Source organism: Chryseobacterium sp. AC405b, assembly GCF_979258685.1.
Window position 1 is genome coordinate 2478996 of record NZ_OZ409877.1, and the last position, 230686, is coordinate 2709681.

At 34.2% G+C, this 230686-nt stretch carries 217 protein-coding genes, 1 tRNA gene and 7 pseudogenes (2 of these 225 only partly in view); 126 read left to right on the top strand and 99 right to left on the bottom strand.

From position 1 onward, the window contains the following. From ACZZZA_RS11825 to ACZZZA_RS11850, 6 genes are all read right to left on the bottom strand, one after another. Positions 1 to 173, bottom strand: partial view of an ATP-binding protein gene (locus ACZZZA_RS11825; protein ID WP_463433772.1) — the start only. Its footprint begins 2512 nt before the window's first position; 173 of the gene's 2685 nt are visible here — the first part of the coding sequence; it begins with the start codon at positions 171 to 173; its stop codon lies beyond the left edge, outside the window. After that, positions 166 to 360: a hypothetical protein gene (locus tag ACZZZA_RS11830; protein WP_463431973.1), complete on the bottom strand. Its 195-nt coding sequence runs from the start codon at positions 358 to 360 to the stop codon at positions 166 to 168. The genes ACZZZA_RS11825 and ACZZZA_RS11830 overlap by 8 nt, the downstream gene beginning before the upstream one ends. A 371-nt stretch (positions 361 to 731) precedes the next feature. Further along, a complete protein-coding gene (locus ACZZZA_RS11835) occupies positions 732 to 956 on the bottom strand; it encodes a DUF6814 family protein (RefSeq protein WP_463431975.1) in 225 nt (74 codons plus the stop codon). Positions 957 to 999: 43 nt separating this feature from the next. Beyond that, positions 1000 to 2580, bottom strand: a complete 1581-nt coding sequence (locus ACZZZA_RS11840) for an MFS transporter (RefSeq protein ID WP_463431977.1) — start codon at positions 2578 to 2580, stop codon at positions 1000 to 1002. Positions 2581 to 2626: 46 nt separating this feature from the next. Further along, positions 2627 to 4006: a porin gene (locus ACZZZA_RS11845; RefSeq protein WP_463431979.1), complete on the bottom strand. Its 1380-nt coding sequence runs from the start codon at positions 4004 to 4006 to the stop codon at positions 2627 to 2629. A gap of 248 nt (positions 4007 to 4254) precedes the next feature. Further along, positions 4255 to 4671 carry an IS1/IS1595 family N-terminal zinc-binding domain-containing protein gene (locus ACZZZA_RS11850; RefSeq protein WP_463431981.1) on the bottom strand — a complete coding sequence of 139 codons (417 nt, stop codon included), beginning with the start codon at positions 4669 to 4671 and terminating at the stop codon, positions 4255 to 4257. A 157-nt stretch (positions 4672 to 4828) separates the two neighbouring features. Here ACZZZA_RS11850 and ACZZZA_RS11855 point away from each other — a divergent pair, with 157 nt between their 5' ends. From ACZZZA_RS11855 to argH, 8 genes are all read left to right on the top strand, one after another. Then, positions 4829 to 5428 (top strand): GNAT family N-acetyltransferase, encoded by a 600-nt coding sequence (locus ACZZZA_RS11855; RefSeq protein ID WP_463431983.1) that lies wholly within the window; start codon positions 4829 to 4831, stop codon positions 5426 to 5428. Beyond that, positions 5400 to 6596: an argininosuccinate synthase gene (locus ACZZZA_RS11860; RefSeq protein WP_463431985.1), complete on the top strand. Its 1197-nt coding sequence runs from the start codon at positions 5400 to 5402 to the stop codon at positions 6594 to 6596. Before ACZZZA_RS11855 ends, ACZZZA_RS11860 begins: the two co-directional genes overlap by 29 nt. Next, positions 6593 to 7555 (top strand): N-acetyl-gamma-glutamyl-phosphate reductase, encoded by a 963-nt coding sequence (gene argC / locus ACZZZA_RS11865; RefSeq protein ID WP_463431987.1) that lies wholly within the window; start codon positions 6593 to 6595, stop codon positions 7553 to 7555. Before ACZZZA_RS11860 ends, argC begins: the two co-directional genes overlap by 4 nt. 324 nt (positions 7556 to 7879) lie before the next feature. After that, positions 7880 to 9019 carry an aspartate aminotransferase family protein gene (locus ACZZZA_RS11870; RefSeq protein WP_463431989.1) on the top strand — a complete coding sequence of 380 codons (1140 nt, stop codon included), beginning with the start codon at positions 7880 to 7882 and terminating at the stop codon, positions 9017 to 9019. 57 nt (positions 9020 to 9076) lie between these two features. After that, positions 9077 to 10036: an N-acetylornithine carbamoyltransferase gene (locus ACZZZA_RS11875; protein WP_463431991.1), complete on the top strand. Its 960-nt coding sequence runs from the start codon at positions 9077 to 9079 to the stop codon at positions 10034 to 10036. Between the two features lie 4 nt (positions 10037 to 10040). Further along, positions 10041 to 10835 carry an acetylglutamate kinase gene (gene argB, locus ACZZZA_RS11880; protein ID WP_463431993.1) on the top strand — a complete coding sequence of 265 codons (795 nt, stop codon included), beginning with the start codon at positions 10041 to 10043 and terminating at the stop codon, positions 10833 to 10835. Further along, positions 10810 to 11892, top strand: a complete 1083-nt coding sequence (locus tag ACZZZA_RS11885; protein ID WP_463431995.1) for a M20 family metallo-hydrolase — start codon at positions 10810 to 10812, stop codon at positions 11890 to 11892. Before argB ends, ACZZZA_RS11885 begins: the two co-directional genes overlap by 26 nt. A 98-nt stretch (positions 11893 to 11990) precedes the next feature. Beyond that, positions 11991 to 13295, top strand: a complete 1305-nt coding sequence (gene argH / locus ACZZZA_RS11890; protein WP_463431997.1) for an argininosuccinate lyase — start codon at positions 11991 to 11993, stop codon at positions 13293 to 13295. Between the two features lie 24 nt (positions 13296 to 13319). On the opposite strand, the gene ACZZZA_RS11895 is transcribed toward argH, so the two are convergent. Together ACZZZA_RS11895 and ACZZZA_RS11900 are read right to left on the bottom strand one after the other, a co-directional pair. Then, entirely contained in the window at positions 13320 to 14339 is a 1020-nt protein-coding gene (locus ACZZZA_RS11895) for a hypothetical protein (protein ID WP_463431999.1), read from the bottom strand. A gap of 1 nt (position 14340) precedes the next feature. Further along, positions 14341 to 14802 (bottom strand): Lrp/AsnC family transcriptional regulator, encoded by a 462-nt coding sequence (locus ACZZZA_RS11900; RefSeq protein WP_463432001.1) that lies wholly within the window; start codon positions 14800 to 14802, stop codon positions 14341 to 14343. A gap of 244 nt (positions 14803 to 15046) precedes the next feature. On the opposite strand from ACZZZA_RS11900, the gene ACZZZA_RS11905 reads away from it, so the two are divergent. The 10 genes from ACZZZA_RS11905 to ACZZZA_RS11950 all read left to right on the top strand — a co-directional run bounded on the left by ACZZZA_RS11905 (position 15047) and on the right by ACZZZA_RS11950 (position 23717). Continuing rightward, complete coding sequence (locus ACZZZA_RS11905) at positions 15047 to 15937, top strand: aspartate carbamoyltransferase catalytic subunit (protein WP_463432003.1); 891 nt, start codon at positions 15047 to 15049, stop codon at positions 15935 to 15937. A gap of 149 nt (positions 15938 to 16086) precedes the next feature. After that, a complete protein-coding gene (locus ACZZZA_RS11910; RefSeq protein ID WP_463432005.1) occupies positions 16087 to 17160 on the top strand; it encodes a carbamoyl phosphate synthase small subunit in 1074 nt (357 codons plus the stop codon). A 40-nt stretch (positions 17161 to 17200) separates the two neighbouring features. Then, complete coding sequence (locus ACZZZA_RS11915) at positions 17201 to 17554, top strand: four helix bundle protein (RefSeq protein WP_463432007.1); 354 nt, start codon at positions 17201 to 17203, stop codon at positions 17552 to 17554. A 59-nt stretch (positions 17555 to 17613) separates the two neighbouring features. Continuing rightward, positions 17614 to 20796, top strand: a complete 3183-nt coding sequence (gene carB / locus ACZZZA_RS11920) for a carbamoyl-phosphate synthase large subunit (RefSeq protein WP_463432009.1) — start codon at positions 17614 to 17616, stop codon at positions 20794 to 20796. Positions 20797 to 20905: 109 nt separating this feature from the next. Beyond that, positions 20906 to 21337, top strand: coding sequence for an SRPBCC family protein (locus ACZZZA_RS11925; protein WP_463432011.1), 432 nt, complete (start codon positions 20906 to 20908; stop codon positions 21335 to 21337). A gap of 23 nt (positions 21338 to 21360) precedes the next feature. Next, positions 21361 to 21855, top strand: coding sequence for a hypothetical protein (locus tag ACZZZA_RS11930; protein ID WP_463432013.1), 495 nt, complete (start codon positions 21361 to 21363; stop codon positions 21853 to 21855). Positions 21856 to 21968: 113 nt separating this feature from the next. Beyond that, positions 21969 to 22574: a DUF2911 domain-containing protein gene (locus ACZZZA_RS11935; protein WP_463432015.1), complete on the top strand. Its 606-nt coding sequence runs from the start codon at positions 21969 to 21971 to the stop codon at positions 22572 to 22574. Between the two features lie 17 nt (positions 22575 to 22591). Beyond that, positions 22592 to 23119 carry a GNAT family N-acetyltransferase gene (locus ACZZZA_RS11940; RefSeq protein WP_463432017.1) on the top strand — a complete coding sequence of 176 codons (528 nt, stop codon included), beginning with the start codon at positions 22592 to 22594 and terminating at the stop codon, positions 23117 to 23119. Next, positions 23116 to 23484, top strand: coding sequence for a cupin domain-containing protein (locus ACZZZA_RS11945; RefSeq protein WP_463432019.1), 369 nt, complete (start codon positions 23116 to 23118; stop codon positions 23482 to 23484). Before ACZZZA_RS11940 ends, ACZZZA_RS11945 begins: the two co-directional genes overlap by 4 nt. Before the next feature lie 2 nt (positions 23485 to 23486). Continuing rightward, positions 23487 to 23717: a hypothetical protein gene (locus ACZZZA_RS11950; protein ID WP_463432021.1), complete on the top strand. Its 231-nt coding sequence runs from the start codon at positions 23487 to 23489 to the stop codon at positions 23715 to 23717. 50 nt (positions 23718 to 23767) lie between these two features. On the opposite strand, the gene ACZZZA_RS11955 is transcribed toward ACZZZA_RS11950, so the two are convergent. Both ACZZZA_RS11955 and ACZZZA_RS11960 read right to left on the bottom strand, forming a co-directional pair. Then, positions 23768 to 24511 carry a dienelactone hydrolase family protein gene (locus ACZZZA_RS11955; protein ID WP_463432023.1) on the bottom strand — a complete coding sequence of 248 codons (744 nt, stop codon included), beginning with the start codon at positions 24509 to 24511 and terminating at the stop codon, positions 23768 to 23770. Positions 24512 to 24731: 220 nt separating this feature from the next. Further along, complete coding sequence (locus ACZZZA_RS11960) at positions 24732 to 25160, bottom strand: type I restriction enzyme HsdR N-terminal domain-containing protein (RefSeq protein WP_463432025.1); 429 nt, start codon at positions 25158 to 25160, stop codon at positions 24732 to 24734. An 8-nt stretch (positions 25161 to 25168) separates the two neighbouring features. On the opposite strand from ACZZZA_RS11960, the gene holA reads away from it, so the two are divergent. From holA to ACZZZA_RS11980, 4 genes and pseudogenes are all read left to right on the top strand, one after another. Next, the gene (holA, locus tag ACZZZA_RS11965; protein ID WP_463432027.1) at positions 25169 to 26206 is read left to right on the top strand and encodes a DNA polymerase III subunit delta; all 1038 of its coding nucleotides are present in this window, start codon (positions 25169 to 25171) and stop codon (positions 26204 to 26206) included. Between the two features lie 177 nt (positions 26207 to 26383). Beyond that, positions 26384 to 27325, top strand: coding sequence for a thioredoxin-disulfide reductase (trxB, locus tag ACZZZA_RS11970; protein ID WP_463432029.1), 942 nt, complete (start codon positions 26384 to 26386; stop codon positions 27323 to 27325). 238 nt (positions 27326 to 27563) lie between these two features. Beyond that, positions 27564 to 27648 (top strand) — tRNA-Ser (locus ACZZZA_RS11975). Positions 27649 to 27895: 247 nt separating this feature from the next. Further along, positions 27896 to 28000: pseudogene (locus ACZZZA_RS11980) on the top strand (tyrosine-type recombinase/integrase); the annotation flags it as partial. Positions 28001 to 28170: 170 nt separating this feature from the next. Here ACZZZA_RS11980 and ACZZZA_RS11985 read toward each other — a convergent pair. Beyond that, the gene (locus tag ACZZZA_RS11985) at positions 28171 to 28611 is read right to left on the bottom strand and encodes a cupin domain-containing protein (RefSeq protein WP_463432031.1); all 441 of its coding nucleotides are present in this window, start codon (positions 28609 to 28611) and stop codon (positions 28171 to 28173) included. A 379-nt stretch (positions 28612 to 28990) separates the two neighbouring features. On the opposite strand from ACZZZA_RS11985, the gene ACZZZA_RS11990 reads away from it, so the two are divergent. The 10 genes from ACZZZA_RS11990 (at position 28991) to ACZZZA_RS12035 (ending at position 33801) form a co-directional block, all read left to right on the top strand. Further along, complete coding sequence (locus ACZZZA_RS11990) at positions 28991 to 29206, top strand: RebB family R body protein (protein ID WP_463432033.1); 216 nt, start codon at positions 28991 to 28993, stop codon at positions 29204 to 29206. 14 nt (positions 29207 to 29220) lie between these two features. Continuing rightward, the gene (locus tag ACZZZA_RS11995) at positions 29221 to 29727 is read left to right on the top strand and encodes a hypothetical protein (RefSeq protein WP_463432035.1); all 507 of its coding nucleotides are present in this window, start codon (positions 29221 to 29223) and stop codon (positions 29725 to 29727) included. 205 nt (positions 29728 to 29932) lie between these two features. Further along, positions 29933 to 30745: a hypothetical protein gene (locus tag ACZZZA_RS12000; RefSeq protein WP_463432037.1), complete on the top strand. Its 813-nt coding sequence runs from the start codon at positions 29933 to 29935 to the stop codon at positions 30743 to 30745. Positions 30746 to 30802: 57 nt separating this feature from the next. Then, complete coding sequence (locus ACZZZA_RS12005; protein WP_463432039.1) at positions 30803 to 31207, top strand: hypothetical protein; 405 nt, start codon at positions 30803 to 30805, stop codon at positions 31205 to 31207. Positions 31208 to 31231: 24 nt separating this feature from the next. Next, positions 31232 to 31474, top strand: coding sequence for a RebB family R body protein (locus ACZZZA_RS12010; protein ID WP_463432041.1), 243 nt, complete (start codon positions 31232 to 31234; stop codon positions 31472 to 31474). A 146-nt stretch (positions 31475 to 31620) separates the two neighbouring features. Beyond that, the gene (locus ACZZZA_RS12015) at positions 31621 to 31884 is read left to right on the top strand and encodes a RebB family R body protein (protein WP_463432043.1); all 264 of its coding nucleotides are present in this window, start codon (positions 31621 to 31623) and stop codon (positions 31882 to 31884) included. Positions 31885 to 32007: 123 nt separating this feature from the next. After that, positions 32008 to 32274 carry a RebB family R body protein gene (locus tag ACZZZA_RS12020; RefSeq protein ID WP_463432045.1) on the top strand — a complete coding sequence of 89 codons (267 nt, stop codon included), beginning with the start codon at positions 32008 to 32010 and terminating at the stop codon, positions 32272 to 32274. A 122-nt stretch (positions 32275 to 32396) separates the two neighbouring features. After that, the gene (locus ACZZZA_RS12025) at positions 32397 to 32660 is read left to right on the top strand and encodes a RebB family R body protein (protein ID WP_463432047.1); all 264 of its coding nucleotides are present in this window, start codon (positions 32397 to 32399) and stop codon (positions 32658 to 32660) included. A gap of 85 nt (positions 32661 to 32745) precedes the next feature. Next, positions 32746 to 33009, top strand: a complete 264-nt coding sequence (locus ACZZZA_RS12030; RefSeq protein WP_463432049.1) for a RebB family R body protein — start codon at positions 32746 to 32748, stop codon at positions 33007 to 33009. Between the two features lie 291 nt (positions 33010 to 33300). Then, on the top strand, positions 33301 to 33801 hold the full coding sequence (locus tag ACZZZA_RS12035; RefSeq protein ID WP_463432051.1) for a hypothetical protein: 501 nt from the start codon (positions 33301 to 33303) through the stop codon (positions 33799 to 33801). Here ACZZZA_RS12035 and ACZZZA_RS12040 read toward each other — a convergent pair whose 3' ends face one another. The 4 genes from ACZZZA_RS12040 to ACZZZA_RS12055 form a co-directional block, all read right to left on the bottom strand. Further along, a complete protein-coding gene (locus tag ACZZZA_RS12040) occupies positions 33802 to 34482 on the bottom strand; it encodes a response regulator transcription factor (protein ID WP_463432053.1) in 681 nt (226 codons plus the stop codon). A 10-nt stretch (positions 34483 to 34492) separates the two neighbouring features. Continuing rightward, positions 34493 to 35242: a sensor histidine kinase gene (locus ACZZZA_RS12045; protein ID WP_463432055.1), complete on the bottom strand. Its 750-nt coding sequence runs from the start codon at positions 35240 to 35242 to the stop codon at positions 34493 to 34495. A 597-nt stretch (positions 35243 to 35839) separates the two neighbouring features. After that, positions 35840 to 36151, bottom strand: a complete 312-nt coding sequence (locus ACZZZA_RS12050; RefSeq protein WP_463432057.1) for a hypothetical protein — start codon at positions 36149 to 36151, stop codon at positions 35840 to 35842. 13 nt (positions 36152 to 36164) lie between these two features. Then, the gene (locus ACZZZA_RS12055; protein ID WP_463432059.1) at positions 36165 to 36539 is read right to left on the bottom strand and encodes a hypothetical protein; all 375 of its coding nucleotides are present in this window, start codon (positions 36537 to 36539) and stop codon (positions 36165 to 36167) included. 372 nt (positions 36540 to 36911) lie between these two features. Between ACZZZA_RS12055 and ACZZZA_RS12060 the strand changes: the two genes are divergently transcribed. Further along, complete coding sequence (locus ACZZZA_RS12060) at positions 36912 to 38162, top strand: hypothetical protein (RefSeq protein ID WP_463432061.1); 1251 nt, start codon at positions 36912 to 36914, stop codon at positions 38160 to 38162. 443 nt (positions 38163 to 38605) lie between these two features. On the opposite strand, the gene xth is transcribed toward ACZZZA_RS12060, so the two are convergent. The 6 genes from xth to ACZZZA_RS12090 all read right to left on the bottom strand — a co-directional run bounded on the left by xth (position 38606) and on the right by ACZZZA_RS12090 (position 46455). After that, complete coding sequence (gene xth / locus ACZZZA_RS12065; RefSeq protein WP_463432063.1) at positions 38606 to 39376, bottom strand: exodeoxyribonuclease III; 771 nt, start codon at positions 39374 to 39376, stop codon at positions 38606 to 38608. A 291-nt stretch (positions 39377 to 39667) separates the two neighbouring features. Beyond that, entirely contained in the window at positions 39668 to 40072 is a 405-nt protein-coding gene (locus tag ACZZZA_RS12070; RefSeq protein ID WP_463432065.1) for a membrane lipoprotein lipid attachment site-containing protein, read from the bottom strand. Positions 40073 to 41031: 959 nt separating this feature from the next. Next, positions 41032 to 43122, bottom strand: a complete 2091-nt coding sequence (locus tag ACZZZA_RS12075; RefSeq protein WP_463432067.1) for a M4 family metallopeptidase — start codon at positions 43120 to 43122, stop codon at positions 41032 to 41034. A gap of 86 nt (positions 43123 to 43208) precedes the next feature. After that, the gene (locus ACZZZA_RS12080; RefSeq protein WP_463432069.1) at positions 43209 to 44024 is read right to left on the bottom strand and encodes a hypothetical protein; all 816 of its coding nucleotides are present in this window, start codon (positions 44022 to 44024) and stop codon (positions 43209 to 43211) included. 16 nt (positions 44025 to 44040) lie between these two features. After that, positions 44041 to 44541: an RNA polymerase sigma factor gene (locus tag ACZZZA_RS12085; protein ID WP_463432071.1), complete on the bottom strand. Its 501-nt coding sequence runs from the start codon at positions 44539 to 44541 to the stop codon at positions 44041 to 44043. A gap of 726 nt (positions 44542 to 45267) precedes the next feature. Further along, on the bottom strand, positions 45268 to 46455 hold the full coding sequence (locus ACZZZA_RS12090) for an MFS transporter (RefSeq protein WP_463432073.1): 1188 nt from the start codon (positions 46453 to 46455) through the stop codon (positions 45268 to 45270). A gap of 88 nt (positions 46456 to 46543) precedes the next feature. Between ACZZZA_RS12090 and ACZZZA_RS12095 the strand changes: the two genes are divergently transcribed. From ACZZZA_RS12095 to ACZZZA_RS12105, 3 genes are all read left to right on the top strand, one after another. Next, on the top strand, positions 46544 to 47392 hold the full coding sequence (locus ACZZZA_RS12095; protein WP_463432075.1) for an AraC family transcriptional regulator: 849 nt from the start codon (positions 46544 to 46546) through the stop codon (positions 47390 to 47392). A gap of 114 nt (positions 47393 to 47506) precedes the next feature. Beyond that, on the top strand, positions 47507 to 47653 hold the full coding sequence (locus tag ACZZZA_RS12100) for a hypothetical protein (protein ID WP_463432077.1): 147 nt from the start codon (positions 47507 to 47509) through the stop codon (positions 47651 to 47653). Between the two features lie 630 nt (positions 47654 to 48283). Next, on the top strand, positions 48284 to 48880 hold the full coding sequence (locus ACZZZA_RS12105; RefSeq protein ID WP_463432079.1) for a Crp/Fnr family transcriptional regulator: 597 nt from the start codon (positions 48284 to 48286) through the stop codon (positions 48878 to 48880). Positions 48881 to 50129: 1249 nt separating this feature from the next. On the opposite strand, the gene ACZZZA_RS12110 is transcribed toward ACZZZA_RS12105, so the two are convergent. From ACZZZA_RS12110 to ACZZZA_RS12120, 3 genes are all read right to left on the bottom strand, one after another. After that, a complete protein-coding gene (locus ACZZZA_RS12110; RefSeq protein WP_463432081.1) occupies positions 50130 to 50726 on the bottom strand; it encodes a DNA-3-methyladenine glycosylase in 597 nt (198 codons plus the stop codon). Between the two features lie 131 nt (positions 50727 to 50857). After that, the gene (locus ACZZZA_RS12115) at positions 50858 to 51316 is read right to left on the bottom strand and encodes an Hsp20/alpha crystallin family protein (protein ID WP_463432083.1); all 459 of its coding nucleotides are present in this window, start codon (positions 51314 to 51316) and stop codon (positions 50858 to 50860) included. Between the two features lie 267 nt (positions 51317 to 51583). Next, on the bottom strand, positions 51584 to 52495 hold the full coding sequence (locus ACZZZA_RS12120; protein ID WP_463432085.1) for an alpha/beta hydrolase family protein: 912 nt from the start codon (positions 52493 to 52495) through the stop codon (positions 51584 to 51586). 587 nt (positions 52496 to 53082) lie between these two features. Between ACZZZA_RS12120 and ACZZZA_RS12125 the strand changes: the two genes are divergently transcribed. Beyond that, positions 53083 to 53706, top strand: a complete 624-nt coding sequence (locus tag ACZZZA_RS12125; RefSeq protein WP_463432087.1) for a hypothetical protein — start codon at positions 53083 to 53085, stop codon at positions 53704 to 53706. A 724-nt stretch (positions 53707 to 54430) separates the two neighbouring features. Here the strand turns inward: ACZZZA_RS12125 and ACZZZA_RS12130 are convergent. Both ACZZZA_RS12130 and ACZZZA_RS12135 read right to left on the bottom strand, forming a co-directional pair. Next, positions 54431 to 54646, bottom strand: coding sequence for a tetratricopeptide repeat protein (locus tag ACZZZA_RS12130; protein WP_463433774.1), 216 nt, complete (start codon positions 54644 to 54646; stop codon positions 54431 to 54433). A gap of 195 nt (positions 54647 to 54841) precedes the next feature. After that, positions 54842 to 55867 (bottom strand): annotated as a pseudogene (locus ACZZZA_RS12135) (serine hydrolase domain-containing protein); the annotation flags it as partial. Between the two features lie 1132 nt (positions 55868 to 56999). Between ACZZZA_RS12135 and ACZZZA_RS12140 the strand changes: the two are divergent. Beyond that, positions 57000 to 57521: a hypothetical protein gene (locus ACZZZA_RS12140; RefSeq protein ID WP_463432089.1), complete on the top strand. Its 522-nt coding sequence runs from the start codon at positions 57000 to 57002 to the stop codon at positions 57519 to 57521. 240 nt (positions 57522 to 57761) lie between these two features. On the opposite strand, the gene ACZZZA_RS12145 is transcribed toward ACZZZA_RS12140, so the two are convergent. The 3 genes from ACZZZA_RS12145 to ACZZZA_RS12155 all read right to left on the bottom strand — a co-directional run bounded on the left by ACZZZA_RS12145 (position 57762) and on the right by ACZZZA_RS12155 (position 59996). Then, positions 57762 to 58100 carry an eCIS core domain-containing protein gene (locus tag ACZZZA_RS12145; protein ID WP_463432091.1) on the bottom strand — a complete coding sequence of 113 codons (339 nt, stop codon included), beginning with the start codon at positions 58098 to 58100 and terminating at the stop codon, positions 57762 to 57764. 114 nt (positions 58101 to 58214) lie between these two features. Then, on the bottom strand, positions 58215 to 59024 hold the full coding sequence (locus tag ACZZZA_RS12150) for a helix-turn-helix domain-containing protein (RefSeq protein WP_463432093.1): 810 nt from the start codon (positions 59022 to 59024) through the stop codon (positions 58215 to 58217). Continuing rightward, positions 59025 to 59996 carry an aldo/keto reductase gene (locus ACZZZA_RS12155; protein ID WP_463432095.1) on the bottom strand — a complete coding sequence of 324 codons (972 nt, stop codon included), beginning with the start codon at positions 59994 to 59996 and terminating at the stop codon, positions 59025 to 59027. It lies immediately after the preceding gene. Positions 59997 to 60393: 397 nt separating this feature from the next. Between ACZZZA_RS12155 and ACZZZA_RS12160 the strand changes: the two genes are divergently transcribed. From ACZZZA_RS12160 to ACZZZA_RS12205, 10 genes are all read left to right on the top strand, one after another. Then, positions 60394 to 61371 (top strand): aldo/keto reductase, encoded by a 978-nt coding sequence (locus ACZZZA_RS12160; RefSeq protein WP_463432097.1) that lies wholly within the window; start codon positions 60394 to 60396, stop codon positions 61369 to 61371. 12 nt (positions 61372 to 61383) lie between these two features. Next, positions 61384 to 62121 (top strand): SDR family oxidoreductase, encoded by a 738-nt coding sequence (locus tag ACZZZA_RS12165; RefSeq protein WP_463432098.1) that lies wholly within the window; start codon positions 61384 to 61386, stop codon positions 62119 to 62121. 19 nt (positions 62122 to 62140) lie between these two features. Then, positions 62141 to 62800: a hypothetical protein gene (locus ACZZZA_RS12170; RefSeq protein WP_463432099.1), complete on the top strand. Its 660-nt coding sequence runs from the start codon at positions 62141 to 62143 to the stop codon at positions 62798 to 62800. After that, complete coding sequence (locus ACZZZA_RS12175) at positions 62797 to 63054, top strand: helix-turn-helix domain-containing protein (protein ID WP_463432101.1); 258 nt, start codon at positions 62797 to 62799, stop codon at positions 63052 to 63054. The genes ACZZZA_RS12170 and ACZZZA_RS12175 overlap by 4 nt, the downstream gene beginning before the upstream one ends. 232 nt (positions 63055 to 63286) lie before the next feature. Then, the gene (locus ACZZZA_RS12180) at positions 63287 to 63424 is read left to right on the top strand and encodes a hypothetical protein (RefSeq protein WP_463432102.1); all 138 of its coding nucleotides are present in this window, start codon (positions 63287 to 63289) and stop codon (positions 63422 to 63424) included. Positions 63425 to 63473: 49 nt separating this feature from the next. Further along, on the top strand, positions 63474 to 64400 hold the full coding sequence (locus ACZZZA_RS12185; protein WP_463432103.1) for an SDR family oxidoreductase: 927 nt from the start codon (positions 63474 to 63476) through the stop codon (positions 64398 to 64400). A gap of 64 nt (positions 64401 to 64464) precedes the next feature. After that, positions 64465 to 64821 carry a hypothetical protein gene (locus tag ACZZZA_RS12190; RefSeq protein WP_463432105.1) on the top strand — a complete coding sequence of 119 codons (357 nt, stop codon included), beginning with the start codon at positions 64465 to 64467 and terminating at the stop codon, positions 64819 to 64821. Positions 64822 to 64834: 13 nt separating this feature from the next. Then, positions 64835 to 65737: a helix-turn-helix domain-containing protein gene (locus ACZZZA_RS12195; RefSeq protein ID WP_463432107.1), complete on the top strand. Its 903-nt coding sequence runs from the start codon at positions 64835 to 64837 to the stop codon at positions 65735 to 65737. Positions 65738 to 65864: 127 nt separating this feature from the next. Continuing rightward, complete coding sequence (locus ACZZZA_RS12200; RefSeq protein ID WP_463432109.1) at positions 65865 to 66623, top strand: SDR family oxidoreductase; 759 nt, start codon at positions 65865 to 65867, stop codon at positions 66621 to 66623. A 20-nt stretch (positions 66624 to 66643) separates the two neighbouring features. Continuing rightward, complete coding sequence (locus tag ACZZZA_RS12205) at positions 66644 to 67561, top strand: helix-turn-helix domain-containing protein (RefSeq protein WP_463432111.1); 918 nt, start codon at positions 66644 to 66646, stop codon at positions 67559 to 67561. 171 nt (positions 67562 to 67732) lie between these two features. On the opposite strand, the gene ACZZZA_RS12210 is transcribed toward ACZZZA_RS12205, so the two are convergent. Next, positions 67733 to 67855 (bottom strand): hypothetical protein, encoded by a 123-nt coding sequence (locus ACZZZA_RS12210; RefSeq protein WP_463432113.1) that lies wholly within the window; start codon positions 67853 to 67855, stop codon positions 67733 to 67735. Between the two features lie 550 nt (positions 67856 to 68405). On the opposite strand from ACZZZA_RS12210, the gene ACZZZA_RS12215 reads away from it, so the two are divergent. The 9 genes from ACZZZA_RS12215 (at position 68406) to ACZZZA_RS12255 (ending at position 78964) form a co-directional block, all read left to right on the top strand. After that, on the top strand, positions 68406 to 69395 hold the full coding sequence (locus ACZZZA_RS12215; RefSeq protein ID WP_463432115.1) for a DNA-methyltransferase: 990 nt from the start codon (positions 68406 to 68408) through the stop codon (positions 69393 to 69395). A gap of 14 nt (positions 69396 to 69409) precedes the next feature. After that, positions 69410 to 69724, top strand: a complete 315-nt coding sequence (locus ACZZZA_RS12220) for a hypothetical protein (protein WP_463432117.1) — start codon at positions 69410 to 69412, stop codon at positions 69722 to 69724. Next, a complete protein-coding gene (locus ACZZZA_RS12225; RefSeq protein ID WP_463432119.1) occupies positions 69699 to 71411 on the top strand; it encodes an ATP-binding protein in 1713 nt (570 codons plus the stop codon). Before ACZZZA_RS12220 ends, ACZZZA_RS12225 begins: the two co-directional genes overlap by 26 nt. 6 nt (positions 71412 to 71417) lie before the next feature. Next, positions 71418 to 72275 carry a hypothetical protein gene (locus ACZZZA_RS12230; RefSeq protein WP_463432121.1) on the top strand — a complete coding sequence of 286 codons (858 nt, stop codon included), beginning with the start codon at positions 71418 to 71420 and terminating at the stop codon, positions 72273 to 72275. Then, positions 72250 to 72771, top strand: a complete 522-nt coding sequence (locus ACZZZA_RS12235; RefSeq protein ID WP_463432123.1) for a hypothetical protein — start codon at positions 72250 to 72252, stop codon at positions 72769 to 72771. The genes ACZZZA_RS12230 and ACZZZA_RS12235 overlap by 26 nt, the downstream gene beginning before the upstream one ends. Continuing rightward, a complete protein-coding gene (locus ACZZZA_RS12240) occupies positions 72768 to 74888 on the top strand; it encodes an AAA family ATPase (RefSeq protein ID WP_463432125.1) in 2121 nt (706 codons plus the stop codon). The genes ACZZZA_RS12235 and ACZZZA_RS12240 overlap by 4 nt, the downstream gene beginning before the upstream one ends. Then, the gene (locus ACZZZA_RS12245) at positions 74881 to 75837 is read left to right on the top strand and encodes an HNH endonuclease family protein (protein ID WP_463432127.1); all 957 of its coding nucleotides are present in this window, start codon (positions 74881 to 74883) and stop codon (positions 75835 to 75837) included. The genes ACZZZA_RS12240 and ACZZZA_RS12245 overlap by 8 nt, the downstream gene beginning before the upstream one ends. A gap of 42 nt (positions 75838 to 75879) precedes the next feature. Then, positions 75880 to 76368 (top strand): hypothetical protein, encoded by a 489-nt coding sequence (locus ACZZZA_RS12250; protein ID WP_463432129.1) that lies wholly within the window; start codon positions 75880 to 75882, stop codon positions 76366 to 76368. Between the two features lie 1363 nt (positions 76369 to 77731). Next, positions 77732 to 78964 (top strand): YaiO family outer membrane beta-barrel protein, encoded by a 1233-nt coding sequence (locus tag ACZZZA_RS12255; protein WP_463432131.1) that lies wholly within the window; start codon positions 77732 to 77734, stop codon positions 78962 to 78964. A 181-nt stretch (positions 78965 to 79145) separates the two neighbouring features. On the opposite strand, the gene ACZZZA_RS12260 is transcribed toward ACZZZA_RS12255, so the two are convergent. The 4 genes from ACZZZA_RS12260 to ACZZZA_RS12275 are packed head-to-tail and all read right to left on the bottom strand — an operon-like array spanning position 79146 to position 87910. Then, the gene (locus ACZZZA_RS12260; protein ID WP_463432133.1) at positions 79146 to 82574 is read right to left on the bottom strand and encodes a sulfatase-like hydrolase/transferase; all 3429 of its coding nucleotides are present in this window, start codon (positions 82572 to 82574) and stop codon (positions 79146 to 79148) included. Next, positions 82571 to 83629: a HEAT repeat domain-containing protein gene (locus tag ACZZZA_RS12265; protein ID WP_463432135.1), complete on the bottom strand. Its 1059-nt coding sequence runs from the start codon at positions 83627 to 83629 to the stop codon at positions 82571 to 82573. Before ACZZZA_RS12265 ends, ACZZZA_RS12260 begins: the two co-directional genes overlap by 4 nt. 9 nt (positions 83630 to 83638) lie before the next feature. Beyond that, positions 83639 to 83995 (bottom strand): response regulator transcription factor, encoded by a 357-nt coding sequence (locus tag ACZZZA_RS12270; RefSeq protein ID WP_463432137.1) that lies wholly within the window; start codon positions 83993 to 83995, stop codon positions 83639 to 83641. A 12-nt stretch (positions 83996 to 84007) separates the two neighbouring features. Further along, complete coding sequence (locus ACZZZA_RS12275; protein ID WP_463432139.1) at positions 84008 to 87910, bottom strand: response regulator; 3903 nt, start codon at positions 87908 to 87910, stop codon at positions 84008 to 84010. A 497-nt stretch (positions 87911 to 88407) separates the two neighbouring features. Between ACZZZA_RS12275 and ACZZZA_RS12280 the strand changes: the two genes are divergently transcribed. Both ACZZZA_RS12280 and ACZZZA_RS12285 read left to right on the top strand, forming a co-directional pair. Further along, on the top strand, positions 88408 to 89148 hold the full coding sequence (locus ACZZZA_RS12280) for a helix-turn-helix domain-containing protein (protein ID WP_463432141.1): 741 nt from the start codon (positions 88408 to 88410) through the stop codon (positions 89146 to 89148). 145 nt (positions 89149 to 89293) lie between these two features. Further along, positions 89294 to 89728 (top strand): cupin domain-containing protein, encoded by a 435-nt coding sequence (locus ACZZZA_RS12285; RefSeq protein WP_463432143.1) that lies wholly within the window; start codon positions 89294 to 89296, stop codon positions 89726 to 89728. Between the two features lie 324 nt (positions 89729 to 90052). Here the strand turns inward: ACZZZA_RS12285 and ACZZZA_RS12290 are convergent, their stop codons facing one another. Continuing rightward, complete coding sequence (locus ACZZZA_RS12290) at positions 90053 to 91021, bottom strand: helix-turn-helix domain-containing protein (RefSeq protein ID WP_463432145.1); 969 nt, start codon at positions 91019 to 91021, stop codon at positions 90053 to 90055. 97 nt (positions 91022 to 91118) lie between these two features. On the opposite strand from ACZZZA_RS12290, the gene ACZZZA_RS12295 reads away from it, so the two are divergent. Beyond that, on the top strand, positions 91119 to 92105 hold the full coding sequence (locus ACZZZA_RS12295; protein ID WP_463432147.1) for an amidohydrolase family protein: 987 nt from the start codon (positions 91119 to 91121) through the stop codon (positions 92103 to 92105). Beyond that, positions 92071 to 92451, top strand: coding sequence for an amidohydrolase family protein (locus ACZZZA_RS12300; protein ID WP_463432149.1), 381 nt, complete (start codon positions 92071 to 92073; stop codon positions 92449 to 92451). The genes ACZZZA_RS12295 and ACZZZA_RS12300 overlap by 35 nt, the downstream gene beginning before the upstream one ends. 58 nt (positions 92452 to 92509) lie before the next feature. Here the strand turns inward: ACZZZA_RS12300 and ACZZZA_RS12305 are convergent, their stop codons facing one another. Beyond that, positions 92510 to 93169 carry a DUF6766 family protein gene (locus tag ACZZZA_RS12305; protein WP_463432151.1) on the bottom strand — a complete coding sequence of 220 codons (660 nt, stop codon included), beginning with the start codon at positions 93167 to 93169 and terminating at the stop codon, positions 92510 to 92512. 348 nt (positions 93170 to 93517) lie between these two features. On the opposite strand from ACZZZA_RS12305, the gene ACZZZA_RS12310 reads away from it, so the two are divergent. The 5 genes from ACZZZA_RS12310 to ACZZZA_RS12330 all read left to right on the top strand — a co-directional run bounded on the left by ACZZZA_RS12310 (position 93518) and on the right by ACZZZA_RS12330 (position 99894). Beyond that, positions 93518 to 96019, top strand: coding sequence for a PIG-L family deacetylase (locus tag ACZZZA_RS12310; protein WP_463432153.1), 2502 nt, complete (start codon positions 93518 to 93520; stop codon positions 96017 to 96019). Between the two features lie 100 nt (positions 96020 to 96119). Further along, positions 96120 to 97811: a sodium:solute symporter family protein gene (locus ACZZZA_RS12315; protein ID WP_463432155.1), complete on the top strand. Its 1692-nt coding sequence runs from the start codon at positions 96120 to 96122 to the stop codon at positions 97809 to 97811. A 23-nt stretch (positions 97812 to 97834) separates the two neighbouring features. Continuing rightward, complete coding sequence (locus ACZZZA_RS12320; protein WP_463432156.1) at positions 97835 to 98353, top strand: DUF2911 domain-containing protein; 519 nt, start codon at positions 97835 to 97837, stop codon at positions 98351 to 98353. A gap of 213 nt (positions 98354 to 98566) precedes the next feature. Then, positions 98567 to 99019: a ferritin-like domain-containing protein gene (locus tag ACZZZA_RS12325; protein ID WP_463432157.1), complete on the top strand. Its 453-nt coding sequence runs from the start codon at positions 98567 to 98569 to the stop codon at positions 99017 to 99019. Between the two features lie 263 nt (positions 99020 to 99282). Continuing rightward, positions 99283 to 99894 (top strand): DUF4142 domain-containing protein, encoded by a 612-nt coding sequence (locus tag ACZZZA_RS12330; RefSeq protein ID WP_463432158.1) that lies wholly within the window; start codon positions 99283 to 99285, stop codon positions 99892 to 99894. A 182-nt stretch (positions 99895 to 100076) separates the two neighbouring features. Here the strand turns inward: ACZZZA_RS12330 and ACZZZA_RS12335 are convergent, their stop codons facing one another. Together ACZZZA_RS12335 and ACZZZA_RS12340 are read right to left on the bottom strand one after the other, a co-directional pair. Further along, positions 100077 to 100436: a prevent-host-death protein gene (locus ACZZZA_RS12335; protein WP_463432160.1), complete on the bottom strand. Its 360-nt coding sequence runs from the start codon at positions 100434 to 100436 to the stop codon at positions 100077 to 100079. Between the two features lie 390 nt (positions 100437 to 100826). Beyond that, positions 100827 to 101165, bottom strand: a complete 339-nt coding sequence (locus ACZZZA_RS12340; RefSeq protein ID WP_463432162.1) for a response regulator — start codon at positions 101163 to 101165, stop codon at positions 100827 to 100829. A gap of 418 nt (positions 101166 to 101583) precedes the next feature. On the opposite strand from ACZZZA_RS12340, the gene ACZZZA_RS12345 reads away from it, so the two are divergent. From ACZZZA_RS12345 to ACZZZA_RS12390, 10 genes are all read left to right on the top strand, one after another. Next, a complete protein-coding gene (locus tag ACZZZA_RS12345; RefSeq protein ID WP_262988999.1) occupies positions 101584 to 101775 on the top strand; it encodes a cold-shock protein in 192 nt (63 codons plus the stop codon). Positions 101776 to 102365: 590 nt separating this feature from the next. Continuing rightward, positions 102366 to 102617: a hypothetical protein gene (locus ACZZZA_RS12350; RefSeq protein ID WP_463432166.1), complete on the top strand. Its 252-nt coding sequence runs from the start codon at positions 102366 to 102368 to the stop codon at positions 102615 to 102617. A gap of 131 nt (positions 102618 to 102748) precedes the next feature. Next, positions 102749 to 103213: a helix-turn-helix domain-containing protein gene (locus tag ACZZZA_RS12355; protein ID WP_463432168.1), complete on the top strand. Its 465-nt coding sequence runs from the start codon at positions 102749 to 102751 to the stop codon at positions 103211 to 103213. Positions 103214 to 103587: 374 nt separating this feature from the next. Further along, on the top strand, positions 103588 to 104109 hold the full coding sequence (locus ACZZZA_RS12360) for a hypothetical protein (protein WP_463432170.1): 522 nt from the start codon (positions 103588 to 103590) through the stop codon (positions 104107 to 104109). A gap of 70 nt (positions 104110 to 104179) precedes the next feature. Next, on the top strand, positions 104180 to 104971 hold the full coding sequence (locus ACZZZA_RS12365; RefSeq protein ID WP_463432172.1) for a fimbrial biogenesis chaperone: 792 nt from the start codon (positions 104180 to 104182) through the stop codon (positions 104969 to 104971). Further along, positions 104964 to 105989 (top strand): hypothetical protein, encoded by a 1026-nt coding sequence (locus tag ACZZZA_RS12370; protein WP_463432173.1) that lies wholly within the window; start codon positions 104964 to 104966, stop codon positions 105987 to 105989. The genes ACZZZA_RS12365 and ACZZZA_RS12370 overlap by 8 nt, the downstream gene beginning before the upstream one ends. Before the next feature lie 146 nt (positions 105990 to 106135). Beyond that, positions 106136 to 108790, top strand: a complete 2655-nt coding sequence (locus tag ACZZZA_RS12375; RefSeq protein WP_463432174.1) for a COG1470 family protein — start codon at positions 106136 to 106138, stop codon at positions 108788 to 108790. 379 nt (positions 108791 to 109169) lie between these two features. Next, on the top strand, positions 109170 to 109895 hold the full coding sequence (locus ACZZZA_RS12380) for an NUDIX hydrolase (RefSeq protein ID WP_463432175.1): 726 nt from the start codon (positions 109170 to 109172) through the stop codon (positions 109893 to 109895). A 12-nt stretch (positions 109896 to 109907) separates the two neighbouring features. After that, the gene (locus ACZZZA_RS12385; protein ID WP_463432176.1) at positions 109908 to 111395 is read left to right on the top strand and encodes a xylulokinase; all 1488 of its coding nucleotides are present in this window, start codon (positions 109908 to 109910) and stop codon (positions 111393 to 111395) included. A gap of 113 nt (positions 111396 to 111508) precedes the next feature. Then, positions 111509 to 112309: a Cof-type HAD-IIB family hydrolase gene (locus ACZZZA_RS12390; RefSeq protein ID WP_463432177.1), complete on the top strand. Its 801-nt coding sequence runs from the start codon at positions 111509 to 111511 to the stop codon at positions 112307 to 112309. A gap of 29 nt (positions 112310 to 112338) precedes the next feature. On the opposite strand, the gene ACZZZA_RS12395 is transcribed toward ACZZZA_RS12390, so the two are convergent. Further along, positions 112339 to 114822 carry an AsmA family protein gene (locus ACZZZA_RS12395; protein WP_463432178.1) on the bottom strand — a complete coding sequence of 828 codons (2484 nt, stop codon included), beginning with the start codon at positions 114820 to 114822 and terminating at the stop codon, positions 112339 to 112341. 267 nt (positions 114823 to 115089) lie between these two features. Here ACZZZA_RS12395 and ACZZZA_RS12400 point away from each other — a divergent pair, with 267 nt between their 5' ends. After that, positions 115090 to 116226 (top strand): 1-acyl-sn-glycerol-3-phosphate acyltransferase, encoded by a 1137-nt coding sequence (locus ACZZZA_RS12400; protein WP_463432179.1) that lies wholly within the window; start codon positions 115090 to 115092, stop codon positions 116224 to 116226. A 10-nt stretch (positions 116227 to 116236) separates the two neighbouring features. Here the strand turns inward: ACZZZA_RS12400 and ACZZZA_RS12405 are convergent, their stop codons facing one another. Next, a complete protein-coding gene (locus ACZZZA_RS12405) occupies positions 116237 to 116464 on the bottom strand; it encodes a hypothetical protein (RefSeq protein ID WP_463432180.1) in 228 nt (75 codons plus the stop codon). A 320-nt stretch (positions 116465 to 116784) separates the two neighbouring features. On the opposite strand from ACZZZA_RS12405, the gene ACZZZA_RS12410 reads away from it, so the two are divergent. From ACZZZA_RS12410 to ACZZZA_RS12460, 11 genes are all read left to right on the top strand, one after another. Continuing rightward, a complete protein-coding gene (locus ACZZZA_RS12410) occupies positions 116785 to 118254 on the top strand; it encodes a hybrid sensor histidine kinase/response regulator (RefSeq protein WP_463432181.1) in 1470 nt (489 codons plus the stop codon). Between the two features lie 4 nt (positions 118255 to 118258). After that, positions 118259 to 121882, top strand: coding sequence for a response regulator (locus tag ACZZZA_RS12415; protein WP_463432182.1), 3624 nt, complete (start codon positions 118259 to 118261; stop codon positions 121880 to 121882). Between the two features lie 30 nt (positions 121883 to 121912). Next, positions 121913 to 122263, top strand: a complete 351-nt coding sequence (locus ACZZZA_RS12420; protein WP_463432183.1) for a response regulator — start codon at positions 121913 to 121915, stop codon at positions 122261 to 122263. Next, on the top strand, positions 122264 to 123094 hold the full coding sequence (locus ACZZZA_RS12425; protein WP_463432184.1) for a CheR family methyltransferase: 831 nt from the start codon (positions 122264 to 122266) through the stop codon (positions 123092 to 123094). Positions 123095 to 123105: 11 nt separating this feature from the next. Beyond that, positions 123106 to 123687: a chemotaxis protein CheB gene (locus ACZZZA_RS12430; protein ID WP_463432185.1), complete on the top strand. Its 582-nt coding sequence runs from the start codon at positions 123106 to 123108 to the stop codon at positions 123685 to 123687. Positions 123688 to 123713: 26 nt separating this feature from the next. Next, on the top strand, positions 123714 to 124079 hold the full coding sequence (locus ACZZZA_RS12435; protein WP_463432186.1) for a response regulator: 366 nt from the start codon (positions 123714 to 123716) through the stop codon (positions 124077 to 124079). A 180-nt stretch (positions 124080 to 124259) separates the two neighbouring features. Next, on the top strand, positions 124260 to 126590 hold the full coding sequence (locus ACZZZA_RS12440) for a TonB-dependent receptor (protein ID WP_463432187.1): 2331 nt from the start codon (positions 124260 to 124262) through the stop codon (positions 126588 to 126590). An 87-nt stretch (positions 126591 to 126677) separates the two neighbouring features. Next, on the top strand, positions 126678 to 127484 hold the full coding sequence (locus tag ACZZZA_RS12445; protein WP_463432189.1) for a DUF4249 domain-containing protein: 807 nt from the start codon (positions 126678 to 126680) through the stop codon (positions 127482 to 127484). Positions 127485 to 127705: 221 nt separating this feature from the next. After that, entirely contained in the window at positions 127706 to 128296 is a 591-nt protein-coding gene (locus tag ACZZZA_RS12450; RefSeq protein ID WP_463432191.1) for a (2Fe-2S)-binding protein, read from the top strand. Further along, complete coding sequence (locus ACZZZA_RS12455; protein ID WP_463432192.1) at positions 128293 to 129270, top strand: FAD binding domain-containing protein; 978 nt, start codon at positions 128293 to 128295, stop codon at positions 129268 to 129270. Before ACZZZA_RS12450 ends, ACZZZA_RS12455 begins: the two co-directional genes overlap by 4 nt. Before the next feature lie 36 nt (positions 129271 to 129306). Next, positions 129307 to 131517, top strand: coding sequence for a xanthine dehydrogenase family protein molybdopterin-binding subunit (locus tag ACZZZA_RS12460; protein WP_463432194.1), 2211 nt, complete (start codon positions 129307 to 129309; stop codon positions 131515 to 131517). 61 nt (positions 131518 to 131578) lie between these two features. On the opposite strand, the gene ACZZZA_RS12465 is transcribed toward ACZZZA_RS12460, so the two are convergent. Beyond that, a complete protein-coding gene (locus tag ACZZZA_RS12465; protein WP_463432196.1) occupies positions 131579 to 132742 on the bottom strand; it encodes a cytochrome-c peroxidase in 1164 nt (387 codons plus the stop codon). A gap of 96 nt (positions 132743 to 132838) precedes the next feature. Further along, complete coding sequence (locus ACZZZA_RS12470) at positions 132839 to 133213, bottom strand: DoxX family protein (RefSeq protein ID WP_463432198.1); 375 nt, start codon at positions 133211 to 133213, stop codon at positions 132839 to 132841. A gap of 188 nt (positions 133214 to 133401) precedes the next feature. Between ACZZZA_RS12470 and ACZZZA_RS12475 the strand changes: the two genes are divergently transcribed. After that, positions 133402 to 133668: a hypothetical protein gene (locus tag ACZZZA_RS12475; RefSeq protein ID WP_463432200.1), complete on the top strand. Its 267-nt coding sequence runs from the start codon at positions 133402 to 133404 to the stop codon at positions 133666 to 133668. A gap of 159 nt (positions 133669 to 133827) precedes the next feature. Continuing rightward, the gene (locus ACZZZA_RS12480) at positions 133828 to 134535 is read left to right on the top strand and encodes a DUF421 domain-containing protein (protein WP_463432202.1); all 708 of its coding nucleotides are present in this window, start codon (positions 133828 to 133830) and stop codon (positions 134533 to 134535) included. 68 nt (positions 134536 to 134603) lie between these two features. On the opposite strand, the gene ACZZZA_RS12485 is transcribed toward ACZZZA_RS12480, so the two are convergent. From ACZZZA_RS12485 to ACZZZA_RS12515, 7 genes are all read right to left on the bottom strand, one after another. Continuing rightward, positions 134604 to 135026 carry a hypothetical protein gene (locus ACZZZA_RS12485; protein ID WP_463432204.1) on the bottom strand — a complete coding sequence of 141 codons (423 nt, stop codon included), beginning with the start codon at positions 135024 to 135026 and terminating at the stop codon, positions 134604 to 134606. 124 nt (positions 135027 to 135150) lie between these two features. Further along, positions 135151 to 135855 carry a lycopene cyclase domain-containing protein gene (locus ACZZZA_RS12490; protein ID WP_463432206.1) on the bottom strand — a complete coding sequence of 235 codons (705 nt, stop codon included), beginning with the start codon at positions 135853 to 135855 and terminating at the stop codon, positions 135151 to 135153. A 2-nt stretch (positions 135856 to 135857) separates the two neighbouring features. Next, positions 135858 to 136316: a sterol desaturase family protein gene (locus ACZZZA_RS12495; RefSeq protein WP_463432208.1), complete on the bottom strand. Its 459-nt coding sequence runs from the start codon at positions 136314 to 136316 to the stop codon at positions 135858 to 135860. A gap of 2 nt (positions 136317 to 136318) precedes the next feature. After that, on the bottom strand, positions 136319 to 136786 hold the full coding sequence (locus ACZZZA_RS12500; protein ID WP_463432210.1) for an SRPBCC family protein: 468 nt from the start codon (positions 136784 to 136786) through the stop codon (positions 136319 to 136321). A gap of 29 nt (positions 136787 to 136815) precedes the next feature. Continuing rightward, positions 136816 to 137652 (bottom strand): phytoene/squalene synthase family protein, encoded by an 837-nt coding sequence (locus ACZZZA_RS12505; protein ID WP_463432212.1) that lies wholly within the window; start codon positions 137650 to 137652, stop codon positions 136816 to 136818. 12 nt (positions 137653 to 137664) lie between these two features. Beyond that, positions 137665 to 139128: a phytoene desaturase family protein gene (locus tag ACZZZA_RS12510; protein WP_463432214.1), complete on the bottom strand. Its 1464-nt coding sequence runs from the start codon at positions 139126 to 139128 to the stop codon at positions 137665 to 137667. 6 nt (positions 139129 to 139134) lie between these two features. Next, positions 139135 to 139803, bottom strand: a complete 669-nt coding sequence (locus ACZZZA_RS12515) for a MarR family winged helix-turn-helix transcriptional regulator (RefSeq protein WP_463432216.1) — start codon at positions 139801 to 139803, stop codon at positions 139135 to 139137. Between the two features lie 814 nt (positions 139804 to 140617). Here ACZZZA_RS12515 and ACZZZA_RS12520 point away from each other — a divergent pair. From ACZZZA_RS12520 to ACZZZA_RS12545, 6 genes and pseudogenes are all read left to right on the top strand, one after another. Continuing rightward, entirely contained in the window at positions 140618 to 141247 is a 630-nt protein-coding gene (locus ACZZZA_RS12520; RefSeq protein WP_463432218.1) for a TetR/AcrR family transcriptional regulator, read from the top strand. Between the two features lie 86 nt (positions 141248 to 141333). Then, complete coding sequence (gene dnaX / locus ACZZZA_RS12525; RefSeq protein ID WP_463432220.1) at positions 141334 to 142419, top strand: DNA polymerase III subunit gamma/tau; 1086 nt, start codon at positions 141334 to 141336, stop codon at positions 142417 to 142419. Between the two features lie 302 nt (positions 142420 to 142721). After that, the gene (locus tag ACZZZA_RS12530) at positions 142722 to 143036 is read left to right on the top strand and encodes a hypothetical protein (RefSeq protein WP_463432221.1); all 315 of its coding nucleotides are present in this window, start codon (positions 142722 to 142724) and stop codon (positions 143034 to 143036) included. A 374-nt stretch (positions 143037 to 143410) separates the two neighbouring features. Continuing rightward, positions 143411 to 144493, top strand: coding sequence for a chorismate mutase (locus ACZZZA_RS12535; protein ID WP_463432223.1), 1083 nt, complete (start codon positions 143411 to 143413; stop codon positions 144491 to 144493). Positions 144494 to 144598: 105 nt separating this feature from the next. Then, positions 144599 to 145525 (top strand): ribosome small subunit-dependent GTPase A, encoded by a 927-nt coding sequence (gene rsgA / locus ACZZZA_RS12540; protein ID WP_463432225.1) that lies wholly within the window; start codon positions 144599 to 144601, stop codon positions 145523 to 145525. A gap of 332 nt (positions 145526 to 145857) precedes the next feature. Beyond that, positions 145858 to 146275, top strand: a pseudogene (locus tag ACZZZA_RS12545) (nucleoside-diphosphate kinase). A 392-nt stretch (positions 146276 to 146667) separates the two neighbouring features. Here ACZZZA_RS12545 and rpe read toward each other — a convergent pair. Continuing rightward, positions 146668 to 147318 (bottom strand): ribulose-phosphate 3-epimerase, encoded by a 651-nt coding sequence (rpe, locus tag ACZZZA_RS12550; RefSeq protein ID WP_463432227.1) that lies wholly within the window; start codon positions 147316 to 147318, stop codon positions 146668 to 146670. A 327-nt stretch (positions 147319 to 147645) separates the two neighbouring features. Further along, positions 147646 to 148723, bottom strand: a pseudogene (chrP, locus tag ACZZZA_RS12555) (chryseobasin maturation metalloprotease ChrP). Between the two features lie 52 nt (positions 148724 to 148775). Here chrP and ACZZZA_RS12560 point away from each other — a divergent pair. After that, positions 148776 to 149483, top strand: coding sequence for a DUF4294 domain-containing protein (locus tag ACZZZA_RS12560; protein WP_463432229.1), 708 nt, complete (start codon positions 148776 to 148778; stop codon positions 149481 to 149483). A gap of 24 nt (positions 149484 to 149507) precedes the next feature. Here the strand turns inward: ACZZZA_RS12560 and ACZZZA_RS12565 are convergent, their stop codons facing one another. Then, a complete protein-coding gene (locus ACZZZA_RS12565) occupies positions 149508 to 149924 on the bottom strand; it encodes an NUDIX domain-containing protein (protein WP_463432231.1) in 417 nt (138 codons plus the stop codon). 155 nt (positions 149925 to 150079) lie between these two features. Then, positions 150080 to 150755, bottom strand: a pseudogene (gene mnmC2, locus ACZZZA_RS12570) (tRNA (5-methylaminomethyl-2-thiouridine)(34)-methyltransferase MnmC2). A gap of 84 nt (positions 150756 to 150839) precedes the next feature. Between mnmC2 and ACZZZA_RS12575 the strand changes: the two are divergent. The 3 genes from ACZZZA_RS12575 (at position 150840) to ACZZZA_RS12585 (ending at position 153638) form a co-directional block, all read left to right on the top strand. Next, complete coding sequence (locus ACZZZA_RS12575; RefSeq protein ID WP_463432233.1) at positions 150840 to 151913, top strand: branched-chain amino acid aminotransferase; 1074 nt, start codon at positions 150840 to 150842, stop codon at positions 151911 to 151913. 95 nt (positions 151914 to 152008) lie between these two features. Next, positions 152009 to 152521 (top strand): FKBP-type peptidyl-prolyl cis-trans isomerase, encoded by a 513-nt coding sequence (locus ACZZZA_RS12580; RefSeq protein WP_463432235.1) that lies wholly within the window; start codon positions 152009 to 152011, stop codon positions 152519 to 152521. A 79-nt stretch (positions 152522 to 152600) separates the two neighbouring features. Beyond that, positions 152601 to 153638: a peptidylprolyl isomerase gene (locus tag ACZZZA_RS12585; protein WP_463433776.1), complete on the top strand. Its 1038-nt coding sequence runs from the start codon at positions 152601 to 152603 to the stop codon at positions 153636 to 153638. A gap of 72 nt (positions 153639 to 153710) precedes the next feature. Here ACZZZA_RS12585 and ACZZZA_RS12590 read toward each other — a convergent pair whose 3' ends face one another. Together ACZZZA_RS12590 and ACZZZA_RS12595 are read right to left on the bottom strand one after the other, a co-directional pair. Then, entirely contained in the window at positions 153711 to 154202 is a 492-nt protein-coding gene (locus ACZZZA_RS12590) for a hypothetical protein (RefSeq protein WP_463432237.1), read from the bottom strand. A 21-nt stretch (positions 154203 to 154223) separates the two neighbouring features. Beyond that, positions 154224 to 156026, bottom strand: coding sequence for an ABC transporter ATP-binding protein (locus ACZZZA_RS12595; RefSeq protein WP_463432239.1), 1803 nt, complete (start codon positions 156024 to 156026; stop codon positions 154224 to 154226). Positions 156027 to 156193: 167 nt separating this feature from the next. On the opposite strand from ACZZZA_RS12595, the gene ACZZZA_RS12600 reads away from it, so the two are divergent. Beyond that, the gene (locus ACZZZA_RS12600; protein WP_463432241.1) at positions 156194 to 156769 is read left to right on the top strand and encodes a hypothetical protein; all 576 of its coding nucleotides are present in this window, start codon (positions 156194 to 156196) and stop codon (positions 156767 to 156769) included. 184 nt (positions 156770 to 156953) lie between these two features. Then, on the top strand, positions 156954 to 158120 hold the full coding sequence (locus tag ACZZZA_RS12605) for an aspartyl protease family protein (protein WP_463432243.1): 1167 nt from the start codon (positions 156954 to 156956) through the stop codon (positions 158118 to 158120). Between the two features lie 81 nt (positions 158121 to 158201). On the opposite strand, the gene ACZZZA_RS12610 is transcribed toward ACZZZA_RS12605, so the two are convergent. The 5 genes and pseudogenes from ACZZZA_RS12610 to ACZZZA_RS12630 form a co-directional block, all read right to left on the bottom strand. Further along, entirely contained in the window at positions 158202 to 159599 is a 1398-nt protein-coding gene (locus tag ACZZZA_RS12610) for a M28 family peptidase (protein WP_463432245.1), read from the bottom strand. Between the two features lie 277 nt (positions 159600 to 159876). Continuing rightward, the gene (locus tag ACZZZA_RS12615) at positions 159877 to 161121 is read right to left on the bottom strand and encodes a DUF1015 domain-containing protein (RefSeq protein WP_463432247.1); all 1245 of its coding nucleotides are present in this window, start codon (positions 161119 to 161121) and stop codon (positions 159877 to 159879) included. A 7-nt stretch (positions 161122 to 161128) separates the two neighbouring features. After that, entirely contained in the window at positions 161129 to 162088 is a 960-nt protein-coding gene (locus tag ACZZZA_RS12620; RefSeq protein WP_463432249.1) for a D-2-hydroxyacid dehydrogenase, read from the bottom strand. Positions 162089 to 162201: 113 nt separating this feature from the next. Continuing rightward, positions 162202 to 163268: pseudogene (gene serC, locus ACZZZA_RS12625) on the bottom strand (3-phosphoserine/phosphohydroxythreonine transaminase). Between the two features lie 117 nt (positions 163269 to 163385). Continuing rightward, positions 163386 to 163736, bottom strand: coding sequence for a 4Fe-4S binding protein (locus tag ACZZZA_RS12630; RefSeq protein ID WP_220179325.1), 351 nt, complete (start codon positions 163734 to 163736; stop codon positions 163386 to 163388). Between the two features lie 59 nt (positions 163737 to 163795). Here ACZZZA_RS12630 and ACZZZA_RS12635 point away from each other — a divergent pair, with 59 nt between their 5' ends. Beyond that, on the top strand, positions 163796 to 164830 hold the full coding sequence (locus ACZZZA_RS12635) for an acyl-CoA reductase (protein ID WP_463432252.1): 1035 nt from the start codon (positions 163796 to 163798) through the stop codon (positions 164828 to 164830). A 40-nt stretch (positions 164831 to 164870) separates the two neighbouring features. Beyond that, the gene (locus tag ACZZZA_RS12640) at positions 164871 to 165329 is read left to right on the top strand and encodes a peptidylprolyl isomerase (RefSeq protein WP_463432254.1); all 459 of its coding nucleotides are present in this window, start codon (positions 164871 to 164873) and stop codon (positions 165327 to 165329) included. Between the two features lie 135 nt (positions 165330 to 165464). Here the strand turns inward: ACZZZA_RS12640 and ACZZZA_RS12645 are convergent, their stop codons facing one another. The 9 genes from ACZZZA_RS12645 to ACZZZA_RS12685 all read right to left on the bottom strand — a co-directional run bounded on the left by ACZZZA_RS12645 (position 165465) and on the right by ACZZZA_RS12685 (position 173496). After that, a complete protein-coding gene (locus ACZZZA_RS12645; RefSeq protein ID WP_027375263.1) occupies positions 165465 to 165713 on the bottom strand; it encodes a DUF6952 family protein in 249 nt (82 codons plus the stop codon). Positions 165714 to 165759: 46 nt separating this feature from the next. Further along, positions 165760 to 166065 (bottom strand): thioredoxin family protein, encoded by a 306-nt coding sequence (locus ACZZZA_RS12650; RefSeq protein WP_229984819.1) that lies wholly within the window; start codon positions 166063 to 166065, stop codon positions 165760 to 165762. Positions 166066 to 166188: 123 nt separating this feature from the next. Beyond that, the gene (locus ACZZZA_RS12655; RefSeq protein WP_264748401.1) at positions 166189 to 166821 is read right to left on the bottom strand and encodes a peroxiredoxin; all 633 of its coding nucleotides are present in this window, start codon (positions 166819 to 166821) and stop codon (positions 166189 to 166191) included. Between the two features lie 421 nt (positions 166822 to 167242). Next, positions 167243 to 167578, bottom strand: a complete 336-nt coding sequence (locus ACZZZA_RS12660; protein WP_463432269.1) for a hypothetical protein — start codon at positions 167576 to 167578, stop codon at positions 167243 to 167245. Positions 167579 to 167597: 19 nt separating this feature from the next. After that, the gene (locus ACZZZA_RS12665) at positions 167598 to 168629 is read right to left on the bottom strand and encodes a DUF2931 family protein (protein ID WP_463432271.1); all 1032 of its coding nucleotides are present in this window, start codon (positions 168627 to 168629) and stop codon (positions 167598 to 167600) included. Between the two features lie 245 nt (positions 168630 to 168874). Beyond that, a complete protein-coding gene (locus ACZZZA_RS12670) occupies positions 168875 to 169894 on the bottom strand; it encodes a DUF2931 family protein (protein ID WP_463432273.1) in 1020 nt (339 codons plus the stop codon). Positions 169895 to 169967: 73 nt separating this feature from the next. Beyond that, on the bottom strand, positions 169968 to 171611 hold the full coding sequence (locus tag ACZZZA_RS12675) for a phospholipase effector Tle1 domain-containing protein (RefSeq protein ID WP_463432275.1): 1644 nt from the start codon (positions 171609 to 171611) through the stop codon (positions 169968 to 169970). Continuing rightward, on the bottom strand, positions 171589 to 172110 hold the full coding sequence (locus tag ACZZZA_RS12680) for a bacteriophage T4 gp5 trimerisation domain-containing protein (protein ID WP_463432277.1): 522 nt from the start codon (positions 172108 to 172110) through the stop codon (positions 171589 to 171591). The genes ACZZZA_RS12675 and ACZZZA_RS12680 overlap by 23 nt, the downstream gene beginning before the upstream one ends. Before the next feature lie 21 nt (positions 172111 to 172131). After that, complete coding sequence (locus tag ACZZZA_RS12685) at positions 172132 to 173496, bottom strand: contractile injection system protein, VgrG/Pvc8 family (RefSeq protein WP_463432279.1); 1365 nt, start codon at positions 173494 to 173496, stop codon at positions 172132 to 172134. 302 nt (positions 173497 to 173798) lie between these two features. On the opposite strand from ACZZZA_RS12685, the gene ACZZZA_RS12690 reads away from it, so the two are divergent. Further along, entirely contained in the window at positions 173799 to 173975 is a 177-nt protein-coding gene (locus ACZZZA_RS12690; protein ID WP_463432281.1) for a bacteriocin-like protein, read from the top strand. 43 nt (positions 173976 to 174018) lie between these two features. Here the strand turns inward: ACZZZA_RS12690 and ACZZZA_RS12695 are convergent, their stop codons facing one another. Next, complete coding sequence (locus ACZZZA_RS12695; protein WP_463432283.1) at positions 174019 to 175209, bottom strand: pyridoxal phosphate-dependent aminotransferase; 1191 nt, start codon at positions 175207 to 175209, stop codon at positions 174019 to 174021. A 176-nt stretch (positions 175210 to 175385) separates the two neighbouring features. Here ACZZZA_RS12695 and rsmG point away from each other — a divergent pair, with 176 nt between their 5' ends. From rsmG to ACZZZA_RS12715, 4 genes are read left to right on the top strand one after another with little or no spacing between them, the layout of a single operon-like run. Then, entirely contained in the window at positions 175386 to 176021 is a 636-nt protein-coding gene (gene rsmG, locus ACZZZA_RS12700; protein ID WP_463432285.1) for a 16S rRNA (guanine(527)-N(7))-methyltransferase RsmG, read from the top strand. Positions 176022 to 176080: 59 nt separating this feature from the next. After that, complete coding sequence (locus tag ACZZZA_RS12705; RefSeq protein WP_463432287.1) at positions 176081 to 176488, top strand: hypothetical protein; 408 nt, start codon at positions 176081 to 176083, stop codon at positions 176486 to 176488. Next, positions 176488 to 177024 carry a DUF922 domain-containing protein gene (locus ACZZZA_RS12710; RefSeq protein WP_463432289.1) on the top strand — a complete coding sequence of 179 codons (537 nt, stop codon included), beginning with the start codon at positions 176488 to 176490 and terminating at the stop codon, positions 177022 to 177024. The genes ACZZZA_RS12705 and ACZZZA_RS12710 overlap by 1 nt, the downstream gene beginning before the upstream one ends. Next, positions 177021 to 179720 carry a PD-(D/E)XK nuclease family protein gene (locus tag ACZZZA_RS12715; protein WP_463432291.1) on the top strand — a complete coding sequence of 900 codons (2700 nt, stop codon included), beginning with the start codon at positions 177021 to 177023 and terminating at the stop codon, positions 179718 to 179720. The genes ACZZZA_RS12710 and ACZZZA_RS12715 overlap by 4 nt, the downstream gene beginning before the upstream one ends. A 33-nt stretch (positions 179721 to 179753) precedes the next feature. Here ACZZZA_RS12715 and ACZZZA_RS12720 read toward each other — a convergent pair whose 3' ends face one another. The 3 genes from ACZZZA_RS12720 to ACZZZA_RS12730 form a co-directional block, all read right to left on the bottom strand. Then, positions 179754 to 180932, bottom strand: coding sequence for an acyl-CoA dehydrogenase family protein (locus tag ACZZZA_RS12720; protein WP_463432293.1), 1179 nt, complete (start codon positions 180930 to 180932; stop codon positions 179754 to 179756). A gap of 71 nt (positions 180933 to 181003) precedes the next feature. Next, positions 181004 to 181744, bottom strand: a complete 741-nt coding sequence (locus tag ACZZZA_RS12725; protein WP_463432295.1) for an NUDIX hydrolase — start codon at positions 181742 to 181744, stop codon at positions 181004 to 181006. A 22-nt stretch (positions 181745 to 181766) separates the two neighbouring features. After that, on the bottom strand, positions 181767 to 182951 hold the full coding sequence (locus ACZZZA_RS12730) for an MFS transporter (RefSeq protein WP_463432297.1): 1185 nt from the start codon (positions 182949 to 182951) through the stop codon (positions 181767 to 181769). 176 nt (positions 182952 to 183127) lie between these two features. Here ACZZZA_RS12730 and ACZZZA_RS12735 point away from each other — a divergent pair, with 176 nt between their 5' ends. From ACZZZA_RS12735 to bglX, 4 genes are all read left to right on the top strand, one after another. After that, positions 183128 to 186043, top strand: a complete 2916-nt coding sequence (locus ACZZZA_RS12735; RefSeq protein ID WP_463432299.1) for a SusC/RagA family TonB-linked outer membrane protein — start codon at positions 183128 to 183130, stop codon at positions 186041 to 186043. An 11-nt stretch (positions 186044 to 186054) separates the two neighbouring features. Beyond that, positions 186055 to 187578, top strand: a complete 1524-nt coding sequence (locus ACZZZA_RS12740; protein ID WP_463432301.1) for a RagB/SusD family nutrient uptake outer membrane protein — start codon at positions 186055 to 186057, stop codon at positions 187576 to 187578. Between the two features lies 1 nt (position 187579). Then, complete coding sequence (locus tag ACZZZA_RS12745; protein ID WP_463432303.1) at positions 187580 to 189010, top strand: glycoside hydrolase family 30 protein; 1431 nt, start codon at positions 187580 to 187582, stop codon at positions 189008 to 189010. A gap of 142 nt (positions 189011 to 189152) precedes the next feature. Beyond that, on the top strand, positions 189153 to 191375 hold the full coding sequence (gene bglX, locus ACZZZA_RS12750; protein ID WP_463432305.1) for a beta-glucosidase BglX: 2223 nt from the start codon (positions 189153 to 189155) through the stop codon (positions 191373 to 191375). Between the two features lie 396 nt (positions 191376 to 191771). Here the strand turns inward: bglX and ACZZZA_RS12755 are convergent. The 17 genes and pseudogenes from ACZZZA_RS12755 to ACZZZA_RS12835 all read right to left on the bottom strand — a co-directional run. Further along, positions 191772 to 192020, bottom strand: a pseudogene (locus ACZZZA_RS12755) (DUF5991 domain-containing protein); the annotation flags it as partial. Positions 192021 to 192211: 191 nt separating this feature from the next. Further along, complete coding sequence (locus ACZZZA_RS12760) at positions 192212 to 192925, bottom strand: hypothetical protein (RefSeq protein ID WP_463432307.1); 714 nt, start codon at positions 192923 to 192925, stop codon at positions 192212 to 192214. Next, the gene (locus ACZZZA_RS12765; RefSeq protein ID WP_463432309.1) at positions 192922 to 193782 is read right to left on the bottom strand and encodes a tetratricopeptide repeat protein; all 861 of its coding nucleotides are present in this window, start codon (positions 193780 to 193782) and stop codon (positions 192922 to 192924) included. Before ACZZZA_RS12765 ends, ACZZZA_RS12760 begins: the two co-directional genes overlap by 4 nt. Next, positions 193770 to 194027, bottom strand: a complete 258-nt coding sequence (locus ACZZZA_RS12770) for a hypothetical protein (protein WP_463432311.1) — start codon at positions 194025 to 194027, stop codon at positions 193770 to 193772. The genes ACZZZA_RS12765 and ACZZZA_RS12770 overlap by 13 nt, the downstream gene beginning before the upstream one ends. 221 nt (positions 194028 to 194248) lie before the next feature. After that, the gene (locus ACZZZA_RS12775; RefSeq protein WP_463432313.1) at positions 194249 to 195058 is read right to left on the bottom strand and encodes a hypothetical protein; all 810 of its coding nucleotides are present in this window, start codon (positions 195056 to 195058) and stop codon (positions 194249 to 194251) included. 4 nt (positions 195059 to 195062) lie between these two features. Beyond that, positions 195063 to 195368 carry a M15 family metallopeptidase gene (locus ACZZZA_RS12780; RefSeq protein WP_463432315.1) on the bottom strand — a complete coding sequence of 102 codons (306 nt, stop codon included), beginning with the start codon at positions 195366 to 195368 and terminating at the stop codon, positions 195063 to 195065. Beyond that, positions 195337 to 197043: a M15 family metallopeptidase domain-containing protein gene (locus ACZZZA_RS12785; protein WP_463432317.1), complete on the bottom strand. Its 1707-nt coding sequence runs from the start codon at positions 197041 to 197043 to the stop codon at positions 195337 to 195339. Before ACZZZA_RS12785 ends, ACZZZA_RS12780 begins: the two co-directional genes overlap by 32 nt. Before the next feature lie 426 nt (positions 197044 to 197469). Further along, positions 197470 to 198273 carry a DUF5991 domain-containing protein gene (locus ACZZZA_RS12790; RefSeq protein WP_463432319.1) on the bottom strand — a complete coding sequence of 268 codons (804 nt, stop codon included), beginning with the start codon at positions 198271 to 198273 and terminating at the stop codon, positions 197470 to 197472. Between the two features lie 28 nt (positions 198274 to 198301). Beyond that, positions 198302 to 199255, bottom strand: a complete 954-nt coding sequence (locus ACZZZA_RS12795; protein ID WP_463432320.1) for a hypothetical protein — start codon at positions 199253 to 199255, stop codon at positions 198302 to 198304. Between the two features lie 100 nt (positions 199256 to 199355). Continuing rightward, positions 199356 to 199778 carry a hypothetical protein gene (locus ACZZZA_RS12800; protein ID WP_463432322.1) on the bottom strand — a complete coding sequence of 141 codons (423 nt, stop codon included), beginning with the start codon at positions 199776 to 199778 and terminating at the stop codon, positions 199356 to 199358. Positions 199779 to 199806: 28 nt separating this feature from the next. After that, positions 199807 to 200745 carry a hypothetical protein gene (locus tag ACZZZA_RS12805; protein ID WP_463432324.1) on the bottom strand — a complete coding sequence of 313 codons (939 nt, stop codon included), beginning with the start codon at positions 200743 to 200745 and terminating at the stop codon, positions 199807 to 199809. Next, entirely contained in the window at positions 200726 to 203317 is a 2592-nt protein-coding gene (locus ACZZZA_RS12810) for a M23 family metallopeptidase (RefSeq protein ID WP_463432326.1), read from the bottom strand. The genes ACZZZA_RS12805 and ACZZZA_RS12810 overlap by 20 nt, the downstream gene beginning before the upstream one ends. Positions 203318 to 203329: 12 nt before the next feature. After that, positions 203330 to 204103 (bottom strand): DUF4280 and LysM peptidoglycan-binding domain-containing protein, encoded by a 774-nt coding sequence (locus ACZZZA_RS12815; RefSeq protein ID WP_463432328.1) that lies wholly within the window; start codon positions 204101 to 204103, stop codon positions 203330 to 203332. Positions 204104 to 204138: 35 nt separating this feature from the next. Continuing rightward, complete coding sequence (locus ACZZZA_RS12820; RefSeq protein WP_463432330.1) at positions 204139 to 205194, bottom strand: LysM peptidoglycan-binding domain-containing protein; 1056 nt, start codon at positions 205192 to 205194, stop codon at positions 204139 to 204141. A 264-nt stretch (positions 205195 to 205458) separates the two neighbouring features. Then, positions 205459 to 206268 (bottom strand): enoyl-ACP reductase FabI, encoded by an 810-nt coding sequence (locus tag ACZZZA_RS12825; RefSeq protein WP_463432332.1) that lies wholly within the window; start codon positions 206266 to 206268, stop codon positions 205459 to 205461. A 120-nt stretch (positions 206269 to 206388) separates the two neighbouring features. After that, positions 206389 to 206688 carry a hypothetical protein gene (locus tag ACZZZA_RS12830; protein WP_463432334.1) on the bottom strand — a complete coding sequence of 100 codons (300 nt, stop codon included), beginning with the start codon at positions 206686 to 206688 and terminating at the stop codon, positions 206389 to 206391. 96 nt (positions 206689 to 206784) lie between these two features. Beyond that, complete coding sequence (locus tag ACZZZA_RS12835; RefSeq protein WP_463432335.1) at positions 206785 to 207306, bottom strand: hypothetical protein; 522 nt, start codon at positions 207304 to 207306, stop codon at positions 206785 to 206787. A 131-nt stretch (positions 207307 to 207437) separates the two neighbouring features. Here ACZZZA_RS12835 and ACZZZA_RS12840 point away from each other — a divergent pair, with 131 nt between their 5' ends. Further along, positions 207438 to 208295: a hypothetical protein gene (locus tag ACZZZA_RS12840; protein ID WP_463432337.1), complete on the top strand. Its 858-nt coding sequence runs from the start codon at positions 207438 to 207440 to the stop codon at positions 208293 to 208295. 47 nt (positions 208296 to 208342) lie between these two features. On the opposite strand, the gene ACZZZA_RS12845 is transcribed toward ACZZZA_RS12840, so the two are convergent. Then, complete coding sequence (locus ACZZZA_RS12845; protein ID WP_463432339.1) at positions 208343 to 209194, bottom strand: nucleoside phosphorylase; 852 nt, start codon at positions 209192 to 209194, stop codon at positions 208343 to 208345. A gap of 144 nt (positions 209195 to 209338) precedes the next feature. On the opposite strand from ACZZZA_RS12845, the gene ACZZZA_RS12850 reads away from it, so the two are divergent. The 3 genes from ACZZZA_RS12850 to ACZZZA_RS12860 all read left to right on the top strand — a co-directional run bounded on the left by ACZZZA_RS12850 (position 209339) and on the right by ACZZZA_RS12860 (position 214501). Further along, the gene (locus tag ACZZZA_RS12850) at positions 209339 to 211186 is read left to right on the top strand and encodes a cytochrome-c peroxidase (protein ID WP_463432341.1); all 1848 of its coding nucleotides are present in this window, start codon (positions 209339 to 209341) and stop codon (positions 211184 to 211186) included. 301 nt (positions 211187 to 211487) lie between these two features. Beyond that, positions 211488 to 213500, top strand: coding sequence for an alkaline phosphatase PhoX (locus tag ACZZZA_RS12855; RefSeq protein WP_463432343.1), 2013 nt, complete (start codon positions 211488 to 211490; stop codon positions 213498 to 213500). Between the two features lie 101 nt (positions 213501 to 213601). Beyond that, the gene (locus tag ACZZZA_RS12860; protein ID WP_463432345.1) at positions 213602 to 214501 is read left to right on the top strand and encodes a leucine-rich repeat domain-containing protein; all 900 of its coding nucleotides are present in this window, start codon (positions 213602 to 213604) and stop codon (positions 214499 to 214501) included. Between the two features lie 2 nt (positions 214502 to 214503). On the opposite strand, the gene ACZZZA_RS12865 is transcribed toward ACZZZA_RS12860, so the two are convergent. Beyond that, positions 214504 to 214827 carry a translation initiation factor gene (locus tag ACZZZA_RS12865; protein ID WP_463432347.1) on the bottom strand — a complete coding sequence of 108 codons (324 nt, stop codon included), beginning with the start codon at positions 214825 to 214827 and terminating at the stop codon, positions 214504 to 214506. Between the two features lie 122 nt (positions 214828 to 214949). On the opposite strand from ACZZZA_RS12865, the gene gpmI reads away from it, so the two are divergent. The 5 genes from gpmI (at position 214950) to ACZZZA_RS12890 (ending at position 220020) form a co-directional block, all read left to right on the top strand. Then, on the top strand, positions 214950 to 216491 hold the full coding sequence (gene gpmI, locus ACZZZA_RS12870; protein WP_463432349.1) for a 2,3-bisphosphoglycerate-independent phosphoglycerate mutase: 1542 nt from the start codon (positions 214950 to 214952) through the stop codon (positions 216489 to 216491). Positions 216492 to 216631: 140 nt separating this feature from the next. Beyond that, positions 216632 to 217612, top strand: a complete 981-nt coding sequence (locus ACZZZA_RS12875) for an acyl-ACP desaturase (protein ID WP_463432351.1) — start codon at positions 216632 to 216634, stop codon at positions 217610 to 217612. 96 nt (positions 217613 to 217708) lie between these two features. Continuing rightward, complete coding sequence (locus ACZZZA_RS12880; protein ID WP_463432353.1) at positions 217709 to 218140, top strand: BT0820 family HAD-type phosphatase; 432 nt, start codon at positions 217709 to 217711, stop codon at positions 218138 to 218140. Positions 218141 to 218295: 155 nt separating this feature from the next. Continuing rightward, positions 218296 to 219105 carry a type I methionyl aminopeptidase gene (gene map / locus ACZZZA_RS12885; RefSeq protein WP_463432355.1) on the top strand — a complete coding sequence of 270 codons (810 nt, stop codon included), beginning with the start codon at positions 218296 to 218298 and terminating at the stop codon, positions 219103 to 219105. A gap of 147 nt (positions 219106 to 219252) precedes the next feature. Continuing rightward, positions 219253 to 220020: a class I SAM-dependent methyltransferase gene (locus ACZZZA_RS12890; protein WP_463432357.1), complete on the top strand. Its 768-nt coding sequence runs from the start codon at positions 219253 to 219255 to the stop codon at positions 220018 to 220020. A 48-nt stretch (positions 220021 to 220068) separates the two neighbouring features. Here ACZZZA_RS12890 and ACZZZA_RS12895 read toward each other — a convergent pair whose 3' ends face one another. Further along, positions 220069 to 220788: a T9SS type A sorting domain-containing protein gene (locus ACZZZA_RS12895; RefSeq protein WP_463432359.1), complete on the bottom strand. Its 720-nt coding sequence runs from the start codon at positions 220786 to 220788 to the stop codon at positions 220069 to 220071. Between the two features lie 89 nt (positions 220789 to 220877). Further along, positions 220878 to 221204 carry a DMT family transporter gene (locus ACZZZA_RS12900; protein WP_463432361.1) on the bottom strand — a complete coding sequence of 109 codons (327 nt, stop codon included), beginning with the start codon at positions 221202 to 221204 and terminating at the stop codon, positions 220878 to 220880. Positions 221205 to 221330: 126 nt separating this feature from the next. On the opposite strand from ACZZZA_RS12900, the gene era reads away from it, so the two are divergent. From era to ACZZZA_RS12920, 4 genes are all read left to right on the top strand, one after another. Continuing rightward, positions 221331 to 222206 (top strand): GTPase Era, encoded by an 876-nt coding sequence (era, locus tag ACZZZA_RS12905; protein WP_463432363.1) that lies wholly within the window; start codon positions 221331 to 221333, stop codon positions 222204 to 222206. Positions 222207 to 222273: 67 nt separating this feature from the next. Continuing rightward, positions 222274 to 222702 carry a DoxX family protein gene (locus tag ACZZZA_RS12910; RefSeq protein WP_463432365.1) on the top strand — a complete coding sequence of 143 codons (429 nt, stop codon included), beginning with the start codon at positions 222274 to 222276 and terminating at the stop codon, positions 222700 to 222702. 167 nt (positions 222703 to 222869) lie between these two features. Further along, positions 222870 to 225272 carry an alpha/beta hydrolase family protein gene (locus ACZZZA_RS12915; protein ID WP_463432366.1) on the top strand — a complete coding sequence of 801 codons (2403 nt, stop codon included), beginning with the start codon at positions 222870 to 222872 and terminating at the stop codon, positions 225270 to 225272. Positions 225273 to 225422: 150 nt separating this feature from the next. Then, entirely contained in the window at positions 225423 to 225995 is a 573-nt protein-coding gene (locus tag ACZZZA_RS12920) for a Crp/Fnr family transcriptional regulator (RefSeq protein ID WP_463432368.1), read from the top strand. 349 nt (positions 225996 to 226344) lie between these two features. Here the strand turns inward: ACZZZA_RS12920 and ACZZZA_RS12925 are convergent, their stop codons facing one another. The 5 genes from ACZZZA_RS12925 to ACZZZA_RS12945 all read right to left on the bottom strand — a co-directional run. Next, the gene (locus ACZZZA_RS12925) at positions 226345 to 226863 is read right to left on the bottom strand and encodes an N-acetyltransferase family protein (RefSeq protein ID WP_463432370.1); all 519 of its coding nucleotides are present in this window, start codon (positions 226861 to 226863) and stop codon (positions 226345 to 226347) included. Positions 226864 to 226877: 14 nt separating this feature from the next. Next, complete coding sequence (locus tag ACZZZA_RS12930; protein WP_463432372.1) at positions 226878 to 228245, bottom strand: MATE family efflux transporter; 1368 nt, start codon at positions 228243 to 228245, stop codon at positions 226878 to 226880. Between the two features lie 71 nt (positions 228246 to 228316). After that, positions 228317 to 229501, bottom strand: a complete 1185-nt coding sequence (locus ACZZZA_RS12935; RefSeq protein WP_463432374.1) for a sigma-54-dependent transcriptional regulator — start codon at positions 229499 to 229501, stop codon at positions 228317 to 228319. Between the two features lie 57 nt (positions 229502 to 229558). Then, the gene (locus ACZZZA_RS12940; RefSeq protein WP_463432376.1) at positions 229559 to 230218 is read right to left on the bottom strand and encodes a YggS family pyridoxal phosphate-dependent enzyme; all 660 of its coding nucleotides are present in this window, start codon (positions 230216 to 230218) and stop codon (positions 229559 to 229561) included. Between the two features lie 167 nt (positions 230219 to 230385). After that, positions 230386 to 230686, bottom strand: the end of a protein-coding gene (locus tag ACZZZA_RS12945) for a polysaccharide deacetylase family protein (RefSeq protein WP_463432378.1). Its footprint extends 566 nt past the window's final position; 301 of the gene's 867 nt are visible here — the last part of the coding sequence; its start codon lies beyond the right edge, outside the window — the gene reads right to left on this strand; the stop codon is at positions 230386 to 230388.

The window sequence follows — 230686 nt, forward strand, 5'->3', positions numbered from 1 at the left end:
ACGCCAATGCTTCCATAATACGTCCAGGCGGTGCAGTACACGGCAAGAGACAATGCATAGATGTAGGGGTTATTGATCCAGATTTTACTTTTTTTCTTCTCTGCCAAATGAGCAACTAAGAATAAAAGTGCGAGGTAAATCAGCACAACGATAAATAATGCGAAACTACTCATCATGTTTTTTTATGATTACAAAAGAAATAATAATGGAAATCATCCAGACTGAGAACAGATAAATCAAAATCATCGGATAGCCAAAAACCTCTTTTTCACTGTTAAAAAGCAATGAAACAGGAATACTGAAAGCGATAAGTAAACCTATGCTAAGAATAATCAGTTTTTGCTCGTGACGTTTTTTCATAGATGATGAATGATAATTGATTGGTTCGAATGTTTTGTGCTCATTTACTCTAAATATCTTTGTTTTATGTATCTGAATAAATTAACTGAATCCAAATCCTCGTATTTCCTTGTTAAACAAAGTGCTATTGTTTATCTTAAAACTCTAGCAGTTTTCTGCTTCGCTTTAGCTTTGCGTTTAATTTAACGCAAGATTAGACAAAGATTTTGATTAAAATATTTGATGTTTTTAAAGTAAACAAAAGCGTTTCACTTATAAAAGTAATACAAATTTTAATTTACAACATGCTCAAAATTTAATTAAATACGTTAGTTCTATAAAAGATAATTGATGAACAAAATTATTCATCAATTATCAAATATTATTTATAATTATTTGTCATCGGAGTATTCTCCAATCAGAGAATAGTATCCGAAGATTGCAAGACCTCCTGTTACAATCGGTACCAATACAAAAAGTATGATAATACCGAATACCAAATCTTCCTGTTTTCCTGAAGTGATTTTAGGAACGCCCATCACTGTAATTCCGAAGTAGGCAACGATTAAGGCAACCAAAATCCATACAATGCCTAATATTTTTTTTAATCCGTTCATTTTAGTAGATTTAAAATTAATAATTTTTAAGTGATTATCCCTATTAATCGTGGATATTGTTGTTCTTATTTTTAAGATAAATCAATCCGATGATTAAACAGACTGCTGCGACACCAATCGGGTACCAAAGTCCTTCCAGATACCACGTAGGATGTCCTGCATCTTTTCCGGAAGTCACGAGATAAGTGGCAACTGCAGGAAGCAATCCTCCAAAAACTCCATTACCAATGTGATACGGTAAAGACATTGAGGTGTAACGTATTCTCACAGGGAACATTTCAACTAAAAATGCGGCAATCGGACCGTAAACCATCGTTACAAAAATCACCTGAATAAACACCAAAAATACCAAATACCATCTTGTGTCATCGTTCAGAGTAATTGCTGTTGAAACTTTTGGTTCTTCTGCTTTTCCGTCTTTCATTACCGGACCTGCAGCTGACCAATGAACAATACTGTCTTTCTTCATTAAGGTTCCGTCTGTAAAAGTGGTTTCTTTGTGGAATGTAATCACACTGTCTGATGCAATAGTTTTGTGAATTGCTGCCACTCTGGTTTCTTTGATGCCATCGCTTGCCACAGTTTTCGCTTCTATGTTCACACTTTTGTACATGCTGTCGTAGATGGGTCTGTAAGCTAAAATTGCAACCAGCATTCCGGTCATCATAATCGATTTTCGACCAATTTTGTCTGAAAGCCAACCGAAAAACACGAAGAAAGGGGTTCCCATCAATAATGCAGTGGCCATTAGATAATCGACCTGCATCGAGTTTATATTCATTACTTTCTGCAGAAAACTCATTGCATAAAACTGTCCTGTGTACCAGATTACTCCTTGTCCCATTGCTGCTCCGAATAACGCCAACAAGACAAATTTAAAATTGAATTTATTCCCAAAACTTTCTTTTAAAGGATTTTTTGAAGTTTTTCCTTCACTCTTAGCTTTTGCAAAAAGTGGAGATTCTTTCATGTTTTTTCTGATGAAATAAGAAACTCCTACCATTAAAATGGAAATCCAGAAAGGAACCCGCCATCCCCAAGAATCAAATTCTTCAGCAGAAAGTGTATTTTTTGTAATTAAAATAACAATTAACGAAATGAAAAGTCCTGCCGTTGCAGTAGTCTGAATCCATGAAGTCCAGTAACCTCTTCTGTGTGGCTGTGCGTATTCTGCAACATACGTTGCTGCTCCGCCGTATTCTCCACCTAAAGCCAAACCTTGCAAAAGTCTTAAAATTAAAACTAAAACAGGAGCCATAAACCCAATAGTTTCGTATCCAGGAATACATCCAATTAAGAAGGTGGAGAATCCCATGATTAATAAAGTTACCAGAAAAGTATATTTTCTTCCGATAATATCTCCCAATCTTCCGAAGAATAAAGCTCCGAAAGGTCTTACTACAAATCCTGCTGCAAAAGTTGCCAGTGTAGACAAAAATGCTGCTGTTGGATTGTCTGCCGGAAAGAATTTTGTCGCTAAAACGACTGCCAAACTTCCGAAAATATAGAAATCATACCATTCTATCAAAGTTCCGAGAGACGATGCAGTGATGACGCTCCAGATGGTGCGGTTTTTTTGCTTATCTGTCATATTCTCGTAAGCATCGTGGTGTTGTTCGCTCATATCACTAGATTTTTTTTGTGTAAATTATTATTATGGAAATTAATTTTTATAGATAAATCTGAAGCTGTACAATAAATTCTCCTTTAGAAGACGGGCTTTCAGTCGGGCTTGTGTAAACCGGTCTTGTAGAATATTGTGTGGTAATTTTTGCATGATGACCATCTAAAAACCAGTTGGCTCCTACATCAAATTGCGAAGAAGGTCTGTCAAATGCTTCAAAATCTTTATATGTGTAAGCTGCAAAAGGCTGAATTCTGATTTTCGGTTTCTCTGCCTGATTCGGCAGTAACAAACCTGCTTGCGCATAAACCACATTTCCGGTTCCGATCATCGGCTGAAGATTTCCGGGACCAGCCAAAGCCCGTTGTCCGACAAAATTTGGGTCGTTCGCTGCAATGTTCATAATTCCTAAATTTCTGACATAATTGGGTCCGAAATTATAGTTGTAAAAACCTGCGTAAGCAGAAACTGCCATTTTATTTTTTGCCTCACCCAAGGGAATATCGGCAAAAGCATCTACAGAAAGTAAAGTAATATTATGTTTTTCAATATTTGAATTCACTGAGGTTCTGGTTCCTTCCTTTTGATGGTAAAAACCTGCGCCAAGATTAAAAACTTTTTTGGTTCCTAAGTAAGAACCCACTTTGAAAGGAAGAAGATTAGATTCTGTATCTAAAAATTGGTATTCAAAATAACCTGCTTTAGACCAGTTCGGATTTCCGTTGTTATCCACAGCAACTTCATTTCCTGGAAATAGAGTGTTGGCTGGAGCTAAATCTGTGGCAAATGGTTTGTTTAAACTCATTCGGTATTCAAATTTTCCGTATTTACCTTTGGCGAAAACGCCCATCTGTCTTGCAAACTGATCAGAATTATCTATCAAAGGCCAACTGAAAATAGGAGAGTCTACTGTAAGAAAATTTAATGTTGAAGCCATCGTCATACGTGAAAGTCCCATGTAATAATGAAGTCCGCCTCCTAAAGTCAGGCTGAATTTTCCTGCTTCTCCGGGCAATATAACGGCATATTCGTTCCAAGCATCATGGAAGAAAAGCTGTGGCTTTTTACCATTTCCGTAGCCGCCTGTTCCTGTAGTTCCCGATCCTCCACCGTTGATGAAAGTCTGATTGTTGATCCCGAAATGTGTTAAAATCATGTAACGCTTGGTGATCTGAGCATAAGCTAAAATACGTGCTCTTCGGTTTCCTAAGTTCCATGTATTGTCGGTAGGTTCGCCGCCAACCATACTTCCCGGGTTCATATCTGTATTCCTGATCCAGAACTGATCCCATAAAATAAATCTCACATACTTATCTCCTTCAGGATTAATGTTGATTTTTAAACCATTTCCATAATCAGGAGAACCTTGAGCATATACAGAACTGCTTATTAAAGCTAATCCAATAAAACTTAATATTTTATTCATAAATTATTAATTTTTTGGCTGTTATTTTGTGAAAGCCAAATTGGAATTAATAATTTAGTTATAAAAATTTAATATATATTAATGGTTATAATATAGTTATAAGTTTTTAGTGATGAATTATGAGTTCTTAAAATGTTGAAATTTTAATCAATTTATTTTCATAATGTTTTAATTTACAATTATTTATTAATTTTATTTATGCAAAAAAACTCAAAATTCATAATTAAAAACTCATAACTTCTAAAAACCTATTTTTTAAATCTTTCCCATTTGATCAACATGTATTTATCTGCAAATTGAGTAATGATTAATCCGGAATCTTTAATGTTTTCTTCTTTAGAAATATAGTCAATCAGCTCATTTTGTTTTAAAATTTTATAAACAGGATGAAATTCAGAATGAGGAGGTCTTGTGATATTGTACTTTTTAATCCAGGAACTGATGGTAACATGGGAAACTCCAATAATCCTTTCTATTTCTCGGAAACTCAAACCTTCAAGGTAAAGTTGAAGAGCTTTTGTTACATAATAATCATCAATCTTTTTGCCTAATTTTTTGACAGTGAAATAGTATTTGCAATCTTTACAATGGAATCTTTGCTTATCGTTAATGATTCCGCTTTTAACTACTTTTTCACTCTTACATTTCGGACAAATATTTTCCATATATAGTATTTTAGCAAATATATAATAATTTAGCAAAATAAAATTTAATCAATAAGATATATTATCTTTAAATATGTTTTAAAACAATAATATTATCTTTTTAATTTGGTTTTTAAAGTAATTATGCTTTAAATTTGCCAAAAAATTCAGATAATAAATGGAAATACAAGTTTCCTCATTCGAACATTTAATGTATGTGAGTGAAATACAGCAGGAAATGTATGACTCTGCACAGCGACGAGGAACCGGAATTGCAAAACGTTCTATAGAATATTTAAGCAAGAAGATTTCAGAAGGCAATGCTGTAGTTGCCACTGAAGATGGGCATTGGGTAGGATTCTGCTACATAGAAACTTGGTCACATGGTCAATTTGTGGCCAATTCAGGACTTATAGTTTCCCCAAAATTCAGGGAGAGAGGAGCTGCAACTTTAATTAAGGATAAAGTTTTCCAATTATCCAGAGATAAGTATCCGAATGCCAAAATTTTCGGATTAACGACAGGTCTTGCCGTGATGAAAATTAACAGTGATTTAGGTTATAAACCCGTAATTTATTCTGAACTCACGCAAGATGAAGAATTCTGGAACGGTTGTAAAAGCTGTGTGAATTATGAAATTCTAATAAAAAAAGAACGAAAAAATTGTCTTTGTACAGCAATGCTTTTCGTTCCTGATAATAATAAAGTAAACGGTATTGAGAATAATCAAACCGAAAATCAATATAAAAATGAGCAAGAAAGTAATCTTAGCATTTAGCGGAGGTCTTGACACCTCTTACTGCGCCAAATATCTGAGTGAAACACTGGGATATGAAGTGTATGCAGTCACCGTAAATACCGGAGGTTTTTCTAAAGAAGAGGAAAAAGAACTGGAAAAAAAAGCCTTTAATCTGGGCGTGAAAGAATACAGGTGCATTGATGCTCAGGAAGATTATTACAATTCTTGTGTTAAATATTTGATTTTTGGTAATGTCTTGAAAAACAATACGTATCCTTTATCTGTAAGTGCAGAACGTACGATTCAGGCGCAGGAAATTGCAAAATATGCCATTGAAATTAAAGCTGATGCGATTGCTCACGGAAGTACAGGTGCTGGAAATGATCAGGTTCGTTTCGACTTGATTTTTCAGGTAATGTGCCCGAATGTAGAAATTATTACGCCAATTCGTGATCTGTCTTTGTCTCGTGAAGAGGAAATCGAATTTTTAAAAAATCACGGGTACGAAATGGAATTTCAAAAAGCACAATATTCTGTGAATAAAGGGCTTTGGGGAACTTCAGTCGGGGGAAAAGAAACATTAACTTCAAGAAATTATTTGCCCGAAGAAGCTTTTCCTTCACAAATTAAAGAAACTCAGCCGTCAGAACTGGAGATTGAATTTAAAAATGGTGAAGTTAAAGCCGTAAACGGAGAAAATTTTGAACATTCTGTTTATGCTATTCAAAAGATTGAAGAACTGGCTTCTGTTTACGGAATTGGCCGTGACATCCATGTGGGAGATACAATTGTCGGGATCAAAGGAAGAGTAGGATTTGAAGCGGCAGCTGCATCTGTGATCATCAAAGCGCATCATTTATTGGAAAAGCATACCCTTTCAAAATATCAGCAGATGATGAAATCTCAATTGTCTGACTGGTATGGAAACTGGCTTCACGAAGCACTTTTCTTAGATCCTGTGATGAGAAATATCGAGTCCTTCTTAGATGATTCTCAGAAAACAGTAAGCGGAAAAGTATTTGTAACGCTTCATCCCTACAGATTTATATTAAATGGTATTGAATCTAAACATGATTTAATGTCCGATAAATTCGGGAGTTACGGCGAAGCAAACAGAGCATGGACAGGTGAAGATGTGAAAGGCTATACCAAAATTGTAAGCAATTCATTAAATATATATCACCAGATTAACGGAGAAAAGATATGAAGACAGTAGGAATTATCGGCGCCAACGGTTACACGGGAAGCGAACTGGTTCGGCTTCTGGCTTTTCATCCCAATGTGTCATTGAGTTTTTTATATAGTCGTTCAAATTCGGGGACAAAGATTTCAGATTTGTACCCGGATTTAACGACGTTTTGTGAAATAGTTTTGACCGATCAACCCAAAGATGTAGACATTTTGTTTTTATGTCTTCCTCATAAAGAAAGCCAGAACTGGCTGACTCAAAATGCTGTAAAAGATGAAACGTTAGTAATCGATTTAGGAAATGATTTCCGTTTAGATGGAAACTTAGGAAACAGAAATTTTATCTACGGTTTACCTGAAATCAATAAAAAACAACTTTTAGGTACAAAAAGTATTGCCAATCCCGGATGTTTTGCAACGGCGATTCAACTGGCTCTACTTCCATTAGCTGAAAAAGGTTTGTTGAACGAAATTTATACAACAGGTATTACGGGCTCAACAGGAGCAGGTCAGTCTTTACAGCCGACTACGCATTTTACCTGGAGAAACGATAATATTTCAGCGTATAAAACTTTGACCCATCAACATGTAGATGAGATTTTACAACAGCTGGTTTCTTTTAATATGAATGAGATCAGTCTAAATTTTGTTCCATGGAGAGGAGATTTTGCCCGGGGAATTTTTACGAGTTCCACAGTGAAAACAGATGTAGAACTTTCTGAGATCAATCAATTGTATAGAGATTTTTATGCAGATGCGCCTTTTGTAAAGGTAAGCGAGAAAGCAATTGATTTAAAACAGGTTGTCAATACCAATCGCTGCGTGATTCATATAGAAAAGAGTGGAAATGTTGCAGTTATTCATTCAGCGATTGACAATTTGTTGAAAGGAGCTTCCGGACAAGCAGTTCAGAATATGAATATTGCGATGGGTTGGGAAGAAAATTCAGGATTAAACTTGAAGCCGATTGCGTTTTAAAAGGCAATTGTCAATAAGTCAATTGTGAATTTTAAAAACTCGAATCAAAAAACGACCTCTGAAAATGGAGCGTTAAGAAAATTGAAATTTAATCCGTTAAGAAATTCCCACTGTTTGAGCACGAGGCAAGCTTTCAACATAAGAACAAATCTTCAATTCGTGCGAGTTTTGGGGATTTTAGGATTTAATTTAAATTTTTAGCGGAAGTTTCCAGTCTTGAATTTTTGTTTCTTTTGTTTCAAGACAAAAGAAAAATTAAAAAAGAATTTTAAAGATGAATTTGTAGATCATTCATCTAACATCAATTATCATTTATAAATAGACATGAATTTATTCAACGTATATCCTTTATTCAACATCAAGCCTGTAAAAGCTCAGGGATCATTTCTTTGGGACGATAAAGGAGAAAAATATCTTGATTTTTACGGAGGTCACGCCGTAATTTCTATAGGGCACAACCATCCGCATTATCAGACTCAATTAAAAAGCCAATTAGATAAAATATCTTTTTATTCAAACTCGGTTCAGAATGATTTACAAACTGAATTGGCTGAAAAACTAGGCAAACTTTCAGGTTTAGAAGATTACAATTTGTTTTTATGTAATTCAGGAGCTGAAGCGAACGAAAATGCTTTAAAATTATCTTCGTTTCATAACGGAAAAAGCAAAGTGCTGTATTTCTCCGGTTCATTTCATGGCAGAACTTCCGCGGCAGTTTCTGTGACCGACAATCCTAAAATTGTGGCTCCGGTAAACTACGATGAAAGATTTATCAAGTCTGAATTTAATAACATCGAACAGCTTGAAGTAATTTTTGAACAGCAGGGAAATGAGATTTCATCAGTAATCATCGAAGGAATACAGGGAGTTGGAGGAATTATGATTCCAACAGTTCAATTTTTGACTAAAATAAAAGAATTATGTGAAAAATATAACACCGTTCTGATCTTGGATGAAGTTCAGTCTGGTTACGGAAGAAGCGGATATTTTTTTGCTCATCAGGAATTTAAGATTGACGCAGATATTATCACAACCGCAAAAGGAATGGGGAACGGTTTCCCAATCGGCGGGGTGTTGATCCATCCGAAATTTCAGGCAAGCAACGGTTTGTTGGGAACAACTTTCGGTGGAAATCACTTAGCTTGTGTCGCTGCGATTGCGGTTTTGGATGTAATGAAAGATGAAAATCTTATCGAAAATGCTCAGAAAATGGGCGAGTATATTGAAAATAAAATTAAAGATTTTCCGCATATCAAAATCATCCGAAGAAAAGGCTTAATGATTGGGATTGAACTCGACAGGGATTGTTCAGAAGTAAGGAATAATCTGCTGTATAATCATCGTATTTTCACAGGAAATTCCAATGATAAGGCTGTGTTGAGGATTCTTCCGGCGCTTAACATTAAAAAGGAAGAAACCGACCTATTCATCAGTGCTTTGAAAACTGTTTTAGAAAATCTTTAAAATTAATTCAAAATGAAATGGATATTCCTTTTGTCCCATTGAAAAAAAAATTACCAAATGAAAAAATTCACCTCTGTAAGCGATATTGAAAACTTACAGGAAATCATACAAAAAGCGTTACAGATTAAAGAAAATCCTCTTTTGGAAACTGAAAAGGGGAAAGGGAAAACAATCGGACTTGTATTTTTAAATTCAAGTTTGAGAACACGTTTAAGCAGCCAGATTGCAGCGCAAAATTTAGGTTTAAATGTTTTGACGTTAAACGCAGCTCAGGAAGCCTGGAACTTAGAATTCGCAGACGGAGCCGTCATGAATGGCGATACCGTAGAACATATCAAGGATGCCATTGAAGTATTAAACCAATATTGTGACATTATCGCAGTTCGTTGTTTTGCAGGAATGAAAAGCAAGGAAGATGATGTTAACGAAAGTATTTTAAGCCAGTTCGAGCAACATGCAAAAGTTCCGGTGATCTCTTTGGAATCGGCTACCCGTCATCCTCTGCAAAGTTTGGCAGATTGTATCACGATTACCGAAAACTGGAAAGAAGAACGCAAGCCGAAAGTGGTTTTAACTTGGGCACCTCACATCAAACCGATCGCTCATGCAGTTGGAAATTCTTTCGCAGAATGGATGCAGAAAATGGATGTTGAATTGGTTATCGCTAATCCTGAAGGCTATGATTTAGATAAAAATTTCACGAAAGATGTAAAAGTGGTTCATCATCAGGATGAAGCGTTGAAAGATGCAGATTTTATTTATGTGAAAAACTGGTCATCATTTGATGATTACGCAGCAATGCCTGAAGTGAAAGAAAACTGGATGTTGACGAATGAAAAACTGGCTAATACCAATAACGCAAAAGTAATGCACTGCCTTCCGGTTCGTCGTAATGTAGAGTTAAGTGATGAGGTGATGGATGGTAAAAATTCTATTATTTACCAACAGGCAAAAAACCGAATTTTCTCTGCACAGGCTGTTTTCTCGGAAATTTTAGATGAATTAAATTCAAAATAATACAATGAAGGAAAAGCTTTTTGTTGTAAAAATAGGAGGTGCTTTAATTGATGATGAAGAATTATTGAACGAATTTCTCGAGCAGTTTTCTGAAATTAAAGACAAGAAAATCCTTGTTCATGGAGGCGGAAAATTAGCTACAACATTGGCTGATAAATTGGGTGTCCAACAAAAAATGGTCAACGGACGAAGAATCACAGATAAAGAGACTTTGGATATTGTGGCAATGGTCTATGCGGGAGGAATCAATAAAAATATTGTGGCAAAACTTCAGCAGAAAAAATGCAAGGCAATAGGATTTTCGGGAGCTGATGCCAATTTAATTAAAGCCAAAAAAAGAGAACATGCAGAAATAGATTTCGGATTTGTAGGAGATATTGAGAAGAAAAGCGTGAACAAGAAATTGATCTCAAAATTCATTAAACTTAATCTGGTTCCGGTTTTTTCAGCAATTACACACGACAAAAAAGGAAATCTTTTCAATACCAATGCAGATACGATTGCTTCAGTAATTGCTCAGGCTTTATCTTCAAAATATAATGTTGAACTATTGTATTGTTTTGATAAAGAAGGTGTTTTGGAAGATGTAAACAATCCTGAATCTGTCATTAAAAATATTTCTGAAGGAGAATTTTCAACATTAAAAAATGAAGGAAAATTACACAAAGGAATTTTACCCAAACTGGAAAACGCTTTTGAAGCTGTAAAAAATAATGTAAATAAGGTATTTTTAATCAAAGAAACCCAACTGAAAAACCATACAGAAAATCATCATGCAGGAACTGAAATCTGTTTATAGTAAAGAAGAATTACTGAATAACGCAGTGGATTTGTTGAAAAAACTGATTGAGATTCCGTCATTCAGCAAAGATGAATATAATACATCTGTGGAGATTGAAAACTTTTTCAAAAAGAATAACATTCCGACAAAACGTTTTAAAAATAACATCTGGGCAGTCAATAAAAATTTTGATGTTTTCAAACCGTCAATTTTGCTGAATACGCATCATGACACCGTAAAACCAAATAAAGCGTATACTTTAGATCCGTTTTTAGCGATTGAAAAAGACGGAAAATTATTCGGATTGGGAAGTAATGATGCAGGAGCTTCTTTGGTGTCTATGGCGCAGGTTTTTTTGCATTTTTATGCTCAAAAAGATTTACAGTATAATGTAGTGATTGCTTTGACGGCAGAGGAAGAGATTTCAGGTTTTGATGGTATTGAAGCTTTATTTCCCCAATTGCCAAATATCGAGCTCGCTATTGTTGGAGAACCAACTCAAATGAATCTGGCGATTGCAGAAAAAGGATTGCTGGTCATTGACGGGGAAATGAAAGGAACTCCTTCTCACGCTGCTCATTCGAATGACGATAACTCGATTGTAAAATGTATGGAAGATTTGCAGCAAATTTTAAGCTTTAAATTTCCAAAAGTTTCGGATTATTTGGGTGAAGTTAAAGTTACGCTGTCGGGAATTCACGCCGGAGTTCAGCATAATGTCGTTCCGGAATCATGCACTTTCACTTTAGATGTTCGGGTTACCGATGAATATTCTAATGAAGAAGCATTTGAAATTATCCAGTCAAAGATGAAATCAACCTTAACGGCGAGGTCTTTCAGATTAAATTCTTCAAAAATAGAAATAGATCATCCGTTTGTACTGGCAGGTCTGGGAATCGGGAGGACAACTTACGGTTCGCCAACTTCATCCGATCAGGCAATCATTCCCTGTAGATCGGTAAAACTCGGTCCCGGCGACAGCAAACGCTCTCACACTGTGGATGAATACATCTATGTAAAGGAAATAGAAGAGGGAATTGAGATTTATATCAAGATACTTGAAAAAATTTTATAAAAGAAGTTAGATTTTAGAAACTAGAAGTTAGAGAGTAATACTTCTTTTTAACTATATCTAAATCTAAAATCTAAAATCTAAAATCTAAAAAGAGAATTATGAAAAAAATATGGCAAAAAGACGATAACGCCACTAATATAGTAGTCAACAAATTTACAGTCGGAAAAGATCTTGACTTTGATGAGCGTTTGGCAAAATACGATGTCAAAGGTTCAATGGCACACTGTACAATGTTGGCAGAAGTCGGTATTATTTCCAGTGAAGAATCAGAGCAGATGCTAATTGTTTTAGCGGAAATTTTAAAAGAAATCGAGAACGGAACTTTTGAAATGGATGAAAATGCGGAAGATATTCATTCACAGATAGAATCTGTTTTAATTGAAAAACTAGGCGATACAGGAAAGAAAATTCATACGGCTCGTTCAAGAAATGATCAGGTTTTGCTTGATATTAAACTGTATTTGTTAGATGAAATTCGTGAAATCACAGTGTTGACAGACGAGTTTTTTCAAATATTAATTAAACTGGCGGAACAGCATAAAAATGTTCTTCTTCCTGGTTATACCCATTTACAAATTGCAATGCCTTCATCATTCGGATTATGGTTTGGAGCCTATGCAGAAGCATTGTTGGATGATGTTGAAATGCTGTTTTCGGTGAAGAATATCATTAATAAAAATCCACTTGGTTCTGCGGCAGGTTATGGTTCTTCTTTCCCGATCGACCGTGAGAGTACAACCTATAATTTAGGTTTCCAGTCGATGAATTATAATTCGGTGTATGCTCAGATGACACGAGGAAAATCAGAGAAAATGTTGTCGATGGCAATGGCTACTTTGGCAGGAACGTTGGGGAAATTTGCGTATGATGTTTGTTTGTATTTAAGTCAGAATTTTGATTTTATAAGCTTTCCAAAGGAATTTACGACAGGAAGCAGCATCATGCCACACAAGAAAAATCCGGATATTTTTGAATTGGTTCGTGCGCGTTGTAACAGAATTCAGTCGTTGCCGAATGAATTTATTTTGCTGACCAATAATCTTCCTTCAGGTTATCACCGAGATATGCAGCTGACGAAGGAAATTCTTTTTCCTGCGATCGATTCTTTGAAAGAGTGTTTGGAGATTTTAAGCTATACATTACCCAATATTCAGGTTAAAGAGGGAATTCTGGAAGATAAAAAGTATCAATATCTTTTCAGTGTAGAGAAAATTAATGAAGAAGTGAAAAACGGAAGTTCATTCCGTGATGCGTATGTGAAAGTAGGGCAGGAGATTGAAAATAATGAGTTTGATTTTGAAATTAAAAATTTAAATCATACTCATCAGGGAAGCATTGGGAATCTTTGTCTGGATAAAATTGAATATCAGTTTAATAAATTGAAAAACAAATTATTGGGTTAGTAATTGTATCATGATAACATTCTCTTACTGTATTTTATTTTTTAATATATACAAAACTGAATTAAGTTTATCATCGTAATCAATGATCATAATAAAGTTTAACGATTTATCTAAAAAAGCTCTAAAGTCAGAGAATTCTTGAGCTTTCTTATCGTCACAAACAGATTGATTAGTACTTTTTAATTTTATTCCTGATGGTGACAGAGTTATAAAACATTTTCCTGTAAAGCGATTGCAGGGATTCATACCACCTCCATTTAGATACAAATTGAAGTTTGGTTTATTTCCTTTGATATATGTTTCAGAAGTTTTTGCAAAAAAATTATCAACTTTAAGAAAATCGTTGGAAGTTGCTACAGGAAGTTCTTTAAATTTATCTGAAAAATCAAAAGTGGTATTATTATCAATATCTAAAAAATATTCAGGTTGAATATTTTTTGAATAATTGAATTTCCGAAGCTTATTATTTTTAAAAGAAATAATAAAATTACAAGTATCGATATTGTCGTTTGAAGAATATTTTGATTTTGAATAAAACTTAACATCATCATTTTCAAATGTTTTAATTAGCACTTTTAATTTTGTTGTGTCCGATTTCGAAAAATAATTAATATTTTCAAGTTTTTTGATTTCCTTGTTGTTATCCACAAACCAACTGATATATGAATCTTTTTCAATTATGAAATTATTAATGATTGTGGAATATTTATTTATTATGATTGAATCAATAATATTTCCAGTAGAATCTAATTTTACGATTACATTTTTGTCTTTGTCTGAAGAATGATTTTTCTCAACATAAACATATTTATTATCAAAGAGTAATGGGGAATAAAAATGAAGATAATTATGATTGTTTGTGCTATCAGAAGTTATTATTTTAGAGATTTGTCCATCACGATAAAGTTCTGCGACAGTTTTGTATTTTGTTGTATCAATTTTATTATCGATGAGAAATTGATTTTTCTTCTCTATTTTCCATCGGGAGTCACGACATGAGACCAAAAAAGTAATTGCTATTAGTATTCCTATTGTTGATTTCATCTTACCCCAAATCAATCTTAAACTTAGTAGACTTCTTCACCTCATGCAACACAATAGAACTGTGATATTGCCCGATACTCGGAATATTTGAAATGACATTGACGGTAAATTCGTTATAAGAATTAATGTCTTTGGCAATGATTTTCAGCATATAGTCATACTCACCGGAAAGACTGGTGATTTCCTGAACTTCATCATGCTGCATGATATTTTTCTCAAACGTTTCCAACACTTTTTTGGATTGTTCTTTCAGACGAACATTGCAGTATACAACAATATTCAAACCCAGTTTTTCACGATTCAGAAGACCGACGTATTTCTCAATAACTCCCTGTTTTTCTAACTGTTTGATACGTTCATAGGTCGGAGTAAAGGTCAAGCCTATTTTCTCTGAAATTTCTTTCACCGAGAAAGTAGAGTCCTCCTGAATTATGCTGAGAATCATCCTGTCTTTTGCGTCCATAAAATTGTTTTTGAATTCTAACAAAAATATTAAGAATAAATGAGAATTACCAGGTGATTGAAGTTTTTTAATTTTTTTAAAATTTCACTTTGCCATGTTAACCAAATGTTATATCTTTGCACCTAATGAATAACACAGTATTTATATCATTAGAATTACCGGGCGTAGACGTCCTTTACGATATTTATTTATTTTAAGCGAAGATATTTTCTTCGCTTTTTTTTTGTAAAAAATTTAAGATATTATGTTTACGATTACAGAACTAAGCACTGAGAGAATCAACAGTATACTGGCAGAAGCGATGGCTTTTGCGAACGGAAAAACTGCTAAAATTGAAGGAGAAGTTTTTTGCTCAAATCTTTTCTTTGAAGACAGTACAAGAACCAAAACAAGCTTTGATATTGCCGAAAGAAAATTGGGTTTGCAGGTGGTTCCGTTTGATGCTTCAAACAGTTCTGTCAATAAGGGTGAAAGTTTATATGACACGGTAAAAACAATTGAAAGTTTAGGGGTAAATCTGGTGGTAATCAGAGACAAAAAAGACAGATATTTTGATGATTTAAAAAATATAACGATTCCTGTCATCAACGGTGGAGACGGAACGGGAAACCACCCATCCCAATGTATGCTAGATTTGATGACAATTTATCAGGAATTCGGGACTTTTGAAGGGTTAAAAGTAGGAATTGTAGGAGATGTAAAACACAGCCGGGTTGCCAATTCTAATGCAGAAGCATTAAGAAGATTGGGAGCGAAAGTGTATTTCTCCGGACCGGAACAATGGTTTGACGAAGGAGCTTTAATTAACGGAACTTATCTTTCTGTTGATGAGATGATTAAAGATGTAGATGTATTGATGCTGTTAAGAATTCAGCACGAGAGACATGATGCGAAAATGAGTTTTTCAGCTTCGGAATACCATAGAAAATATGGGTTGACGAAGGGCAGAGAAAAAAACATGAAAAAGGAAGCCATCATCATGCATCCCGCTCCCATCAACAGAGGAGTTGAAATCGATACTGATTTGGTGGAATGCGAACGCTCAAGAATTTTCAAACAAATGCAGAACGGTGTTTTCGCAAGAATGGCAATTCTGAAAAATGCTTTGGAAGAGAAAGGGTTTACTTTCAAATAAAAAACTGAAGGTTTAAAAGCCAGGTAAAAGTTCAAAAATAAATGACTCTAAAATTCCCCTCCTTTGGAGGGGTGGCGAAAATTCAAAGAATTTTTGACGGGGTGGTCTAAAGAGAAAGAATAAAATAGAAATAAAGATAAAAAGTTAAAATGAAGAAAAAATTAATACTGGAGTCCGGTGAAGTATTTCATGGAGAAGGTTTCGGAGCAGAATTGGAAACAGCAGGTGAAGTGGTTTTCAATACCGGAATGACGGGATATCAGGAATTGATTTCTGACCCATCTTACTGCGGTCAGATTGTTTGCATGACCTATCCGCTGATCGGAAATTACGGGATCAACCGTGATGACTACGAAAGCATAGAACCTGCAATCAAAGGTCTTATTGTAAAAGAAATTTGCGATTTGCCTTCCAATTTCCGTACTCAGATTACATTACAGGAATTGTTTAAAAAGAAAAATCTTTCGGGTATTTCAGGGATTGATACCAGAAGACTGACCAGAATTCTTCGTAATTCAGGAGTGGTAAAGGGAAAAATCGTTAATGCAGATGCAGACGAAAATACCACTGTTGAAGAATTAAAATCAACGACCTTTCCAACTAATCAGGTGGAGCAGGTTTCTACAAAAACTTCTTATGCAAACCCTGGAAGAGGACTTAAAGTTGTGCTTGTAGATTTTGGTTCTAAATTAGGAATAATCAGAGAGTTATCTCAAAGAAACTGTGACATCATCGTTGTTTCGCAAGACACTACGGCAGAAGATATTTTACTGATGGATCCGGATGGAATCATGCTGTCCAACGGTCCCGGAGATCCTGAAGATAACCAACATGCTTTAGACATGATCCGCGGATTATTAGGAAAAGTTCCCATCTTCGGAATTTGTCTTGGGCATCAATTGATCGGGTTGGCTTGCGGAGCTAAAACGTTCAAGTTAAAATTCGGTCACAGAGGAGGAAATCACCCGGTTTTAGATTTAGAAAAAAACAAAGTGGCAATTACTTCTCAAAACCACGGTTATGCTGTTGATCAGGAAAGTTTAAAAGGAACAGATTTAATTGAAACACACATCGCATTGAACGACAGAACAAATGAAGGTCTGAAACACAAAATTCACCCTTGTTTCTCTGTTCAATATCATCCGGAAGCAAGCCCGGGTCCTGAAGATGCGAATTATTTGTTTGATGATTTCATCACGTTGATGGAAGATTTTAAAAAATAATTTAGATTTCAGATATTAGACATCAGATAACAGACTTTACATGCACAATTTTGAGAAATTAATTTTTTGGCAGAAATCAATAGAACTTGCAAAAGAAGTTTATATAATTTGTGCTGAATTGCCAAAAGATGAAAAATTTGGTTTGATTTCTCAGATTAAAAGATCTGCAGTTTCAATTCCGTCAAATATTGCGGAAGGAGCAGGAAGGAACAATGACAGAGAATTTTACCATTTTCTTGGAATTGCAAATGCTTCTTCTTTTGAGTTACAAACTCAATTGATCTTAACTAGAGAGCTCAATTTATTAAATGCAGAAAAAGTCAACAGTTTAATATCAAATCTAAATGAAATTCAACGAATGATTTATTCATTTAAATCTAACTTAAAAAAGTAAACACAATATTGGAAGTCTGAAATCTGAAATCTGACATCTAGTATCTAAAAAAAAGAAAAATGGCAAAACGTACAGATATAAAAACAATTTTAGTAATCGGTTCCGGACCAATTATCATCGGTCAGGCAGCGGAATTTGATTACGCAGGAACGCAGGCTTGTCTTTCCCTGAGAGAGGAAGGTTACAAGGTGATTTTGATCAATTCAAATCCTGCAACGATTATGACGGATGTTGAAATCGCTGATAAAGTTTACATCGAGCCGATTTCACTTCAGTTTGTAAGTCACATTATCAGAAAAGAACGTCCGGATGCACTTTTACCAACTCTTGGCGGACAAACTGGTCTGAACATGGCGGTAGAATTGGAAAATTCAGGAATTCTTGAAGAATGTAAAGTTGAGGTGTTAGGAACTACACTTTCAGCCATCAACAGAGCGGAAGACAGAGATTTGTTCCGTGAATTGATGAGAGAATTAAATGAGCCCGTTCCGGAATCTGATATTGTAAACACAGTAGAAGGAGCACTTCGTTTTGCTGAAGAAATCGGTTATCCGGTGATTGTTCGTCCTGCCTTCACAATGGGCGGAACAGGTGGCGGAATTGCTGCCGACGAAATCGAATTAAAAGAAATTGCTGAACTAGGTCTAAAATACAGCCCGGTTACACAATGTTTGATCGAAAGATCAATCGCAGGTTTCAAAGAAATAGAATACGAAGTAATGCGTGATGCAAACGACAACGCAATTGTGGTTTGTAACATGGAAAATATAGATCCGGTGGGAGTTCACACCGGTGACTCAATCGTTGTGGCACCTTCTCAGACACTTTCCGACAGAGAATATCAGATGTTGAGAAATGCTTCACTCAAAATCATCAGAGCATTAGGAATCGAAGGAGGATGTAACGTGCAGTTGGCTTTAGACCCAGATTCATTTGATTATTATATCATCGAAGTAAACCCGAGAGTTTCCCGCTCATCGGCTTTGGCGAGTAAGGCGACAGGTTACCCGATTGCAAAGATTGCTGCAAAAATTGCCGTAGGATTGACTTTAGATGAAATCATGAATCCGGTTACAGGTAAAACGTACGCTTGCTTTGAGCCGGCTTTGGATTATGTGGTAACAAAATTCCCAAGATTCCCTTTCGATAAATTTGAGACTGCGGACAGAAGATTGTCTACTCAGATGAAAGCAACAGGTGAAGTAATGGCGATCGGAAGAAACTTCGAAGAATCTTTACAGAAAGCAGTACGTTCTCTGGAAACAGGCTTGAGACATTTAGGTTTAAAAACAAAACAGGCTGCAGCTTTAACAGACGAAGATATCGAAAGAAGAATCAGAGTTTGTGATGACGAAAGATTGTTTATCATCTGTGATGCCTTAAGAAGAGGCTATGATTGGGAACAGATTGTAGAATGGAGTAAAATTGATAAATTCTTCATCTGGAAATTAAAGAAACTCATTGACTTCGAAAAAATAATTGCAGCCAACAGATTTGATAAAGAAATTCTCATTCAGTCTAAAAAACTAGGTTTCTCAGATCAGAATATTGCTCATCTGTGGGAATCTACACAGCGAGAAGTATATAATTTCAGAAAAGAAAACGGAATTGTGCCTGTCTATAAAATGGTAGACACCTGCGCTGCAGAATTTGAATCTGAAACCCCATATTTCTACGGAACTTACGAAGAGGAAAACGAATCTGTAGTTACCGATAAAGAAAAAATCATCGTTTTGGGTTCAGGTCCCATCAGAATCGGACAGGGAGTTGAGTTTGATTACGCAACGGTTCATTCGGTTTGGGCAATCAAAGAAATGGGTTACGAAGCGATTATCATCAACAATAACCCGGAAACTGTTTCTACAGACTTCTCGATTTCAGATAAATTATACTTCGAACCTTTGACGGAAGAAGATGTAATGAGCATCATCGACCTTGAAAAACCAATGGGAGTTGTGGTGCAGTTTGGAGGTCAGACCGCAATCAACTTAGCAGATAAATTAGCAGCTTATGGAGTGAAAATCTTAGGAACTTCACTTGAAGATCTTGACAGAGCTGAAAACAGAGATAAGTTCGAAAAAGCCCTTCAGGAAATGGGAATTCCCCAGCCTTTAGGAAAAACTTCGACTTCAAAAGAAGAAGCCATTGTGATTGCAAACGAAATTGGTTATCCGGTTTTGGTTCGTCCAAGTTACGTTTTGGGAGGCAGAGCAATGGAAATTGTATACACTGAAGCAGAATTGGCTCACTATATGGAATTTGCGGTAGATGCGAGTCCTGACCAGCCTGTATTGGTCGACCGTTATATTACGGGAAGAGAAGTGGAGGTCGACGCAATCTGTGATGGCGAAACGGTAATTATTCCGGGAATTATGGAGCATATTGAAAGAGCTGGAGTTCACTCTGGTGACTCAATTGCGGTATATCCTCCACAGAATGTTTCTCCGGAAGAAATCAAAACGTTGGTAGATTATACCGAAAGATTGGCTAAAGGATTGAATGTGATTGGTTTAATGAATATTCAGTACGTTCTTTTCGAAGGAAATGTATATGTGATTGAGGTAAATCCACGTTCATCACGAACGGTTCCTTTCTTATCTAAAATTACCGATGTTCCGATGGCAAACTTGGCGACAAAAGCAATTCTAGGTCAGAAACTGAAAGATTTAGGTTACCAAAACGGACTGGTTCCAAATAAAGAAGGCGTTTTCGTGAAAGTTCCGGTATTCTCTTTCTCAAAACTAACGAAAGTGGATATCTCTTTAGGTCCGGAAATGAAATCTACAGGAGAAGTGATGGGGAAAGACACCACTTTAGAAAAAGCTTTATACAAAGGATTGGTTGCAGCAGGAAGAAAAGTTCCGATGCACGGGTCAATCTTGTTTACGGTAGCAGATAAACACAAGCAGGAAGCGGCAGATTTGGCAGCGAGGTTTCATGAAGTTGGTTTCAGAATCTGGGCAACCGAAGGAACGGCAAAATTCTTTGAAGAACAAGGAATTCCTTGTAAAATCGGGTACAAAATAGGAGAGGAGAGTGTCAATCTGATCGACCTGATTCAGAAAGGAAAAGTTCAATATGTTGTCAATACCATGACCAAAGGAAAACAGTCTGAAAGAGACGGTTTCCAGATCAGAAGAATGAGTGTAGAAAACGGTGTACCTTGTTTAACATCAATGGATACTGTGGAAGCAATCCTGAAAGTGATTGAAAGCATGACATTTAAGATGGAGGCAATGTAGCTTTCAGATTAAGAATATATTACAAAACGCATCTTTTTTAGGTGCGTTTTTTTTATGATCAATAGATAAGAAAAATTGTATAATTTAGATTTTAATAAAATGATTAAAAATGTCAACACAAAATTTCTCGTATACATTTTCAACTTCACGATCGGCAGAGGAGGTTTTCAATATTTTAATCAATCCAAAAAAATGGTGGGTTGGTTTACACAACGAGATCATTACCGGAAATTATGAAAAACTGAATGATGAATTTACTTTCAGTGCCGGAAATGGAGCGCACAATTCCGTTCAAAAATTAGTGGAATTAATTCCCAATGAAAAAATAGTTTGGGAAGTTGTTGACAGCAATTTATCTTTTTTAAAAGAAACTAATGAGTGGACAGGAACCAAAATCAGTTTCAACATTTCTAAAGAAAACAACCATTTAATAATTGTTTTTACTCATGATGGCCTAGTTCCACAATTTGAATGCTATGAAGGTTGTTCAGGCGCTTGGTCACAGTATTTGGAAAATTTAGAAAATATATTGAACAACTGACTCTAAAAAATAAAAACACAGTCATGGAATATCAAGCAGTATCAAAGAACTCTTTATATTTTGAAGTTTTGAAAGATGGAAAAGAAATTGGGCGCATTATCTATAAAAACTGGTTCAAATTTAATGCTGAAATAGAAATTTTACATTCAAAATACCAAGTCGAACCAAAAGGTTTTTGGGGAACAACTATTGAAATAAAAGATCATGAGAACGTACTTTTAAAGTTCAAAATGAATTGGAACGGAGAGATCGTCATTCAAACTTATTTTGATAATGCAGAAAAAGATTTCATCTTTAAGCATCAAGGTGTTTTCAAAGATTCTTATCTGCTTACCGATCAAAAAGGAACGGAACTTATGTTGATGAAGCCAGATTTTAAATGGAAAATCATGAATTATGAATATCAACTCTCAACGTCTGCTATTTTTGAAACATTTTCTCATAAAGAAATACTTTTACTATGTTCTCTGCATTGTGCCAATTATTATATGGCCATGATGGCATCTGCTATTGGCTAAGAAATATTATAAAAAAAATATATCCTTCAGAAATTAATACTTTAACAAAATTTATCAAGATCAGCCGATAATTTATAACTTCGATTTCGTAATTTTATCAAAATTAAAAAAAAGTGAAAAAAATATTATTTGCAGTTTGCATATCAGTTTCAGCTTTCGGTTTTGCACAGGATTATTCGGTACCGGCAGCAAGCCCGCGTCAGAAAGTTGAGCAGCAGTTTTCAATGTCAAAAATAAGCATCGATTACGGAAGACCGGGTGTGAAAGGAAGAAAAATCTTCGGAGAATTAGTTCCTTATGGCCAGGTGTGGAGAGCGGGAGCAAACTCTTCAACAAAAATTACATTCGGACAGTCTGTGAATTTTGGCGGAAAAGTTGTTCCGGCAGGAACTTACGGTTTATTTATCGTGCCAACAGAAAAAGACTGGAAAGTCATTCTAAATAAAGATTTTCAGCAATGGGGTGCTTACACTTATGATGCTAAAAACGATGTAGTAGACGTCACTGTTCCGGTTAATAAGTTAGCTGATAAACAAGAGTGGTTTGAAATTACCATCAACCCGACAGATGAAAACTCAGGAAATCTGGTCATCAAATGGGATATGGCTCAGGCAGAAGTTCCTTTAAAACCTGCAAAACCGGAAGCGGTAACAAAAATCGCAGAGAAATTAAAAGAAATTAAAAAAATAGAATCTGATGCTGCAAAAGCAAAAAGCTAAGATTCAAAATTATACCCATGAACTTTTCTATTCAACCTGTTTTAGAAAACGAAACATATCAATTAATCCCCTTACAGCAAGGGGATTTTGAGTTATTGTATGAAGTCGCTTCCGATCCTAAAATCTGGGAGCAGCATCCGAATAAAGACCGTTATAAAAGAGAAGTTTTTGAAAATTTTTTCAAAGGCGCAATGGAAAGTCGGGGCGCTTTTAAAATTATTGAAAAATCTTCAGGAGATATTTTAGGAAGTACCCGCTTTTACGATTTTGATAAATCTAAAAACAGCATTTTTATCGGATATACATTTTACGGAACTAATTCTTGGGGAAAAGGCATCAATCCTCAAATTAAAAAGCTGATGATTGATTATATTTTTCAGTTTACAGAGAAAGTTTATTTCCATATTGGCAAAGAGAATTTGCGTTCACAAATCGCTTTGGAAAGATTGGGCGGACAAAAAATTGCCGAAGAAGAAGTTGCTTATTTTGGTGAGCCTGCAAGAACCAATTTTGTCTATGAAATTAAAAAGAAATCATTCATATGAAAAAATATAAAATTCAAAAATCCCCGTTTGTAGTTCCGACAACTGATGGAAAATTAATTGAAGAACATTGGGGAAATTCTACCAATAACCCTAATATTTCGATTGCTCACATGGTTGCCCCTCCGGATTGGAGCGAGCCGCATCAGACTCCCGAGTTTGATGAGTTTACCCTGGTTATCTCAGGAAAAAAGCAATTTGAAATTGAAGGCGAAATTATAGTTTTAGAGAAAGGTCAAAGCATTTTAATTGACAAAGGAGCAAGAGTGCGGTACAGCAATCCGTTCTCAGAACCTTGTGAATATATTGCGATTTGCCTGCCTGCTTTTTCAATGGAATTGGTAAATAGAGAACAAGAAATCTTTTAACTATGGCGTTACAAATTTGTCCTGAATGCAAACAAAATTCATTTACATGGTTTATGAATGACAAGTCTAATATGACGAGTTGGAGCTGTTTTAACTGTGATTATGAAGCTAAAGAAAATGAAGTCGACGAATGTATATGTGAAAATTGCGAAAAGAAAACAAAAACGAAGTTGAAAGATAAACAAAAAGAATATTGGTGGTGTTCTAATTGTAATAAAACAACCGAAATATAAAAAAATAACCTCAGATCATTGAGGTTATTTTTTGATTGTGTCCAATTGAATTATTTCAAAATTTCTTTCAAAAACATCAAAGTATGATTCCACGCTCTTTTTGCCATTACGGGATTATAATCTGCAGATTTTGGGTCGGTAAAAGTGTGTTTTGAATTCGCATAAGTGATGATTTGCCAATCAGCTTTGCCTTCATTCATTTCTTTAACCAGATTGTTGTAATCTTCCGGCGTAACGCCCTTATCATCTGCAGGATTTTCCACTAAAATTTTAGTTGATATAGCTTCATTCGGTCGTGATTGATCTTTCCCAATGCTTCCATGAATCGAAACCACACCCACAACCGGTAGTTTTCCTCTTGCAGATTCCAGTGCTCCGGTTCCGCCAAAGCAATACCCGATTACTGCAATTTTATCAGCAATAGCTCCGTTTTTCTTCAATTGTTCCAGTGCCAAAGAAATTCTTTTCTGGTAAGCCACATAATCTTTCTTGTAAAAACCGGCAGTTTTCCCTGCAGAAGCATTATCGGTCGGGATATTTCCTTCACCATAAATATCGGCAATAAAAGCAATATAACCTTGCTTTTCCAAATCTGCGGCAGCGGTTTTTGCTTCCTCGTCAATTCCTTTCCAGGCGGGGAGAATCAAAACTCCAGGAAGCTTTTTTCCTGCATTGGAAGTAACCAGACCGTTGAGTTTTTGTGAACCGTCCTGATAAGAAACTTTTTTAAGATTTTGGCTGAAAACGGTTGCTGAAGCAAGCAATGTTGCGGTAATGAAAATCGATTTTATCATATCTTTTTATTTTAATTTTTTCAGAAGCTGTTTCCCGCTTTCCGCTACAATCTTTTTTTTTCAAAAAAAGGATTTCCGCTGCAATCGGGGCTAGAATTTCGTCAGATTTTCAAATTTCAATCATGAAATCAAAAGTCAATGACAAACAATGTGCCTAATTGATAATTGCAATTAAATTAACAAAAATAACTTACAATTTAATAAAATGGTATAAAATATTTTAAGGTTTATAAAACTGATATTCTCCATTTTCATAAGACGCATTGATATGCTGAAATCCATTGGTCAGCACAATTTCTTTTGCTCCAATTATTGAATTGTACCGTGCGGTTTGTTCAAAAGTTTTTTCGGTTAATTTTATTTGCGGAGCCTTACATTCTATCAGAATTTTTGGTTGTGCTTTTTCAGTGACGAGAAGATCAATCCTTTTGGTTAAACCATTCAGAACGATCTTTTTCTCGGTAATCAAAGCCGATACAGAATATGATTTTACCGTAAGATAATAATGAATCCAATGCTGTCGTACCCACTCTTCAGGCGTTAGCAAAAGGTATGTTTTGCGTACCAGATCATAGATAAAAAACTTATCTTTGTCTTTCTTGAATTTAAAATCAAAAGTTTCCTGAAAATTCAGTTTGGGAAGTTCCATTTATTACGATGAAAGAATTAGATTTAATCCTCAAAAATATTAAAAATAAAGAAGTTCTCCCGATTTATTTTTTCCACGGAGAAGAACCTTACTTTATTGATGTTGCTGTAAAAGCTCTTGAACACGACTTTTTGGAAGAGGACGAAAAAGCCTTTAATCAAACTGTGACTTACGGAAAAGACACAACGTATCAGGAAGTTCTTTCTTTGGCAAGACAGTTTCCGATGATGGGTGACAAACAGGTGATTATCGTAAAAGAGGCGCAGGATTTGAAATTTAATGACGAAGAAAGCCGAGCTTTAGAAACGTATGTTGAAAACCCGGTTCCTTCTACAGTTTTGGTTTTTGCACACAAACATAAAAAGTTAGACAGCAGAAAAAAAGTCACCAAAACTTTAACGAAAATAAATGCTCTTTTTTTGAGCGAATCTCTAAAAGACCACAATCTCCCAAAATGGATTGCCGATGAATGTATCAGACTTAAAATAAAAACAGCTCCGAATATTTCTCATCTTCTCGCAGAATACCTTGGGAACGACCTTTCCAGAATTTCAAATGAATTAGGAAAGTTAAAGATTATTCTGAAAGATGACCAGATCTTAGATGGAACTATTGTTGAAAATCACATAGGTATTAGCAAAGAGTTCAATGTTTTTGAACTTCAGAAAGCTTTAGGTACAAAAAATGCGAATGCAGCATTCAAAATTGCTCATTTTATGGGCAAAAATCCTAAAAATAATCCGTTTGTGATGTTGCTTTCCAGTTTGTACAATTATTTTTCTAATGTGATCATTTACAATACAATGATAGGTCAGTCACCACAAGTGATTGCATCGCAAATGGGCGTAAATCCTTACTTTTTAAAAGATTATGCAGAGGCAGCAAGATTGTATCCGCTAAAGCATTCTACCAGAGTGATTTCTATTTTAAGAGAATATGATATGAAAGGGAAAGGACTGGGTGCAGTTAATATGAGCGAAGCCGAACTGATCAAAGAATTGGTGTATAAAGTTATCAATGTGGATAAGATTAAAATGAAGGTGTAATTTGGTTGATCAGTCATTTGTCTATCATTTTATATCAATGAACACAAAACAATTAACGGCAACCATTGACTATTCACATATTAAATATTGAAAACTATCATTAATTTTTCTTTAATTAAATATTAAAAATTACGAACTTTGTCGTCTTAAAAATTAAATCTTTTTGAAAAGGGAATTATGGAAGAAAATATTTTAGATTGTGTAATTGTAGGATCTGGACCTTCTGGTTTTACAGCAGCAATTTATGCAGCCAGAGCAGACTTAAAACCACAGTTATATACAGGTCTTGAGCCGGGAGGACAATTAACGACTACAACAGAAGTTGATAATTTCCCTGGTTATCCTGCAGGAATCACAGGTCCTGAAATGATGATGGATTTGCAGAAACAAGCAGAAAGATTCGATACAAAAGTTCTTTATGAGATGATTACCAAAGCCGAGTTTTCTAAAGAAGTTGGCGGTGTTCATAAATTATATGCAGGAAATAAAGAGATTTTTGCAAAAACGGTAATTATTTCTACCGGTGCTACTGCAAAATATTTAGGTTTAGATGACGAAAAAAAATACAATGGGGGAGGAGTTTCCGCATGTGCAACCTGTGATGGTTTTTTCTACAGAGGAAAAGACGTTGTGGTAGTAGGAGCCGGAGACACAGCTGCTGAAGAGGCAACTTATCTTGCAAAATTAGTTAATAAAGTGACGATGTTGGTGAGAAAAGGTGAATTCAGAGCTTCGAAAGCAATGATTCACAGAGTGGAAAATACACCGAATATTGAAGTGAAATTCCATCACGAATTGATTGGTATTGAAGGTGAAAACAATTTGGTTGAAAGAGCAGTTGTCATCAATAACCAGACACAGGAAAAATCAACAGTGGATGTTCATGGAATTTTTATAGCAATTGGTCATAAACCAAACACAGATATTTTTGTTGGTCAGATTGATTTAGATGAAAATGGATACATCGCAACAGAAAAAGGTTCGACCAGAACTAATCTTCCGGGTGTTTTTGCCGCTGGAGATGTTCAGGATCACATTTACAGACAAGCAATTACAGCTGCGGGAAGCGGTTGTATGGCAGCAATGGATGCCGAAAAATATTTAGCAGAATTGCGTTAAATATTACAATTTGTATACACAAGCGCATCTGAATAAGGTGCGCTTTTATTTTGAAGCCTACGCAAATAAAATATTGATTGACCAATAACTTACTTTTTATATAACAAATCTTTAATCTAATGTTATTGATTTTTAGTGTTTTATTAATAAGTTTAAAGTTTTTGTTAAAATCATTTTGTCAGAATTTAAAAACATATTATATTTGCACCACCAAAAACAACGACATCATCGTAGTTATGGAGAGATGGCAGAGTGGTCGATTGCGATAGTCTTGAAAACTATTGACTGTAACAGGTCCGGGGGTTCGAATCCCTCTCTCTCCGCTGGTTGAGAAACTAAATTTAAACAAACCCTTGTTAATTAAATGATTAACAAGGGTTTTTTGTATTCATTAATATCAAAATTATTCATTTATGCGTAAAACGAAAGGGTCTAATTCGGTAACCATAAATATTTAGAATTCTGGGTAACCGAATTTTTAAAAAAACTAGATAGACAAGTACTTTAGAAGTAGTCTAACTGACTTATTCAGTATTTGAACATCTTGTGAACTGAAGAAGCTAAAATTATCTGACATTCCATACTTCAAGACATACTTTTGCAACGACTGTTATACTTTCGAATGGTATTCCGATTGAAAGCGTGAGCAAAATGCTTGGGCACAATGACATTAAAAACCACAAAGGAAATTTTGGAGAATTGTAGATGTTATGGCAGAAAATGTGATCCCTTGGCTGAGCAGCTACAGTGTTTTAATTCTTGTATTTACTGTGATCTAAGTAGAACTGCCAAATTTCATTTCTTTCTTAATAGTAAATCGCCCATAAATAGGCTCGATAATTATTCTAACGTAAATCCTTTTTAATAACCAAATACTTCAAATTGCTGTTTCCCGCATTACTTATGCCATGTTCAGCATTCGGCGGACAGTACAAACTTGTATTTGGATATGCTTCCACTGTTTTACCGTCGAGATAAAAAGTGGCTGTTCCTTCCAGTATATAAAAAAATTCTTCTTCAGGATGGCGATGGGGTGGGTGTGTCGATTTTCCAGGTTCTACGATGCTCATTTTCAAGGTATTTTCTTCAGTATTTTTTTTGTCGGCAAACCAATACTGATAACCTGATTTTGTTTTCGTAGCCTTACTCATATCAAATGCCTTGACACAGTCTTCAATCAAATACTTGGTTGTTTCCTGACTTGAGGCTGCTTTTTGAGCATATCCTTTCTGTATACACATAATGCTGATGAGCAGGATTAATATAAATTGGGTCACTCTTTCCATACCTTGATAATTTATGAAATCAAATTTAAAACCTTTATACAACAATTAAACATAATTTCTTTTTTTTCTCATCTGACGTTACCATTGTTGAAAATCAAATTTTATCTGCACTTCTATGAGGTATCTGCAGAAATATTGAAGGTTTCAGATTAAAATAATTTTTTACCAAGTATTTCAAATATCAAAAGATCAGAGAATTCCCTGATTTTCTAAAATTCAGTTTTTTCCCCGACTATTTTGTTGTTCCGATTGGAGAAATTTGTATCAGACAAAAGCGATAAACCAATATGTTGGAGACCAAAAAGGTAACAAGATTAGCGACTTAGAATTTGATAGTCTGCAACATGCAAAACTAAAATTAATAACCAAAAAAAATATTATGGCAGATACAGTGAATAATCAGACGACAGATGCAGTTACACAAACCAATGTAACCGTACTTGGGGAGTCTCCGGCGCAGGCGATGAGTATGCTTTATCAGATGGCGACACATGCCAGTGGAATCTCCATTCAGAACTCGGTAACCAATCAGCATAATTTAAATCAGCTCAATCCGGCAATTGTTGCAGATGCTATTAAGATTTTAAAAGGATAAATAAAATTTAGAAAATGGACGAGAATAAAAGTGAAACAGCAGAGCCTCAGGAAGCCGATGCAATGACTACTACACAAAAATCTGTACAGTTCATCAATGCCGAAGTATTATCGCCGCCTGCAGCAGATCCATTAGGAGGCATTGCAAAACTGATGATTGAGCAGTCTACAGGAATGATGGTTCAGGATTTACAGTCTTTTCTAAAAAGTTTTGAACAGCTTGGGCTTATTGCAATAAGCAGACTAGCCAATAATTTACTGACTTACGGAACATGGAGTGAAAATAAGCCTCCACCAGGAGATACCCTATCCGCAGAAAATTATAATCATCTACAAGGAAATGAAATGATACGGGATTTATTTAACATTGTAAGTGATTATGCCGATGCAAAGGCGAAAATCTCTAGTACCATGTATCATCCTGCGTTTCTTAATACGGATAATCCTACAGTTGTGCAGAATGCAAACGCCCGATCTGATGATCTCAAAACTGCTGAAGACAACGAAAAAAAAAACGAGTAACCGAAGAGGTTTCCCAACAGAAGGATAATGCTGAAGAAGGAATTCCGATCACGCAAGGCAATGATCTGAAAACAGAAAAACCGACAGATACAATTGATAGAACAAACCTACAGGAAGCCTTGAAGCCTATCGAAGTGCATATGAGCGAGGCTCCAAAACAAACACTATTCACAAAAATAATGAACAAACTTAAAAAAAATAAAATATGAATTATTCAAACGAAACAAAACCGGCAAAAATTTTAAACTTAAGCTCTCTAAAGGAAGTGAACGAAAGCCTTTATCTTACCAGAGACAGTGATACCGAATATTTTAGTGTAAAAAAGCCAGAAAACAACAGTGACCGTGTTACCTTTTCCCTTGCTACAGCAGATGTCAACATCCAGCCCATTATAAGACATGTGATCTGTACCAATAAAGGGAAGAGGTACAATAACTACCAGTCATTCGTGATCGAACCTAAAAGAAAATCTACAGGGATTGTGGTGATCATGATTAAACTGGAAGAGCAGCAGACTTTTTTCTGCAATGTGAGAATTCTCCCGCTTAGCAGCCTGAGTGACATTACAGAGCCTGAAATTGACTCTAAGCTTCTTACAGTAAATCTTGAAAAAGCGAAATGTATTGTGAAAACTGATATTACGATCACCTCATCCAATACAGGGGAGGCCTTGTATTCAGTTCATGATGTGGATGTTAGTGCGATATCGGATCTGGTCACCCAGGGTTTAATTGTCGAGTTAAAAAGAGAATTGGAATTTCAGGGATCAAAATTAGTTGCCCATTATTTTCAGGAGATCTTAGACATCATTATCAATGAAAACCCTACCAATACAGGAAAATTACCAGTTATTCCCGATGAATATTTATTAAATCTTCCTAATGACCAACTGAAAGAACTGATGTCTGCCAACGCTATCTCTGGATCCATGCTGCTGGAAATCATTGGAAGTAATGTCATTAAAGATCTTAACAGAGACTGGACTGCTGCAGAAGCTTTCATCGGTTATTTGCTTTAAAACATATCAATTCCTGAAAATCTGCCTTTAAGAATTTATATATAAAAAGTCAAATATATGCGCAGAATAATATACCAGAGATTAAAACCTCATAAACGTGTGGCTCATACTCATCCAATCATCATAGATGTAGAGCCCATCAAACCTGAAGCCGTGGAAAAAGAAACGATAATGCCGTTTGTGATCAGCCATGAAGAAGAAATTATCGCTTACATAAAGGAAAAAGCGATTAAAGAAATTTTCATTTATTTATCACCTCTGCTCGAAAAACTGGAAGAAGGGGTAAAACAGCAGCAGTCACAGCAGCAGGAATCTCAGGAAACTTCATTGCAAGGAGGTCTTCTTCCGATGGATAGTGGAGACCGCTTAAAAAGCCTTCAGGAATCTTTCAAAATGAAAGAGATGAAGGTGGCAAAAAGAATGAGCCAGCTTCAGGCAAAATTTGCGAATATGCGCAGATAAAAGTACAACCTCAAAAAATATAATATGACAGACAAACAAAATGAAATCAACGCTGAAGTTGTAGGAATGTCTTCTACGGTACCTTCCGCCATATTAATGCAGGTCAATTCGCATTCGACGGGATTAATGTATCAACATTCAGTCTTGAATCAGCAGAGAGATTCGCTCATCGGATTGAGTAGTTCTGCAATGGGGATTAAAAAAATGAGTTCTGTAAAATTAAAAAAAGAGCTCAAGATTTTTAGAAAAAGCCGTTTCGACTTTTAATTATAAAAGAAATAAGAAATGTGTTTTAAATGAAATATCACCTTCAATATCAGATAAAGTCTTTATGATATTTCAATTAATATGAAAACTAGTTTAACAATCAAATAATCATTAACCGAGATCAATCTCAAAAAAACATTTACATTATGACAGTGAACACACAAATCACAGATGCAGTAACGCAATCCAACGTAAAAGTTGTAGGAGAAGCACCTGCAATGGCTCTAGGTAACGTATACCAAACAGCGGCTCATTCTACGGGACTTATGTTCGAAAATGCAGTGAACAATCAAAATCAACAGAACATCCTGGGACAGGCAGCAACTACTCAGGGAGTAATGCAAATCTACAGCGTAGATACAGTAGCTGACGCGATGTCGATCGCCAGAATGCTAAATCCTAATCCGTAATCGGGTAGTTGAAAGCACGGTATTTCCAGCAGCCGGAAACCAATCCGGTAGCCATTAAAACAAAAAAAATCTAAAAAAACAACCGGAAAATCCGGTTTATTTAAACTCTAAACAATTTTAATTATGTCAATCGTAAATCAACAAGTCACAGATGCAGTAACGCAAACCAATGTAAAAGTAGTAGCAGAAGCTCCGGCAATAGCTATCGGTAATGTATACCAGACCGCAGCCCATTCAACAGGACTTATGTTTGAAAATTCAGTTAATAACCAGAATCAGCAAAACATCTTAGGACAGGCAGCTACAACTCAGGGAGTAATGCAAATTTACAGTGTGGATACGGTAGCAGATGCTATCTCAATTGCAAGAATGCTGAATCCTAATCCATAATCAGGTAGTTCGGGCAACAAATATTGGCAACCGGAAATCAACCCGGTTGCTTTAAAACCAAATCAAAATTTAATTACATAACCGGATAATCCGGTTACTTAAACCTTCAAAAAAAAATTAATATGGCATTCGTAAATGAACAAATTACTGACGCAGTAACGCAAACTAATGTTAAAGTAGTTGCAGAAGCTCCTGCAATGGCTTTAGGAAATGTATATCAAACAGCTGCCCATTCTACAGGGCTTATGTTCGAAAATGCGGTAAACAATCAGAATCAACAGAATATTTTAGGACAGGCGGCCACCACACAGGGAGTTATGCAGATTTATAGCTTCGATACGGTAGCAGATGCTATTTCTATTGCTAAAATGTTGAATCCCGGTTAATACTCCGATAGTATAAACAGTACAGATGATTAGTAACCGGAGATCAATCCGGTTACTTTTAAACCAAACTTTTAAAAAAAAAATTATGGCATTCGTAAACCAACAAATCACAGACGCTGTAACACAGACTAACGTGAAAGTAGTTGCAGAGGCTCCTGCAATGGCTTTAGCAAATGTATATCAAACCGCTGCCCATTCCACGGGGCTCATGTTTGAAAATGCGGTGAACAATCAGAATCATCAGAATATTTTAGGACAGGCTGCCACTGCACAAGGCGTCATGCAGATTTATAGCCTTGATACGGTAGCAGATGCTATTTCAATTGCCAGGATGATGAATCCCTCTTAAGTATGCTTTCAGGATCTTTTCAGGGAGGAGATTACCATTCTCCCTGATTTTTTACAATACACAAATTATAACAAATTAAATCATTTAAATATGAGAGAATTAATCACAGCATTTTTATTACGGCATCCACGCAATCTCCGGGCTCGCTGGGATCATGTTGCCCCTTTTTACAAACACTTTTTAAGGATAGAGAGTTATGCCCCTACAATTCGTGCTATTAACGAAAAAATTTATCCACCTACATGGAGGGGATTTCCGCCTTTCATCCCTTTTCGTATCCTAGGGAAGCGGTTGGGTTGGAGCGTTAATTATGGTGAACATAAATTTAATTTCAGAGTTTTGGCAGGAGAAGCCAGCCCACAATTTAATGCCCGTTTGCTTTATGAATATTCAAAGGCTTCCGTAACAAGGTCAGTCCCATTTTCTCTGATAGGAGAAGGAAATAGAATTTTTGGAGCGCGACCTCAGGGAGGGCTTACTACAGCGGGGATTGGTGGGCCGGTGCGTACGACACACAATGATCTGGAATTGACGATGACCAATGTAGCCGAGTCAGGGCATTTATTCAGCGGCGGGTATTTGGAGTTCAGATTTGTGGAAATTAACGGTTTTGTCTACACTGAAATCAGGGGGGGCGGATATAATAATTTTAAATGGATTAATCAGATCGTTGGAACCAGGTTATTTCCTTCTATGGCAAAAGCCGCCGCTGCTAAATTTAGGGAATTACAGAATCTTTCACGCATAGAACATAGTGTAAGAAAATTTTCTGACTATTCTGAAAGAGAGTAATTATTTATCTAACAAAACAATTTCATGTGCATTTACAATATCATTTTGTACAGCATAAATTACCAGTCCCGCACTATTTTTCACAGAGGTTTTAATCATCAGATTTGTTTTATGAGTTTCTACTGTTTTCGGGGAAATGCAAAGGGTATCTGCAATTTCTTTAGTGTTTAATTGTAAACAGACCAGCCTCAGAACTTCAATTTCACGTTCTGTGAGATCATCCTTCGAGAATGAATGAAATTCGGGAAGCTTGTTAGATAGCTGACTTCTCATCAACTCTACCTGCTCATTCGAAAAATAGTGCCCGTGATAATGTACAGCATTCATTACCTTTAACAAATCGTCAAGATCAATTTCTTTAGGCAAAAAAGCATGTGCTCCCATTTTTAGCATTTGTCCCATAAATGACCTTCTGTAAAAGCTTGATAATACAATGATCTTGGTTTCTGTGTTTCTTTGAGCCAAGACAGACATCACCTCAAGTCCGTCACCATTAGCCATTCGTAGATCCAGCAGGAGAATTTGCGGTAAGCTGGTATCAGTTTCGTTCAGGAAATGATTGCCGCTGGTTGAGGTCATTACCACATGATAATCTTTGGTAGTATTGATATATTTTGTTAAAAGTTGCACAAATAAAAGATCATCGTCCACGATGCCTACCTTAATTTTAGAGTGTTCCATTTTAGATGTATTAAATATTTGCAAGGATAATGAATTGTGTACCTTGTCGTGGTCCGGATTTATATTTATAAGTAGCCCCTATTTGTTTGGCTCTTAACTGAATATTACGCAGTCCGATTCCTGCTGCTTTTTGTTCAAGGCTAAAACCGCTGCCATTATCATACACTATCAGAATCATATAATTTTTCGAAATTCTTAGCGAAACGGTGATAAGCGTAGCATTGGCATGTTTTAATATATTATTAATCAATTCCTGAAATATTCTGAAGGTGTTTAATTTTACCGGATTACTGATGCTTTTTTTCTGTGAAACCAATGGATAATATTCGACACAAATACTTGTCTTCACTTCTTCAAGGTAATCGGAAATCAAATCTGCCAGTTCTATCTCACTAAGATCTGGAGGAGTCAGCTGATGAGAGAATTCCCGTATAATCTGCATGGATTTTTTTAAATCTGTATGAAGTTCAGTCATATCTCTGTAATTAACATTCAGCCGTAAGATATTCAGCCGGGATATGATATTGTCATGAATTTCTTCAGCAAGCCTTTCCCTATCTCTCTCCTGGAGATATAGGGTGTCTTCACCGTATCTTGTCTGTATTCTATCAATTAACGAGGCTGCTTTCCGCTTGTTTTTTTTGATATTTTTGATATAGCCAAGAATCAGAATAGTAACAAAGGTGGTAGTTAAGAGTAATAATCCGATACCAATCCAGATCCATAAGATAATTACGTCCTCACTTCGCCCGTTTTCCATCCTAAGTTAATAAAAGTAATATATAAGAACCATAATAATACACCACGAAAGAGCCAAACGGGCGCTACCCACTGCAAATGTTGACTGATAAGAAAGTTAAACGTTGTTGAAACAATACTTTCAATTGAGAAAAATAAAAAAATAAAAATATTTGCAGTAAGTAAAGCTTTGTCAATTCCCGGATTCTTGAATATATGCATAAAATACACTGCTGCAAAACTACAGATCACAATATCGGTAATAATATTTTGATAAAAAGTGATTGATTCTATACCTTGTCTGTGGGTGAAATTTAATAGGAGTGAAAATCCCGCAAAAAAATAAATGATACATTTTACAAAAAAAGGAATTTTAAAAAAATATTTGCTGTAAATCTCGGTCATCATTAGTAAACAAAAGCTTTGGCTGAATGGATAAATAAACATGTTCGCTGTATTTACTTTGATGAGCCGAAAAATAAGATCAGGCAATTCTGCTATCAGCTCACCCAAAAAGAAGATAAATAAAAGCTTTTTGGAGTGTTTTCTCCACATAAGGAGCGCAAATCCTACAAGCAGTGTAGCATTAATGACAAACTGTAGGTAAAACGACAGCTGGTTATAGGTAAGCATCACTCTTTAGTAATAATTTATAATTTGAGCTTGGATCTGAGGCAGTAAATGGCGGGCGTGGCGTAGAATAGTTTTCAGCGGTTTTGCTCATGCTGTTAATTTTGACATCTTTTATGGTGATCAATTCTATATGGTACCCATTGATATTGGTAGAATTTGCTTTTTCATTTGTAATTCCAAAGAATGAGATACATGACTGATCCTCCTCAAGCGACATTCTTTGAAAATCATCAAAAGGGATTGTGATGATACGGAAAAAATCTGTTTTTTGTGCTGCCATCCATGTACTGCAATACATATTGAAAATGAAGTTACGGTAAATTGCAGATTCTGAAGAAATAGGACGGACCGGAACTTAGCTGAATGTCAGGTACGCTGATCGGTGGCTTACGGTTCAGTTCTTTTGTTGTGATAAAACTGAAATCTTCCTGAGCATCACTTTCAGAGTCTATTAAGTATAATTTGAATACGTTATCATCAATACCTGCATACACATGTATAGAAGGGTTTGAAGTGTTTCCCAGACGTTTTGTCCATTCTTTGATTACAGAGGCTTCTGTGGAGAAATGTGAGCCTTGGTTTAAAAATTCTAGAAGCTGCTTCATGCTTTCTAAGTTTCCTTTCTGGTAGGAATCTACCAGCGTCTTCCAGTTCTTTATGGCCTGGTAAATAGGGTCGAGGTTCATGTTGAGTGATTTGATGGTTAATATTTTTTAAATTTACAAAAAAAGGCTCTTAACTTATCAAGTAATCAGTTTTTGGTGTATTGTTTTGTAAGGATGAGAAAATCTAGTGTTTAAATTATTTAAAAAATTAAATAAAATAGAGCTAACAGAGACCACTTATTTCATTTTATAGACTGTGAACAATAAATTCACTTTGAGTAGTTTATAAAAAAACTGGTCACGATAGTATCAATGAGATGTACACTTTTTGAATAAATCGCCATCATAGTGAGAATCATAAATTTAATCCATAATTAATGCTGACGTCATCTATATAAAACGACAATCAGATAGTTTAGCAAAAATTAAAAAACTAAAAACATCAAATTAATTATGATTCAAAAACCACGACTCCTTGGATGGATGCTTATGCTTGCCGTAACGAGTATCGGATGCCAGAACAATGAATTTGCTTCAGTTTCGATGGACGAAGAACTGTCTTCAGAACTCAATGTCGATAGAGCAGCCACAGACGTAAGTGTTAATTCTTATGTGGACACAAGTAGCTACATCAATTTTGGCTTTGGTTTTCTAAACCCATCTCAGATCAATAAAAACCGTCAGGCTGTAGGAGGAAATGCTTATACTGAAGTCTATGGATTTAATATTCCCGAAGAAAACAGAGTAAGAGGAATCCGTTGGAATACCGATGATGAAACGACATCGATCTGGAGACCTCAAGGGATTGCAGGATTTGCAAAAGATGGTATTCGTTATCTGTTGGTAAGCTGGTACGCAAAGGATGCTGCTGTGTATAAAGGTTCCCGCATTACTCTGATTGATATCAGTCCGAGTTCGAGTACGTATCTTACCTATCGTCATATTCTGCTGGTACAGCCCGATATTCCTGCAAATACATCAACCTATTCACAATACAGTTCATACGCTCCATTGAACGTACATGCAGGGGGAATTGCTTATTTTAACGGTAAAATATATCTCAGCAGCACGAATTTAGGTGTTCGGGTATTTGATTTGAATAAAATAATTGAGGTAAGTACAGGTGACACGACCAATGAAAAATGTGGTAAAGATGCCAACGGGAATTTATTCGCCTTCAATTATCGGTACATATTGCCTCAAGTAGGATATCAAAAGATCAATAATGGTAATCCTTTCTCTACCATTCAGGTCAATGACGAAGGCACTCAGTTCTGGACAGGGCAATACTATGCAGGAAGTGCTGACGCAACAATTGTTCCCAAAGTTTTTGGTTTTCCCGTTGACACGAATGGCACACTTCAAAATACAGGAATTGTCGCAGTAGCCCCAAAGAATAGTCTTTTTACAGATAATCACGCTCATGGAATACAGGGAGTTTTCCGAAAAGGGAACAGAACATGGCTTTCTTGTACCGGATCGCCAAGCAATTCTTACGGTTCAAATGCCAGATTAGCACGCTATACTGACGGAGCAGATGATACTGTACGTTACCGATGGCCGTATGGAGCCGAATCCCTTTACTACGAATCTCAATATGGTTATCTTTGGAGTTTGACGGAGTATGAACCTAATGCCGGAGCACAGAATGGAAGTCAGGTTAATCGATGCATTTTTGCGGTTGATTTTTCTAAATATGAATAGCATTCTGTTATTATGATGATCTAAATTGACCCAGATATTTCAATAAATCTAAACTGTAGTCATAATCAATAGCTATTTTTGAAACTGGATCCTCATTGTAGTCTACTATTTGAATTTACTTTTAAAGGTGAATTCAAATAGTAGACTAATTTTATTTATCCTAAAGAGTAGAGATGTTATACCGCATGAGCACCTGCCTTTTGTAATGTCATGTAACAAACTAGAGAATTTTCAACAAGGATATTATCATTTCCAGCTTATAAAATGAATGTTGGTAATACGGTTTCGTGTTGTGATAGTTCCGTGCTAAAAAAGATAGAAATGTAGTTTTTATTGTAATCACGAGTGAAGATTATTCATTTTGGTAAACACAATTTAACCAAAATGATCAAAGATTTACAAATTGATTTTATTTTCTGCTGATTTCATTTTCAAATGAAAATTTACTTTAACTCTATCCAGGTAGGTGCATGGTCACTGCTTTTTTCCCATCCCCGTACATGTTTATCTACCCCAGCGTCTATAAGCTCAGAGATTAAATAAGGGCTTAAGAGAATATGGTCTAATCTCATGCCTGCATTTCTGTCGTATGAATGATAGAGATAATCCCAGAATGTAAAAATCTGTTCGTCGGGATAGATTTGTCTTAAAGAATCAGTCCAGCCGCTTTTTTCAAAATCACGAAATGTTTTTCTCACTTCCTTTGTGAAAAGCGCATTATTAGTCCATTTTTCCGGTTTGTGAACATCTAATTCAGTAGGGATAATATTAAAATCACCTATAAGAATGGCAGGGAGATCCATCTTAATGAGTTGATTAGTTCTTTTTTTAAACCTTTTGATCCATGAAAGTTTATAATCAAATTTTGGTCCCGGATAAGGATTTCCATTGGGAAGATAAATGCAGCATATTACTTTTTTATCAATGATTGCTTCAATGTATCTGCTCTGAAAATCATCATCATCACCAGGCAAAGTATTTTGAACTTCCTGTATCTTATGATTTTTTGAAAGAATGGCAACACCATTCCAGCTTTTCTGCCCTTTCCAAATCGCATCATACCCTGCTTTATTAATTTCAGTTATTGGGAATTTATCATGAGGACATTTAAGTTCTTGTAAACACACGATATCAGGCTTAGATTCTTTCAGCCATTTGAGTAAGACGGGCAATCTGCCATTCACTCCATTGACATTGTAGGTTGCAATTTTCATAAAGCTAGATTTTTCGTTATTTTGCTTTTAATTTTCAGAGCGCTTTATACATTTGTTTTTTCCACGACCATTTTTAAGTAATATTCGCCATGGCTGTCGTATGGATTCCAGTATCAGGGAATAGATATCCAGTTAAAATATGCAACGCATCACTCAGTTATTATTGACCAAAATTAGATTTGACTCGATCATTCAGCTATAACTTATTGGAAGTGAATGTAGAATTAGTTTTCTCTTTTTACAATAGGTTGTCTGTTAAAATTCAGGTAACATTTAGATTTGTAAGTAGTACTATTTCAGAGTAATTCTATAGTGTCCTTTTTCGTCTGTTACATCAATACCCACCCCTTTAAATGTTAATTTATTAATCTGGTAACCATTACAGCCACTATTAAATTCAGACGACTGTATTGAAAAATCAAAAATTTTAACTGCAGAATAAAAAGTGTAATTCTTTGTACCGTCATAGGTACCTACATTTTCTAAAATGACTTTTCCGTCATCAGTTTTCGTCAGCTGTATCACGACTTGATTTTCGTCAGTGACCGAGAATGGATGCAGTGTTCCATTTGTTATCAGATTTTTGCCATCAATATCAACAAATTCAAACACGACCGGTTGAGGAGAATTATAACAATCTTCACCACAGGCTGTTAAAATAAAAGTCAGTATAATAAACAGAATCATTTTTTTCATGGGATAAAAGATTAATTCAGAGTAATGTAAAGTTAGCGATTAAACGTTCGTATGCAAATTATCAGAATAAATATTTTATTGATTATTCTTTCAGATATTGTGAAGTTTAAATAAAACTCCAAAGTACCTTATCATTAATTGATCCTTTAGAAATTAACTCTGATGTCCGTAGGGGTTTTCATTTTGATGGTTACTTTATTTACACATCAACAATTTCGTATTCTGCATTTGAGTACGTTTCATCATCTTGTTTTTCTAAAACTTTAATGTCTCCGTATCCCATTTCATCTTTCGAAATTTGAATAAAGTAATTCCTGCTTTTTCATTCCGACTGAAATGTTCTTTTTTAAAACCAATAACATCACAATAATAAAAGTTATTTGTTATGTACTAAAATATAACCATTCTGACCTTGAGAGCAATTTTTATGTATTTATGAAATGGTAGATATCAGATTATTATTTTAAATAAAAAAAATTATCATCTGAAATTCACCATCAATATATTCTAAATTAAAATAGGGAATATCCTGAAAATCATTATGTATATTTTCCCCTAAATTTTTGTCTTTTAGTCTCATTTTTATGTCTAATTCCATCATAACATATTCTTTTTTAAGCTTATTTGTGTATTTGTGTTCTCTCCGTTAAAAACAACAAATTTCAATTTACTATTTTGCTCAATGCCCACCTGATGAGAAATTGTAGAGAAATTTACTATTTCTTTTAATTCGTCAGCGGTGTACAATGTTATATCACTTTCACCCATTCCGTATTTTATTTTACCAGAATGATTTTATATGATTTGAAAAACTTTAAAAAAATGGGAGAAATTTTCTTATTCCAAAATATACTATTTTCCAGATTATCAGGTAAGGTATTAAGAAAAACTCCAAAATCGTTAGACTTTGGAGCAATGACTTCAGGTTTATAATAAAAAATATCTTTTATAATACTGTGTTAATTAATAATGATCTTCTTAGAAATAGTTTTACCTTCTATTTTTATCTTTAAGATATATACCCCTGTATGTAATTCACTAACTATGACCTTGACTGTTCCTTTTTTGAAGGTTTTCAAAGGTATTACTAACTTTCCGGACAAATCATAAATTTCATAGCTACCATTTCCCTGCAGATTAGATTCTATGGTAAAATGTCCGTTCGAAACAGGATTGGGGTAAATTTTTATAAGATCTAGATCTGATTTTACAACATCAGCCACAGATAGTAAACTCGCACAGTTACCCAGTCCTACTGCACACCAAGCATTCTCTACCTGCTGCAATTCATTTGATCCGGCACCATACAAATCAGTTGCTGCCTGTTTAGAAGCAATATACGCATTGGCATACTGACTATTTGCTGTCAGATAAGTCGCTAATGTTCGGTATGCAATTTTTTCAGCTTTTTGTATGGTTATTCCTGTAACATTATAACTGTTTCCAGAGTCATTGGTTCCACTACCTCCTGAAGATAACAAATAAAACCAATAATTTCCAACACCACTATTGGTGTGAACACCGCCGTTATCAGCAGAGCCAACAGCTGTATTTGCCCAATAGGTACCGAGATAGGTATCTGGCTGTTGTGATGCCAATGCTGCAGGTCCCGAATTTGGATTCGACATACTTCTTAAAAATGTAAAACCAAGGGCAGGGTTGGGAATTCCTTCACCTATATTCCAGTTGGGTGAGATGTTTGAATAAAACTCAATGGCAGCTCCAAACATATCTGCAAATGCTTCATTTAAGGCTCCCGATTCTCCCTGATAAGCGAGGTTTGCCGTTCTGCTAACCATAAGGTGAGAATATTCATGACCTGCAACATCTATTCCGACAAAAGGACCAAAATATCCTGCCTGTCCCTGGTAGGCTCCGTTTCCATAGATCATTCCTACAACATTGAAGCCTTGTTGGGTGATATCAAATGCAGCAGCATTGACTCCGTTGGCCGGTTGTAATGGTGCCCCTGTATTAGGATCTACATTAAAATTTATATCATAATAATTTTTAATTATTGATCCGTTACCGTCATAGCTGTTTCTGTTGTGTCTTGCAATATAGTAGTTTTTAGATTTCTCCATCGCCCAATGTGCTTCTACAGGTGCTTTGGTAGTATTGGCAGTAAAGTTTGCCGTGGTGCTTGTTATTTCTGTGATAGTTCCTGTTAACTCATTAGTGGCAAGGTTGGCACTGCCATCCCATCCTGCACCATTTCTGGTATGAATGTTTTTAGCATTATCCTTTAATCTGAATGCACCATTGTTGGAGTCGACCGTGACTGCCTGATTTCCTTTATAATAAGTTGCACTCGTAGAGGGGGTGTCGACCAATAATGGACTATAGTTGAAACTGTTGGTTGAATTTTTAGCGGGTAAATTCAACTTGAGCTGGAATTCAGGATTGTAATCATAAATCTTTGATATTTTATTTACAATCTTTCCTGTAGAATCATCAATAAAATAATCAAATGCTTTTAGAGATCCCAAAGCTTCAGCCTGAACTTTAGTAGCTGAGTATAGTTCAATTCCGTTTCTGGTGTTTACTTTAGCAATTACATTTTCGAAGTCTCCAAATGTTGTTTTTGTGTTTTTTATATCATTGACTATGATGTTTTTTACTGCGGTCATTGATAATGGCTGAGAAATATTAATTTTTATCTCACTGATCAGTTCTCCGTTAACATAGGTGACTTTACCATCCTTTTCATGAATATATAAAACATCATCGTTTACTTTAATTCCTTTGTATAAATGCTGATAAACGCTTCGTCTGAAACCGAGTTCATCCACAGCACTTTTTACAAATTGATAGCTATGATCTGAGCTAGTCTGCAACCATTTTCCCAATTGACTGACAAGAGTTTCCGTGGAAATATTTTGTCCTTCAAAACTTACGTGAAAATTTCCCATTGCAGACGTTGCCTTAATTGATGGCAGATTTTGCGCTGAATTTTCTGTCGGATGGGTTTGTGCATTTAGATATTGGGAAGCTGCACCCAGGGTTAGCACAAAAGCTAAAGATTTCACAATTGTAACTGTTTTTTTCATAATAGATTTGATTAAATTCGACAGTTAGTATAAAAAAAACAAAAATGTTACAAAAGCCTTTAATAATATTCTTTTCTGCAAAAGGATTAATAAAGGTTGTTAAGCGTTTGCTTCAAGGTTTGAAGATTGAAGAGATCCAATTTAACTCCGAGATAAATGATGATTAAAATGATGATCAGAAAAGAAATAACAATGAATATGTATCCTGATATAAACCATAGTACCGTATTAATAACATTTCCTTTTACACCCCATTTTCCAATCAAAAATCTCTGACTTCTCTCGAACAATGATTTTCCTCTGGGGATCAAAGGTTTTAGTTCTATATCATTGAGTTCGTCGATAATCTTTACCACATCATCAATGTATTTTCCATACATGTAGTACATCCAATATTTTAAAATAAATGAGATGACCAGAATGGTAATTATGAAAGAAAAAATAAATATGGCAAGATTATATTTAAAATCAAACTGAAAATTGATGTGGATCAGTGATAATAAAAATGCTAGAGGAATGTAGGAGATATAATATGAAATATAGATTTGTTTTGAAATCAATAACTGCGTCTTAAGAGTGAAAAGGTCATAATTAGTATTGGTATTGCCCTTTTTTAAAAGCTTATAAAGCTTGAGAAATCTTGAATAGTAATATAGAATGATCATTAGTGTCAATACAGAGACTAGTATAGAGATCATTCTGATATTCTGATCGTCGCTAACGGATGGGAGCCCAGTGAAGAGCAGAGGAAGCGTAATGATCATCAGCCAGAATTCTGTCTGCATATTGATTCGGAGCATCTGAAGAGGCGAGTGGATCTTATTCTGTCTCTCAAGAGATGTTTCAGGTGGAATCTGGCTGTTTTCTTTTTTCCAGAGTTCTTTAAAGTTATCTAAGTCCATGATGATGTATTAACTTTTAAAAGTTCGTCTTTTTTTCAATAATATCCTTAAGCTTTGTTTTTGCACGATTGAGTTTCACTCTTGCATTGATTTCGGTAATTCCCAACTGTTGTGCAATATCTTTGCCTGAGAAGTCTTCCAGATAGAAAAAAATTAAAGCTTTATCAATGGGGCTGAGTTGGTGAATAGCATCATACATAATCTTCATATTCCAGTCATCCTCCTCATTATAAATTTCATGATCGACCAAGAGGTTCTCAATTGGATGATTCTGTATAAAGCTGCGTTTTTTTTCACTTTTCAGAAATACGATCGCTGTATTCAGTGCTGTGCGGTAGAGCCATGTTGAGAAATTACTGTTTCCTTTGAATTCGTTGTATGATTTCCACGCCTGATAGATGATCTCCTGATAGAGATCATTCTGATCGTCAAAATTATCCATATACATCTTGGAAATCTTGAAAATTACACCTTTATGTTTTTCAATTTTTTCCAGAAACTCCTTTTCCTGTGACATTGTAAGCTGGGCTCAGCATAATTAGTATCATTATTCCAAAAATGTTACAGATTTTAACAAACTCAACAGTCAGAGGATATTAGGATTTACTAATTATGGTTATTTAAACGTGCTTTTTGTTAGTTTTATAATGATACGAGATTATCAGAAAATTATGAACTGCTAATGGCATCTAATACTGATATATGATCTGGCACGATATACTTTGACTTGGTAATGATTTGGTCATAGATTCCTTTACTAAAGATTAAATACTTTAGCAAAGTAAATGATATATTATATTTACGGGGTTCAGTTTAATCCTCTTTTAAGGTCGGGACTTTTATTTATTTTGATTTCAATGATAAAGCACATTATATATTTTTTATAACTTTGGTAAGCAAATGTATATAAATTTTAAAATCAGACCTTTTGTTCGTTCGTCCATATATTTCTTTGTAACCGGAACAATATACCTTGATCTCATTGACAGAGAATGGCCATTCACTAATGTAGTCCTGTTTGGTGAACTTGACAGGACTCTATCCAAACCATTTATTAGCGGATGTAGAGAATATTTTGAAGGTGTTAAATGACATATGAATCATCATTTGAAAATAATTGGCTGGAATTGAGTACTGCAATGAGGATAATGTTTCATACTCTGCATTGATTTCCTCATTCAGTTCTTGATAATCTATCTTTTAAATGGTAAAATAAATAATTTTGACTTATGATTTAAAATGCTTAGCTCTGTTCACATACAGATGCTGCATTTTTTATGTTACTTGTCTTGTCCTTTTCTGGAATAATTTTAGGGAAGGTCAAAAAACTGAGAATAAAAGTCACTGTCAACAACAGTATGCTGAGCCATAGAACATAATGAACTCCGTAATAAACACTAACTAGTCCTCCGAGAAATGCACCTAATGAAATTCCAATATTAAAAGAGGACGTCAGTAAGCTATTGACAAATTCCAGGGCATGATGGGGAATAAATTGTGTCGTCCGGATATTTGATACCAAAAAACCTCCGGTATGGATCATTCCCCAAAGGGATACAATGATGACCATTGGAATATAATTTCCTCCAAAATAGTAGGCTAGTATTTGTACCGTGATTAAGAGGATTAAAAAAAGTCTTGCAGTCAGTAGTACATTACGGTTCAATGCTAACCCCATGAGCAAGTTCCCTAAAGTTCCCATTCCACCGAAAAGGAGTAACATCATACTGATCTGTGCACCGTCCATTCTGGTAATGCGTTCCAGGTAAGTTGTCAGATAGGTGTAACTGGCAAACATTGCAGCCAGCGTGGTTATGGTAGAAATCAGATTAACCCATAGAAGAGGACTTTTCAAAACTGCTATCTGATTCTTGCCGGATATCGCAGGATCTGCCGGAATAGTTGGTATAAACAGCAGCAGGCCAATAAAAGCAATCAAACTTATAGCGCTGCTCAGGAAAAATGATGCCTGCCAATTATGAAAAAGGTCTACAGCATAGGTAGTAAGCGGAATACCGAGCACCGTGGCCACGCTTAATCCCAACATAACTGTAGAAACTCCTTTTGCGCCCTTTTCCCTGAATGCAATTGCGATGGCGATATTCCAGAATAGGGGATGTAGGATTGCAGGCAGTATTCTGGCGACCATAAGCATTGTGAAGTTTGTGGAAAAAGCAGAAATTAAGTTGGAAATAACAAATATGCTCATCACCAAACATAACAATAATTTACGGTTTATTTTGGTTGTAAATGACGTTATAAAAGGGGAAGAAATTGCTACCGTAATTGCAAAAGCACTCAGTAGCCAACCTGCCGTATCGATTGATACGTCAAATTGCCGACTGATAATCGGTAGGATACCCACGATCCCAAATTCAGTGGTAATAATGCCGAAGGCTCCCAGAGCTAGGACGTAAATTGATGTTTTCATTAATACTTAAAATTTATAATTAGCAAATATGAACAGAAAAATTGTAAATAATCAGTATATATTAATGATAAATAGGTATTTTTGTATCATGAAACGAGAGAATATAGATCAATTGATTAAGGTAGAATACCACCAGTCAGCAAGCTGTCCTTTAAAGGACCTCCAGTTCTCATTTTTTCAAATTGTATATGTCATTTCTGGGAAGGGGTTTTTGAAGATAAACAACAATATAGCTTCATACAGTGAAGGTAGCCTTATTCTCCTGACACCAGATGATCATCATCATTTGGAAATCATTGAAAGTACCGACCTTTTGCTCGTGAAATTCAGTGAACGCTATGTAAAGAAATACAAATGGAACAGTATTAATTCAATGGAGTGTTTATTGTATGGTGCTTCCTTTTTATCGGGCTGTATTTTGCAAAATAAGCCTGACGTTGTTTTGGTTAAATCTATTGTGGATTCATTGCTTCATGGCATCAATCATCCGGATCTTTACCAGGATGAGCTGACTTTGAATTATGTGAATGCATTGATTGTGATTGCGGCAAGGAATATTTCAAAGATGCGGGCTGAACATATTACTTCCAAAACGGATAAAAGAGTTATTAATATTATTGATTATATCCAAGGAAATATCCATGATCCGGCTTTATTGAAAGTCTCTAAAATATCTCAGAAGTTCGGATTTGCAGAAACCTATCTTGGTAGTTATTTTAAAAAGCAATCCGGAGAAACTATTCAGCAATATATAATGAATTATAAAATGAGATTGATTGAACATCGGGTCTTGTTCAGTGATATGCGGGTCAATGAAATTGTAACTGAGTTTGGGTTTTCAGATGAAAGCCACCTGAATAAGTTTTTTAAAAAGCGGCATCATATGAGTTTGACGGAATTTAAAAAGATCAAGATACCGAAAGCAATGGATAATTAGAAACTGGAATATTTATTACCTATTAAGGTATTTAAGGAAATAATATCTGGCAAAAGCAAATTTTAATTTACTTATTTTTGTAGTACAAAATATTATTATCATCAAACTCAAACCATGCCCGAACGAATTAAATTATCAGAGAATGTGCAAATTTTAGGTAGTGTTGTTATAGGTATTGCCAGTGGGATTTTAGCCCGATGGATTACGACTAAAATAAATATGACTAAATCAAAGAAACAAAATAAAAATTTCTTAGATTAAAATTTGGTGCATCCAGTTTATTCTTTAAAAATCTTTCTCTATCTCTATTTCCGCTAGCTGACAGTTACGCCGGTCGATGATTCTGATGAGATCTAAAAACCAGACGATATTGTAAATCTTAGATTATACGGAATATCAAGAAGGGTACGATTATTTCCTAAAAATCATAAACGTTTCGGGAAATGATGGTAGTCCCTTTTCGACGATTCCAATATTATCGTTCCAAGCTTATAAGATGAATGTTGGTGATACGGTTTCGTGTTGTGATGTCATATGTGCAGGTAAAAAAACCAAAATTTGGTTTACAACAGATGCCAGGAATCAAATTAATCATAAATGATATATATAACATTTGTCTCCCAAAGTTATAAAATATATATTGTGTTTATATGATTGAAATCAAAATAAAATCCTTCCCAGTAATTGAGAAGGATTAACCTAAACAACGTAAATATAATATATCATTTACATTACTAAAATATTAATCATGAAAAATGGAACCTATGATTCAGGTTACAATACTTTAGAAAATTTTAAAAAGATATCATAGATAATATGATTATTTATAGTGATATTTAGTTTTGCTAATATTTTTACCATAGATTTACTCAATTAATTATAAACAATATAATGCTTATAGATACAGATTTACTTCTCGACAGTGGCGGAACAATTCATTCTTATAATTCAAACGATTACATTTTTCAGGTTGAGGAAACTCCAAAATGCTACTATCAAATAATTTCAGGTGATGTCAAGTTAAACTACATTTATGAAAATGGAAAAGAGCTGATTCAAAGTCTTCTTACTGATGGAGACAGCGTGTGCGAATTGCTATTGTTTGTAGATGATGCTTATCCGGTTAACGCTGTGACAATGTCTGATTGTACTTTAATACAGGTTCCTAAAGATAACTTTCTAAAAATGCTTGATGAAAAGCCATCTGTAGCAATGGTTGTTAATAAATATATTGCTAAAACTCTTGCTCAAAAATTAGTGATGATGCAAAATATGGCATGCGTAAAAGCAGAAGACCGTATTATGGGTACATTAAGATATTTCAAAAGCTTTTATCACGATAACACGCCATTTTCATATGAACTGAAATTGACAAGACAACAGTTTGCCTGTATTACAGGGCTACGAATAGAGACGGTGATTAGATGTTTGAAAAAGTTCGAGACTGGAGGGATTGTAAAAATCATTGATCGAAAAGTGTATTTTTAAATAATTTGGTGTAATTTGGGGATTACCTAAAATAAATCACAGCTGGTAAATTTTAACGTCATTTCTTGATTTGTTTTATAATCCCTTTTTGAAATAAAATTTAAATATTTGGTTCCAATTTTATTAAAACAATCAAATTGCTAAATAAAAAAAGGTGTATTTTTCCTTTATAAATTCTAAATGTTTTCTAATTTTTCAGTTCACGATCACAACAATGAACGGGTACAAAAAGTTTTTGTAATTATATTTGTTAGAGTGGATTAAAGATTCACATCCTCAAGTTTAGTATGTTTTTATTTGTTTATTTTTTAATCCAATTATTGTATAGGTAAAATCTTGATCCTGATGATAAAATATGATGGTTAATGGAATACCTAAAATATATTCAGTAATGCAAATATTGTAAATCCTATTATTCTTGACAAAAAAAATAATTTCATCATTTATAAGGAATTTACATCTATTACGATTATAAAACATAATATCCTCATACTCATTACAGTGAATTTTTAAATCTTTTAATACCATTTCCTTTGGCATATTCAAATATTTGTTGAGGTAAAATTCAATTTTTTTTAACTTTCCTGTCATCATAAATAGATCTGTGTCTTAGTGCGCCCCAATTTCTTTCAGGATATAAATAGATTGGTACAAAATTGAACGATGGCTCAAATTTTTAACAACTAACAATAAAATATCCCTAATGCTGAAGCAATGCTACGCTTTTCTAAGAGCGGTAACAAATATATATAGGTTCATATGACTGAAAATGGATTGCCTTTAATATCATAACACGCACCTGATACTAATGGATTACTTATTAAACTCTGTTATCAACGCTGTTGAACTCGGTTTCTTCGGTATTGGTTATGTAAAAGATGGATTACCAAGGTATACAATTATTTTATTTTCATCCGTTACTTCTCATAATTCTACCATAAATACTGCACCTATATTAATGCAGAATCTTCTAATTACAAAAAAAATGACCGCATTATGTATTACAGGAATTATTGTACGGTTTTGCTATGCAACTTTCAAACGAGTCATCTTAACTTCTTTGTAGAGTTAGAGATCAATGGCTTATAACACAATTTTAATTTCTGCATTTCCCTACATTTAATTCAATTCTAAGGTGAAGATTCACTACTTACCGAACAAACCCAACAACATTTTACTATATGAAGATAATTTGAATATTAGCAACTTTAAATAACTTTATAAAGATTGGATAAAACTTTGTTTTAGTTTATTTGACTTTAACATATTTAGAATCCTTCACAAAAAAGCGCAAAGGCAAATTTGCGTGTTCCTTCGCATAGGCTATTCCTATTCTTGGAGTAATACTGATTTCTGATGCATTGTAGGATATATCACGATCCTCAACCCAGATTCGATCTCCTGTCAAAATGTTTTTATTAAATGAAGAATCGATCCCTAATGACTTGGCCACTGATCCCGGACCTGAAGAAATAACTTGACGATCTGCCGGCATTTTTCTTCTCATTTCCATAATCTCCAACCCCTCGAAAGGTTCGACGCTCCTGATGAGAATACATTTTGGATCGTCCTTTAGTGATGTAACGACATTGAAAAGATAATGAATACCGTAGCAGAGATATACGTAAGCTGTGCCTCCTCTGCTGTACATGGTTTCAGTGCGGGCAGTGCGCCGCTCTCCGTACGCATGGGATGCTTTGTCTCTGGTCCCGAAGTAAGCTTCTGTTTCTACAATAATTCCTGCAGTGGTGCCATCATCTGTTCGGGTAAAAAGTATTTTCCCCAACAAGTCTTTTGCAAGGAATTCCACATCTGGGTTCAGATAATATGAGGGAGGTAATTTCAAGCAGCTAAATTATAAAAAGTGCAGTAAAAAACTAAGACTTTAAATAAGCGTACATACAGACGGCTATAACAGTTCATTCAGCATTTTAAATAAAGTGAAAGGTTTTCCGGATATCCGGAAAACCTTTCACTTTATTGGATTTCAATCAGTCTTGGTTGCCGTGCCAGAGCACTTTCTTTTTTCGGAATAGTGAGCATTAAGACACCATTCTCATATCTTGCCTCAATATTCTCATCGTCTACAACATCTTTTGAAAGTTCGAAGCTGCGCTGAAAAGACTGGTAACTGAATTCCCGGCGGGAATAGTTGCCGTTGTTTTCTTCCTGTTTATCTTCTTTTGATGATGAAATAGTCAGCAAGTTTCCATCAAGAGTGATGCTGAAATCTTCTTTCTGCATTCCAGGTGCGGCAACTTCCACTTCAAAAGCTCTTTCAAGCTCTTTGATGTTAACTGATGGCAGCGTTGTGCGGGAAGCAGAAAAGTTATTATTACCCCAATTAAACAGTTCGCGGTTGAAAAAATCGTCGAACAGTGAACGCGGATTGGCAGGGAGTAAACTGCCGTTGGCTCTTTTTACGATCGTTGTCATAACAAACAAATTTTAAAGGTTAAACAATATTTAAATGATCTCATTTTTCCAATACACCAACAATATACCATCACGCTGAACAAGAAAAAATGTCAAGGTCATACTTCACATTATTCCAAAAATGTCATTTTGTAATGTCAGGGCCGGAAAAAATGTCACTCGGCATAAATTAAATAATCAAAAAAATTGAGTCATTTCATTACACCAGATACCTTACCACGGAATTATCATCTAAGTTTACCGATGTCCCTTGTTTTTAACAATGCCTTAATTAGAGGCAGTTCTATACTTTTTAAATTTATTAAAGTTTAATGTCTTCTGCTTTATCCATTGAACTGAAATATCAAAAGGTTCAGTAATGTTTTGAGAGGATGTATTGTGTCCTAATGTTGGAAATAATACATACTCGAACAGTTTACCTTGAACTTTAAGGATGTTTAACTGCTCTATGCATAATTTTACGGGAATTTGTATATCTTTTTCTCCATAAAGCCAAAGTCCCGGAATTGAAAGAGCATTCAAAGAAATTTTTGGGTCAGTCGCTACGAATTGATACTTGTCCGGGTCATTTTTAGTATGTTCACTAGCATCTTTATCTGTATGATTTTCCCAAAAATTATTATTTTCATTCGTATAAAACTGAAATCGAAGTTGTTCTAAAGTAGTTACCGTAGGACAACTAAATAAAACCATAAATTCAATTTGGGGGTTCTTGCTAGCAGTAATAGGAATTATCCATCCTGCCTGACTAAATCCAACTAAACCAATTGGTGTATTTTTATCTTTCAAATGGGTTCGGAATATTCGTACTGCTTCACTTGCATCGTCAGATAATAAATTAAGGTTATCAGGGTCAATATTATTCGTGCCAACAGATGGTCCAACATATACACCTCCAGACTCTCCAACTCCACGTTTGTCATAGGTCAATACAGCAATACCTTCTTTAGCAAGACGTTTTGCGAACTCTGTTTCTCTTTTTACAGGGTCTGACCCGTGAACAATTACAACAGCTGCGAATGGATTTTCAGGCTTTAAAATTGAACCTGCTAGAGTAATACCCTGGCTTTCAAACTTAACATCTTGAATGGTAAAATTAGTTGATTGAGAAAAGACCGTGCCTGGTAAAGTTATTAATACTAGCCAAAGAAATAGGGTACGAAAAAGGTTATTGTTCATTTTAGTTAATTAGGAGTTTTATTCAAAGGGTTTCGTTAGCATTTCCTGAACGTTCAAATTTAAGTATTTTATCAATCTGAATTATGTAACTTTCAGCAAGCTACTTATGTCGTAATATAAAATTTTATTATTAATTGAATATAATCGTTTGTTGAGATGAGGTTCTTCTATCTTCAATATATTTCACACTCACAATTTTATCTCGAATACATTCAGTTTTATTTTTCCGGTCAACAAACACGTCATCTGAAAGTCTGTGAAAAAATTCACTTTCAATTTTGATGTTTTGTTTAATTAGTAGGAGGTAAATTATCTGGAATTGATACCATTGTTAGGGCACAATTTTATATTCTTTATTATTAAGTGTTTGGAAGCTTGGAAGTTGGCATCAAAACCGGATCAGTTATTATTGCTTTTCCAAGTTATTAAAAAAAATATGAGGAGTGGTTGTCAAAAAAAGGAAAAGACTGAATCAATTTAATTACATCAAAATTTTAGTTTAATCAAATTGTTTTGAAATTAGAAGCTGAGAAATATAAATTGCATAAATTACTTTTATATTGATATCTTTAATCAAAATAATTATTTTGAAAAACTATTACTTTATCTACACCTTTTTTTTATTTCAAATTCTTACGGCACAATCAAATGTGATCAAAGTTGACACATTAAGGGATACTGATTTTTCTTCATTAAAAAACAAAGCATTCTATGAAGTTGATGATGCGTCGAAGCTGAAATTTTTCATCAATAAAAGCGATAAAAAATATAAAATGATATACACCTTCACAGATTGGTGTAAACCGTGCCGTGAAAAGTTTCCAAAGATTCTGACTTTTGAAAAAGACTTCAAAGAAATACTGGATGTCTTTTATCTTACAGATATTTACAGAACATCTTCTTTTAAGAGCACGGAGAATTATCTTGGTTCAATCAACTGTACTTCACCTATTTTTACAATTACGGACAACGATAAGAATAAAAACAGAAAAGGTAAATACGAGTATTTCGTTTATAATGCTGAGAAAAATAAAGAAAGTAAATCTGATCGGTATACTTTTTTCACACAAAATCTTGCTCCCAAACATTGGTTTTATGGCTATTCACTTGTTGTAGTTTATGATCAAAATGATAAAGTGGTCTATGCTTCAATGTATAATGAAACCCATCAGCAAGTTTACGATAAAATAAAATTAATACTTGAAAGCTAAAATTCTTACGTAGAATTCATTAATGAACAACGTCAGTTAACAAACACTTTGATCAGCGTTACGGGAAATATAGGGTCAAGAAAGATGATTCTTTTTTCTCTTTTTCTTTGTAAAACCTACTTCAATCGTCATAGGACCTTAAATTAATGAGCTTTTCGCCGAACTGTATTAAGATTATTCCAACAAGCGAAAAAGCAGCTAGAAATATGGTTTAAGAATACTGAAAATACAATCAGAATAAATCCTTATTAATGAAGCTGATAAAAAGTGGAAGACTAAACGATAAAATAGCAATAATCAACAACCCTTTTAATAAGTTCAGAAAGACATTACGGAAACAAATGGGGCAGATTTTTACCAAAGCAATTACGTCAGAGATTATTACGGATCTTTCGGTTTCAATATCACTTACAAATTTGGGAATCTTAGAGACGAGATCAAAAATATGAGAAGAAAATTGAAAATAATAATCTGACCGATTAGATTAGCTGTTTATAGCAGTTTTTTCTGGTTTTTATTTTATTGGTTTCAAATTAATTTAGACAGAAGATTGCCATAAGTATGAATCTATATACGTTAACAAAGGCTCCACTTATTTCGTATGAATCCTACAGCCTAATCCAGAGTTTAAGAGTTTTTTAAGGTAGCCTTAAAAACAGAGAATCTTTATGTAAGACAACTGAGTGCTTTGGTTTTTTTGTAAATGTTGAAATTATTCCAATTTTTATTTAGGGGTCATTTCAGTGAGAATTTTTTTGCCGTTTTCATTATTAGGATTTAGATCAATGGATTTTCTGTACATTTCAATTGCTTTGTTTCTATCACCCATTTTCAGTAAGATTTCCCCATAGCTGTCATAGGCATTCCAACTTTTCGGAAATAAATGAACATTGAGTTTGAAAATTTCCAAAGCCTCCTTTTGTTGGTTATTTGACATCATGCGGTATGCCCAATTATTCAGTTCATCTTCTTTGGGATCAAATTCCGGATTTGCATTTTGTTCTTTTTTTACAAATTCAATAGCTTTATTAAATCCTTTTTCCCGCAGATTTTTTCTTAAATAGGTTAATGGATCGGCTTTCACTATATCGGGGTTGTAACATCCTGCTATTTCCTCGATAAAGTCTTCAGGAGAACTTCCTGCCAGGTTGGTCAGGATGATGATTGCAAGATTATCCTCCGGATACACCAGGATTGCTGATCTGTTTCCTCCTGACATTCCAATCGCTTTATGATTTTTCCGAAGTTTTGCGATTCCCCAGCCACGTGCCCAATTGCTAGGAGCTCCATTATTGAACGTGCTTGGCGACCACATCATATTCAATGTTGATGACTTTTTAAATAATTTACTGCTTTGCAAAGCGATCAGCCAGTTCCCAATATCTTCAGCACTACTGTTGATACCCGCTCCTGTTCGGGTGAAGTCAGGGAATTCTGTGTAGGTATTGGTAAGTTTCGCTTCATCTTTTCTTCCGTCAAAAAAGGTATTGTAGCGATAAGATGGTGCATAGTTAGGAATAATATCTCTTGAGTCTCCAAATAACGTGTTTTTAAGATGTGCAATTCTAAACTGATTTTCATCAAAATTTTTTTGAAAAGTTTTTTGAGTAATTTTCTCAATAATTTTCCCCAACAAATAGTAATTTGTCTGATTGTAGCTGAATTGTTCTCCTGTTTTAAATTCCAGAGGAAGAGCCTTGAGTTTCTCCCAAATTGCTGCCTCCGTTTTTAAAGGTCATATATTCCCGGTCATAGGATCAAGAAGTTTCAGGATCTCCGGTAATCCGGAAATATGGGTCAACAACTGATCTACCGTTATTTTTTGCCATTCAGCCGGAATATCATCCAGATATTTACTGATCGGGTCATTCAATCTGATTCTATTCTGTTCGACCAACTGCATTACGGCAACGCCGGTGAAAACCTTCGTGTTGGAATTGATAGGAAAGATGGTCGTATTGCTTACAGGAATATTGTACTGCAGATTTGCTATTCCATAGGATTTGCTTAAAATGATTTTCCCTTTTTGTACAACTGCCAGTTGCAGTCCCGGGATTTTTCTTTCCTTCATTTCCCGGTTAATGATTTCATCAACACCGGGGTTTGTTTGCTGTGCAGCAAACTGTAGTGAAAATAATAGTAGTAAAAAGTAGATTCTCATAATTTTGAGACAATCATTACTGACTTTTTATTACGTCATGAGAAAAAAAGGGGAATAATTTATCATTATTTTATTTTTAGGCATATCGTGGGAGATAAATTCATTAAGCCATTTAATTCTTTCCCTAAGTTTTAGTAATTTTGAAGGACACGTCTGGATCCTATGTAGAGAGGTACTTGGCTGTATCGCAGAACATTCTTTCTTGTTTATTAATATATAATAAGCGGATTATAATTCAACTAGACTGATTCCATTTGAGGATACCTGATTTTCTATAGCAAATATATTCCGGTGTCCCTGCGGAAAAAATCTTTTTGGGTATCCGTACAGCGGAGCTTTTAAAACCCTCCGCAAAAATATTTCAAGGTACCATCAATGTTTTTTTTTATTGTTTTCAAGGTATTGATTGCAGTTCTCTTTTTGCCTGCCTAATGGTCATTTGCATAGAAAAGTCAGAAACGTCACAGGATGCAAATGCAGTTCATTAAAATTTAGATCCTTATTAATTCTCTTTTTATAATCAGCTGATATGATTTTATTATAAATCAATTCGCGTGATCGAATACTACATAAGCTTATTACGTATGACAATTAAGTAAAAGAATAGAAAAGGTCAAAATTTCCTTTAATCTGCAAATGACAGAATCAACAGGTTTTTTTAAATGTAAGTTCGGCAAAAACAGGTGTCCTATGGCTTTAAATAATACAAATATAGCCAGCGTTATTGCCTCAAAAATTTGGGATTTAATATTTTTTGCCAGTTTCGATCATCCATCTTTTTAATTTCTGCATTAATTTGCCAGTTTAAAACTTCTATATTCAGGTATAGTACCAACTTGAATTTCCGAAAAAGTACTATGCATTGAATAGTTGTTTATTTTATTTACGATTTCATAATATTATTACATAATATTTATTACTATCATATTCTTTTGTACATAAATAATTAGTATTGAATAATAATTAAAGTATTGATATTATGATTGATTATTCAATAATAACAGGCTGTTAATACAATTTTAAATATGTGTTAAATTTCACAATATTTAAGCGTTTTTTCACAATTCTACAATGCCAGAAAGGAGTAATTTTGCACTCGGAAACTTACTAAGAAACAATTAAACAATTTTAAATGAAACAATTCGTGATGGGCTCGTTAGCTCTACTAGGGTTCGCAACAGTTAATGCTCAAAATGTAACATTAAATGTGAGACTGAAGCCAATTCAAACTTTGGTTGTAAACAACGCTCAAAAAATCGTAAACCTTGACTACGTAACAAAAGATGACTATGCCAATGGGGTAACTTCTGTTAATGCAGATCACTTAAACGTATTCAGTACCGGAGGTTTTCAGGTAAAAGTAAAAAGTGCTAATGCAGCCATGCAGAATGGTGGAAAAAATATTCAGGCAAACACAATCCAGATTAAAGCAACTGCAGGATCTGAGGCTGTAACCGGAGCTCAGTATTCACAAAACGTGCAGTTATCAGCTAACGAATCTACTTTGGTGACATCTACAACTGGTGGTGTAAACAAAAAAATCAGTATCGAGTACAAAGGTGCCGGTGCTAATGCATACCTTGACAACTATATCGCAGGTCAGGATCCTACAGTATATACTACTGAATTGACCTACACGATCGTAAGCCAGTAATTGTCTTCCGATCAAAATTAAAAGTGTCGTGAGAAATTGTGACACTTTTTTTTATTAAAAAATACTTCTATTACCTTTATTATCCAGCAAATTCAATTGATGTACAAGATCGAATATCTACGAATATTAAATCGATTCATTGCCGGGTTACCTGTTTTGGGTTTCTACAAATTACTGATAAGGGTTTTAAAGAGCCTAATAGGAGCAACACCATTATTACTTGGCGAAGGTAGTTCGGTTTCACAACTCATGTTTAACGTTTTGCAAAGCTTTTGCTCCCATCATATCAGCCTCATTTTCTAATTTGGGGTCATCGTTGATATTTACCTCAGCTGTTGCAGGCAATGTAGGCTTGATCCTTTCTTCCTTTTGTTGTACAATATGCCAAGCTTCATGAGGCAGGTGTTTCTCTTGGTCGGAATCAATATGAATATCCGAGCCTTCAGAGTAAGCATGCGATTCTAACTGGGCAGGAAGAGCACTATTGTAATGTACTTTAACGTCATCCATTGAATGACCTGAGAGATTCTCTATCCTTGATTTTAAATGATCAGGCAGACCTGTCGTGTTTTTTTTCATTTGAATCGAACTAGGAAATATTTTGAGAATATAGTCATTTTAAAAATTGGAAAAGAAAAGTAAAAGATTAAGAATAATTTACATTGTTAATTTCTGATCTGCGTAATCTTAAATTTACAGAACTGATGTCGGTGCTTTTCCAAATTTCTTTTTAAAAGCATGTGAAAAATGGGAGAGGCTTTCAAAGCCTAAATCGAGATAAATGGAGGATGGCTTTTTCTTTTTATCTTCTATCAGATGTCGGGCTTCATTCAGTCTTTTGTCTTGTAACCACTGACGGGGCGGCATTTCAAAAACTTTCTTAAAATCCCGCTTAAAACTTGCGAGGCTTCTACCTGTCAACTGGGCAAACTTTTCAGTGGTCACATTGAACTGATAATTACTGACCATAAATTTTTCAAGGTCTATTTTATAAGGCATAGAAAAATTAAAAAGAAAGTTGCGAAGTTCAGGTACCGCAAGAAGCAATAATTTGACAACTTCTTTTACTTTTAAAATCCCTAATTCATCTGTCATTGCTGCTCCTGAGTTCCTCGCATACGGAACAATGGATTGGAAATATCCCTGCAGGAATTCGTTGGACGGAATCAGAATATTTGAGGGACCATGGTATTTTCTTTCGGCTTCAAACTTTTCTTCTAAAGCTATTTTTCGCAAAAGATCATCTTGCAGAGAAATCACGATCGTTTCATAATTTCCTCCAACAACCGGAGTTTTGGTTAGAGTTCCTAATTGATTTTTACCGATCAGCAGCATTTGCCCTCCCGTCATTGAGATGTTTTGAACGGAAGTTTCCAAGATCAGTTTCCCCGACACCTGTAGTATAAGGGTATGCTGATTCCAGATACATACTTTCTCTTTCCGCTCTGTGGAGAGGTAAGAATAGAATATGACACCGGGAAGGATTTCTGATGGACTTTCCATTTATCGTTGTAGATACGTGCCGCCTTGGATAGCACCTATTGCAAATGTAGTATTTAATATGTTAATTTCTTCGGGTGTGAATGTGATATCCATCGCTGCGATATTTTCCGGTAGTCGGGATCTGCGGCTCATGCTTACCAATGTCATTATATAATCACCTTGTTCTTTTACCCAAGCGATTGCCAGTTGAGTTGGTGTACAGCTTTTTACATTAGCTAACTGTTTCAGAACTTCAACTTTTTCCAGATTATGATTTAAATTTTCACCTTGGAAACGGGAAAAATGATTGCGGTAATCGTCATCTGGAAGTGGTGCCTTTAGTTCGCCGGTCAATAATCCTTCCGCTGTATTGGCGAAAGCGATGATGCCAATTCCTAATTCTTTTGCTGCCGGAAGCAACTCGTTCTCTATCTGGCGGTCTGCCAGAGAATAGCCGATTTCCAAAGCACTGATCGGATGAATGCTGTTGGCTTTGCGAAGCTGATCAGCATTAATTTCTGATACACCAATATAACGCACTTTACCTTCTGTAATTAGATCTGCAACCGTTCCGATGATGTCTTCCACAGGAACGCTGCCGTCCATACGGCTAGGCTGATATAGGTCGATGGTTTCAATTCCTAAGCGGGTAAGCGAATAGTTGACAAAATTCTTGATGGCAATAGGTCTCAGATCCATTCCCAGCCATTGACCATTGTGGAAAACAGCACCAAATTTTACACTGATAAAAGCATCGTTACGTCTTTCTTTGATGGCTTTTCCAATGAGCATTTCGTTATGACCGGCACCGTAAAAGTCTCCGGTATTTAAGAAATTGATTCCACTATCTAAAGCTTCATTGATTGTTGCGATGCTTTCTGTCTCGTCAGGAGTTGGGCCGCCCCAAATAGACGACATACGCATACAGCCTAAACCAAGATTAGAAACCAAAGGACCGTTTTGGCCTAACTGGATTTTTTTAATTGTTGACATTTGATTTGTTTTAATGATAATACAAAGGTCAGTATGTATGGAGTATTTTACTTTCGTGTGTGGCTCAAATTAATTGCTTGTACAGCTCACTTACTTTATGGAAAGATCGATTAGTGGAACTGATCTATCGGAAGGAAGGATAATTATCACTCAGTGCCAGATGATAAGGTTACTCTTAAAAGTGAATTATCCTTTTTACTTAATCAAATGACCAGTTGATTTACCGGATGATTTAGATTTCTAATCGTTCAGCATACTCGTTCTCACTGGTATTTTTTAAACATTTGAAAATTAGACTACAACAATTACCAATTGGGCTACTTTTCATAGAGCGACAATCCAGAATTTTGTGCTTGAGATTTAAGTCGGTCTTGGAAACAATTATAAAAAATTAATTATGCAAAAGAGAAAATTAGGAAATAGCGGATTGGAAGTTTCTGCATTAGGTTTTGGCTGTATGGGTTTAAACTTTTTGGATGGTAAAGGTCTTGATAAAAAAGAAGCCATTACTTTACTACATAACGCAGTTGAAAGAGGTGTCACATTTTTTGATACCGCAGAAGCCTACGGACCTTACACCAACGAAGAATTGGTTGGCGAGGGATTAAAGCCCTTCAGGAAAGACGTCGTGATTGCTACAAAATTTGGTTGTAAAGATGCCAGTCCGGCAATTGGTTTAGACAGCAGACCCGAAACAATCAGGGCAGTAACCGAAGCATCTTTGAAAAGATTAAAGACAGATTATATTGATTTGTTGTATCAGCACAGAGTTGACCCTAATGTTCCGATAGAAGATGTTGCCGGAATAGTGAAAGACCTGATACAGGAGGGCAAAGTAAAATACTTTGGTTTATCGGAAGCAAGTGCTAAAACGATTCGAAAGGCACATTCAATTCAACCGGTGTCAGCATTACAAAGCGAATATTCTCTGTTTTGGCGTGAACCGGAAGATGAAATTATACCAACCTTAGAAGAATTGGGAATTGGTTTTGTTCCTTTCAGTCCTTTAGGAAAAGGCTTCCTCACAGGGATCATCAATAAAAAATTAGAGGATATCGACCGTAGAAATGTAATTCCCCGTTTCACGGAAGAAAATATAAAGGCCAATCTGGTTTTAGTGGAAGCACTTTCGGAGATTGCTCAGCAAAAAAATATTTCAACCGGACAATTGGCGTTAGCTTGGCTGTTGGCTCAAAAGCCGTGGATAGCACCCATCCCCGGAACAACAAAACTGAATCGTTTGGAAGAAAACATTGCCAGTACAAATGTTGTATTAACGGCAGATGAACTGGTAAAAATTGACGAGACAGTCAATGGGATTACGCTTTTAGGTGACCGCTATCCGGAATTTTTAGAAAAACAAATAGACAAATAAAAACCAACAGCAATGCAAAATATTACAGGAAAAGTTATAGCCATTACTGGGGCTAGCAGCGGAATGGGTAAAGCCATCGCTATAGAATTAGCCGGAAACGGTGCAAAGATAGTTTTGGGTGCACGGCGAACGGAACAATTACAAAAAATTGTTGAAGAAATTAACAGCAAAGGTGGTGAGGCTACCTTTGTTCAAATTGATGTAAAGAATAAAACCGATTTAGTTCACTTGGTCAATACAGCAGTTGAGCAATACGGAAAATTAGATGTTATCATCAATAACGCAGGTGTTAGTCAGCTAAGCCGCATTGATGAATTGGATATTGATGGTTGGGAAGAAATGATAGACATTAACCTCAAAGGCGTTTTGTATGGGATGGCAGCTGCAATTCCGGTTTTCAAACAACAACAATCGGGGCATATCATCAACATTATCTCAACGTCAGGAATAAAGATTACGCCAATGCAAGGGGTTTATGCAGGAACCAAAAATGCCATTCGCACGATTGCAGAAGCGTTTCGTCAGGAGTCGGACGGAAATATCCGCATTACAGGGATTTCGCCCGGATTTGTGAAAACAGATTTTGCGAACAACATCAAAAACGAAGAAATGAAAACAGCAATTCAAAAAGGTATGGAAGAAATTGCTATTGATCCTTCAGCCATTGCCAATGCTGTGATTTATGCGATAAGCCAACCAAAGGATGTGGAAATTGGTGATATCGTGATTCGTCCGTCAAAACAAAATTGATTACATTCGTAAACGAATTATGCAACAACCATCTGACATCAATCATATTCAAAGTATATCGCAATTGGTGCGTGTGTTGGGATTTCCTTCGCCTTTGCACCCATTGATAACACTGGTTGACTACAACAATGTTCCGACGGATAGGTTTCCAAGGGGGCAGAAGGTAAGTCTTGATTTTTACAAGATTTCCTTTAAGTCTACTTTCACAGGAAAAATAAAATACGGACAGGGCTATTACGATTTTGAAGAAGGCGGATTGGCGTTTTTGAAGCCAAAACAGATTGTTTTTCCACCGGAAGACCTGGAAAGCTATGAAGGGATCGCTTTGTATTTCCATCCGGACTTTATCCGAAATTATCCGTTAGGAAAAACAATCAATCAATTAGGATTTTTCTCATACGATGTTTCAGAAGCTTTATTTTTATCTGCTAAGGAAAAAGAAATTATAGCTAATTTATTTACTACGATAGCCAATGAATTGGACAATAATATTGATAGTTTTAGCCAAGATGTTCTGGTGTCACAAATAGAATTGTTATTGAATTACAGCAATCGTTTTTACAACAGGCAATTTATTACAAGGAAAGCTGTCAACCACGACATCATCACTTCTTTGGACAAACTTTTATACAGGTATTTTGAAGAGAGAAAAGTCTGCAAAACGGATTGCCATCCGTGAAATATATCAGTACGGAATTAAAGCTGTCACAACGCTACCTGAGTGATATGCTGAGTTCATTGACAGGAATGAACACGCAACAATACATTCAGAACGCCATCATAGAAAAAGCCAAAGAAAAATTATCAACGACCAATTTATCTGTTTCAGAAATTGCCTATGAACTGGGCTTTGAGCATTCACAATCGTTCAGCAAATTGTTTAAGACTAAGACGAATGTTTCGCCTTTGGAGTTCAGAAAGTCTTTTAATTAAGATGTCAAAAAATTATTTACTTTTCTTTCTTACTATTTTAGGTTTATCATTAATTTTGAACTGATCGCTTGAATTATTTGATTAACTACTACATTATTTAGAACACTAATTAATTCCTTAAGTGTGTCTGCATATTTTTGACCAAATAATTCTTTAATAAAACCAATAGCTATACCGTGAGATTGTAGTAAATTTAACGCTTTCTTGCTTAAATCATCAACTATTCAATACCATGAATAACCCAATCAGATTTACTAACTCTGATGCAATGCAAATTGCTCCAGGCAGTCAGGAACAATGGGATAAGCATAAAAAAGATATACAGGATATCGGTTGGTTTTTTGATTACATCAAAAGTCGTTTTGGCTAAATCTGTTATCTGAAGTTGCAGCAACTTTGTTTCAATCAAAAAAGAGAAAATGGAAAACCATATTAAAAATTGGACAGCTTCAAATATTCCTCAAAGAAATAACGATTTAGCTGTAATAACTGGTAGTACAGAAGGTATTGGTTACGAAGATGCATTGGCATTATCTTCTGCGGGTTGGAACGTGATTGTTATGGGACGTAACCCTCAAAAAGGCGCTGAATCAATTGCTAAGATTCATCAGATTAATCCAACGGCAAAAGTGAGTTTTGAAAAAATAGACCTTGCAGATCTATCCTCAATAAAAGCTTTTGCTTCAAGAATGATTGCAAGAGACGAAGCCATCCATCTGCTCATCAACAATGCCGGCGTAATGACACCACCAAAACGATTGGAAACTGCCGATGGCTTTGAATTGCAATTCGGTACCAATCATATGGGTCACTTTGCATTGACAGCACAATTACTTCCTTTGCTTCGTAAAGCACCCAACGCTCGTGTTGTTACCGTTTCAAGCGTAGCCAATCGTAACGGGCAAATTAATTTTGATGACCTTCAGTCACGATCTTCGTATATTCCGGGGAAAGCATATAGCCAATCAAAAATTGCGAACTTAATGTTTACTTTGGAACTTCAGCGACAAAGTGAAAAGCACGGTTGGGGCATTACAAGTATTGCTTCACATCCGGGTGTTTCTCGAACCAATCTATTGATAAATGGTGCCGGGAAATGGAGTGTTCCTGGAATTATGCGAAGATTTTTTCCGTTTTTATTTCAGCCACAATCACAGGGAGCATTACCCACTTTATTTGCAGCCACTTCGCCGGAAGCTAAAGGCGGATTGTATTATGGACCTGACAAAATGAGCGAGACCCGTGGCTTTCCATCTATCGCAAAAATCCCTGAACAGGCAAATGATAAAGAAGTCGCTAAAAAATTATGGGAAGTATCACAAAAGTTAGCAAAGGTTGAGTTTTAGCATTTTGATAAAATTTAAAAGAATTCAATAAATTAGTAACGTAAGTTTTTAAAAAACAAAAACGATGGTAAAAAGTATAATTTCTTTGGTGTTGTTGGTAGTGTCGGTTTTTCTGGCATTCAAACACGGTTGGGAAACATTTAATTACAAAAAAAATCCCGAAGCGATGAAAATGATGGGCGAATTAGGCATTACCGAAACAATGATTCCCATTTTCGGTGGGGTTACATTATTAATTGGTGTATTATTGCTTATCCCCAGAACATTTTTCTTAGGTAATATGCTCAATGTTATTTCTATATTAATAATTATGGCATTGGCAATGTACATTGGGAGTTTTAAAATGGTATTGATGGAAATTCCGTTTTTAATGATGCCTTTGGTGTTGATCTGGTTGAAATATCCGTTTTTAAAAAATTAATCAAATCAGCATTATGGAAAAACCAATCCGAATAAAAACCATTTCTGAATTACACCAAATAATGGGTTTGACCAAACCACATCATCCCTTGATTGAACTCATTGATTTATCCAAACAAAAAAAGGATACAGGAATTTTTGCCGTACTATTTGATTTATATGTAATTACTTTAAAAAGAGGTTGCAATAAATTACTTTACGGACAGCAACAATATGATTTTGATGAGGGCGTGATGGCATTTTTATCGCCCGGACAAATTTTACGTGGAGAAAGTGATCATATTCCGGAAAATATAGACGGCTGGATGTTGTTTATCCATCCTGATTTTTTATGGAATACTTCTCTGGCTAAAAAAATAAAACAATACGATTTTTTTGGCTACACTGCCAATGAAGCCTTGTTTTTATCGGATAAGGAAGAAACGATGATAAATGGTATTGCTGAAAACATCAAAAACGAATATCAAACAAACATCGACCAATTTAGCCAAGATATCATCATTTCCCATGTAGAAACTTTGTTAAATTATTCGGAACGGTTTTACCAGAGGCAATTCATTACCCGTAAGAAAACGAACCATCAAATTCTCGATCGTCTAGAAGTACTGCTTTCAGATTATTTCAAAAGTAATGATTTGGTTTCAAAAGGATTGCCAACCGTTCAATACATTTCAGACCATTTAAATGTTTCGCCAACCTATCTGCGTAGTTTACTAAAAACACTGACAGGCTTAAATACGCAACAGCACATTCACGAGAAACTGATTGAAAAAGCAAAGGAAAAATTGTCAACTACGGATTTAAAGGTAAGTGAAATTGCTTATGAATTAGGTTTTGAGCATATGCAATCGTTCAGCAAACTGTTTAAAGACAAAACCAGTCAAAGCCCGCTAGAATTTAGAGCTAGTTTCAATTAATAAACATCATCCGAATTTTACTAAACTAAAAACATTCCACGATTTTGTTATAAGAAACCTCAATTGAGTTACAAACAGCATTTTAGATATAATGACCTTTGTTTTTCAAACATTTAAAATTAAAAAAATGAAAAACGCATTAATTACAGGAGCGAATAAAGGCATTGGTTTCGAGGTAGCAAAACAGTTGTTACAAAAAGGGTACTATATTTATCTGGGAAGCAGAGATTTAAAAAATGGTCAAGAAGCCATCGAAAAATTAAAAAATGAAGGGCTGAAAAATGTTGAATTGTTAGAAATAGATGTTACCAATCAGCATTCGGTAAACAATGCCCGGATTGAATTGGGCAAGAAAACACAGGTACTGGATGTACTGATCAATAATGCCGGTATCAATGGAATAGAATTTAAAGATGGCAAACCTGTCATGCATACTGCAACAGAAACGGATGTAGATGTTTACAAGAAAGTATACGAGGTAAATGTTTATGGCGTGATAAGAGTTACACAGGCATTTTTAGATTTATTGCGAAATTCATCAGCAAGCAGAATCGTCAATGTAAGTTCCAGCCAGGGTTCGCTCACTTTACACAGCGACCCAAATTATATTCATTATAATTTCAAAGGCTCAGTATATCAATCTTCAAAATCAGCCTTAAATATGTATACAGTTGTGCTTGCATATGAATTGAAGGATTTGCCTTTTAAGGTAAATGCTGTTAGCCCAGGTTCTACCAAGACAGATTTTAATCATAATTTGGGGCAAGGTTCTGTTGAAGATGCCGGTAACAGAATTGTAAAATATGCCATCATTGGCGAAGACGGACCTACAGGTAAATTTTTCTCCGAAGATATAAATACGGACACCGGCGAAATTCCGTGGTAGAAAATCACTAAATTTATGAGATGAAAAAGGACAAAAATATTCCTTACCATTACCATTCACTTACAGAATTGCATCGGATGCTTGGGTTACCTAAACCCTTGCACCCGTTAATTAGTTTTTTCGATAACACCAATAGAAAGATAGATTTCAGCAACATAGCAGACCTCCGAACTTCAGCATTTTATAAGATCTCTTATAAATCAAATCTTACCGGGCAGTTAAAATACGGGCAACATTATTATGACTTTGATGAAGGAGGATTGTTTTTTGTATCGCCTAATCAGGTTACTGCAAATAGCGATAATAACGGTGATCATTCTGGTTATACTTTATTAATTCATCCCGATTTTTTATTATCTTATCCTTTAGCAAATAAAATAAAGCAATATGGCTTTTTCGGTTATTCTGCCGACGAAGCGTTGCATCTATCAGAGAAAGAAAAAAATATTATTATTTCTATTTTCAAAAATATTGATGAAGAATTACAAAGCAGAATTGATGATTTCAGTCAGGACGTAATGATCTCACAAATAGAAACTTTACTCAATTACAGCAATCGATTTTACAAGAGACAATTTATAACCCGAAAACAAGTAAATAATGACCTTTTACAAAAAATGGAGAAAATTTTGGAAGAAGCTTTTAAAGATGAAAATCTGGCAATCCAAGGAATTCCGACAGTTCAGCATCTTTCCGGGAGCCTCCATCTTTCGCCAAGCTATTTGAGTGATATGTTGCGATCCTTAACAGGGCAAAATGCACAGCAACAAATCCAAAACAGGATCATTGAAAAAGCAAAAGAAAAATTATCTACTTCTGATTTATCGATTTCAGAAATAGCTTATGAATTAGGGTTTGAATATTCGCAATCTTTCAGTCGCTTATTTAAAGCTAAAACCAGTCAAAGTCCACTAGAGTTTAGGGCTAGTTTCAATTAGAAAACATGATTTAATCTTTGCTAAATTAAAACTTCCACGATTTTGTTATAAATCCAGCCTGAATCACTTTTCACCAAAGGGTCGACAAGCAAAGTTGCCTTGGTCGTTTCCATTTATTGGGTGTCGCTCAGGACAGTACACTTAATCCTACACATCAGCCTCTACTTAACATTATTTTGATTCTGGAATTTCTACCGTTTCCGAAATTCTGTCAGTATTTCTCGGGATGAAGTGATGAGAATCAGTAAAATCCATTGAAAAGCTACCTATCACAAATGCATGAAGCAACTTCATTCTTTGGGCTATATTGATTATTAGCCGTCTTACAATCCGTTTGTAGGAAGTCAGGTGGTTATGTTGGATTTTGCTGTGGAGTTGAAGCCTGTTGTTAAGCAAATAAGAAAATAAAATAATTTTTTCACAATAGCTATTTATATGATTGAAATAATAGTTCTAAATCTTATTGTTGTTGATTTTAATTAACAAGAAAATTCATATAAAAAATAATATATTTGTATTAAACCATTGAAAACTATTAAAGTGCTACAAAATCAATCAAATATTAATTTAAAATACTAATTTTATTTAGAATTAGGAATATTTGAGAGCTAAAAATATCCTATTTAATTTTGCTTGATTTTTTTATTTACTAATATATGCATTGAGCATTGAAAATCTCATTATTCTAATTTTCTATAACGTTTTTCTATATAATAAGAAAAGTTTTTATAAAAATTGTAGAGATATATGGTATTTTAACATTTACGGTTTTCCGTAAATGTCAGATAAAATAAATACTTAATTTAACAACTTCAATGGATGAAGTTGAAACTTAATTGATAATATGTCAACTGAAGAAAAATTAACTCAAAAATACAAGTCTAAACTTGGTAAGCTTTTCGTAGGAGATTCGCTTGAATTATTAACGAATGATAAAAAATTATCCAAACTAAAAGGGAAGGTTAATCTTATAGTTACGTCACCACCATTTCCCCTAAATAATAAAAAACAATACGGTAACGAGAAAGGAGATGAATATAAAGATTGGTTTATTAAGCTGGCACCAATATTTTCCGATCTTTTGACTGATGATGGTTCATTAGTTATAGAAATTGGAAATGCTTGGGAGCCAGAAAGACCGGTTCAATCGTTATTACATTTAGAATGTCTTTTAGGAATGGTTAAGCACCCCGAAGCTAATCTAAGATTAATCCAAGAATTTATTTGCTATAATCCTTCAAAATTGCCTTCACCAGCTCAATGGGTAACCGTAAATAGATTACGAACTGTGGACAGCTATACACACGTTTGGTGGATTGCCAAAAATGATTTCCCAAAAGCAGATAACAGCAAAGTATTACGTCCTTATAGTGACAGTATGAAGCAACTACTAAAACGGCAATCTTATAATTCAGGTAAACGTCCATCAGAACATCAAATAAGTGAAAAAGGATTTCTAAAAGATAATGGCGGAAGTATTTCTCATAACTTTTTTGAAATGGAGGCTCTGGATGAAAAAAGAGAAGTTAGATTACCTCATAGTGTATTGAGTTTTTCAAATACCAGTTCTAATGGTTATTTTCTAAAAACTTGTAGAGATAAAGGCATTACGCCACACCCAGCTCGTATGTCTGGTGGATTGGTAAATTTCTTTATTCAATTTTTAACAGATGAAGAAGATTTGGTGCTTGATCCATTTTCCGGAAGTAATACTACGGGATATTGTGCAGAAAAATTAAAGCGTAAATGGATATCGTTTGAGATTAAAGAAGATTATATTGAACAAGCTATCATTAGATTTAGTGATCCCGATTTAAAATCAACACTAAAATAAAAACTACTATAACTATGGAAAACTTAAGAGATGAATTTGAAAAAATTGCTAAAACCGATATTTTTGAGGTTGGAAAAGACTCCACAAATTTTGTAGGTAATCCTTTTAAAATAGACTACGATAAAACAAGTCTATTAACATGTGATGACTGGAAATACAACGTTGGAGGTATTGCTCAAGGTTGTTTTCTGTTGGCATTCTATGAAAATGACTTTGGGGAGGAAACCGTACATGAAGCATTATTATTAAGAGCGTTAAGACCTTGTCCTATCCCAAGTGATAATAGCGTAATCAGTTCAAGGATTGAGTATTTTAAAGAAAGAACTTAAAACAGCGGGGAAAAATAGACAAATTGATCAATTTACTAGGTTTGAATTCAGTTGCTCGGGTATGGAATGTTCTATACTTGGCACATTTTATAAAACTGCTGATGGAAAAGTAGAGTTTGGTGCAGATTTAGAAAATTTTTATTCTCCACATTTATACAAAGTTTATAAACCATCGGGTAAACACCTTCAATATATTGTAAATCTTAGGGATAATGATGGTCCATTAAAACCAGATTCTAATTTTCAAATAGGAACAATTCGCTACAGTTCAAGCAGAAAGAATTATTCCGAAAGTGCAAGTACAGATGAAAAAGTATATATGCACACGAAAGATATATTGGGAAAAAGAACAGCATTGTTTGGTATGACCAGAACCGGTAAATCAAACACCGTTAAAAAGTTAATTGAGGCTACCCAGGAACTTTCAACTAAAGCTATAACTAGTACTTCTACAGGTAGCTTTCAAGAAGATATTAACCCATATAATGAAAATGAAATTCCTAAAGCAAAAGTAGGTCAAATCATTTTTGACATTAATGGTGAATATGCAAATAAAAATCTACAGGATGGAACTGCAATTTTTGAGAAATATGAAAATGATGTTACTAGATATAGTGTGCTGGAAAAGACTGGATTTGAAGTGTTAAAGATTAATTTCTATAAAGATATCCCAGCTGGGCAAGAACTAATGCGTGGATATTTTAAGCAATTTGGAAAACAATCTGATTATGTTGAAGATTTCTTAGGAGTTAGTCTAGAAAAAAATGGAGATTTAAAAGGAGGAGAAAAAATCAGGTATGATAGAAAGTTAGCCGCTTACAAATGCTGTTTAAGTTTAGCAGGGTTTATTAAACCAACAAATAATAAACTTTTTTTTGATGGTCATAAAGATATTAATGGATTGGTTAAGGAAGGAGGTATTGATCCTAAAAATGGAATAACATATGATGAAGCAACTACTTGGTTTACTCAGGTATGGAAAAATTATGATGAATGGGAGTATTTAAAAAATTATGAACCCAAAAATGGAAAACAATGGGCAGATAATGACTTAAAAGCCATATTAAGGTTTTTAACTCAATATAGAAGTCCAGGAGAAAGAGGTCCTGTAAATAGTTTCATAAAATTACGCCCACTGATAAAATATCATACAACTTCTAATACAGATTTGTTTGAAGATAATATTTGCAAGCTTGTCAAAGAAGGAAAAATTGTAATTATCGATTTATCCCAAGGCGATCCTGAAATTCAAAATCTATATTCTGAAAAAATTTGTAGAGCAATTTTTAATTCATCAATGAAATTATTCATTGATGCTAAACCAAACAACTTTATCCAGTTCTACTTTGAGGAAGCACATAACCTTTTCCCAAAGAAAGATGATAAAGATTTAAGTCAAATTTATAATAGAATAGCAAAAGAAGGTGCTAAACTTAACTTGGGAATGGTGTACGCTACGCAGGAAGTTAGTTCAATTAGCTCAAACATTTTGAAAAATACACAGAACTGGTTTATAGCCCACTTAAATAATGAGGATGAAGTAAAAGAACTACGTAAATTTTATGACTTTAGTGATTTCGCAGATGCTTTAATCAAGTTTAGTGCAAAGAATGATAAAGGATTTGTTCGAATGAAAACTTATTCCAATCCTTTTGTAGTTCCTGTACAAATTGGACTTTTTAAATAACTGAATATGTCAAGCGAATACACAAATAATAGTTTCGAACGGGGTAGTCGAATTTCTCATAGTTACATTATTAACGATGAGGAAGTAAAACAGTATTTAAACAACTGTGAAATTCCTATTGAAGCAGAGGATGTAGAACTGAATGATGCTCTAAAGTATGATATTATTTATCCAGAGGAAAATACTATTGAATTTATAGTTGCTGTTGATGGCGAAAGCACAACTATTCCAGTAAAAAAGACTTTTCCATCTTCGCTGATAACCTTTTTTCAGTTTGGTTCATTGCTTATTAAAGGTGCCGATTTAGATGAAATGGAAAAGAAGCCATTTGTATCACCATCTGATATAAATAAATTAAAAAAGATAGAACGTGAAAAATTTGTATTACCTACGAAAAATGTAGCTCTTAAAAAAGATATTGATTTTCGAACGACCGTTAGAGAAGCAATTCACGAATTTTTCAAAAAAACACACTCAGGCACAACATCTATTCTAGCAACATTGTATTGGTTCATATTTGAGCAATATAACCCTTCTTCAACCAAGAGTAGCTATAAGCTTTCTCAATGTCCTCATTGTGGAACAAATAATATTGTTTTAGATAAAGGCAAAATAGACTTTAAAAATTATTCATGGACATGTACACACGATAAGTGTAATAAGGAAATATTAATAACTGATGTATTCAGGTTATTTGAGAAAGTTGATAATGATGCTGGAGCGTCTGGAATCATTACCTATCTGGAAAGTGTAACAGAAAGTTTTTTAATACTTCATTCGATTAAAAGATTACTAGAAATTCAGGATGGTTTGGTAGATCGTTTTTTATTTGTGAAAGATGGTCACTTTAAGTTTTGGTGGTGAAACAGCTAATATGTATAAACCAATGCAGGCTTTGATAACTTATCTTAACCAAAACAATAAGATTAATTTGATTGGAGTTGAAACTTCCGGTGCTTTTGTTGATCATGCTAGACAGATCAAAGACAAACTGAATCCTGGTCAGGTTTTTTTACTAAACAACGAGCATATTTACACATATATACAAGTTGGTAATCACAAAGAACAGCAGTATGGCAGTACATCGTATTACAGCGGTAAGTTTATTTATAAATCTTTCGACGAAAGAGTTTATGTCTTGACATTACCTGTTGAAAATCATATAACATATTATAATCAGCCGGAGCTCACTGATTTAAAGAATATTCAGGAAATACTTATGAATATTGATAAATTAAGATGTGATATTTACGAAAATGCATTGATTCCAGTTGCTGTAGCCAATAAATTGATTTCATTAACCAACCATCCGAGTTCAAATATATTGGAACGGTTTGCTAAAAAAACTATGGGAAGATGATTAAGATAGAAAAACAAAATGCTCCTGGCTTTCTAAATTCTTCAGCAGTTGATTTAGCCATTGAAAAAATGGAAGAATTTTTCGCATCTAAAAACAGAAGCCAAAAACGCTACGACTGGCCTTTTAATTCAGAAATAGATAAAGAGCTTAAAGGATATTTACATGAAGTATTCCACGGGAAGTGTGGCTATTGTGAAATTAAAATAGATTACCCAGAATCAGGAACTGTTGATAGATATAGGCCTAATAATGGAGTAAGAGATAAAAATGAATTTCATCAGGATTTATATTGGTGGTTGACATTTGAATGGGATAATTTGATTTATTGTTGTAAAGAATGTAATCAGTATAAAGGAAATTATTTTCCAATAAAAGGAAGGCGAGCATTAAATGAAAAAGATGATTATGAAAATGAACATCGAATGCTATTAAACCCATATCTTGATGAAACCGATAAACATTTAAACTATATACATAGTAATGATGGTCATATTGATGGATTAACAGATGAAGGAAATCAAACCATAGAATTATTACGACTAAATAGAACTAATTTATTAGATGGACGAAAAAAGGCAAGAAAAGAGATTATAGAAGCAGTAGAGTCTTTAATTAATGGGAAACAAATCGATAATCGTTCCGTAAAAAAACATATTGCTACCATTTATGAACTAGATGATCCAAGTATTGAATTTCTTTCATATAAAAGATTCGTATTGTTAAATGAGTTAGATACACAACCTTTTTTGGGGCAAATAATAGGTTTAGAAGATTATCAAACAGATGAAGATTGGTTTAGAGAAAAAGAAAAACCAACTAAAAGAGAAGGATTATGGAAAGATCTTATAAAAAGTGACTACTTCCCAATAGAGTACATTCATATCAAAAACTTTAAATCCATTGATGATTTAAGAATTGACTTTAAAGAAGATGATATAAATAAAAAATCATGGTTGTTTTTACTTGGAGAAAATGGTGTTGGTAAAAGTTCAATCCTTCAAGCAATCGCTATTGGGTTAAAATTGGATAAAAAATTTGTAAATGAAAAAATTGTTGAAGCTTTAATTAAGAAAAGAAAACAAACTTCAGAAATTACAATCAAGGAGAGAAATAGTGATAATATTGTACATACAAGACTAATACGAAAATCAGGCACAGTCGAACAAAGTGGGAAATTTAGTTCTTATTTGATTGGATATGGTTCTTTAAGGCTTTCAGTTGATGAAATTGAAAGTGAATCTGATAGGGATACTTCTAGAATAAGCTATCAAAATTTATTTAAACCAACTAAAGCATTAAATGATGTAACAAAATGGTTGAGAACTAAACATAAAAATGACATTGCTTTTTTTGATAAAGTAGCTGTTTCTATAAAGAAACTATTACCACATGATAAATCAGACACTAACCTTTCTATAAAAAATGGTGAAATTGTTTTGGGTGATTCGGAAAAGCTTTTTTCAGAATTAAGTGATGGTTATAAAAGTACAATTACTTTAGCCCTTGATATAATGATGAAACTTTCTGATGCTCAATCAGATATGAACGTAGTGAATGGAATTGTTTTAATTGACGAACTGGGCAATCAACTGCATCCACGTTGGCAAATGAGAATAGTAAAACAACTGCGAGAAGTATTTCCTAATATTAACTTTATCATTTCTACACACCATCCACTTTGTTTAAGAGGAGCAGAAAGAGAAGAAATTTTGTTACTTAGAAATTTAGATAATGAAGTTATTATCAATACAGAATTGCCAGATCCTGTTTCCTTAAGGGTAGATCAAATCTTAGCATCAGAATTTTTTGGATTAAACAGTCTTGTTGACCCTGAGATAGAAGCTTCGTTTAACAGATACTACGAGTTATTAGCTAAAAATGATGAAATTAATCCAAGTGAGAGAACAGAGATTGATCAATTAAGAGGATTTCTCAGAAATAAAAAACAATTAGGAAACTCTTTGAGAGATGAACTAATGTACACTGTACTAGACAGATTATTAGCCGAAAAAGTGATATTTAACAAACAAACTTTGGACAGGGATAATTTAAAAGAAGAAGCTGTTCAAAGAGTAAAAGATGTGTGGAAAAATCTAAATCTCGACTTATATGATTAATGTTAAAAGATTAGATTGTCCAGACATCCTTAAAATTGGAGAAAATCCAGAGAGTGAGGGCGAATTTGAGGCAAAAGATGCAATTGGCTATTTTCAAATAATTGCTAATCATCCGACTAAATATAAAAAAACTGGAAAGAGAGGGCTAAGAATTGAGCAAGACTATACAGTATATTCGGATAAAAAAGTCAGAAAATTGCTTGTAAAAATGTTTCATGGTAAATGTGCTTATTGTGAAAGCAAAATAACAGCAATTTATAATGGAGACATAGAGCACTTCAGGCCCAAAGGAGAAATTCAAGAAGCAACTCCTAAGAAACCCGGCTATTTTTGGTTGGCGGCAGAATGGGACAACTTATTATTTGCGTGTCCTTTTTGTAATCAAACAAATACCCATGAGTTTAAAAATGGAGACGATATAGAAGAAGCTGTTTTTGGAAAACTTGATCAATTTCCTTTAGACTCTGAAGGCAACCGATTAAATTATAACCATGGATTAATCTATTTTACAGACAAAGTAGCTTACCAAAAGGCATTTGATTTAGAAGAATCTGAAAGATTATTACTAAATCCATGTAAAGACGATAATATTCAAAAATATTTCAAGTTTGATGATGATGGAGCTATAATTACAAATGATAGTCTTACCGATTTCGAAGAAAAAAAAGCCCTGAAATCAATCATAACCTATGCTCTGCATAGGCTACCTTTAACCATTGCCCGAGAACAAAAAATTATTAAAATTAAAGCACAAATAAAGCGTGTTGAAAATGCAATAATTAATTACAATAAATATATGGATGTATCTGATTATGAAAGAGTGAGGTTTGAAAGTATTATGCGTGAAGAAATGAAAATACTAAAAAAATATAAAGACCCTGACCAAGAATATGCAGGCCTCGCAAGGTATATAATCGACAAATATTTTGAAGATGCAAAATTTATTTAAATTATAGTAACTATTTTAATAATTTTCATATAAAATTCAGTAATGCAGACTTATCGACAAGATGTAAAAAATGAGGCTCGTGAAAAGCTAGTTAAGCACGCTGTTCAATCGCTGACAGATGAACGGGATAAAAGTTTTCTAGTTTCTCAAGAACATTTCATTAAAATAACAGACCATTTTAATGAAATGTTTTTCAAATTTCTTGGAAACAAAAATTTTGAATACATCAATCAATATAATTTGCTTTTTTCAAGTGAAAAAAATAATTGGTTAGAATTTTATAAAGAAAAGTGTAAACCCAAACTGGCTAGTGAATTGAAAGTATTATACCTTTCTGGACCAGAGCCTTATAACGATATTGAAATTTTATGTAATAATGGTATTATCCTTGAAAACATCTGGGCTATCGAATCGGATAAGAAAATATATAAAGAGGCGCTAAAATCATTAATTGAAAATAGAATTCACATCAAACTACACCGTGGATCGTTGGCTGAATTTTTTGAATTAACAATCACGAATTTGACATAATGTATTTTGATGCTTGTACTCCAATTCTTTCAACACAACAGTCACCACTTGAAATAATTAAGCAACTTTTTGTAAATAAAGACTAACTGGCTTATCTACGTTTATTACAAATTTTGCAGAACCAGGTGATAATTATAATTGGGGTGATATTTTGGCTACCTGGTTTACAACAAAGGAATTTTATGAGGTTCCATCAGTAGATGATGAATTTAGAATGGCTCCATTAGAAAAATCCTCTTCATTTCCATTATATAGTAGTTTTATAAACCAACATTTAGACTCTTATTATGATACTTTTTTAACACATTTATACCAATAATAGCATCAGAAATAGTTCTAATGTGGCAATTATCTTCTTTAGGATCTGTTCAAAGCAATCATCTACTTAATGAACTGCTTTACGTCAATTTATCAATAGTAATCGAAAAGCAGAACGGTTAACAAGGAAGTTCTTTTTGTTTGGACAAATATTAACTAGTTTATTTTAACGGTGTTAGAACTCAAATATTTAACAAATATTTAATTGGTTTGGATGAAGAAGATATTGAATATACTGGTTAGTCGGGATTTTCTGAATTTAAAGCTATTGTTCAACATATAGATTTAAAATCCTTTTCTAAGAACAATTTATATCCCGATGTAAAAAGCTATACATTTTGTTAGGAGAAAATCTTCAAGAAAAACCTTTACGCAAGATTGTAAACATGTTAGAATTTCCCGTTTCAAATCGCAGACGAAAGTGGCTTACACCCTGTCAACAATAAACAAACAATTGTAGAAAGGGTCTTGGAAAACAAAAACTTTAATGCATTATTAGAGTTTTCAGCTGTAATAGTATCAGACAGCTAGATGCTCATAAAACTAATGACTCAAAGACAATACTTCATAAAGCACTAATTGATTTGGAAATACAGCCTAATGCGATTCAAATAATTATGCGGATGCCAATTGGCAAGTGTACGATAGTACTGATAATATGTTTGTGGATTTAAATATTTTTCTTTCAAATGCTTACAACTTTAAGTAGTTTGTAAGTAGTTAGCCTAACCTAATTTGTTTGATCATATAATATTTTTATGTCTTTTATAAAAATTGATTAATAGGTGCACAAAATAAAAATAGAAGCCAAAGATAGTTCGCTCCTAAGTGCAACTGCTAAATTCTGTCAAGATCAAGTTCTCTAGATTTTCAGAAAAATTTTTTGTGTATATTTTATACTCAAAAACTTTTTCCCAAAAACCTTGACAGAATGCCTCGCTAACTTTTCATAAGGCTTTATTATCTGATAGATAATAATAGTTTGGTTTACTATGAAAAAGTTCAATATATTTGTCTTATATCATATAATTAATTATAATCTTCAATGAAAAGATGTCAATCCTTATTGTTTTTGCTATGGATTCCCTTTGCAGTTACAGCACAGCAAAGTCCCACAGCTGATGAGTTGTTTTCAAAAGCACGGACAACAGCTTTTGAACAAAAAGATTATAATTCGTCTATTTCTCTTGCAAAAGAAGCACTGAAAATATCTCCCGATTACACTGATATTTCTATATTTTTAGCAAGACTGTATACGTGGAACAAAGATATTGTTTCTGCTAGAGAAGTGTTTGATGATCTGCAAAAGAAAGGAATTAAGGATGAAGACTACTTTGTAGCATATGCTTCGCTGGAATATTGGAATGATCAAAATACAGATGCCATCAAGATAATTGATGAGGGATTGGCTAATCATCCTTCGTCTGAAGCCTTATGGCTGTTGAAAGCAAAAGTTTATTTTGGAATGAATGAGTATGCCGAAGCACAAAAAGCCATCGCAAGTCTTCTATTAATCAATCCTAAAAATACAGAGGCAAGAGCTCTTGCGGTGAGAATAAATGATTTTTCTTCAAAAAATGAAGTAGGTATCACCTATAATTATTCACATTTTGACAAGCAATTCGGTGATGATTGGCACATTGTAGGAGTAAGTTATAAAAGAGTCACTTCACTCGGATCAGTAATCCTGAGAGGGAATTATGCCAACAAATTTGCACAAAACGGCACACAGATAGAATTTGAAGCTTATCCGAGATTATCTAAAACATTTTATTTATATGTAGGCGCAGGATATTCTGAGGATGTTGGCATTTTTCCGAAATACCGGACGGGAGTTTCTCTGAATGCCAATTTACCAAAAAGCTTTGAAGCCGAAATAGGATACAGACAACTTTATTTTACCAGTAATATCTGGCTGTATACCGCATCAGTAGGGAAATACTATAAAAATTATTGGTTTAATTTAAGAACCTACATTACTCCGAACAATAAAAATATATCACATTCGTATACCGCAACTGTACGATACTATACGAAAAGCAGCCAAGATTATTTTGCTTTTCAGATAGGAACAGGAATTAACCCGGAAGAAAGCCGTAATAATCTTTTGGAAAATGAAACCTTTAAACTGAAGACTTTCAAAATAGGGGCTTCATATAATTTTTCGGTCTACAGAAATTTATTTTCTGTGGGAACAATGTATTATAATCAGGAATATCTTCCGAATGTTAAAGGCAATCAGTTTGATGTTACATTAGGATACTCACGAAAATTTTAAAATTTAATCGTTAAAATAACAGACAAAAATTCATTTTGTTACTCAAAAAAAAGTTTATTGAATAGTGTTTCAATAAACTTTTTTTACTTTTTATAATTTAAAAAATCTTTTTTCAGGTTTCCAGAGTCTTGAAATGGGTAGAGGGGGAAACAGGTTGTCAGAGATTCATTCTATGAAAATCTTACTTTACTTTTTTCATGAAATTCACTATTACCGAATCTGGCATTAGTTTTTTAGAATCATAAAAGCGGGAATTCATTGTTTTAAATTGTTGGAATCTTACAGTGAGTTTTTGCAATTCTGCATCATCGTTATTGATGCTCTCTTCCAAATTTTTTGTGATAAACAGCTGTCCGTCATGAAGATAATAATTTTCAAAAACAAAATCGGTCAGAAGATTTTTGCTTTGCATCATAGGAATACCTGAAGTTACAGTTTCTGAACCTACAGAAAGCCCTCTTCCCAGCCAGGCAACCGTGGAAGGTGTGCGCACGCTATAATTATTTCTGTAATAAGACAATAAGGAAGGTGCAAGATCAAAATGGCTAACGATTTTATTAAATTTTTTAGACGTTTTGAGTAATGGTGAATATACCATGAGCGGGACATGAAATCTGTCAATTTTAGATTGTAAGATAATTTCAGGCATGCTGTGGTCACCGGTAATTACAAAAATTGTGTTTGCGAAGTCAGGACGCTTACTGTAATCTGCAAAGAATTTCTTTAAAGCATCATCAGCATTCAGAACAGAAATCAATTCTTTCTTATGCAGCATCGCCCACTTTTTCTGCTGAGGATTCAGAATCTTAGACTGCAACTTGCTGTTATACTGCTTTTCATAATAATTTCTATTATTTATCAAGAACGGATTATGGGTTGATAAAGTAAGTATCATGTTAAAATATGGTCGATTGCTTAGAGTCTGAACCTTAAGCATTTTATCAAACACTGCCTGATCTTCATATCCCCAGCTTTCTCCATTGTTTGCAGGAAGCTTTCGGTAGGGTTTGCTGAATAAGTCTTCATCAACAATATGATCTACTTTACTGTATTTCAAAAACTCACGATACCGGTCGAACTCGATATGCCCGCCATAATAAAAACCTGTTTCAAAACCGTTTGCTTTAAGTACGTTATATAAATTAAAATTTTGTGGAGTTTTTTTGATTTCTAAAAACCCGTTCTTGCCAAAAGGAAGAGAACCCGTCAATGAAGGCAATGCTCCAAATGTTCTTCCTGCTGAACTCAAACTGTTTTCCCAATAGAGACTTTTATGTGATAATGAATCCAGAAAAGGGGTGAAGTTACCGACATATCCTTTAGGAGAAGTATAAGCATGTCCGAAACCTTCCATTACAACAAAAATTAAGTTAGGGATCTTCTCAGATTTTGTGAGATATTGACCTAAAAAGTCGGGCGTAGTTTCTTTTCTCCAAAAAGGAAAGTTTTCATCCAGCATTTCAGAAGTGACCTGAAACTTGTGGTTGCCACCCCAAAGTGCAACGATTTCAGGATGATCGCTAATGAAATTATCTTCATTAGAATTAAAAAAGTAAACCCATTTGCTTTTTGAAGCGTCTTTATTAAATTCAGTGGAATTGTTCAATGCATTCGTGTCTAACACAAATGATGGAACAAGGAAAGCCAGCAATCCTATGATCAATAATGTGAGACCAGTGTAGATTGATTTGAGTGCTCTTTTCCCCATCATCCACAGAGGAATAAGTACCAATACGATCAAAATGCCCATTAACGCAAAATTTTTATAGTTAAGCATTCCGCTTGCCTGTAAAATCTGTTTTATTTCGTCTTTGCTGTAATAGAAAACCTCCGCTCCGAGAAGATTATGCGTTTCTGAAAAATAAAGAAACAAGATATAATGCGTAACTGCCGCTGTGAGAAATACTGCAGTGGTGAGAGTTTTTGCCCAGCTTTTTTTGATGAATGACAAAATAAGATAAATAATGCCCATCACTGATATAAGCCTTAAGGCAAATAAAAGATTTTCAAAAAACAGGTGACTGATTATCTGCGATGTGTCTATGGAAGGAAAAGAATACCAGTACCAAAGCGATTCTGCACCTATTCCTATAAAAAAGAGAATCAGAAATACTACAGCGAGAATTCCCCACTGCTTAAGTCCTGTTTTAAGGATTATTAAAATCCTTTCTTTTAAAGGTAAATTTTTTGTACTTTGATTAAACCCTTGTCTCGTCATTTCTCCCCAACCGTGAGAATTTCTGAAGTAATCGATAAACCCGTTAACACCCGCCTTTACAACGATAGGATGAAAATAGAACGGTTCGGAAAATGCAGTTGCAATAAGAGCAAAAAAGTCTTTTCTTTTGGTATAAACCTGGTAACTCACAAGATCAACAAGTATCGCATAGATAGAATACAAAAATCCCATGGAAATTACCAAAGCAAACAGAACAGTGAAAAATGGCCAACTGATAATGCCCAACAATAGAAAAATAATAAAAATAATATATCCCGAAAATTCTACCAACGGACCCAGCAGTTCAAAAAAGAACCAGTAGGGAAGGCTGATCATACCAAGCTTACCATATTTTGGATTGAACATAACCTTTTTATGTTTCCAAAGAGTCTCGATTGTGCCGCGCATCCATCTGTTCCTTTGTTTTTTAAGGATGTCTTTTGATTCCGGAACTTCAGTCCAGCACAAAGGATCAGGAATGGTAAGAACTTCATAGGGTTCGTTTCTTTCTTCCATATACATTCGCATACGGACTACCAATTCCATATCTTCTCCTACGGTCTTTTTATCATATCCACCACAGGCCAGTACAATTTTCCGGTCAAAAACACCAAAGGCTCCAGAAATTAAAATGAGTCCCGAAGCGCGTGACCAAGCCATTCGCCCGAGGACGAAAGCTCTAATATATTCTAATGCCTGAGTTCTTCCCAGAAGAGTTCTCGGCATATTGACACTGATGACTTTACCGTCTTCAATAACGCAATTGTTCGCCAGACGGATTACTCCGCCACATGCGATAAACTTTTTGTCTTTCTGTTCGAGAAAAGGCTTTGCCAGTTTCAGAATTGCATCCTGCTCCAAAATACAGTCTACATCTATACAGACGAGATATTGGCCGGAAGAAATATTAACACCAACATTCAGTGCATCTGCTTTACCACCGTTTTCTTTATCTACAACAATCAGCTTTTTGAAAGCCGGATTTTTACTTTTATAAACCCCTCTTACCTTGTTGGTCTCTATTTTTCCCTGTATGAAATAAGCGATAGATTCGAGATCATAGGCTTCAATCAGTTTTTGTACAGAATCATCTTTACTGCCATCATTTACAATAATAATTTCCAGGTTATGATAATAAAGAGATAAAAGAGAACGCACATTTTCTACAATGGTCATTCCTTCGTTGTAAGCCGGAGCAATAATACTAAACGTAGGAGCGTTGGGATTGGCTGCGATAATACTGTAATCTGTAAAAGTATTTTCTTTTTTGTATCTTAATACGGCTCCCAATGCATATGTTCCTATCCATCCATATATAGTCGTAACAGCTATACCATAAAGCAAAAACAGCCATATAACAACTTCGTAAATGATATGTGAGAATTCTGTCATATTTTTTCCTGCGATGCGTGTTTTATTATTTTTATTAATTCTTCTGAAGAAGTTTCATCATGAGCGATCTGTTCTAAAAATTCCTGTTGCCCCATTGAAAAAAGAACTTCAGCAGCGTAGACTTTTAGAGAAGATTCGGTAGTATGAAGTAGCTGTTCTTTCAGAAAATCGATACAGCTTTTATCTCCTGAACTTCTAATTGCTTTAAGAATTTCAAACTGAACTTCGATTGGCTGATCAGGATAAGTTTCAATAAGATAAGTAATCGTTGAAAAATTCTCCAGAGATAGCAAAGTCTGTACTGTTTCTATTCTTACTTCTGTGGAAGAATGTGTCATAAGTTCGGTAACTATCGAGTAAACTGAAAGTATCTGGAATTTCCTGATTAATTTAAGCGTGAAAATTATCACAGATGTGTTCGGGCTTTTAAGCCAGCCATTTATCAGGCCATCAGAATTTTCGGGAATGTGAGCTATTGAACCGAGCAGTCGTAACTGTTGCCATTCTGATATTACGGATTCAATAGTGTCTAAATAATGTAATCCTTCAAAACCTTTAAAATTCACCAAAGCATATTGAGCTTCCTGATAAACCTGTGGCGAAGAATGGGTAAGAAATTTGGAGATTTCCGGAAGGCTGTCTTCTACATTCATAGCAGTAAGTTCCTGTATTCCGCCCGTAATCAGATGAGGTTTCTTTTGGTTTAATTTTTTAAAGGCATCATCCTGAAGTTTATAATGTTCAAAAAGATGTTTAATTTTCTCTTTGGCAGCTCCGGAAAATTTCTTTTCAGAATCAACCAGTTTCTGTAAAAAAAGATTTCTAAACAGAGGATTTTTATTTGCCTCGTCAAAATTATGATCGGCAGACTCTTCATCTTCCTCATACACTATCACTTTTGTGATTTTTTTATTGATTATTTCAGACCATTCAAAAGTACGGACAGAAAATCTATACTGATAAATACCATAAATGATGACTATAATAATCAGCAAGAGTACCAATGACAGCATTCCCAAAAAAACCAGAAAAATAAAGTGTACAGAATCTAGCATCTCATGTCTTTATTTTGTAGAAAATCTTTTTATTCTTAACATCAATTCGTTAGGGCTGAATGGTTTTACAATAAAATCTGCTGCTCCCAGATCAAAAGCATTTAATACAACCTCTTCCTGTCCCATACTTGAAAGTATAATTACAGGTATTTTTTTACCCATTGATTGTATTGCAGATAGAATTTCAATTCCTGATGCAAAAGGCATCATAATATCTGTAATCGCAATATCTACACTTTCATTTTTCAGGGTTTCAATAGCTTCTTTGCCATTACGGCTCAAAATTACCTTGTGTCCTTCCTTCAGTAATTTGTGCTCAATCGTTTTTAATATAAGCTCATCGTCCTCAGCAACTAGAATTACCATAGTCTTATGTTTTTATTGAATTAAATTTCTGATTAATTGTAATCCTACCGTTATTTCATGTAGTATGTCGTGCTCCATAGAACTATAATCCATGTTTTCTCCAATGGATTTCTCCCAATTGGCAGTTTGTTCCATAAGTTTAATCAAACCGGCAGTTCCGGCAGTTCCTCTTAGCTTATGAAGAATCTTCTTAAGCTCTTCAGAATTGCTTTCTCTTATCCGTAATTGCATATTTTCTTTAGCCTGCTCAAGCTCCTGGATCACTAAGTTTAAAAACATGACTTTAAAATCATCATCATCACCCATTTGCTCACTCAGAAGATTCATATCCAGATACGTCTCAGGTTGTGGTAGATTTTCCGATAATTCCTGAAAGCCAGTGCCAATATATTTTTTCAGCATTTCCAAAAGATTATTTTGTCTAAGAGGCTTGGGTAGGAAGTCATTCATTCCCGAACTCAGACATTTTTCTTTTTCACCTAAAACGTTTCCTGCGGTCACGCCAATAATAGGAACTGTGGTGTATTCTGGCAATAACCTGATTTGCTTTGTGGCTTCGATACCGTCCATTACGGGCATCTGTACATCCATTAATACTATGTCAAAAAGCTGATCACGACAATGTTCCAGTGCCTGCAATCCATCAGTTGCTTCTGTTAGCTTTACATCCGGAATCAATGATTTCATCATTTTGTTATTCAGAACCATGTTAACAGGATTGTCATCTACAAGCAAAACATTTGGAGAAGGCATGAGTAAATGTTCTTCTTTCTGCAGCGGTTTAGCAACAGCCAGATCTTTTTCTGAACTTTTAACTGCACGTCGTAACGTCTTATACAATTCTTCAGATTTAATAGGTTTTAGTAGAAAATAGGAGCTTTCTTCCTTTCTGAATGAATTAATAACGTCATGTTCCTCAGAAGATGTGTGAAGAATAACGAGAGGGGAGACCTCATTTTGTTCATTAAATAGCTGCTTTATTTTTTCGATTGTTTCCAAACCTGATATAATCGGCATATGGTAATCTATCAAAATAATATCAAAACGCTCTCCTGCTAAAAGCATCTGAAGAGCTTCCATTCCGTTGGCGGCTAACATAGAATCTATATTTTTATAAGCAAGCATATGCTGAAGAATAAGCCTGTTTGCCTCATTATCATCAACAATAAGAACTTTGTTGATTTTCAGTGTTTCACCTTCGTCTTGATCAGAAACTTCATAAGGAATCTCAATATCAAAATAGAAAACAGAACCTTTTTCAAGTTCGCTTACTAAAGTAAGATTGCTTCCCATGTATTTCAAAATGTTATTCGAAATGGTAAGTCCGAGTCCTGTTCCTCCATAACGTTTGCTGATAGAACTGTTTTCCTGAGTGAAAGCATCAAAGATATGCTTCTGCTTGTCTAATGGAATACCAATTCCGGTATCTCTAACTGAGAATCGTAATTTTATATTTTTATCGTCTGAATTCAGTTTTTCTACTTTAAGCTCTATCTCACCGTGTTCTGTAAATTTCACGGCATTCCCAAGAAGATTGATTAAAATCTGCTTCAATCGTGTTTCATCAAGCCAAATTGTATCTGGCAATCCCGGTTCAATATTTAAAAGAAGTTCGATATTTTTTTTCTGAGACTGATATAGAACTGCATTGATGACCTGGCTCACCATATCATAAACATTGGCTTTCTCTATCAAAAGCTCCATTTTTCCTGATTCAATTTTAGAGAAATCAAGGATGTCATTAATGATATTCAGAAGATTTTCACCAGACTCATTAATGTAATTGAGATACTGTGTTTGTACTTCATTTAACGGAGTTTGAAGCAAAAGATCAGAAAAACCAATGACACCGTTTAACGGAGTCCTTATCTCATGGCTCATATTGGCTAAAAATTCAGACTTGGTTTTATTGGCGATATCTGCCATCTGCTTTGCATTTTTAAGCTCTTCATTGGTTCGTACCGACTCTGTAATGTTTTGTGCTGAAACAATAACGCCACCCATAACTTCATCTGAAAGATACCAGGGACTTACCACTATATTATAATGTTGTAATCCTTCTTTATGAGGAACTTCCAAAGTCATATCTTTATTTATGTAAGTTTTACCAGCCAGCGCATCTCTATATATTCTTTTTCTATCCTCCGGCACATTGGGCGAGACAGTAAACATATTTTTTCCTATAAGTTCTGCATCATGCATCTGGAACTCATTTTTCCAGCTGCTGCTTATTGACAGATAGTTGAGATCTTTATCAAACATCGCCACCGCAGTAGGAACATAGGTGACAAATGACTGAAGCATAGCCTCTTTTGTAGCTAATTCGAGGTAAATGTTTTTGAATTTATCGATATCCTGGATAATTCCGTACACTCTTGTGCATACACCATCATCAAACTCAGGAATTCCTTTTACTCTTACCCATATCATAACTCCATCATTACGTTTGAGGCGTAGCTCTTCATCATAAGGTATCCCTTTCTGTACAGCTCTATCAAATAATATTTCTATTTTTTTTCTGCTTTCTTCACTATAAAATCCTATTGCATTTTCAAAACTTGGCTGAAATGACTGGTCTATTTTATGAATCTCTCTGGTAGATTGTGACCACATGACAGTATTGGTTTTAAGATTAACTTCCCAGCCACCTACCTGTGCTACTGCGCTGGTTTGTTCCAGCATTTTTTTGGTGTACACCAAATCTTTTTCAAGCGCCATTCTTTCGGTGACATTCAGAGCTGTACTCACTACGTATGGCATTCCTTCTTTGTCGGTATCTACCAGATTATGATACATCCAGACCATTTCTTCTCCTTTCTTAGATTTAAGAATCATGGTTCCTAGATCTTCCTGAGTATTGTGGATATTTTCAAGATACATTGCAAGTAGTGGCCAGTTTTTTTCAGGAACGAGATCTTTTAAATTCAATCCTTTAACTTCGTCTGCAGAATATTGAAGTGTCTTTCTCCCTTTTTCATTCACAGCAAGGATGTTCCCTTGCATGTCATGCATGCTCATCAATCCGATTGCATTTTCGAAAAAGCTTCTGAAGCGACGTTCTGAGCTTTCAAGTTTCTGTTTTTCTTCGATCTGTTGGGTAATATTAATTCCAAAACAGAAAATCTCAGATTTTTTTTGATTCTGTTTTAAATACCATTCTACCGTAATTGATACATCCTCAATTTTTGTTGATGTTGAAAATTTAATTTCCTCCTCACTATCAGACAGATTTTTAACCAACGACTGTAATTCAATATAGTCTTCACCTACAATATCTAATAAATTTTTACCAGCAGTTTCAATTTTACTACTCTTAAAAATATTTTCAAAAGCAGGATTAATATCTTTGATTATCAAACTGTTATCTAGAACACAGATCAGATTATTGGAAATATTGAAGATCTGCTGAAAGTATTCGGCTTCAATGTTTTTTCTTTTTCCTATTAGCAGATTTGTGACAGCACTTCCAATTTTTTGAAGGACATTTAATTGTTTCTCACTTAATGTTTTAGGTTTAAAATCAATAACACACAAAGTTCCTAATGCAAAACCTTCATCATCTATTAGAGGGATTCCTGCGTAAAAACGGATACCACCTTCCAGTATTAAGGGATTCTCCGATGATCTCTCGTCTGATAATGTGTCTTCAATAACGACAACCTCTCCGCTTGCAATACTGTATTGGCATAAAGTGCTTCTTCTGTCTACGGAATCAAAAGCGAGCCCTATGCAGCTTTGGATGACCTGTGTTTCACTTTCCATCATACCGATAAGAGAGGCAGGACAGTCTGTAATTAAGCATGCTGCTTCAGCAAAAATATCTAACTGGGGATCTTTTTTTAAATTCAACAGATCAAAGAACTTCAGTTTATTGATCCGTTCGTTCTCGTTGGAGGGCATTGGATATTTATCCATAAATCGGCGATTTATTTTAGCTATTAAAAATGTTGTTAATTCTTTATATTTGAAAGCTTATTTATTATGAAGCAAGAATTTTTAATATTTATCCGAAATTACAAATTATTTCACACTAAATGCCATAAATTCTTTTTCTGCAGAAATCATATTGCATATTCAGATATAGGTACTGATTTTTGAATGTAAGTGCAACAAAAACAGGGTACCATTATCTCAAGAAAAAATACAATACATGATTTTTGAACAACGGAGCAAGATTATATATGCCGATTGGAAGATATTGCGGATCGTTTAAGTAAAAAGGACATAATTTTTCTCCTTGAATTCTATGAAAAAAGTGATTTGTTAATTATCTATCTTCTTAACTTCAGATTCACAGCAATTTGTGATTTCGTAGATGAAAGTTTATTTTAATTATATTTACTTACTCAACCGTTGATGCTGAACGGTTTTGCGAAAAATGATGTCTAAATATAATTTTAAAATTAAGACTATTGGCTGACAAGTACAAAATACAAAAACCAGATAAAGATATTTACGAGTTTGTGGAAAGTTTTTGGTTTCTTGAAAACCCTTCTGATGAAGAGAAAGAAATTATTGTCATTCCAGATGGAAGAATAGATGTATTTTTCTATTGTTCTGCTTCGGAACCGTTTCAGGTAATCTTAATGGGACTGGAGGATCAACCAGCAATTAAAATCCTAAAAGCCAAAGCAAAAATTTTTGCTATAAGTCTTAATCTTCTAGCCGTTGAATATTTATTACATGAGACAATTTCCGGTCTTCTCAATAAGTCAAAACTTTTGACCAATGGATTTTTAGATATTTTTGAAGATGACATCACAGATTTTGATTCATTTTGTGCCAAAGCTACTGCTAGAATAAAACAGCAGGCAGATGTGAAAATTGATAATAGAAGAAGGCAACTCTTTAAGCTGATATATTCGTCATGCGGTACTTCTTCCGTTGAAGAGTTATCTAAAGCAGTTTCATGGAATAGAAGGCAAATCAATCGCTATTTTAACCATCATTTCGGAATGCCTTTAAAAACATATTGTAATATTCTGCGATTTAAAGCTTCATTTAACCATTTGAAAAACGGAATTTTATATCCTGAGCAGAATTTTTCAGACCAGCCCCATTTTATTCGAAATGTTAAAAAATTCGCCGGAGTAATTCCAACAGAACTCGCCAAGAATAAAAATGACCGTTTTATACAATTATCAGTATTATAGAAGCCCTATTTTAGTATTGTAATTCGAATGAATCATCATACTTAACCAATAATATATCCTAATTTATTAACCTCATCATAGTTGCAATTAAGACGAAAATAGGGTTTAATTAAAAATGATTCTTTTAACTTATAATAATAAAATTATGAAAACATCTAAAAATTTTTTATCCAATGCGCTGGCAATTTCAGGTTTTATCTTCTGTATGATCCCTAATAAGTCAATGGCACAAACAGCAGGAATTAAACGTACTGAACTTCAACGACATGATCTTAGTGCCGCAGGTTACGAAGCCATTCAGGTTCGCGTTGATTTTGAGCCGGGAAAAGCTTTCGGAATGCACTTGCACCCAGGAGAGGAAATTATTAATGTCTTACAGGGTTCATTAGAATATGTAATTGAGGGAGAGCAACCTGTAGTGCTTAAAGCCGGAGAAGTGCTTTTTATTCCTGCAGGAAAAAACCACTCAGCTAAAAATATCGGTAAGGAAAAAGCATCTGAACTAGCAACTTATATAGTACAAAAAGGAAAGCCTCTTGTCGTTTTGAAAAAAGAAAATACGGTATCAAAAAAAGATTGATAATGCAAAATTCACTTTATACACTGCTCAATATTAACCTGGTATCAGGTTTCGAAGTTAATACAAGTTTCTCGTGGTGGTATATCGTGGGATTGTTTGTTGTGATCATCATAATTTGTTTAGGACTAAGAAAACGCTAATAAAAATAAATTCAAACTTTTTCGGAGGGCGTGCAATATAAAATTTCATTGCAAGCCCTCTTTTTTACTTTCTAACTATGAAGGGAAAACTTAAAGATCATCCTGAAAGACAATAACTTCGGCTTGGAGCATATTATCAAAACAACTGTTTATTAGATATGAAAAAAAGAAAAAAAATAATAGTTTAAGTAACCTGCTTTTTCTGAAACGATTTTGGTTTGATACCATAATGTTCCTCAAAAACTTTTGCAAAATGACTTAAATTAGAAAACCCTAAGCTGTAGCCGACTTCTGATACGGTCATTTTATTTTCTTTTAACAGAACTGCCGCTTCTCTTAGTCTAAACTTTTGGTAATAGCTAAAGAAACTATCTCCAAATATCTGTTTGAATAATCTTTTGAACTTAGACTCGCTCATTCCACTTAGATTCGCAAATTCCTTAATGACAGGTGCTTTATTGAGCTCGCTCAAAATTTTGTCTCTGACATGATAAATCTTTTTAACATCATTTTCATTAAGCGCATACATTTTATAATGTCCTCTTTTTAAAAGCTCTTTTAGGGTCAGACATATTAATTCTTCTGCTTTTATTCTAAAGTAGAAGTCACTTAAAGAATCAGGAATGTCTGATTCCAAAATTTCTAAAGCGACCTTCTGGATGTTGGGCGAAACCAATTCTTCAAACAAAATTGTTTGTTCGCTGTCGATTAAATTTCTTAAAATTTCATTATCATTATTCGAATCTAAAAAGCTTAATAAGCGGCCAGTCTCAATTCCTATAAAAATAGATTTGATCTTAGTATTCGCAGGATAAAAGGTTTCAAAATTCAGTTTACCTTTTACAATTTGGATAGTGGGTAAATCATTTGTTGTAGACTTTATTGTGGAATTCATGTCAGGGAAAATATTATTGTATGAAAAAATAACTTTATTCAGTGTACTCTGATTCCCAAATCTTTTAACCACAATATCATCATTAAATGCATAAGCACTTACAATCATATCAATAGAATTAGCCAGTCGGAAACCCCTTAAATAACCGGCTCCTTTATCTTTTGGTATCTCCAAGATTCCATTTTTAACCTCGGAACCCAGTAAGTTGGCGAAAATTTCTAAAAAGCTTGCTTCTTTTTTTAATTGTAGCTCTACCATATTTGACCATTTACAGCTATTATGTTGTCAAATATAGGTATTATGCCTGTTAATTTGAAATTATCTTTGTGTTATAAATTTTTAAACCTCAAAAGAAATGACAAAAAGTAAAAAAACAGCGATCATCAATACAAATGTATTTGATGGAACTAGAGTATTGGGTATTAAAACGGTATTATTTGAAGATGGGAAAATTTTAAAAATATTGGATTTTACACCACAGCAGTTAGAAATGAATGATGGTTTTTTTTCTGAAAGTGATACTGAGATCATTGATGGTACAGGGACTACTTTACTTCCAGGATTAATTGATGCTCATGTGCATACTTCAGAAGATTCACTTGCACACGCATTGAAATTCGGAATAACTACTGAATTGGAAATGCAAGGCGGTATGACAAAAAAAGGTCGTGAAATGCAGATAAAAGATTGGAGGAATGTTGCTGATGTCCGTTCATCAGGAATGGCTCTCACAGCTCCCGGAGGACATCCTGACGAGCTAATTCCTAAAGAAGACGGCATACCAAGTTTTATTTTGAAAAAGATGGAGAAAATGACAGAGCAGGAAAAACAGGATTTTATAACTTCTTTCGAAGAGAGCAACAAAGATGATGAGGTTAAGTCAGATGTTACAACCATTGAAGGTGCAGTGCAATTTGTAAATCAACAAATGGAAAACGGAGCCGATTATTTCAAAATAATGATTGAGGAAGGAACTGTTATGAATGCGCCAGGTTTACCAATGATAAGACCTGAAGTGCTGAAAGCGGCAGTAGATGAAGCTCATAAATTAGGTAAAATTGCAATTGCACACGTATTAACTGCTGAAGCCGCAAAAACAGCGGTCGAGGTTGGCGTGGATGGACTCGCTCACTTATTTATAGACAGACCTGAATGGACTCCGGATCTTATTAAATCTATTGCAGATAAAGGTATTTTTGTTACGCCTTGCCTGGTTCATGAATTCATCTATAATCGGGAACTCAGCTTGTCATATTGCTCAAGACGAAAGAGTACAAACAAAGCTGGACGAAGATTGGAAAATGACCATGTGCTCATGTTTCAATACTTTCCCGTCAGGTAACATGGAGGATAATTTCCATAATGTAAAAGATTTATTTGATGCAGGTGTCGATATCTTGGTGGGTACAGACGTATCCGTACCAATGGCACATCTTGGAGGTCTTGCTCATGGAGTAAGTGTTCATCACGAAATGCAGCTTTTGGTTAAAGCAGGCTTAACTCCTATTGATGCTTTAAGTTCGGCAACGTCAGTTACTTCAAAAAGATTCAGTTTAGATGATAGAGGTATTATTGCAGAAGGTATGAGAGCTGATTTACTTTTAGTAAAAGGCGATCCTACCGAAAATATTACAGATACTTTATCCATAGTAGGTGTTTGGAAACAGGGTCAATCTTGTCACAAATAATTTAGCTGTGATCTTAATCCGATTATAGATATTCATAGTGCCCTCTAAAGATTTACATTTAATTTTCATCATAAGGTTTATCCACAGGCTTTGACTGGGGCGATCCTTTTTCTCTTAACCATATTGATAATAAAACAATAGATGCAACAGCAAGGAATTCACTCTGCCAATTCTGAAAAGATTCAAACCAGAACTGAGAATTAAGAAAATATTCATTCCGTGTCACTGTGGGCATATGTTTTAAGATCTGCTCTTCATTATAATTGTTGAAACTTCCGATAAAATGAAAAATAAAGCTTAGCAAAAATAAAATCCCGAATGCAATAGAAAGCGAATGTTTATAAATTGATAAGATAATACCTCCTTTTTTTACAGGCCAGGGTGCATTTTGATGAGCAACCGGTTCTTTGTCTACGTCTTCAGTTTCTGTAATAGATTTGGATTCGGCAGATCCTCTTTGTCTTAAGAAAACTGTAAAGAGCACGTACATTCCCATCTGAAGAAATTCACTTTCCCAATTCTCGAAAGTGGCCTGTATAAAATGTGGGCTTTTTAGATATTGCAGGTAAGTAAGAGTAGGCAAATGATCTTCTGAAAGTTCATCATTTTTTACGTACCACCCTGTAAAAAACTGAAAGCTGAGAAACAATAAGAATAAAATAACAATTACGATGCTGAGACCGTTTCTCTTAAAGAAATTGTTTTTGTTGGTTGTCATTATGATGTGGTTTTATTAGGTTCAATATAAGAATTTTTTCAATAAATGTGAAGCTTATCCTGCACTTTTTTCTATCAGATCCTCGATTCTGATCATTTATTGTTCCATTTTTGTGAGTTTAAAACGTTTTAAAAATCTTACTTCAACAATACCCATTGAACTGCTTTTAATAGAACGGCAGTTTGGAATTTTATACTTAGAAATTAAAATCAGCTTTAGAAACAATTTAAAAAAATTATGCAAAAAAGAATTAGGAAACAGCGAATTAGAAGTTTCAGTATTTGGTTTTGGCTGTATGGTTAAAAGAAAGAACGATTTACTTATATTTGCCTCGCAAAGCAAATTCAAATGTTCAAAAAAGTAATCATTGTATTTATTCTTGGCTTTTATACGGGTTTTTGTTCGGCCCAACAGGTTCGGCCCTCAAAATCATCTGAAATTTACCGTGACCTCAAAACCCTTAAACATATTCCTAAAGTTTTATATTTGGCTGCTCATCCGGATGATGAAAATACAGGATTACTCTCATGGTTAATCAACGACCAAAACGTAGAAACGGGCTATTTGTCTTTAACCAGAGGTGATGGCGGTCAGAATTTATTAGGCACGGAGCAGGGTGTTGCATTGGGTTTAATCAGAACGCATGAGCTTTTAGAGGCAAGAAAGTTAGACGGCGCCCAACAGTTTTTTACCCGTGCGATTGATTTCGGGTTCTCTAAAAATACCACCGATACATTTAAACAATGGGATGCAGATGTCATTACAGCAGATGTAGTTTGGGTCATCCGTAAATTCCGTCCTGATGTGATCATATGTCGTTTTCCGCCAACTTCTGCTGCAGGTCACGGACAACATGCAGCATCGGCTGTGATTGCTGAAAAAGCTTTTAAGCTGGCAGGTGATAAAACTGCTTTTCCCAATCAACTAAAATATGTTAATGTATGGCAACCAAAACGCTTATTATGGAATACTTTCCGCTTTGGTTCGGTCAATACGACTGCTGAAAATCAAATGAAAGTTACCGTTGGGCAATATGATGCGCAACTGGGAATGGGGTATGGTGAACTGGCAGGATTAAGCAGAAGTTTACATAAAAGCCAGGGTGCGGGAACGCAGTCTGTAGCCGGTATCAAAACTGAATATTTTTCCCATGTTGTTGGCGAGCCTGCCAAAGCATCACTTTTTGACGGAGTTGTTAAAACATGGACCGCAAAAGGAAATCCTGATATCGACCAATCTTTGGATAAAATTATTTCCGCTTTCAATTTTAATCAACCTGACCTGAGCTTGCCTGCTTTGCTTGTTTTAAGAAAAAAAGTGATGGCATTGAAAGATTCAGATTTAAAAAAGGATAAAATTAAATTTCTCGATAATATTATTTTAAGTTGTGCAGGCTTCATGGGTGAAGTAATGACCAATCAGGCTGAAGCTGTTGCCGGAGACCATTACAATTTCAAATTAAATTTGATTTCAAGAGCTGAAAATCCTGTCGTTTTAGAAAATATAAAATGGCTAAATCAGTCAGAAAATTTAAGCAGGAAACTCTCAAAAGATTCTTTAATTACCATTCAGCATGATATTCAGATTCCTGCTGATGCTGCGCTTACAGAACCTTACTGGTTAGCAAAGCCAGCTACAAATGCAGCAATTTTCTCTGTTCCCAATGATACTTTAATCGGTTTACCGGATGCTGAATCACCACTGAATGTTTTGCTTGATTTAAAAATTGGTTCGGAAAAGTTTCAGGTTAAACTTCCTTTATCTTTCAAGAAATTAGACCCCGTGCGTGGCGATGTGGTTGAAGCTTTAAGAATTATTCCAGCCTTGGAACTGAAATTTACTCAACCTCTTTATTTAGTTAAAGAAAATGAAGATTTGAATATAAGTCTAAATTTTAAGGTGAATTCTGATAAAAACTTCAATAATGGAAAAGTAAACCTGATGTTTAATGGAGAAAGACTTGGAGGTGGTGATTTAAAATCGATCAATGGAAAATATTTTACGGTTGATTATATCATTCCAAAAACTAAACTTTCCTCAATAAAATCGAATCAGCTACAATTGGAAGCTAATTTTGTTGCTGATGGAATCACCTATAATAAAAAACAGATATTAATTCAGTATCCGCATTTATCTTCCTTACAATATTTTGCACCTGCAACGGTAACTGTAATGAAGGGCGATATTCAGGCAAAGGTTAAAAAAGTGGGTTATATACAAGGTGCAGGCGATTTCATTCCTGAGTTCCTGCGTATTGCAGGGATTCAGGTGGATGTCTTAAAAGATGAAGACTTTTATGGCAAATTAGATGAATCTGGAAATGGAAGTCAAAACAAGCTGTCGCAATATGATGCCATCGTATTGGGGGTTCGTGCCAATAACACAGAGAAAAAGCTAGCTCGCTGGATGCCTTTTTTATGGTCTTATGTAAAAGCCGGGGGTAATCTGGTGATGCAGTATAACACCAATCAGGATACAACTGTTAACCAATTGGGAATGTACAATTTCAGCATTGCAAATAAGCGGGTTACCGAAGAAAATGCTGAGGTTACATTTTTAAATCCAAATCATCAATTACTGAATTTTCCGAACAAAATTACTGCTGATGATTTTAATGGTTGGGTACAGGAGCGTGGCGCCTATTTTCCTGATCAATGGGATGCTGCATATGAACCGCTTTTTGAAATGCACGATACTGGTGAACAGCCTCTGCAGGGATCAACTTTATATGCAAAATACGGAAAAGGTAATTTTATTTATACACCGTTGGCATTTTTCAGACAGTTGCCTGCGGGAAATGTCGGAGCGGCACGTTTATTTTTAAACTTTTTATCTGCACAGAAAAACTGATGAACAATCAACTTAAAAACTGGAATACCTGGTACATACTATTGGCGGTTGCATTAGTATTACAGATCGCATTTTATTATTTATTTACTAAATTCTGGGCATGAGTACGATAGATTGGACCGTTCTTATTGTTACACTTGTTGCAGTGGTTGTTTACGGCGTATTGATCGGTCGTGGTCAAAAAAGCAACGAAACCTACCTGAAAGCAGATAATAAAATGCCTTGGTACATTGTGTTGATAGGTATTATGGCTACTCAGGCAAGTGCGATTACTTTTCTTTCAGCACCGGGACAGGCTTATATAGACGGTATGCGTTTCGTTCAGTATTATTTTGGTCTGCCATTGGCGATGATTGTGATCTGCATTACTTTTATCCCGATTTTCCAGCGATTAAATGTTTACACCGCGTATGAATATCTGGAAAACCGTTTTGATAAAAAAACAAGGGTGCTTACTTCACTGCTTTTTCTTTTTTCCAGAGGCTTATCTACGGGAATCAGCATTTACGCTCCGAGTATTATCTTATCAAGCGTTTTAAACTGGGATATTTATTTAACCAATGTTTTGACAGGTGGTATTCTGTTGATTTACACCTATGTAGGCGGTGCAAAAGCGATCGCTCATACTCAAAAAATACAGTTTCTTATCATTCTGGGAACCATGGCTTTTGCAGGTTATCTGCTTATTCAAAATATGCCGAATGGAATTGGTTTTAAGGATGCACTTTATCTGGCAGGGAAATCCGGAAAGCTTAATGTAATCACCACAGAATTTGACTGGAAAGATAAATACAATATCTGGAGCGGATTGATTGGCGGTTTTTTCCTGGCTCTTTCTTACTTCGGAACTGACCAAAGCCAGGTCGGGAGATATATTACGGCGAAAGACAATACGAATGCTAAGATGGGCTTGCTGTTGAACGGACTGGTTAAAATTCCGATGCAATTTGCTATTCTCCTGATCGGTGCTTTGCTTTTTGCTTTCTTTTCTCTAAAGCCGGCTCCGATTTATTTTAACGAACGGTCTTATCAATATTTAAAGGAAACAAAGCCTGAACAGGCTGCGGTTTTTGAAAAAGAACATCAGGATTTGCAGTCCAAATTTAATTCAGAATCTAAAGAAATTTTAAACTTAAAGGAAACTCATTCTCCGCAACTTAATAATAAAATTGAGGATTTTAAAAACACACAAACTCAGGTGAAAGCACTTCACGGCAGGGTAGAGGAAGCGATCAATCATTCAAACTATAATGCTGAGAAAACGGATACCAATTATATTTTCCTGTATTTCGTAAAAAATACATTACCTGTAGGGATGATAGGTTTACTGTTTGCCGTCATTTTTCTCGCCAGCTGGGGTTCAATTTCTGCAGCGCTGAATTCTCTTGCCGCTTGCTCCTTAAAAGATGTTCATTTGATATTTAAAAAAGAAATTCCAGACGATGCAACCGAATTGAAGTACAGTCGGCTGCACACTTTAGCCTGGGGTATCTTCTCAATCGGCGTAGCCATGTTTGCCACTCAGATGGGTTCTCTTATTGAAGCAGTGAATATATTGGGCTCTCTTTTCTACGGCCCAATATTGGGGATTTTTCTTGTCGCTTTTTACTATAAAAAAATCAATGGGAAGAATGTATTTATTTCTGCAATTTTATCAGAAATTACAGTGATTGCCGTTTATCAATTCGATATCGTTTCTTTCCTATGGCTTAATGTAATCGGGGCAGCGGCAGTTATTATATTTTCAACTATAGGATTACTGTTTTATAAACCGAAAGCAGTAAATTCGTAAACGAACAAACAAACAAAAATTTTATGAAAACAATGATTAAAACTGTTGCTGTAGTTTTTGCTACAATGACGATGTCTGTCAATGCATTTGCACAGGAGGATAAAAAACCTGCCAGTCCTGCAGCTACTGCAACGGGAAAAATTAACGAGGCAACCATTACAATCGCCTACAACAGTCCTTCTGTAAAAGAGCGTAAAGTTTGGGGCGAACTAGTTCCTTACAACAAAGTTTGGCGTGCGGGTGCAAATGACGCAACTACTTTCGAAACAGATAAAGATATTACCGTTGAAGGTAAAAAACTGCCTGCAGGTAAATATAGCTTTTTCTTAATTCCTAAAGAAAGCGGAACATGGACTGCGGTTTTTAACAAAGAACCAAAACAATGGGGCGCTTATAAATACGAAGAAGCTAAAGATGCTCTGCGTGTTGATGTTAAAACAAAAACTTTACAGGCAAAACAGGAAACGTTGGTTTATAAAGTAAACAGCAATGGATTTACCATGGATTGGGATAAAATCTCAGTTCCAGTAAATATAAAATAAATGTAAATATGAAATATTAAAATCCCGTTAATCCGGGATTTTTTTTGTTTAAAATCTGATCTTGTACCAAAGAGTACTCTTGTAAATTGCCTTATTGGTATTGAATTGCTTTCACAAAAAACATTTAAAGAAAATGAGATAAAATGATCAGAAAATTCAATTGATGGTATGACAGTTGTAAATACTACACCATAATAACTTAAAAATATTATTATGGACAGTACTAAAACGATATCAGTTTTAAACGATTTATTAAACATTACCAATGACAGAATTCAAGGATTCAGTAAAGTAGAAGATAAAGTGTGGGAAACACACTCACCTCTGAGAAGCGATTATGAACAGATGGTAAGAGAATCCCAAGAAATGAAATCTGACCTCATTGAGCTGATTACTGAGCGTGGAGGAGAGCCTGATGATACATCAAGCACAGCAGGAGCAATCCATAGAACATGGATTGATGTTAAAAATGCTTTTGCGGGAGATAATCCTGAAGCAACTTTAGAGAATGTTGTATTCGGAGAAAAGTCAGCGATTGCAGCTTATCAGGAAGCATTACAAAGTGATAAATTGTGTCCTCAAAGTACTGTTGTAGTTGCAGATCAGCTGGAGCAACTGAAATCTTCGTATAACAAATTTCAAAGTCTGGAAAAAACTACAGACTAAAAATTAGATTTTAAAATGTATACGTATATACAATACATTTTTATTACATCCTTCTGAAATTCATTTTTCAGGGGGATTTTCATTTTTTTGAAGTGATTGATTCAACGTTATACTCACTTTTAAATTGATAAGGAGAATATTTGGATCTATTACAGGCTATTTGAAACATAATGTCTTTATTATTAAATTTTTGGCAAACAAATTGTTACAGTTTGTGCGGAGTGAGAAAAATACAGCTCCATAATTAACCAAATCAAATTTTTATGAAAAATTCAATCTTAACTATGTTGGCAGTTTTTGCTTTAGCAGCTTGTAACAAGAAAGAAACTACGGCAGTTGATAACTCAGCAGATTCTGCAGATATGTCTTTACCTGCCGATTCTCCGATGACACGTAATGATTCTGCGACAGTATCTAATTCTGGTGTTACCGAAAATACTTTGAACGATCAGGACAAAAAATTTGTTGATGCCGCAGCAAAAGGCGGTATGATGGAAGTCATGATGGGTGAGCTTGCAGCCACTAATGGTACAAATGCTTCAGTGAAATCATTGGGTGCAATGATGGTAAAAGATCACGGAAAAGCAAATGAAGAACTAAAAAAATGGGCATCATCTGTAAATTATACACTCCCAACTTCATTAGATGCTGATCAACAAAAGATGCATGATGATTTGAAAGCGAAAAAAGGCAGTGAGTTTGATAAGATGTACGCAAATCTTATGGTAGAAGATCATAAAAAAGATATCGCAGCCTTCAAGAAAGAAGCTTCAGAAGGTTCTGACAATTCAGTGAAAACTTTTGCTCAGAAAACTCTTCCTACATTAGAACATCATTTAATGGAATCTGAAAAAGTGAAAGCCGCTTTAAAATAAAGCTGTAACATATATCCTAATAAATTTTAAAAGTCCGTATCACATTATTTGTGCATACGGACTTTTTTTGTTTTCATAATTTCTGAGCATATAAATAGGAACAGAAATTTGATTTGCCTTCAGACTGAATAAAATTTATAATTGCTTATTATTTAAAATTAATTTTTAAGCTGATAAATTCTTTAGTACAATTCATAATTAGATATAACTAACCTCAAAATAAAATGGACAAAATCCTGTTCGGAAGCTTCTCTGTTTATTAATCTGTTTTTATAATCATATGAGCTCAATGTTTTTACCAACTGCTCGTATATATTAAAATCATCTCCCTTCAAACGTACTCTTATATTACCGTCCCTTTTCTTAATGAGCTGATCATCTAAGGTTCTTACTTTTATCAAAACCTCAATCAATTTTGGATTGAAATTCATTTTTCCCATGTATCGTTCGATGATATTAACTTTAAACGAATCGAATAAAATGGTGTTAAATATTATCTTTGAGTGAGGTTCCTGTTTGTGGAGCTCAAGTTTATAATTCATAAATTGTTTGTACTAAAAATGATTGTATACTGGTTTTTGACCTTTTATTTAAAGGCAGAAATATAATAATTCTTTTTTTTTAAAATTATGTTTTAAAACATGTCCGGTTAAATAAATAATAATTTAGTAATCTCATTCAAACCATTTGTTGTTTCTAATTAAAATAAAAAAATTACACAAAAATAATCAAAAATAGTATTTTATTTTTGATTATCAAAAATTGAATTAATTTCACTAACTTTTTTATCTTTTTTCAGAGATTTTAGAATTAATAATTTTTATGGCAATTAAAAATAAAATTTGAAAATATTGGCTCAGGTTTTATTAAAAACTCTTGGCAATAAAATTATAATTATAAAAAAATGAACTTCATAAATATCAAAATCGAACTTAATCAGTTAATTTTTTTATTTTAAGAAGAACATCATCAATATCAAAAGGTTTCGGTATAAATTCATCTGCATTACATACATTAATAACGTTGTCTGCTTTAGCATGAGCGCTGATAATAATGACAGGGATCTTAGAAGTTTCCGGATTTTCTTTCAATTGATTGCAAAGATCTGTTCCTAATCCGTCAGGTAACATGACATCGAGAATAAAAGCGTCAGGCAAAGCAGATGCATCTCGTTCATTAAATGCTTTCACGCTTGCAAAAGAGCGTACATCATAATCTTCAAATGATAAGAGCAATTGTAATGCATCTCTGATGCCTGTCTCATCTTCCACGATAAAAATTGTTTTCATACCCATAGCTTGGCAAAAACAAAGCCAATCCATATACTTATAGAAATATTTGAATGAATATGCAGTATATATAATCCATCATTAGATTTTTTTGAAAATTTCAAAGTTTTTTTAATTAAATAGTTGTTTATTAAAATATTTGTTTTACATTTGTCGAATAATAAGGCAGATATCTGTATATTCTGAAATTTAAGTTTACTTTTATATCAGCATTCACAAGAAAGACGTTCAATTTTGTTACTAAGACTTAGGTGTACTACCTTTTAAGATTTTAAACTCTTAAATTAAATTCATCCATATTTTACACAAATAAATTATTATCGTTTTGATTTAAATATCAAAGCAAACGGATTTTAATGATCCAAAAAAAATAGAATATTCATTAATTAATACATATACAATGCAACAAGGAACAGTAAAATTCTTTAACGATACCAAAGGATTTGGTTTTATTACACCAACAGATGGTGGTCAGGACATTTTCGTACACACTTCAGGTTTAGTAGATAACATTCGTGAAAACGATGTTGTTACTTATGACTTAGAAAATGGTAAAAAAGGTGTTAACGCAGTTAACGTTAGAGTAGCTTAACTTCTGAAGATACTAATCTTCAATCGTGATATAGAGCAGATAATTATTTTATCTGCTTTTTTTGTTTTAATGACCAGATCATATTTTAATGGCAGATGACAAATTTTGTTGTCGTTATTGATGTTTATTTCCATTCCTGTTTCTGGCTTTTTATTTATTAGTAAATATTTCTTTTATCAGTGACCTAGGATATTGCATTTCCTTTTTTAGCAGCATTATCATACCTTTTACTATATATCTTTCCTAAAATTTATCCCAATAGAATATAGCAGATCTCAGGTTTATTAAAATTTTCCACATTATAATTTAACATGATTCATTTATTAATTTTATTTAATAAAATATATTTTTGTAATGTTTGGTTTTTTAAAATCAATTTTATTTTAATCATTTTTGAGTGATGTTTTTGTGTCCGTGAGTTTTCATAATTGAGTTCGTGGCTTTGCAACATAAATTGTATTTGTAATATTTATATTATAATATATCTATTTAAAATGAGTAATAAATTTAATTATGTTGCTACTTGGTTGTTTATAATGTATTATTTATTGTATTTTTGTAATATAACCATTTTAAGGACCAAAGATTTAATGTACACAATAACAAATCAGCTTCATAAAATAGGCTTTAGCATCAATCTGCTAAGTGATATTCTTAAACGAAATAATTATCAGAGAGAATTTAATACTTTAGATTATTACTGTATTTTTATAGTAACCGGTGATTTCAGAATTAAAGTAGCAGACAAGATGTATGATGTACAGGCAGGTAATTCTGTTTTTATAGCTGCCCTCAGAAGGATGTCGAGTTTGGCGATGTACGGAATAATGAGGTTTATGTGATTGCTTTTTCGTCAGATTTTTATGACCGGTCTACCAAAGACAGTATCTTTTTAAACTCCCAGGTTTTTTTCAATTATCAGTCAGAAATTTTCATTGCGCCCTATTTTGGAAATATCGAATACAATCACATTATGTTAATCGATAGATTATCGAATTTTAAAGATAGAAACGAAAGCCTTTATATTTCTGCAGCTCATAATGCTATAGAAGCTCTGATACTGGATGCCTTTTTGCACATTGGCTGCCCGCAGGCGGAAAATGATGAAAGATTAATGTTTGTCTCTCATGTTAACAGATTTAAGATTTTGCTTCAGCGAGATTTTAAGCATGCCAAAAAAGTTTCGTATTATGCAGATGAGCTTAAAATATCTCCAAGACGACTGACTGAAATGACTGAGTATGTATATGGGAAATCTGCCAAGCAAATTATTATTGAAAAAATAAAGCTTGAATGCGAAAAAGCAATAAAATATTCAAATTCTACACTGTCTGAAATAGCTTATGAAATGGGATTCAATGATGAAGGTAATTTTAGCAATTTCGTAAAAAAGCATACAGGCAAAAAACCATCAGAAATGAGATTGATGTTAGTGTAAAGGATTGTAAAATTGTAAAAATCTTACAGAATGCCCGTTTTTTTTATTTGAATTCAAATTATTCCAATAAAATTTCAGATATTTTTTTAAATAAAAGCTATGCTATGAATAGTTTATTGCAAATTATGATATTAAATAAAATAGTCCATAATTTTCATTTTATTAATTATTTGGTTTTCGTAACTGTTTCTTAATATAATATGTTTATTGTTTTGGTTTTATGGATGTTAATCATATAATTTTCTAATATTAACTGACTTTTACACGTTTGTTAATTTTCACAAAATATATGTGTTTTTTTACAATTGCTTCTGTTCAAAACTGAGTAATTTTGCAGCCAGAAACTTAGTAGAAACAATAACAACATTTTTTTAATGAAACAATTCATTCTTAGCTCCATAGCAATATTGGGCTTCACAACATTAAGCGCTCAAAATGTAACACTTAACGTACGTCTTAAGCCAATTCAAACACTAGTTGTAAACAATGCTCAAAAAATTGTTAACCTAGATTACGTAACTAAAGATGACTATGCAAATGGTGTAACTTCAGTAAACGCAGATCATTTGAATGTCTTCAGTACTGGAGGTTTTCAGGTAAAAGTAAAAAGTGCCAACGCAGCAATGCAAAACGGAGGTAAAAATATTCAGGCAAACACCATTCAGATTAAAGCAACTGCTGGTTCTGAAGCGGTAACAGGAGCTCAATATTCTCAAAACGTGCAGTTATCAGCTAACGAATCTACATTGGTAACATCTACAAATGGTGGAGTAAACAAAAAAATCAGCATCGAGTATAAAGGTTCTGGTGCCAATGCATATTTAGATAATTATATTGCAGGTCAAGATCCTACAGTATATACTACAGAGCTTACCTATACAATCGTAAGTCAGTAAGAATTATCTGATCCAAATTATGAAGTGTCACGATAACTGTGGCACTTTTTTTATTTTTTAACCGTTTCCTATGAATAAAATTTCGTTATTATTTTATTTTTTAGCCATACAATTGAGTGCACAGACCGGTATTTCTGTATCTCCGCCCAGAATTTATTTTGATACTTCTGCCGGAAGCAGCGGCACACAGAAAATAACCATCACCAATGTAAGCGCAAAAAATTCTTTAGATCTTGCCGTGAGTCTTGGAGACTGGGAATATGATGGAGTAGGAGAAAACATCATGCACCCTGCAAATAGTTTGAAAAACTCTTGTGCAAGCTGGGTTTCCGTAAAAAAAACCGATAATTATTTTTCCCTCGCTCCCGGCGAAAGAAAGGAACTGGATGTTACCCTTACCGTTCCCGGTGTTGCAAAAGATAATCTTTCTTCACATACTGCATTGCTTTATGTGAGTCAGATGAATCCTGTTGACGATGTTGATACCAAGGGTGCAAATATAAAAGTAAGCATCCGTTCGGGAATAAAGATTTTTCATAAATCCACAGATGCTGTTATCAAAAAAATAGAAATCGAAAATCTGAAGTTTGATCAATCTAAAAATAGTTTGGCTCTGCAATTTCAAAATCAGTCAGCAATTTGGGTAGACGGAAAAATCTCAACAGAGATTATTAACACCACTACCGGAGAAAAATTTTCTGTAGAAGATGTTATATTTTATACATTAGCGGGTGATTCCCGAAAAGTAAATTTACCAATCGTAAAAACAATGGCTAAAGGTTCTTATAGTGCTTCTGTGATGATTGATTATGGTGATTCTTCAGCTTTGGAGATTGCCGAATTAAATTTCAATTATGAATAAACTATTTATTTTTATATTCTTATTCATTGGTGCTGTAACTCAGGCTCAGATTTCTTTTACATCCTGGACGAACAGTTACATGCAGATTGATTCTTATAACGGAAATACAAACCCTGATGCCTACACGGTTACTTTTGCAGCAAACGGAAATTTAAATATACCTAATTGGAGGCTCTCTGCAAGATTAAAACAAAATATTACCTCTGCCAACGGTCAGCTTACCATTCCTGCAAACAAAATAGCTTTTCAGCCCATCTCATCAACAGGGCAGTCTTATCCGAATCCTATTCCTTCAATTTCACAAATAGGAGTTCCTTTAAACGTAATATTGCAAAACAATAACGAAGTTTTTTTAGTTCCTCAATCCAACGCACCTTTATATAATATGCCGGCTCAGCCGAATGGTTATTATAATCTTCAGTTGAAATTTGCCATTACGGTTATTGGCGGTTCATATCTTGGAAGTTTTCCTGCCTGGACCAAATTTACTGCACCAATAGAATTTACAGCCTACGATCAGAATAATTCAGTTATCGGGAAAATGAGTCATACCTTTCAGTTTCAGATAGGCAGTATTACCGGTACGCCGCCTGCCGCTGAAGAAATGTCATTAAAAATCAATATGAACGCAGCTAATGGTATTCTGGAATTCAAAAGTATGCAGGACTATAACAACGGCACAAGTGTAACGTATTCCAACGGGCTTGCTGTGACGAGCAATAGTAATTATCAGATCAGAGTAAGGTCTCTTCAAAATGAGCTGATCTCAGCAAACGGAAATACAATTCCTGTAGGAGTAATTCATCTTGTTTTATCACCTCTCAATACCGGCAGTCAGACAGTATTTCCTGTTACGTTGAGTGTTGCTAATCAGACTTTAGCTCAGGCAACCACTTCGCAATACACATCTTACAGCTATGATATTAAGTATTTTACGGCTCCGCAGGATGAGCGTCTGATCAATGCCAAACCTGAAGACTATTCTACCACTTTGCAATATGAAATTGTACCACAATAAAATCTGTAATGTATTTTTTCAAATCTAAACTGTTATTCAGCCTTGTTTTCTTTTTTTGCTTAAACAGTTTTTTTTATGCTCAAAACGTTGATTCTAATGTTGTTCTTGATGTCGAAAATAATTTGACTTCACAAAAATCACGGTTGATGAATTTAGTGGTTACGGTCAAGAATTTAAAACCAGAAACTTTCAAAGGTAAGCTACAGTTTGTGTCTCCGAAAGGATTCAAAAATATCAATGGAGAAGATCTGCAGATTGAGTTGGCTCCAAATGAGATCAGATACATCCCTGTAAAAATTATCATTGATGAGGGTGCTGTAGCAGGAACTTCGGTTATCACTACAAAATTATTCAATCAGGCAGATATTTTAATTGCCCAGAAAAATACTGAACACATGATTGAGGTAGATGCAAGTCTTCTCATCAATCCTTTGTCAACTACAATTTACAGATCTTCAGATCAAGAACCTATAACGGTTAAAATAAGAGTTGCAAACACCGGAAACGTCGATCAGGATATAACTTTAGTATGCAAATTTCCCGATCCTTCAGATTCCAATATATTTTTTGAGCAGAATGCAGTGATTTCACCTAAAAAAGATTCTGTTTTCATCTTCACCCATTTACCTTCAAAAAGCTTAGCGAGACAGTCTAATTTTATTGTTAGCATTTCAGGTTTCCGAAATCCTGATAAAGAAATATTTGGTTCCACCACAATAGGAGTACAGAATATATCGAGCAACCAAAAGTATCAGAATCCTGATTTATATAATTTTGTTGAAGAAACTAAAAATCAGATCACAACAAGTTACAGGAAAGTAGGAAAAGATGTAGATATTTTTCAGATTATAGGCTCTGGCGGAGTCAATTTATCTGCAGGATATGTTTTTATGAGAGGAAATATAGCTTTTTTGAATAGTCAACAAGATCCTTTGGTTACCAATACCAATGTTGTGTTTCGTCAGGGAGGAAATGAATATATCGTAGGAAGCGTAAATAAACTCCTTGATATGACGCTTGTCGGAAGAGGAGTAGAATACAGTTACACATTTTCTAAACATCAAAAGATTGAAGTAGGTTTTGTAGATCAGAATTTTAATCTCACAGAAAAAAACAGCTGGCTCAAAAACGGATACGGCTTTTTTACCAAAGGAACTTTACAGTCTAACAACAGCTCACGCAATATTTCAGCAACATATATTTACCGCTATGATCCCTTTGAAAAAGTAAAACACAGCGTTTTGGGAACTGAAGCAAATTATGACTTTAACGAGTTATGGAGGCTGAATGCAAAGCTGAATGCAGGAATAAGTTCTTACGAATCTAAAAATTTTAGTAAACCGTCATTTTCTGCAGAATCTAATTATTCGGGTAAGCTTAGTAATTTTTATCTCAACGGAAATTATTTTTACAGTTCTGATTATTATCCCGGGAACAGAAGAGGAAGTATGCTGATACAGCAGAATATTACGACGCAGATAAAAGAACAGAATCTTCATGCAAATTTTACCATATCAGATTTTTCACCAAAATTTTATTTTTTTAACAGAGAGCAACTTTCGCAAAACAAAAGGCTGGAAATAGGCAACAGATTTCCCAAACTGAAAGATTTCACTCTGAGTTTATTGTATCAATACCAAGATGAAAGCTCAAACAGTTATAACACTTTTTTGGGCAACTTAGACGATAGAGGGATTAAGCACATAACAGCACATCGTATTATAGAACAATTGTCCTGGGTGAACGCTCCGACAAGACAGACCATTGTGTTGGGAGTTGAGACAGGATTGGTAGAATATCCTATGTCTGAAAGCAAACAATTTCAGATGAAACTCAATGCCAATTACAGTTTTAAAAAGTTCAATGTCAACTCAATTTATCAGTCCGGAAGTTATTATTTATCCGAATACGCATTTTCTGCATTTCTCGGAGAATTTAATTATAAAAAAACAACATTCTCATTTTTCTATAACGACAACTTTATAAAAGATAAAATTACCTTCAGTGCCGGAGTTTCTTACATCAATGATACCGTCTACGGTGAGTCGCCCTCGGCATTTATCAATTCAAAATACAACGGTAAAAATTTCAGTGCTTTTTTAAATTCTTCCTGGTACAATTATTCTTCAGCTAATATCAAGACGAATATTATGACTTTTGAAGTAGGAGTGAGTTTGAATTTGCGGAAAAATGTTTTGGATCCGTCTAAGAAATCAGTCATCAAGGCATTTGCTTTTTATGATAGCAACGGAAATAATCTTTATGATGAAGGTGAAAAGCCTGCGGATGCATATATTCTCAATATCAATAGTATTGCATTAAAGACCAATAATACTGGTGAAGCCTCATACAGAAGTGTACCGTTTGGAAAATATCTTTTAAAGCAATTTATCCAGCAGGGATGGTATTATGATGAGTTAGAATTTAGTGTAGACCGCTATACGTACAACCTTAGTGTTCCGCTGCATCAGAATGGCTCAGTCAAGGGGAAAGTATCGTTTGATTACAATATAAAAAAAGCGGTAGAGTTTGAACGCCGAGGTTCAGCAATTTCATTCAGTGTTTTAAGAGAAGAGCAGGTTATTCAAAAATTTTACACAAACGAAGAAGGTGATTTTAATTCTTTTCTGCCTACCGGAGAATACACAGTGACCTTAAATGAAAATTCTTTACCCACAAATACTTTTTGTGAAGTGAAAAGCCAGAAAATAAAAGTTGCAGCCGGAAAAATAACGGTTTTGCAGGATTTCATTATCAGTGTGAAAGAGAAAAAAATCAATACAAAAAAGTTTGGGAATTAAAATTCATATCATTTAATCTTGTCTTTGGCGATACAATCTGAGAAAACAACTGGATAATTTAGGTTTTTCGGTATCAAAAATTAATATTTTATTTTATTTCTGAATAAAATAAGTATTCTTCAATGTACTTTGTTATCATATTTACTTGTACGGCATCATACATTTTATGTCGTGTTTTTTAAATACATAATAGATTTAAAGTTAGAGATTTGTCATAAAGTTTTCTTTAAAATTACGATAAGCTTATCATATAATATATACTTTATTAATTGTTGAAAATCAGCTTGTAATAGACTGATATTTAAATTGATAATATAATTTTCCATTTTTTTACCAATTGAATTTTTATATTTGTAATGTTGCAAAATGTTACTATAATATGAATCCGGATTTTATACATACTTTCGTTTCTGTTGACTGTGTTGTCTTTGGATTTGATCCCGAGAATAAATTAAATATATTATTGGTTCAGCATCATTTTGATGATTCTCAGGCTGAAATGAAGAAAAGATTACCCGGAAGCTTGATCTTTAATACTGAAGATGTTGACGATGCGGCAAACAGGGTGCTTCACGAGCTTACAGGAATAAAAAAGATGGTCTTAAAGCAGTTTAAATGTTATGCAGATCCTTTGCGGGCAAGTAACCAAAGTGATATACAATGGATGGGCAAAGAATATAAACATAATATTGACAGGATAATTACCGTAGCTTATCTCTCTCTTTGCAAAATAGATCATAAAATTAACAGCAACAAATACAGCAATGTAGATTGGTATCCGATAGATAAAATACCGTCTCTGCCGTTTGATCATAACAGGATTATCGCAGAATCGCTGATAGAAATCAGAAAGTGGATTGAGATCGATTTCTCCATTATTTTTGAACTTCTGCCAAAAAAATTTACAATCAGACAGCTTTATCAACTCTACTGTGCTTTGAGCGAAAAGAAAATTGATATTAAAAATTTTCATAAAAAAGTTTCTTCTTTCAGCTACATCATCCCATTGGATGAGATTGAAAAGAACGTTTCACATCGGGCAGCAAGATATTATAAGTTTGATGCCAAAGTTTTCAAGAAAAATAATTCAAAATTAATCAAATAAACCGTTTCGTTTATGTATTTATTAGGGTACGATATAGGAAGTTCTTCTGTGAAAGTCTGTCTCATTGAAGCATCCAGTGGTAAAGTAATTGCCTCAGATTTTTCTCCGAAAAAAGAGATGAAAATCATAGCGTCTCAACCTGGATGGGCAGAGCAAAATCCTGCTGACTGGTGGACTAATCTGAAACTTGCCCATGAATCTGTAATGCACCACGCAGGAATAGATTCAGAAGATATAAAAGGAATCGGGATCACCTGGCAAATGCACGGATTGATACTGGTAGATAAAGATCAGAATCTTTTGAGACCATCAATCATTTGGTGTGACAGTCGGGCGGTAGAATATGGAGAAAAAGCGTTTAAACAAATTGGAGCTGAAAAATGTCTTTCTCATCTGCTCAATTCTCCGGGAAATTTTACAGCATCAAAATTAGCATGGGTAAAAGATAACGAACCCGAAATTTTTGAAAAAATTGATAAAATAATGCTTCCGGGAGATTATATCGCCATGAAGCTGTCTGGAGAAATAGGCATTACTGTTGAAGGTTTATCTGAAGGGATCTTTTGGGATTTTAAAAATAATTGCATCTCACAGGATGTCATTCAGTACTTTGGAATACCAGAAAGTTTCTTCCCGGAAATTGTTCCTACTTTTGGTATCCAGTCGACGGTTTCAGCTGCAGCAGCCAACGAATTAGGTCTGAAAGAAGGCACACCGATCTCTTACAGAGCAGGAGATCAACCAAATAATGCATTATCATTAAATGTTTTTAATCCAGGAGAAATTGCTTCCACTGCGGGTACTTCAGGAGTTGTCTACGGAGTTTTAGATCAGCTTGATTACGATAAGCTATCCAGGGTTAATACGTTTGCGCATGTTAACCATAGCGAAGAACAGATGAGATTAGGCGTATTGCTGTGCATCAACGGGACAGGAATATTAAATTCTTGGTTGAAGCATAATTTTGCAACGTCACTTTCTTCTTACGGCGATATGAATGAGCTTGCTTCACTTTCACCGATTGGTTCTAAAGGTTTAAGCATTATTCCTTTTGGCAATGGGGCAGAACGTGTTTTAGAAAATAAAGATACACAATGTTCAATTCATGGGATTAATTTTAATATTCATTCAAAAGGTGACGTTCTCCGGGCTGCACAGGAAGCTATTGTTTTCTCTTACGAATATGGTATGAATATTATGAGAGGAATCGGAATGGATATCAACGTCATCCGTGCCGGTAATGCCAATATGTTCTTAAGTTCTTTATTCAGACAATCATTGGCAAGCGTGAGTGGTGCAGTAATCGAGTTATATGATACAGATGGCGCAGTAGGCGCAGCCAGAGCAGCAGGTATGGGGATCGGTTTCTATTCAGACTCTTCCGAAGCATTTGCATCACTGGAAAAAATTTCGGTAATAGAACCGGAATATGACAAAAAAGAGCAGTATACAGAAGCATACTCCAGATGGAAGGATTATCTTAAGAATGAATTAATTTAATATTTTAATGAGGATAAACATTGTTATCTTTGATTTTTAGAATGATAACTCAGTTATTATCTATTATATTTGATGTTTAAAGAGTGATTTTCCCGAAAGAATATAGATGATTTATGAAAGATATTAAGCTGATAGTAACGGATATGGATGGAACATTCCTCAATTCTAAACATGAAGTAAGCCCCGAATTTCCTGCAATTTATGAAGAACTGAAAAGAAGAAATATATTATTTGTACCTGCAAGCGGAAGACAGATGTCGGGCATTACCAAATATTTCGGAGAAATAGAAAATGAAATGGCTTTCATTGCTGAAAACGGTGGCTACATGATTTATAAAAACAAAGAATTGTTCGCAGATAAACTTGAAGAACAATATGTTGAAGAAATCATTAAAACGATAAGAAAAATTTCCGATGCGACAGCCGTGATATCAGGGAAGAAAAAAGCCTATTACGAAGCAAAAAATCAGGATTTTGTAGATTATATTGCCCAGTTTTATACTGGAAATCAGAAAGTAAGTGATCTTACAGAAACTTTGGATGACAGTATTTTCAAAATCGCAGTATATCATCCGGATGGTTCTGAAGAAAATTTATATCCAATCCTAAAACAGTTTGAGAAGTCTAATCTTGAGATAGTAGTTTCGGGTAAAAATTGGCTGGATATTATGAATAAAAACATCAACAAAGGAAATGCACTTGAAAAATTACAGAAAACCCTAAATATTACTCCTCAGCAGACGATGGTTTTCGGTGATTATATGAATGATATCGAAATGCTGCAAAAAGCAGAATATTCTTACGCAATGGAAAATGCGCATCCTTCTGTGAAAAAAGCCGCAAAATATGAAGCTTCCAGCAATAATAAATTTGGAGTTCTTACAACCATAAAAAACTATCTTAACATGAATTAAGATAGTTTTTTTAATATTTTTGATGGAGGTTATATCAGATATTTCTTTAATCCCTCCATAATTCCCTGCCAAAGCATACTGAAAAAACTTCTGTCGGCTTCTCTCTTTTTCTCAATCACGACGTGATCGGGTTCTCCGGTAGATTCATTTTTTACAAACCAGTTGGCAACTTTTGAAAGTAGCTTTCTTTCGTTACCTTTTTTATTCAGAAAATTCACATACATTTCATCGTATTTAAAATAGAAATTTCCTGCAATACCGGCATTGCTTCCATAATAATCAAATTTAAGGTAATCAATATTTCCGTCTAAAGTTACATTCAAATAAGGTCTTACAAAAAGATTGACATTGTCTGCAGGCAACTTCAGAATTTTTCCGTTGATGGTGAATTTATCCTCAAGATTCATCACGTCAAATTTCCAATTCACCTGAGTATCAGCTTTTTCATAGAAAGCAAACCTTGCATCAGCATTAATCGTAGTAGGTCGGCCTTTGATCTTTCCGTTGTTCACGTTGGTGATGTCAATTCCGAATTTGTCAAATGTAAGCTTCCCAGGAATATTACTTTTTTCGGCATTTTCTTCATATTCTAAACCTGAATTTTTTATGGCAACATTTTTTACAAACATCGGCATCTTCATCCCTCGAAGTTTTTTGCTGAAAAGATATCTCGCATCCGTATCATCGGGTGGTGCCAAATCGTGATAAATATTACACTGTAAGCCGTCAATGTCGACTTTACTAATGTCAATTTGTTGATTCTTAAATAGTTTTGAATTAAAATCTGTGATTCCTATTTTTTTAACGGTAATCGTATACAAATCACTCTCTTTAGCAATCACTTTGGTGAATCCTGCTCTCGAATATTTAGGAAGATATTGTAAATCTTTAATTTCAGTCTGTTTTCCTGAATTTTTCAGATGACCAACCTTCAGTGTGTAATATTTTCCTGCATCTAAAAAGACTTTCTGAGCAGCTATAAGATGACTTGAGAAATTGATTGGCAAATCTTTTTTCAATTGTTCATTATTTGAAACAATATTATTTAGCTGAATATCAAATTTACCAACAGCTAATTTTTCTTTTCCTAAACTTGTTTGTGAAATTTTACCATTTGAAATTTTAATAAAACCAAGTTGAGCGTTGAATTCCGGGGTTTCAGATTTTTCTTTTTTCTGTTTCGATTTTTGAATTGCAGAAATTACTTTAATATTTGGAGTTTTGATTTCCAAACCGTCAAATTGAATATTCAGTTTTTGCCCGATGTATTTTGTTTTGTTATTACTGATTTTAATTTCATCCGTAGTCACGTTGAATAAATCTTTATGAGCACTTTTCCCCAAAGCAATCATTTGAAATTTTTCAATAATAATATTTGAATTTCTAGAAGATATTTTTTGAATTTTCAACGCCTGCAGATTGCTGGCTTTAAAATAAATATGATCAGCCTCAATATCATGGTTGGTAAATCTGAAAGGAATTTTTTCTTTTACGGTATTTTTATCAAACACAATATCGGTAAGCTTAAAGTTGAAATTATCAACAGATGCCGTTTTCTCCTTGTTAGCTTGAATTACTGCAATTTTACCTTTCTGAAAGTCGATGTTTTTTAACCCGATTTTCATTTCAACTTCTTTAGGATTTTTATTTTGTTCAACTGTATTTTTCCCCGTTGAAGTTACTTTCAGATCAGGACTTGTAAAAATAATATCAGAAACGATCAAAGAATCTTTGCTGATGTTAAAATCTTTTGCCACAAGACGTTCAGATGCAAAATCAAAAACATTCTTTGCATTGTATTTTTCTGCTTTCCGAATAGGCTGAAGGTGAAATCTTCTGAGATCTAAAGTTTTATTGGCAGCAGTTATTTTTTCTGCATTGATCTGGTAAAATTCATTCACTCCGATATGAACATCATTGGCATCAATTTTAAATTCTTTAAATGCCAACGGAATTTTTGCTTCGTTGTCATTCTGTTCAATATCTTTCAGCCTGATATTGATGTCTTTACCAGTAAAAACGGATTTTCCTTCAGCATTTACAATGTCGGCAAATACATTACTCAGCACTATATTATTGATATGGAGATCAGTTTTTTTTGTAGATTTTTTCTCCTTTTCAGACTTGGGAGCCAATCGGATTTTCACCTTAGAATCTGTAAGCAGAAACTGATCGGCGTGATAAGATTTGCTGAAAACAGCTTTCCAGATACTGAAGTCTGTCAGCTCAACTTTTTTTATATTACCGTCAATCTGAGTAATTTTTTTATCGTTAGGATTTTTAGTCGAAATCTTAAGATCGGTTGCAGAAAAATGTCCGGATATTAAACTAAAATCAAAGTTTTTCAGCTGTAACTTATAAGGTGTTTTTTCATTTACTAAATCAGGCAATTTTCTTTGAAGGTAAAAATTCAGAGCAAAGGGAAAAGCAATAATTAACGCCAAAATTCCTAATGCTATAGAAAGAAACCATTTTTTTCGGTTAGATTTCTTAACGGGCTCGTTTTGTTTCATCAATTTTTTTGTTGAGATTAAGTTAGTTAAACAAAACGTATTCCAATTAATATAAATATGTTTATCAGTATTCAATTATGAATAAATATAATGAAATATTTGCATATTGAAAACTTACATTGAAAAATGGTGAATATTTGATATTATTCGAATAAAAATTTAATTATTTACATATTCATAGCATATAAATCTATTGTTAACATAATGCTGTGATTTTATTATTTTTTTTGTTCTTTTGCAGATTGTTTAAGAAAATCCAAAAATTACATGTCGAAGTTTGATGAGATAAGGTCTTATGATGATGCAGAAGTCAATGATGCGGTGCAATCTATAGTTCGTCATCCTATGATGAAAGCATTGATGGGCTTTACCTTTCCGGATACTGATGAGGAAATTTGGTCATCTCAGTTAAAAGAAACATCATCAATAAAAGATTTTCAGACGAATTTTATTTCGCAAACCATCAGAAAAATATTAGAAATCAGTTCTCAGGGTTTAACGTATTCGGGATTTGATAAGCTGGATCAAAATACTTCCTATCTTTTTATCTCCAATCATAGAGATATTGTTTTAGATACCTCGTTGCTGAATCTGATTTTGCTGGAAAATGGTCATATCATGACTTCTTCTGCAATAGGAGATAATCTTGTTCAGCAGACCTTTCTGCACAAATTGGCAAAGCTTAACCGTAATTTTTTGGTACAAAGAGGTTTGCCATTGCGTGAGCAGCTCAAAAGTTCTAAACTTCTTTCAGAATATATTTGCCAGCTTTTGTCAGACAATCGTTCAGTTTGGATTGCGCAAAGAGAAGGTCGTACAAAAGACGGAAATGATGCAACACAACAGGGAATCCTGAAAATGCTTGCAATGGCAGCCGAAGAAATTCCTTTAAAAGAGTTTTTTAAAAACTTAAGAATTGTTCCTCTTTCAATTTCATACGAATATGATCCTACAGACGTTTTGAAGATGCCTCAGCTTTTGGCAAAACATAATGATACAACTTATGTTAAAACAAAGGATGAAGATTTTAATACAATGATGAGCGGAGTTTTGGGACAGAAAAAACGCATCCATCTTCATGCATGCGATGTTTTAGAATCAGAGTTTGATCATGTATTTACCGAATTTAATCACAGAAACAGGCAATTGCAGGCTATCGCACAAATAATAGATGATTGTATAATTCAGAATTATCACTTGTGGCCTACCAATTACATTGCCTACGATTTGCTTCAGAAAACAGACCAGTTTGCAAACAATTACACTGATAAAGAGAAACAGCTTTTTGAAAGAAGACTCGAAATGCGCATTGATGTATCAGATCATATTTTGAGGGAAGGTTTTTTGGCAATGTATGCTAATCCGGTGATCAATAAAATGAAATATGAAAATCATCATTCGTAATAGAATATCATTATTCTTTTTCTTTTTTAAAGCTTACCACTTCATATAAATCATCCTTGCAATATTTTTTACAGCTCTCATCATCAAATTTTTCCGGATTTTTCATAAAATCTTCAATATACTTATAACTGTCATCGGTATTGGCAGGTGCGATGGTAATATGGTAAAGTTTTAAGATAGATTCGTCAGCAGTTGCAATCGATTCTTCTTTGTGTTTTAAGGCTTCTGTATAATTCATTTTTATAATTTTTATATTTTACTTACAGAACAAATTATGCCAAAAATATAATTGAAGTGACCAAATACTGATTTTTGATGTTATCTAAATTGTATTCATTTCAATTGTAAGTGTTAAGTTTGTGTAGATTGTGGTATTTTAAAAATGAAAATGATTAAATTATTGATTGTTTAAGATTAAAATAATATTTATTATTTATTTTCTTTTGTAGTGATTTATAAGTTGAATATTCCTAAAATAATCCTGTGATTTTTGAAAATTTGTAAGTATTTTTGATGTTTATCCAAATATGAACCTGATATCAGATTATTTTACGCTTTATGATCTTAATTGTTGATGACAACCAGAACAATATTTATTCGTTAAAAAAATTATTGGAGTCTAAAGATTTTCCGGTAGATACGGCAAATTCTGGTGAAGAAGCTCTGGGCAAAGCATTAAAAAATAACTATGCATTGATCATTCTTGATGTTCAGATGCCGGGAATGGATGGTTTTGAAGTTGCTGAGACTTTTGCAGGGTACAGCAAAACCAAAGAGATTCCAATTATTTTTTTATCAGCCGTTAATACCGACAAGAGGTTTATCACCCGAGGTTACAATTCTGGTGGAATTGATTATGTGACAAAGCCCATAGATCCGGAAATTCTGATGCTCAAAGTGAAAACTTTTTACAATCTGCAGGAAAATAATCTTGCAATGAAAAAGACACAGCAGATTTTGGAGCTTGAGGTCAGGGGAAGAAGAGAAGCGCAGGTGACGATGAAGTCTGAGATCGATCACTTTCATCTCATGCTTGAAGCGTTACCACAAATTGCATTTACTGTAAATGAAGAAGGAATTGTCAATTTTGTCAACAGAAAATGGTACGAATATTCATCTTCAGATCATGAATTTCCCGAAACGCATTTTGATGATCAAAACATTCTTGAGGAGTTTGAAAGATGCAGAAATAAAGGAAAAGCACTGGAATTGGAGGCCAGAATAAAAAATATTGATTCTGGAGAATTCAGGTATCATCTGCTGAGAATGTCACCGATTTATCAGGACGAAAAAATAAAAAATTGGGTAGGAACTTTTACAGATATCGATGACCAGAAAAAAGTGGAAAAAGAAAAAGATGAATTTCTGAGCATTGCAAGTCATGAACTCAAAACTCCTCTTACCAGCATCAAAGCGTATATGCAATTGCTGGATCGCAAACTGAAAGCCCATAACGAAAGTACAGAAGCTGTTTTTGTAACAAAAGCACTCAGTCAAATCGAAAAATTAAATACACTGATTACAGATCTGCTGGATGTTTCTAAAATTGATAACGGAAAACTGAAAATCAATAAAAAGCCAACAGATTTAGAAAAATTAATTAACAGCACTATTGATACTATTCTTCAGACCAACGACGATCCCAATGTAAAAATAGACCGTCATATCGGGAAGATCAATCAACTCATTCCTTTAGATGCAATTCGTATTGAGCAGGTTTTGATTAATTTTTTAACCAATGCCATCAAATATTCCCCGGAAAATAATCATGTCATCGTCACTACATTTGTAGATGAGGATCAAGTAAAAGTCAGTGTCACAGATTTCGGGATAGGGATTCCTGAAATTAAGCAGGACGCTGTTTTCCGTAAATTTTACCGTGTTGAAGAATCATCGGTACAGTTTCAGGGGATGGGGATCGGGTTGTACATCTGTTCGGAAATCATCAAGCAACACCACGGAACCATCGGTTTATCAAGCAAAACAGATGAAGGTTCTACGTTTTATTTCACATTACCTTTAAATTAATTTTATGCCGAAAAAAGTAATAAGGAATCTCCAGTTTGGAATCGGATTTTCTTTACTGGTTTTAATTGCGAGTTCGGTCGCATCATACTTAAGCATCCAAAACCAGATGGAGCATCGGGAAAGCGTTTCCAAAAGCAGACGATCAATGACCGCTGTAAAAGATGTGCTGATCGCATTGCTAGATGCAGAAACCGGTAACCGCGGTTATCAGTTAACGGGTCAGGAAAACTTTTTAGACCCCTACAAGAGAAGTATTGTAGAATATTCTAAATCGATTGATAGAGCAAAATCTCTAGATATTACTGAACCTTCTCAGCTTACCCGCCTGAAAGATTTAGAGCAAAACGTAAATGTCAATATCACCAATTTAAAACTTTTTGTTGAAAACAGAAGGAAAGGCATTGCAATGACTCAGGAGCAAATCTCGATGAGCAAATTCTCTATGGATAAATGCCGCAGGCTTGTTGAAGAATTTGTAAAATTTGAAGAAAACCAGCTGGAGACAAAAAGTAAAGATCTTAATAAATCATCAAATACAACGGTTTTATTCATTATTTTTTCATCTTTGGCAGCAATGATGGTGACCATTTTTTTCTACATTAAATTAAGAAATGATCTGATCCGAAGAGATAAGCTGGAAAAACAATTAAGAGCAAAAGATTTAGAAATTTCTAAACGTGTGAATGTTATTCAGCAGGTTGCCAACCGCGTTTCAAATGGTGATTACAGCCAAAGAGTGGTAGATGATTATGAGGGCGACTTGGGCGATTTGGTAGATTCTCTGAATCACATGACAGATTCTCTTCAGATTTCTTTTGATAAGATCAATAAAGACGACTGGCGACAGAAAGGTCTTGTATTACTCAATGATATTTTGGTGGGAAATAAATCTGTAAAACAGGTGACCGCCGATTCTCTCAGTCAAATCATTGAATACGGAAACTGTGTGAATGGTGCGATTTATTTAATTGATGACAATAAGCTGAAGCTCAGCAGTTCTTTTGGTTTAGAAAGCAATATGAAGCAATCCTTCGAGTTGGGAGAAGGTATGGTTGGGCAGGTTTTTGTTCAGAAAAAAGCGAAAGCATATAATGATTTAGATGAAAATGATTTTGCAGTTACTTTTGCAAGCAGTAAGTTGAAAATCAATGCAATTCTATTGGTTCCTATCATGTCAGACCGCCAAACTGTCGGTGTTTTGGAAGTGAGTTCAAATGAAAATTTTGAGCAGAACAGAATTGATTATTTTGTAGAAAGTTCAAGAAATATTGCCATTACTTTGCGTGCAGCAAAAGCTCGTGAAAAAGAACAGCGTTTGTTGGAAGAAACTCAGGCTCAGTCAGAAGAATTACAGGTTCAGCATGCTGAATTGGAAAATCTGAATACAGAACTTGAAGCACAAACTCAAAAACTGCAGGCTTCTGAAGAAGAACTGAAAGTGCAGCAGGAAGAACTCATGCAGACCAATACGGAACTGGAAGAACGTTCTAAATTATTGGAGGAAAAAAATCATTTGATTGCCGAAAGAAATATTGAAATTCAGAGAAAAGCGGAAGAATTGGCTCTCAGTACGCAGTACAAATCTGAATTTTTAGCAAATATGTCGCATGAATTGAGAACACCATTGAATTCAATCCTGCTTCTTTCACGTCTCATGGCAGAAAATCCTGACGAAAACTTAAATGAAGATCAGATTGAATCTGCAAAAGTTATTCAAAGCTCGGGAAGCAGTTTATTAACTTTGATTGATGAAATTTTAGATTTAGCTAAAATAGAATCAGGTAAAATGTCTCTTGAATATCAGGATGTTGTGATTGATGAAGTGGTGAAAGATTTGAAAAATCTAATGAACCCGTTAGTTAAAGAAAAAGGAGTTGATTTTAATATCAATATTGAAAAAGATTTGGCTAAAAGCTTTGAAACTGACCGCCTTCGTCTTGATCAGGTTTTGAGAAATCTTTTGTCAAATGCTTTGAAATTTACCAAAGAAGGAAGTGTAGAATTAAATATTAAAAAAGATCAGAAAAACAAAGACTTTATCGTATTCTCTGTGAAAGACACCGGAATTGGTATTCCGGAAGATAAGCAGAAAATTATTTTTGAAGCCTTCCAGCAAGCTGACGGATCTACGCAGCGTAAATTTGGCGGAACAGGTTTGGGATTGTCAATCAGCCGTGAAATTGCAAAATTATTAGGAGGTTATTTAGATTTAAATAGTAAAGTTAATGAAGGAAGTGAGTTCAGTTTAATCATACCGATGAGCGAAAAACTGAAAGGATTGCAGCCAAATTCGAATGTGAATTCCGATCAGAATTTAGTTGATGTCATTGTTGAAGATCTTGAAGAGATCAAAAACATCATCGATTATGAAGACAATAATATAACATCAGCATTTAATCATCTTGAAATTCCTGATGATGTAGAAGACGATAGAGAAAGTATCTCAAAAGACGATAAAGTAATTCTAATTGTAGAAGACGATACAAATTTCGCCAAAGCATTGCTGAAATATGCCAGAATGCAAAACTACAAGGGCGTTGTTGTAGTAAGAGGAGATCAGGCTTTGTCTGCCGCTCTCCAATACAGTCCTTTGGCAATTTTATTAGATGTACAGTTACCTGTAAAAGATGGCTGGAAAGTAATGAAAGAACTAAAATCTAATCCTCAGACCAAGCCTGTTCCGGTGCACATGATGTCTTCTTTACACGTTAAAAAAGAGAGTCTGATGAAAGGTGCTATCGATTTTATCGACAAACCGGTTGCCCTGGAACAGATGAATGAAGTTTTCAGGAAAATTGAAGATGCTCTTAAAAAATCCCCGCAAAAGGTTCTTATTGTTGAAGAAAATGCCAAACATGCAAGTGCGCTGTCATATTTCCTGAGTAATTTTAATATCTCGTTATCCGTAGAAGATAATCTTGAAGACAGTGTAAGAGCCTTCAAAACGGATAAAGTAGACTGTGTTATTTTAGACATCGGACCCGACCGAAGAAATGGGTATAAAATTATTGAGTCCATCAAAACATATGAAGGTCTGGAAAATCTCCCGATTATTATTTTCACAGAACGCAATTTGTCTACTTCAGAAGAATTGAAAATAAAGCAATATGCCGATTCTATTGTTGTGAAAACTGCTCATTCTTATCAGCGGATTTTAGATGAAGTAGGATTGTTTTTACATTTGGTTGAAGAGAAAAACAGTTCGGTGGAAACCATTAGAAACAAAACTTTAGGCTCATTAACAGAAGTTTTGAGTGGTAAAAAAATTCTGATTACCGATGATGATGTTCGTAATATTTTTTCTTTAACGAAAGCTTTGGAAAAATACAAAGTTGAAGTTGTTTTGGCGATGGATGGCGTTCAGGCATTAGAACAGATAAAAATACATCCGGATATCGACGTGGTGTTGATGGATATGATGATGCCCGAAATGGATGGCTACGAAACCATACAGGAAATCAGAAAGATGCCGAAGTTTAAAAGACTTCCCATTATTGCGGTAACGGCAAAATCAATGATTGGCGACCGCGATAAATGTATTCAGGCAGGAGCTTCAGATTATATTACAAAACCTGTGGATATGGATCAGCTGTTGTCTCTGCTACGTGTTTGGTTATATGAAAGTTAAATTACAGATTCTGGCATGCAAAAGAAAATTTTGATAGTAGATGATGATCTGCGTAATATATTTGCTCTGAAACTTACGTTAAAAGCCCGTGGTTTCGACATAGTAAGTTGTACTATGGCCAAAGAAGCAATTCAGATTTTAGAGAAAAATCCAGATATAGATTTGGTATTGATGGATATGATGATGCCGGAAATGGACGGCTATGAAGCGGTAAAATTGATTCGTCAGACGCCTGCCATCAAACATATTCCTGTGATTGCGGTGACTGCACAGGCAATGGAAGAAGACCGTCAGAAATGCCTTGATGCTGGAGCGCAGGATTATGTGAAAAAGCCGATTGATGTAGACCAATTATTAACTGCCATTGAAAAAATTTCATAAATGCTGGAACCGAGTATCGTAAAAGACGAGGAGATTGAATTTCTGATCAAAGATGTGTACGATCTGTACGGATATGATTTTTCTTTGTACAGCAGAGCATCTTTCAAGCGCAGAATTAATCGTATTTGTATGATCGACCGTTTTACAAGTTTTGCAGAATTGCGATACACCATCATCAATGATCCAGATTATCTCAAGCATTTTATAGAAGAAATTACGGTGAATGTTACAGAAATGTTCAGAGATCCTCATTTTTTCAAGAAATTGAGAGAAGAGATTCTTCCTCAATTGGGAACTTACCCTTTGATAAGAATCTGGGTTGCAGGATGTTCAACGGGTGAAGAAGCATATTCGATCGCAATTTTATTGAAAGAAGCCAATCTCTATCATAAATGTTTAATTTACGGTACAGACATCAATCCGTCGGTTCTGGAAACCGCAAGATCGGGTGTTTTTCCGATCCATCAGATGAAAATTTATTCGGAAAATTACATGCTTTCTGGCGGGAAAGAAGATTTTTCAGATTATTATACTGCAAATTATGACAGTGTAAGATTTGATAAAAGCTTGAAAGAAAAACTGATTTTATCGACTCATAATCTGGTTTCAGACAGCTCATTCAACAGTTTCCAGTTGATTATCTGCAGAAATGTTTTAATTTATTTCGAAAAAGCTTTGCAGGAGCGGGTTTTCAGTCTTTTTGATGCCAGTTTAGAAAATTTAGGGTATCTCGCTTTAGGCTCAAAAGAGACGTTGCGGTTTTCCAATTTAGATAAATTTTATCATCAGGTCGAGAATCAGAAAATTTGGAAAAAAGTAGATCATAATTAATTCTACAATAAATGGAAGAACAAACGGCCAGAACAGAGTTAATCGTTATCGGAGGATCAGCAGGAAGTCTGCAGGTCATTATGGATATGATTAAAAATCTCGACGAAAATATGAATTTTCCGATTTTGGTTGTTGTTCATAGAAAAGCTTATTCTACAAGTATATTGCCCACTTTGCTGCAGCAATTTACCGCAAAGAAGGTGATAGAGATAGAAGATAAAGCAGATATCCTGAAGAATACAATTTATATAGTTCCCTCAGACTATCATCTGTTGTTTGAAAATAAAAACACCGTATCGCTCGACAGCTCAGAGAAGATGAATTATTCGAGACCATCGATTGATGTCACTTTCAAATCTGCAGCAGAAACTTTTGGCGAAAACCTGATCGGAGTTTTGCTTTCTGGAGCCAATGCAGACGGAGTAGAAGGTTTAAAATATATAAAAAAAAATAAAGGAAAAGTATGGATTCAGAATCCTGAAACTGCAGAAGTAAATTATATGCCGAAGCAGGCAATGGAGAAAGTAGATTACGATCTCCTGATCGAACCGGGAAAATTAGCAGATCTAATCAATCGGCTACATTCAATATAATAATTTAAATAAATTAACTAAAAAATATGAACAAGAAGAAAATTTTGATTTTTGATGATGATAAAGTGATTCTTGAGGTAATCAGCATCATTTTCGAAGAAGGCGGTTACGAAGTAGAGATCTCAGAAACGTCGCACGACATCATACAGAAAGTATCACAGTTTCGTCCGGATGTCATTTTGATGGATAACTGGATTCCGAATATTGGTGGAGTAGAGGCAACCAGGCTTTTGAAAAACCATGAAGAATACAAAAATATTCCTGTAATTTATGTCACAGCCAATAATGATATTGTGGCTTTGGCTAAAAGTGCGCAGGCAGACGATTATGTAGCAAAACCTTTCAATCTTGATGATCTGGAAGAGAAAGTGGCGAAATACGTTAAAAATTAATAAAGCAAAGATTTTATTGTACATCATTAAATCCTCACTCCTACAAGTGAGGATTTGTCATGAACAAAATTTCATACAATTTAAAACACCATTATCCGTTTATTGACTTTTAGATCCATTCAATTAAAGCTTATCTTTACATTTAGATTTAAAAACTATTTTCTTAATAAACATTAAAGAATGCAAGCAATCTATTGTAGAATTTTTACCACGATCGGGCTGTCAGTTTTCAGCATTACCGCTTTTGCTCAGGAACGGAAAACGATCAGCGGAACGGTCAGAGACGGAAAGAATGGCGAACTCGTAATCGGAGCAACAATAAAAGTGGTGGAAGATCCCACAATCAATATCACAGCTAACGAATACGGTTTTTATTCACTTTCTCTTCCCCAGGGAAGTTATACCATTGCTGTCGCTTACGGAGGTTACGAAAATTACAGACAGACTGTACAGCTCGACCAAAACGTAAAACTCGATCTTATTCTTAGTCAGGAAAAAGAGAAAACTACACAGATTGACGAAGTCATCATTTCAGCAGTTAAAAAAGATAAAAACCTGACTTCAGCTCAAATGGGAACCGAAACTTTAAGCATAAAAAGTATTGAGAAGCTTCCCGTTTTGTTTGGTGAGAAAGATGTATTAAAAACGATTCAGTTGCTTCCTGGGATCAAAAGCAATGGCGAAGGCAGCAGCGGATTTAGCGTGCGTGGTGGTGCAACCGATCAGAATTTAATTTTATTAGATGAAGCTCCGGTTTACAACGCGTCGCATTTATTAGGATTTTTCAGCACATTCAACAGTGATGCCCTGAAAGATGCAAGCATTATCAAAGGAAACAGTCCTGCACAGTATGGTGGCCGACTTTCGTCGGTAATGGATGTTAAAATGAAAGACGGTAACAACAAAGATTACAACGTCAATGGAGGAATTGGTTTGATCAGCAGCCGGTTAAGCGTGGAAGGACCTATCCAGAAAGAGAAATCTTCATTCATCGTTTCTGGAAGACGAACTTATGCCGATGTTTTTCTAAAAGCAACTGATGATTTTAAAGACAGCAAGCTTTACTTTTATGATTTAAATTTAAAAGCCAATTATCAGATTAATGAAAATAACCGTCTGTATGTTTCAGGCTATTTTGGAAGAGACGTTTTAGGTCTTGGAAATACATTTGCTACAGATTGGGGAAATACTACTGCAACCGTACGTTGGAACAGCATTATCAACAGCAAATTATTCTCCAACACTTCATTTATTTACAGCAATTACGATTATAAAGTAAGTCTTTCGAGCAACGACAATGTATTTGGATTAGACTCACAAATCCAGGATTGGAATCTGAAGCAGGATTTCACATGGTTTGCAGGAAACAAACATTCTGTCCGTTTTGGTTTACAGTCTATTTATCACACCATTACTCCGAGCAGTGCTTCGGGAACGAGTGTAAGCAGTTTTCCTAGAAATTCCAGATATTCCTGGGAAAATGCACTGTACATCAATGATGATTTTAAAGCCACAGAAAAACTGACGGTTAATTACGGTTTAAGATTATCAATGTTCAGCGTTTTAGGCGGAGATAACTTTAATGTTTATGAAAACGGAGTTTTAACAGGCAGTCAATTTTTAGAAAAAGGAAAATTAGGAAAAACCTATGTTAATCTTGAGCCACGAATTACAGCCAACTACAGAATTAATGAAGTAAGCAGTATCAAAGGAGGGTATGCAAGAAATACTCAAAATCTTCATTTATTGAGCAACAGCAGCAGCGGAAATCCTACTGACCAATGGATTGGCAGCAGCTACACCGTAAAACCTGAAATAGCGGATCAGATCAGCGCAGGGTATAGTAGAAATTTCAACAATAATAATTATGAATTAAATGCAGAAATTTATTACAAATCAATGCAAAATCAGATTGATTTTAAAAACGGAGCAGAAATTACTTTTGATGCAGCAGCAGATGTGGAAGGAGAGTTGTTATTTGGAAAAGGCAGAGCTTACGGTTTTGAATTGATTGCAAAAAAGAAAAGCGGTAAACTGACAGGCTGGATTTCTTATACCTTATCAAAAACCGAAAGAAAAATAAACGGCATCAATGATAACAATTGGTACAACGCAAGACAGGACAAAACCCACGATTTATCAGTCGTAGCAACGTATGAGCTGAACCCAAAATGGTCTTTTTCCGGGCTTTTTGTGTACAGTACAGGAAATGCCGTAACTTTCCCAACAGGAAAATATGAGTTGCAGGATCAGACTATTTTCCAGTACAGCAACAGGAATGCAGACAGAATGCCTGCTTATCACAGAATGGATCTGAGCGCAACATATGAGCCTGGTAAAAATAAACGTTTTCAGAGTTCCTGGTCATTCGGGATTTATAATCTTTATGGACGAGAAAATGCTTACACAATTACCTTTGAAGATAATCCTGACAAACCGGGAACAACCCGTGCATTGCAGACTTCTCTGTTTAAATTTGTTCCGAATATAACCTATAATTTCAAATTTTAGTTCGATGAAATCGCCACAATCAGGAAACAAAAGCTCCCTCAAATAGGCGATAACACATGACCTCTGAAAAACAATATATAACTACATATGAAAAATATATTTTTAATAATCATATCGCTGTTTCTATTCATAAGTTGCGAAAAAGAAATTGATCTGGATCTTGAAGATCGAAGCGGAAACATCGTTATTGAAGGAAATATTACAGATCAACCCGGACCGCATTTCGTGAAAATAACAAAATCTGTAGCTTTTACGGCAGCCAATTCTTATCCGATTGTAAGCAATGCCGTTGTGATATTGAGTGATAATAGCGGGCAAACCGAAACTTTAAACCATGTTGGTGAAGGCGTTTATGAAACCATAAATTTCACTACAGTTCCGGGACGAACTTATACCTTAAAAGTTACCGCTGAAGGAAAAGAATATACAGCAAAAAGTACGATGCCTGAACCCGTTTTGCTTGAGGATCTGCAACAGGATTCATTCATGGTGGCTGGTGAATTGTCATACACGCTTTTGCCCGTTTTTACAGATCCGGTATTTTTGGGAAACAGATACCTCTTTAGTTACCGGGTAAATAATTCGGGCAAAACATTTGAAGCATTTTCAGACAATGTCAATAACGGATTAGTAAACCAAAGGCCTTTGTTACTACCCAATGATGATGAAGATGGTACCAACGAAAAAACAAAAGTGGGAGATACCATTTTTGTTGAAATGCAGTGCATTGATACCAATGTTTACACCTATTTTACGTCTCTACTGGAAATTATAGATGGTGGAGGTCCTGGTGGAGGTATAACTCCTTCTAACCCGACAAGCAATATCAGCAACGGAGCTTTAGGATATTTTTCTGCACATACCATCAGCAGAAGAAGCCATGTAATTCAATAAGCTTGGTAACGACTTAAAATTTAATCCGACAGAAGTAATTATTTTTGTCGGATTTTTATTTATTCTTAATTTATTTCGATTATAAATTGCGGTTGTTTTATCTTTATTCAAATACAGTTAATAACTTTTGCATAAAGTTTTCATTATATTTGATATAATTGAATTAATTCTTCAATAAGTATTTCAAATTAAATTTTTCCCCTTTTCAAAAAATATCAGATATGTCTGAAACAAATCAAAGCAGGAGATCCTTTCTGAAAAGTACGGCAATTGTAGCAATATTTGCTTCTATTCCTACCTCTGTAAAAGCTTTTTATCAGGATGTAAAAGACTTTATTCTTCCGAAAAAAAGTGTTTTGCCTATAAAAATTTCTGTCAATAAAAAAATATACGACATTAAAACAGACAGCCGCTCAACACTTCTGGATGTTCTGCGTGAAAACCTCAATCTTACCGGAACCAAAAAAGGTTGTGATCACGGGCAATGTGGTGCCTGTACCGTACATATTGATGGTGAAAGAGCATTAAGTTGTCTTACTTTGGCAGCAATGGTTCCCGGAAAAGAAGTGACTACCATTGAAGGTTTGTCCTCTGGTGATCAACTTCATCCTATGCAGAAAGCATTTATTGATTGTGACGGATTTCAATGTGGTTATTGTACTCCCGGACAGATCATGTCTGCAGTGGCTTGTGTAAAAGAAGGTCATACCAATTCTGTGGAAGAAATTAAAGAATTCATGAGCGGAAATCTCTGTCGTTGTGGTGCATACAACGGAATTGTTGAATCTATACAAAAAGTTGCAGCGTTATGAAACCATTTACATTTGAAAAAGTAAAAACTTCTGCTGAAGCTTTAAAATTAAAAATTTCAAACAGAGATTTTGTAGCAGGCGGAACAAATATCGTTGATCTTCTCAAAAAAAACATAGCACAACCGGACGGAATGGTTGATGTTTCCGGTGCATTGTCTACCGAAATTAAGTTGTCTGAAAAGTCGGTTACCATTGGTGCGATGGTTCGAAATACTCATCTGACTACAAATTCTGATTTGCTGAAAAACTATCCGCTGATTTCCAAAACTGTTCTTGCAGGAGCATCTCCTCAAATCAGAAACATGGCAAGCACCGCCGGAAATTTGTTGCAGAGAACCAGATGTCCATACTTTTATGACGTCACCACACCCTGCAATAAAAGAAAAAAGGGAAGTGGATGCAGTGCATTGAAAGGCGACAATAAAATGAGTGCAATTGTAGGTTACAGCGACCAGTGCGTTGCCGTACATCCTTCAGATTTATGTATTTCTTTGAGTGCGTTGGATGCTAATGTTCATGCGCTTGATTCTAAAAACGAAAAGGTTATAATTCCATTCAAAGACTTCCACAAATTGCCGGAATATACGCCGTGGTTAGACAATAACTTACCACAAAATGCTGTGATTACTCATATTGAGGTTCCTAAAAATGAATTCCATAAAAAATATGCTTATGTGAAGTTGCGTGAAAGAACTTCGTACGCTTTTGCGATGATTTCTGTAGCATCAGCTCTGGAAATGGATGGGAATACGATTAAATCAGCAAGATTAGCTTCAGGCGGAGTCGCTCACAAACCATGGAGATGGTACGAAGCAGAAGAATATCTAAAAGGTAAAAAAGCATCTGAAGACGTATTTAAAAAAGCCTCAGAAATCGCCGCTGAAAAAGTAAAACCTTTGGCTCATAACGGTTATAAAGTTCCGATGCTGAAAGGAGCTATCGAACTGGCTTTACAAAATGCTTCCAAATTATAAACAGTTTTATTTATAACAATTTTAAAAATTAAAAACATGGGATTTTTTGACGATGAAACTGATTTTGTAATTCCTGCCGAAGGTAGGGTTGAAGCAATTGCAAAGGTAAAAGGACAGGGGAAATATGCTGCCGAATACAAAGTAGATAATCTTTGTTATGGAGTTTTGGTGACGAGTGATGTCGCATCAGGAACAATCAAGTCTATCAATACAGATGTTGCAAAACAAGCAGATGGTTTAATAGATATTATTTCACACTTAAAGAAACCTTCAGTTCCGGGATTTGCGGATGAAGCTAAAATAAAAGAATCAAAATTCGGATTGCCCGTTTTTCATACGGATAAAATATTTTTTAAAGGACAGCCGATTGCTGTGGTTATTGCTGAAACCCTTGAGGAAGCCACTTATGCTGCATCTTTGGTTAAAGTGGAATATACAATTTCACCTTTTGAAGTTGATTTTAATACGGCTAAAAATAAAGTTGAATTAAAATCTGCCGGAAAAGAAAGAGGTGACGAAAAAAGCTGGAGTAACTCACCATTTTCAGTAGATCAACAATACAATATCGCTGCGGAGGTTCACAATCCGATGGAAATGCACGCAACAATAGCAGATTGGTATGCAGAAGATAAATTAAGATTACACGATAAAAACCAGGGAGTAAACAGCGTGCAAAAAACTTTTGCAGGTTTATTCGGAATTCCTGTTGACAATATTCAGGTCATCAGCGAATTTGTTGGGGGTGGTTTCGGTTCCGGCCTAAAAGTCTGGCCTCATGCTTTAGCTGCGGTTCTGGCGGCAAAACAGGTGAAAAGACCCGTCAAATTAATGTTGACCCGTCCACAAATGTTTCATTCTGTGGGTTACAGACCTGCGTCTTGGCAGAGAATAAAATTAAGTGCCAATCAGGATGGTAAGATTACAGGAGTTTTACATCAGGCAAAAAACGGCTGCGCAATGTATGATCAGTTCAGCGATGGAATCACGAGAGTTACCCGCTTAATCTATCAGTTTGACAATCTTAAAACTGAAAATGCAGTGGTTCCTTTAAATCTCAGTGCACCAACCTGGATGCGTGGTCCAGGTGATTGTACGGGCGATTTTGCAGTGGAAAGCGCTTTGGATGAGCTAAGTTACCAGTTGAAAATGGATCCTGTAGAATTGAGATATAAAAATTTAGCTTTAGAAAAGAATCCGGAAACAGGTTTGCCATGGTCAACTAATTTTCTGAAAGAAGCCATCGAAAAAGGGGCTAAAATGATCAGCTGGAATTTACGAAAACCCACAACGGGAGTAACAACAGAAGGAGACTGGAAGATAGGTTACGGAATGGCTGTAGGAATGTGGAATGCAGGGCGAAATAAAGCCGGAGCAGGAATCAAAATGACCAAAGATGGAAATATAGTTCTGCAAACTGCAATGACCGATATCGGAACCGGGACAGGAACCGGAATGATGAACATCATGCATGAAACTTCCGGTATTTCTAAAAGTAAAATAAAAATCGAATTAGGAAACTCTGATTTGCCGCCTGCAGGAAGTCAGGGCGGTAGTACAGGATTATCTTCCATCAGTGGAGCAGTAGTTGCGGTAGGTGATGCTCTTAAATTAAAGTTGGGAGAATATGCTTCAGCTTTTAATCAAAAGTTTAAAGATGCAAGTGCAAAAGACATCATCCTTTCAGATTCCGGGGTTTCATTTCAGAAAGAAGGTGAGAATTTTATTTCTTACCAGGATATTTTCACAAAAAATAATATCAATGTAATTGAAGTTGAAGCAACTTCCGGTCCGGGAGATGAAAAAAATAAATTTTCTTTTTGTTCATCAGCTGCACATTTCTGTAAAGTAAAAGTAAATACCAAAACCGGAAAAGTAGTCGTAGATAAAATGGTTGTCGTTGTAGACGGTGGCAAAATAATTAACGAAAAACCTGCTGCCAACCAAATTTCAGGAGCCGCTGTAGGTGGAATAGGGATGGCTCTGATGGAAAAAATGTCTCTCGATGAAAAATTGGGAAGTCTGGTCGCCAATGATCTGGCTGGTTACCATTTTCCGGTAAACGCAGATGCACCAATCATAGAAGTTGCATTTATCAACAAACCAGATTTAAACCTGAATCCTAGCGGAGCAAAAGGTCTGGGTGAAGTAGGAATTATAGGTGCTGCACCAGCAATCGCAAATGCAATCTATAATGCAACGGGTAAACGTTTCAGGAATTTACCGATAACTCCGGATCAGTTTTTTTAATTTAAACTCAATTAATTTTTTTTGCCTTTAAATTATTTTTAAAGGCATTTTTATTTGAAAATTATTTCGGAAGTACAGGTGGTTTCGGTCTCATTACAGGTGTACTCAGAGTTCCGAGAAATGCTTCAAGCTGCATAATTTCCTCTTTTGTCAATTCTAAAAGTTTCAGCATATCAGATTTTTCAGAATGTAATGAGATACTCTCATGTACAGTGGAACGATGTTTTGATGATTCCGGATTTCCTTTGCTGTAAAATTCGATTACTTCAGTTAAAGTATTGAATGAACCATCGTGCATCCAGGGTTCGGTTTTGGTAACTTCTCTTAATGTTGGAACTCTGAATTTTCCGACATCGGCCTGTTTTTTAGTGATCAGATATTGTCCTAAATCTTCCTCGTCTGAACCTAATAAAGAAGTTCCGTCATTTTCAAAAAGATTGTTAGAAAAATATCCTGAGTTGTGACAGTTGATACACTGTGCTTTTGTCCGGAAAAGGTGAAGACCCATCACTTCATCATTGGTTAAAACATCTCTTTCTCCGTCTATAAACCGATCAAATCTGCTTGGCGGACTTATTACTGTTCGTTCAAAAGTAGCAATGGCTTTCGCAATGCGTTCTTTGGTGATTTTTTTGTCGCCGAATGCTTTTTCAAAAAGAATTTCATATCTTTTTATCTTTACAATTTTATCTGTGGCAATATCGATATGCTCATACATCTCTCTCATGTCTTCAATAGGCATTTTCGCCTGATCTTCAAGGGAATTTGCGCGTCCGTCCCAGAAAAGAGAGGTAGCATAAGCGATATTCATAATCGTCATTGCGTTTCGGGAACCTAATTGCCTGTCGTGGCCGAAAGAAAATCTTCTGTTATCCGTCCATCCCAATTCTGGGTCATGACAAGATGCACAGGCGATTTGGTTAGAGCTAGAAAGCCTCGGATCATAAAAGAGAACCCTTCCCAACAAAGCTTTGTCTTCAGAATAAAGATTGTCTTTAGGAAACTCAACTTGTGGTAAATGACCAATTTCTGAAAACGAAGATACTGAAGCATCAATTATTGGTTTTGGCCATTTTGTTCTGTCACCAGTAGAATAAGCAAATCTTAGCTGATCAATAAAAGATTGCTTGTCTTTGATGTCTTTGTGAGTATTGTTTTGCAGACAGTTATTAAGCAATGTGATGGCTAAAAATGCTATCAAAACCCAACTTACTGCGTTCTTCATTTCGTCTTTTAATTTTAACAAAAATAATCATTCTTCATTATTTAATTCTAAATTTTTTGAAAGAAATTTATTTTGAAAAATTTGCTACGGAAATTACTATTTCATTGATTTTAAAGCCCAGGCTACAAGAACGGGTTGCATAAATAGTCTTGCAAATCTCTTGCTGTCAGTATTTAAGCCAAAGGCATCTCTTCTGTTTTTATATTGAGAAATATTTCCCGGGAAAACAGCAGTAAAAAATGCAGCTGTGAATTTACCTAAAGCTGAACGGTACTTTTCAGGAGTTGCAATAATACTAATACCAAGAGAAATTTCTGCAATACCTGAATATATCACCGTATCATCTTTTTCCAAAGGAACAAAATCTGGAACCTGAGCCTGAAATTCTTTTCTGGCAAAAGAGAGGTGTGCAATTCCTGCAGTGATAAGCATAGTACCAAGTGCGAGTCGCGAGATATTTTGAAGATTCATAATAATATTTTGAGGTAAATGACTCAAATGTCAGACCACTTTTTTAATAAGTAATCATAAAAAATACCAATTAACAATGATTAAAAAAGCTTTAAATTAAGCTTATATTATTCTGATAATGTGATCGGAATCATATTTTTCTCAATCAGATATCATTAACTTAGCATCAACCATCAAATCTAAATCTTATGGAACGAATAAAATTTTTTGTAGACGATATGCCGTTTCGAAATTCTAAAAAATCTGTTAATGAAAATGCAGTCAACTTTAATGAGATCAAAAATTTTTTATCTGAAGTTGATAATAAAAGTTTTGATCAGATAAAATTGCGACTGAAACCCAATCTGAATAAAATTGTAATTGATATTGCAACAGGAATACGTTATCCTGCATTTGATGATTTTATGACTAAAATCAAACAAAGCAAATACGGAAATTATTTTGATATAAAATAATAAAGATTCTTAGAAAAAAGCCCATAAGGTCCTGAAGCTTAGATATTGGTAAATCCAATTAAAAACCTTCGAATTTGTGTAGTCAGATTCGAAGGTTTTTTATGTGTAAATCTGTAAGTGGCTTACTATTTGAAATCTTAGTTTTTAAATTATTAGTTTATGAATCTCTCCGTATTATTAAGCCTGGATTTGAAAGAATTTTTGATGGGTACCGAAGAATGGATTTTTCTTCCTGAAATCGTGTTGCGAACAGTCATCATGTTTTTTACAATTGTCTTCGGACTTCGTGTTTTAGGAAAAAGAGGCGTTAAGCAATTATCGATTTTTGAATTGGTGGTGATCATCGGTTTAGGTTCTGCAGCAGGTGATCCTATGTTTTATAAAGATGTGGGCATTGCTTCATCTCTTGCAGTTTTTACAGTGATTATTTTGTTTTACAGTCTGTTAACGTACTGTATCGGAAGATTCAAAAAAATAGAAATTCTGCTAGAAGGAAAACCAATCTGCCTGATAAAGGATGGTGTATTTTTAACTGAGAATTTTAAAAAAGAAAATTTGGGAAGTGATGAGTTTTTTTCAGAATTAAGATTAAAAGGGGTGTCTCATCTTGGGCAGATAGAAACGGCAATTGAAGAAATATCCGGCGATATAAGTGTGTTTTTTCTTGCTGATCAGGAAGTGCGTTTCGGATTATCAATTATGCCAAATTCTGTAGATCATCATATAAATTATATTAATGATGCAGGTTATTACTCTTGTACTTTCTGTGGATATACTGAAAATAAAGAAACAGGCTCTGCCGGAAAATGTAAAAACTGTGGCAGAGAAAACTGGATACCTGCGATAAATAAGAAAAGAATAAATTAGATAAAATAAAAAATCTCTAACCGAAGTTAGAGATTTTTCTTGAAAGATATATAAATTTGATTGTGGTTCTAAGCTACTGCTTCTTTATTGAACAAATTTTTCATAGAAACACCTGTTTCTTTTCCGAATAGTGAAGAAAAGATATTTTGAAATTCATGGATATATTTACATTTGATTGTATTTCCATAAATTTTCAGTCCTTCAACAATCTTTTTTGAACTCAAATCAATATCATACTTGATAAACGATTCTGGTCTCTCGTATCGTATTCTGTGATCAGAGCTGTATGTTTTTGCAAAACCAAATTTTTCAAGCCAATCTTCATTGATGGTAATAGGCTGAATAGAATCTGCTGGTACAGCCAAACATTGATAGTCATTTTCAATCTTTACAGAATATTCGTTGTTTTCATTCTGAAAAATTTCTGTAATAGTGAAAATCTGGCCTCTATAATCTACCAGATTTTTAATTTTTAAATCTGTAACGTTCATAATATTTGTGGTATAAGTGAGTTGACTTAAATAGTTACAAATATTATGCCTTGCATTAATTATGTGGTATGTAAATAAATGTAATTTGAATACGTTTTCAGATTTTTGTCAATTTGTGGTGAAATTAGTCTTCATTCTCAGTAATTTCCTTCTTTTTAAACTTCTTAAAAAAGAATAAATTCCAAAGAATCATTTCGTAGCCGTATATTGTATCTTCGATCGGGATGGTGAAAATACGGATGCCGATAATTTTTTCAGGATTATAATTGACGATCGGTGAGTCTAATCCGCTTCCGGTGAGAATTCCGTTGACTGCAAGAAATCCGGGCATCAAAATCAGGTAAATAAGGGAAGCTTTCCCGAGCCAATTTATCTTTAAAATAAAATAAAGTACGAAAAGGCTGATTGCCGTGGTGAAGAATGTGACGAAAGGATAAATTTTCTGTCTAAAATAAACGGCAAGAAATAATAAAACAATAATAAATATTATAACGAAAATTCGTTCAAAATTGACATTCCAGTCGAGTTTGAAAAACTTATCTAAACAAAAGTAGGTAAACACACATGAAAACGGAATACAGATAAAAAACATCAGTTCTTCTATCGGCAATCCGAAAAGTCTGCTTCCAATCAAATATCTGTCATTAAACCACCAGACTCCCATTTTTGTAAACCATACATCCCAAACAATAAAAACTACGGCAACCAAAACAGAAGCCATCATAAATGCTTTAAAATGTTTGTGAAATTTTATTTTCGGATGAAATGAAAACAAAAAACAGATAATTACCGTGAAAAAGTTGATTGCAAGATATGTGTATTGCCACATAATTATTTTTTATTTTTATTAAAGTACATCTTAAAATATTTCACAGGAACCCAAAGAAATCCGAAACATTCTCCCATTTCTTTCCCTATGTGCTTATGATGCTGCTTATGAGCACGTCTTATTGCTAATAAATAGGGGTTTTGTGTGTCTCTTAAAAACTTAAAACGCTGATGTATAAAAATATCGTGAACAAAGAAATAGGCCATTCCGTATAAGGTAATACCGATGGCAATGTAAAAATAAAAATTAAAATTGTTCACGGTTCCATAGTACATCATTGCAATAGTAGGAATTGCGAAAATGGCGAAAAAATAATCGTTTCTCTCTAGTTCACCTTCGTTACTATGGTCATGATGATCACGGTGAAGAATCCATAAAAAGCCATGCATGACATATTTGTGTACCATCCAGGTTATACCTTCCATGATAAAAAATGTAGCAAATACTATTAAAAAATTCATTGTTAATCTTTTTTAGAATTAAACATTTTTTCCAGAATATTAAAACGATAACTGAAAATATGTTCTAATTTATTTTTTACAAAAACGCTGTGTGCAATTTCTCCTAAAAATCCCATAGGAAGTTCGTAATCTACAGTGTCTCTTATCAAAACTCCTTTTTCATTGGGTATAAATTCATGAAAATGATTCCAAAGTTTGTAAGGACCTTTCTTTTGGTAATCTGTGAAACTACGTTTACCGTTTACCTGAGTGATTTCTGTCTGCCAATCCATCTTAATTCCTAAAAGTGGTGAAACATAATAATCAATGATCATTCCTTCGTAGATTTCATCGTTTTCCAATTGAGTCCGAACGACAAAGTTCATATCTTTCGGAGTGATTTTTGAAAGATTATTGGCTGAAGAAAAGAATTTCCAGGCAGTTTCTATATCACAGTTGAGTTGTTGTTCACGTTTAAGTTGGTGTACCATTATATTTTTTTAAAATAAATTTTTGAATTTTATAAAAGAGAAATTTTGTACTGTACATAGCAGCTCATCATCAGTGAAAATTTTCTCCCGTTAGAAATCCTTATTCTTTGGTTGATGATTTTTTTAGCCGGTGTTCTTTTAATTTTTCTGAACAGTGAAATGTAATATCTGTAAGCCAGATAAACTCCAAATCTCGATGAATTGGGTAAATTTTTAATCCCTTCCAGCGCTTCTTTGAATTCCTGCTGAATATCATTTTCTATATGAGACTTCACAATATTGTCAAAATAAGTAATATCAACATCCGGAAAATAAGTACGTCCTAATACCTGATAATCATCTTTCAGATCACGGAGAAAATTCACTTTTTGAAAGGCCGAACCGAGTTTCATCGCAGAAGGTTTCAGAATTTCATATTGCTGTTTATCTCCATCTACAAAAATATGAAGACACATTAATCCTACAACTTCTGCCGATCCCAAAATATATTCTTTATACAAATCTGAATTGTAATCGATTTTCTGAAGATCCATTTCCATGCTTTTCAGGAATTGATTAATCAATTGTACGTCGATTTCATATCTGTGAATGGTCTCCTGAAAACACTGTAAAATAGGATTTAATGAAATTTTTTCTTCTAATGCCTGATTTGTTTGTTCTTTGAAGCGTGCAAGAAGAGTAGCACGGTCATAATCATGAAAGCTGTCTACAATTTCATCTGCCAAACGTACATATCCGTAGATAGCATAGATTGAATCTCTTATTTTCGGTGATAAAGCCAAAATTCCCAATGAAAAACTTGTGCTGTACTGTTTGGTGGTCTGTTTACTGATTTTGTAAGATAAATCGTCAAATAGTTTTTTCATAGTAATCTTAGTTTATTTAGTTGCTTCGATAGCGGCAATTTTTCCTGAAATAATAGAGGGCGGAACTCCTGGTCCGGGAACTGTAAGCTGTCCTGTATAGAATAAATTGCTGACTTTTTTATTTCTCAATGATGGTTTTAAAACTGCAGTCTGGGATAAGGTATTTGCCAGACCGTACGCATTTCCTTCATAGGCATTATAGTCTTCTTTAAAATCTTTAATGCAATAGCTTTTTTTGTAGTCTAATTTAGATAATATATTAGAAGTATTGGTATGCTTTTCAAGTCTGAGAATCATTTCGTTAAAATATTTTTCTCTTACTTCCTCGCTGTCTTCCAATCCTGTTGCAACCGGCATGAGCAAAAACACATTTTCACAGTTTTCAGGCGCAACGTTAGGATCGGTTTTGGATGGGCAACATACATAAAAAAGTGGTTTTGTAGGCCATTTTTTATCGTCATAAATTTCATTTGTATGAAGATCCAGATCGTTTTCAAAGAAAAGAGTATGATGCTTTAGATTTGGGATCTTTTCTTTAAATCCTAAGTAATAGATAAGACATGATGGTGCAAAAATTCTTTTTTTCCAGTAATCTTCTGTGTAATTTCTATATTCTTTTGGAAGTAAACTGTTTTCTGTGTGGTGATAATCTGATGACGCAATCACTGTATCGAATTCAATTTCAGAATTATTGACAGAAACAGAAGTTGCTTTACGGTCAGTAATTTTTATGGAATCAATATTTGAGTTTAAGTGAAATTGTACACCTTGTTGTTGAGCAACATTTACCATCGCATCAATAATTTTTGAAAAACCTCCCATAGGATACCATGTTCCCAACTTGTATCCTCCGTAATTCATAAGACTATATAATGCAGGAATGTCTTTTGGAGCTGCTCCCAAAAAAATCACAGGAAACTCCATCAGCATAATAAGTTTTGGATCTTTGAAATATTTTCTGACAAATTTGTGAAAGTTAGAAAGCAAATCTAATTTCAGCGCACTTTTTGCAATTTTAGGAGAAACAAATTCAAACCAGGAATTGCATGGTTTGTTGACAAAATCTTTCATACCGACTTCATATTTGTATTGCGCATCATTCATGAATTCATCTAATTTTTGTCCGGCACCTTTTTCAGTCTTTTCAAAAAGGCTCTTCATTTCATTGTAATCATGTGGGATCTGCATTGTACCATCTGAAAAAACCATTTCAAATTGTGGATTCAAAGGAATCAACTCGAAGAAATCTGAACTTTTTTTATTAAAATCATTAAAGAAATTTTCAATAATATCCGGCATCCAATACCAACTCGGCCCCATATCAAAAACATAACCGTTATCAGTAGTAAATTTTCTGGCTCTTCCGCCTAAACTGCTGTTTTTTTCGAATACGTGCACTTCATGACCCTTCTGCGCAGAGTAAGCCGCTGCAGATAAACCTGAAAATCCTGATCCTATAATTGCTATTTTCTTCATATTCGTTTAATCAAATGAAAATTCCTTATAAACCGTGTCTATAAGATTTTTGCTGTCAATATTTTGGGTGTAAATGGGATGATGAAATTGTTCTAATTTATTAAGAATACGGATCAAATCCATTTTTTCTGTATGATTGAGATTACCGGAAACGATCTGTGTAGCCTGACGAATCTTTTTCATCTGATTTTCTAATACAGACAATCCTTTTTCTGTGATGTGAATTAATTTCATTCTTTTATCTTCAGGTGAGTCATTTTGCTCAATCCATTCTTGTTTCATTAATCTGGAAATGATAAGATTACCCACAGATTTATCATGAATATTTTTTCTGATTAAATCGATTTTTGACATCGTTCCGAAAGTCTTCAGATTAATCAGATAAATAAAATCTTCCTGTGTAGAAAACTCAGAATCTAAAATTGCAGATTTTGAATACATTTTTGCATATCGATTGAGATGAACAAATAGTGTACTAATTGCACTTTCAACAGTTCTGCCATTTTCTTTACCTTCCCAGTCTGGCTCATCCTTTACCATTGGGTTTTTGTCAATTTCCTGATCAATAACCCAATTCTTGAATCCATCGATAGTTTTCGGATAAGTTAGCGTTTTATTAGAAGAATTAAACTCTTCTACTAAAGCAATAGTATCTTTTATTAAGTCAAAATCCATCTTTAAAATTTAGTGCATAAATATACAAATTAATAATTAAATTAGTATATTTGTGAATTAGTTATTATCAAAAATAATTCCAAAATATTTTTTATTTGAAAAATGATTTCTAAAATGTATGAAACAAATTAGACAGATCTAATTCTTAAAATTTATGATTAGAATTATTATGATGATTAAATATTTATTAGTTTATAACAAATAATTAAAATATTGATGGATTGATTTAATATAATTGAGTTTTAATTGAACAATTTGGAAGAATAAATTTTTATTCGTAAAAATAATTTTAAATTATTTTGATAATTAAACTCATTATGTTGTGTGGTAATCATCAGTAAATGAAATGCTTAAGTGGTTTTTTTAATAAAGTAATGATTTAATATAAAAAATTAAAAATATATCAGTTGAATTGCTAACTTTAATTGGTATAATTTTAGTGACTGAAAAAAAATAATTTTAAGTTATCCAGTGATTTATACGTTTATTTGTATTCACTTTTGAAATTCAATCATTGGATATAATTTATGATAACTGTTTTTCAATAACTGTTTATTATTGTATCATTTTCATCATAAAGCTTTTTATTTTATTAATTAAGCGTTTAAGTTTAGCCAAATCCAAATCAATATTAATATCGTACTTATTATTAGTCTTTTCAAAAATATGGGAAATCTTTTGAGCCTTTCTTATGATTTTTGAAATGATAATTTTTAATCTGTAATAAATGCTGATTTTAGAAAATTTTCTAAGTCTCATTTTTTTTAAAAATAACAAATAATTGACTGCTAATTGCAATATTAAATAATAGACGATGCCTAGAAAAGTTGTACAAGGCCCGATTAGGGATAAGGAAAAAACCAAACAAAAACTGCTGAATGCAGTGGGTAAAATTTTGAAAACCAAAGGGTATTCAGGATTAATGGTAAGTAAGATCGCAGCCGTTGCCGGTTTCGACAAAAAATTAATTTATGAATACTTTGGAAGCACAGATAAGCTTATAGATGAGTATATCAGATCTCAGGATTACTGGAGCAGAGTAGATGAAAAAGAGATGAAAGTTGATGTTTCCGACGGTGGAAAAGAAATGTCTAAAATGGCATTGCTTAATCAGTATGAAAGCCTGAGAAAAAACAAAGAACTTCAGAAAATTATAGTTTGGGAGCTTTCAGAAAACAGGGCGGTTCTTAAAAAACTCTTCGAACAACGTGAAGAAGTAGGAGAGGGCTTATTTACAAATATTACAGATCCGCATTTTGGTGATAAGTCTGAAGAATACAGAGCAATCACAGCTTTGCTCGTTGCAGGTATTTACCATCTTAATTTGTATACTGCACACAACGGAACAACTTTCTGCGGAATAGATACAAAGTCTGAAGACGGAAGAAAGAAAATTGAAAAAGCCATTGTAGATATTATCGATTTCGCATATCAGAAAAAATAATTATTTTCTCATAATTCAGCTTTATATCAGCCATTATTTGAAAATTTATATTTTCAGATTAGAACAATATTTCTTACTTTTGGGCTATGGAAAATTTCATCGTATCTGCAAGGAAATACCGGCCTCAACAGTTTGACACCGTTGTTGGTCAATCTCACATTACAGATACCTTAGAGCATGCAATTGAAGAAAATCAGTTAGCACAAGCTTTGCTTTTCTGTGGCCCTCGTGGAGTAGGAAAAACTACCTGTGCGAGAATCTTAGCGAGAAAAATTAACGAAAAAGACGGTTCGGTCTCAGAAGATGGATTTGCATATAATATTTATGAATTAGATGCAGCTTCCAATAACTCGGTTGATGATATTCGTGAACTGATTGATCAGGTGCGTTTTGCGCCACAGGTCGGTCAGTATAAAGTGTATATTATCGATGAAGTTCATATGCTTTCATCGGCTGCTTTCAATGCTTTTCTTAAAACTTTGGAAGAACCACCTGCTCATGCAATTTTTATCCTCGCTACGACAGAGAAGCATAAGATTATTCCTACTATTTTGTCCCGTTGTCAGATTTATGATTTTAAAAGAATTACAATTCTCGATATTCAGGAGCATTTGAAAGGTATTGCAGCAAAAGAAAATATCAGATATGAAGATGATGCTCTGTATTTAATTGCCCAAAAAGCAGACGGGGCATTAAGAGATGCACTTTCAATATTCGATAGACTATCAACATTTTCACAGAAAAATATTACCCTTGCTAAAGCAGCAGAAGTTCTCAATATTTTAGATTACGATCAATATCTGAAGATCATAGATTTTGCAAAAGAGAATAAAATTCCCGAAGTTCTTTTTGCTTTTAATGAAATTGTAAAGAGAGGTTTTGATCCACATATTTTCATTGCAGGTTTAGGAAATCATTTCAGAGATTTAATGATGGCTCAAAATGCCTCAACTATTGATTTGATTGAAGTGGGAGAACAGACCAAAACAAAATTTGTAGAGCAGGCAAAAAACTGGAATGCTCAGCAATTGATAGACGGAATTGAAATTTGCAATCATGCAGATATCAATTATAAAAACTCTAAAAATCCCCGACTTACAGTAGAGATTGCCTTAATGCAATTGGCTTCTCTGACTGCTGGTGGAGATATTGCTAAAAAAAAAAGTTCATAATATTAGCTCCATTTCTTCATGAGAAACAGGAGATTATACTGCCGTCAAAAGGAGTAGAAAAAAAAGAAGAAATAGCAGCGAAATCTGAGGTTACTGAAGATCAGCCATCTCAAGAACTTACGATTAAAACAGCTTCAAAACCATTATCAAGGCCAAAAGTTTCATCAGTTTTCAGTATCAATTCTTTTATAAATAAAGAAGAAAAGCAGGAAGTTGAAGAAAAGCTAACTGTAGTTAACGAGCATTTACAAGAGCATCATTTTACAGAAACTGATCTTCAGTCAGAATGGAATCTTTTATTGATGCAGCTTCGCGCCAAAGATCCTGTTATATTCAATGCTATCAAATCTTTCAAACTGGAAAAGATTGATGAAAAACTGATTCAGATTCAGTATCCTTCAGAATCTGCAAAAGTTGAATTTGACAAAATAAGTATTGAGTTTTTTAATCATTTTAAGCATAAAGTAAATAATCATGCAATTGTGTTTAATTTTAAGCACGATCCTCAAAATTTGAAACAGGAAGTACTTACAACCAAGAAAAAATTTGAGAAATTTGTCGAAATTAATCCACTTTTAAAAGATCTTGATGATTTAATGAAGTTTGATTTGACATAATTTTATATATTTGCCAAGTGATTTGTAGAAAATACGATTTTTACAAGTCTAAATTTAATTTAAAACTAAACAAAAAATTCTGACAGTCAACGTGGTAAAACTATTGTTCCCATATCTGTTTAATTTTGTACCTGCTAATCATTTTAGCAGCTATTTTAGTTTTGAAACTATTTATTATAGAAATTTCAGAAATTATTATCTGTTTTATTGGTATAGTTAACTGAATTTCTTTCTCAAAAAATACTGGAAAATCAATCATTTTCCATTTCCAATTTCACTGCAATTTTGTACCGGATTTTTTTGAAAAGAATTATAAATAAACTTTATAATGCTTATTCATTGAATATAATATTTAAATAAAAAACACTTTTAAAATGAACTTAATAGATTTAAAAAACGATTGGATTAATGAGTTTTCGCAGCCAATGATCATTGCGGGACCTTGTAGCGCAGAAAGCGAAGCTCAAATGCTGGAGACAGCCAAAAGAATAAAAGATACCAATGCTCAGGTGCCCATTTTCCGTGCAGGAATCTGGAAGCCTCGTACAAAACCCAATGGTTTTGAAGGAGTTGGAGTAATTGGTTTAAACTGGTTAAAAAAAGTAAAGCAGGAATACGGTTTTAAGACGGCCACGGAAGTAGCCAATGCGCATCACGTTTCCGCAGCTTTGGAAGCGGATGTTGATATTCTCTGGATTGGCGCACGTTCTACAGTAAATCCTTTTACGGTTCAGGAAATTGCTGAAGCTTTAAAAGGAACTGAAAAAACAGTTTTTGTTAAAAATCCTGTAAATCCAGATTTAGCGTTATGGATTGGTGCTTTAGAAAGACTTTTGGGTCAGGATATTAAGAATCTTGGGGTAATTCACCGTGGTTTTTCTACATACCAAAAGACAAAGTACAGAAATAACCCGAATTGGCAGATTGCTTTAGATTTTAAAAGTCAATTTCCGAACATTCCCATGCTGATCGATCCTTCTCACATTTGCGGAAACAGAACCGGCTTGGCAGATATTACTCAGGAAGCATTGAATGTTGGTTACCAGGGAGCAATTATAGAGTCGCACTCCAATCCTGACGAAGCCTGGAGCGATGCTTCCCAACAGATTACACCGGAAGTTTTGGCTGATTTAATTTCAAACTTAAAAATAAGAAATTCCGGGATTGCAGGTTTTGATGATGAAATGGGAAGACACCGGACGTTGATTTCAGATCTTGATTTTCAAATGATAGAATTGCTTTCGCAGAGAATGAAGATTTCAGAGCAAATCGGCAAACTGAAGAAAGAAAACGATATCGCAATCTTTCAGCCGGAACGCTGGAAAGTGATTACAGAATATGCAATTCAAAAAGCCAGAGAAACAGGAATGTCTCAGGATTTTATAGAAAAAGTTTTTAAGGCAATTCATGAAGAATCTATTGAAAAACAAAATAATATTATGATTGATAGAATGTAAAGAAACTGGAAATGGTAATAGGATTTGGCTTTGAAAAATCTAATGAATAGCTTAAACTAAATCCTGTTACCTAAATCCTAATTTCTTATATTTGCAGTCATATATATGAAAGGAAAAATCATTAAATCTACAGGAAGCTGGTATCAGGTTTTAGAAATGGAAACCGATAAGATTTTCGAAGCAAGAATTCGTGGAAAATTCAAGCTGATCAAAACAAGGCTTACCAATCCTCTTGCAGTAGGCGATTATGTAGAATTTCAGCTTGAACAGGATGATGTTGCTTGGATTACCAAAATTGATCCACGCAAAAATTATCTGATCAGAAAAGCGGTCAACCTTTCAAAAGAAGCACATATCATCGCATCAAATATTGATATTGCCTGCTTCATTTTTACTTTGAAGCATCCTGAAACTTCATTTGGTTTTCTGGATCGTTTTCTTGCCTGTTGTGAAGCCTATAATATAAAGCCACTTATTCTTTTCAATAAAATGGATGTCTTAAATGACGAAGAAATTGAGGTGGTGAAAGATATTCAGTTTCTTTATCAGGAAATCGGTTATGACAGCCTTGAAATTTCTTCCTATTCAAAATTAAATCTGAATGATCTTCAGGAACTTGTAAAGAATCAGACTTCAGTATTTTTCGGGCATTCTGGGTGTGGGAAATCTACTTTGGTCAATGCGCTGCAACCTGATTTAAATCTTAGGACTTCAGAAATTTCAGATACTCATCTCAAAGGAAAACATACGACAACTTTTGCACAGATGCACTTTTGGCATTTCGGCGGAAATGTGATTGATACTCCGGGTGTGAGAGAATTTGCAATGATTGATATTGAAAAAGAAGAGGTACAACATTATTTCCCGGAAATTTTCAGAAAGAGAAAAGAATGTAAGTTTCATAATTGTATGCACATTAATGAACCGAAATGTGCCGTTCTGAATTCTCTGGAGACAGGAGAAATTCAACATTCACGCTATTCTACCTACATCAAACTGATGGATGAAGCGGAAGAAAACTCTCAGAATTAAAAATATCTCACTTTTAAACTACAACACAAATTGCTCTATTAATTTAGAATAAAAGAGTTCGCTTATCTTAATTTAAATTTCCCTGTTTATTATTGCGAAATTTGTAAATTTTTATAGAAAAATTTACAAATAAAAAAAACCCAGCCGAAGCTGGGTAAAAACTAATAACCATGAAAACTCAAATTAAACATGAGAATCGAATTATTAATTGCAATTTATGTGCCAAAATGTATGGTAAATTTTCTTAATAAAAGTTATTTTGTGTTAAAATTAAATTAAAATTATATTTAGATATTTTTTGTAGTTTTGTGCCATTAAAAAAATATACATTTATGTCTAACATTACATTCACTATGATTAAGCCTGATGCGGTTGCTGATGGACATATCGGTGCTATTTTAGGGAAAATTTCTGAAGGAGGTTTCAAAATTAAAGCTTTAAAATTAACTCAACTTACAGTTGCTGACGCCAAAAAATTCTATGAAGTGCATGCTGAAAGACCTTTCTATGGAGAATTGGTTGATTTCATGAGCTCACTGACCAATCGTTGCTGCAGTTTTAGAAAAAGATAACGCTGTGGAAGATTTCAGAACTTTAATTGGTTCTACAAATCCTGCTGATGCTGCTGAAGGAACAATCAGAAAAATGTTTGCCAGAAGCATTGGAGAGAACGCAGTTCATGGATCTGATTCTGATGAAAATGCTCTTATTGAAGCACAATTCCACTTTTCAGGGAGAGAGATTTTTTAACCAGAATTCTTGTCAATAAAAAATCCGGAAATTATTCCGGATTTTTTTGTTATAATCAAATACTTCCATTTTTTGTGACATTTAGTCATAAAAAATAAATTGATTTATTCTTACTTTTTTGTTCATTCATCATTATAATTAAAATAAATAATTATTAGAATATTGTGAATAATGTAAAAATAATATGATACAATTATTTTCTAAAATTCATAATCAGTATATGTTGAAAAAATCCGTGTTTTTACGGATGTTTTCGTCTGATAAAAATTTCCATCTTTACAAAAGTTAATAAAGAATAAAAATATCATTAATCATCGTATAGAAACTAATAACCATCATACTTTCTCTTTACATGAGAACAAAGAGCAGCTTTAATGAGCTGCTTTTTTGATTTACATTTTTAGAAGTTCGATCGTTTTTTCTGGACTTTCAGCTGAGAAAACTGCATTTCCTGCGACCAATACATCTGCTCCGGCTTCGAATAATCTGGAAGCATTGTCCAGATTTACACCACCGTCAATTTGTATAAGTGCAGTAGAATTATTACTTAGAATCAAATCTTTAGTTTCTGCGATTTTTTTGTATGTGTTTTCGATGAATTTCTGTCCACCGAATCCTGGGTTTACACTCATCAATAGTACCAAATCAACATCTGCAATAATATCTTCAAGCATTAAAACAGGAGTTGAAGGATTTAAAACAACACCGGCTTTTGCCCCTTTACTTTGAATTAAATTAATTGTTCTGTGTAAATGAACGCAGGCTTCATAATGTACAGAAACCAGATCAGCACCATATTCTATAAATTCTTCAACATATTTTTCCGGCTCTACAATCATTAAATGTACATCTACGAATTTTTTTGCGTGCTGCTGAATTGTTTTCATAACCGGGAAGCCAAAAGAAATGTTGGGCACAAATCTGCCGTCCATCACATCAACGTGTAACCAGTCGGCTTGAGAATTGTTCAGCATCTCAATGTCTCTTTGCAGATTCCCAAAGTCTGCGGATAATAGGGATGGAGCGATGAGCTTAGTTTTCATTTTTACTTAGATTTCTTTAACTTTTCTTAAAATGGATTGACAAATAGAAAATAATACGAAAATATGCCTAAGATCAATATCGCTTCTATGATTGATAACTTAATATTATTTATTTTTATTACCAATAATCTATCAATGACAAACAATATCAATGGAACAATACTTATAATTAATAGTGTTTCAAGAATCATATTGTAGGCAGATCCTATTTTTGGAGGATTAAAAATTTTATATACCATTAAAAATAATATGTAGGCGAAAAATAATGTCGCTATAATTGATATAAAAGTTGGCTTTCGTATTAGATGCCTGAAAAAAAATTTCATCTTAATGATACTTCAGTTTCATTTCAGGAGTGATATTCAGAAGCGTCTCATAAATTAACTGAATGACATTTCCTACATCTTCTTTTGAAACCATTTCTACTGTCGTATGCATATATCTTAAAGGCAAAGAAATCAATGCACTTGGTACACCTCCGTTCGAATGAGCAAACGCATCAGTGTCTGTTCCTGTCGCTCTGCTTGCTGCAGCTCTTTGAAAAGGAATTTCTTTCTTTTTGGCAGTGTCAATAATCAATTCTCTGATCACATGGTGAACACTCGGTGCGAAAAAAACTACATGAACCGTCACCACATTTTTGGTCGCCTTCTTTTTTCTTCTCAATCATAGGAGTGGTTGTATCGTGGGTAACATCGGTGACGATTGCAATGTTTGGTTTGATGGTGTCTGCAATCATGTCTGCACCATACAGACCCACTTCTTCCTGTACAGAGTTGGTGATGTATAGACCAAAAGGAATTTGTTTTTTATTCTCTTTTAAAAGTCTGGCCACTTCGGCAATCATAAAACCTCCGATTCTGTTATCTAAAGCTCTACAGACAAAATAACGGTCATTCATTTCAAAAAACTCATCGGGATAAGTAATCATACATCCGACGAAAATTCCCAATTCTTCAACTTCTTTTTTAGTAATTGCTCCGCAATCGATGAAAATGTTTTCAATTTTTGGCGTAGGTTCATCTTGGTTGGCTCCTCTCGTATGAATTGCAGGCCATCCGAAAACTCCCTTTACTATTCCTTTTTCTCCGTGAATATGGACAATCTTAGACGGTGCAATGGTTTGGTCTGAACCTCCATTTCTGATCACATAGATTAATCCGTCATCTGTAATATAATTAACATACCATGAAATTTCATCAGCATGAGCTTCAATCACAACTTTAAATTCAGCTTCCGGATTGATGATTCCATAGCAGGTTCCATAGTGATCAACCTCAATTTTATCAACGTAGGGTGTGATGTAATTCATCCATACCTCCTGACCTTTGTGTTCGTATCCGGTTGGTGATGAAGTATTTAAATATTTCTCTAAAAATTTCAAAGATTTCTTCTCAAATTTCATATTTAAGGAATGATTTTTGTAGTTAAATTTTGTTATAATACGTGTAAAAATAATGAAATTTCATAAATTCACCTTTCTTTTTCTATTCTTTTTTGGAGTTGCTACATTCGGACAGCAGGGAGATTCTATTATTGCGAAGCCTTTAAGTCAATATCCTCAAGATCAATTGAAAATTGATGAATTTGGAAATCGATATTATTATGACGAAAGACAGAAAGCTAAAATCTATGAAATCAATGGCGAAACCGTGGTGGTGATGGATGAATTGGTTTTGTTAAATAAACCGAGATTTAATAATCAACTGGATAAAAATTATTATTATTTTCTCAATAAAAAATTATACAGAGTATATCCTTTATTTTTAACTGCATTGGAACAATATAAAGATATTCAGGTTGAAATGACCGTGATGGATACCGCTGCAAAAAGAAAATATGTAAAAGATCGTCAGAATATGCTTGCAGATCAATATGAAAAGCAATTAAAAGATTTAACCACAACAGAAGGGCAGGTTTTTGCAAAATTAATGAACAGAGCCACAGGAAAGAATGTCTTTGAGATCATTAAAGAAATGCGTGGCGGATGGAGCGCATTTTGGTGGAATGTGAAAGGAAAAATGGCAGATATTGATTTGAAAGATCAATACAATCCTCATAAAAACAGAACAGATGAGTTTCTGGAATCATTATTGCAATCCAACTGGAATTCAGGTTATTTGCAGCCTTATCCAGGTGCGAAAGATTTCAGAATTTCTAAATAAAAATAATTCCTGTAAAGTTAATTTTTACAGGAATTTTTCTTTTAATTTTTCAAAAACAATTTTGTCTACAGGGAGAGTAAAAGGATTTATCTCCGTATTGATTGGAAGCCATTCTGTTTTTTCTATGCAGGGATCAAGAATAAGGAAATCTTCTTCATTCACAATTTTTACCAGATAATATATTGTAAGAAGCTGTTCATTTTCTCTGAACCGAGAAACTAAAAAATTTTCCTGTGTATAAAGATGTTCTAAAATATCAATTTTCACATTAAGTTCTTCATCAAACTCACGATGAAGGCATGCTGTTAAGCCTTCTCCAAATTCTAGTCCGCCACCGGGAAATTTTAATAACGGCTGTCCTGCATATTCTTCAAACAAAGTCAAAACTTTATAATCTTTTACAGCACAAGCATAAACTCTCACGTTTATTTTGTCAATCATAGGTACTATTTTGTAAAGCTAAAATAGGGAAAAAAGATAGAAATTAAGAGTTATAAATTATGAGTCTACAAGTTTATACACTATTTCAATTATTACAACCTCTAACCCCCAACTTCTAACCTCTAACTTCTAACTTCTAACGTCTAAATAATAACTCATAACTTTATAGCATTGATCATTTCTCTTTTTCCGGGATTAGCCTTGTTTTTTTTCTACATTAAAATTAAGTTCTTTCAGTATTCTTCTTACACTGCCTTTTGATGAGTAGGTTGTTAACAGTCCGTTTACACTCATTTTGTCGGACACTATTTCAAACAGTGGCTTCTCCCAAAGATCTGGCTGCACTCTTGCACCAAAGCAATCGAAATAAACAAGGTTAATCTTGGGTAAGTCAATATTTTTCAGCTCAAAAAAATCACATTGGATTTTTTTCAGATTAAAACCTTTAATAATTTCAACGGATTTATCCCACTCAGTTTGATGAATTTTTTGATAAATATTTTTTAATTCTGGGTTATCAAAATGGTCGAAGTAGGCTAAATTTTCTATTTCAGATTCATTTATGGGATATTTTTCGAGCGTAAAATAATTGACTACATGATTTTTGTCAGTTTTTAAATATTCATTAATAGTTACCAAAACATTTAAACCTGTTCCAAATCCGAGTTCTAAAATGTTAATTTCGTAATCATTTATTAATATAAATCCATTATTGATAAAGACGTGTTCTGCTTCCTGTAAGGCACCGTGATGTGAATGGTAATTTTCATTTAAATCGCTGATAAATAGTGTTTTACTACCATCATTTGTAGTTATGACTTCTCTTTTCAAGGTATTTTTTTCCAAATTTACTTCAAAATTTTTATATTTGGAAAATTATGTTAAATTTGTGGAACATCATAAAAATTTTAAGAAATGATAATTCAAAAAACAGAAAACTCTAGAATTTCTACTTTCGATCCCAATAATTTTTCGTTCGGAAATACTTTCAGTGATCATATGATCATCTGTGAATATGAAAACGGTAAATGGGGCGATGTGAAATTGGTTCCTTACGGTCCTTTATTATTTACACCAGCGATGATGGGAGTAAATTACGGACAGGCTTGTTTTGAAGGCATGAAGGCTTACAAAGACAATGACGGACAGGTTTTCCTTTTCAGGCCCGAAAAGAATTTTGAACGTATCAATAAATCTGCAAAGCGTCTTGCAATGCCGGAAGTTACCGAAGAAATGTTTTTGGATGGACTTAAAGCATTGGTAAATATCGATAGAGAATGGATTCCGCAGGGAGACGGAATGTCTTTATATATCAGACCTTTAATTTTCGCTACAGAAGAAGCCCTGAAAGCCAGAGTAGCCAATAAATATATGTTTGCCATTGTTGCTACACCTGCAAAAAGCTATTATTCTGAACCTGTATCAGTGAAAATTTCTGATCACTATTCTAGAGCGGCAAGTGGTGGAGTAGGTTCTGCAAAAGCAGCAGGTAATTATGCAGCATCTTTTTACCCAACGCAATTAGCAATGGAAGAAGGATATGATCAGATTATCTGGACAGACGATGCAACACACGAATATTTTGAGGAAAGCGGAACAATGAATGTTTTCGTGAGAATCAACGATACTATTTATACGCCGCCAACTTCTGAGAAAATTTTAGATGGTGTTACCAGAGACAGCTTTATCCAGCTGGCAAACAAGAGAGGTCTTGACATGAAAATTGAACCTATTGCAGTGAAAGCTGTTGTAGAAGCCCACAAAAACGGAACTTTGAAAGAAGTTTGGGGTGTAGGTACCGCTGTTGTTACTACTGTATTCAAAGCCTTAGGACACCGTGGAGAAAAATTGCAGCTTCCAACACTTTCTGATGAAGAAAGTTATGCAGCACTATTGAAAAATGATTTGGTTAACTTGCAGAATAACGTAAGTGAAGATTCATTCGGATGGAGAGTACTGGTTGAAAAAGATGTTTTAGAAACAGCTTAATTTCGAATAATTAATTATTATATAAAGTCAGGATTTCTTCTTGGCTTTTTTTGTTTTTTTATATCCTTTGAAATGCGTATTTTCGCAAAAGTTTTATGAAAAAAATACTTCTCATATCTGCTTTAGGACTTTTAAGTTGTAAAAGAAATGCACCACAGGTTCATCCTCCTGTAGGTGGAGTATTGAGCCAGAATGATCTCGACGTTTCCAGAAACCGAATGAAAAATCTGAATGCTCTAGAAAGACAGCAGATTCAGGATTGGGTGAATAGTCAGGAGATTAAATTTTATCCTACTCAGCTTAATTACTGGACAACGGTAGAAAATTTCGACAAAAGACAGAGAAGACCGGATAATTCACCAATTTCCTATTCGTATGATCTCTATGATTTTGATCAGACTAAAATTTATGACCAGTCAATCAGCAGAAATAATGCGGTATTCGGACGTTTTGATGAATTGAAAGCAGTAGAAAATGCTTTAAGATATATGAATGACGGCGAAGAAGTAACGCTTCTCGTACCATCATCATTGGCTTACGGAACTTACGGTGACGAAAATAAAATAGATAACGATATTCCTTTAATTATAAAATTAAAAGTTCTATAAAATGAAATTGTTTAACAAAAATATAATTCTGGCAGCTGCAAGTGCATCGCTGTTAAGTTGTACACCAATTTATAAGAAAATGAACGTAGACAAAGAAACTTACGAAGGGCTTAAAGACGGACTTTATGCCAATCTACAAACTACAAAAGGTAACCTGATTGTAAAGTTTGAAGACAAAAAATCACCGGTTACTGTGGCTAACTTTGTTGGTCTTGCAGAAGGTAAAATTGATAACAAATCTAAAGCGAAAGGAGTTCCTTTTTACGACGGAACAATCTTTCACAGAGTGATCAAAGATTTCATGATTCAGGGAGGTGATCCTAAAGGTACAGGAACAGGAGATCCCGGATATAAATTCGAAGACGAAAAAAACGACCTTAAACATACAGGAAAAGGTATTTTATCAATGGCTAACTCCGGACCAAATACCAATGGTTCTCAGTTCTTCATCACCGAAATTGCTACTCCTTGGTTAGATGGAAGACACACCATCTTCGGGGAAGTTGTAAAAGGAGACGATGTGATTGACGCAATTGCTAACGTTGAAAAAGGAGCTCAGGATAAACCTAAAACGGATATCGTACTTGAAAAAGTAAGTATTTTCAGCAAAGGAGACGAATACAAAGGGTACGATGCTGCAAAAACTTTCACGGAAGGTAAAGCTAAAATTGCGGAGAAAAATAAGGAATTTTTAGCTAAAGAAGAAGCTGAAAAGAAAAAGAAAGAAGAAGAATTTAAAGCTAATCAGCTAAAGATGGTTGAAGATGCAAAAGCTGGAATGCAGGTTACTGAATCTGGTTTGTTCTATAAAATCACAAAAAAGACCGAAGGAAAAGCACCAAAAGCCGGTGATAATATTTCTGTACATTATGCAGGGAAATTAGTAGACGGAACTGAGTTTGATTCTTCATTCAAAAGAGGTGAGCCTCTTGAGTTTCCTGTAGGAACCGGAAGAGTAATCAAAGGTTGGGACGAAGGAATTCTTTTGTTGAAAGAAGGTGAAACGGCTACACTTTTGATTCCGCCGGCAATGGCTTACGGAGAAAGAGGTGCAGGAGGTGTTATCCCGGCAAATGCATGGTTAATTTTCGATGTGGAATTGGTAAAAGTTCCTTAGTCGAATTACGATAAAAATAAGAAAGCCGTCTCGTGAGAGATGGCTTTTTTTGATTTTGATTTAAAAATACTATTATTTTATTTGGTGTGAAAAATTGTGTTTTTTCAGTAATCCATTGATGAAATTTCTGAATGACGTACTCATTCCATCCAATAGATAATAAGAATCTTTTCCGCTTCCCGTTTTTCCTTGCTTTTGAGCTAATATGTCTTTGCTGGAATGTAACCTGTTACAATCCATACATACTGAAATATGGGCAACAGGTTTATTTTTCAAATAGTAAACAATACCAAGATGAGGATCAAAGCAGGCAGCAGTTCCCGCTCCATAAGATTTCTTATCGTCAAGTTTTGCATTCAGGATTTTTACTGTTTCCTTATCTAATGTAACTTTCTTTTTTGCAGTCTTCGATACATTTCCGTTTTCATCAATGATGTACATACTTTCTGCTCCTTTCCCTCCGATGAAATCATAGATGATCACCTTATCAAACTGAAATTTCGCAAATGTTTTATCCTGACCATCAATAGAAATGACAATAAGAATAATTACGGTGGTTATCAACTTTTTAAGCATCATATCAGCTTAACTAATAGGTTTAATCACCTTTCTTTCACCAATCTGCTGTCTCCACATCGCATAATACAATCCTTTTAAATCCAGAAGATTTTCGTGCGATCCCGTTTCTATCACTTTACCGCGTTCCAAAACATAAATTCGGTCTGCGTGCATGATGGTGCTTAGTCGGTGGGCAATCAATACGGTGATCTGTTCTTTTTCTTCAGAAATTTCTTTGATGGTTGTCGTGATTTCTTCTTCGGTAATGCTGTCTAAAGCTGAAGTTGCTTCATCAAAAATCAACAGGTTAGGTTTTCTCAATAATGCTCTTGCAATGGCAATTCTTTGTTTTTCACCCCCACTTAGTTTCAGTCCGCCTTCACCAATAACGGTTTCAATTCCTTTTTCTGCTCTTTCGATCAATGCCGTTGCACTTGATTTTTTTAACGCTAAATCTAACTCTTCATCTGTCGCATTTGGATTTACAAACAAAAGGTTTTCTTTAATCGTTCCTGCAAAAAGCTGGGTGTCCTGAGTGACAAAACCTATCTGATTTCTCAATTCATCAAAGTCGAATTCTTTTCCATTGATTCCATTATAAAAAATAGAACCTTCTTTCGGGCGGTATAATCCCACTAATAGCTTTACCAATGTGCTTTTCCCTGAACCACTCGGTCCGACAAATGCAATCGTTTCTCCGTTTTTTACCTCAAACGAAATATCGTTTAATGCTTTGTAAGATGCAGTTTGATGTTTGAAAGAAACATGATCAAAAGCTAGTTTTTCTACTGCACCAATCTGTTTTGGAGTCTGAGGCTTTTCTTCCACAGGTTTTTTCATTAAATTATCAAAATTATGCAGCGATGCTTCCGCTTCACGATATGAGATGATGATGTTCCCGATTTCCTGCATAGGTCCGAAAATAAAGAACCCGTAAAACATCAATGATAAATACTGTCCGGGTGTCACAATATTTCTGAAAATTAAATATAAAAGAGTAAGGGTAATCAACTGTTGCAGGAAATTCACCATCGTCCCCTGAATAAAGCTTAAAGAACGAATGCTTTTCACCTTCTTTAATTCAAGTCCGAGAATTTTGTATGTGTTATTGTTAAGACGTTTTACTTCCTGTTTTGTTAAACCTAAACTTTTTACAATTTCGATATTACGAAGACTTTCGGTTGTGCTTCCTGCTAAACCCGTAGTTTCTGTTACGATGGTTTTCTGGATGTTTTTAATTCTTTTACTTAATAAATTGGTAATGAATGCAATCAGGAAAATTCCTACCACATATACCGGCATAATCGACCAGTGCAAACGAATGGCATATACCGAAACGAAAATAATACTCACCAGAATTCCGAAAAATATATTGATGAAATTGGTGATAAATTTCACAGAATCTTCTCTTACTTTCGTCAAAATAGAAAGCGTTTCGCCACTTCTCTGATCTTCAAATTCCTGATAAGGCAATGCCATAGAATGCTGCAAACCGTCTGTGAAAATGTTTGCCCCAAATTTTTGGGTAATTACATTCACTACATAATCCTGAAATGCTTTGGCAATTCTGCTCACCATCGCAGTTCCTATCAATAATCCAAGAAAATAAAATGCTCCATGATAAAGATCGGTTCCGTATAAATATTCATCCAATGTTCTGGACATCTGCTTTTCTTTATCAAAAAAATTGGGATGCGTTACCAGCTGATCCAATATATTTCCGGTAATCGCAGGTCCGAATAAAGAAAAAACCTGATTGATCGTTGCCAAAACCAAAGATAAGATCAGCAACCATTTATGAGGTTTTAAATAATGTAATAATGTTTTCATGCTTAGTAATTCTTCGGTGCAAAATTACTGATATAAATCGGATGCGCTGTGGTAAAATATTGAATTGCAGGAGAAGATTTTATGAGAACGAACTTCAGAATTTTACATATATTTGAAAAAGTTCTCCGAAGAGACAATTATATCAACTTCAATTACAATTTATCATCATGAAATTAAAATTTTTCACCCTTTTACTGGTATTTTTCTCTCTTTCTTCCTTTGCTCAGGCTAATGCAACTCCCGATGGTTTGGCAATCAAGAAGACACTCACTTATTTTGCCAACAGCATCAAATCTAAAAATATTGATCAGGCGATGAACACTATTTATCCCAAATATTTTACCATCGTTCCCAAAGATCAAATGTCGCAGCTTCTGAATATGACCTACAACAATCCTTTTGTAAAAATCGATGTACAGGATCTAAAGTTTGGGAATATTGAAACCCCTGAACTCATCAATGGTGAATATTTTTCAATAACCAATTATTACCTGAAACTGAAGGCAAATGTAGGATCTATGGATGAGCCTATGAGAAAGAAAATAGGAGAGATGCTTACCTCAAGATACGGAAAAGCCAACATAAAATATATAGCCAATGAAGGTTCTTACATCATCAATGCTCCCATGAAAGCCTGTGCGGTAAGCAAAGATAAAAAAGCATGGAAGTTGGTGTTTGCAGACAAGGAGTTCAAATCTCAGCTGGTAAAGTTGCTGCCGAAGAAGGTTTTGGATAAGATTTGATTAAAAAAGCGATTCTCATGAATCGCTTTTCACACCTAGAAATCTTCTTCCGAAACATAAACATGAAATTTAGAAATAGCAAGTTAACATTCCGAAATAACCGTATACATTTTTTTAGAAGTCTCACTGCATATTAATAAAGAATAGTATCAAATATTTCACTATTTTAGTACAAATTACCGCTATGAAGAAAAGTGTATTCTTGTTTTTTATATTCTGTATTACGGCGTTATCTGCACAGGGGAAAAAGTTTTTTGAAAGTGGGGAAGCAGTGCTTACAAATCCTATTGAAAAAATTAATCTGAATTTTGCCAACGAATTGCCTTTAGTGAAAGTTTTCATCAACGGAAAATATTATCAGTTTCTGTTCGATACAGGTGCGCCAACCGTTATTTCCCACGCTGTTTACAACGAACTGAATCTTAAAAAGAAACACTCCAGCAAAGTAAGAGATTCGCAGAAGAACAAGCAGGAGCAGATTTTTACAATACTTCCTGAAATGACGATTGATCAGATTGTTTTTAAAGATATAGGGGCAGTAGTAATCGATCTTGAAGGTCCTGAATTTGGCTGTCTAAAGATCGACGGCATCGTAGGAGCAAGTCAGATGGCAAAATTATTCTGGAGATTCAATTATTCTGAAAATCTTCTTGAGGCTACAAAAGATCTTAGTCTGTTTTCTACAAATGGTTACGAAACGGTATTTAATTTTACGGTAAGACCTCAGAAAACTCCCATCATAGAAGGGCTGGTTTTAGATCAAAAGATCAATTTTACTTTTGATACCGGATTTACAGGATCTATTAAAATTGGAGATCACTATTACGATCCCAAAAACGGAAAAGTAAAATCTGTAGAAATGTATGGCGTCAATTCAGTGGGAGCATTCGGTACCGGAAAACCTCAATCTTCTTATAATTTCAGAGCTGAAGAATTACTATTGGGCGGAGAAAAATTTAAAAACGAAATTGTAATGACCGGAAATTCCAGTTTGCTGGGGAATGAATTCCTGAAAAAATTCCAATTCATCATCGATTGGCAGAATAATAAAATCTATCTACACCGTATCAAAAATACTCCTGCAAAAATGGAGTCTTTCGGCTTCGCTTACCGTTTTATTGATTATAAAGCTAAAGTAGTTTTGGTGTTTCAGGGAAATGATATTCCGGTAAAGGTTGACGATGAAATTTTAAGCATTAATGACACCAGTTTTGAAAATTTAAATCAGGATCTGTCTTGTCAATATTTACTGAACAGGGTTGAGAGAGCTGGAAATCAGATCAATATAAAAGTAAAACGTGACGGCAAAATTTTAGATTTTACGATGGATAAGAAGGAGTTTTTAAATTAATATTAATTTTAAACGCTTTCAATCCGAGTAGATTTTAAAGAAATCATATCACTAAATTCTATAAGCCTGAATATTTTTCATCTACCAATTCTTATCAATCATAAAAACCATCTGTGTCATCACAACCGCTCCTAAAAGCAATTCTCGTTTATTCACTTTATCGAAAGTATCTTTCTCAGAGTGATGATAGTCAAAATATCTTTGGGTATCCACCACCATTTCCATTAACGGGATGTCCAGTTTTTTAAGTGGAGCAATATCCTGGATGGCATCAGTTTGATCAAAATCATACACTCCGTAAGGTAGAAAATATTCTTTCCAGGGGAAAATCAGGCGTCGTCTTTGGGGAGACATATCAAGAGAAAACCCTCTCGGCGAATACCCCCCGGAATCTGAACCGAAGGCAAGAATATGTTTTTCCTCTTTCTTTTTTACTTGGGCGGCATAGATTTCTCTCCCTTGTCCACCGTTTTCGCTGTTGGCGTATAATACAACTCTTATGGTGTGATTATTATCGTAACCTAATGCCTTGAAGGTTCTTAAAACTTCCAGACACTGCACCACTCCCGAACCGTCATCATGAGCACCTTCCGCAAAATCCCAAGAATCGAGCTGCGCTCCCAAAACAATGACTTTAGCATCTTTCTTACCAGGAATTTCTCCAATGATATTATGGTTGATGGTTTCGCCTTTTGATTCGGCGGTCATATTGAGTTTTGCTTTTACAGTTTGTTTTTTCAGAAGTTTTTCCAGCTCGTCCGCAGATCTCACACCAATTGTAACGGCAGGAATTTTTACCTTATCATCAGGCTCGTAATAAATTTGTTTAGCATGAGGAATATCGTCTGACGCAGTTGTTAATGATCTTATAATCAAACCTCTCGCTCCTTTTTTGCCGATAACAGAAGCTGAAAGTAGTTTAGATTTAGCAGCAATCAGGTAAGAATCTACGGTGCTGATGATTTTCTGATCGATAGGATAATTGACAAAAATAATTTTATCTTTTACCTGCGCACTTGTCAGATTCACCAATTCCTGTACATCATTCACCAGGAGAATATCGTAAATCATGTCTTTTCCGCCGGTACCTTCAGAATTTCCGAAAGACAGCATTCGGATGTTTTTCCATTCTCCGTTTCCGGCTTTGATCTGTAATGATTCTCTGCCTCTGATCCAGACAGGAACTCTTACTTCCTGTTTCCAGATGTTTTCTGCACCTACTTCTTTAAGGTTTTTCTCTGCCCATTCGGCTGCTTTTGCATAACCGGGAGTTGCACTGAAACGTGCACCAACACCTTTCGTCAGTTCGCCGAGATTATCATACGCCGTTCCGTTGGTCATTATTTCATCAGAAATTTTTTTAAATTCTTCTATATAATTAAATTTCGGAATTGGTTTCGGTTTTCTGACAGGCTTCTTTTGAGAAAACAAAAATCCACTCAAAAAGAGTGGAAGTATGATGAGTAAGAGTTTTTTCATTTTTACTGACCTTTTTCTTTCGGTGCATAAAAATAAAGAAAAATTCACTAACTCTTATAAATATTGGTTTTTATTAATATTCAATTTAATACAAAGGCGCAAAGAGTTTTTCACTAAATATTTAAGTTCGTAAAGGAATCACTTTTGCAAAGACAACAAAAGTTTTAGATTAAATACTCATATTATTAAAAAATCCCCAAAATTATTTTCTTTTGCAGAAGAGTAATTTTGAGGATTTTTAATATTGAATTAATTTTTTGCAAAAAGCAGAAAGCTTTTATTGTTTCATATCGTACATTAATAATGCAGTAACCAATTTTGGTTCGATGAATGTACATTTTGGAGGCATACGAAGTTTTAAATCAGAAATTTTAATCATGTCATTAAAACTTACAGGATAAACGCCAAAACCTACTTTACCTTCACCGTTATCCACTTTTTCTTTCAAAAGCTTGATTCCTTCAATATTTGAAGTTCCTTTGCTGTAAGTGATCTGATCTGAACTGTCTGAATCTTCAATTTTTAAAATATCTTTAATGATATATTTATCTAAAAGATGGTGATCAAGATTATCTAAAGACATTTCCTGCGAACGAAGGTCATGTTTCACATGAAGAGAGTAGAACTTACCATCAATATACATAGAAATATGGAATTTCTGTGACGGATAGTATGGAGTTTCTTCTTTTTCGTGAATTAAAAAATATTTTTCAAGTCTTTTAAGGAATTCTTCAGTGGAAAGATCTCCGATGCTTTTAACGATTCTGTTGTAATCATGAATTTTTATAGATTGGTTGGAAACTATAAAGCTGTAGACAAAATTATACGCTTCTGTACCATTATGTTTTTTGTTTTTATCTTTCAAACGTTTTGCGTGAATCGCTGTGGAACCAATTCTGTGGTGACCATCTGCAATGTAGAAAGAATCGATCTGATCAATTACTTCTTTGAACTGCTGAAGTTTCAAACGGTTATCTATTCTCCAGATTTTGTGTCTGATTCCCACTGAATCAACATGATTGAAAATCGGAACATTTTTCTCCTCATGATTCATCAGTAACTCTATCTTAGAATTGGATGGATAAGTGAGCAGTACAGGCTCTGCCTGAAGGTTTACTTTATCTAAATAATGAGCCAGCTTCTCTTTTCGCTGAGGAATTGTACTTTCGTGACGTTTTATTTTACCTGCCCAGAAATCTTCTATGTTCGTTAGACCGAGAAGCCCTCTGAAAACCTGCTTATTAGGATAAATTTGCTCATACAGATAATATGACGAACTGTCCTGAACGAGTGTTTTATCATCCATCAGCTCTTCAAAAGTTGAACGTATTTTCCTTAAATTCCGGTCGACATCTTTAGATTTACTTACAACATAGGGTTTTATCATATTGATGTAAGTTTTCTCTTTTTGAGCTTTTTCAGTGATTTCAGCCTGAGTGAAATTATCTAAAGGATGAGTAGGAAATGTAGCCTCATGATCTTTATGAGGTCTTATTCCACGGAAAGGTTTAAAAACTGGCATATATAATTTATAGTTTCTTTTTAATCTCAATAATCTGTTCGGCAAGCTCAACACCTATTTTTTCCTGAGCATCAAGGGTGTTTCCGCCAAGATGGGGTGTAAGGGACAGGTTTGGATTCATTAATAAAATCAGTTCGGGAGTCGGTTCGGTTTCAAAAACGTCGAGTGCAGCTCCTGCAACTTTTCCTGATTCGATGTTATTGATTAAGGTTACTTCGTTGATGACACCACCTCTTGCAGTATTTACGATAAACACACCATCTTCCATTTTTTCAAATTGAGGTGTATCTATTACATATTCATTTGTTTTCGGAGTATTGATGCTGATAAAATCAGTGTCTTTGTAGAAAGCATCAGAATCGTTGGTTGATGTAACTTCAAAATCAACGGTTTGTCCGTCAAAAAAACTTAAACTGATTGTCTTGGTCTTTGGTTTTCTTGTCAGAACTTTAACTTTCATCCCCAAAGAAATTCCCATCTTCACCACTTCCTGACCAATACTTCCAAATCCGATAACTCCCAAAGTTTTACCAGAAAGTTCGTAAGCATTGTTGAAAGATTTTTTCAAAGCATTGAAATTCGTATCTCCTTCCAACGGCATTAATCGGTTGGATTCATGTAAGAATCTTGCTAAAGAAAAGAAATGCGCAAACACCAGCTCAGCCACTGATCTCGAAGATGCATTGGGAGTGTTGATTACGTAAAGACCTTTTTCAATGGCATATTCAACATCAATATTATCCATGCCGATGCCGCCTCTTCCGATAATTTTCAAACTCGGACAAGCATCAATCAATTCCTGTCTTACTTTGGTAGCACTTCTCACCAAAAGAACGTCAACGTTATTTTCATTAATGAAACTGATAACGTGATCCTGCGCAACTCTGTTATCGAGCACTTCGATTCCTGCTTCTTTTAAAGCAAGCTCACCTGCTTTGGAAATTCCGTCGTTAGCTAAGACTTTCATATTGTTGTTTTAGATGTTTAGATTTCAGAACTTAGATTTCAGACAATTTTGTCTTTCATTTTAAATCTAAAAATCTCTTAATCTTTTTAATTTTTTGTGTTGCCTAATTTAAGTTATTTTATTGACTTCATCACATCCACCAAAACCTGCACGCTTTCAAGAGGTAAGGCGTTGTACATACTTGCTCTGTATCCCCCTAAACTTCTGTGACCGTTCAATCCGCTGATTCCGGCAGCTTTCCATGCAGCATCAAATTCTTCTTTTTTGCTGTCGTCAATTAATTTAAATGAAACATTCATCAAAGAACGGTCTTCTTCAACACAAAATGTTTCAAACATTGGATTGGTATCAATTTCATTATATAAAAGTTTTGCTTTTGCTTCGTTTCTTGCTTCAGCAGCGGCAATTCCTCCATTGTTTTCTAAATGCTGTAATGTAAGTAAAGATGCATACACAGGGAAAACCGGTGGAGTATTGTACATTGATTCTTTAGAAATATGCTCAGAATAATCTAAGATCGAAAACATATTTTCTCTGCCTGTTTTTCCTAAAATTTCTTTTTTGATTACCACTAAAGTTACTCCTGCAGGTCCCATGTTTTTCTGAGCTCCGGCGTAGATTAAATCAAATTTTGAAAAATCTAATTGTCTTGAAAAAATATCAGAACTCATATCGCAAATCATCAAAGTATCTACTTCAGGAAAAGATTTCATCTGAGTTCCGTAGATTGTGTTGTTTGAAGTACAGTGGAAATAATCGTATTCTGAACCTACCGTATAATCTTTTGGGATAAAAGAGTAGTTGTCTTTCTTTTGAAGAACCTACAACATCTACTGTTCCTACTTTTTTTGCTTCTTTTACAGCTCCTGCAGCCCATGTTCCTGTATCAAGGTAAGCTGCTTTTCCGCCAACCTTCATCAAATTGTAAGGAATCATCGCAAACTGAAGACTTGCGCCACCTCCTAAATACAAAACTTCATAATCGTCACCCAAATTCATCAGTCTTTTTACGATTGCCCGAGCTTCATCCATCACCGCAACAAAATCTTTGCTTCTGTGCGAAATTTCAAGAAGAGATAATCCGATACCGTTAAAATCTAAAATCGCTTCTGCTGATTTTTCGAAAACTTCCTGAGGTAAGATACATGGTTCGTGCGCTGAAATTGTGCTTTTTGCTCATAATTTTACTTTTTGTTTATTGGGATTGTGCTGATTTCTCAATCTGCTATTCAGTATTTGAATTAAATTTAAATATAAAGAAAAAAAAACCGTCTCAACAAAAATGAGACGGCGTATTTTATTCACCGTGTAAAAATGCTTTTTTATTAAGCAAAGTTTCTTCAGACTCTACATGATCTTCATCCGGAACACAGCAATCTACCGGGCAAACTGCTGCACACTGTGGCTCTTCATGGAAGCCTTTACACTCTGTGCATTTGTCTGTTACAATGAAATAGACATCATCATTTACCGGTTCTTGTGGTGCATCTGCATCAACAGTTAATCCTGATGGTAATGTCACAGTACCTTTTAATTCTGTACCTTCGGAAGCTTTCCAGTCTACCGCTCCTTCATAGATTGCATTATTCGGACACTCCGGTTCGCAAGCGCCGCAATTGATGCATTCATCAGTTATTTTAATAGCCATCGCTAATTTTTTTTAAATTTGCACAAAATTACAAAATATTCCCCACTTTTACAGTAATTATGAATATCGAAAAACAAGTTTTGGGACTTATTAAATTAAGTGATTATATAAAAAGCTATTTGTCAGAAAATAATGAAGATTTTAATGAGAATGATTCTGAATTTGAATCAGTCATTAAAAAATCTGAAATCGAAAATCCTTGGTTTACCACAGAAAATCAAAGATTTGCATTGAAGCAATGGGCAGATTTGTTAAATGAGGAAAATCTTAATTCCTGGTTAAGCAATTATTCTCCTTCAAAAACGACAAAAAGAGTAGGATTAATTCTTGCCGGAAATATTCCTTTAGTCGGATGGCATGATGTGATTTCGGTGGTTTTGAGCAATCATGTTCCACTGATTAAATTATCTTCAAAAGACAAGCAGATGATTCCTTTTTTATTAAAAAAATGGAAAGAATTTTCTGATCATGAAATTGAATATGAGTTTGTTGAAAGACTGACCGACTTTGATGCCGTAATAGCTACAGGAAGCAATAATACGGCGAGATATTTAGATTATTACTTTAAAAATCATTTAAGTATTATCAGAAAAAACAGAACTTCGGTTGCCGTGATAAAAGGTGATGAAACAGAAGCGGAATTAAAACTTTTGGCTCAGGATATTTTCCGGTATTTTGGGTTAGGTTGCAGAAATGTGACGAGACTTTTTATTCCGGAAAATTTTATTATTGACAGGGTTTTTGAAAGTTTTATTGATTTTAAAGAAATCATTAATCATAATAAATATGCCAATAATTATGATTACAACAGAGCAGTTTATCTTTTGAATCAGGATCAATTCTGGGATAATAATTTTGTTATGCTGAAGGAAGACGAAAAATTGTTCAGTCCGTTGTCTGTCATTCATTTCAGTAGATATTCTTCTTTGGATGAAGTAAAAAATTTCATCAGTGAAAATGAAGAAAATATTCAATGCGTGGTTGGTAAAAACGACTTGGGAATTGAAACGATACATTTCGGCGAAGCTCAGAATCCGGGACTTGATACGTATGCTGATAATGTAGATACGATGAGATTTTTGGAAGTTATATAATAATTATCATTAAATTTACCTGTCAACCAAAATCCATGATATGAACAAGATATTAGTCATACTTTCTTTTTTAACGTTCCAGCTGTGTTTTTCACAGAAGGTAAAAAAAGCAGAAGTAGTAAAAGATAATCGAACAACTGAGCAGAAATTAGAACTCAGTAAAAGTCAGAAAGAACTTTTTAACGGAAAATTTGAGGAGTTTATCTCAGCTTTAAAAGTTTCGGATAAAGCTAAAGTAGAAAGTCTGCTTTCTGAAAAAGCAAAACCATCATTTACAGAGAAAGTTTATCAAAAGCTTTTGGAACAAATTGATTTTACGAGAAAAACGGAAATTTATAAAACAGGATACAAATCTTTGATGAATGGTGAAAATTATCCTATGATTCAGTATAAATATTCTGATGATAAATCTAAATCTGATCCGAAAGAAATTATCACCGCAGTTTTTCAGGAAGACGGGAAAATATTAGGCGTGAAACCTTACAAACAAATCAAGTAAAATTAAAAAATTTTCTCCTGCTGATTTTAAATGTTTTAAACAGAAAGAGTTAAATTCAATACACTAAACTAAAAATCCTGATGTATTATGCATCAGGATTTTTTTGTTTTAAGAATATGAACTCTTAGAATTTTATTATTTGTCGATTGATCCTAAAACCTTTTGAGCAAAAGAGTTTAAAGCATCTTTTTCGCTCATGCCATTTTGTACATTGGCGTGAACTTCTAAAGCTCCGCAGATGTTGGTAATCAATTCTCCGGCAACATTTAGATCTTCTTCGCTTGTTCCTCTGAACTCACTGAAACTTTCTAAAACCTCTAAAGTTTTTTCCAAATTTTCAGGGGTCTGATTCTGATAAAATTGTCTGATTACAGGTAATTTCATGTGTGATTTTATTTTTTATATGGATTCGCAGAATTACGAATTCATATTATAATTCATTGAATAAGTTAATTAAACTTTCCGCCTGATTAGACTGAACCTGATTCACCAATTCGCCGTTTTTAAAAATAGCAAAGGTTGGTAGATTGTCAACTTTAGCTAATTTTCTGCTTTCAGGAAGTTTTTCAGCATCTACATACAAAAATGGGATTGCATCATTTTCCGAAGCCAGTTTTTTGAATTTAGGCTTCATAATTCTGCAGTTTCCGCACCATGTTGCTCCGTATTGTACCACTACTTTTTCATTGTCGCTCACAATATTTTGCAGCGTATCTTCTGTTAATTCTGTATACATAAGTTTATTTTTTAAAGAAAAAAAATAAACAATGTAGCAATCAAATAATTTATCAATGTACCAATTAAAAAAGAGATTTTAAAATTGGTATACTGCTAGATTGCTACATTGTTATATTAAAATTTAGTTCTTTGCTAAATATTCAGCAGTAGAAGTTCTGTCTGCTTTCATAGCATCTTTTCCTTCTTCCCAGTTTGCAGGGCAAACTTCACCGTGCTTTTGAACGTGTGTGTACGCATCGATTAATCTTAAATATTCTTTTACGTTTCTTCCCAAAGGCATATCATTTACAGACTCGTGGAATACTTTTCCGGTCTCATCGATCAAATAAGTTGCTCTGTATGTTACATTTGAACCTGTGAAATACTCATTTCCTTCTTCGTCAAATTCCAGATCCTGATCAACAATATCTAATAAGTTTGCCAATTGTCTGTGAGTATCAGCTAAAAGCGGATAAGTAACTCCTTCAATACCCCCGTTGTCTTTTGAAACGTTTAACCATGCAAAGTGTACTTCGTTTGTATCACAAGAAGCACCGATTACTTTCGTATTTCTTTTTTCGAATTCACCTAAAGCCTCTTGAAAAGCATGAAGCTCAGTCGGGCAAACGAAAGTAAAATCTTTTGGATACCAGAACAAAATCACTTTTTGCTGGTTTTTTGTAGTTTCTTCAAAGATGTTGATTTTAAGATCATCACCCATTTCAGACATTGCATCAATCGTTACGTTTGGAAATTTTTTACCTACTAAAGACATAATTTTCTAATTTTTGATTTATAATTTAATGGTGCAAATATACAATTTTTATCTATTGAAATTATCCATATCGATAAATAAAATCTATAATCATTTACTGAGTTTATATATTGAATGTATAGTTCATCATCCTGACAGCATCTTAAAATTATTTAAATTCTCCGAGACTACATAAATTGCTTAGATATTTATAGATAAACGTGTTATAAATATTTATTTTATATGTGTCAACTAAATGAAAAACTATACAAATCTATCTTTCAAATTTAAGCAGGAGAGTGGGCAACACACCACTCATAATTTTATTAATTCGCGTACTTAAATAAATCTATTGCACCTGAAGATCAAGAACTTCTATCTCCTATTAAAGTGGAAAAGTTTTTTCTTCATTCTAAATCAATCTTTTTCATTTAGTGTGCCTTTATTCCGAAAAAATAGTGAAATAATCGGTGGCTTTTTGGTACACTTCACTCCAGAGCAGGGTATGATAATAGAATCCCAAACTTTTTACATACGCCGACTTCCCAAGTTCTAGATCAATGTTTTCGCAATCAGTTTTGATTTTTGTAATCATTGCACCACACACAAAATGGTTTCCCAGGTCATCGGAAAAGCAGATTCCACGATGGGGATCTAAATACAGGTAAGCACTGGTCTCCGAATTATACAGCAAATATGACTGAAACTTATAACGCACCAACACGACAGGCGCTTGGTAGGTTAGTGTTTTAAGATCTGTTTTTTTATGGTGCTGCATTCCTGTTTTATTTGCAATATTATTCCAAACTTTTAAACCAATTTTTTTCCATACTTTCTGACCAGCCAAAGATTCTTATACTATCCGTTTTCAAAGGCTGATTATTAAGAAATACCTCTACAGTATTATTATCTTCTGCAATCTTCACCCGCATCTCTACTGTATTGCCTGCTTTCTTGAATGCTTCATTGGTTTTTTCCCAATCAAAGAAAATATTTGTCTGAAAATGTTCTGAACTCTCTTTTCCGGTTTGCCAAAAAACATCAATCTCTCTGGGAATTCCTTTTTCCCGTATTGCGGGCTTGGAAACCCACGGACGAAGCATGTTATCTTTCTCACCATTGTAATAGTCGTTCATAATTTCCATCAGTTCAAATTTAGGATGCTTTGAAATAACAACAGGTTTCCACTGATAACGTATCCTGTAATTGTCCCATTGTTTTGGAGAAGCATCGGGAATTTCCAACTCTTTAATAGCTTCATTGTATCGTTCCTGTGTTATTCTATACGTTTTCAAATATTTTTCTTTCGCTTTGGCGATTTCGGCAGCATCTGTAAGAGGCTCTGCCTGATATCGGCCTAGTTCGATCTGGGTTCCGCCAGAACCAAAACGAAGCCATACCACGACCATGCCTTTGGGCGCAAAACCAAAAACCAAAGCAGAAAAACTACTATACGCTTTGCCGCCACCCGACTTAAAACCTCTTCCTAACCTTTTATATTCCTCAGTAGCTCCTTCTTTGTCATCTATCCTTGAATATGCCCGTTCCATATAATCTTTTATGACATCTATAGGAAAATCTACATCTAAGCGATAAAAAGTTTCATTTCCTTCGTAACGGGAATAGTATGTAATATCTGCTCCTATGGGAGTTCCGTTCTGCTCTGTCCAACCTTTTCCGGAATCGCCCCAACTACCGGATGAGCCACCATAAGGGAAGCCCGCATGGTTTCCTTCCAGAGTCTTGATTTTATCGAATACAGGTTCTATTCTATATTTTGTTGCCGGTGAAGAAATTTCCACCTGAAAGTCTAATGTTTCATTTTTCATTTTCTGGCATTGTGCTAATTGAATGCAAAGTATAAAGCATACACTCGTAAGTAGTAAGGATTTAGTAAAGTTTTTTATGTTATCCATCCTGTATATTTCTTTTTTCGTTCTTTCCCATTCGTTACTTTTCCTATTCTTGGTCCTAAACCAAATTTGGTAATACTTGCTGACCACTGAAGATATTGATTTCTTAAAGTCTTTAGGGGAAATAAAAAACCTTTTTTATCTTGGAAAAGGTTTTTATCTTACTTATAACTTTCCTTATAATCTCCTTCCCATTGGTAAATACGGATGCTGTCTGATGCTAAAGGTTTACCATTAAGCAAAATCTCAATTGAATTATTGTCATCCGAAATTTTTACCTGCATATCTATTTTACCCGTTTCTTTTTTAAAAGCTTCATTCGTTTTTTCCCAATCGAAAAATGCTCTCGCATTAAATTTTTCAGACTTTTCTTTTCCCGTTTCCCAGGTAAAAACCATTTCCTGAGGAATAGCACGCTCTTTATACGGCATATCCAAAGCCCAGGGTCTTAATGCGCCCTCTTTTTCACCATTAAAAGTGTAGTTAAGAATTTCAAATAATCTGAATTTAGGATTTTTAGATGAAACCACAGCACGCCATTGATAACGTATTCTGTAATTATCCCATTTTTGAGGCGTTTCTTGAGGGCTTGGATATCCACCAATTTCTTTCATGTTTTTGTAAGTTAATTCGGTGGTTATTCTATATATTTTAGTGTAATTTTCTTTTGCTTTAGCTATTGCTTCTTTATTATTGACGATAATTGCCTGATAACGCCCTAGTTCAATACGTGTATTCCCAAAGTTCAGCCACACTACAACCATTCCTTTTGGAGCAAAACCGAAAACCAATGTTGAAAAACTATCGTAAGAATTAGTACCATCAGAAGCTTTGTAACCTCTTCCCATTCTTTTATATTCCTGTGTTTCACCCTTAAGGTCATCCCAAATTGAATAAGCACGCTCCATATAATCTTTTATAGTTTCTACAGGGAAATCGACATCTAACCTGTAAAAAACATTCTCATAGGGAGAATAATAGGTGATATCTGCACCAATAGGTGTTCCGTACTGTTCTGTCCAAGTTGATCCGGAATCTCCCCATCGTCCGGAAGAACCACCATAGGGCAGTCCTGCAGGGGTAACTTCCAATGTTTTAATCTTATCTGCTACCGGCTCTATTCTATACTTCGTTGTTGGAGAGCATATCTCCACCTGAAAAGCCATCTTTTTATCTTTCATTTTTTGACATTGCATTAGTTGAATACAAAATATAAAGCATACAATATTTTGAAATATGTATTTTAATTTTATATTATCCATCCTGTATATTTCTTTTACGTTCTTTCCCATTGGTGACCTTACCTGTCCGTGGACCCAAACCAAACTTGGTGACACTTGCTGACCAGTGAAGGTATTGGTTTCGGAGGCTTTTAAGATCTTCCGGGTTTATAAACTCATCGTAATGCAGCGTTTTTATTTTTTCACAATAATCTCCGGAAGAATTGGTTTTATTATACTCCTCAATATAGGTACTTCTCAAAGTGTTGCAGGCATTCAAATAATTAAGAAGCTGATTGTATATCTTCCCTAAAAAAGAATCCTGAATCTGATGACTCTTTATAAGAGTTTCATCATACTTCACCTCAAATTGCTTGGAGTAATGGAACATGGTATTGAGCGAGACTTTATCATAGGTATTGTGAAGCTGTCGCCTGCCTTTTAATATAAATCTCGAGTCTACCCCATGTACGTGAGGAGATAGCCTTTCTATCCAGATCTCTTCGCGGCTATCTTTATACCAGCCTTCTTCGATAAGGATTTTTCGGAATTTTTCAATTTCGGCACCACTTCCTTCTTCTTGGTATAAATCTACTATTTCTTCTGCCATTTCCACGTAGCAGCCGCCAATATCTGAGTGCACACCGGGAAGGGTAAATTCAAGGCCTTTTAGCCCCGACATTTTAATATTGGTCAGATCAAAATTATCCCGGTGCTCATCATCTGCCGCTAACTGCAGTACAAAGTATGCTTTTTTTACCGCATCCAAACCTAACTGCTTGGTATCATCATCTATGATGCTCACACCTGCCACACTTTTTCCCCTATGATCCATCCCGTACGCAGCAACCGTATCGTATAATCCCACAAAATTGAAACTGATCTTGTAGGGAATTACTTCCCAATATAGTAAACAAGCCCCAAAATAACCGTGCTGTTCTACCAAAGGGTCATCCAATGCTACTTCAATACGCTTATCTGGATCATCAAAAGGCGCTAATGCCATACCTTTTTTATTGTTCATTTTCAATACTCTTGCAGGATGGGTCGCAATATGTACAAAATGTCTTGCCGCAGTAGCGCCTCTGCTGAATCCGTACACATTTACCTTCAGATGAATACCCTTTTTACCCGCATATTTATTTAGGACTTCAGCACCTTTTATACAACCTTTGGTAACTTTTCCAGGTACTCCGCGTGATCCTGTACCAAAAGGTATTCCTGCGTTGTTGGGTTTCGTGGTGAATGGTATTGATTCACTTTCTAAATCTTCTGTACCAATACCTTCTATATAGTAGCTTACTTGATTTTCAGCATTGGGTTCTACGGCATCAAAACCTCGGGCTACGTTGGAAAAATCATTGGTATAGCTGTCATCTTCGTGATTAGAATTTTTATGATCTTTCCCGGCTTCGGTATTGGTTTTGTTGTTCTGTGTACCGTCAAAAAAAAGATTAAGGCTTACTTCTATAATATTGACGGGCTTATCATCCGGATTTATTTCTTTTGGCTTTTTATAGCTTACGCCGTTTTCTTTCCCCTGTTGCACTACCGATATGGCACTGCTGTGGATAATATTTTCTTTAGAATACGTCAAATAATCTCCTCCTACCTCAAATTTTACCTCGCCTTCTACAAAATATTCAATGCTCATGCTAATGGCTTTTAGATTGTTCACCGCTGTTATTTTCCACCTGCTTTTCGGCATGATGTTCTACTTTGCCTTGACTGGCAACATTAATTCCTTTCAGACTGGTGAGTTTATGCTCTTTTTCAGCAAAAGTTTCCAGATTGCCTTTTACATAATGTGTAAGCTTTCCAATAACACTGGTTACAAAATCAGTTCCTACATTGAGCATGCTCATCATTCCTACACCAACCGTTTTATTCATTCCTACGGTTTCAGAACAATTCATTCCCACCGTTGTCGTCATATTTTGACCAACATTAATGTTCATATTTTTTCCGGCAGTAAAAGTCATGTCATTGGGTGCATTCACATTAATATTTCCCTGTCCATCCATCAAATACGTATTTCCACTCGGATCTTCAATGAAAACAGAACCTTCTGCATCATTCAGAATAATCTTGGTTCCGCTTCGTGTGTGGATTACTTTCTTATCATTGCCAGAAGTGTGGTACGAACTCGTTTCACTCCCATTATAATGCGTTCCCATCACAAAAGGTTTTTCTGCATTCTAGGCTTCGTGGCTTACCAGAACTTCCTCACCGATCTCCGGGATAAAATGGAAACCTTTGCCTGATCCTGAGTGTGGTTGTATCAACCTGATCCAAGGCGTTTTCTGTCCTTTATCTTCCTGCCACGGAAATTGTACCCGTACTCTTCCCATTCCCATCGGGTCGTTGTTGTCCATCACTCTTGCGGGTTGTTCTTCGCCTTTCGGTACGGCTTCGGTATCAATGTAAGGGGAGGCATTGAATAAATCGGGGATTCCGACAAACTCGTTGTAATATTCACCCGGCTCATAAACGTGCTTGATTTCTATAATCCGGTAGGTTTCCATCGCTTTGCCGTTGATATCCGAAAGCTGGGCTCTTCCGCCTATTTTCAGTTCGGGAGTTTTACTTCTGCCTTTTACCTGCATCAGGTTCTCCCGCTTTTCTTTTTCCAGCCGAACTGCTTCTGCCAATTGCCCTTCTGACCGGTTTTGGATTCCGGTATGGTTGAAGTGCATTTTTGGTTTTTTATTAAAAATGGTTTTCGAAGCAATGACCGCAATTGCCTGAAAAGGACTTTCCTTGAACTCGCTTTGTACACCATTGCTGTGTTTTTCTATTTTGGCTCCGCTCTGCGTGTCATACCCTGTGAAGGTAAATTCCTGCGCCTGCATCCGCATCTCAAATTCAACATCGATCAGGTCCATATTTTCCCTAAGCTTCAAAACAGGCTGTACCTGACCTCCAAAAACCAGCTTTTCACCGTTGTAATACAAATATTCTCCGTGACGAATAGCGAGTCTCCGGATAAACTGATAATCAGATTCTTTGTATTGAACGGTGTAAGGAAGGGCTTTTTTGTTGTAAGCATTCAGGTGATTGGAAGTAATCTCTACCTGTGCTTCTGCTGGATATTCTTCGTTAATTTGCTTGATGATCTGTTCCAGTGTTTTGTCTTCAAAACTTTGACAGTCTTTTCCGCTTTCTAACAAAATGCCTGGTGCAAATCCTGTAATGTGCAAATCTCCGTAACCGCCACCTTCGTCTTTTTTGTTGCGGATTTTTCCGATGATGCCTCTAAAATAATACCGGGATTCGCCAAAACGCCAATAGGTAATTCCTATTTCTTTTCCGAGTAATTTCCTGGAATTTTCCATTACATACCCTTTGAATGTGTCTAAAGCATCATCCGGAACGGTAATGGTAAAAGTATCGTGGTCATTGGTTTTCTGGTGAAGTTCTACTTCATAGCTGTTTTTTCTCAGAAATTCTTTTCCGTCTATGGTCAAAAGACAATAAACCATAGAGTTGGTTTTGTCGTGAAGCCAGTCTTGAAAAGAACGGCAAGTGCCGAATACAGAGGGATCGAAATTTTCGCTTTCCATAAATGTGTTTTTGTTGTGTCAAATATAATTAATTATTGTATTCGATGTAGTTTTATCACGGTAATTTTTGAAATAAAGAAAAGGTATGAGTTACTGTCATCCTTGTGATATGATTTAAAATCAAATTCACCAGTTCCTGTTGTATAAAATAATCTCTATAAAAAGTTTCCTTTACTTTTTTGTGAAAATTTCTTTTATAATATGTTGATTATGAAAAAAATAAATTTAAATTAATAAAAATTATTTATTAATTTTAGAAAATAGAAACTGAAAAATTTTATAAACAACCAAATACTATTATTATGAAAAATTTAAAAAGTCTGTCAAGAAAAGAACTGAAAACAATTAGAGGAGCAGCAGTTACTTCAAAGTGCCCTCCTGGAAGGTATTACTGCCCCGAAGCTGATGTTTGTGTCGCAATTAATGAAGAATGCTATATTATAGTACCGGAAATACCTGTAGAAGGTGGTTCTCTTTAGATTAAATTAAAAAAGTTCTTCCTCAGGAAGAACTTTTTATTTTTTATACGTTCATTAGTAATTGTTTAATTCTTCTCATCGCTTCACGCAAATCGTCTTCTGAAGCTGCGTAAGAAAACCTGATACATTCAGGACTTCCGAAAGAAACTCCGCCAACACATCCTACATGGGCATTTTCTAAAATAAACATGGCAAAATCATCAGCATCTTTAATTTCGGTTCCATTTAAAGTTTTTCCTATGTAATAGGAAATGTCCGGGAAGAAATAGAATGCAGCTTTTGGTAAAAGAACCTTAAATCCGGGGATTTCTTTTATTAAATCAAACATGACATTTCTTCTTTGCTCAAAAGCATCAATCATGTATCTGTATTCAGAAGGATCTGTTTTTAAAGCGACAATCGAAGCTCTTTGCGCAACCGTATTTGCACCGCTTGTCATTTGCCCCTGAATTTTTTCACACGCTTTTGCCAGCCATTCGGGGCACGCAGAATATCCTATTCTCCAGCCTGTCATCGCAAAGGCTTTAGACATTCCGTTGATTACTGCGGTTTGTTCGTACACTTCCGGAAACTGAGCAATTGAAGTCGATCGGGTTTCATAGTTGATGTATTCGTAAATTTCATCTGAAATTACAGTTACATGAGGGTATTTTGCAATCACTTTTGCCAAAGACTTCAATTCATCATAGGTATAATATCCTCCGGAAGGATTACACGGCGAACTGAAAAGGACAGCTTTGGTTTTATCATTAATTGCTTCTTCTAATTGTTCGGCAGTGATTTTAAAATCAGTTACATACGAAGTAGGAAGCATAACAGAATTTCCGCCCATCATTTTCACCATTTCATCATAGCTAACCCAATATGGAGTAGGAAGTATCACTTCATCACCGTCGTTGATGATTGCTGCCAAAACATTTATGATTGCCTGTTTTGCGCCGTTTGAAACACAGATTTGTGTTGGTTTGTAATCTAATTGATTGTCTCTTTTTAATTTATCTGAAATTGCCTGTCGAAGTTCTAAAAATCCCGGAACGGGAGAGTAGTGGCTGTAATTTTCGTTGATGGCATCAAAAGCTGCCTGTTTTATATTGTCCGGAACATCAAAATCTGGTTCTCCCAATGTTAAAGAAATAACGTCAATTCCGCTGGCTTTCATTTCTCTAGCCTTATTTGACATGACGAAAGTCTGTGAGTATCCTAACCTGTTTACTCGGTCTGAAAGTTTATTCATGTATTCTTTTTGTCGTTTTAACAAATATAGATAAAAAACTTTATGTGGATGAAGTTTGAACTTATTGTGTTTTTTTTGAACAAACAATTTTGAAAATCAGGTGATTACTATAATCTCTCAAAAACATTATTCTTACTATGAAATAAAACTTATTTTTGCTATTTATATTCAATCGTATGTCAGTAGCGTTAATCCAGAAATATTTCCCGGAACTTTCCGAAAAACAAATCGAGCAGTTTTCAAAATTAGAAAGCCTTTATGGTGAGTGGAATGAGAAAATCAACGTAATTTCCAGAAAAGATATGGAATCACTTTATGAGAAACATATTTTACACTCTTTAGGGGTTGCTAAAATCATGGGATTTGCTCCCGGAACTAAAGTTTTGGATATTGGAACTGGCGGAGGTTTCCCGGGGATTCCTTTGGCGATTTTGTTTCCTGAAGCACAATTTACGCTGATAGATTCTATCGGTAAAAAAATTACAGTGGTGAATGCTGTTGCAGAAGGTGTTGGTTTAACAAACGTAACCGCCATACACGGAAGAGCAGAAAAAGTGAAGGAGAAATTCCATTTTGTAGTGAGTCGTGCTGTGACGCAAATGCCGGAATTTCTGAGATGGCTGAAAGGAAAATTTGAGAAAGAACAATTGAATACAAAACACAATGGTGTACTGTATTTAAAAGGCGGAGATTTAGCTGAAGAGTTAGCCGGATTAAAATGCGAACTTTTTAATTTAAAAAATTATTTTGATGAAGAATTTTTTGATACTAAAAAAGTAGTTTATTTATCAAAAGGTAATTTTAATTCGTAAATTAGCATTGATAATTAATATTGTTTACAAATTTTATTTTAATTTCTAAATTCAAAGGCATGAAATCTATCTTAAAATTGAGTTTTCTGATCATCACTCTTCCAGCAATTTTCACTTCATGTAAAGATGATGATGATTACGAAACTATTGAATTTGCAGATAAAATTAAAATTGACAGTGTGAAAATTGTTAATGATACGATGTCTGTTATGAGTGTTCAAAGCATCAGAACTTATTCTAAGTATGCTTCAAAATGTCAGGGATTTTACGGATATGATTATATTCACTCCGGTAATTTCTCCAGAGAGGTAACTGCATATCAATATCATACGAACGGATCCTGTACAGAAGCCAACTATGTTTCTGCCAATCAGATTAATTTTAGTCCGCAGCAAACAGGAACATATACTTTTAAATTTTGGAATGGTGATAATACCTGGATTACCAAAACAATTGTTGTAGAATAATGAAATATGCGTTAATAGTTTTTCTATTGATTTCCAATAGCTTATGGAGTCAGCGAATAGAGTGGAAGGAAGATGGTAAGTTGGTCTGGAGTAATTTTAAAAGTAAAATCAATAGCCAGCACGGAAAAGATATTGTTGCTTATACGCATTGCGGTTGGGCTTATTCTGTGATAAAATCTTCAGATCCGAAAGGTGCAGCGAAAGTAACCGTTGAAACCATTTTCAATGAAGATAAATCCTGGAAGGACGACAAAAGAATTAATGACTATATTCTGAACCACGAGCAGAAACATTTTGATATTGCAGAGATTTATGCCAGAAAAATCAGAAAAGAAGTTGCTGAAAAAATAAAGACCACAAAAGATTACGATAAGTATTTTCAGACAATATACAATCGGATCGTTAAAGATTACAGAAATTTTCAGGCATTGTACGACGGAGTTACGGAACATGGCATGAATAAAGAAAAACAAGCCGAATATGATGCTTTGATTTCGAATGATCTTGAACAATTAAAAAACTATCAAAAGCGTTGAAATTTCTCAATAAAATCATTGATGAATTACTGTCGCAAAGTGCAGATTTATCTCAGTTTAATATTGTTTTGCCCGGTAAAAGACCTATTGTTTTTATCAGGCAGATTTTAGAAGAGAATAATTACTCCGGATTTCTTCCAAATTTTGTTACGATTGAAGAACTGATCGTTGATATTGTAGATCAACAGATCATTCAGGGGATCGCTTTATGGCTTTTTGCATTTGATGTTTACAAAAGTCTAAACCTGATTCCCAACGATGATTTTGCCGAATTTTTAAAGTGGTTTCCTACACTTCAGAAAGACTGGGATGATATTCTGAAATTTTCAGAAAGTGATATAGCAGTGTTGCAATATATGTTTGATGAAGAAAGAATTAAAGACTGGGCTCAGGATTTGGGTGATGAAGAAGAAGTTCCCAGAAAAAAGTTTCTGAATTTCTGGAGAAATATGAATATTTTTCTCCCCGTTTTAAAACAAAAATTAAAAGACAAAAACTGGGCAACTCCGGGAATGATTCATGAATCTGCGAAGGCAAAAATCGTGGATTTTACAAAAAATACGGATAAGCAGTTTGTTTTTTGTGGATTTAATGCTTTCACGCCGGTTGAAGAAAAATTAGTCAGAAACCTCTTGCAATGGGATAAAGCACAATGTTTTTTCCAGGCAGATCATTACTATTTTGATGATGAAAGGCAGGAAGCAGGAAAGTTTCTCCGAAATCATAAAATGTGGAAAGAATTCAATGACAGCAGATCTTTTCACTGGATTGAAAATGATTTTAATCAACCGAAAAATATTAAAATCTACGAAGTTTCAGGAAATGTTACGCAAACGAAAGTTCTTCCTGATCTTTTCAAAGATATTGATAATAAAACATTTACAAATACTGCGGTTGTTCTTCTGGATGAAAATCTTTTGCCTGCAAGTTTGGATGTGATGCATGACGTTGAAAATCTGAATATTACGATGGGTTTTCCTTTGAAAAATCTTTCCTTTTCAAATGCGGTTAAACAGCTTTTTTATCTTCAGAAACAATTAGAAAAAAATAAATCTTCTTATTATTACCGGGATATCTTTCCGATTCTCGAAGAACTTCCTAAAACGGACGGTGATGAAAAGGTCATCAATGAATTTAAATCTAATATTGAAGAAAGAAATATCGTCTACATTTCGTCAAATCTTCTGTATGAATTATTGAATGATCTGTCCTATTTTAATCTTCTTCAAAAAGCAAATTCCGGTTATCACTTTTTAGATATTTTAATTGAATACTGTCATCAAATCAAATGGATGCAACTTGATGATATACAGTATGAAAACGTATCTCACTTCGAAAATGCATTTAAGATTATAAAAAACCAAATTACCCCTTATGGTTTTGAAATAAAAATGGATACTTTAGAGATTCTGATCAATCAGCACATCAATACAGAAAGTATCGATTTTCAGGGTGAGCCGTTGAAAGGACTCCAGGTTATGGGACTTCTGGAAACACGTTTGCTCAACTTCGAAAACGTGATTTTGCTTTCTGTAAACGAAGGTAAATTGCCTTTGGGGAACTCACAAAACACTTACATTCCTTTTGATATAAGAAAACATTTTGATCTGCACACTTTTCTAGAAAATGACAGTATTTATGCATACCATTTTTATCGTTTGATTCAGGATGCGAAGAATGTTCATTTGCTTTTCAATGCTTTAAGTTCTGGTGTAAATACGGGTGAAAAAAGTCGTTTCATCACACAAATTGAAATGGAAAGCAATCACGATATCGAACATTTGATTGTGGAAAATACCTCTGAACCAATTTCTAGTCAGCCCATCGAAATTGCAAAAACAGCAATCGTTATGGAACAGCTGGAAAAATGGAAAGAAAGAGTTTCTGCTTCTCACCTCACGAGTTACCTCTATAATCCGATCGATTTTTATTTATCTAAAATTTTAAATACCTCAGAAACAGACGAAATAGAAGAAGAACTCTCCATAAGAAATTACGGAAATCTTGTACATTACACCCTTCAAGAGATATATGAAGTTATAAAAGGTAAAGTATTAAAAACAAAGGATTTAGAAAAATCAATTCAACAAATAGATGAATATATAAATATCGCTATTGAAAAGCTGAAACACCAACCAGAATTTTATAATAAAGGAATGAATTTCATTCATAAAGCTATTGCCAAAAAAGTAGTTGAAAATATTTTGAATAAGGATCTGGAATTAATAAAACAAGGCAGTTCTTTAGAAATCATTGATATTGAAAGAAGATTTGAAAATGTAGATTTCTATTTGGATGAAACTAAAAAAGACAAAGTTTCTTTCTTCGGATTTATTGACCGAATTGACCGGCTGAACGGAACTGTAAGAATTATTGATTATAAAACGGCAAAAATCAAAAATTTAACGGTTAAAATCGATGCTGAGAATATGGAAAATTATTTTCATAAAGATGATCGAAAACAGGCTTTACAGCTTTGTATTTATCAGTATGTCGTTCAAAGTTTGCCGGAATTTTGGGGCTTCCCGATTGAAACGGGAATCTGGAGTTTTGCGGATGCCAAAAAAGGTGTTGCCTCTTTAGAATTTGCTCAGGGAAATCTCGATGATGCGATGCAATCGGTAAAAAGTCTGATCATGCAAATTCTAAATCCGGAAATCAGTTTTACCGAAAAAATAAAAATGTATAATTATTAAAAAAGTCCGGTTATAAACCGGACTTTCATTTATTTAAAAAGCATTAAAGCCTGTAATATCTAAACCTGTTATCAGCAGATGAACATCATGTGTACCTTCGTAGGTAATCACTGATTCTAAGTTTGCAGCATGTCTCATCATCGGGAATTCACCCATGATTCCCATTCCGCCAAGAATCTGACGAGACTCTCTTGCAATGTCAATCGCCATTTTTACATTGTTTCTTTTTGCCATAGAAATTTGAGCAGGTGTTGCCTTGTGGTCATTTTTCAATGTTCCTAATTGAAGGCAAAGCAATTGAGCTTTTGTAATTTCAGTTAAAAATTCAGCCAGTTTTTTCTGCTGTAGCTGAAATGCACCGATAGGTTTACCAAATTGTTTTCTTTCTTTAGAATACTGAACTGCAGTACAATAGCAATCAATCGCAGCACCAATTACGCCCCATGAAATTCCATATCGAGCAGAATTTAAACAAGATAACGGTCCTTTTAATCCTGTAACTCCAGGAAGTAGGTTTTCTTTAGGAACTTTTACATTATTAAAAACCAATTCACCTGTTTTAGAAGCTCGTAAGCTCCATTTATTATGGGTTTCCGGGGTAGTAAATCCTTCCATATCTCTTTCAACAATCAGACCCTGAACTTTTCCATCTTCATTTTTAGCCCAAATCACAGCAATATCGCAAAGAGGCGAATTGGTGATCCACATTTTGGCACCATTCAGAAGATAATGATCTCCCATATCTTTAAACTGAGACTCCATAGAACTAGGATCTGAACCATGATTAGGTTCGGTCAACCCGAAAGAACCAATCATTTCACCGGAAGCTAATTTGGGTAAATATTTTCTTTTTTGTTCTTCAGAACCAAATTCGTTAATAGGGAACATGACCAATGAACTCTGTACAGAAGCTGCAGAACGTACGGCAGAATCTCCTCTTTCCAATTCCTGCATAATCAAACCGTAAGAAATCTGATCAAGTCCTGAACCGCCATATTCTTCAGGAATATAAGGCCCTAAAGCTCCGATTTTACCCAATTCTTTCATCAAGTTTGGTAAATCGGTATGATTTTGAGCAGCCTCATCAATATTGGGTATGACAAAACTTTCTACCCAATCTCTCACAGACTGACGGATAAGCTTGTGTTCTTCGGTAAGTAAAGCATCGATTCCGAAGTAGTCGGGAATGCTTGTAAGAGGATAATATGACATGTAATTTAATTTTCCTAAAAATAATACTTTTCAGATTGTCTGGGAAAAATTTTTAAGAAAAATATCAAACACTACTTTTTAATAAATTTGTAGAGGTAAGGCGCTTTGTTGGCAGAACCATCGAACAGTTTTTCCATTCTTTCCAGTGAATTCATGCTCAGTATTTTACGCTGAAAATTATTGCGTCTGAATTTTTCGCCCAAGATCGTTTCATAAAGCGATTGTAAATCTTTCATGGTAAACTTCTCCGGCAAAAGATTGCTCGCAGCGATCTGAGTATCAATGTTTTTACGCAAATATTCAAGACCTTCTGTAATTACTCTGTCATGATCAAATGCCATATTTGGAAGTTTGCCCACTTCAAACCATGCACAGGTTTCGTTAAAAGCATCCGGAAATGTGTTTGCTAAGGAAAAATCAATCAGACTGCAATATCCTACAGTGATGAATCTCTGAAGAATCCAGTGATCTTTTGGAACATCCAATCCTTTATTTTTAATTAAAGTTTTGTGAACGTTATTTTCTGTACGATTTAATCTTCCAAATGTATGAAACTGCTCCAGGAAAAGACCCTTTAAATGGGTTCTTTCGTATAAAACACGATCTGCAGCTTCTCTGAGATCTTCATCAATAAAAACGAAACCACCAGGAAGCGACCATAAATCGAGATCATGATATTTAAGTAACAAAACTTTAAGAATATTATCATGAAAACCAAAAATAGTACAATCTACCGAGAGGTTTGGGATAAAGTCTTTACTCTCTACAAGTTGTTTTAAGGTTTCTATGTTTCTGTTATGGTCAGTTTTCATGCAGTAAAAATAAAATTATTTTTTAAATTTTATGAATACTAAGTTTAAAATAACAATATGCCAATACAGATACCATAATCACTGCTCCTAAAATATATAATGAATAATAGGTAAGTATTTGATTTCTAAATAATAATGAAATAGTTATGGAGTTGATTGAACTGCTTACGGAAGATACAATTACTATGAGAGAAGTAAAAGTATTGATTTTATCTTTATCAATTTTCGCAATCATTTTTGAATTAATTACCGGATATAGAGGGGATAAGAACAAACCGATGACCGGAAAAAGAAATAATAGAACTTTCGCATTTTCTACAAAGTAAAACTGAATTGTCGAAATAATGATCAGTAAAAATATGATCAGAAACACACAGGTCATAAAATATCCGGATAATGGAAATCTCTGAATAATCTTGGAAGTGATTGTTCTTCCTGTAAAAGAAAACAATGCTAAAAATGAGGAAGCCTGAAGTGCGAAAAATGAATTGACCTTCAAATGGTCTTTGTAAAATGCCGGAAGCCAGGAATTAAAACTTTGTTCTATGAAAATGATGAAAAAACTCACGGCAAAAAATAAAATAAAAGGCGTTTTTCCAAAACCTGATAAATCGGGGAAGATTCTGTTGCTTTTGCTTTCGGGTTCAACAATTTTAGATTTAATAAACAGGTATGCTGTGTAAAAAGAAATTAAAGAAATAGACATGAATCCAAACTTCCAGTATGCACCGTACTGACTGGAAATAAGCCATCCAAAACCTGTGTTCACTGCAAAAATACCAATCATGAACGATGCTTCTACGCTGTTCATGGTTTTGGCTAATGATTTTTCTTCGGTCATATTATTTCGGATAATTCCATAGACACATATTTTTCCAATCGCAAAACAGGTTCCGATAATTGCAAACCATAATTTAAAAAACCAAAACATTTCAACAAAAGGTAAAAATAATGAACAAGTTCCTACCATTATTAAAGCAAATATCAATGATTTTTTTGTCCCGAATCTGCTGATGAAGTTGACTGCAAAAAGTGAAAATATAGCAATTGGCAGATCTTTAAACGACTCTAAAAATCCCAGCTTATCATAGGTTATTTTCTGTTCAGAAAGTTGCAAAATTACAATTCCCATACAGTTTAAAACCATAGAGAAAACAAGGAAGGTAAGCTTCAGCGGAAGAGAAATATTCGGATGCTTAGCACTCATTTGGGGAAATTTTTCATAAGTTTTTTGTGAATTTTAACTAAATATGACCATCTCTTTATGTCTTTGAGACCCCAAAAATAGTGGAAATATTAAAATAATTATTAAATAAATGTTAATTATTCAAAAAAAAATATATTTTTATTGTCTCAATTTGAGAATTAAAAAACTAACTGTATATGAATGTAAAAATATCAAGAAGTTTAGGGGCAATTGCGGTACTTTATTTCACTGCAAATTTCACTGCACAAACTACACCTACGGATACTGTTCAAAAAGAACAAAAGATCGAGGAGGTAGTAATGATCGGTTACGGTACTCAGAAGAAGAGTAATGTAACGGGAGCAATATCAAGTATTAAAGCTTCAGACATTGAAGACATCCCAGCCGGAAGACCAGAGCAGGTTTTGCAAGGTCGTGCTGCGGGGGTAAATGTAATTACAAATTCTGGTCAGCCAGGCTCAGCTGCAACGATTCGTGTAAGAGGGATAACCAGCTACTCATCAAGCAATGATCCGCTATGGGTTGTAGATGGTATAGTTGTAGACGGAATTGGCTGGCTTAACCAATCAGATATAGAAAGTATTGAAGTGCTGAAAGACGGAGCATCATCGGCTATCTATGGAGTTTCAGCAGCAAGAGGAGTTATTCTTGTTACCACTAAAAAAGGCAGAAAAGGTAAACTCAATTTATCTTATAATGGTTTTTATGGTTTTGGAAGTGCTGCAAAAAAACTTGACTTGCTGAATGCAAGTCAATATGCATCAATTATTAATGAAGGTTTCATTAATGACGGCAAAGCACCACGCTACAGTGATCCTGCAAGTTTAGGCACAGGAACCGATTGGCAGGATGTAATTTTTAATAATGCAACAAGATCAAATCATGAGGTAAGTATAAATGGAGGAAGTGACAAGTCTACTTTTTATGCTTCATTTGGTTATTTTGATCAAACAGGTATTGTACTCAGTGATATATCTTTTTATAAAAGACTTACAGGTCGTCTCAATTCTACACACAAAGTAACAGATTGGTTAACGTTAGGTCAAACTTTTGCCTATACCAATATAAAAAACCAGGGGATCAATGCTAATGGTGAATTTGGCGGACCGCTTAGCTCAGCCGTAAATTTAGATCCAACAACGCCTGTACTTGTGGATAATATTGCATCACAACCATTTCCGAATGATTATTCGAATCCATACATAATCAGAGATCCAAATGGAAATCCTTATGGTATATCACACTATGTAAATCAGGAAATGTCAAACCCAATGGCATTTAAATATACACAACAAGGAAATAAAAGTTGGTCTGATGATTTTGTGGCAAATGTATACGCAGAAGTAAAGTTTTTGAAAAATTTCACTTTTAAACCTTCATTAAATGGTAAAAAAGCTTATTGGGGAAGCAAAAATTTCACACCATTATTTTATCTGAATCCGAATTACACCAATTTAAGTGTAAACAGCCTGAGCAGAACTACGCAGCAAAAGTTTGAGTGGAGTTCTGAAAATACAATTAATTATCAAAATAAATTCGGCAAGCACAGTATCAACGCATTACTAGGAAACGGATATTACGAATATAATATTGGATTCGGGCAAACTGTTACTCATACTGATCTTCCGGTTAATAATTGGCAGGATGCATCGTTTAACTTTTTTGTTGCGCCAAATAAACGAAATACCAATGCATGGGATTATATAAATACCCATAAAACGTCATATTTTGGAAGAGTTATATATGATTATGATAACAAATATTTGTTCACTGGGACAGTTAGAAGAGACGGTTCTTCAAAATTTGGAGCAAATAATCATTGGGGGACTTTCCCTGCTTTTTCAGTAGGATGGAATGTTAATAATGAGACTTTTTGGCCACAGAATTCTGTTGTAAATACTTTAAAGCTTAGAGGTGGATATGGTGTATTAGGAAATGACGGAATTGGTGATTTTAAGTTTGCTAGTTTCTACGTTTCTGGAGCCAACTATACATTTATTAATGCTTCAGGTCAAGAAGTTATTTATCCTGGATACATACCCAATACGTTAGAAAATCCAAATCTAAAATGGGAAACTACATCTCAGTTGAACATCGCCGCAGATATGAAGTTATTTAATAATTTTAATCTAACTGTAGATTATTATAAGAAAAAGACTTCAGATATCCTCAGAGAGATTTTTATACCTGGCTACGTAGGAGTTACAAATGCTCCGACTGCCAATATTGGAGATATGGAAAACGAAGGGGTTGAAGTAGAATTGGGATATAAGAAAAACTGGGAAGATTTTGGAGTTTCTTTTAACGGTAACTTTGCTTACTTAAAAAATACTGTTACAAGCTTAGAGAGAGGAAAAGAATATCTTGACGGTCCAGGTTTCCAATCAATGGGACCTATTCAAAGAATTCAGGTAGGCGATGCTTACAATTCTTTTTACGGTTTCCAGACATTAGGAGTATTTCAAAATCAAGCTCAAATTGATTCTTACGTGACTGGTAATGGACAGAAAATTTTACCTAATGCTAAACCGGGAGACTTTATTTGGGCAGATTCCAATGGAGATGGTCAAATTAGCGATTTAGATAAGGTAAATTTAGGTAGTTCAATTCCTAAATATACGTTTGGCTTAACTGCAAATATAAATTACAAAAACTGGGATTTTATGGCTTTTGCTCAGGGTGTGGCAGGAAATAAAATTTTTCAGGGTCTGAGGAGATTAGATATGCTTGATGCCAATTATCAAACCACAATTCTTGATAGATGGACAGGTGAGGGATCAACCAACGATAATCCGCGTTTGACCAGGGATGATGCTAATAAAAATTATTCCAGAATGTCAAACTATTATCTGCAAAAAGGCGATTACATAAGACTAAAATTGGTTCAGATAGGATATACTTTACCGCAGAATGTCACAGAAAATTTTGGAGCAAGTAAGGTTCGTTTTTATTTGACGGCAGAAAACGTTTTTACTTTTACAAAATATACAGGTTATGATCCTGAGATCGCAGCCGGAGACAGTTTTGGTATCGACAGAGCTTTTTATCCACAGGCAAGATCTTTTCTTTTTGGAGCAAATATCACTTTCTAAATAATAATAAAATGAAAAATAATTTTTATAAAATAACTTTTGCTGCCTCACTTCTATTAGGAGTGGCATTTACCAATACTGCGTGTACCAATAGCAATATCGAAGATGTAGAATATGAAGGTGCTTTCGAAACAGAAAATTTTTTCAGAAATGAAAAAGAATGTTTTTTCGCTCTCGTAGGAGCTTATGACGGGATGAGAAAATATGCAGGAGGCTTTGAAAATATGGTTACTTTTTTCAATGCAGGTTCAGATGATTTTTACGCCGGAGGTGGAAGCTCTACAGATGGCGCAGGAATACAAGGTCTGTCAAACTATACGATAAACTCTACAGTGATGCCTGCAACTTATTGGAGAGATTATTATCAGGGAATTTCAAGAACAAATGTTTTAATCCAGAAAGTTCCGCTTGCTGATATGAGTGATGCTATAAAAAATAGATTTGTTGCAGAATCAAAAACATTAAGAGCATTGTATTATTTTGAACTTTTAAAGATGTTCAAAAACATTCCGCTTATTCTGGAACCATTCAAGGCTACAGATGATTATTATAATGTTCCACAGGTAGCTCCAACTGCAGTTTATGCGCAAATGGAAGCTGATTTACTAAGTGCAATCCCTAATCTTCCTGTTTTAGCATCTGCTGACCAGAAAGGACGTATGACGCAGGGTGCGGCAAAAGCATTGCTTGGTAAAATATATTTGTATCAGAATAAGAAAAGTGAAGCAGCAGCTCAGTTTGCAGATGTAAACGGAACTCCCGGCAGTACTAGTCAATATGGATACAAACTGGTAGCAAATTTTGCAACACTTTGGAATACTGAAAATAAATTCACCACAGAATCAATCATCGAGGTCAATCATACGAATTTGGGTAATTCTGACTGGAGTTTTTGGGGACAAGGTGCTGATGAAGGCAATTCTATTAGTATTATGACAGCAATAAGATCATACAATAGAAAAAACGTTGCAGCTCCTGATTATATTGCAGGTTGGGCGTTCAATCCCATCACAGAAAATCTATTTAATTTTATGCAGGGTGATCCTCGATTGGATGCAAGTATTTTTAATGCCAAATCTTTAAAGCAACAAGAATATATTGATTATTCTCCGGCATATATGGATTCTGGATATTTCTTAAAAAAATATATGCCTACAAAAAATGAAGTAACCACACTTCCTGGTGCAGGTGAATTAAATTATCGAAAAAATTATATTTTAATAAGACTTGCAGACACCTATTTAATGGAAGCAGAGGCATTAAACGGAAGTGGAGCAAGAGCTCAGGCATTACTTGATGCAGTGAGAGCCAGAGTAGGTTTAGCGTCTGTACCTGTATCTATTCAGGCGATTAAAGACGAGAGAAGAAGAGAACTTATTGGTGAAGGACACCGTTGGTTTGATTTGGTACGATGGGGAGATGCACCAGCAGTTCTAGGATCCAGAGGCTTTACAGCCGGTAAAAATGAAATTTTACCAATCCCTTTAACTGAACTTACAGGAACTGCTTTAAAACAAAACCCTGGTTATAACTAACATGAAGTTTAAAAAATCATATAGTTTCTTTTTAAAGAGTACTGCACTGCTATTCAGCGGTGTGGTACTTTTATCTTTATCATCATACAAAACTTTTTCAAATACTGAAAATAAAGTTCACATTTGGCTAACGAAAGGTGATGAAAGCGTAAAATTACAACAACAAAATTCTATTAGTTTTGTAAATAATTCCAATAACGTTCAAAATATTGAAATTGATGACACTCAAAAGTTTCAATATATTGATGGTTTTGGTTTTACATTAACCGGAGGAAGTGTTGAAGTGATCAATCGTCTTTCTCCCTCAAAAAGAAAAGCTTTGTTGCACGAACTTTTCGGGAAAGATGAAAATTCTGTCTCCATTAGTTATTTAAGATTAAGCATCGGAGCATCAGATTTGAACAGCGAAGTCTTTTCTTACGATGATTTACCGGAAGGACAAACCGATCTCTCACTTTCAAAATTTAGTTTGGCAAGAGATAAAGATTTGATTGCGATGTTAAAAGAAATTTTAGTAATCAATCCGAAAATAAAAATCATTGCAGCACCTTGGTCGCCACCAGTTTGGATGAAAGATAATAATCAATCAATTGGTGGAAGTTTAAAACCGGAATATTACGATGTTTACGCAAAATATTTCGTAAAGTATATTCAGGGAATGCAGAAAGAAGGAATCACTATTGATGCCATCACTCCTCAAAATGAACCATTGCACCCGGGAAATAATCCGAGTTTGCTCATGACTTCTGATCAGCAGAGAGACTTCATTAAACAAAGTTTAGGACCTGTTTTTAAATCTAATCAGATTAAAACTAAAATTGTCGTTTACGATCACAATAGTAATAAGCCTGAATATGCCATCAATATTTTGAATGATGCTGAAGCCAATCAATATATCGACGGTTCCGCTTTTCATTTATATGAAGGTGATATTTCAGCTTTGAGTACTGTTCACAATGCTTTTCCAGATAAAAATTTATATTTTACAGAACAATGGACGGGTGCAAAAGGTACTTTTAATGAAGATTTAAACTGGCATACCAAAAACGTAATCATCGGATCTATGAGAAACTGGAGCAAAATTGCACTGGAATGGAACTTAGCCAATGATCCCAAATTCGAACCTCACACAGACGGAGGTTGTACAGAATGCAAAGGTGCAATAACAGTTTCAGACGGCGAGAATTTCACAAGAAATGTTGCATATTATATTATTGCCCATGCTTCAAAATTTGTTCCTGCAAATTCTCAAAGAATCTCTTCTACACAGACCGACAAACTTTCAACAGTTGCATTTAAAACTCCAGAAGGAAAAACGGTTTTAATTGTTCAGAATTACAGCAAAACTGATGAAAATTTCAATATTAAATACAACAGCAAAGTAGCGCCGATAAATATTCCGGCAAGTTCGGTCGCAACTTATATTTTTTAAATTAGTGTACTTAATTTGACATAAAATAATTGTAGACTTTATAAGTGAGACAGCAACTTGTAACCTAAAAGCAGTAATTTTTTTTAAAACTTTGTACACTTTGTCTTTAAATTTACTGAGCAGCTTAAAAATCAATTAAAAAATGAAAAAACTTTATTTCATACTTGCATTTACAATATTTGGGTTCAATTCTTTCGGACAAAAGACCATTGACCAAAAAGTTTCTGAGTTATTATCTAAAATGACTTTAGAAGAAAAGGTTGGACAGCTCGTTCAGTACAGCGGTTTTGAATATGCAACGGGTCCGCAAAATTCCAATTCTGCAAATGTTTTGAATGAAATAAAACAAGGAAAAGTGGGATCAATGCTTAATGTAGCAGGAGCAGAAGAAACCAAAAAATTTCAGGAATTAGCTTTACAATCAAGGTTGAAAATTCCTTTATTGTTCGGACAGGACGTGATTCATGGTTACAGAACAACATTTCCTGTCAATTTGGGTCAGGCTGCAAGTTGGGATTTAGGATTAATCGAAAAATCCGAAAGAATTGCTGCAACCGAAGCATCAGCGTACGGAATTCACTGGACTTTTGCACCCATGGTAGATATTGCGAGAGATCCGAGATGGGGTAGAGTGATGGAGGGTTCTGGTGAAGATACGTATCTGGGAACACAAATCGGTTTAGCAAGAATTAAAGGTTTTCAGGGAAAAGGTTTAGGCAATCTTGATGCAATAATGGCTTGTGCTAAACATTTTGCAGCGTACGGAGCAGCAGTAGGCGGGAGAGATTACAACTCTGTCGACATGAGTTTGAGACAGCTCCATGAAACCTATTTGCCGCCTTTCAAAGCGGCTGCAGAAGCTGGTGTAGCTACTTTTATGAATTCATTTAACGATATCAATGGAATTCCCGCAACGGCTAACAAATATATTTTAAGAGATCTTTTAAAAAGTCAATGGAACTATCAGGGTTTTGTGGTTTCAGATTGGGGAAGTATCGGTGAAATGGTTCCTCATGGTTATGCGAAAGACAACAGAGAAGCTGCCGAAAAAGCAATCATTGCCGGAAGTGATATGGATATGGAAAGCCGTGCGTATATGGCTGAACTTCCTAAATTGGTGAAAGAAGGAAAGGTTGATCCTAAATTAATCGATGATGCCGCAAGAAGAATTTTAGTTAAAAAATTCGAGATGGGATTATTCGATGATCCTTATCGATTCAGCAGTGAAAAAAGACAGAAAGAGCAACTTAACAATCGGGAAAACAGGAAATTCGGAAGAGAATTTGGTTCAAAAAGTATTGTTTTACTGAAGAATGAAAGAAATATTCTTCCGCTTTCAAAAACCACCAAAACGGTTGCACTGATTGGGCCTTTCGGAAAAGAGACTGTTACGAATCATGGCTTTTGGTCAGTTGCCTTTAAAGATGATGATCAAAGAATCGTCACTCAGTTTGATGGAATTAAAAATCAATTGGATAACAATTCAACTTTATTATATGCAAAAGGTGCGAATGTTGATGATCAGGACAAATCTATGTTTGCTGAAGCCATCGAAACGGCAAAAAAAGCTGATATTGTGATCATGACTTTAGGCGAGGGTCATGCCATGAGTGGAGAAGCGAAAAGCAGAAGTAACCTTCATTTTTCAGGCGTTCAGGAAGATCTGTTGAAAGAAATTGCAAAAACAGGAAAGCCGATCGTTCTGATGATCAATGCAGGAAGACCTTTGGTTTTCGACTGGGCAGCAGACAATATTTCTACGATTGTTTACACTTGGTGGTTGGGAACTGAAGCAGGGAATTCTATTGCCGATGTTCTTTTTGGAGCAGTTAATCCGGGTGGAAAATTGCCAATGACATTCCCAAGAGCAGAAGGACAGATTCCAATTTATTACAATCATTATAACACCGGAAGACCGGCGAAAAATAAGACAGACAGAAACTATGTTTCAGCTTACATCGATCTGGATAATGATCCCAAATTTCCATTTGGTTATGGTTTAAGTTACACTCAGTTTAAATACTCGGATATGAATCTGAGTTCGACCAATCTTAAAGGTAATCAGACATTAAACATCAGTGTAAATGTTTCTAATACTGGAAATTACGATGGGGAAGAAGTGGTGCAATTGTACATCAGAGATTGGGTTGGAAAAGTGGTGAGACCTGTGAAAGAATTGAAAGCTTTTCAAAAAGTATTTATAAAAAAGGGAGAAACTAAAACCATCAAATTCACTTTAACTCCGGAGAATTTAAAATTCTATGACGACTCATTAAATTATGACTGGGAATCCGGAGAGTTTGACATTATGGTGGGAGCCGATTCTCAAAATGTTGAGACAAAAAAAATTAATTGGGAAAAATAACATGATAGTTTTTTCAAAACGAGCGTAATCCCTTCAATTTTTTTTTTAATACGGAACAATTGAGGTTCTTGCTAAATTTCTGAAAGGTCGAAGAACATAACCTGTCATTTGGATGAGCTAAAATATAAAAGCACCTGTGCACTCTATAAAGAACGTAATTTTATAACATCATATTAACATTTTTATTAAGTATCTGCGGCACCTTTGGTGCCGCAGATACTGCTTTGGAGTTCCTAGTTAATCTAGAGTTTGTCCCGCATATTCTATCTCTAAAAAATATTCCTGTTCACTGCCTTCTTTAAAATCATCACCTTTTTGGCGTATATTATTTTCCCTTTTGGATCAGAAGTTTGGGCATTTTGAGTTGTTAAAAGAAATGATTAACGTTTTAAAATATCATTTTTTATGTACCTTAAATCCCAATTTTATTAATTTATTCTGTGCTTCTTCAGGCTTTAAAGTAATAGTTTTAGTATAGTAGAAGTTTTTTATCTTATACATTTTCATGATTAATTCATTTTCATTATAACTTTCATAACCATCTATATAAGTTTTTGAATAAATGAAAAGAGTGTCTCTACTTTCTTTTAGATTGCATTTATATTTAGTGTAAAATTGAAAACCCGTACCTTCATAATTACACGAATTTTTTGATTTATAAAATTATGTTCCCAGTACATTTTAGGAGCATAATTTCTTTTCCTTGAAAAGGTTAATGAATAATTTCCAAACCATTTAGAAGAGATTTGTTCTTGTGCAAAAGTTAAAATATTTAGTAGAAGAAATAAAAAAGTGTACAAATAATTTTTCATATTTTTTTATCTATAATATTAAAATTAGTAACAAAAATTTAGTTTAATAAGTTTACAATTACCCTTCTTCCATTTTATCCATTTTGAAACATCTTTGTAGTCTTCGACATAATCACAATCAGTTTTAGGAACTGATTTTATCAACATAGAATCAATATTTATTTGTATGGCTTTATACCAATATTTTTTTTCTTCTTCATTAATATTAACAATCTTTGAGTCTAACTTTATAAAAGCTGATTTTATATATTTATCCCAATTAAAAAAAGTATAATTTAACTTTTTTTTCTTTATTAATTTCTGTTCTTTATTAAGATAAATTATTATGAAATCATCATCTTTATTTGGTTGTTCTGAATCAAAATCAAAAATTCGAAATTCTGAATCAGGAATAATTTCTCTTGAGATAACATTTGGGGGTAAATTAATATCATAAGGAATTAAATCATTGTTACTTGGAGAAATACTTCCATATATTGTCTTATCCAAATTAAGTATTTCTATTTTATCATTTACAGATATTTGAATTACACCTTTCCCTCTCATTGTATCTTCAGAATAAAAGGTTATACCATTATATTCCGAAGTTTTCATTTTCACAGAATCAATTTGACAATCATTTATAGCATCAGTAATTTCTAAATTTTGTCTATCACTTTTATTTTTGATATCTGTTTTATCTACTTTTTTACATGAAAAAAATATTATAACTAATAATAGCAAACTTGATATTTTCATAAACTTATTCTTTCATAAACATGTTTAGGGATTTTATTTAAATCTTTGTGTTGAATTTTCATCAAATCAATATATTTTTGATAAGTTTTTTTGGCTTGGCTCTTATTTTCAACTCCCCAATAAGCATCTGCTAAATTTAGATAAGCTACAACTCGCATTGGTTCTTTTTTTATAATGTTTTCTAAAATAAAAATTGCTTCATCATAAATTTTAGCTTCTCCTAAATAATACGCTATGTCATTACTGTTCTCTATATCTTGAAAATTGATGGTTCCAATTTTGAATAAGTTTACAGGATAGTCAATAAAAAAATTATTATGTTTATAATTAAATATCAAATCAAAAGCGTTCTTATTATGAAAAAAAACATTGTTTTTCAGTTTGGTTTCTGAAAGAATAGAACTTTTATTATTCATAATAATATTTTTTTCGTCCAATGTTTCATAATCCATATTGGTTACTTTTACTGGAACTGTATAATTTTTTGATATAGAAATATTACTTTTATTTAGAGTAACTTGTTCTTTGCTTATTAAATATAAATCCTTTTTACTAATAAATAAATGATAAGTAATTTGTGTTTTAACAGTACTTGCATCATTTTGATACAAAAGGAAAAAATCATTACTTTCACCCTTATAAAAAAAAGTGTTGAGCAAATCATAATTCCTAATAAGCTTATTACTATTATAAATTATTACTGAGTCAGCGGATTTTATCATTAAATTTTCATTAATCAATTGAATAGTATATTCTGAATCCATTTCAACCTCATCTGACTTTTCTTTAATCTGTCCACTTCCATTACAAGCTTGAAGTGAAAGTATAATTAATATGAGGGTTTTTAATCTTTGCATTTTTTTATTTTTAAACATTTTTCAATTTTTTCTGCATATTCTTGAATGGTAGTTGCTTTATCAGTTCCATTTATTACTCTTCTTGCATTGTAAAAATCGGTTTGATTGGAATTTATAAAATCATTTAGTGATTTTCCTGTAAATGAGCCTTCTTCGCTCCCATATATCATTATTTTAATTGCGAGATCGTGTTCTAAAGCTTTTTCCGGAGAACTGATTAAATCCACTACGAATTTTTCGCCCATTTTCTATAATTTTTTTTCCAAGTAAGTTGTACAAATCCCCTTCCGCAATATTTCACTCCATCACCTTGTTCTTTATTTTCATTTTCTTCGTGTATTCTATCTCTGCAAATAATCTTGTTCAAACTTTATAATCATCTATTTATTTTCAAATTTTATTTGTTCTATAGTTTTTGGTTAATTATTATTGTAGCAACTTTAGCAAAATTTATGTTTAAATATTACTATCTTTCTTTTTTTAAAATATATTGGTGTTTTTTTCCATTTTTAAAACTTTCATCAATATAAGGACAAGTCCAAATGTATTTTTTTCCATCATATCTGATTGTTCCAAAATCTTTCGTTTTCTTTAAAGCCCAACTATCAGTATTATCTAAAGCTTTTTGAAATTTTAAGATTAAATTCTTGTTATTTTCTAAATATGAAAGATTATATAATTCATATAATTGATAGCCTTCGGCTAAATATCTAATAGAGTCATTCTTGATCATTAAAGAAAATTTATGAATATTTCTCCAATCATCTGAATCTTCATTTATAGAAAATGAATAAGTTCCATTCCATCTATTATTTGATTGCTTTAAGGTTACTTTAAAGAAAATTCTAGAATAACTATTAAATATTTTCTGTAATCTTTCTTTTGTTTGAGATGAAGTAAGAAGATTTTCTTTTGTATGGGATTTTATTTTAGGAATTGAATTGACATAAATAGGTTCACTATACCTATATGTATTGCATTCTCCAGTTTTTAATTCTTTATTAAAAATGAATTTGTATATTGATTTACCTGTTTCGCCCAATACTTCACTTTCTATTATAGAATCTTTTGTAATATTATTTATTGAAAATTTAACATCTTCACCTTCAGAAGAATTTACAAAAAGAATTGTATCTCTTATTAGCCTTATAGAATCTGTTCTTATTTTATTTATATTTGAGTAAGATGTTACTTCTTTAAAATTGTTATTTTTTTTGCATGAAAGCGAAATGAAAAATAAAATAAGCAAACATATAATATTGATTGTATTTTTCATAGGTTTATAAAGGAATTTTGTTTGAATCATTATTATTATCTTCATATAGTTTTCTTAATTCTGAAAGTGATTTACCAAACATCATTTCAAAATGTGGTTTATCTTTTAAACTTTTCCAATCACCTCCCCATTCAAATCCCCACTTCTTACCTATTGGAGCAATTTTTGGCAATACCTTTTCTTGTTCTGCCCAATCTATTTTTCCATTTTTAATCTCCGCCACATCAATAGCTAAGCCAAAATTATGATTGCTTTGTCCTCCTCTAGCATTAGTTACTTTACTTCCTTTTTTGGTCACTTCCTTGTGCATAAAGATTATTTTGTTCATCATATGTTCTATAACCTTGTATAATTCTTAATTGAATTCCCATTTTTTCTTCAACTTCATTAATGAAATTTTTTGCAGAACAACGAATTTTAGGATGTAATTTTTGTATTTTTTCATTTGTAAATTTATCCCAAGTATCTAAACAGTTACCCTCTTTTTTATTTTCTTCATTTTTATTTATATTGCAAGTAAATTTTTTCACTTTATTCATTAAACCTTTTGTATATACCTCTTGTGCGGCTAAGGCAACTTCCCATACATAAGTTTTACCATTATCTTTAGGACTTCGCACTTTTCTAACTTTTCCTTTAATTACTTTAGTTGTCCATTCATCATCTTCTTTAAAAAAGAAAGGATTTTTTTTATAAGCTGTATTCTCCAATACAATATAATTTCTTTCGGATCCATGACCACAAGCAGTAGGATATAATACTGCTAAATATAGATCTGCTAATGTTTTGTATTTAGTCTTATTTTTTGTTAAATGTTTTTCAACATAATCCATTTGATCAACGAATGACATTTTAACTAGCTTTTTTTGATCAGTTCCAGCATCTTTAGCAGCTCCAGAACCAAATTGAATAAGTCCAACATAACCAATTCCATTATCAATTGAAGGATTAAACGTTTCTGCTGTTTCTATAGCTATTACTGTCATAAGCCAATTTGGATTAACTCCAATATTTTTTGCAACTTCTGCTACTTTTTTTCTTTCATTACATCCTATTTTTCCACCCCAAACTAAATCTTGTTCTTGACAAATACAAGTTCCTTGTTGCTTTTGCACTTTCGTTTTCCCAACTCCCGAAGTACTCACCCCACTATCCACTTTAATCTTTGGTGCAGAATCATTTACATTAACAACCTCAGAATCTACACTTTGTCCTGCATATTCTATCTCTAAAAAATATTCCTGTTCACTGCCTTCTTTAAAATCATCACCTTCTGTGCGCATATCATTGGTAAGATTAAGCGTAGCATAGCTTTCATCACCACTTAAAATATAATTATGCTCATAAACCAATTGATCAGAAATATCATCTTCCCATATGTTCAGTTTTATGGTTTTTCCTTTCATGTTTCGGGAAACAATTTTGACTTTAACATTTGTTCCAAACTTCATATTTTTATAAGGTTTTCCCATAAAATCTACAAATTCAACACTTATAATTTTCCCTTTTGGATCCGCAGCTTTAGTTTTTGCCTTTGGAGTTACGGGAGTTTTATAAGTGCCCTTTTTTGGAGCTGGTGACGGTGGAGTAGGTCGTTTGTTTACTTTTGGCTTTTGGGTATCTTTCTGTTTTTGTAATTGATCTGCTTCTATCCTTTTTAGAATATCTTCCATGCTTACCGGTGTCAAAGAAGAAGCTGCTTTAATATTTACATTATTACTTGCTTCAAGTTTCCCGTAATAATCTGCCGTTACATAATATTCATGGTTTTTGCCTTCGCTTTTATCACCCTTGGCCAATTGCATATTGGCAATCATTGATGCCTGAGTATAAAAAGCCATATTGAACCTTGCTTCTGCTTTACCTCTTTTTACGGTTGCAGAAATTGGGATCGGATTTATTTTATTGATCTCATTCATTTTGTTGTGTCCCTCTTTTAAGGCATCATCTTCCCAGAGCGTAAAATGAAGCTTTTCACCTTCCATATCTGTGCACTGAGCTTTTGCAATCAGGGTGTCAAAATAATGCAAAGGTTTTGTGACCTTATGATAATTCGCATCCAGAAGATCTACTTTCAGAATTTTCGGCTGTCCGGCCTTTTTTGTTTTAATAATTAATTCTCCTCTGTCGTTTCCTTTTGTAACGACAATTTTTATTCCTTGCCTGGAAAGACTACTTTGTTTGAAGGTATAAGATACACTTTCGCCCTGCTTGGTATTTTCAGATGTTTTGCGCCATTTTCCGTTTTCCAGAACGAAGATCTGCCATTGCGGAATTTCTGAAATAGGATTAAAAACACTGATGTTATTGGATAACCAACCAAAACCGGCAAGAGAAAGAGAATATTTTGTTTCCTTTCCTGTTTCGGGATTTGTCTGCTGAGGTCACTAAATAAAATTATTCTTCTTACTTTAATTTTTTTTAAGCAATATTTCTACGTTATAATTCCAATTTTTATCTGCTATGATTGGACTTTTTATATAATATTTATTGTTTTTTGATATTAAAATGCCAAGGGTATCCATTGTAGAACGATTTGAAAGTTCATCTCCAGCAATTGTTTTTTCATATTTTAATATAAGATTATTATTATTTTCTTCGACAATACATTGATCTGAGAAAAATGTTTTATATCCTAATCCCGAAAATGTACACTTATAGTTTATAATTTCAATATCATAATTAATGGACATTTCTGAAAATTCATCTAATTTCCCATAGTCAATATTGACTGAATAATTACCTTGCCAAAATGTTTTTTTGAATTTTTTGTTATTAAATTTCCATGACTTTAGTATTTCTTTTTGATATATTAAATTAAGTGTATTTTTAGATATTTGTTTTTCTATTTTTAATTTATCTATTAATATTTTATTTTTAATATTAAGAGTATCTATTATTTTATATTTCTCAACATCGTCATTTTTTAATAATTTTTCTAATGAAAAAACATATCTTTTACTATATTTATCTTGATAAATACTATAAAAAATGCTATCTTTAGGAGTCTTATTGGTATTAATAAAGTCATAATTATTTAATTCGTCGCCTGAAAAAAATTCTTTACCTATATAAATATCATTTGATAATTTTTTAGAATCTTTTCTAATTTCTAGTCTATTTTTACTTGCTTTTTTCTCTTCTTTTTGTCCCTTACAGCCAACTGTAAATAGTAAAAGAGAAATAGTAAATGTATAAGTTATATTCTTTATCACGGTTGATTTTCTTTTTTAGGATTTTTAATTACTTACTTGTATAATTTTTATCCATTTCTATCCAGTTGTTAATAGTACCTTCACCGCCTACACCTTTGATGTAATATTTTCTGTTTACAGTTTTAATAAAAAATTTAGGAGCTATTGAAATACAATCCATATCTTCTCCCGAATAATAAACATTTAAAATCCCATTTTCTTCAAAAGAATAATAAGTGCCCTCACAATTTATAGATTCATGATATGTATTTTTGTCTAAAAAAATTTTATTTTCAGAGATAGAAAAGTTGTAAGTAATATTTGCGATTCCTGTTGTTGTTGCTTCTGTATTTACAGATGTTGATAAATTACCTTGATACTTTTTAGGTATTTTATTCTCTTTATAATGATGCTCTTGTATAAATTTTATATAATATTGAAAATCTTTTTTTGGAATTTTATTCGTATTGGTTTTTCCAACTTCAATCCATTTATTTTTTTCGTAGAGATAAAAAGAGGTTACAGCATTTTCTTTAATTTCAAAATCTTCATTTTGGTTTTCAGATTTAATATACTGTGATGGCAAAACAATAGCAAAAATATAATAATCCTTTTCATTGATCAGCTTCTCAATACTTTTTGAATCAATAGCTGCATCTTCAGGATTTGTATATTTTGAAAAGAACCCTTTAACGTTGTTAACATTCCAAAAATATTGTGTGCTATCATTTCTACCTATGTAATTGACACTGAATGAACCAATAGATTTCTCAAAATAACTGTAAGATGGATACAGATTTCCATTAATATCATCTGGAATTGAAAATCCGTTTTTCTGATATTTTTTATCTAAAAAATTAATTGTGGTTTTATCTGTTTTTTCTTTTTTTATTTTTCCTTTTATCGAAATTTTTGAAATACTTTTTTGTTCGCTTTCTTTCTGTCCTTTACAGCTAAACAAAAAGAAAAGTATAAATACATAAGTTATATATAATTTATTCATGATTTTTATTTATATCTATAAGATTTTCTACTACTTAGATATCGTACTGAGCCGTTTATATTTCTATATAGTTATCAAAAGACCTGTTGTGGCTCTGGGTTTATTTTATTTTCATAAGGGTCAGATATTTTTGGTCACATTGTGTAAAATGATTGTATCTATTCATTGAATTGCCATAATTTTGTATAACAATACTGTCTCCATAATATATACCTTCAATTTTACCTAAACTAATTTGAACTTGTTGATTGGTTTTATTCAGATTAACACGCCCTTGTGAAATAATTTTTTTCCTGTCAAATATTATGAAATTCAATTTCTTCTGAAAATTTTTAATTTCAATAGAAAATCTAGAATTTTCACAATAAGCCAAGATGTATTTTCCTTCCAGATTATTCTTATTTTTCAGTTTCTTTTGGACTTGTGTCTTTTCAGTAAAATATTTATTTTTCTTATTACAATTGAAGGAAAAAAAAACAATAAATAATAGACAACATAATGACTTTCTATTTACATTTTTCATGAGCAATATTTCTTTTATTTTCCATATTTCAATTTCTCTTTAATTCAAACCAGTCAATACTCAAGAATCTTTTACTTCTAATAAAATAAGCATTGTTTTCTTTTTTAATATCAAAACTACTATCTTCTAAATCACTTGTGCATATACTTTTTTCCCCAGTATGTATTAAATGAATAAAATCTTTTTTTTGAATTACAGAATAATCTCCTTCGCAATATGCTTCTATTGAATTTTTAGTTCCAATACTGAGAATTGCATTATTTTTATTAATATTTATAAAATATTCCATGTCAATTTGATCTTCACTTTCAATACTTTCTACTTTTGTTTTAATGTAATAATCTCCATCCCAATTTTGTATATTTTTACTTTGAGAATTCAACTTATACAATTCAGGAAAATTCTCGATAAAAAATTGGTTATTAGCATAAGATGGTAAAATTTCTACTCTAAATTGTTTTTTAAAATTCCACTTTTTTGAAATGGGATTGTATAAAAATAAATTTGCAAAACATTCTTTTTTGATATTGATTCTCTCTTCCGTACAACCATTAGAAGTATCCAAATATTTTTTGTCTATTTGAAATGAAAATATATTGTACGAATCAAATTTCCCGTCTAATAGATTTGTTATAATTTTGTTTTCTTTTTTTAAATTATCATAATCATATTTATTTAATTTAAAATATTCACTTTCCCAAAAAGTAAATAGAGTTTGCTTTTTGGGTATAAAGTGGATAGAAAAATATCCTTCTTTATTACAATTCAAATAACTATAATATGGATGATCAGCCGGTGTTGATTCATCGATAGACATTTTATATCCTGTAAAATATTTTTTATTGAAAAAATCATTCACAAAAATTTCACTTTTTATTTTTGTTTCTTTTTGTTGTGCTTCTCCTTTACAAGAAATAAGTAGAATTAAAATAAATATGTACAGTATTTTATTTAATCGCGTTTCCATTTTCGTCAAATTTTGTTTTCATATAATTTTCTGCTTTTATTCGATAGCTACCCAAATGATAAAAGTTATTATATCCATCACCTTTTGTAGCTGCTTCAATATGAACGTGCCAATATTTTTTCTTTATTCCGTGTCCTATTTTACCATTTGGTAATTCTGAACTTGAGGCATTTCCTGTTGAACCTGATAAAGCTACTTTTTGCCCATGCTTAACTTTATCACCTTTTTTCACATATATTTTATCCAAATGACAATACAAAATAAAAACTGTTTTTCCTTCTTTATCTTTAGATTTTATCATTAAGGTATTTCCTAAACTATGTTCTCTATATTCATTTGTTTTAAAGTTATTAACAATTGATACAATTTCGCCACACATTAACGAATGCACATTTTTATAAATTGGTCCAGAAATTATATCTATTCCTTTGTGGCCTCTTGTTGAATTATAGCCAAACCTGTTATTATTTTTACCAAGGTTATCTGAACTTATCTCTGGGTTTTCCCATACATCAGCATAATCAAAACATTGTGAGCAATCTTCGGAACATTTATTATTAATTAAAGGTCTTTCTTCTTTAACATTATTACAAGCAAATTGATTTTCTTTATTTATTAAACCTTCTGTATAGCTAGATCTATATCTAGATAATATTTCAACTCTTTGTATAATACCATCATTATTATTTTCTTCATCTACACTTTTATTGGCATTATAGTTTCTGGTGTTTATTTTGTTTTTTCCTTCAGTATATAGTGGGAAGTTATTTTCTTTTCCAACTCCGATTGGAGCAAAAACATGAAGATATATGTCTTCAGGATTTTTAATCTTTTTATTTGCTGTATTTAATTCAAAATATTTTCTAACATATTCTAATTGCTCTATTTCTGTCATTAGTGCAAGCTTTTTTTTGGTTAAGTTTAAAGAAAATTGTTTGTTTATTTCATTTATTGCGGCTGGAGTAAATTGTATTAATCCTACTGCTCCAGAAAAATTATCGTTTAATTTATTAACTTCTTCTTTAGAAAGACCAATATATTTTTTCTTAATTTTGCCTTTTGAATCTTTATATTCCTTTAATACAATTTTTGAAGATGAAAATATGTGTGCTGATTCAACGTACATCACAGCCATCAATCCATTTGCCATTTTTATTTTATTCTCTTCTCCCCAAAGATCTTTGCAAATTTCAACAACTTTCTTTCTAAAATCGCAGCTCACCTTATTTCCCCAAATCAGATCATATTGTTTACAAACACAGGAAGAGCCTTTTTTCTCTTCTCTCTTCTTTCTCCCAACCCCCGAAGTACTCACCCCACTTTCCAATTTAATCTTTGGTGCAGAATCATTCACATTAATCACCTCAGAATCTACACTTTGTCCCGCATATTCTATCTCCAAAAAATATTCCTGTTCATTGCCTTCTTTAAAATCATCACCTTCTGTGCGCATATCATTGGTAAGATTAAGCGTAGCATAGCTTTCATCACCACTTAAAATATAATTATGCTCATAAACCAATTGATCAGAAATATCATCTTCCCAAATATTCAGTTTTATGGTTTTTCCTTTCATGTTTCTGGAAACAATTTTGGCTTTAACATTTGTTCCAAACTTCATGTTTTTATAAGGTTTCCCCATGAAATCTACAAATTCAACACTTATAATTTTCCCTTTTGGATCCGCAGCTTTAGTTTTTGCCTTTGGAGTTACGGGAGTTTTATAAGTGTCCTTTTTTGGAGCTGGTGACGGTGGAGTAGGTCGTTTATTTACTTTTGGCTTTTGGGTATCTTTCTGTTTTTGTAATTGATCTGCTTCTATCTTTTTTAGAATATCTTCCATGCTTACCGGTGTCAAAGAAGAAGCTGCTTTTATATTTACATTATTACTGGCTTCAAGTTTCCCGTAATAATCTGCCGTTACGTAATATTCGTGATTTTTGCCCTCACTTTTATCACCCTTGGCTAATTGCATATTGGCAATCATCGATGCCTGAGTATAAAAAGCCATATTGAACCTTGCTTCTGCTTTACCTCTTTTTACGGTTGCAGAAATTGGGATCGGATTTATTTTATTGATCTCATTCATTTTGTTGTGTCCCTCTTTTAAGGCATCATCTTCCCAAAGGGTGAAATGAAGCTTTTCACCTTCCATATCTGTACACTGAGCTTTTGCAATCAGGGTGTCGAAATAATGCAAGGGTTTTGTGACCTTATGATAATTCGCATCCAGAAGATCTACTTTCAGAATTTTCGGCTGTCCGGCTTTCTTTGTTTTAATAATTAATTCTCCTTTGTCGTTTCCTTTTGTAACGACAATTTTTATTCCTTGCCTGGAAAGACTGCTTTGTTTGAAGGTATAAGATACACTTTCGCCCTGCTTGGTATTTTCAGATGTTTTGCGCCATTTTCCGTTTTCCAGAACGAAGATCTGCCATTTCGGAATTTCTGAAATAGGATTAAAAACACTGATGTTATTGGATAACCCAACAAAACCGGCAAGAGAAAGAGAATATGTTGTTTCCTTTCCTGTTTCGGGATTTTTATCTCCTATGATTACTAATTGTGACATAAGCAGTAAGTTTTAAATATAAAATTGTTCTCCGTCCAGCTCATCAACAAACTCCTCCAGATCCACTAAAGGATTAATATAACTGTGCACTTTTGCATCTGCATTCCTGAAATTATGTTTGCTGAGCTGAGCTTTCTGCCCGTGATCCATCACCTTTATTTTTCCGCCTACGGAGCATTGCAGTTCTGAGATCTCGGTGAGTAAGGCGTGATCCATCACTTTTACGCCTTCATAAAACTTTTTCCATTTTCCTGCAGGGGCAAAAGTGCAGGGCTGTCCGTTTTTTACAGAACAGTTTCCGAAGGGAACGGCAGGAGGATTAAACTGCAGGTCATTTTCCGTTACCGCAAGATAATCTTCCGTACCTTCTCGATCATTGATGTAGTGTTTTTTGTGGCTGCTTACCTTAAACTGTGGAAACTGTGTTCCTTTATCACAAACAGCTTTCCCTTTTTGGGCAACGAAAAGTTTTCCTTCGTGTTCTCCCGCAGATTTTTCTTTTGATTCTTTATCTTCTTCTTTTTGCTGTTCAGAATTCTCTGGAGATTTTCCGAAAGAAGTTTCTGAATTTTTATTTTCCACTTCAGCAATATTTTTATTTATGATTTCTACTTCATGAGGTTCGGGGATCGTGAGAATCATTCCCGGTTGAATATCGGATCCGATTCCTCTTTCGATGGGACCATTGAAGTTGTGAAATGATTGTAAGGCGTAGGCACTTGGCACTCCCAGTTTTTCGGCAAGATGAGAAAGGGTGTCACCTTTTTTGACTTCATATTCTTTCATTTTTGTATTTTTTTGTGTTCATTCAATGGGTAAATTTATTTTCTGTCGATCTGTATTTGTTTTGTTTCCTGATTATTATAGAGATATAAATCTATTTTTATATCTGCTTTCTGCAGAGACTTATTTTGTTGATCAAGGTAAAAATTCGCAGATATTTCAGACTCAGGCAATTCAGAATCTTCAGAATTTTCCAAAGGATTTTTCAGATAACGGATAATCTCTTCCTGGTTTCTGGGATCAATGGATTGGGAGAACTGACTGATATGGATATCATCTTCTAAGTTGATTTCATAATGGTTTTTATACAAAATCCGGTATTGTAAAAACCTGGAAGTATTTTCTAATTTTCCATCAGAAAATGTTTTAAAGTAAGGGGAGAAGTAACATTGTATAAACAGCTCTTTATTCAGGTCGTTGAGCAATAATTCTCTGTCTTCTATTCTCATATCCACCCGATCAATATATTGAAGTGAGTTTTGATCCTTATACTTTTGAAGAAGACGCTGTCTGTTTTCTTTCCATGTATTTAAAATTTGTCTGTAATTGTAAATGTTTTGTATTATTCCGTTATTATCTATCCCTAGCTCTACAGTAGAGAGTGCAGAAGAACAGTCTATTGCCAATTCATATGCTTTCGTATCAGGAATTTCTCCATTAACCAAGACTGATTTTTTAGTCAACCTGAAAATATAATGCTGTTCATCTTTTCCAAGGTTGTGTATGTTAATATCAAATTCGGTTTCATTTTCTATATTACCGTTATTGAGATCTGTGATTTTAACCATGTAAGTCTGGTTAATTTCTGAAAAATCGGGTAGGAGAACACTATTCTTTATTAATGAATGGGATTGTTCTCGTCTACTTTCTGCAGCCTGTTTCCGTTCCGCTAAGATATCTTCGATATCCTGGCTCTCGGGTATGAAAATTTCCTGTCCTTCAAACAGGCTATGACCTAAATGATTGCTGTTTTTGGGAATATGCTGATAATGATAATATTTCAGTATTTCCACACTCGGAACATTGTAAAGGACTGCGATCTGCTCCAATGTTTCTCCTTTTTTTACAATATGGTGTAGCAGGAATAATTTCATTTAGAATCAATTTTTAAAATGAAATTAAAATTACATGTAGAATACATGAAGTTATCTGAGAGAGAAGAGGCTGATAAAGGGTTAACCTTTTGTAAATATTTTGTTTCATATGTTTGTGTTTTCTATTCAAAAATAGAAAAATAAATTACATAAAAATTAGTTTTTCAAAAAAAATAAAATACTTTGGCTTCCGAACAGAAAAAACCCAAAGTGAATTTTCACTTTGAGTTTATATTTTAAAATAATAATCAGGATTAATTATATTTATTCAAGATCATATTTGCTGATAACTTTTTGAGTAACACCAGTGTTGCTAAATCCTCCGTCGTGGAATAGATTCTGCATGGTTACTTTCTTGGTAAGGTCTGAGAATAATGTTACACAGTAATCTGCACACTCAAGAGCTGATGCATTTCCTAGCGGAGACATATCTTCAGCATATCCTAAGAAACCTCCGAAACCTTTCACTCCGCTTCCTGCGGTAGTTACAGTAGGAGACTGAGAAACAGTATTTACACGTACTTTTCTCTCTCCCCAATAATATCCGAAAGTTCTTGCAATACTTTCTAAATATGCTTTATTGTCAGACATATCATTATAATCAGGGAATGTTCTCTGAGCTGCGATATAGGTAAGTGCTAAAATACTTCCCCACTCATTCATACAGTCTTTTTCCCAAGCCATGCGCATTACTTTATGGAAAGAAACTGCTGAGATGTCCCAACCTTTTTCTGTCCAGTCGTAATTCATTTCTGTATAATGTTTCCCTTTTCTTACATTTACGGACATTCCTATTGAGTGAAGGATAAAATCTATTTTACCAAATTTTGCTATTGCGGCATCAAAAAGTTTTCCGAGATCTTCTGTAGAAGTTGCATCTGCACCTATTACTTCAGAGCCTGTTTTTTCTGCTAAACCATTTAATTCTCCCATTCTCAAGGCGATAGGAGCGTTAGATAATATAAATTCTGCACCTTCTTCATGACATCTTTCTGCAACTTTCCATGCGATAGATTGTTCATTAAGGGCTCCAAAAATAATTCCTTTCTTCCCTTTAAGTAAACCGTATGACATAATTTTTTAATGTTTAATATTTACAAATGTAGGAATAATTGTGTTTAGAACATAATAAAAAACGGAGCCTTTATAAAAAGGTTCCGTTTTCTTTTGAATATATATAAAAGACTGAATTTTCTAATTCGTTTTCTTGTTCCATTCTGCTTTCACATCTTCAGCGGCATCTTTTGTCTTTTCCCATGCATCGCTCGCTCCATCCTTAATGTCTTCCCATGTATCTGAAGCATTAGCTTTCACTCTGTCTAGCCAGTCTTCCTGTGTAGCTTCCTGATCATTATTTCTTTTTTCATTGATATAATCTCTTGCTCTGTCAGCTAAATCACTTACTTTCCACTTTGCATCACTTGCAGTATTTCTTAATGAATCTTCAGTGTTGTCAACTGCTCTTTCTGCTTTGTTATAATCTTGATTGTCCATAATAATATAGTATTTAAGTGTTATATATTTTAGAATAAACAAGAACTATTCCTAAAGAAAAAAAAGCGTTGTTAAAGTTTTCATAATGTTTTATCACTAGTTTAAATATATATACTCGTTTAACATCTGTATTTTTGAAATTTCCATTACCAATTGATCATATTGTTCATTTGAAATATATATAGAGGTTTGATGCAAAACTTTTTTAAAACCTGTCTTATCATCTTCTTCAAAAAAATATACTTTACCAAAATAATTATCATCGGTAATAATTAAATTTTGAAGATAGATGGTCAAATCTTTATATGGCTTAGATATAAGTCGGCTCTGTATAAATCCGAAATCATATTTATAACTGATTGATTTATTATTGATGATTAGTATTTCAGTTCCGAATACATTCCACCAAGCATATTTAAGAGGAAATAAAAACCATAGAATAAGAACAGTTAAACTTACCATGATTGAATCCGGAGAGCTAAAACCGATAAAGATGAATGGTAATACGAAAACTCCTAATGTAATTACCAACAGTATGTAAGCATAAAACTTAGGTTTTACACTTGTTGTCAGATAGATTGTATGGTCTGTTTTTTCAATTTTAAAATGATTGTCCAAATTGTATATTTATAATTATTTGGGGAAATTAGCTTTAGAAATAAATCATAAAATGATCAAAATTGTTATTAAAAATAAAGATAAATTTTATATGTTCGTAAAAAAATCAAATAACCAATTTATTACTGCCCATGAAAAATTATATTGCTGCAATTCTATTGTCTTTTACAACAATAGTTTATTCCCAAAAAACAGATAAGAAAAACAGTGAATACGCTCCTGTGGAAATTACAAAAAGTGACGGAACTAAAATGAAGGTTCTTTTTAAGCGCATCACTCTTCCCGGATTAAGCAATTTTAAACAGGTTTTTGGCGGAAACCAAAATTCTAATGTAAAGATTGAATACAAAATCTCTGAAAACGGACCTACAGAAAAAATAAATTCGAAAGATATTGTATTTTTAAAATTTCTGGACAAAAACCAGGACGAAATAGGAGGCTATGAACGTCTTTCAATAAGAATGTTTGACAGGAATAATATATTAAAAGACACCAAACAGGTACTTTATATGCCTCAAGTCTATGATGGTAAAATCAGTATTTATGGTGAAGCAAATTTTATTTGTCAGGATGTGTCTCGTGCTCCTTTAAATGGAAACAAAAATTTCATCAACTGCGAATATGCCTATTCTACATTTTATCTGAAAAATAATGAAGAAAATTTTGCTGTAACACCTTTAGATATTAAACTTTTTAATACGAAAAGAAGCTATGATAATTTTGTGAATGCTTTTAAAGCGGCAGGAAAAGAATGTCCTGAGTTTACTAAATATCTTGAAGATTTTCGTAAAAAAATGGATGATAAGGAATTTGAAAAGAAAATAAGAGAGGACGCTATCAGTTACAGAAAAGAAGTAAAGAAAAAATCGCGTGAACTCGATCTGAGTAAAGAAGAGAGGTTAAATTATGTGGGTGAGAAATTATTTTTTTATGAAGCACAATTTTATATAGGCATCGTAAAAGAATATGAAAAAAACTGTCAGAATTAAATTGCAATAAAAAAAGGATTTCAAAACTTTGAAATCCTTTTTTATTTTTAAATAACCCTCTCCAAAACCCATTCAATCAAATTCTTCTCAGACTGGTGATGGTTAGTAGAAAATTCGCCCCGTCTTCTGTTGGCAATCACATTGTTGACGGTAATCGCCTGATGACCCAAAAGTTTTGAAAATGCATAAATGGCGGAAGTTTCCATTTCAAAATTGGTAATTCCGAGTTCATTTAAAGTTTCAAGAAATTGGTCATCGAGTGCTTTTAAACGAAGTTCTCTTCCCTGAGGTGCATAAAAACCCGGGAAAGTGGCTGTATTTCCGAAGTATTTTGCATCTTTGAAAACTTCACCTAAATCTTCTGACCATTCAGAGAAATAAAGCATCGGTTTGATTTTTTCGTATGGAAATTTTTCTAAGAAATTCTTAGAAAATTCATTTTCAAAGCTGTAATCCTGATAAAAATTCATCAGTCCGTCAAGACCTACGACATTTTGCGTAACCAACATATTATCGACCTGTACATCAGGATTTACACTTCCACAAGTCCCCATCCTGAAAAGCTTGAGAGATTTGTGTTCGGTTCTGAATTCTTTTTTCTGAAGATCAATATTCACCAAAGCATCGAGCTCATTCATCACGATATCAATATTCTCTGTTCCGATTCCTGTGGACATTACAGAAATTCTTTCGCCACGCAATGTTCCGGTGTGTGTGTAAAATTCTCTTTTATTTTTTTTGATTTCTATCTTGTCAAAATATTTCGAGACTTTCGGTACACGATCGGGATCTCCCACCAGGATTATTTTCTCGGCGATATCTTCCGGTAAAAGATTTAAATGGTACACGCTTCCGTCTTCATTCAGTATAAGCTCTGAAGCTGTAAGTTTATTTAGCATAAAATGTTTTTGTATCGTTTGATTTTGTAATCTGTAATTTATTTTTTAGAAATTTAAAATTAACAAAAATTAAATGAAGCAAAATATAAACATTATTTAATTTTTCGTTAAAACTACGGTAACGTTGAGGTGATAGTTTTGCAGATGAAAAATTTTACAAGATTCTTTCCCATACTTATCATTGTATTTTTCTTCGGAATCGCTGCAATGTCATTCAATCCCACTGATAAAGGATCAGAAACAAAAAAAACTTTCGTAGAGCAGGGTTTATTCAATTTTAAAAATCATCTTGAAAAGTTAAAAACAGACGTTTATCTCTTTAAAGAAGATAAAATCAATACAGAACAGCTTCAGAAATCATTAAGAAATACCCGGAATTCTTATAAAGAAATAGAATTTTTCATCGCTTATCATTATCCCGAATTTTCTAAAACACACATCAATGCGGCTCCGTTATTCAGAATTGAAGCTGCCGGAACTTCTGCATACACACTTCCGCCGGAAGGTTTGCAGGTTTTGGATGAATTGATTTTCTCTGATGAAATCACAGAGCAGAAAGATAAAATCATAGAAATCACAGATTATCTTTACAATAATTACAATAATTTTTACCTGAGTTCAGTAACCAACGGTCTGAGCAAAGGAAATAATAAGACGCTGCCTTTAAGGATTGAGTTGATCAGAATTTATACTTTAGGTTTAACAGGCTTTGATACACCCGGATCGTTGAATATCTCCGAGGAAACATCTTTTGCGCTTAATGGAATTAAAAAATACATTCAGGACGACTTATATTTCAAAAATTATCAAACACAAAAAGCGAATCACTTATTGTCTGGAAGCACAGATTATTTGTCAAAAAACAAAGATTTTGAAACCTTTGACAGAATTGAGTTTTATAAAAAATATTTGCAGCCTCTCTATGAAGAATTAGGAAACTGGGACGGAAATTCAGATGATCTCAAAGAATTTTCGGGTTGGAATGTTGCTAACAAAAACTTTTTCAGCAGCGATTTTTTAGATCCTTATTTTTATACGATTCTAAAAGGATCAGAAGATAATGATGATCTTAGAGCTTTGGGAAAAGAGATTTTTTATGATCAGAACCTCAGCGAAAACGGAAAAATGAGTTGTGCATCCTGTCATCTTCCGGAAAATGCTTTTACGGATCTTAAGACAAAATCTCTAAGCAATGTAGAAGGAAAAACGGTTCTCAGAAATTCACCATCGCTGTATAACGCAGTTTTTGCCAAAAGATTTTTCTATGACATGCGAGCTTTCTATTTGGAACAGCAAGCTGAACACGTTATATATAATAATGAGGAATTTAATACAAGCTACGAAAGCATCATTAAAAAATTAAAAATCAAACCTGAATACAAAAAAGCTTTCAGAAAAGCATTTAAAAACGGAGAGGTTGATAAGCAAAGTTTTTCAAAGGCTTTAAGTTCTTACGTTGCATCTTTATATTCTTTCGATAGCGATTTTGACCGTTTTATGAGAAACGAGAAAGACATTTCTGATGATGCTAAAAAAGGATTTAATCTCTTTATGGGAAAAGCCAATTGTGCGACCTGTCATTTTGCACCTCACTTTTCAGGATTGGTTCCGCCGTTTTTTAATGAAAATGAATCTGAAGTCCTGGGAGTTACTAAAAAACCTATTACAATTTCTCCTTTGGAAATTGATTCTGATCAGGGGAGAATAAAAAGCAATGTAAAAAAAGAGAACTCATGGATTTATGAAAATTCATTTAAAACCATGACGGTAAGAAATATTGCTCTAACAAAACCTTATTTCCACAATGGGGCGTTTACAACTTTAGAAGAGGTGATGGATTTTTACAATGAAGGCGGAGCAGAAGGTTTGGGATTAAAAATAAATAATCAAACATTACCTGCCGATAAATTGAATTTAACAGATGCAGAAATTAAACAGATTATAGCATTTCTAAATTCTCTGACCGACATCAGCAAAGCAAAAGGTAAGTAGAATAAATAGCATTCGCTTTTTCAAAATATTTAACAATAAGTTAATCCCCGTAACATTAGATTCGAGATTTATTAATATTCGGGAAGGTTTAATTAAAACCTTTTTAACAGAGGGCTCACCGCAATCTTATAGTTTTGCAATGTAAAAATAAAAGTATTAAAAGTGAAAACAAAACTATTCTCAATTGCAGCTCTCGCATTCATGATGAGCACTGCATTTCAAGCACAAACAACGATTTTTGGTCAAGGTTCTTCTTGGAAATACAATGACAATGACGTAGCTCTTGTCAGCACATGGAAAGATGCCAACTACGATACATCGGCATGGCCTTCCGGAATCTGAACCTTTGGGTTATGGTGATCCTGTAACAACATCTTTCGTTACAGGAATAGATACTGCTTATCTTACAAAAGATTTTACGGTAAACTTAGCTGATCTTACCGATACAATGGAATTTGGTGTAAGAAGAGATGACGGTATTATCGTTTATCTGAACGGGGTAGAAGTGATAAGAGACAATATGCCTGCAGGTGTGGTTTCTCACGGTGATTTTTCCAGCACTATAGTTGATGGTTCTGCTGAGACAACTTTCAATGTTTTTTCAATTCTTAAAAACAAATTTGTACAGGGTAATAACAGAATTTCAATCCAGTTGCACAATAGAAGTGCAACGAGTTCAGATTTAACAATTGATGCGTATCTTAAAACTACACCCGTTGTAACGCCTCCGATAACTACGACTTGTACAGGAACACACATCAGCTGTTTTACGTCAATCGTACCTACTTCACAGACTTCAAAATTAATTATTCCTGCTGAACACAGATTTCAATTAATCTTAAAAGAAGGTGATGCATATACAGAAGGTGGTGGTCTTGTAGGAGGTCAAAATGATTTCACAGGATATGTACCGAAAACTGCAAGCAGCACAAACGGATATCTTTCTGTAAATCATGAAACCAGTCCTGGTGGAGTGACGATGGCAGAAATCAATTACAACGCAACTACTAAACTTTGGGCATTAACCAAATCTAGAGGAGTTAGCTTCTCTGCAACAAGTTTGGTTCAGACTATCAGAAATTGTTCTGGTGGAGTTACACCTTGGGGAACAGTTGTTACTGCTGAAGAATCTGTAACAGGAAACGACACTAATGCGGATGGAAACCATGACTACGGATGGTTGGTAGAAATTAATCCTGCTACTGCACAGGTAATGTCTCACAATCCTTTAGGAACTCAGGATAAGCTTTGGCAAATGGGTAAGATGAACCATGAAAATGTGGTGGTCAACAATGCAGGAACAATAGCTTACTTCGGTGAAGATGGAGGTACAAACTTAGTGTACAAATATGTGATGGATACTCCAAACAATTTGACATCAGGAAACTTGTATGTTTTACAGCTAAATCAACCTCTTTCTGGTGGTAATCCTACAGGAACTACGGCAAACTGGGTTCAGGTTCCGAATAAATTAAAAGCAGATCAAAACAATACACAAGCACTCGCATTGTCTTTAGGCGGTACTGCATTCAACGGTGTTGAAGATATTGAAATCAGCCCGCTAGACGGAAAAGTTTACTTTGCAGCTAAAGGTCTAAACAAGGTTTACCGTTTACTGGATAATGGGACGACCGCTTCTCAGGTAGAAGTTTTCGTAGGTGGAGATACAACACAATATTCTTTCAATACAGCTCAGGGTATGAAAACTGAATTCTGGGGAGACGGAAATGATAACTTAACTTTTGATGAGCTGGGAAATCTTTGGGTACTTCAGGATGGTGGTAAAAACTATATCTGGGTAATTGCTCCGGATCATACTGCTGCAAATCCTAAAGTAAGATTATTCGCATCTATGCCTGCAGGTTCTGAGCCAACTGGTCTTACATTTACACCAGATCATAAATTCGGTTTCTTCTCTATTCAACATCCAAATTCTACAATCGATACAGATATTGATGCTACCGGAAACGTGATTGATTATAAAGGAAAATCTGCTACAATGGTGGTTGCCTTACAACAGTTTTTAGGCTCTTCAGCAGTTTTAGGTACAACAGAAATAATTAAAGAAACTGAAGTTACCGTTTCTCCTAATCCTACATCAGGAATAGTGAAAATCAACTCACCAAAAGCTTTGAAAAATCTTGAAATTACAGCATATACTATGGATGGTAAAATTGTTTACAGCAAGAAATTTACTGGCAGCAATACATCTTTAGAATTAGATTTTACAAATCAACTTCAGGTTTCAAGAGTTTTAATGCTAAACATTGAGGCTGAAGGATTCCAAAAAACCATGAAAATTCTTAAAAAATAATTACTGATTTTCTTTCTCAGCTGCCGGCAGTTTCTTTGCCGGTGGCTTTTTTATTTTTGTAAACTCGCCTAAAAATAAATTTTATAATAGATTTTTGTTAAATGAAAAAACTGATTTTAATCTTCACTTTCTTATCTGTTGGTACAATAAAAGCACAAATTGACCCCATAAAGTATCCTACATTTACCAATATGGAAGATGCGTTGAAAAGCGACAAACCGGTTTACAGTATGAGTTTCAGAGAAAAAGCACTATTTAATATACCTTCTGATCTTACAAAGATGAAATCTCTTTTTTTTCTAAATCTCATGGCGAATAATTTAGAAAAAATGGAAGCCGGAATTTTTGAACTAAAAGATTTAGAAATTCTAAATATGAATTCTAACAGTATAAAATTTATCCCAAACGATATTGGTAAACTGAAAAACCTGAAGGTTTTTTCAATGAATTTGAACAGTTTAACAACTATAAATCATAATCTCACAAAACTTCAGAAACTAAAAACAGTTCATTTTGATGCCAATAATCTGAATGTTTTCCCTGAAGCTTTAATAGAAATTCCAACTTTGGAAGAGATAAATCTCAGCAGCAATCAAATCAGTTTTGTTGCTCAAGATTTAAATAAGATTAAAAATTTAAGCTATTTAAATCTTGCATCAAACCAAATCAATGATCTTACGAAAGTGAAGTTTCCTAAGAAATTAAAATATGTAGAACTTCAACAAAATATGCTGGTAAGACTTCCTGATGATTTATTCAAATCTGAAAATCTGGAATTTTTGAATGCGAGCGATAATCATCTGAAAGAAATTTCGCCAAAAGTAAAAGGTTTAAAGGATGTTGTCAGCATGAATCTGGCAAATAATCAACTCACAGATCTTCCAAAAGAATTTCAGGAACTGAAAAATCTTAGAACATTAATTCTTAAAGGAAATCCTATCGAAAAATCAACTGTAGAAAAGTTGAAAAAATTAATGCCTCAAACGCAGATATATTTTTAGGATTATCCGCCGACTCTTTTTGTTTTAAATCCCATATTCTTTAAAATATCCATTATTTTATCCCGGTTATCCCCTTGAATGATAATGGTTCCGTCTTTTTCAGAACCACCGATTCCCAATGTGGTTTTTATTTTCTTTGAAATTTTCTTTAAATCATCCTCACTGCCTTCCCAACCTTCTACAATCGTTACAGGCTTTCCGTTTCTTCCTTTCTTTTCAAACTTACAAACCAGCGGTTCATTCTGTTTAAATTCTTCTTGGGGCATCTGAAAATCCTGCTCTTCGTGTTCAGGAAAAAGGTTTTTAAGTTGGTCACGTAAATCCATACCGCAAAATTAATAAAATATTTGTTTGACAAAGAAGAAGTTTTTTAATTAAAATTTAAGTCTTTCAAATTCTTCAATTCATTTCTAAATCAATAAATTTGTTTGTAAAAAATAAATTTAGAATGTCAAAAAAAGCAATACTGGCAATACTTGACGGATGGGGTTTAGGTCAAAACCCTGAAGTTTCTGCATTAGCTCAGGCAAACACACCATTTATAGATAGCTGCTATCAAAAATATCCACACACAACATTAGAAGCAAGTGGTCTTGCGGTAGGTCTTCCGTTAGGACAAATGGGAAACTCGGAAGTAGGACACATGAATTTGGGTGCAGGAAGAGTAGTTTATCAAAATCTGGTAAAACTCAATATGGCGGTTGAGAATGGAACTTTGGGTCATGAAGAAGTCATTCAGGAAGCTTTCGCTTATGCTAAAACAGAGAATAAAAATGTTCATTTCATCGGATTGGTTTCCAATGGCGGAGTACATTCACATATCAATCATTTAAAAGGATTATTAACCGCTGCAAGTGAATTTGGTTTGCACGAAAACGTCTACGTTCATGCCTTTACAGATGGTAGAGATTGCGATCCTCATTCCGGATTAGGTTTTATTGAGGAACTTCAGGATCACATGAGAACAACCACCGGAGCATTGGCAACGGTAATCGGAAGATATTTTGCAATGGACAGAGACAGACGTTGGGAACGTGTAAAACTGGCGTATGACGCAATGGTGAGCGGAATCGGACACAGAACTATGGATGCAGCATCTGTGATTCAGAATTCTTATCATGAAGGAGTTACCGATGAGTTTATCAAACCCATTATTTTAGTAAAAGATACACAGATTGGAAACGAAGTTCCGGTAGGGAAAATTGTGGATAATGATGTAGTGATTTGCTTCAATTTCCGAACAGACAGAGGCAGAGAAATTACCGAGGTTCTTTGTCAGCATGATATGCCCGAATATTTCATGCGAAAACTAAATCTTCATTATGTTACTTTGACCAATTATGACAAAACGTATGAGAATGTAAAAGTGGTTTTTGATGAAGATGTATTAAGAGAAACGATGGGTGAAATTCTTGAAAGAAATGGAAAAAGCCAAATCAGAATTGCTGAAACAGAAAAATATCCGCACGTTACTTTTTTCTTTTCGGGAGGTCGTGAAGAGCAGTTTGAGGGGGAAAGAAGATTGTTGTGTCCTAGTCCGAAAGACGTTCCGACCTATGATTTAAAACCTGAAATGTCTGCTTACGAAATCACGAATGCCATTCTTCCTGAATTACAAAACGAAACGGCTGATTTTATCTGTTTGAATTTTGCCAATACAGATATGGTGGGTCATACAGGAGTTTTTGAAGCAGCCGTGAAAGCAGCTGAAACGGTAGATCAGTGCATCGAAAAAGTTGCAACCACAGCGTATGAGCACGGTTATGCTGTTTTTATTTTAGCTGACCACGGAAATTCTGATGTGATGATCAATGCAGACGGATCACCAAATACACAGCATTCAACCAATTTAGTTCCGTTAATTGTGATGGATAAAGACCGTCAGTGGAATTTAAAACCCGGAAAACTAGGCGATATGGCTCCTACAATTCTTTCGGTAATGGGTGTTGAAATTCCTGCAATCATGACAGGTGAAATCTTAACCAGCTAATAATTAAAATATTATTATACAATACTATTGTTTTATTCAAATAACGGTATGATTTATGTCAGACCTATTATGACAAGCATAGAACGATATGCTACAAATAGTAAAATATTAATATATTTGCAATTCATAAACGTATCAAAATGTACAACAAGCTCGTAAGGAAAGAGGTAATGGGTATTTTGGAAAAGGAAGTAGGTTCTTTTCTTGAAAGATTTTTAACTCCAATTGAAAAAATCTGGCAGCCGTCAGATTTTCTTCCGGATCCTTCAAGTGATGATTTCAAATACGATCTGGATGAAATTCAGACATTCGCCCGGGAAATGCCTTACGATTTGTTCGTAACATTGATTGGTGATTGTATCACTGAGGAAGCTTTACCATCTTATGAATCTTGGTTAATGGGTGTTGATGGTATCAATCAGGAAGACAATAGAGTTGGCTGGGCAAACTGGATCAGATCTTGGACGGGTGAAGAAAACAGACATGGAGATTTACTGAACAAATATCTTTATCTCTGTGGAAGAGTGAACATGAGACAGGTTGAGATCACTACACAATATTTAATCAGTGATGGTTTCGATATCGGTACAAGTATGGATCCTTACAGAAACTTCGTCTATACAAGCTTTCAGGAAACAGCGACCAATATTTCTCACAGAAGAGTAGGTACTTTAGCAAAACAATCTGGCAATACAAAACTGGCTAAAATGTGTGCAGTAATTGCCGCAGATGAAGCAAGACACGCCAAAGCATATAAGCACTTTGTAGCAAAGATTCTAGAACTTGATCCTTCAGAAATGATCTTGGCATTTGAAGATATGATGCGTAAAAAAATTGTAATGCCTGCACATATGATGAGACAGTCTGGTCAAAAAGCTGGTGAACTTTGGGGACATTTTTCAGATGCAGCGCAAAGATGTATGGTTTATACAGGTCAGGATTATATCAATATCATGAAAGATTTGTTAGATGAATGGAAAATCGAACACGTAACAGGTCTTACTGAAAAAGCAGAGAAGGCTCAGGAATATTTAATGAAGCTTCCTTCAAGATTACAAAAAATCACAGACAGAGTTTCTACTCCGGATTTACAATTTGAGTTTAGCTGGGTAAAGCAATAAAATTTCAATTTAATAGTAAATTATAATTCAGAGTGTCGGATGTTTTTTCGACACTCTTTTTTTATTTATTATCTTTGCCAGGCTAAAAAGAACAAAATGATTAGTAATAAAAAAATTGCAGTAGATTTTGACGGAACAATCGTTGACGATGCATATCCCGGAATAGGAAAGACAAAAATTTTCGCATTTGAAACTTTAAAAAAATTGCAGGCTCAAGGTTACAGATTGATACTCTGGACGTACAGACACGGCAAAACCCTTGATGAAGCGGTAGAATTCTGTAAAAAAAACGGAATCGAGTTTTATGCAATTAATTCTAGCTTTGAGGGAGAAGTTTTTGACAGCGAAACTCAATCCAGAAAACTCGATGCAGATTGGTTTATTGATGACAGAAATTTGGGAGGCTTTCCGGGATGGGGAGAAATCTATAATATTATTAACGATAGAATTGAGTTCCGTGTTGAAGGCAAAGAAGTTTTAGCCTATTCAAAACTAAAAAAAGAAAAGAAAAAAGGTTTATTCTGGTAAGATTTAAGAAATTAGAAGTTAGATATTAGAAATTAGTTTTTAAATCAGCTTTTAATTTTAAAATTTTAATCAGAAAATATTAGATGTTATGAAAAAAATGCTAGAAGCTTTTAATCTAATTTTTAACATCTAAGTTCTAATATCTAAACAAAACAATGATTCAATTAAAAACAATAGACGAAATTCGTCTTATGAGAGAAAGTGCTCAGCTGGTTTCCAGAACATTAGGAATGTTGGCGAAAGAAATCAAACCTGGGATTACTACTTTATATTTAGATAAATTAGCTCACGATTTTATCAAAGATCATGGCGCAGAACCGGCATTTTTAGGATACGGAGGTTTTCCGTATTCATTATGTATTTCACCTAATGAGCAAGTTGTGCATGGTTTCCCGAATAAAGAAGAAATCAAAGAGGGTGATGTACTTTCTGTCGATTGCGGAGCTATTTTGAATGGTTTCGTAGGCGATCACGCTTATACTTTTGAGATTGGTGAAGTAAAACCTGAGATCAAAAAACTACTCAAGGTTACTAAAGAATCTTTGTACAAAGGCATTGAACAATGTGTGAGAGGAAAAAGAATAGGAGATATTTCTCATGCTATCCAGTCACATTGTGAGAAGCAAGGCTATGGTGTCGTAAGAGAATTGGTAGGTCATGGTTTAGGCAGAAAAATGCACGAAGAACCCAACGTTCCCAACTACGGAAGACAGGGCAGTGGTAAAATCATTAAAGATGGTTTAACGATTGCCATCGAGCCAATGGTCAATATGGGAACTGAAAAAGTGAAATTCCACAATGATGGTTGGACGGTAACTACCTTAGATAATCTTACTTCAGCACATTTTGAACATGATGTTGCGGTTGTAAACGGTAAACCTGTTTTACTTTCTACATTCAAGTATGTTAACGAAGCTTTAGGCATTGAAAGTGACGATGAAAAGCCATTTCAATTTGATTTTTAGATGCTTTGAAAGGATGAAGACTTGAAGTGTAGATAAAAAATATTGCAATTAACAAAATAATAAGGCGCGCAGCGCCGATATGTTGGACACAACATCATCAATAACTACCAACATATTGCTGCTTCGCAGCTTTTTATAAAATAAAAAGTGAAAAAACTTACTAAGCTTTTGCTAAATAAAATCCCTCGTCCGATGCTTATTCAGATGAGTGTTTGGGCGCGTCCTTTAATTTACCAGTTTTTTAAAGGAGATCAGTTTTTCGACCCGATTGATGGAAGGTCTTACCGGAAATTTCTACCGTACGGTTACGGAAAACAAAGGGAAAACGCTTTATCACCGGGAACTTTAAGCTTAGAGAGACACCGTCAAATGTGGTTATATCTTCAGAACGAAACCGATTTTTTCATTAAAAATGCCAAAGTTCTGCACATTGCTCCTGAACAGGAATTTCTTAGAAAGTTTAAAAGAATGAGCAATCTCAATTATATTTCGGCAGATTTGTATTCGCCGATTGTAGATGTGAAAGCTGATATATTAGATTTGCCTTTTGAGAACGAAAGTTTTGATGTGATTTTCTGTAATCATGTTTTAGAACATATTGAAGATGATGCAAAAGCAATGAGCGAGTTGTATCGTGTTTTGAAACCGGGAGGATGGGGAATTATTCAGGTGCCGATGAAAAACTCTTTGGAGAAAACCTATGAAGATTTTACCATAAAAGATCCGAAAGAACGTCAGAAACATTTCGGGCAGTACGATCATGTTCGCTGGTACGGAATGGATTATTTTGACCGTCTGAGAAAAGCGGGTTTCGAAACTGAACCTAATTTCTACTCAAAACAGTTCAGCGACGCTGAAATTTTAAAATACGGACTCAATCACAACGAAATTTTACCTGTTGTTTATAAAAAATAAAAAACGTCTTCAATTTTGAAGACGTTTTTTTATAAGCAAAATTGTAAATTAATCTTTTATAAAAAACTCAGGTTTCAAATTTTCAATCATCAGAATATATTGGCCTTTTTGAAAATGACTTACATCGATCTTAATTGATTTTCCCGAAGTCAGAGTTTCATAAACCAGTTTTCCTGAAGTTTCATAGATCTTGAGATTCAAATTTCTTTCAATATTCTCAATAATCAAAAAATCTTTTGAAGGATTTGGGAACATTTTGAAATTCTTTTTCAGCACATCTTCTTTTGTACCAAGTATCGAATTGTTGTAAAATATTTGCGTTCCCGATGTCGGGTTTGTAATTATTAATGTTTTTGATGTTCCGTTATTTATAATTTGATAATTGTATAATGTTCCTGCCGGAACAGGTACAGAAGGATTCCCAATATAAAAGTCGCAGTTCTTTTGGTCAAAACCTTGTACAGCAGTCATATTTGTTCCCCAATAATCAGCCAATGTACATCCTCCGCCATTTTTTGTGAAATTGCTGAGTGTTGGCGAAAAAGTAATATTCGATGTTGCCGTATTAAAATATTTGGAAGTAAAAACGTATTCGGAGCCATTTTGCAAAAACATTGAAGCCGGAGTACTAAAATTCATTGCAGGAGTGGTTACGCTTTGACCATTAGTGATTATTTGCGAAATGTACCAACTGTTGTTAAAAAGTTCAGCACTTTGTGCAAAAACAAGATGACTCGAAAAGGTTAAAATGAATAAAGATTTTTTCATGGAAAATTTTATTTAAAGATATTAAATAAAAAGAATCTACAGATGGTGATATGCGTTAAATTTAATTGATACGTTTTTTATTTTAAAAATTAATGAGAAACAGCTTTCAGACCGATAACAGAACCAATCAATGTACAGATAAAGAACATTCGCCAGAAACTTACAGGGTCTTTAAAAACAAGAATACCCATTAGAACGGTTCCTACAGCACCAATTCCCGTCCAGACGGCATAAGCTGTTCCTATAGGAAGTGTTTGTGTTGCTTTAATTAATAAAAGCATACTGATGGTAAGACAAACTAAAAATCCTCCAAACCAAAGATACATTGTCGTTCCTGAGGTTTCTTTTACTTTTCCTAAACAAGAAGCGAAGCCCACTTCAAACAGTCCTGCAATAATTAAAATAATCCAATTCATAACCAAATAATCTTTAAAATTTATCCTAAACGGTAAAATTATGTCTTTTAAATGTAATATTGAAGAAAGTCAATTTTTGTTTTACTAACTTTGCAAATCGTAATAAAAGCGACTTAATTTTTTTATATGCATAAAGCAGGATTTGTAAATATTGTTGGAAAGCCAAACGCCGGAAAATCAACCCTTTTAAATGAATTAATGGGTGAGAAACTGGCAATTGTTACCCAGAAGGCACAGACAACCAGACATAGAATTTTTGGAATTTATAATGAAGAAGATTTACAGATCGTATTTTCTGACACTCCGGGAGTTTTAGATCCAAAATACGGTTTACAGGAAAAAATGATGGATTTTGTGAAAGATTCTTTACAGGATGCAGACGTTTTTCTTTTCATTGTAGATGTTACGGATAAATCTGAACAATCAGAATTTTTAATTGAAAAATTAAACAAAATCCCGGTTCCGGTTTTATTATTATTAAATAAAATTGATCAGACTAATCAGGAAGGTCTTGAAAAGATAGCTACCGAATGGCACGAAAGAATTCCTAAAGCCGAGATTCTTCCTATTTCTGCATTAAAGGCTTTCAACACAGATATTATTTTACCAAAATTAAAATCTATGTTACCGGAAAGTCCGGCGTACTACGATAAAGATATGTACACCGATAAGCCGGAAAGATTTTTTGTAAACGAAGCGATTCGTGAGAAAATTCTTTTGAATTATGACAAAGAAATTCCTTATTCTGTGGAAGTTGTGACTGAAATGTTCAAAGAAAACGAAGGAATTATTTTCATTGATTCAATTATTTATGTGGAAAGAGATACCCAGAAAGGAATCATAATCGGACATAAAGGAGAGGCTATCAAAAAAGTAGGAACAGAAGCAAGAATAGATCTGGAGAAGTTTTTTTCTAAAAAAATACATTTGAATCTGTTTGTAAAAGTGAAAAAAGACTGGAGAAAGAACGACAGAGATCTGAAGAATTTCGGGTACAGATAGACTAAAAAGTCAATATACATCGTTGTATCAAAAGATTTTATTATCTTTAAACTAAATTTTTAATTTAATGGGCTACTTAAATTCAAAAACTAATCCCATCATTATAGACATCGTTTTGTGTATTGTGAGATTATTTGTAGGTTTTGCCATGCTTTCTCACGGTTTTCCGAAACTTCAGCAATTATTGAATGGAGGCGAAATTCAGTTCTACGATTTCATAGGATTGGAACTGAAGATTTCTTTAATACTGACTGTATTTGCAGAATTTGTCTGTTCAATTTTCATCATCTTAGGTCTTTTCACAAGAATTGCCGGCGGATTTTTACTGTTCACGATGGGAATTGCAGCATTCGTAGTTCATGGTTCAGACCCTTTTGATAAAAGAGAAATGAGTTTATTGTATCTTTCAGTGTATGCACTCATCATCACATTCGGGGCAGGAAAGTTCTCTATAGATCATATGATAGAAAAGAGAAGAAGGGCATCAGAATGGTAAACTTTATTTTAAATATATACAAAGCGGTAATTTATTGCCGCTTTTTTTGTGATTGAATGTCTGGTGAATGATCATATCAATTATTTTATGAGAGTATTTTGTTTTGTATAGGTTGTCCCTTTTGTGGTTAAATACTTTTCATTAAATTCGTATCAAATCAAAAAGTAATGAAGATCAAATTAACCATTTGTTTATTGGCGTTTCTCAATTTTTACGAAGCACAGGAAAATATTTCTTACCAAAAGCCTTCTGCGGAAATTTTAAAACTCGCAGATTATGACAGACCACCAAGTGTTTTAACCAATTCCAAAAAAGACTGGGTTGTTTTTGTATACCGTCCGACCTACAAAACATTGGATGATCTTAATCAGCAGGAAATGAAACTGGGTGGTTTGAGAATCAATCCGGTAACTAATATTTCAAGTTCAACATCATATTCTTACAATCTGAAAGTGAGAAAGATGAATGACAAAATGGAAATTCAGGTAAAAGGTCTGCCGACAAATCCTAAAATCACCAATACTTCCTTTTCACCTGATGAGAAAAAATTAGCTTTCACAAACACTACCGATAAAGGAGTTGAACTTTGGGTTGTTGATCTTGAAACCGCAACAGCAAAAAAGATAACTAAAGATAATCTGAATGCCAATTTAGGAAATCCTTACACCTGGATAAAAGATTCTCAGAGTTTCCTGATTAAAGTTCTTCCCGATAACAGAGGTAGATTAACAGATTCTTCAAAAGATCTTCCTACAGGCCCTATTGTTTCTACAGCTGACGGAAAAGTTTCTCAGAACAGAACGTATCAGGATTTGCTTAAAAATCCGCAGGATGAAAAGAATTTTGAAATCCTTACGGCGTCTGAATTATATAATGTTGATTTAAACGGAAATTTAAAAAAGATAAAAGATCAGGATTTATATAGCGGAATCAGCTATTCTCCAGACGGAAATTATCTGATGTTGACCACTGTTAAAAAACCTTTTTCATACATCGTTCCTTTGAGCAGATTTCCTATGACCACAACGGTTTATGATGCTAAAGGAAATACGGTAAAAGTTGTGAACGAAATTCCGTTAAATGAAATAATGCCGAAAGGATTTTCATCTGTACGCACCGGGAAAAGAGACATGAGCTGGAGAGCCGATCAGCCTGCCACTTTAGTTTATGCTGAAGCACTGGATGGAGGAGATCAGTCGAAAACAGTGGATTTCAGAGATGAAATTTTCACATGGGAAGCACCGTTTACTGCACAGCCGAGATCTTTCTTCAAAACTAAACAGCGCTATGAAGGGACGAGCTGGACGAATAATCATTACGCAATCGTTTCCGAAGGTTGGTATGATACCCGAAATACAAAATCTTATCTGGTAGATTTAAATGACGGAAAATCGCAGATCATAGAAGATAGAAATTACCAGGACGTTTACAGCGATCCGGGAACTTTTAATACCACTAAAAATAATTTCGGAAGATATGTTTTAGATATGAAAAATGACAAAGCTTATCTCATCGGTGCCGGATTTACCAAAGAAGGTCAACATCCATTCATAGATGAAATGGACATGAAATCTTTAAAAAAGAAAAGACTCTACATGTCTAATCTCAAAGGTGCCAAAGAAGAAATAATCGATATCATCAATCCCGCAAAAGGAGAGGTATTAATGATTCAGCAGTCTGCAAGTCAGTACCCGAATTATTTCAAGAAAAATATTAAAAACAATAAAACTGAAGCGATAACCAATTTTGCGAATCCTTTTGAAAGCATTAAAGATGTTTACAAAGAAGTGATTACTTATAAAAGAAATGATGGTGTTACTTTAACAGGAACACTTTATTTACCAGCGAACTATGACAGAAAAGCGAAAAAAGAAAAACTTCCTTTGTTGATCTGGGCATATCCTACAGAATATAAAGATAAAAACACGGCAGGTCAGAATACGCAAAACCCGAACGACTTTACATTCCCATACTACGGTTCGTTTGTGTATTGGACAGCCAAAGGGTATGCCGTGCTTGATGATGCCGCATTCCCGATCATCGGTGAAGGAAAAACAGAACCGAACGACACCTTCATTCCACAGTTGGTTGCCAATGGAAAAGCTGCCATTGATGCAGTAGATCAGTTGGGATATATTGACAGAAATAAAGTGGCTGTTGGCGGACATTCGTACGGTGCATTTATGACTGCCAATCTTTTGACACATTCTAAAGATTATGCCTGCGGAATTGCAAGAAGTGGTGCCTACAACAGAACTTTAACACCTTTTGGTTTCCAGAGCGAACAGAGAAATTATTGGGATGTTCCTGAAATTTACAATACGATGTCACCATTTATGAATGCGGATAAGATGAAAACACCATTGCTGCTGATTCACGGTGATGCAGACAACAACCCGGGAACATTTACTTTACAGACCGAAAGATATTTCCAGGCTTTGAAAAATTTGGGAGCTCCCGTGAAAATGGTTCTTTTACCAAAAGAATCTCATGGTTATGCTGCAAAAGAAAACATTTTGCATTTGCTTTGGGAACAGGATCAGTTTTTGGAGAAATGTCTGAAAAAATAATGACTGAAACTCGTTCGAAAGAACGAGTTTTTTTATGGAAGATATATGAGAATAATTCACATTATGTTCACGTTAGTTTTTGTAATTTTCAAGGACAAAATTCACTACAAATATTAGATTCCGAAAGGTTATCTTTCTCACAAAAAAGTTATGTTAAAAACAAACCAACCATTTTTAGATTATTTAGAAAAAATATATAATAATCAGGAGAACAAAGGTAATATCATTGTAGATTCTTTTGAAAAAGGAGAAAAAATATTGACCCAAAACGAAGTTTCTACTAAGATCATGCTCATTAAAAGTGGAATTACAAAATGCTTTTTCACAGAAAAAAATGATCAGGAATACATCGTGGAATTCCTTGGTAAAGGAGAGATTGTCGGCGAAATAGAGGTGATGAAGAATGTTCCGTGTATCTGTAGTATAGAGGCTATCACAGAAGTTACAGTTTTTTCAATGACGATCCCGTACTTTCAGTCATTGATTAAAAGCAATATTGATTTAAACAATTTATTGCTTGATGTTTTTGCTGAACGTATTGTTAATACTTCAAACCGATCATCTTATCAGCAGCTTCATTCAACAGAACATACTTTGTCTCAACTTCTCGAGCTTAAAGCGAAGGAAATGAAGATTTCAAAAAAAGACATGGCGGCTTATCTGGGAACTACCGTCAGAAGTCTGAACAAAGCTTTGAAAGACTTTAAGGAAAAGATGGTGTGATTTAATGATTATACAGGGTATCTTCATTTCCTAAATAAAAATTATCTTAGAAATGCTTAAAATGACAAAACCTCGTTCATATTGAGCGAGTTTTTTTATTTACTTTTTAATGAGCTGATAATTTCCTGCAATTGCTGGATCATCTTATCCTTGTCTTTCAGTCTCTCTTCGTATATAGATTCTATCTTTTCTGTTTTGTCTTTGTTTTCCTGATATAGAAGTCGGTCTACCGTAAGTTTGGTTTCGTTCTTTTCTCATAATAATTTCCAAAATATATTTAAGAATTTTTTACCGCTAATCAGATCGCTTTTATTTTTGCTAATTATATTTATTGCTATGAAATGATTTTTCACAATACAAATTTCATCATAATATCCGTCTGCTCTTCGTTTCCAAACTTAAAAATATGCTTGTCAAATTCCACAAAACCATTTTTCTTATAAAACTGTATGGCTCTTGGGTTCTCCTCCCAAACGCCCAGCCAAACATAACGGGCATTTTTTTCTTTGGCAATTTCTAAAGCTTTGTCGTAAAGAATTTGTCCGACCTTTTTACCGTGAAAATCTTTTGAGACATAGATTCTTTCGATTTCTAAAGCATCACTGTCCTGTAACTCTGTTTGTGCATTACCGATATTTACTTTTAAATAGCCAATCACTTTATCTTCTGAGAGAGCAAAGAAAAATTCTGAACCTTCGTTTTGAATTTCAGCAGTAAGTTTGTCAACCGTAAACCCTTCCTTCATGTATTTCGCCATATTTTCTTCCGTGTTGTGCGGGGAGAACGTATCGAAGAAGGTCTGTTCTGCAATGGTCTGAAGCTCTTTGATGTCATTCAGACTGACTTTTTTAATGATTATATTTTCCATGTAATCCAATTAAGTTAAATGGATGAATCCTGTTTAATTCTTCTCGCAGACATATCGAGAAAACGTTTCACCAACATAAATGCTGAAATCGTTAATCCCAATCCAAGCGCAATCCACATTCCGAAAGCGCCCATTTTTAAAGTTACACAGAGAAAATATCCTAACGGAATTGTAATCAGCCAATACGCAATAAATGTAATGATCGAAGGGATTTTCACATCCTGTAAACCTCTCAACATTCCCAAAGCAGTCACCTGAATGCCGTCTGAAAGCTGGAATAGCGCTGCGATAATCATGAGTTTTGAAGCCAACATAATCACTTCAACTTCTTCCGGTTTTGTAAAAAATGTAGGGAGAATATTTCTTCCTAAGATGAAAATGATTCCACAAAGACACATGAAGAGAAATGCGATTTTTAAATTGTTGATGCCTATTTTTCTTAGTTCCACAAAGTTTTGTTCGCCCAGTTTTCTACCGATCATCACCGTAGATGCTACACTGAAACCTATACATAAGTTAAAAGTAAAAGATGCCATGCTCAATGCAATTTGATGAGAAGCGATATCGTGAGCCGAAATTAATCCACAGATAAATGCTGCTCCTGCAAAAGCAGTTACCTCAAAGAACATCTGCAAAGCGGTAGGAAAACCTAATCGTATCATTTTTTCAAACATATTCTTAGAGAAAACCTGCATTTTTAATGAAAATTCTTTGACGTATAATCTGGTTTTAGGTTCTTTCATTAAAACAAAATAAAGGAAAACCACCATGAAAATTCTTGCAATCAAACTTGCCAAAGCCGAACCTTTTACACCCATTTCAGGGAAGATCCACAGTCCTTTGATCAAAACATAATTCAAAACAATATTGATGACGTTGGCGATAATCGTTGCTTTTGTAACTCCGATCGTGTATGATAATCCTTCGGAAACCTCTCTCAAAGTCTGAAATGCCATAAAAGGAACAATGCTGATTGCCATAATCCATAAAAAATCTACCGTATCAGGAATGATTTTCTCAGGCTGACCCGAATGATAGAGTAGCGGTAATCCTAAAAATAAGACCAGCATCAAAATAACTCCCACGGTCATATTGATCACAAAACCATGGCTGAAAACTGAATTGATGGTTTTATGATCATTCTGAGAGTGCGCTTCTGAAACCAATGGCGGAATGGCAAAAGAAAAACCCAGTGCCAAAACAAACATGGAGAAAAATACCGCATTCCCCAAAGAAACAGACGCCAACGCATCTGCACCCAATAATTTCCCTACAATAATGTTGTCGAAGAGGTTAACAGAGACTTGGCCGACTTGTGTAAGCATGACCGGAAGTGCCAATGCAAGGGCTTCTTTCGTGTAATTTTTATTTAAAAAACTCATAATTGATGACAAAAAAAATTTGCAGTATAGTTACTGCAAATTTTTATTTTATATTTTAATTAATAATTAAATTATTTTCTCACAAAACTTGCAACATCCTTTTCGGAAACCGTAGTTCCTCCAAGAATAATTAATCTCTCCACAACATTTCTCAACTCTCTGATATTTCCTGTCCATGACAGGGCTTTCAACGCATCAATCGCAGAGTCGTCAAATTTTTTCAGAGCAGTACCGTGTTCGTCAGAGATCAATCCTGAAAAGTGATCGACCAACAGCTTGATGTCTTCTTTTCTCTCATCCAAAGGCGGAACGTAGATCTCGATAACAGACAATCTGTGATACAAATCTTCTCTGAATCTTCCTGCTTCAATCTCAACTGCCATATTTTTGTTGGTTGCTGCAAGCACTCTTACATCAACTTTTATTTCTTTATCGCTTCCTACCGGAGAAACTTTGCTCTCCTGTAAAGCTCTTAAAACTTTAGCCTGAGCAATTAAACTCATATCACCGATTTCATCTAAGAAAATAGTTCCGCAGTTAGCCTGTTCAAATTTACCCTGCTTATCTTTAATGGCACCGGTAAAAGATCCTTTTACATGACCAAAAAGTTCAGATTCTATCAGTTCGGAAGGGATTGCAGCACAATTTACCTCTACCATTGGACCTCTTGATCTCTCGCTTAAATTATGAATCGCATGAGCAACCAATTCTTTACCTGCACCATTAGGACCTGTAATCAAAACTCTTGCGTCAGAAACTGCCACTTTTTCAATCATCTCCTGAATTTTCTTTAGTGGAGCAGATTCACCGATCATCTGATATTTTTTGCTTACTTTTTTCTTAAGCGTTTTATTTTCGGTCTGCAGATTTTTATTTTCCTTTTTTAATGTCTCTTTCACCAAAGCATTTTTTACACTGGTAATCAAACGGTTAATGTCAATTGGTTTAGAGATGAAATCATAAGCACCGTCTCGCAGGCAAGCCACCGCAGAATCAATATCTGCATGACCGGAAATCATGATAAAAGTGGTTTCAGGTTTTAATGCTAAACTTTGTTTAAGAAGTTCTGTACCAGACATTTTGGGCATCTTAATATCAGAAATCACGAGAGCAAAATCTTCTTTTTCGATTTGTTTGTAACCTTCAAGACCATCCTCGGCAATTACAAATTCATAATCAGCAAGTTCGTCCGAAAGAATGCTGTGTAGCACTCCGGATATTGCTTTTTCGTCTTCTACTATCAGTATTTTTAGCATAGTTGCAAATTTAGGTAAATTTTGCGTGATTTGCATCAAAAACCATTCCCAAATATATTATATAGAATAATCTCTTCGCCCGAAAATTGCTGAACCAACGCGTACAGAATTGGCTCCACACTCTATGGCAAGAGGAAAGTCGTCACTCATTCCCATTGAAAGGGTTTCTAATTTTTGGGTCTGACTTAAATCATCAAAAAGACTTTTTAATTTTTTAAATTCCGATTTCACCTGATTTTGATCATCAGTGAACGTTGCCATTCCCATTAATCCTGTAATCTTTACGTTTGGAAATTCACCGGAAATAAATTTTTGAAATAAATTCACCGTTTCTTCTATTTCCAAACCGAATTTAGTTTCTTCCTCTGCAATTTTTACCTGAAGAAGAACTTTGATTTTTCGGTTGTGCTTTCCTGCTTCTTTATTGATTTCGTTTAAAAGCTTTTCAGAATCAACACTTTGAATGGTGTCAATAAATTCTGCAATGTATTTTACTTTATTCGTCTGAAGATGCCCGATCAAATGCCACTGAATATCTTTCGGAAGTACAGGGTATTTTTCAATCAATTCCTGAACCTTGTTTTCACCAAAAACTTTCTGTCCCAAATCATATACTTCCTGAATCGCTGAAACAGGATGTGTTTTAGAAACCACTACCAATTCAACTGTCGACGGAAGTTGATTTTTTATTATGTTGTAATTTTCCTGAATACTCATGGATGCAAATTTCTGAAATTTCGAAAAGAAAAACTATTAAATTCTGGAATACTTTGGGAAGAGAAGTTTTATGAAAAAATTATTCCACAGATCCCACAGATTTTCACAGACATGTCTTATATTTTTAATTACACAAAACCATCTGTGAAATCTGTGGGAGATTACGTTTAATTCAAAACCTCATTGATTTTCGGATATTCTGAAATTTTCCTGAATACGAAACGATTGGTTTTCTGTAGTTTTTCAATAAATAGATCAAGTTCGTTAACAGAATCTGCATCTGTAAGATACTGGTCATGCGTGAGAAATACCAAATGTCTTGAAGTTTTTTCTAAGTCATTGTAAAATATACTGTCCACTTTTTTGAGCATTGCCTGATGATTATCTTTGAGTTGCATTTTATGGGTGGGCTTCCATTCTAAATCCCAACCGATTATTTTATAGCCTGCTGTTTTTAATACATTCGCA

What these genes read in the sequence shown, in the direction of transcription:
- ACZZZA_RS12385 (WP_463432176.1), top strand. Translation starts at nt 109,908, where the DNA reads ATGTATTTATTAGGGTACGATATAGGAAGTTCTTCTGTGAAAGTCTGT.
- ACZZZA_RS12785 (WP_463432317.1), bottom strand. Translation starts at nt 197,043, where the DNA reads ATGGAAGGTGAAAAGCTTCATTTTACGCTCTGGGAAGATGATGCCTTA.
- ACZZZA_RS12705 (WP_463432287.1), top strand. Translation starts at nt 176,081, where the DNA reads ATGAAATCTATCTTAAAATTGAGTTTTCTGATCATCACTCTTCCAGCA.
- ACZZZA_RS12450 (WP_463432191.1), top strand. Translation starts at nt 127,706, where the DNA reads ATGTCTGAAACAAATCAAAGCAGGAGATCCTTTCTGAAAAGTACGGCA.
- map (WP_463432355.1), top strand. Translation starts at nt 218,296, where the DNA reads ATGATTCAATTAAAAACAATAGACGAAATTCGTCTTATGAGAGAAAGT.
- ACZZZA_RS12730 (WP_463432297.1), bottom strand. Translation starts at nt 182,951, where the DNA reads ATGAGTGCTAAGCATCCGAATATTTCTCTTCCGCTGAAGCTTACCTTC.
- ACZZZA_RS12720 (WP_463432293.1), bottom strand. Translation starts at nt 180,932, where the DNA reads ATGTCATATTATCCTCTTACAAGCATTCCCGACTACTTCGGAATCGAT.
- ACZZZA_RS12770 (WP_463432311.1), bottom strand. Translation starts at nt 194,027, where the DNA reads ATGGGCGAAAAATTCGTAGTGGATTTAATCAGTTCTCCGGAAAAAGCT.
- ACZZZA_RS12180 (WP_463432102.1), top strand. Translation starts at nt 63,287, where the DNA reads ATGAATAACCCAATCAGATTTACTAACTCTGATGCAATGCAAATTGCT.
- ACZZZA_RS11915 (WP_463432007.1), top strand. Translation starts at nt 17,201, where the DNA reads ATGCACAATTTTGAGAAATTAATTTTTTGGCAGAAATCAATAGAACTT.
- argB (WP_463431993.1), top strand. Translation starts at nt 10,041, where the DNA reads ATGAAGGAAAAGCTTTTTGTTGTAAAAATAGGAGGTGCTTTAATTGAT.
- ACZZZA_RS12470 (WP_463432198.1), bottom strand. Translation starts at nt 133,213, where the DNA reads ATGAATCTTCAAAATATCTCGCGACTCGCACTTGGTACTATGCTTATC.
- gpmI (WP_463432349.1), top strand. Translation starts at nt 214,950, where the DNA reads ATGTCAAAAAAAGCAATACTGGCAATACTTGACGGATGGGGTTTAGGT.
- ACZZZA_RS12090 (WP_463432073.1), bottom strand. Translation starts at nt 46,455, where the DNA reads ATGAAAACATCAATTTACGTCCTAGCTCTGGGAGCCTTCGGCATTATT.
- ACZZZA_RS12260 (WP_463432133.1), bottom strand. Translation starts at nt 82,574, where the DNA reads ATGACAGAATTCTCACATATCATTTACGAAGTTGTTATATGGCTGTTT.
- ACZZZA_RS12635 (WP_463432252.1), top strand. Translation starts at nt 163,796, where the DNA reads ATGAATATCGAAAAACAAGTTTTGGGACTTATTAAATTAAGTGATTAT.
- ACZZZA_RS12100 (WP_463432077.1), top strand. Translation starts at nt 47,507, where the DNA reads ATGCCCGAACGAATTAAATTATCAGAGAATGTGCAAATTTTAGGTAGT.
- ACZZZA_RS12895 (WP_463432359.1), bottom strand. Translation starts at nt 220,788, where the DNA reads ATGAAAAAATCTTTATTCATTTTAACCTTTTCGAGTCATCTTGTTTTT.
- ACZZZA_RS12055 (WP_463432059.1), bottom strand. Translation starts at nt 36,539, where the DNA reads ATGAACCTCGACCCTATTTACCAGGCCATAAAGAACTGGAAGACGCTG.
- ACZZZA_RS11930 (WP_463432013.1), top strand. Translation starts at nt 21,361, where the DNA reads ATGGAATATCAAGCAGTATCAAAGAACTCTTTATATTTTGAAGTTTTG.
- ACZZZA_RS12410 (WP_463432181.1), top strand. Translation starts at nt 116,785, where the DNA reads ATGATCTTAATTGTTGATGACAACCAGAACAATATTTATTCGTTAAAA.
- ACZZZA_RS11995 (WP_463432035.1), top strand. Translation starts at nt 29,221, where the DNA reads ATGGACGAGAATAAAAGTGAAACAGCAGAGCCTCAGGAAGCCGATGCA.
- ACZZZA_RS12820 (WP_463432330.1), bottom strand. Translation starts at nt 205,194, where the DNA reads ATGAAATTATTCCTGCTACACCATATTGTAAAAAAAGGAGAAACATTG.
- ACZZZA_RS12760 (WP_463432307.1), bottom strand. Translation starts at nt 192,925, where the DNA reads ATGAAAATATCAAGTTTGCTATTATTAGTTATAATATTTTTTTCATGT.
- ACZZZA_RS12850 (WP_463432341.1), top strand. Translation starts at nt 209,339, where the DNA reads ATGAAAAATTTTACAAGATTCTTTCCCATACTTATCATTGTATTTTTC.
- ACZZZA_RS12630 (WP_220179325.1), bottom strand. Translation starts at nt 163,736, where the DNA reads ATGGCTATTAAAATAACTGATGAATGCATCAATTGCGGCGCTTGCGAA.
- holA (WP_463432027.1), top strand. Translation starts at nt 25,169, where the DNA reads ATGAAAGAATTAGATTTAATCCTCAAAAATATTAAAAATAAAGAAGTT.
- ACZZZA_RS12695 (WP_463432283.1), bottom strand. Translation starts at nt 175,209, where the DNA reads ATGAATAAACTTTCAGACCGAGTAAACAGGTTAGGATACTCACAGACT.
- ACZZZA_RS12670 (WP_463432273.1), bottom strand. Translation starts at nt 169,894, where the DNA reads ATGAAAGATAAAAAGATGGCTTTTCAGGTGGAGATATGCTCTCCAACA.
- ACZZZA_RS11950 (WP_463432021.1), top strand. Translation starts at nt 23,487, where the DNA reads ATGGCGTTACAAATTTGTCCTGAATGCAAACAAAATTCATTTACATGG.
- ACZZZA_RS12265 (WP_463432135.1), bottom strand. Translation starts at nt 83,629, where the DNA reads ATGCTAGATTCTGTACACTTTATTTTTCTGGTTTTTTTGGGAATGCTG.
- ACZZZA_RS12335 (WP_463432160.1), bottom strand. Translation starts at nt 100,436, where the DNA reads ATGAATTATAAACTTGAGCTCCACAAACAGGAACCTCACTCAAAGATA.
- ACZZZA_RS12930 (WP_463432372.1), bottom strand. Translation starts at nt 228,245, where the DNA reads ATGAGTTTTTTAAATAAAAATTACACGAAAGAAGCCCTTGCATTGGCA.
- ACZZZA_RS11895 (WP_463431999.1), bottom strand. Translation starts at nt 14,339, where the DNA reads ATGAAATCAACAATAGGAATACTAATAGCAATTACTTTTTTGGTCTCA.
- argC (WP_463431987.1), top strand. Translation starts at nt 6,593, where the DNA reads ATGAAGACAGTAGGAATTATCGGCGCCAACGGTTACACGGGAAGCGAA.
- ACZZZA_RS12115 (WP_463432083.1), bottom strand. Translation starts at nt 51,316, where the DNA reads ATGACAACGATCGTAAAAAGAGCCAACGGCAGTTTACTCCCTGCCAAT.
- ACZZZA_RS12725 (WP_463432295.1), bottom strand. Translation starts at nt 181,744, where the DNA reads ATGAAAACTGACCATAACAGAAACATAGAAACCTTAAAACAACTTGTA.
- ACZZZA_RS12745 (WP_463432303.1), top strand. Translation starts at nt 187,580, where the DNA reads ATGAAGTTTAAAAAATCATATAGTTTCTTTTTAAAGAGTACTGCACTG.
- ACZZZA_RS12645 (WP_027375263.1), bottom strand. Translation starts at nt 165,713, where the DNA reads ATGAAATTACCTGTAATCAGACAATTTTATCAGAATCAGACCCCTGAA.
- ACZZZA_RS11990 (WP_463432033.1), top strand. Translation starts at nt 28,991, where the DNA reads ATGGCAGATACAGTGAATAATCAGACGACAGATGCAGTTACACAAACC.
- ACZZZA_RS12880 (WP_463432353.1), top strand. Translation starts at nt 217,709, where the DNA reads ATGATTAGTAATAAAAAAATTGCAGTAGATTTTGACGGAACAATCGTT.
- ACZZZA_RS12245 (WP_463432127.1), top strand. Translation starts at nt 74,881, where the DNA reads ATGATTAATGTTAAAAGATTAGATTGTCCAGACATCCTTAAAATTGGA.
- ACZZZA_RS12405 (WP_463432180.1), bottom strand. Translation starts at nt 116,464, where the DNA reads ATGAATTATACAGAAGCCTTAAAACACAAAGAAGAATCGATTGCAACT.
- ACZZZA_RS12495 (WP_463432208.1), bottom strand. Translation starts at nt 136,316, where the DNA reads ATGAATTTTTTAATAGTATTTGCTACATTTTTTATCATGGAAGGTATA.
- ACZZZA_RS12085 (WP_463432071.1), bottom strand. Translation starts at nt 44,541, where the DNA reads ATGTCACAGGAAAAGGAGTTTCTGGAAAAAATTGAAAAACATAAAGGT.
- ACZZZA_RS12505 (WP_463432212.1), bottom strand. Translation starts at nt 137,652, where the DNA reads ATGAAAAAACTATTTGACGATTTATCTTACAAAATCAGTAAACAGACC.
- era (WP_463432363.1), top strand. Translation starts at nt 221,331, where the DNA reads ATGCATAAAGCAGGATTTGTAAATATTGTTGGAAAGCCAAACGCCGGA.
- ACZZZA_RS12130 (WP_463433774.1), bottom strand. Translation starts at nt 54,646, where the DNA reads ATGATGTCAAATAACCAACAAAAGGAGGCTTTGGAAATTTTCAAACTC.
- ACZZZA_RS12210 (WP_463432113.1), bottom strand. Translation starts at nt 67,855, where the DNA reads ATGAAGTTGCTTCATGCATTTGTGATAGGTAGCTTTTCAATGGATTTT.
- ACZZZA_RS12640 (WP_463432254.1), top strand. Translation starts at nt 164,871, where the DNA reads ATGAACAAGATATTAGTCATACTTTCTTTTTTAACGTTCCAGCTGTGT.
- ACZZZA_RS12380 (WP_463432175.1), top strand. Translation starts at nt 109,170, where the DNA reads ATGAATCCGGATTTTATACATACTTTCGTTTCTGTTGACTGTGTTGTC.
- ACZZZA_RS12925 (WP_463432370.1), bottom strand. Translation starts at nt 226,863, where the DNA reads ATGGAAAATATAATCATTAAAAAAGTCAGTCTGAATGACATCAAAGAG.
- ACZZZA_RS11955 (WP_463432023.1), bottom strand. Translation starts at nt 24,511, where the DNA reads ATGATAAAATCGATTTTCATTACCGCAACATTGCTTGCTTCAGCAACC.
- ACZZZA_RS12875 (WP_463432351.1), top strand. Translation starts at nt 216,632, where the DNA reads ATGTACAACAAGCTCGTAAGGAAAGAGGTAATGGGTATTTTGGAAAAG.
- ACZZZA_RS12330 (WP_463432158.1), top strand. Translation starts at nt 99,283, where the DNA reads ATGAAAAATTCAATCTTAACTATGTTGGCAGTTTTTGCTTTAGCAGCT.
- ACZZZA_RS12355 (WP_463432168.1), top strand. Translation starts at nt 102,749, where the DNA reads ATGTTAATCGATAGATTATCGAATTTTAAAGATAGAAACGAAAGCCTT.
- ACZZZA_RS12105 (WP_463432079.1), top strand. Translation starts at nt 48,284, where the DNA reads ATGCTTATAGATACAGATTTACTTCTCGACAGTGGCGGAACAATTCAT.
- ACZZZA_RS12415 (WP_463432182.1), top strand. Translation starts at nt 118,259, where the DNA reads ATGCCGAAAAAAGTAATAAGGAATCTCCAGTTTGGAATCGGATTTTCT.
- ACZZZA_RS11850 (WP_463431981.1), bottom strand. Translation starts at nt 4,671, where the DNA reads ATGGAAAATATTTGTCCGAAATGTAAGAGTGAAAAAGTAGTTAAAAGC.
- bglX (WP_463432305.1), top strand. Translation starts at nt 189,153, where the DNA reads ATGAAAAAACTTTATTTCATACTTGCATTTACAATATTTGGGTTCAAT.
- ACZZZA_RS12240 (WP_463432125.1), top strand. Translation starts at nt 72,768, where the DNA reads ATGATTAAGATAGAAAAACAAAATGCTCCTGGCTTTCTAAATTCTTCA.
- ACZZZA_RS11840 (WP_463431977.1), bottom strand. Translation starts at nt 2,580, where the DNA reads ATGAGCGAACAACACCACGATGCTTACGAGAATATGACAGATAAGCAA.
- ACZZZA_RS12120 (WP_463432085.1), bottom strand. Translation starts at nt 52,495, where the DNA reads ATGAACAATAACCTTTTTCGTACCCTATTTCTTTGGCTAGTATTAATA.
- ACZZZA_RS12050 (WP_463432057.1), bottom strand. Translation starts at nt 36,151, where the DNA reads ATGTATTGCAGTACATGGATGGCAGCACAAAAAACAGATTTTTTCCGT.
- ACZZZA_RS12510 (WP_463432214.1), bottom strand. Translation starts at nt 139,128, where the DNA reads ATGAAGAAAATAGCAATTATAGGATCAGGATTTTCAGGTTTATCTGCA.
- ACZZZA_RS12200 (WP_463432109.1), top strand. Translation starts at nt 65,865, where the DNA reads ATGAAAAACGCATTAATTACAGGAGCGAATAAAGGCATTGGTTTCGAG.
- ACZZZA_RS12660 (WP_463432269.1), bottom strand. Translation starts at nt 167,578, where the DNA reads ATGCAGCACCATAAAAAAACAGATCTTAAAACACTAACCTACCAAGCG.
- ACZZZA_RS12425 (WP_463432184.1), top strand. Translation starts at nt 122,264, where the DNA reads ATGCTGGAACCGAGTATCGTAAAAGACGAGGAGATTGAATTTCTGATC.
- ACZZZA_RS11830 (WP_463431973.1), bottom strand. Translation starts at nt 360, where the DNA reads ATGAAAAAACGTCACGAGCAAAAACTGATTATTCTTAGCATAGGTTTA.
- ACZZZA_RS12220 (WP_463432117.1), top strand. Translation starts at nt 69,410, where the DNA reads ATGGAAAACTTAAGAGATGAATTTGAAAAAATTGCTAAAACCGATATT.
- ACZZZA_RS12845 (WP_463432339.1), bottom strand. Translation starts at nt 209,194, where the DNA reads ATGCTAAATAAACTTACAGCTTCAGAGCTTATACTGAATGAAGACGGA.
- ACZZZA_RS12250 (WP_463432129.1), top strand. Translation starts at nt 75,880, where the DNA reads ATGCAGACTTATCGACAAGATGTAAAAAATGAGGCTCGTGAAAAGCTA.
- ACZZZA_RS12205 (WP_463432111.1), top strand. Translation starts at nt 66,644, where the DNA reads ATGAAAAAGGACAAAAATATTCCTTACCATTACCATTCACTTACAGAA.
- ACZZZA_RS12710 (WP_463432289.1), top strand. Translation starts at nt 176,488, where the DNA reads ATGAAATATGCGTTAATAGTTTTTCTATTGATTTCCAATAGCTTATGG.
- ACZZZA_RS12185 (WP_463432103.1), top strand. Translation starts at nt 63,474, where the DNA reads ATGGAAAACCATATTAAAAATTGGACAGCTTCAAATATTCCTCAAAGA.
- ACZZZA_RS12900 (WP_463432361.1), bottom strand. Translation starts at nt 221,204, where the DNA reads ATGAATTGGATTATTTTAATTATTGCAGGACTGTTTGAAGTGGGCTTC.
- ACZZZA_RS11885 (WP_463431995.1), top strand. Translation starts at nt 10,810, where the DNA reads ATGCAGGAACTGAAATCTGTTTATAGTAAAGAAGAATTACTGAATAAC.
- ACZZZA_RS12445 (WP_463432189.1), top strand. Translation starts at nt 126,678, where the DNA reads ATGAAAAATATATTTTTAATAATCATATCGCTGTTTCTATTCATAAGT.
- ACZZZA_RS12680 (WP_463432277.1), bottom strand. Translation starts at nt 172,110, where the DNA reads ATGGGAACGCATTATAATGGGAGTGAAACGAGTTCGTACCACACTTCT.
- ACZZZA_RS12435 (WP_463432186.1), top strand. Translation starts at nt 123,714, where the DNA reads ATGAACAAGAAGAAAATTTTGATTTTTGATGATGATAAAGTGATTCTT.
- ACZZZA_RS12325 (WP_463432157.1), top strand. Translation starts at nt 98,567, where the DNA reads ATGGACAGTACTAAAACGATATCAGTTTTAAACGATTTATTAAACATT.
- ACZZZA_RS12365 (WP_463432172.1), top strand. Translation starts at nt 104,180, where the DNA reads ATGAATAAAATTTCGTTATTATTTTATTTTTTAGCCATACAATTGAGT.
- ACZZZA_RS12350 (WP_463432166.1), top strand. Translation starts at nt 102,366, where the DNA reads ATGTACACAATAACAAATCAGCTTCATAAAATAGGCTTTAGCATCAAT.
- ACZZZA_RS12455 (WP_463432192.1), top strand. Translation starts at nt 128,293, where the DNA reads ATGAAACCATTTACATTTGAAAAAGTAAAAACTTCTGCTGAAGCTTTA.
- ACZZZA_RS12840 (WP_463432337.1), top strand. Translation starts at nt 207,438, where the DNA reads ATGAAAAATTATATTGCTGCAATTCTATTGTCTTTTACAACAATAGTT.
- ACZZZA_RS12030 (WP_463432049.1), top strand. Translation starts at nt 32,746, where the DNA reads ATGGCATTCGTAAACCAACAAATCACAGACGCTGTAACACAGACTAAC.
- ACZZZA_RS12190 (WP_463432105.1), top strand. Translation starts at nt 64,465, where the DNA reads ATGGTAAAAAGTATAATTTCTTTGGTGTTGTTGGTAGTGTCGGTTTTT.
- ACZZZA_RS12685 (WP_463432279.1), bottom strand. Translation starts at nt 173,496, where the DNA reads ATGGAAAGCGAAAATTTCGATCCCTCTGTATTCGGCACTTGCCGTTCT.
- ACZZZA_RS12015 (WP_463432043.1), top strand. Translation starts at nt 31,621, where the DNA reads ATGACAGTGAACACACAAATCACAGATGCAGTAACGCAATCCAACGTA.
- ACZZZA_RS12775 (WP_463432313.1), bottom strand. Translation starts at nt 195,058, where the DNA reads ATGAAAAATACAATCAATATTATATGTTTGCTTATTTTATTTTTCATT.
- rpe (WP_463432227.1), bottom strand. Translation starts at nt 147,318, where the DNA reads ATGAAAACTAAGCTCATCGCTCCATCCCTATTATCCGCAGACTTTGGG.
- ACZZZA_RS12815 (WP_463432328.1), bottom strand. Translation starts at nt 204,103, where the DNA reads ATGAAAGAATATGAAGTCAAAAAAGGTGACACCCTTTCTCATCTTGCC.
- ACZZZA_RS12655 (WP_264748401.1), bottom strand. Translation starts at nt 166,821, where the DNA reads ATGTCTTTAGTAGGTAAAAAATTTCCAAACGTAACGATTGATGCAATG.
- ACZZZA_RS12465 (WP_463432196.1), bottom strand. Translation starts at nt 132,742, where the DNA reads ATGAAGAACGCAGTAAGTTGGGTTTTGATAGCATTTTTAGCCATCACA.
- ACZZZA_RS12605 (WP_463432243.1), top strand. Translation starts at nt 156,954, where the DNA reads ATGAAGAAAAGTGTATTCTTGTTTTTTATATTCTGTATTACGGCGTTA.
- ACZZZA_RS12140 (WP_463432089.1), top strand. Translation starts at nt 57,000, where the DNA reads ATGAAACAATTCGTGATGGGCTCGTTAGCTCTACTAGGGTTCGCAACA.
- ACZZZA_RS12780 (WP_463432315.1), bottom strand. Translation starts at nt 195,368, where the DNA reads ATGCACAAGGAAGTGACCAAAAAAGGAAGTAAAGTAACTAATGCTAGA.
- ACZZZA_RS12580 (WP_463432235.1), top strand. Translation starts at nt 152,009, where the DNA reads ATGAAAAAAATACTTCTCATATCTGCTTTAGGACTTTTAAGTTGTAAA.
- ACZZZA_RS12480 (WP_463432202.1), top strand. Translation starts at nt 133,828, where the DNA reads ATGAATCTCTCCGTATTATTAAGCCTGGATTTGAAAGAATTTTTGATG.
- ACZZZA_RS12160 (WP_463432097.1), top strand. Translation starts at nt 60,394, where the DNA reads ATGCAAAAGAGAAAATTAGGAAATAGCGGATTGGAAGTTTCTGCATTA.
- ACZZZA_RS12040 (WP_463432053.1), bottom strand. Translation starts at nt 34,482, where the DNA reads ATGGAACACTCTAAAATTAAGGTAGGCATCGTGGACGATGATCTTTTA.
- argH (WP_463431997.1), top strand. Translation starts at nt 11,991, where the DNA reads ATGAAAAAAATATGGCAAAAAGACGATAACGCCACTAATATAGTAGTC.
- ACZZZA_RS12740 (WP_463432301.1), top strand. Translation starts at nt 186,055, where the DNA reads ATGAAAAATAATTTTTATAAAATAACTTTTGCTGCCTCACTTCTATTA.
- ACZZZA_RS12610 (WP_463432245.1), bottom strand. Translation starts at nt 159,599, where the DNA reads ATGAAAAAACTCTTACTCATCATACTTCCACTCTTTTTGAGTGGATTT.
- ACZZZA_RS11940 (WP_463432017.1), top strand. Translation starts at nt 22,592, where the DNA reads ATGAACTTTTCTATTCAACCTGTTTTAGAAAACGAAACATATCAATTA.
- ACZZZA_RS12215 (WP_463432115.1), top strand. Translation starts at nt 68,406, where the DNA reads ATGTCAACTGAAGAAAAATTAACTCAAAAATACAAGTCTAAACTTGGT.
- ACZZZA_RS12430 (WP_463432185.1), top strand. Translation starts at nt 123,106, where the DNA reads ATGGAAGAACAAACGGCCAGAACAGAGTTAATCGTTATCGGAGGATCA.
- ACZZZA_RS12765 (WP_463432309.1), bottom strand. Translation starts at nt 193,782, where the DNA reads ATGCAAAGATTAAAAACCCTCATATTAATTATACTTTCACTTCAAGCT.
- ACZZZA_RS12485 (WP_463432204.1), bottom strand. Translation starts at nt 135,026, where the DNA reads ATGAACGTTACAGATTTAAAAATTAAAAATCTGGTAGATTATAGAGGC.
- ACZZZA_RS12155 (WP_463432095.1), bottom strand. Translation starts at nt 59,996, where the DNA reads ATGTCAACAATTAAAAAAATCCAGTTAGGCCAAAACGGTCCTTTGGTT.
- dnaX (WP_463432220.1), top strand. Translation starts at nt 141,334, where the DNA reads ATGGAAAATTTCATCGTATCTGCAAGGAAATACCGGCCTCAACAGTTT.
- ACZZZA_RS12535 (WP_463432223.1), top strand. Translation starts at nt 143,411, where the DNA reads ATGAACTTAATAGATTTAAAAAACGATTGGATTAATGAGTTTTCGCAG.
- ACZZZA_RS12235 (WP_463432123.1), top strand. Translation starts at nt 72,250, where the DNA reads ATGGTCACTTTAAGTTTTGGTGGTGAAACAGCTAATATGTATAAACCA.
- ACZZZA_RS12475 (WP_463432200.1), top strand. Translation starts at nt 133,402, where the DNA reads ATGGAACGAATAAAATTTTTTGTAGACGATATGCCGTTTCGAAATTCT.
- ACZZZA_RS11985 (WP_463432031.1), bottom strand. Translation starts at nt 28,611, where the DNA reads ATGGAAAGAGTGACCCAATTTATATTAATCCTGCTCATCAGCATTATG.
- ACZZZA_RS12565 (WP_463432231.1), bottom strand. Translation starts at nt 149,924, where the DNA reads ATGATTGACAAAATAAACGTGAGAGTTTATGCTTGTGCTGTAAAAGAT.
- ACZZZA_RS12300 (WP_463432149.1), top strand. Translation starts at nt 92,071, where the DNA reads ATGTGCTCATGTTTCAATACTTTCCCGTCAGGTAACATGGAGGATAAT.
- ACZZZA_RS12000 (WP_463432037.1), top strand. Translation starts at nt 29,933, where the DNA reads ATGAATTATTCAAACGAAACAAAACCGGCAAAAATTTTAAACTTAAGC.
- ACZZZA_RS12285 (WP_463432143.1), top strand. Translation starts at nt 89,294, where the DNA reads ATGAAAACATCTAAAAATTTTTTATCCAATGCGCTGGCAATTTCAGGT.
- ACZZZA_RS12830 (WP_463432334.1), bottom strand. Translation starts at nt 206,688, where the DNA reads ATGGACAATCAAGATTATAACAAAGCAGAAAGAGCAGTTGACAACACT.
- ACZZZA_RS11905 (WP_463432003.1), top strand. Translation starts at nt 15,047, where the DNA reads ATGTTTACGATTACAGAACTAAGCACTGAGAGAATCAACAGTATACTG.
- ACZZZA_RS11870 (WP_463431989.1), top strand. Translation starts at nt 7,880, where the DNA reads ATGAATTTATTCAACGTATATCCTTTATTCAACATCAAGCCTGTAAAA.
- ACZZZA_RS12230 (WP_463432121.1), top strand. Translation starts at nt 71,418, where the DNA reads ATGTCAAGCGAATACACAAATAATAGTTTCGAACGGGGTAGTCGAATT.
- ACZZZA_RS12460 (WP_463432194.1), top strand. Translation starts at nt 129,307, where the DNA reads ATGGGATTTTTTGACGATGAAACTGATTTTGTAATTCCTGCCGAAGGT.
- ACZZZA_RS11855 (WP_463431983.1), top strand. Translation starts at nt 4,829, where the DNA reads ATGGAAATACAAGTTTCCTCATTCGAACATTTAATGTATGTGAGTGAA.
- ACZZZA_RS12150 (WP_463432093.1), bottom strand. Translation starts at nt 59,024, where the DNA reads ATGGAAAGTCCATCAGAAATCCTTCCCGGTGTCATATTCTATTCTTAC.
- ACZZZA_RS12295 (WP_463432147.1), top strand. Translation starts at nt 91,119, where the DNA reads ATGACAAAAAGTAAAAAAACAGCGATCATCAATACAAATGTATTTGAT.
- ACZZZA_RS12795 (WP_463432320.1), bottom strand. Translation starts at nt 199,255, where the DNA reads ATGAATAAATTATATATAACTTATGTATTTATACTTTTCTTTTTGTTT.
- ACZZZA_RS12165 (WP_463432098.1), top strand. Translation starts at nt 61,384, where the DNA reads ATGCAAAATATTACAGGAAAAGTTATAGCCATTACTGGGGCTAGCAGC.
- rsgA (WP_463432225.1), top strand. Translation starts at nt 144,599, where the DNA reads ATGAAAGGAAAAATCATTAAATCTACAGGAAGCTGGTATCAGGTTTTA.
- ACZZZA_RS12070 (WP_463432065.1), bottom strand. Translation starts at nt 40,072, where the DNA reads ATGAAAAAAATGATTCTGTTTATTATACTGACTTTTATTTTAACAGCC.
- ACZZZA_RS11960 (WP_463432025.1), bottom strand. Translation starts at nt 25,160, where the DNA reads ATGGAACTTCCCAAACTGAATTTTCAGGAAACTTTTGATTTTAAATTC.
- ACZZZA_RS11860 (WP_463431985.1), top strand. Translation starts at nt 5,400, where the DNA reads ATGAGCAAGAAAGTAATCTTAGCATTTAGCGGAGGTCTTGACACCTCT.
- ACZZZA_RS11835 (WP_463431975.1), bottom strand. Translation starts at nt 956, where the DNA reads ATGAACGGATTAAAAAAAATATTAGGCATTGTATGGATTTTGGTTGCC.
- ACZZZA_RS12275 (WP_463432139.1), bottom strand. Translation starts at nt 87,910, where the DNA reads ATGGATAAATATCCAATGCCCTCCAACGAGAACGAACGGATCAATAAA.
- ACZZZA_RS12020 (WP_463432045.1), top strand. Translation starts at nt 32,008, where the DNA reads ATGTCAATCGTAAATCAACAAGTCACAGATGCAGTAACGCAAACCAAT.
- xth (WP_463432063.1), bottom strand. Translation starts at nt 39,376, where the DNA reads ATGAAAATTGCAACCTACAATGTCAATGGAGTGAATGGCAGATTGCCC.
- ACZZZA_RS12310 (WP_463432153.1), top strand. Translation starts at nt 93,518, where the DNA reads ATGTTCAAAAAAGTAATCATTGTATTTATTCTTGGCTTTTATACGGGT.
- ACZZZA_RS12305 (WP_463432151.1), bottom strand. Translation starts at nt 93,169, where the DNA reads ATGACAACCAACAAAAACAATTTCTTTAAGAGAAACGGTCTCAGCATC.
- ACZZZA_RS12255 (WP_463432131.1), top strand. Translation starts at nt 77,732, where the DNA reads ATGAAAAGATGTCAATCCTTATTGTTTTTGCTATGGATTCCCTTTGCA.
- ACZZZA_RS11845 (WP_463431979.1), bottom strand. Translation starts at nt 4,006, where the DNA reads ATGAATAAAATATTAAGTTTTATTGGATTAGCTTTAATAAGCAGTTCT.
- ACZZZA_RS12500 (WP_463432210.1), bottom strand. Translation starts at nt 136,786, where the DNA reads ATGGTACACCAACTTAAACGTGAACAACAACTCAACTGTGATATAGAA.
- ACZZZA_RS12520 (WP_463432218.1), top strand. Translation starts at nt 140,618, where the DNA reads ATGCCTAGAAAAGTTGTACAAGGCCCGATTAGGGATAAGGAAAAAACC.
- ACZZZA_RS12650 (WP_229984819.1), bottom strand. Translation starts at nt 166,065, where the DNA reads ATGTATACAGAATTAACAGAAGATACGCTGCAAAATATTGTGAGCGAC.
- ACZZZA_RS12345 (WP_262988999.1), top strand. Translation starts at nt 101,584, where the DNA reads ATGCAACAAGGAACAGTAAAATTCTTTAACGATACCAAAGGATTTGGT.
- ACZZZA_RS12855 (WP_463432343.1), top strand. Translation starts at nt 211,488, where the DNA reads ATGCCAACTACGATACATCGGCATGGCCTTCCGGAATCTGAACCTTTG.
- ACZZZA_RS12920 (WP_463432368.1), top strand. Translation starts at nt 225,423, where the DNA reads ATGTTAAAAACAAACCAACCATTTTTAGATTATTTAGAAAAAATATAT.
- ACZZZA_RS12805 (WP_463432324.1), bottom strand. Translation starts at nt 200,745, where the DNA reads ATGGAAACGCGATTAAATAAAATACTGTACATATTTATTTTAATTCTA.
- ACZZZA_RS12170 (WP_463432099.1), top strand. Translation starts at nt 62,141, where the DNA reads ATGCAACAACCATCTGACATCAATCATATTCAAAGTATATCGCAATTG.
- ACZZZA_RS12940 (WP_463432376.1), bottom strand. Translation starts at nt 230,218, where the DNA reads ATGAGTATTCAGGAAAATTACAACATAATAAAAAATCAACTTCCGTCG.
- ACZZZA_RS12575 (WP_463432233.1), top strand. Translation starts at nt 150,840, where the DNA reads ATGATAATTCAAAAAACAGAAAACTCTAGAATTTCTACTTTCGATCCC.
- ACZZZA_RS12915 (WP_463432366.1), top strand. Translation starts at nt 222,870, where the DNA reads ATGAAGATCAAATTAACCATTTGTTTATTGGCGTTTCTCAATTTTTAC.
- ACZZZA_RS11925 (WP_463432011.1), top strand. Translation starts at nt 20,906, where the DNA reads ATGTCAACACAAAATTTCTCGTATACATTTTCAACTTCACGATCGGCA.
- ACZZZA_RS12005 (WP_463432039.1), top strand. Translation starts at nt 30,803, where the DNA reads ATGCGCAGAATAATATACCAGAGATTAAAACCTCATAAACGTGTGGCT.
- ACZZZA_RS12665 (WP_463432271.1), bottom strand. Translation starts at nt 168,629, where the DNA reads ATGAAAAATGAAACATTAGACTTTCAGGTGGAAATTTCTTCACCGGCA.
- ACZZZA_RS12395 (WP_463432178.1), bottom strand. Translation starts at nt 114,822, where the DNA reads ATGAAACAAAACGAGCCCGTTAAGAAATCTAACCGAAAAAAATGGTTT.
- ACZZZA_RS12010 (WP_463432041.1), top strand. Translation starts at nt 31,232, where the DNA reads ATGACAGACAAACAAAATGAAATCAACGCTGAAGTTGTAGGAATGTCT.
- ACZZZA_RS12860 (WP_463432345.1), top strand. Translation starts at nt 213,602, where the DNA reads ATGAAAAAACTGATTTTAATCTTCACTTTCTTATCTGTTGGTACAATA.
- carB (WP_463432009.1), top strand. Translation starts at nt 17,614, where the DNA reads ATGGCAAAACGTACAGATATAAAAACAATTTTAGTAATCGGTTCCGGA.
- ACZZZA_RS12370 (WP_463432173.1), top strand. Translation starts at nt 104,964, where the DNA reads ATGAATAAACTATTTATTTTTATATTCTTATTCATTGGTGCTGTAACT.
- ACZZZA_RS12270 (WP_463432137.1), bottom strand. Translation starts at nt 83,995, where the DNA reads ATGGTAATTCTAGTTGCTGAGGACGATGAGCTTATATTAAAAACGATT.
- ACZZZA_RS12515 (WP_463432216.1), bottom strand. Translation starts at nt 139,803, where the DNA reads ATGGATTTTGACTTAATAAAAGATACTATTGCTTTAGTAGAAGAGTTT.
- ACZZZA_RS12825 (WP_463432332.1), bottom strand. Translation starts at nt 206,268, where the DNA reads ATGTCATACGGTTTACTTAAAGGGAAGAAAGGAATTATTTTTGGAGCC.
- ACZZZA_RS12095 (WP_463432075.1), top strand. Translation starts at nt 46,544, where the DNA reads ATGAAACGAGAGAATATAGATCAATTGATTAAGGTAGAATACCACCAG.
- ACZZZA_RS11875 (WP_463431991.1), top strand. Translation starts at nt 9,077, where the DNA reads ATGAAAAAATTCACCTCTGTAAGCGATATTGAAAACTTACAGGAAATC.
- ACZZZA_RS12045 (WP_463432055.1), bottom strand. Translation starts at nt 35,242, where the DNA reads ATGGAAAACGGGCGAAGTGAGGACGTAATTATCTTATGGATCTGGATT.
- ACZZZA_RS12600 (WP_463432241.1), top strand. Translation starts at nt 156,194, where the DNA reads ATGAAATTAAAATTTTTCACCCTTTTACTGGTATTTTTCTCTCTTTCT.
- ACZZZA_RS12690 (WP_463432281.1), top strand. Translation starts at nt 173,799, where the DNA reads ATGAAAAATTTAAAAAGTCTGTCAAGAAAAGAACTGAAAACAATTAGA.
- ACZZZA_RS12865 (WP_463432347.1), bottom strand. Translation starts at nt 214,827, where the DNA reads ATGGATTTACGTGACCAACTTAAAAACCTTTTTCCTGAACACGAAGAG.
- ACZZZA_RS12560 (WP_463432229.1), top strand. Translation starts at nt 148,776, where the DNA reads ATGAAATTTCATAAATTCACCTTTCTTTTTCTATTCTTTTTTGGAGTT.
- ACZZZA_RS11900 (WP_463432001.1), bottom strand. Translation starts at nt 14,802, where the DNA reads ATGGACGCAAAAGACAGGATGATTCTCAGCATAATTCAGGAGGACTCT.
- ACZZZA_RS12800 (WP_463432322.1), bottom strand. Translation starts at nt 199,778, where the DNA reads ATGAAAAATGTAAATAGAAAGTCATTATGTTGTCTATTATTTATTGTT.
- trxB (WP_463432029.1), top strand. Translation starts at nt 26,384, where the DNA reads ATGGAAGAAAATATTTTAGATTGTGTAATTGTAGGATCTGGACCTTCT.
- ACZZZA_RS12615 (WP_463432247.1), bottom strand. Translation starts at nt 161,121, where the DNA reads ATGCCAGTTTTTAAACCTTTCCGTGGAATAAGACCTCATAAAGATCAT.
- ACZZZA_RS12060 (WP_463432061.1), top strand. Translation starts at nt 36,912, where the DNA reads ATGATTCAAAAACCACGACTCCTTGGATGGATGCTTATGCTTGCCGTA.
- ACZZZA_RS12075 (WP_463432067.1), bottom strand. Translation starts at nt 43,122, where the DNA reads ATGAAAAAAACAGTTACAATTGTGAAATCTTTAGCTTTTGTGCTAACC.
- ACZZZA_RS12320 (WP_463432156.1), top strand. Translation starts at nt 97,835, where the DNA reads ATGAAAACAATGATTAAAACTGTTGCTGTAGTTTTTGCTACAATGACG.
- ACZZZA_RS12375 (WP_463432174.1), top strand. Translation starts at nt 106,136, where the DNA reads ATGAATTTAGTGGTTACGGTCAAGAATTTAAAACCAGAAACTTTCAAA.
- ACZZZA_RS11910 (WP_463432005.1), top strand. Translation starts at nt 16,087, where the DNA reads ATGAAGAAAAAATTAATACTGGAGTCCGGTGAAGTATTTCATGGAGAA.
- ACZZZA_RS12195 (WP_463432107.1), top strand. Translation starts at nt 64,835, where the DNA reads ATGGAAAAACCAATCCGAATAAAAACCATTTCTGAATTACACCAAATA.
- rsmG (WP_463432285.1), top strand. Translation starts at nt 175,386, where the DNA reads ATGTCAGTAGCGTTAATCCAGAAATATTTCCCGGAACTTTCCGAAAAA.
- ACZZZA_RS11945 (WP_463432019.1), top strand. Translation starts at nt 23,116, where the DNA reads ATGAAAAAATATAAAATTCAAAAATCCCCGTTTGTAGTTCCGACAACT.
- ACZZZA_RS12935 (WP_463432374.1), bottom strand. Translation starts at nt 229,501, where the DNA reads ATGCTAAAAATACTGATAGTAGAAGACGAAAAAGCAATATCCGGAGTG.
- ACZZZA_RS12025 (WP_463432047.1), top strand. Translation starts at nt 32,397, where the DNA reads ATGGCATTCGTAAATGAACAAATTACTGACGCAGTAACGCAAACTAAT.
- ACZZZA_RS12620 (WP_463432249.1), bottom strand. Translation starts at nt 162,088, where the DNA reads ATGAAAGTCTTAGCTAACGACGGAATTTCCAAAGCAGGTGAGCTTGCT.
- ACZZZA_RS12080 (WP_463432069.1), bottom strand. Translation starts at nt 44,024, where the DNA reads ATGGACTTAGATAACTTTAAAGAACTCTGGAAAAAAGAAAACAGCCAG.
- ACZZZA_RS12145 (WP_463432091.1), bottom strand. Translation starts at nt 58,100, where the DNA reads ATGAAAAAAAACACGACAGGTCTGCCTGATCATTTAAAATCAAGGATA.
- ACZZZA_RS12390 (WP_463432177.1), top strand. Translation starts at nt 111,509, where the DNA reads ATGAAAGATATTAAGCTGATAGTAACGGATATGGATGGAACATTCCTC.
- ACZZZA_RS12810 (WP_463432326.1), bottom strand. Translation starts at nt 203,317, where the DNA reads ATGTCACAATTAGTAATCATAGGAGATAAAAATCCCGAAACAGGAAAG.
- ACZZZA_RS12360 (WP_463432170.1), top strand. Translation starts at nt 103,588, where the DNA reads ATGAAACAATTCATTCTTAGCTCCATAGCAATATTGGGCTTCACAACA.
- ACZZZA_RS12530 (WP_463432221.1), top strand. Translation starts at nt 142,722, where the DNA reads ATGCAGCTTCGCGCCAAAGATCCTGTTATATTCAATGCTATCAAATCT.
- ACZZZA_RS12290 (WP_463432145.1), bottom strand. Translation starts at nt 91,021, where the DNA reads ATGGTAGAGCTACAATTAAAAAAAGAAGCAAGCTTTTTAGAAATTTTC.
- ACZZZA_RS12585 (WP_463433776.1), top strand. Translation starts at nt 152,601, where the DNA reads ATGAACGTAGACAAAGAAACTTACGAAGGGCTTAAAGACGGACTTTAT.
- ACZZZA_RS12735 (WP_463432299.1), top strand. Translation starts at nt 183,128, where the DNA reads ATGAATGTAAAAATATCAAGAAGTTTAGGGGCAATTGCGGTACTTTAT.
- ACZZZA_RS12315 (WP_463432155.1), top strand. Translation starts at nt 96,120, where the DNA reads ATGAGTACGATAGATTGGACCGTTCTTATTGTTACACTTGTTGCAGTG.
- ACZZZA_RS12910 (WP_463432365.1), top strand. Translation starts at nt 222,274, where the DNA reads ATGGGCTACTTAAATTCAAAAACTAATCCCATCATTATAGACATCGTT.
- ACZZZA_RS12400 (WP_463432179.1), top strand. Translation starts at nt 115,090, where the DNA reads ATGTCGAAGTTTGATGAGATAAGGTCTTATGATGATGCAGAAGTCAAT.
- ACZZZA_RS12595 (WP_463432239.1), bottom strand. Translation starts at nt 156,026, where the DNA reads ATGAAAACATTATTACATTATTTAAAACCTCATAAATGGTTGCTGATC.
- ACZZZA_RS12490 (WP_463432206.1), bottom strand. Translation starts at nt 135,855, where the DNA reads ATGTGGCAATACACATATCTTGCAATCAACTTTTTCACGGTAATTATC.
- ACZZZA_RS12440 (WP_463432187.1), top strand. Translation starts at nt 124,260, where the DNA reads ATGCAAGCAATCTATTGTAGAATTTTTACCACGATCGGGCTGTCAGTT.